General features: G+C 53.1%; 167 protein-coding genes, 2 tRNA genes, 3 pseudogenes and 1 riboswitch (1 of these 173 cut by a window edge). Of the genes and pseudogenes, 99 read left to right on the plus strand and 73 right to left on the minus strand.

Going from position 1 to position 178,989, the window contains the following annotated elements:
- Both copD and HV157_RS24870 read left to right on the plus strand, forming a co-directional pair.
- A protein-coding gene (gene copD / locus HV157_RS24865; RefSeq protein ID WP_121339449.1) for a copper homeostasis membrane protein CopD crosses the window boundary here: on the plus strand, window positions 1–319 show its end. It extends 551 nt beyond the left edge of the window; only the last 319 of its 870 coding nucleotides appear in the window; the start codon falls outside the window, past its left edge; the stop codon is at window positions 317–319.
- A 16-nt stretch (window positions 320–335) separates the two neighbouring features.
- Window positions 336–674, plus strand: a complete 339-nt coding sequence (locus HV157_RS24870; protein WP_121339451.1) for a YebY family protein — start codon at window positions 336–338, stop codon at window positions 672–674.
- 406 nt (window positions 675–1,080) lie between these two features.
- Here HV157_RS24870 and HV157_RS24875 read toward each other — a convergent pair whose 3' ends face one another.
- Window positions 1,081–2,022 (minus strand): VirK/YbjX family protein, encoded by a 942-nt coding sequence (locus HV157_RS24875; RefSeq protein WP_059306269.1) that lies wholly within the window; start codon window positions 2,020–2,022, stop codon window positions 1,081–1,083.
- A gap of 167 nt (window positions 2,023–2,189) precedes the next feature.
- Here HV157_RS24875 and pphA point away from each other — a divergent pair.
- Window positions 2,190–2,833: pseudogene (gene pphA, locus HV157_RS24880) on the plus strand (protein-serine/threonine phosphatase).
- A 34-nt stretch (window positions 2,834–2,867) separates the two neighbouring features.
- Here the strand turns inward: pphA and HV157_RS24885 are convergent.
- The 4 genes from HV157_RS24885 to yebS form a co-directional block, all read right to left on the minus strand.
- Complete coding sequence (locus HV157_RS24885; RefSeq protein ID WP_020883412.1) at window positions 2,868–3,107, minus strand: YebV family protein; 240 nt, start codon at window positions 3,105–3,107, stop codon at window positions 2,868–2,870.
- Between the two features lie 105 nt (window positions 3,108–3,212).
- Window positions 3,213–4,655 (minus strand): 16S rRNA (cytosine(1407)-C(5))-methyltransferase RsmF, encoded by a 1,443-nt coding sequence (rsmF, locus tag HV157_RS24890; RefSeq protein WP_182269098.1) that lies wholly within the window; start codon window positions 4,653–4,655, stop codon window positions 3,213–3,215.
- A 76-nt stretch (window positions 4,656–4,731) separates the two neighbouring features.
- On the minus strand, window positions 4,732–7,365 hold the full coding sequence (locus tag HV157_RS24895) for a PqiB family protein (protein ID WP_020883414.1): 2,634 nt from the start codon (window positions 7,363–7,365) through the stop codon (window positions 4,732–4,734).
- A complete protein-coding gene (gene yebS / locus HV157_RS24900) occupies window positions 7,334–8,617 on the minus strand; it encodes a membrane integrity lipid transport subunit YebS (RefSeq protein ID WP_020883415.1) in 1,284 nt (427 codons plus the stop codon). Before yebS ends, HV157_RS24895 begins: the two co-directional genes overlap by 32 nt.
- Window positions 8,618–8,749: 132 nt before the next feature.
- Here yebS and HV157_RS24905 point away from each other — a divergent pair, with 132 nt between their 5' ends.
- The 4 genes from HV157_RS24905 to htpX all read left to right on the plus strand — a co-directional run bounded on the left by HV157_RS24905 (window position 8,750) and on the right by htpX (window position 13,173).
- A complete protein-coding gene (locus HV157_RS24905) occupies window positions 8,750–9,247 on the plus strand; it encodes a GAF domain-containing protein (RefSeq protein WP_014170613.1) in 498 nt (165 codons plus the stop codon).
- 96 nt (window positions 9,248–9,343) lie between these two features.
- Window positions 9,344–10,030 carry an RNA chaperone ProQ gene (gene proQ / locus HV157_RS24910; protein ID WP_014170612.1) on the plus strand — a complete coding sequence of 229 codons (687 nt, stop codon included), beginning with the start codon at window positions 9,344–9,346 and terminating at the stop codon, window positions 10,028–10,030.
- A 19-nt stretch (window positions 10,031–10,049) separates the two neighbouring features.
- Window positions 10,050–12,098, plus strand: a complete 2,049-nt coding sequence (gene prc, locus HV157_RS24915; RefSeq protein WP_020883416.1) for a carboxy terminal-processing peptidase — start codon at window positions 10,050–10,052, stop codon at window positions 12,096–12,098.
- Window positions 12,099–12,291: 193 nt separating this feature from the next.
- Window positions 12,292–13,173, plus strand: coding sequence for a protease HtpX (gene htpX / locus HV157_RS24920; RefSeq protein WP_014170610.1), 882 nt, complete (start codon window positions 12,292–12,294; stop codon window positions 13,171–13,173).
- Between the two features lie 48 nt (window positions 13,174–13,221).
- Here htpX and HV157_RS24925 read toward each other — a convergent pair whose 3' ends face one another.
- Window positions 13,222–14,595: an MFS transporter gene (locus HV157_RS24925; protein ID WP_063858486.1), complete on the minus strand. Its 1,374-nt coding sequence runs from the start codon at window positions 14,593–14,595 to the stop codon at window positions 13,222–13,224.
- A gap of 178 nt (window positions 14,596–14,773) precedes the next feature.
- Between HV157_RS24925 and kdgR the strand changes: the two genes are divergently transcribed.
- A complete protein-coding gene (gene kdgR, locus HV157_RS24930; RefSeq protein ID WP_014170608.1) occupies window positions 14,774–15,565 on the plus strand; it encodes a DNA-binding transcriptional regulator KdgR in 792 nt (263 codons plus the stop codon).
- Window positions 15,566–15,629: 64 nt separating this feature from the next.
- On the opposite strand, the gene HV157_RS24935 is transcribed toward kdgR, so the two are convergent.
- Window positions 15,630–15,869, minus strand: a complete 240-nt coding sequence (locus HV157_RS24935) for a YobH family protein (RefSeq protein WP_020883418.1) — start codon at window positions 15,867–15,869, stop codon at window positions 15,630–15,632.
- A gap of 159 nt (window positions 15,870–16,028) precedes the next feature.
- On the opposite strand from HV157_RS24935, the gene mgrB reads away from it, so the two are divergent.
- The 7 genes from mgrB (at window position 16,029) to rlmA (ending at window position 21,262) form a co-directional block, all read left to right on the plus strand.
- The gene (gene mgrB / locus HV157_RS24940; RefSeq protein ID WP_014170606.1) at window positions 16,029–16,172 is read left to right on the plus strand and encodes a PhoP/PhoQ regulator MgrB; all 144 of its coding nucleotides are present in this window, start codon (window positions 16,029–16,031) and stop codon (window positions 16,170–16,172) included.
- A gap of 74 nt (window positions 16,173–16,246) precedes the next feature.
- Window positions 16,247–16,537 carry a YebO family protein gene (locus tag HV157_RS24945; RefSeq protein ID WP_182269099.1) on the plus strand — a complete coding sequence of 97 codons (291 nt, stop codon included), beginning with the start codon at window positions 16,247–16,249 and terminating at the stop codon, window positions 16,535–16,537.
- Window positions 16,538–16,560: 23 nt separating this feature from the next.
- Window positions 16,561–17,550 (plus strand): MBL fold metallo-hydrolase, encoded by a 990-nt coding sequence (locus HV157_RS24950; protein ID WP_182269100.1) that lies wholly within the window; start codon window positions 16,561–16,563, stop codon window positions 17,548–17,550.
- Window positions 17,551–18,075: 525 nt separating this feature from the next.
- Window positions 18,076–18,192, plus strand: a complete 117-nt coding sequence (locus tag HV157_RS24955; RefSeq protein ID WP_032611517.1) for a DUF2627 domain-containing protein — start codon at window positions 18,076–18,078, stop codon at window positions 18,190–18,192.
- A gap of 39 nt (window positions 18,193–18,231) precedes the next feature.
- On the plus strand, window positions 18,232–18,441 hold the full coding sequence (gene cspE, locus HV157_RS24960; RefSeq protein WP_001062678.1) for a transcription antiterminator/RNA stability regulator CspE: 210 nt from the start codon (window positions 18,232–18,234) through the stop codon (window positions 18,439–18,441).
- Window positions 18,442–18,672: 231 nt separating this feature from the next.
- Complete coding sequence (ftsI, locus tag HV157_RS24965; protein WP_182269101.1) at window positions 18,673–20,379, plus strand: peptidoglycan glycosyltransferase FtsI; 1,707 nt, start codon at window positions 18,673–18,675, stop codon at window positions 20,377–20,379.
- A 67-nt stretch (window positions 20,380–20,446) separates the two neighbouring features.
- Entirely contained in the window at window positions 20,447–21,262 is an 816-nt protein-coding gene (gene rlmA, locus HV157_RS24970) for a 23S rRNA (guanine(745)-N(1))-methyltransferase (RefSeq protein WP_182269102.1), read from the plus strand.
- Here the strand turns inward: rlmA and mntP are convergent.
- The 5 genes from mntP to manX form a co-directional block, all read right to left on the minus strand.
- Entirely contained in the window at window positions 21,259–21,825 is a 567-nt protein-coding gene (gene mntP / locus HV157_RS24975) for a manganese efflux pump MntP (protein ID WP_014170601.1), read from the minus strand. The two genes, rlmA and mntP, sit on opposite strands and share 4 nt — an antisense overlap.
- Before the next feature lie 10 nt (window positions 21,826–21,835).
- A riboswitch (yybP-ykoY riboswitch) is annotated at window positions 21,836–22,025 on the minus strand.
- 198 nt (window positions 22,026–22,223) lie between these two features.
- Complete coding sequence (locus HV157_RS24980; protein WP_014170600.1) at window positions 22,224–22,682, minus strand: DUF986 family protein; 459 nt, start codon at window positions 22,680–22,682, stop codon at window positions 22,224–22,226.
- A gap of 54 nt (window positions 22,683–22,736) precedes the next feature.
- Window positions 22,737–23,588 carry a PTS mannose transporter subunit IID gene (locus HV157_RS24985; protein ID WP_006810994.1) on the minus strand — a complete coding sequence of 284 codons (852 nt, stop codon included), beginning with the start codon at window positions 23,586–23,588 and terminating at the stop codon, window positions 22,737–22,739.
- 12 nt (window positions 23,589–23,600) lie between these two features.
- Window positions 23,601–24,401 carry a PTS mannose transporter subunit IIC gene (manY, locus tag HV157_RS24990; RefSeq protein WP_014170599.1) on the minus strand — a complete coding sequence of 267 codons (801 nt, stop codon included), beginning with the start codon at window positions 24,399–24,401 and terminating at the stop codon, window positions 23,601–23,603.
- A gap of 47 nt (window positions 24,402–24,448) precedes the next feature.
- Window positions 24,449–25,411 (minus strand): PTS mannose transporter subunit IIAB, encoded by a 963-nt coding sequence (gene manX, locus HV157_RS24995; RefSeq protein ID WP_014170598.1) that lies wholly within the window; start codon window positions 25,409–25,411, stop codon window positions 24,449–24,451.
- Window positions 25,412–25,873: 462 nt separating this feature from the next.
- Between manX and yoaE the strand changes: the two genes are divergently transcribed.
- Window positions 25,874–27,433 (plus strand): CNNM family cation transport protein YoaE, encoded by a 1,560-nt coding sequence (gene yoaE / locus HV157_RS25000; RefSeq protein ID WP_182269103.1) that lies wholly within the window; start codon window positions 25,874–25,876, stop codon window positions 27,431–27,433.
- A 6-nt stretch (window positions 27,434–27,439) separates the two neighbouring features.
- Here yoaE and HV157_RS25005 read toward each other — a convergent pair whose 3' ends face one another.
- The 4 genes from HV157_RS25005 to pabB all read right to left on the minus strand — a co-directional run bounded on the left by HV157_RS25005 (window position 27,440) and on the right by pabB (window position 32,660).
- Window positions 27,440–29,038, minus strand: a complete 1,599-nt coding sequence (locus HV157_RS25005) for an EAL domain-containing protein (protein ID WP_044865663.1) — start codon at window positions 29,036–29,038, stop codon at window positions 27,440–27,442.
- Between the two features lie 141 nt (window positions 29,039–29,179).
- Window positions 29,180–30,544, minus strand: a complete 1,365-nt coding sequence (sdaA, locus tag HV157_RS25010; protein WP_020883424.1) for an L-serine ammonia-lyase — start codon at window positions 30,542–30,544, stop codon at window positions 29,180–29,182.
- A gap of 184 nt (window positions 30,545–30,728) precedes the next feature.
- Window positions 30,729–31,307 (minus strand): CoA pyrophosphatase, encoded by a 579-nt coding sequence (locus HV157_RS25015; RefSeq protein WP_014170594.1) that lies wholly within the window; start codon window positions 31,305–31,307, stop codon window positions 30,729–30,731.
- Window positions 31,308–31,313: 6 nt separating this feature from the next.
- Window positions 31,314–32,660, minus strand: coding sequence for an aminodeoxychorismate synthase component 1 (pabB, locus tag HV157_RS25020; RefSeq protein ID WP_050736978.1), 1,347 nt, complete (start codon window positions 32,658–32,660; stop codon window positions 31,314–31,316).
- A 61-nt stretch (window positions 32,661–32,721) separates the two neighbouring features.
- On the opposite strand from pabB, the gene HV157_RS25025 reads away from it, so the two are divergent.
- Window positions 32,722–32,904: a YoaH family protein gene (locus tag HV157_RS25025; RefSeq protein WP_020883426.1), complete on the plus strand. Its 183-nt coding sequence runs from the start codon at window positions 32,722–32,724 to the stop codon at window positions 32,902–32,904.
- Window positions 32,905–32,910: 6 nt separating this feature from the next.
- On the opposite strand, the gene HV157_RS25030 is transcribed toward HV157_RS25025, so the two are convergent.
- On the minus strand, window positions 32,911–33,255 hold the full coding sequence (locus HV157_RS25030) for a RidA family protein (protein ID WP_014170591.1): 345 nt from the start codon (window positions 33,253–33,255) through the stop codon (window positions 32,911–32,913).
- Window positions 33,256–33,386: 131 nt separating this feature from the next.
- Here HV157_RS25030 and HV157_RS25035 point away from each other — a divergent pair, with 131 nt between their 5' ends.
- The 5 genes from HV157_RS25035 (at window position 33,387) to rnd (ending at window position 39,765) form a co-directional block, all read left to right on the plus strand.
- Window positions 33,387–35,297, plus strand: coding sequence for an ATP-dependent DNA helicase (locus HV157_RS25035; protein ID WP_182269105.1), 1,911 nt, complete (start codon window positions 33,387–33,389; stop codon window positions 35,295–35,297).
- A gap of 66 nt (window positions 35,298–35,363) precedes the next feature.
- The gene (gene tsaB / locus HV157_RS25040; RefSeq protein ID WP_014170589.1) at window positions 35,364–36,059 is read left to right on the plus strand and encodes a tRNA (adenosine(37)-N6)-threonylcarbamoyltransferase complex dimerization subunit type 1 TsaB; all 696 of its coding nucleotides are present in this window, start codon (window positions 35,364–35,366) and stop codon (window positions 36,057–36,059) included.
- Window positions 36,060–36,096: 37 nt separating this feature from the next.
- Entirely contained in the window at window positions 36,097–36,678 is a 582-nt protein-coding gene (locus HV157_RS25045; RefSeq protein WP_014170588.1) for a Slp family lipoprotein, read from the plus strand.
- A gap of 202 nt (window positions 36,679–36,880) precedes the next feature.
- Window positions 36,881–38,566 carry a long-chain-fatty-acid--CoA ligase FadD gene (gene fadD / locus HV157_RS25050; protein WP_025203871.1) on the plus strand — a complete coding sequence of 562 codons (1,686 nt, stop codon included), beginning with the start codon at window positions 36,881–36,883 and terminating at the stop codon, window positions 38,564–38,566.
- An 83-nt stretch (window positions 38,567–38,649) separates the two neighbouring features.
- Window positions 38,650–39,765 (plus strand): ribonuclease D, encoded by a 1,116-nt coding sequence (rnd, locus tag HV157_RS25055; protein ID WP_182269149.1) that lies wholly within the window; start codon window positions 38,650–38,652, stop codon window positions 39,763–39,765.
- A 78-nt stretch (window positions 39,766–39,843) separates the two neighbouring features.
- Here the strand turns inward: rnd and minE are convergent, their stop codons facing one another.
- From minE to minC, 3 genes are read right to left on the minus strand one after another with little or no spacing between them, the layout of a single operon-like run.
- Window positions 39,844–40,113: a cell division topological specificity factor MinE gene (minE, locus tag HV157_RS25060; protein WP_008500504.1), complete on the minus strand. Its 270-nt coding sequence runs from the start codon at window positions 40,111–40,113 to the stop codon at window positions 39,844–39,846.
- A 3-nt stretch (window positions 40,114–40,116) separates the two neighbouring features.
- Window positions 40,117–40,929, minus strand: coding sequence for a septum site-determining protein MinD (gene minD / locus HV157_RS25065; protein WP_014170584.1), 813 nt, complete (start codon window positions 40,927–40,929; stop codon window positions 40,117–40,119).
- A 23-nt stretch (window positions 40,930–40,952) separates the two neighbouring features.
- Window positions 40,953–41,660: a septum site-determining protein MinC gene (minC, locus tag HV157_RS25070; RefSeq protein ID WP_047356846.1), complete on the minus strand. Its 708-nt coding sequence runs from the start codon at window positions 41,658–41,660 to the stop codon at window positions 40,953–40,955.
- A gap of 124 nt (window positions 41,661–41,784) precedes the next feature.
- Between minC and HV157_RS25075 the strand changes: the two genes are divergently transcribed.
- The 3 genes from HV157_RS25075 (at window position 41,785) to HV157_RS25085 (ending at window position 43,304) form a co-directional block, all read left to right on the plus strand.
- Window positions 41,785–42,060, plus strand: a complete 276-nt coding sequence (locus HV157_RS25075; RefSeq protein WP_020883434.1) for a YcgL domain-containing protein — start codon at window positions 41,785–41,787, stop codon at window positions 42,058–42,060.
- 47 nt (window positions 42,061–42,107) lie between these two features.
- Window positions 42,108–42,767: a fumarylacetoacetate hydrolase family protein gene (locus HV157_RS25080; RefSeq protein ID WP_020883435.1), complete on the plus strand. Its 660-nt coding sequence runs from the start codon at window positions 42,108–42,110 to the stop codon at window positions 42,765–42,767.
- A 93-nt stretch (window positions 42,768–42,860) separates the two neighbouring features.
- A complete protein-coding gene (locus HV157_RS25085; protein ID WP_020883436.1) occupies window positions 42,861–43,304 on the plus strand; it encodes a YcgN family cysteine cluster protein in 444 nt (147 codons plus the stop codon).
- A gap of 27 nt (window positions 43,305–43,331) precedes the next feature.
- On the opposite strand, the gene dsbB is transcribed toward HV157_RS25085, so the two are convergent.
- Window positions 43,332–43,862 carry a disulfide bond formation protein DsbB gene (gene dsbB / locus HV157_RS25090; protein WP_182269106.1) on the minus strand — a complete coding sequence of 177 codons (531 nt, stop codon included), beginning with the start codon at window positions 43,860–43,862 and terminating at the stop codon, window positions 43,332–43,334.
- Between the two features lie 143 nt (window positions 43,863–44,005).
- Window positions 44,006–45,544: a Na(+)/H(+) antiporter NhaB gene (nhaB, locus tag HV157_RS25095; protein ID WP_182269107.1), complete on the minus strand. Its 1,539-nt coding sequence runs from the start codon at window positions 45,542–45,544 to the stop codon at window positions 44,006–44,008.
- A gap of 201 nt (window positions 45,545–45,745) precedes the next feature.
- Here nhaB and fadR point away from each other — a divergent pair, with 201 nt between their 5' ends.
- Window positions 45,746–46,465 carry a fatty acid metabolism transcriptional regulator FadR gene (fadR, locus tag HV157_RS25100; protein ID WP_025203875.1) on the plus strand — a complete coding sequence of 240 codons (720 nt, stop codon included), beginning with the start codon at window positions 45,746–45,748 and terminating at the stop codon, window positions 46,463–46,465.
- A gap of 67 nt (window positions 46,466–46,532) precedes the next feature.
- Here fadR and HV157_RS25105 read toward each other — a convergent pair whose 3' ends face one another.
- Entirely contained in the window at window positions 46,533–48,065 is a 1,533-nt protein-coding gene (locus tag HV157_RS25105) for a SpoVR family protein (protein ID WP_182269108.1), read from the minus strand.
- Between the two features lie 321 nt (window positions 48,066–48,386).
- On the opposite strand from HV157_RS25105, the gene HV157_RS25110 reads away from it, so the two are divergent.
- On the plus strand, window positions 48,387–49,685 hold the full coding sequence (locus HV157_RS25110; RefSeq protein WP_020883441.1) for a D-amino acid dehydrogenase: 1,299 nt from the start codon (window positions 48,387–48,389) through the stop codon (window positions 49,683–49,685).
- A 9-nt stretch (window positions 49,686–49,694) separates the two neighbouring features.
- Complete coding sequence (dadX, locus tag HV157_RS25115; RefSeq protein WP_040017760.1) at window positions 49,695–50,765, plus strand: catabolic alanine racemase DadX; 1,071 nt, start codon at window positions 49,695–49,697, stop codon at window positions 50,763–50,765.
- A gap of 60 nt (window positions 50,766–50,825) precedes the next feature.
- Here dadX and HV157_RS25120 read toward each other — a convergent pair whose 3' ends face one another.
- Window positions 50,826–52,559 (minus strand): potassium/proton antiporter, encoded by a 1,734-nt coding sequence (locus HV157_RS25120; RefSeq protein ID WP_014170573.1) that lies wholly within the window; start codon window positions 52,557–52,559, stop codon window positions 50,826–50,828.
- Between the two features lie 96 nt (window positions 52,560–52,655).
- Window positions 52,656–53,570, minus strand: coding sequence for a muramoyltetrapeptide carboxypeptidase (gene ldcA, locus HV157_RS25125; RefSeq protein ID WP_182269109.1), 915 nt, complete (start codon window positions 53,568–53,570; stop codon window positions 52,656–52,658).
- Between the two features lie 107 nt (window positions 53,571–53,677).
- Here ldcA and emtA point away from each other — a divergent pair, with 107 nt between their 5' ends.
- Window positions 53,678–54,289 carry a membrane-bound lytic murein transglycosylase EmtA gene (gene emtA, locus HV157_RS25130; protein ID WP_014170571.1) on the plus strand — a complete coding sequence of 204 codons (612 nt, stop codon included), beginning with the start codon at window positions 53,678–53,680 and terminating at the stop codon, window positions 54,287–54,289.
- Between the two features lie 37 nt (window positions 54,290–54,326).
- On the opposite strand, the gene HV157_RS25135 is transcribed toward emtA, so the two are convergent.
- A complete protein-coding gene (locus HV157_RS25135) occupies window positions 54,327–55,058 on the minus strand; it encodes a flagellar brake protein (RefSeq protein WP_020883443.1) in 732 nt (243 codons plus the stop codon).
- Window positions 55,059–55,265: 207 nt separating this feature from the next.
- Between HV157_RS25135 and HV157_RS25140 the strand changes: the two genes are divergently transcribed.
- A complete protein-coding gene (locus tag HV157_RS25140) occupies window positions 55,266–55,520 on the plus strand; it encodes a GlsB/YeaQ/YmgE family stress response membrane protein (RefSeq protein ID WP_010432765.1) in 255 nt (84 codons plus the stop codon).
- A gap of 111 nt (window positions 55,521–55,631) precedes the next feature.
- On the plus strand, window positions 55,632–57,734 hold the full coding sequence (locus HV157_RS25145) for a TonB-dependent siderophore receptor (RefSeq protein WP_182269110.1): 2,103 nt from the start codon (window positions 55,632–55,634) through the stop codon (window positions 57,732–57,734).
- Window positions 57,735–57,806: 72 nt separating this feature from the next.
- On the opposite strand, the gene HV157_RS25150 is transcribed toward HV157_RS25145, so the two are convergent.
- Both HV157_RS25150 and HV157_RS25155 read right to left on the minus strand, forming a co-directional pair.
- On the minus strand, window positions 57,807–59,492 hold the full coding sequence (locus HV157_RS25150; protein ID WP_182269111.1) for an alpha,alpha-trehalase: 1,686 nt from the start codon (window positions 59,490–59,492) through the stop codon (window positions 57,807–57,809).
- Between the two features lie 362 nt (window positions 59,493–59,854).
- On the minus strand, window positions 59,855–60,811 hold the full coding sequence (locus HV157_RS25155; RefSeq protein WP_182269112.1) for an AraC family transcriptional regulator: 957 nt from the start codon (window positions 60,809–60,811) through the stop codon (window positions 59,855–59,857).
- A gap of 115 nt (window positions 60,812–60,926) precedes the next feature.
- Here HV157_RS25155 and HV157_RS25160 point away from each other — a divergent pair, with 115 nt between their 5' ends.
- Window positions 60,927–62,114 carry an MFS transporter gene (locus tag HV157_RS25160; RefSeq protein WP_182269113.1) on the plus strand — a complete coding sequence of 396 codons (1,188 nt, stop codon included), beginning with the start codon at window positions 60,927–60,929 and terminating at the stop codon, window positions 62,112–62,114.
- A gap of 70 nt (window positions 62,115–62,184) precedes the next feature.
- Here HV157_RS25160 and gap read toward each other — a convergent pair whose 3' ends face one another.
- The gene (gene gap, locus HV157_RS25165; protein WP_040017756.1) at window positions 62,185–63,195 is read right to left on the minus strand and encodes a type I glyceraldehyde-3-phosphate dehydrogenase; all 1,011 of its coding nucleotides are present in this window, start codon (window positions 63,193–63,195) and stop codon (window positions 62,185–62,187) included.
- Between the two features lie 78 nt (window positions 63,196–63,273).
- The gene (locus HV157_RS25170) at window positions 63,274–64,254 is read right to left on the minus strand and encodes a helix-turn-helix domain-containing protein (protein WP_014170563.1); all 981 of its coding nucleotides are present in this window, start codon (window positions 64,252–64,254) and stop codon (window positions 63,274–63,276) included.
- A 165-nt stretch (window positions 64,255–64,419) separates the two neighbouring features.
- Here HV157_RS25170 and HV157_RS25175 point away from each other — a divergent pair, with 165 nt between their 5' ends.
- Entirely contained in the window at window positions 64,420–65,391 is a 972-nt protein-coding gene (locus tag HV157_RS25175; RefSeq protein WP_134178689.1) for a fatty acid desaturase, read from the plus strand.
- The gene (locus HV157_RS25180; protein WP_182269114.1) at window positions 65,384–66,136 is read left to right on the plus strand and encodes a PhnD/SsuA/transferrin family substrate-binding protein; all 753 of its coding nucleotides are present in this window, start codon (window positions 65,384–65,386) and stop codon (window positions 66,134–66,136) included. Before HV157_RS25175 ends, HV157_RS25180 begins: the two co-directional genes overlap by 8 nt.
- A gap of 17 nt (window positions 66,137–66,153) precedes the next feature.
- Here HV157_RS25180 and HV157_RS25185 read toward each other — a convergent pair whose 3' ends face one another.
- From HV157_RS25185 to HV157_RS25195, 3 genes are all read right to left on the minus strand, one after another.
- The gene (locus tag HV157_RS25185; protein ID WP_020883452.1) at window positions 66,154–67,056 is read right to left on the minus strand and encodes a LysR family transcriptional regulator; all 903 of its coding nucleotides are present in this window, start codon (window positions 67,054–67,056) and stop codon (window positions 66,154–66,156) included.
- Window positions 67,057–67,079: 23 nt separating this feature from the next.
- Entirely contained in the window at window positions 67,080–69,368 is a 2,289-nt protein-coding gene (locus tag HV157_RS25190; RefSeq protein ID WP_150344096.1) for an FdhF/YdeP family oxidoreductase, read from the minus strand.
- Between the two features lie 1,150 nt (window positions 69,369–70,518).
- Window positions 70,519–71,499: an IS5-like element IS5 family transposase gene (locus HV157_RS25195; RefSeq protein ID WP_000019402.1), complete on the minus strand. Its 981-nt coding sequence runs from the start codon at window positions 71,497–71,499 to the stop codon at window positions 70,519–70,521.
- A 195-nt stretch (window positions 71,500–71,694) separates the two neighbouring features.
- Here HV157_RS25195 and HV157_RS25200 point away from each other — a divergent pair.
- The 5 genes and pseudogenes from HV157_RS25200 to HV157_RS26365 all read left to right on the plus strand — a co-directional run.
- A pseudogene (locus HV157_RS25200) lies at window positions 71,695–72,443 on the plus strand (RHS repeat-associated core domain-containing protein); the annotation flags it as partial.
- A gap of 504 nt (window positions 72,444–72,947) precedes the next feature.
- Window positions 72,948–73,193, plus strand: a complete 246-nt coding sequence (locus HV157_RS25205) for a hypothetical protein (protein WP_049022524.1) — start codon at window positions 72,948–72,950, stop codon at window positions 73,191–73,193.
- Window positions 73,194–73,413: 220 nt separating this feature from the next.
- Complete coding sequence (locus HV157_RS25210; protein ID WP_041162700.1) at window positions 73,414–73,896, plus strand: hypothetical protein; 483 nt, start codon at window positions 73,414–73,416, stop codon at window positions 73,894–73,896.
- Between the two features lie 101 nt (window positions 73,897–73,997).
- Window positions 73,998–74,378, plus strand: coding sequence for a hypothetical protein (locus tag HV157_RS25215; protein WP_182269115.1), 381 nt, complete (start codon window positions 73,998–74,000; stop codon window positions 74,376–74,378).
- A gap of 487 nt (window positions 74,379–74,865) precedes the next feature.
- A pseudogene (locus tag HV157_RS26365) lies at window positions 74,866–75,158 on the plus strand (YciI family protein).
- Window positions 75,159–75,212: 54 nt separating this feature from the next.
- Here HV157_RS26365 and ychF read toward each other — a convergent pair.
- Both ychF and pth read right to left on the minus strand, forming a co-directional pair.
- On the minus strand, window positions 75,213–76,307 hold the full coding sequence (gene ychF / locus HV157_RS25220; RefSeq protein WP_014170508.1) for a redox-regulated ATPase YchF: 1,095 nt from the start codon (window positions 76,305–76,307) through the stop codon (window positions 75,213–75,215).
- 126 nt (window positions 76,308–76,433) lie between these two features.
- Window positions 76,434–77,018 (minus strand): aminoacyl-tRNA hydrolase, encoded by a 585-nt coding sequence (gene pth, locus HV157_RS25225; protein WP_006175913.1) that lies wholly within the window; start codon window positions 77,016–77,018, stop codon window positions 76,434–76,436.
- Between the two features lie 274 nt (window positions 77,019–77,292).
- On the opposite strand from pth, the gene ychH reads away from it, so the two are divergent.
- Together ychH and HV157_RS25235 are read left to right on the plus strand one after the other, a co-directional pair.
- On the plus strand, window positions 77,293–77,568 hold the full coding sequence (ychH, locus tag HV157_RS25230; protein ID WP_014170506.1) for a stress-induced protein YchH: 276 nt from the start codon (window positions 77,293–77,295) through the stop codon (window positions 77,566–77,568).
- A 125-nt stretch (window positions 77,569–77,693) separates the two neighbouring features.
- A complete protein-coding gene (locus HV157_RS25235; RefSeq protein ID WP_182269116.1) occupies window positions 77,694–78,752 on the plus strand; it encodes a MerR family transcriptional regulator in 1,059 nt (352 codons plus the stop codon).
- On the opposite strand, the gene dauA is transcribed toward HV157_RS25235, so the two are convergent.
- The 4 genes from dauA to lolB all read right to left on the minus strand — a co-directional run bounded on the left by dauA (window position 78,738) and on the right by lolB (window position 83,093).
- Window positions 78,738–80,417 (minus strand): C4-dicarboxylic acid transporter DauA, encoded by a 1,680-nt coding sequence (gene dauA, locus HV157_RS25240; protein WP_078774459.1) that lies wholly within the window; start codon window positions 80,415–80,417, stop codon window positions 78,738–78,740. The genes HV157_RS25235 and dauA overlap by 15 nt on opposite strands.
- 124 nt (window positions 80,418–80,541) lie before the next feature.
- The gene (prs, locus tag HV157_RS25245; protein WP_003856663.1) at window positions 80,542–81,489 is read right to left on the minus strand and encodes a ribose-phosphate diphosphokinase; all 948 of its coding nucleotides are present in this window, start codon (window positions 81,487–81,489) and stop codon (window positions 80,542–80,544) included.
- 126 nt (window positions 81,490–81,615) lie between these two features.
- Window positions 81,616–82,485, minus strand: coding sequence for a 4-(cytidine 5'-diphospho)-2-C-methyl-D-erythritol kinase (ispE, locus tag HV157_RS25250; protein ID WP_040017712.1), 870 nt, complete (start codon window positions 82,483–82,485; stop codon window positions 81,616–81,618).
- Window positions 82,482–83,093, minus strand: a complete 612-nt coding sequence (gene lolB / locus HV157_RS25255; protein ID WP_040017711.1) for a lipoprotein insertase outer membrane protein LolB — start codon at window positions 83,091–83,093, stop codon at window positions 82,482–82,484. Before lolB ends, ispE begins: the two co-directional genes overlap by 4 nt.
- A 201-nt stretch (window positions 83,094–83,294) precedes the next feature.
- On the opposite strand from lolB, the gene hemA reads away from it, so the two are divergent.
- The 6 genes from hemA to kdsA are packed head-to-tail and all read left to right on the plus strand — an operon-like array spanning window position 83,295 to window position 88,598.
- Window positions 83,295–84,551, plus strand: a complete 1,257-nt coding sequence (gene hemA / locus HV157_RS25260; RefSeq protein ID WP_014170500.1) for a glutamyl-tRNA reductase — start codon at window positions 83,295–83,297, stop codon at window positions 84,549–84,551.
- Between the two features lie 41 nt (window positions 84,552–84,592).
- Window positions 84,593–85,675 carry a peptide chain release factor 1 gene (gene prfA, locus HV157_RS25265; protein ID WP_020882346.1) on the plus strand — a complete coding sequence of 361 codons (1,083 nt, stop codon included), beginning with the start codon at window positions 84,593–84,595 and terminating at the stop codon, window positions 85,673–85,675.
- Window positions 85,675–86,505, plus strand: coding sequence for a peptide chain release factor N(5)-glutamine methyltransferase (gene prmC, locus HV157_RS25270; protein ID WP_040017710.1), 831 nt, complete (start codon window positions 85,675–85,677; stop codon window positions 86,503–86,505). Before prfA ends, prmC begins: the two co-directional genes overlap by 1 nt.
- On the plus strand, window positions 86,502–86,894 hold the full coding sequence (gene sirB2 / locus HV157_RS25275; RefSeq protein WP_025203913.1) for an invasion regulator SirB2: 393 nt from the start codon (window positions 86,502–86,504) through the stop codon (window positions 86,892–86,894). Before prmC ends, sirB2 begins: the two co-directional genes overlap by 4 nt.
- A 3-nt stretch (window positions 86,895–86,897) precedes the next feature.
- A complete protein-coding gene (gene sirB1, locus HV157_RS25280) occupies window positions 86,898–87,707 on the plus strand; it encodes an invasion regulator SirB1 (RefSeq protein ID WP_014170496.1) in 810 nt (269 codons plus the stop codon).
- A gap of 36 nt (window positions 87,708–87,743) precedes the next feature.
- A complete protein-coding gene (gene kdsA / locus HV157_RS25285; RefSeq protein ID WP_014170494.1) occupies window positions 87,744–88,598 on the plus strand; it encodes a 3-deoxy-8-phosphooctulonate synthase in 855 nt (284 codons plus the stop codon).
- Between the two features lie 92 nt (window positions 88,599–88,690).
- Here kdsA and chaA read toward each other — a convergent pair whose 3' ends face one another.
- A complete protein-coding gene (chaA, locus tag HV157_RS25290; RefSeq protein ID WP_020882349.1) occupies window positions 88,691–89,785 on the minus strand; it encodes a sodium-potassium/proton antiporter ChaA in 1,095 nt (364 codons plus the stop codon).
- Between the two features lie 269 nt (window positions 89,786–90,054).
- On the opposite strand from chaA, the gene chaB reads away from it, so the two are divergent.
- Both chaB and HV157_RS25300 read left to right on the plus strand, forming a co-directional pair.
- A complete protein-coding gene (gene chaB, locus HV157_RS25295; protein ID WP_032680829.1) occupies window positions 90,055–90,285 on the plus strand; it encodes a putative cation transport regulator ChaB in 231 nt (76 codons plus the stop codon).
- A gap of 177 nt (window positions 90,286–90,462) precedes the next feature.
- A complete protein-coding gene (locus HV157_RS25300; RefSeq protein ID WP_020882351.1) occupies window positions 90,463–91,158 on the plus strand; it encodes a gamma-glutamylcyclotransferase in 696 nt (231 codons plus the stop codon).
- Between the two features lie 40 nt (window positions 91,159–91,198).
- Here the strand turns inward: HV157_RS25300 and HV157_RS25305 are convergent, their stop codons facing one another.
- The 3 genes from HV157_RS25305 to HV157_RS25315 form a co-directional block, all read right to left on the minus strand.
- Entirely contained in the window at window positions 91,199–91,438 is a 240-nt protein-coding gene (locus tag HV157_RS25305) for a DUF1883 domain-containing protein (RefSeq protein ID WP_014170489.1), read from the minus strand.
- Between the two features lie 211 nt (window positions 91,439–91,649).
- Complete coding sequence (locus HV157_RS25310) at window positions 91,650–93,434, minus strand: methyl-accepting chemotaxis protein (protein WP_040017709.1); 1,785 nt, start codon at window positions 93,432–93,434, stop codon at window positions 91,650–91,652.
- A 106-nt stretch (window positions 93,435–93,540) separates the two neighbouring features.
- Window positions 93,541–93,894 carry a DsrE/DsrF/TusD sulfur relay family protein gene (locus HV157_RS25315; RefSeq protein ID WP_020882353.1) on the minus strand — a complete coding sequence of 118 codons (354 nt, stop codon included), beginning with the start codon at window positions 93,892–93,894 and terminating at the stop codon, window positions 93,541–93,543.
- Window positions 93,895–93,966: 72 nt separating this feature from the next.
- On the opposite strand from HV157_RS25315, the gene nasR reads away from it, so the two are divergent.
- From nasR to HV157_RS25350, 7 genes are all read left to right on the plus strand, one after another.
- Window positions 93,967–95,151 carry a nitrate regulatory protein NasR gene (nasR, locus tag HV157_RS25320; protein WP_040017704.1) on the plus strand — a complete coding sequence of 395 codons (1,185 nt, stop codon included), beginning with the start codon at window positions 93,967–93,969 and terminating at the stop codon, window positions 95,149–95,151.
- A 228-nt stretch (window positions 95,152–95,379) separates the two neighbouring features.
- Window positions 95,380–96,627: a CmpA/NrtA family ABC transporter substrate-binding protein gene (locus tag HV157_RS25325; protein ID WP_025203917.1), complete on the plus strand. Its 1,248-nt coding sequence runs from the start codon at window positions 95,380–95,382 to the stop codon at window positions 96,625–96,627.
- Window positions 96,628–96,629: 2 nt separating this feature from the next.
- Complete coding sequence (gene ntrB / locus HV157_RS25330; RefSeq protein ID WP_014170482.1) at window positions 96,630–97,511, plus strand: nitrate ABC transporter permease; 882 nt, start codon at window positions 96,630–96,632, stop codon at window positions 97,509–97,511.
- A 9-nt stretch (window positions 97,512–97,520) separates the two neighbouring features.
- Entirely contained in the window at window positions 97,521–98,309 is a 789-nt protein-coding gene (locus tag HV157_RS25335; RefSeq protein ID WP_014170481.1) for an ABC transporter ATP-binding protein, read from the plus strand.
- A gap of 11 nt (window positions 98,310–98,320) precedes the next feature.
- A complete protein-coding gene (gene nirB, locus HV157_RS25340) occupies window positions 98,321–102,307 on the plus strand; it encodes a nitrite reductase large subunit NirB (protein WP_080765206.1) in 3,987 nt (1,328 codons plus the stop codon).
- On the plus strand, window positions 102,304–104,802 hold the full coding sequence (locus HV157_RS25345) for a nitrate reductase (RefSeq protein WP_040017702.1): 2,499 nt from the start codon (window positions 102,304–102,306) through the stop codon (window positions 104,800–104,802). Before nirB ends, HV157_RS25345 begins: the two co-directional genes overlap by 4 nt.
- A 75-nt stretch (window positions 104,803–104,877) precedes the next feature.
- Window positions 104,878–106,284 (plus strand): YchO/YchP family invasin, encoded by a 1,407-nt coding sequence (locus HV157_RS25350; protein WP_040017701.1) that lies wholly within the window; start codon window positions 104,878–104,880, stop codon window positions 106,282–106,284.
- A gap of 3 nt (window positions 106,285–106,287) precedes the next feature.
- Here the strand turns inward: HV157_RS25350 and narL are convergent, their stop codons facing one another.
- Window positions 106,288–106,938, minus strand: coding sequence for a two-component system response regulator NarL (gene narL / locus HV157_RS25355; RefSeq protein ID WP_003856701.1), 651 nt, complete (start codon window positions 106,936–106,938; stop codon window positions 106,288–106,290).
- On the minus strand, window positions 106,931–108,727 hold the full coding sequence (gene narX, locus HV157_RS25360; RefSeq protein ID WP_040017700.1) for a nitrate/nitrite two-component system sensor histidine kinase NarX: 1,797 nt from the start codon (window positions 108,725–108,727) through the stop codon (window positions 106,931–106,933). The genes narL and narX overlap by 8 nt, the downstream gene beginning before the upstream one ends.
- A gap of 309 nt (window positions 108,728–109,036) precedes the next feature.
- Here narX and HV157_RS25365 point away from each other — a divergent pair, with 309 nt between their 5' ends.
- From HV157_RS25365 to narI, 5 genes are all read left to right on the plus strand, one after another.
- Window positions 109,037–110,434, plus strand: coding sequence for a NarK family nitrate/nitrite MFS transporter (locus HV157_RS25365; protein ID WP_182269117.1), 1,398 nt, complete (start codon window positions 109,037–109,039; stop codon window positions 110,432–110,434).
- Between the two features lie 381 nt (window positions 110,435–110,815).
- On the plus strand, window positions 110,816–114,559 hold the full coding sequence (locus HV157_RS25370) for a nitrate reductase subunit alpha (RefSeq protein WP_020882362.1): 3,744 nt from the start codon (window positions 110,816–110,818) through the stop codon (window positions 114,557–114,559).
- Complete coding sequence (gene narH, locus HV157_RS25375) at window positions 114,556–116,091, plus strand: nitrate reductase subunit beta (protein WP_014170471.1); 1,536 nt, start codon at window positions 114,556–114,558, stop codon at window positions 116,089–116,091. The genes HV157_RS25370 and narH overlap by 4 nt, the downstream gene beginning before the upstream one ends.
- On the plus strand, window positions 116,088–116,798 hold the full coding sequence (gene narJ, locus HV157_RS25380; RefSeq protein ID WP_014170470.1) for a nitrate reductase molybdenum cofactor assembly chaperone: 711 nt from the start codon (window positions 116,088–116,090) through the stop codon (window positions 116,796–116,798). The genes narH and narJ overlap by 4 nt, the downstream gene beginning before the upstream one ends.
- Window positions 116,798–117,475, plus strand: a complete 678-nt coding sequence (narI, locus tag HV157_RS25385) for a respiratory nitrate reductase subunit gamma (protein WP_182269118.1) — start codon at window positions 116,798–116,800, stop codon at window positions 117,473–117,475. Before narJ ends, narI begins: the two co-directional genes overlap by 1 nt.
- On the opposite strand, the gene HV157_RS25390 is transcribed toward narI, so the two are convergent.
- Complete coding sequence (locus HV157_RS25390) at window positions 117,472–118,368, minus strand: DMT family transporter (protein ID WP_151712375.1); 897 nt, start codon at window positions 118,366–118,368, stop codon at window positions 117,472–117,474. The genes narI and HV157_RS25390 overlap by 4 nt on opposite strands.
- Before the next feature lie 107 nt (window positions 118,369–118,475).
- On the opposite strand from HV157_RS25390, the gene HV157_RS25395 reads away from it, so the two are divergent.
- Window positions 118,476–118,919, plus strand: coding sequence for an Lrp/AsnC family transcriptional regulator (locus HV157_RS25395; protein WP_014170457.1), 444 nt, complete (start codon window positions 118,476–118,478; stop codon window positions 118,917–118,919).
- Window positions 118,920–118,980: 61 nt separating this feature from the next.
- On the opposite strand, the gene HV157_RS25400 is transcribed toward HV157_RS25395, so the two are convergent.
- The 4 genes from HV157_RS25400 to HV157_RS25415 all read right to left on the minus strand — a co-directional run bounded on the left by HV157_RS25400 (window position 118,981) and on the right by HV157_RS25415 (window position 120,692).
- A tRNA-Tyr gene (locus HV157_RS25400) sits at window positions 118,981–119,065 on the minus strand.
- Window positions 119,066–119,100: 35 nt separating this feature from the next.
- Window positions 119,101–119,185, minus strand: a tRNA-Tyr gene (locus tag HV157_RS25405).
- 157 nt (window positions 119,186–119,342) lie between these two features.
- Entirely contained in the window at window positions 119,343–120,185 is an 843-nt protein-coding gene (purU, locus tag HV157_RS25410) for a formyltetrahydrofolate deformylase (RefSeq protein ID WP_014170456.1), read from the minus strand.
- A 48-nt stretch (window positions 120,186–120,233) separates the two neighbouring features.
- The gene (locus HV157_RS25415; protein ID WP_025203926.1) at window positions 120,234–120,692 is read right to left on the minus strand and encodes a YchJ family protein; all 459 of its coding nucleotides are present in this window, start codon (window positions 120,690–120,692) and stop codon (window positions 120,234–120,236) included.
- 114 nt (window positions 120,693–120,806) lie between these two features.
- On the opposite strand from HV157_RS25415, the gene rssA reads away from it, so the two are divergent.
- The 3 genes from rssA to galU all read left to right on the plus strand — a co-directional run bounded on the left by rssA (window position 120,807) and on the right by galU (window position 123,923).
- Entirely contained in the window at window positions 120,807–121,709 is a 903-nt protein-coding gene (gene rssA / locus HV157_RS25420; protein WP_032669742.1) for a patatin-like phospholipase RssA, read from the plus strand.
- Window positions 121,710–121,800: 91 nt separating this feature from the next.
- Window positions 121,801–122,814, plus strand: a complete 1,014-nt coding sequence (gene rssB, locus HV157_RS25425; protein ID WP_014170453.1) for a two-component system response regulator RssB — start codon at window positions 121,801–121,803, stop codon at window positions 122,812–122,814.
- Between the two features lie 200 nt (window positions 122,815–123,014).
- Window positions 123,015–123,923 carry a UTP--glucose-1-phosphate uridylyltransferase GalU gene (gene galU, locus HV157_RS25430; RefSeq protein WP_014170452.1) on the plus strand — a complete coding sequence of 303 codons (909 nt, stop codon included), beginning with the start codon at window positions 123,015–123,017 and terminating at the stop codon, window positions 123,921–123,923.
- 200 nt (window positions 123,924–124,123) lie between these two features.
- Here the strand turns inward: galU and hns are convergent, their stop codons facing one another.
- Complete coding sequence (hns, locus tag HV157_RS25435; protein ID WP_008502781.1) at window positions 124,124–124,537, minus strand: histone-like nucleoid-structuring protein H-NS; 414 nt, start codon at window positions 124,535–124,537, stop codon at window positions 124,124–124,126.
- Between the two features lie 337 nt (window positions 124,538–124,874).
- Here hns and HV157_RS25440 point away from each other — a divergent pair, with 337 nt between their 5' ends.
- The 3 genes from HV157_RS25440 to tdk all read left to right on the plus strand — a co-directional run bounded on the left by HV157_RS25440 (window position 124,875) and on the right by tdk (window position 126,901).
- Window positions 124,875–125,855 (plus strand): IS5-like element ISKpn26 family transposase, encoded by a 981-nt coding sequence (locus tag HV157_RS25440; protein WP_000019445.1) that lies wholly within the window; start codon window positions 124,875–124,877, stop codon window positions 125,853–125,855.
- Entirely contained in the window at window positions 125,837–126,025 is a 189-nt protein-coding gene (locus tag HV157_RS26465) for a hypothetical protein (protein ID WP_332872199.1), read from the plus strand. The genes HV157_RS25440 and HV157_RS26465 overlap by 19 nt, the downstream gene beginning before the upstream one ends.
- Before the next feature lie 261 nt (window positions 126,026–126,286).
- Window positions 126,287–126,901: a thymidine kinase gene (gene tdk, locus HV157_RS25445; RefSeq protein ID WP_025203928.1), complete on the plus strand. Its 615-nt coding sequence runs from the start codon at window positions 126,287–126,289 to the stop codon at window positions 126,899–126,901.
- 65 nt (window positions 126,902–126,966) lie between these two features.
- On the opposite strand, the gene adhE is transcribed toward tdk, so the two are convergent.
- Window positions 126,967–129,645 (minus strand): bifunctional acetaldehyde-CoA/alcohol dehydrogenase, encoded by a 2,679-nt coding sequence (gene adhE / locus HV157_RS25450; protein WP_032678337.1) that lies wholly within the window; start codon window positions 129,643–129,645, stop codon window positions 126,967–126,969.
- A 479-nt stretch (window positions 129,646–130,124) separates the two neighbouring features.
- Between adhE and HV157_RS25455 the strand changes: the two genes are divergently transcribed.
- From HV157_RS25455 to HV157_RS25485, 7 genes are all read left to right on the plus strand, one after another.
- The gene (locus tag HV157_RS25455) at window positions 130,125–130,772 is read left to right on the plus strand and encodes a YchE family NAAT transporter (protein WP_014170449.1); all 648 of its coding nucleotides are present in this window, start codon (window positions 130,125–130,127) and stop codon (window positions 130,770–130,772) included.
- A 772-nt stretch (window positions 130,773–131,544) separates the two neighbouring features.
- Window positions 131,545–133,176 carry an oligopeptide ABC transporter substrate-binding protein OppA gene (gene oppA, locus HV157_RS25460; protein ID WP_020882381.1) on the plus strand — a complete coding sequence of 544 codons (1,632 nt, stop codon included), beginning with the start codon at window positions 131,545–131,547 and terminating at the stop codon, window positions 133,174–133,176.
- Window positions 133,177–133,259: 83 nt separating this feature from the next.
- Window positions 133,260–134,180 (plus strand): oligopeptide ABC transporter permease OppB, encoded by a 921-nt coding sequence (oppB, locus tag HV157_RS25465; protein ID WP_014170447.1) that lies wholly within the window; start codon window positions 133,260–133,262, stop codon window positions 134,178–134,180.
- Window positions 134,181–134,194: 14 nt separating this feature from the next.
- On the plus strand, window positions 134,195–135,103 hold the full coding sequence (gene oppC / locus HV157_RS25470) for an oligopeptide ABC transporter permease OppC (protein WP_014170446.1): 909 nt from the start codon (window positions 134,195–134,197) through the stop codon (window positions 135,101–135,103).
- Window positions 135,104–135,114: 11 nt separating this feature from the next.
- Complete coding sequence (locus HV157_RS25475) at window positions 135,115–136,128, plus strand: ABC transporter ATP-binding protein (protein WP_014170445.1); 1,014 nt, start codon at window positions 135,115–135,117, stop codon at window positions 136,126–136,128.
- Complete coding sequence (gene oppF, locus HV157_RS25480) at window positions 136,125–137,129, plus strand: murein tripeptide/oligopeptide ABC transporter ATP-binding protein OppF (RefSeq protein WP_014170444.1); 1,005 nt, start codon at window positions 136,125–136,127, stop codon at window positions 137,127–137,129. Before HV157_RS25475 ends, oppF begins: the two co-directional genes overlap by 4 nt.
- 14 nt (window positions 137,130–137,143) lie before the next feature.
- Window positions 137,144–138,013, plus strand: a complete 870-nt coding sequence (locus HV157_RS25485; protein WP_041162688.1) for an ion transporter — start codon at window positions 137,144–137,146, stop codon at window positions 138,011–138,013.
- Window positions 138,014–138,044: 31 nt separating this feature from the next.
- Here HV157_RS25485 and HV157_RS25490 read toward each other — a convergent pair whose 3' ends face one another.
- Window positions 138,045–138,374 (minus strand): HI1450 family dsDNA-mimic protein, encoded by a 330-nt coding sequence (locus HV157_RS25490; protein ID WP_006810881.1) that lies wholly within the window; start codon window positions 138,372–138,374, stop codon window positions 138,045–138,047.
- 33 nt (window positions 138,375–138,407) lie between these two features.
- Window positions 138,408–139,868 carry a cardiolipin synthase gene (gene cls / locus HV157_RS25495; RefSeq protein WP_014170441.1) on the minus strand — a complete coding sequence of 487 codons (1,461 nt, stop codon included), beginning with the start codon at window positions 139,866–139,868 and terminating at the stop codon, window positions 138,408–138,410.
- A gap of 144 nt (window positions 139,869–140,012) precedes the next feature.
- Here cls and HV157_RS25500 point away from each other — a divergent pair, with 144 nt between their 5' ends.
- The 3 genes from HV157_RS25500 (at window position 140,013) to leuE (ending at window position 141,559) form a co-directional block, all read left to right on the plus strand.
- Window positions 140,013–140,186 carry a YciY family protein gene (locus HV157_RS25500; protein WP_086463573.1) on the plus strand — a complete coding sequence of 58 codons (174 nt, stop codon included), beginning with the start codon at window positions 140,013–140,015 and terminating at the stop codon, window positions 140,184–140,186.
- Window positions 140,187–140,443: 257 nt separating this feature from the next.
- Window positions 140,444–140,854 (plus strand): Exc2 family lipoprotein, encoded by a 411-nt coding sequence (locus tag HV157_RS25505; protein ID WP_025203932.1) that lies wholly within the window; start codon window positions 140,444–140,446, stop codon window positions 140,852–140,854.
- A gap of 69 nt (window positions 140,855–140,923) precedes the next feature.
- Window positions 140,924–141,559: a leucine efflux protein LeuE gene (gene leuE / locus HV157_RS25510; RefSeq protein ID WP_020882385.1), complete on the plus strand. Its 636-nt coding sequence runs from the start codon at window positions 140,924–140,926 to the stop codon at window positions 141,557–141,559.
- A 35-nt stretch (window positions 141,560–141,594) separates the two neighbouring features.
- Here the strand turns inward: leuE and HV157_RS25515 are convergent, their stop codons facing one another.
- Window positions 141,595–141,891 (minus strand): YciI family protein, encoded by a 297-nt coding sequence (locus HV157_RS25515; RefSeq protein ID WP_014170437.1) that lies wholly within the window; start codon window positions 141,889–141,891, stop codon window positions 141,595–141,597.
- Between the two features lie 221 nt (window positions 141,892–142,112).
- On the opposite strand from HV157_RS25515, the gene tonB reads away from it, so the two are divergent.
- Window positions 142,113–142,835 (plus strand): TonB system transport protein TonB, encoded by a 723-nt coding sequence (tonB, locus tag HV157_RS25520; RefSeq protein WP_032679698.1) that lies wholly within the window; start codon window positions 142,113–142,115, stop codon window positions 142,833–142,835.
- 38 nt (window positions 142,836–142,873) lie between these two features.
- On the opposite strand, the gene yciA is transcribed toward tonB, so the two are convergent.
- From yciA to HV157_RS25540, 4 genes are all read right to left on the minus strand, one after another.
- Window positions 142,874–143,269, minus strand: a complete 396-nt coding sequence (gene yciA, locus HV157_RS25525) for an acyl-CoA thioester hydrolase YciA (protein WP_014170435.1) — start codon at window positions 143,267–143,269, stop codon at window positions 142,874–142,876.
- 104 nt (window positions 143,270–143,373) lie between these two features.
- Complete coding sequence (locus HV157_RS25530; RefSeq protein WP_020882387.1) at window positions 143,374–143,913, minus strand: septation protein A; 540 nt, start codon at window positions 143,911–143,913, stop codon at window positions 143,374–143,376.
- A 52-nt stretch (window positions 143,914–143,965) separates the two neighbouring features.
- A complete protein-coding gene (locus HV157_RS25535) occupies window positions 143,966–144,709 on the minus strand; it encodes a YciC family protein (RefSeq protein WP_020882388.1) in 744 nt (247 codons plus the stop codon).
- Between the two features lie 25 nt (window positions 144,710–144,734).
- On the minus strand, window positions 144,735–145,139 hold the full coding sequence (locus tag HV157_RS25540) for a YkgJ family cysteine cluster protein (RefSeq protein ID WP_032680849.1): 405 nt from the start codon (window positions 145,137–145,139) through the stop codon (window positions 144,735–144,737).
- Window positions 145,140–145,421: 282 nt separating this feature from the next.
- Here HV157_RS25540 and ompW point away from each other — a divergent pair, with 282 nt between their 5' ends.
- Window positions 145,422–146,054 (plus strand): outer membrane protein OmpW, encoded by a 633-nt coding sequence (ompW, locus tag HV157_RS25545; RefSeq protein ID WP_014170432.1) that lies wholly within the window; start codon window positions 145,422–145,424, stop codon window positions 146,052–146,054.
- A gap of 331 nt (window positions 146,055–146,385) precedes the next feature.
- Here ompW and uspF read toward each other — a convergent pair whose 3' ends face one another.
- From uspF to HV157_RS25565, 4 genes are all read right to left on the minus strand, one after another.
- The gene (gene uspF, locus HV157_RS25550; RefSeq protein ID WP_182269119.1) at window positions 146,386–146,820 is read right to left on the minus strand and encodes a universal stress protein UspF; all 435 of its coding nucleotides are present in this window, start codon (window positions 146,818–146,820) and stop codon (window positions 146,386–146,388) included.
- Between the two features lie 140 nt (window positions 146,821–146,960).
- A complete protein-coding gene (yedF, locus tag HV157_RS25555; protein ID WP_014170428.1) occupies window positions 146,961–147,194 on the minus strand; it encodes a sulfurtransferase-like selenium metabolism protein YedF in 234 nt (77 codons plus the stop codon).
- Window positions 147,191–148,402 (minus strand): selenium metabolism membrane protein YedE/FdhT, encoded by a 1,212-nt coding sequence (gene yedE / locus HV157_RS25560; protein WP_032680851.1) that lies wholly within the window; start codon window positions 148,400–148,402, stop codon window positions 147,191–147,193. The genes yedF and yedE overlap by 4 nt, the downstream gene beginning before the upstream one ends.
- 177 nt (window positions 148,403–148,579) lie before the next feature.
- A complete protein-coding gene (locus HV157_RS25565) occupies window positions 148,580–149,128 on the minus strand; it encodes a TetR/AcrR family transcriptional regulator (protein WP_059306668.1) in 549 nt (182 codons plus the stop codon).
- A gap of 240 nt (window positions 149,129–149,368) precedes the next feature.
- Here HV157_RS25565 and HV157_RS25570 point away from each other — a divergent pair, with 240 nt between their 5' ends.
- The 4 genes from HV157_RS25570 to HV157_RS25585 all read left to right on the plus strand — a co-directional run bounded on the left by HV157_RS25570 (window position 149,369) and on the right by HV157_RS25585 (window position 152,496).
- Window positions 149,369–150,148, plus strand: coding sequence for an SDR family oxidoreductase (locus HV157_RS25570; protein WP_182269120.1), 780 nt, complete (start codon window positions 149,369–149,371; stop codon window positions 150,146–150,148).
- Window positions 150,149–150,246: 98 nt separating this feature from the next.
- Complete coding sequence (locus HV157_RS25575) at window positions 150,247–151,065, plus strand: oxidoreductase (RefSeq protein WP_182269121.1); 819 nt, start codon at window positions 150,247–150,249, stop codon at window positions 151,063–151,065.
- 4 nt (window positions 151,066–151,069) lie between these two features.
- The gene (locus tag HV157_RS25580) at window positions 151,070–151,480 is read left to right on the plus strand and encodes a hypothetical protein (protein WP_121339584.1); all 411 of its coding nucleotides are present in this window, start codon (window positions 151,070–151,072) and stop codon (window positions 151,478–151,480) included.
- Window positions 151,477–152,496, plus strand: coding sequence for an NADP-dependent oxidoreductase (locus HV157_RS25585; RefSeq protein ID WP_182269122.1), 1,020 nt, complete (start codon window positions 151,477–151,479; stop codon window positions 152,494–152,496). Before HV157_RS25580 ends, HV157_RS25585 begins: the two co-directional genes overlap by 4 nt.
- Before the next feature lie 87 nt (window positions 152,497–152,583).
- Here HV157_RS25585 and attM read toward each other — a convergent pair whose 3' ends face one another.
- Entirely contained in the window at window positions 152,584–153,375 is a 792-nt protein-coding gene (gene attM, locus HV157_RS25590; protein ID WP_182269123.1) for an N-acyl homoserine lactonase AttM, read from the minus strand.
- A 161-nt stretch (window positions 153,376–153,536) separates the two neighbouring features.
- On the opposite strand from attM, the gene HV157_RS25595 reads away from it, so the two are divergent.
- Window positions 153,537–154,436: a LysR family transcriptional regulator gene (locus HV157_RS25595; RefSeq protein ID WP_063156505.1), complete on the plus strand. Its 900-nt coding sequence runs from the start codon at window positions 153,537–153,539 to the stop codon at window positions 154,434–154,436.
- A 161-nt stretch (window positions 154,437–154,597) separates the two neighbouring features.
- On the opposite strand, the gene HV157_RS25600 is transcribed toward HV157_RS25595, so the two are convergent.
- Window positions 154,598–155,500 (minus strand): LysR family transcriptional regulator, encoded by a 903-nt coding sequence (locus tag HV157_RS25600; protein WP_182269124.1) that lies wholly within the window; start codon window positions 155,498–155,500, stop codon window positions 154,598–154,600.
- Window positions 155,501–155,598: 98 nt separating this feature from the next.
- On the opposite strand from HV157_RS25600, the gene HV157_RS25605 reads away from it, so the two are divergent.
- Window positions 155,599–156,321 (plus strand): SDR family oxidoreductase, encoded by a 723-nt coding sequence (locus HV157_RS25605; RefSeq protein WP_182269125.1) that lies wholly within the window; start codon window positions 155,599–155,601, stop codon window positions 156,319–156,321.
- Window positions 156,322–156,463: 142 nt separating this feature from the next.
- Here HV157_RS25605 and HV157_RS25610 read toward each other — a convergent pair whose 3' ends face one another.
- From HV157_RS25610 to HV157_RS25620, 3 genes are all read right to left on the minus strand, one after another.
- A complete protein-coding gene (locus HV157_RS25610) occupies window positions 156,464–157,210 on the minus strand; it encodes an SDR family oxidoreductase (RefSeq protein WP_198922398.1) in 747 nt (248 codons plus the stop codon).
- Window positions 157,211–157,312: 102 nt separating this feature from the next.
- Entirely contained in the window at window positions 157,313–158,194 is an 882-nt protein-coding gene (locus tag HV157_RS25615) for an AraC family transcriptional regulator (protein ID WP_182269126.1), read from the minus strand.
- A gap of 18 nt (window positions 158,195–158,212) precedes the next feature.
- Complete coding sequence (locus HV157_RS25620) at window positions 158,213–158,878, minus strand: NAD(P)-binding domain-containing protein (protein WP_182269127.1); 666 nt, start codon at window positions 158,876–158,878, stop codon at window positions 158,213–158,215.
- A 75-nt stretch (window positions 158,879–158,953) separates the two neighbouring features.
- On the opposite strand from HV157_RS25620, the gene HV157_RS25625 reads away from it, so the two are divergent.
- Window positions 158,954–159,844, plus strand: coding sequence for a LysR family transcriptional regulator (locus tag HV157_RS25625; RefSeq protein ID WP_182269128.1), 891 nt, complete (start codon window positions 158,954–158,956; stop codon window positions 159,842–159,844).
- A gap of 46 nt (window positions 159,845–159,890) precedes the next feature.
- Here HV157_RS25625 and HV157_RS25630 read toward each other — a convergent pair whose 3' ends face one another.
- A complete protein-coding gene (locus tag HV157_RS25630; RefSeq protein WP_182269129.1) occupies window positions 159,891–160,667 on the minus strand; it encodes a MipA/OmpV family protein in 777 nt (258 codons plus the stop codon).
- A gap of 105 nt (window positions 160,668–160,772) precedes the next feature.
- Here HV157_RS25630 and HV157_RS25635 point away from each other — a divergent pair, with 105 nt between their 5' ends.
- Window positions 160,773–161,459, plus strand: coding sequence for a response regulator (locus tag HV157_RS25635; protein ID WP_020882404.1), 687 nt, complete (start codon window positions 160,773–160,775; stop codon window positions 161,457–161,459).
- Window positions 161,456–162,658, plus strand: coding sequence for an ATP-binding protein (locus HV157_RS25640; protein WP_086532427.1), 1,203 nt, complete (start codon window positions 161,456–161,458; stop codon window positions 162,656–162,658). Before HV157_RS25635 ends, HV157_RS25640 begins: the two co-directional genes overlap by 4 nt.
- Before the next feature lie 247 nt (window positions 162,659–162,905).
- On the opposite strand, the gene HV157_RS25645 is transcribed toward HV157_RS25640, so the two are convergent.
- Window positions 162,906–163,796, minus strand: a complete 891-nt coding sequence (locus tag HV157_RS25645) for a GNAT family N-acetyltransferase (RefSeq protein WP_182378588.1) — start codon at window positions 163,794–163,796, stop codon at window positions 162,906–162,908.
- A gap of 248 nt (window positions 163,797–164,044) precedes the next feature.
- On the opposite strand from HV157_RS25645, the gene HV157_RS25650 reads away from it, so the two are divergent.
- From HV157_RS25650 to HV157_RS25695, 10 genes are all read left to right on the plus strand, one after another.
- The gene (locus HV157_RS25650; protein ID WP_025203954.1) at window positions 164,045–164,392 is read left to right on the plus strand and encodes a MerR family transcriptional regulator; all 348 of its coding nucleotides are present in this window, start codon (window positions 164,045–164,047) and stop codon (window positions 164,390–164,392) included.
- Window positions 164,393–164,426: 34 nt separating this feature from the next.
- Window positions 164,427–165,182: a glucose 1-dehydrogenase gene (locus HV157_RS25655; RefSeq protein WP_220471080.1), complete on the plus strand. Its 756-nt coding sequence runs from the start codon at window positions 164,427–164,429 to the stop codon at window positions 165,180–165,182.
- 136 nt (window positions 165,183–165,318) lie between these two features.
- Window positions 165,319–166,059, plus strand: a complete 741-nt coding sequence (locus tag HV157_RS25660) for an FAD-dependent oxidoreductase (protein WP_249420803.1) — start codon at window positions 165,319–165,321, stop codon at window positions 166,057–166,059.
- A gap of 114 nt (window positions 166,060–166,173) precedes the next feature.
- On the plus strand, window positions 166,174–167,016 hold the full coding sequence (locus HV157_RS25665) for a TnsA endonuclease N-terminal domain-containing protein (RefSeq protein WP_182268699.1): 843 nt from the start codon (window positions 166,174–166,176) through the stop codon (window positions 167,014–167,016).
- Entirely contained in the window at window positions 167,003–169,126 is a 2,124-nt protein-coding gene (locus HV157_RS25670) for a transposase (RefSeq protein WP_182268700.1), read from the plus strand. The genes HV157_RS25665 and HV157_RS25670 overlap by 14 nt, the downstream gene beginning before the upstream one ends.
- Window positions 169,126–170,574, plus strand: a complete 1,449-nt coding sequence (locus HV157_RS25675; RefSeq protein ID WP_001049180.1) for an ATP-binding protein — start codon at window positions 169,126–169,128, stop codon at window positions 170,572–170,574. The genes HV157_RS25670 and HV157_RS25675 overlap by 1 nt, the downstream gene beginning before the upstream one ends.
- A gap of 40 nt (window positions 170,575–170,614) precedes the next feature.
- Window positions 170,615–172,171: a TnsD family Tn7-like transposition protein gene (locus tag HV157_RS25680; protein ID WP_164954902.1), complete on the plus strand. Its 1,557-nt coding sequence runs from the start codon at window positions 170,615–170,617 to the stop codon at window positions 172,169–172,171.
- 11 nt (window positions 172,172–172,182) lie between these two features.
- On the plus strand, window positions 172,183–173,109 hold the full coding sequence (locus HV157_RS25685; RefSeq protein ID WP_032231523.1) for a hypothetical protein: 927 nt from the start codon (window positions 172,183–172,185) through the stop codon (window positions 173,107–173,109).
- Between the two features lie 352 nt (window positions 173,110–173,461).
- Window positions 173,462–173,761: a helix-turn-helix transcriptional regulator gene (locus tag HV157_RS25690; RefSeq protein WP_001097216.1), complete on the plus strand. Its 300-nt coding sequence runs from the start codon at window positions 173,462–173,464 to the stop codon at window positions 173,759–173,761.
- A 563-nt stretch (window positions 173,762–174,324) separates the two neighbouring features.
- Complete coding sequence (locus HV157_RS25695; protein ID WP_001549800.1) at window positions 174,325–176,151, plus strand: AAA family ATPase; 1,827 nt, start codon at window positions 174,325–174,327, stop codon at window positions 176,149–176,151.
- A gap of 168 nt (window positions 176,152–176,319) precedes the next feature.
- Here the strand turns inward: HV157_RS25695 and HV157_RS25700 are convergent, their stop codons facing one another.
- The 3 genes from HV157_RS25700 to silS all read right to left on the minus strand — a co-directional run bounded on the left by HV157_RS25700 (window position 176,320) and on the right by silS (window position 178,975).
- Window positions 176,320–176,670 (minus strand): DUF305 domain-containing protein, encoded by a 351-nt coding sequence (locus HV157_RS25700; protein ID WP_001549799.1) that lies wholly within the window; start codon window positions 176,668–176,670, stop codon window positions 176,320–176,322.
- A 147-nt stretch (window positions 176,671–176,817) separates the two neighbouring features.
- Complete coding sequence (gene silE / locus HV157_RS25705) at window positions 176,818–177,249, minus strand: silver-binding protein SilE (RefSeq protein ID WP_000790485.1); 432 nt, start codon at window positions 177,247–177,249, stop codon at window positions 176,818–176,820.
- A 244-nt stretch (window positions 177,250–177,493) separates the two neighbouring features.
- Window positions 177,494–178,975, minus strand: a complete 1,482-nt coding sequence (silS, locus tag HV157_RS25710; protein ID WP_000555733.1) for a copper/silver sensor histidine kinase SilS — start codon at window positions 178,973–178,975, stop codon at window positions 177,494–177,496.
- Window positions 178,976–178,989: the final 14 nt, after the last annotated feature.

Below are 178,989 nucleotides of genomic sequence, written 5' to 3' on the forward strand. Positions count from 1 at the left end.
CACCATGATGCGCTTCTCACGCGTGGGGCATTACGCCGTAGCAGGCGTGGTGCTTACCGGCGTTTTTAATGCGCTGTTTATTCTGGGTATCGATATTCCCTGGCAGGCCCGTTACGTGCAATTTTTGTTGTTCAAATGTGCGCTGGTGGCTTTGATGGTGGTAATTGCGCTGGCAAATCGGTATTTTCTGGTGCCACGGTTTCGTGCGCAAAGCGGGCGAGAACAACAAATATTTATCAGAATGACACATGCAGAAGTGGTGCTGGGTGCGCTGGTGCTGGCTACAGTCAGTCTGTTCGCGACCTGGGAACCCTTCTGACAAGGTTAACTATCCTATGAAAAAGACACTACTTTCTCTCATCTTGCTGGCCTGCACGGGGAGTGCCCTGGCCGCACCACAGGTCATTACCGTCAGCCGTTTTGAAGTGGGTAAGGACAAATGGGCGTTTAATCGTGAAGAGGTGATGCTGACCTGCCGTCCGGGGCACGCCTTGTATGCGATTAACCCAAGCACGCTGGTGCAATACCCTTTAAATGATGTCGCAGAGCAGCAGGTCGCCAGCGGCAAAAGCAGTGGACAGCCAATCAGCGTTATTCAGATTGATGATCCCACGCATCCAGGGCAGAAGATGAGCCTGGCACCGTTTATCGAGCGTGCAGACACGCTTTGTTAATCTTCGGGTTTCCAATAAAAAACCGCAGATGCTTGCGAAAGCACTGCGGTTTTTTACTTTTAATGATGCTCATACGCTTTTTTTCCGGCCGCTTTAACTGAGGACTGGAAAACCTGGCGTCGTCATCTATTCTTAAAAGGCAAGGCGACTTAGCCTGCATTAATGCCAACTTTTAGCGCACGGCTCTCTCCCAAGAGCCATTTCCCTGGACCGAATACAGGAATCGTATTCGGTCTCTTTTTATCTGATTGAAAGCAAACGATTTATTCCTTTCACCGGCTCTCTCAGAAGGGACACGTTCAGTGATCCGCCTTCAACCATATCACAAAACGGCAGGCGTAAGTCCAGCCCTTTTTGTCGGTTTTGTTAAATTTTTGTGCAGAGTTGAAGAAAGCTCTCAGCGCGCTTAAAAGCGTGATTTCACCTCAGCCTCAATGCAGTCAAGCAGTTCAAAGCGACGGCGATATTCCGCCCGTTTTTTACTGGCGATATCTTCCAGGGATTTACGCTCCATCTGTAACGGCAGCTGCCAGCAGAAGGGGGAGATTTTCTTACCGTCCAGACTCGCCCAGAATTCGTCATAGCTGGCGTGGAAATGACGGCCTTTGCTCAGGCGGTAACGCAGTGCGCGGAAAACGTGCCCCTCATCACCGACAGCAAAAATCGCCCGGACGGATGAATGTGCGGCCAGCTGGAAAACAACTTCCATCAGCACGCGTTTTGGAAACAGGCCATGGCAGGCGCGGGTCGCCAGTTTAATGGCGTCATGCGAGACGTTGCGACGTGGCCCCTGAAGCCCACCAATCACCAGCACTCGCTGCCCGTTGCTGCGGGCGACGCTAAACGTCAGGCTTGCGAGCACGGTATTCTCGCTGTCGCGCAGCCACAGCGTGCTTTCACCTTCCCGCTCGGCTTTGCCGGCAGAGGAGGCACTCACGGTATACGTCGCGTCGTTTTTTGCCTGAAATTGCACTATCGTCTGCTCTTGCGGGCTGGTCAGCGCGTTGGCGAGGGTGATATTTTTCAGGCTATCGACCCAGTGATAATGGCTAATGATAGCGTCAGCCCGATCGCCGGCCGTCAGGCCACGCATCAGATACTGCCGATGGGTTTTACTCGGTAAGGTAATTTGAGAGGCCAGCAGACGGTCAAAATCATCACGTCCTGAGAGCGTTTCCAGCACGCGATGGGTGGAAGACCAGAACAGGAGCGAGCGCAGCAGGAACTTCAGACGATACTCGCGCTTCTGCCAGATTGGACCCGGAACGCGTTTTCCTTTCACCAGCTCGGAAATGATATTTGTGCGATGCGGATAGAACACATCGTCGTGCAGGTGCATATTAGACACGTTAAGACCTCTCGTTTAATTCATGCCTTATTCTAAAGAGTCAGCAAAAAGGGATTAATAGCGCGCGGATCTTTATTTCCATTTGGTTTACCGTTCGTTTGGCTTTGTGAATGCTGCGCGTGTCAGCTGCAATTTCTGCTGCGTCTATACTTAAGCAAGGAGGTTTTATGTATCAGCGAATCGATGGTGGGAAGTGGCGGCACGTCTGGGTTGTCAGCGACATACATGGTTGTTATCAATGGCTCATGGATGAACTGAAACGCCGGCATTTTAATCCTTATGAGGATTTGCTTATTTCCGTAGGGATGTAATTGACCGTGGCCCTGACAGTATTAAATGTTTACAGCTCATGAATGAAAAATGGTTTCGTGCAGTACGGGGCAACCATGAACAAATGGCTATCGACAGCCTTGATAATAATGATTTTGCACTCTGGACAATGAATGGCGGAATTTGGTTTACCCGCCTTGAGCACACACAGCAGCAGCTGGCGCTGACGTTACTTAATGCGTGTCGGGAACTGCCGCACATTATCGAGATAACCTGTGCAAACGGTTTGAATGTGATTGCTCACGCTGACTATCCCGCTGCGGAATACCGCTGGCAAAAACCCGTAAGCGCCCAGCACGTACTATGGGATCGCGATCGGCTGATGGGGTTTATGGTCGGGAAAGGGCAGGGGATCGGCGGTGCGGACCATTTCTGGTTCGGACATACGCCACTTGACCGGCGGTATGATTTTAATAACCTGCACTACATTGATACCGGCGCCGTTTTCGATGGTTACTTTACGCTGGCGCAGCTTCAGTAATAAATAACCCGCCTTCGGGCGGGTTCTCTTTAGGTCAGGCAAGACGCATGACCCAGGCATCGGATTGACTATCGTAATGCTCACGGTAAAGGACTGAGTGTTCGCCATCAAGTATTGCCGGTACGCTGGTATCGGCGTCCCAGGCATCCAGTTGCATGCACAAATCCGGGTCGGATTTGCAGGGAATACTTAACGTTCGTTCGCCCTGTGCTTCGCCGCGCAATTCTGCGTCGTCGATTTCGAAAGCGCCAATACGCACGCTGGTTTTCGTCATATTGCTCTCCGGGTGTGTTATCAAAATCTGGTATGACCAGTATGGGCATCCATTTTTGATCGTAGACAAGGAGAGCAAAATCGCCAGTAAAAAAATGCGCTTTTTTCAGCCGGTGCGATCGTTACCGGTAAACAATCGTCCATCACGAACCAGCTCTCGCGGATAGCTGTTTTTCAGTCGCGAGCCCACCTTTTTCGCCAGCCCTAACGGATAACCCTGATAGGTCACCACCACTTCATCATGCGATGGCGTGTTGTCCGGATATACATCACGGCCCCGGTACCACTCTTCGGCTTCCTGGTGCGTCAGGGCGAACGTATTCTCGCTGCCGGCGAGGGCGATAACAGCCTCATGCTGCCAGCGATAGCCTTTATTGTGCACTTCCGCCAGGCGGATCCCGATGCGGGAAAAACGTACCTTGCCGATAAGCGGCTCAATATTTGCCGGGAAAAGCCAAATCTCTTTATCGCGAATCCAAAGATGGCATGTGTCATCCCAGGCCAGCCCGACCTTAGCGGCGGCGGTAGTGACTTGCTCCGCCTCACGCCTTTTCATGGGGGCGAAGGGGAAATTGCCGACCTTAAACGTCGGGGCTGGCAGTGGCTCAACCGCCTGCGTTTTACGCAACCGTGCGACAAAAAAACCTTCGCAGTCATAAATCTGGGGGAAAACGTGCAGAAATCCTTCAGGCGTGACGGCTTCATTGGCTGAAGCGAACAAACCGTGTAACGGCAGGAACTCGACGGCATCAGGGTATTGCGACTTGAGCCACAGACAGACGTCCTCGTTCTCGTCACGGTTTAAGGTGCAGGTCGAATAAACCAATGTGCCACCGGGACGCAGGGCATGGAAGGCGCTGTCGATCAGTTCGCGCTGGGTGGCGGCAATCTCAAGGTTACTCTCTACAGACCAGTTTTTTAACGCATCAGGATCTTTACGCACCACCCCTTCGCCGGAGCAGGGCGCGTCCAGCAGGATGGCATCAAACGTTTCTGGCAGGGCTGCGCCAAATACGCGGCCATCGAAGTGCGTCAGGGCAACGTTATGGATCCCGCAGCGGCTGATGTTAGCGTGCAGAACTTTAACGCGACTGGCTGAAAACTCGTTGGCGAGAATGGCTCCGCGATTCCCCATCCTGGCGGCAATCTGCGTGGTTTTGGAGCCCGGCGCGGCAGCGACATCCATGACGCGTTCTGGCGCATTTTCATCCGTAAACAGGGCGGCAACCGGCAGCATCGAGCTGGCTTCCTGGATATAAAACAGACCACTCAGATGTTCTGCGGTACTGCCCAATGGCAACGACGCTTCGTCATCCCGTTCAATCCAAAAACCTTCTGCACACCATGGTACTGGCGTCAGTTGCCAGTTATACGGCGAGACCAGCGCCAGAAAATCGGCGACGCTTATTTTCAGCGTGTTGACGCGAATACTCCGGCGCAACGGCCGCTGACAGGCGGCTATAAAATCGTCTAACGAGAGGTGAGAAGGAAGCGCCTCGCGCATCTGCGCCAGGAATTGTTCAGGAAGAAATACGGAGTTTTGAGCCACGTGCACACCACAGGGAAAAGTTCAGGGGCGCAGTGTAACATAAAGGCTCCGGTGCGTTGACACCGGAGCCCTGAGATTAACGCGGCAGGGCAGTGCCCCATTCACGCCACTCTTTCGGCTCGCTTTCGAGCAGCAGGAAGTGTTTGCCCGGTTGCGCTTTCGGCGCCAGCGGCGTCCCCGGTGGTGTAGCGAAAGCAATACCGCCACGAATGAACTGGTTGAAGGTGCCGGTTTTCACCACCCCGCCCGTCAGACCGAAGTCCAGTGAATAGCCGGAGGCCAGCCAGAACACCGAGTTATTACGCACCAGGTGCTGGTAACGATCGCTGATGCGTAATGCCACCATCACGCGGTCAGAGAGCGTACCGAGCGTCAGGCCCGTCACTGTACCCACCTCAATCCCACGGAACAGCACCGGTGTGCCGATGTTCAGCGAGCCTGCTTCCGGCACTTCCACCACAATGCTCAGGCCATCCAGATAGCGAGAGTCAGTGATCGTGGCTTCCTGCAGTTCAAAGTCACGGCGAGCATTCCCTTTACCGGGTTCGACGTTGATATAAGGCTGCAGGATAGTGTCGAGGTGCTCAACGCCAGCGGCCGAAATCTGTGGCGTCACCACCGAGAAGCGGGAGCCTGAGCGGGCGAAGGTTTGAACATATTCCGGGTAGAGCACGGCGGTGGCCTGCACCTCGTTACGCGCGGTGATAAGCGTCAGCTTCTGGATCTGCCCGATATCAATACCCAGATAACGGATAGGCATCCCTTCCGCCAGCTTCCCTGCATCAAAAGCATGCAGGGTAATCTGTCCGCCAACGGCACGGGCAGCGGTTTCTGACGGGAAGAGAATACGCTTATCGCCTTTACGCAGGTTTGCACCCGCACCGCTGAGGTTATCGAAGCTGATCGCTCCGCGCAGCGCACGTGAAAGCGGGGAGGCCTGCACGGTCAGCCCGTTACCGTTAAGCTGCACTTTCGCACCACCTTCGGCCCAGAACACGCTATTCGGGGTCAGCAACTTGCGATACTCCGGTTTGATATGCAGTTCGATATCAAACGCGTCCGCATGAGGGCGTACGGCAATCACTTCCCCAACCTCAAACTTCCGGTACAGCACGACGGAGCCAGCCTGGACATCAGGAAGCGTCTCGGCGCTTAACGTCAGTGTCGTGGTTGGGAGATCGCTCATGCTGTTTTCAATCGCTTTGTCCAGGTTGGCATACAGCGGATAACTGTCGCGCACCGGGCCTTTATTACCCGGTAAAATGCGGATCCCACCGTTAACCCATTCGCTGGCGCTGGCACCGAGGAACTCAACGCCGTCGAGGCCAACCTTGACGTCGACGCGGCTGTTCACCACAAATTTACTGTCGCCATGCACGAGGTCGCTGTATTGCGGATCGATAGCCACCGAGAAGCTCACGCCGTTTTCAGAGAGCGTACGCTCCAGCACCTGGCCCACCTGGACGCCATGCAGAATCAGCGGCTGGCCGGCTTCGATACCGTAACTTTCAGGCGCGGTCAGTTTTACCGTTACGACGCCCGGTTTTTGAAGTAGCGCTTTATCTGCCGGCGCAACAACGAAACTGTTGCTGGGTTGACCTTCACCGGGGATCAGTTCAAACGTATTGCCGGTCAGAAGATTGCTCAGGCTGGTATCGTTCAGAGACAGTTTTGGGCTGCGCATCTCGATGCGCGTTTTTTCGCGCAGGAGATCAACCACACTCGGGTCGACGGTCATCTCACCGGTCACGGAACCGCCTGGATTGAGCGTCATTTTGGTGAGCTGCCCAACCTGCAATCCCTGATACATAAGCGGTGTGGAACCCGCTTTCAGCCCTTTAGCATCGGGCAGGGCGAGTTTGACGATCACGCCGCGCTGGCTGTGCGCCAGGTCAGCATACAATCCGAAGGTGTCATCTGCCGTGGCCGGGCTGGAGTTTTCCGGAGAGTCGAAGGCAACGGCACCGTTGACCAGTGCGGCCAGGCTCTCGAGCTTCACTTTGGCACCGCTCAGGCTGAGGTCAGCATCCACGCCGGAGACGTTCCAGAAACGACTGCCTTTTTTTACCAGGTTAGTGAAGCGGCGATCGATTAACACATCAATCGTCACGCCCTGTTTATTCGGGTTGATGGCGTAATCATAAACGCGACCTACCGGAATTTTACGGTAATAAACCAGTGAGCCACTGTTGAGGGAACCCAAATCCGGTGCCTGCAGATGGATCATCAGATCGCCGTTATTCAGTCGGTATTTTGGTTGGGTATCCAGCGCAACAAAGTGATCCTGCGGTTCACCTTTACCCGGCATCATGCCGATGTAGTTACCGCCAACCAGTGCATCCAGCCCTGAAACACCCGCCAGAGAGGCCTTAGGCGTTACCAGCCAGAACTGCGTTTCGCTGCGCAGCGCATCCTGCATATCGGACTTAATGCTGGCGCGGACCTGAATTTTATTCAGCCCTTTTCCCAGGCTGATGTCCTGAACGGTACCCACTTCAACCCCCTGGAAGCGGACAGGGGTTCGCCCGGCCACAATGCCGTCGGCAGACTGGAAGTCAATGGTGATGGTGCTTCCGCGATCTTCATAGCTCGTCCAGATAAGCCAGCCTGCAATCATCAGGGCGATGACAGGCAGCAACCAGAATGGAGAAATGCGGCGTTTTGTTTTAATTCTCGCTTCAGTCGGCGAAGCGGGCGTTTCCTGACTCATGTGCATCCCAAAGTAAGCGGCTATCCAGCCATTCCACAGCAAGAATAGTCAATATCACCGCGGAGCCGAAATAAAAAGCTGCGGGTCCCATTGTAAAAGCTAATAACTGGTCGCGATTGATCAGCGACATCATCAACGAAATCACGAACAGATCCAACATCGACCAGCGGCCAATCCAGGTGACGAATCGCAAAAGCAGAATTCGGGTACGTAAACCTTGCTCACATTTGAAGTGAATACTCAGGAGCAGGGTAAACATCACCACCACTTTGGTAAACGGCACCAGAATACTGGCGATAAACACAATTGCTGCCACCCCCACGTTGCTGTGGGCGAGGGAGATGATCCCGGAGAGGATGGTATCCTCCTGGCGCCCACCATTCACGTAAATGATGGAAATCGGCAGCATATTGGCCGGGATCAAAAAGACCAGCGAGGCAATCAGCGCGGCCCAGCATTTTTGCAGACTGTTGTTGCGCCGCAGTCTCAGGGGAATATGACACCGCGGGCAACGGCCACGTGGGTCGGGCAAGCCAGTATAGTGACACCCCAGACAGACCCGGAGACTTTCATCCGGTCGCGTGGCCGGACGCTGAGGGTAAAAGCGCTCCCAGAGCTGTTCGACGTTCAGATGAATGAGTGTGAGGATGCTGAGCAAGACCAGGCAAATAAATGCAAAGAGTCCGACCCCGGGCTGCAAGAATGCATAGTCCTGCACTTTTATGGACGCCACGCCGACGCCCACCAGGTAGATATCCAGCATGACCCACTCTTTCAGTTTGTCCAGCATCAGCAACACGGGGCGGAGATTCATCCCCAGAATGTTACCAAACCAAAGATAGGCAATGGCGGCGACCAGCACCAGCGGCGCGCCGACCGTACAGAACAGCACCATGGCGGCAGTGAGCGGGTCGCCCTGGCGCGTCATCTGCCAGATCCCCTGCAGTACGTTGGCATCAATACGCACACCAAGCAGGTACAGCTTCAGCAGCGGTTCGCCCCAGGCAAACGGCATAAGAAGCAGCATGGTGATGGCCATCGCGGCGAGACGGGTAAGCGACCAGTCGCGGCCGTCGCGAATTTTAGCGTCGCAGCGGGGGCAAAAAGCACTTTCATGCGATTTCATCTTCGGCAACATAAAAAGCGTATCGCACTGCGGGCAACGCTGATAATGTGCACGAGGCAAAGCTTCGCTTACCGTATGGACAGTTATCTTTTTTGTCGGCGTAATTTTGGTTGTTTTTAAGGCCATCAGCTGCGCACAAATAAGTATTGTTGAACGTTATATTAACTCATGAACGGATTCATCTTGAGCATGAGCGCATTTAATGCTTATTTTAATAGGCTATGCGGTAATTTTGTAAGACAACTAAGTGATTGAATAATGAACAAAACAGAATTCTACGCGGATCTTAACCGCGATTTTAAGGCATTGATGGCGGGTGAGACCAGCTTCTTAGCCACTCTGGCAAATACTAGCGCATTGCTGTTTGAACGGCTATCAGACGTTAACTGGGCCGGTTTTTACCTTCTGGAAGGTGAAACGCTGGTGCTTGGCCCGTTCCAGGGGAAAATTGCCTGCGTGCGTATTCCCGTAGGACGCGGCGTTTGTGGTACAGCGGTCGCGACTAATCAGGTACAGCGCGTCGAAGACGTCCATGCGTTTGACGGACACATTGCCTGTGACGCAGCCAGCAATTCTGAAATCGTTCTGCCTCTGGTGGTAAAAAATCAGATTATTGGCGTTCTGGATATCGACAGCACGGTCTTCAGTCGCTTCACAACCGAGGACGAACAAGGGCTGCGCGAGCTGGTGGCGAACCTCGAAAACGTTCTCGCCGCAACCGATTATCAAAAATTCTTTGCGAGCGTAGCAGGATAATCAACGGATAACGTAGCATTTACTGATAGCGTCATTATAATGACGCCTGTTCATGCCTGCGCTTGTTGGCAACGTCCGTTGTAATCAGGAAATTTCATGGAAAATCAACCTAAGTTGAATAGCAGTAAAGAAGTTATCGCATTTCTGGCCGAGCGTTTCCCACAGTGCTTCAGTGCTGAAGGTGAAGCTCGTCCCCTGAAAGTCGGTATTTTTCAGGATCTGGTGGCACGCGTTGAGGGGGAAATGAACCTCAGCAAAACTCAGCTTCGTTCCGCCTTACGTCTTTATACTTCGAGCTGGCGTTACCTGTACGGTATCAAAGCGGGCGCGACGCGTGTTGATCTTGACGGCAACCCTTGTGGTGAGCTGGACGAGCAGCACGTTGAGCACGCACGTAAACAGCTGGAAGAAGCCAAAGCACGCGTTCAGGCACAACGTGCAGAACAGCAAGCGAAAAAACGCGAAGCCGCAGCGGCAAACGGCCAGGAAGAAGCACCTCGTCGTGAGCGTAAACCACGCCCAGCGCCGCGTCGTAACGATAATAACGATCGCAAACCGCGTGCTGACAAACCAGCAGCTAAAGCCCCGCGCGCCCCTCGTGAAGAGCCGCGCCATACGCCGGTTTCTGACATTAACGCCCTGAGCGTGGGTCAGGCACTGAAGGTGAAAGCGGGTAACAACGCAATGGACGCCACCGTACTGGAAATCACCAAAGATGGCGTTCGTGTACAGCTGACTTCTGGTATGTCAATGATTGTACGCGCAGAACACTTGTTGTTCTGAAACGGAGGCCAAGCCTGGCATGAACACTTTTTTTAAGCTCACCGCGTTGGCGGGCCTGTTTGCTATAACGGGCCATGCTTTCGCAGTGGACGATATCACGCGTGTTGATCAAATTCCGGTCCTCAAGGAAGAGACGCAGCACGCGACGGTGAGCGAGCGTGTGACCTCACGCTTCACTCGTTCGCACTATCGTCAGTTCGATCTCGATCAGGCCTTTTCGGCCAAAATCTTTGACCGCTATCTGAACTTGCTGGATTACAGCCATAACGTACTGCTCGCCAGCGATGTCGAGCAGTTCGCTAAGCGTAAATCCGGGGTGGGTGACGAGTTGCGTTCAGGCAAGCTGGATCTGTTCTACGATCTCTATAACCTGTCGCAAAAGCGCCGCTTTGAACGCTATCAGTATGCGCTGAAAGTGCTGGAACGTCCGATGGACTTCACCGGCAACGACACCTTTAATCTGGACCGCAGCAAAGCGCCCTGGCCGAAAGACGAAGCCGAGCTGAATGCGCTGTGGGATGGAAAAGTAAAATACGACGAGCTGAGCCTGAAGCTGACCGGCAAAGATGAAAAAGAGATCCGTGACACGCTGACGCGTCGTTACAAATTCGCTATTCGTCGTCTGGCTCAGACCAACAGTGAAGATGTTTTCTCACTGGCGATGACCGCTTTCGCTCACGAAATCGATCCACATACCAATTATCTCTCGCCTCGCAATACCGAACAGTTTAATACCGAAATGAGCCTGTCTCTGGAAGGTATCGGTGCGGTGCTGCAGATGGACGATGATTACACCGTGATCAACTCAATGGTCGCCGGTGGCCCGGCGTCGAAAAGCAAAGCGATAAGCGTAGGCGATCGCATTGTTGGTGTGGGTCAAACCGGACAGAACATGGTCGATGTGATCGGCTGGCGTCTGGATGATGTGGTTGCGCTGATCAAAGGCCCGAAAGGCAGCAAAGTTCGCCTTGAAATTCTGCCAGCCGGTAAAGGCACCAAAACCCGTATCGTTACCCTGACGCGTGAGCGTATCCGCCTGGAAGACCGCGCGGTGAAAATGTCGGTGAAGACCGTGGGTAAAGAGAAGGTGGGTGTTCTGGATATCCCGGGCTTCTACGTTGGGCTGACTGATGATGTAAAAGTCCAGCTGCAGAAGCTTGAAAAGCAGAACGTGAGCAGCGTCATCATCGACTTGCGCAGCAACGGTGGTGGGGCGCTGACCGAAGCGGTTTCACTGTCCGGGCTGTTTATCCCGTCTGGTCCGGTGGTTCAGGTGCGCGATAACAACGGTAAAGTACGTGAAGATGCCGACAATGATGGTGTGGTCTACTACAAAGGCCCGCTGGTGGTCTTGGTCGATCGCTTCAGTGCTTCCGCGTCTGAAATCTTTGCCGCCGCTATGCAGGACTATGGCCGTGCGCTGATTGTCGGTGAGCCGACATTTGGTAAAGGTACCGTACAGCAGTATCGTTCTCTGAATCGTATCTACGATCAGATGCTGCGTCCGGAATGGCCTGCACTGGGTTCGGTTCAGTACACCATTCAGAAATTCTATCGTGTGAACGGCGGCAGTACGCAGCGTAAAGGCGTGACGCCGGATATCATGATGCCGACAGGCACGGAAGAGACTGAAACCGGCGAGAAGTTTGAAGATAACGCATTGCCGTGGGATAGCATTAACGCCGCGACCTACGTGAAAGCGGGTGATATGACGCAGTTTGGTCCTGAACTGCTGAAAGCGCACAACGATCGCATCGCCAAAGATCCGGAATTCCAGTACATCATGAAGGACATTGCTCGTTTCAATGCCCTGAAAGATAAACGGAATATTGTTTCTCTCAACTACGCTCAGCGTGAGAAAGAGAACAACGAAGATGATGCAACGCGTCTGGCGCGTATCAACGATCGCTTCAAGCGTGAAGGTAAGCCTCTGCTTAAGAAACTGGACGATCTGCCAAAAGATTACCAGGAGCCGGATCCTTACCTCGACGAGACGGTGCATATCGCTCTTGACCTGGCGAATCAGGAAAAGGCGAAGCCCGCCGTGCAACCCGCACCGGCAAAATAATCCCCCAACAGGCACAAGAAATTGTGCCTGTTTCTTTTTGTTCCGCATTCTCCCGTCAGGCAAATTTCCAATTGTGTAAAGTTGTGTCTTTCTGGTGACTTACGCCCGATGGATGCTTGAAAATAGCCGTAATACCCATACGATGTGGGTAATCGCATAGTGCGCTTTGTTAAACTGAGGTTAAAAGAAAATTATGATGCGAATCGCGCTCTTCCTGCTCACCAACCTTGCGGTGATGGTGGTTTTCGGGCTCGTGCTAAGCCTGACAGGAATTCAGTCGAGCAGCGTTCAGGGTCTGTTGATTATGGCGCTGCTGTTTGGTTTTGGTGGCTCATTCGTTTCACTCCTGATGTCGAAATGGATGGCACTGAAATCGGTAGGTGGTGAAGTCATTGAGCAACCGCGTAACGATATGGAACAGTGGCTGATGAATACCGTGGCTCAGCAATCGCAGCAGGCGGGTATCGCCATGCCGCAGGTGGCCATTTACCACGCGCCAGATATTAACGCCTTTGCCACAGGTGCCCGTCGTGATGCGTCGCTGGTTGCCGTCAGCACCGGGTTGTTGCAGAACATGAGCCGTGACGAAGCCGAAGCGGTTATCGCTCACGAAATCAGCCATATTGCGAACGGCGACATGGTCACCATGACCCTGATCCAGGGCGTAGTGAACACCTTTGTTATCTTCATCTCCCGTATTCTGGCGCAGATCGCGGCAGGCTTTATGGGCGGGAACCGCGATGAAGGGGAAGAGAGTAACGGCAACCCGCTGATCTACTTCGCGGTTGCGACGGTACTGGAGCTGGTATTCGGTATTCTGGCCAGCATCATCACCATGTGGTTCTCCCGTCATCGTGAGTTCCACGCGGATGCCGGCTCGGCGAAACTGGTTGGCCGTGAGAAGATGATTGCCGCGCTGCAGCGTCTGAAAACCAGCTATGAACCGCAGGAAGCGACCAGCATTATGGCATTCTGCATTAACGGTAAATCAAAATCGCTGAGCGAGCTGTTTATGAGTCACCCGCCGCTGGATAAACGTATCGAAGCGCTGCGCAGTGGTGAATACCTGAAGTAACGCTAAGAAGAGCAATGAGCCGGGCTGGAGATATCCGCCCGGCTTTTTTTATGCCTGTACTCTGGGCTGGGTAATGCGCAGCCCGCTGATGATGGCGGCCAGGGTGGCAAGGGCGCCTGCGGTGAAAAGTGCAACGTGGTTGCCATTTTGCCCGGCAAGATTAAACATCAGCGCGACCAGGGCCGCGCCGGTGCTTTGTCCCAGCAGACGTGCGGTGCCCAACATACCGCTGGCACCACCGCTGCGATGGCGCGGCGCTGAGGTGATGATGGTGTGGTTGTTAGGCGACTGGAACAGACCGAACCCTGCACCGCACAGGATCATGCGCCAGATGATATCCAGATCGGTGGGTGATGAGGGGAGTAGTGCGAGTGCGAACAGCCCCGTGGCCATGACGGCAAGCCCCAGCGCGCCAAGCAATCCGGCGTGGACGCGCTCAATCAAATACCCTGCCAGCGGCGCCATTACCATCGTCGCCAGTGGCCACGGCGTTAACAGCAGTCCGGTCTCGACTTCAGTACGTCCCACCACACTTTGCAGGAAGAAGGGCAGAGAGACCAGGGCCAGCATCTGAGCGCAGAATGAGCAAACAGAAGTACAAATCGAGAGAGAAAAAAGAGGAATACGCAGCAGGTCGACAGGCAGTAAAGGGACAGGGAGCGCGAGCTGACGGCGTACAAAGAAGAAGCCAATCACCAGCAGCGCAATGAGCTCCGCGGCGGTAAGTATAAGGGACTGACCTTGTGCAAAGCCGCTCAGGGCAGTAATCAGCAGGCCAAAGGTCAGGGCATTCATCACTGCGCTGATAAGGTCAAAGCGTGGCATCGTGCTTTTGGGACCGTTCGCGGGAAGATAGCGCAGAGCAAAGAAGAGGGCCACAATACCCAGCGGTACGTTAATGGCGAATAACCACTGCCAGGACGCGACAGAGAGTATGGCCGCCGCAAGGGTTGGCCCGGCCGCAGACGAGACGGCGACAATAAACGAGTTTATCCCCATACCGCGTCCCAGATGACGCTGCGGATAGATTAAGCGGATCAACGCCGTGTTGACGCTCATCAGTGCCGCACCCCCAAAACCCTGCGCTATGCGCGCAAGCGTCAGAGTATGCAGCGAATCAGAAAGGGCACAGAAAAGGGAAGTAAAGGTGAATACCAGCAGGCCGCATTGATACACCCGTCGGTAACCGAACATATCGCCCAGGAAAGAGAACGAGAGCAGTGAAACCACGATCGCTATCTGGTAGGCATTGACTATCCATATAGAACTGGCAGGGGAGGCATGCAGGTCGCTGGCAATGGTTGGCAGGGCAACGTTAGCGATTGCACCGTCAAGGACGGCCATTGAAATACCGATAACAATCGTGGCGATAGCGCCATACCGCTGGGGCAAAGGCAGGCCATCGGACAAGTTTTTTTCCATTAGGGATGAAAAGCTCAGTGTGAAATTATTCTCAGGGTAACTATTTTAGCATCGTTATTTCAGTTTTATGTCGCAGATTTGTAACGAAGTAAACGAGGATCGATTGCAGGTAACATGACGGGAATTTATAATAAAAACCGGTTCTGATTTTTATAAAACACTCTCTATGAGGTGGTAAATGGCAATTGCAGATTTGGATAAACAGCCAGATTCTGTTTCTTCCGTGCTGAAGGTGTTTGGCATCTTACAGGCGCTCGGAGAAGAGCGTGAAATTGGTATTACAGAGTTGTCGCAGCGTGTGATGATGTCGAAAAGCACCGTTTATCGCTTTTTGCAAACCATGAAGTCACTGGGTTACGTCGCACAGGAAGGCGAGTCTGAAAAGTATTCTCTGACGCTGAAACTGTTCGAGCTCGGGGCCCGTGCGCTGCAAAACGTGGATTTGATCCGCAGCGCAGATATCCAGATGCGTGAGATCTCTCGCCTGACCAAAGAGACTATCCACCTGGGGGCACTGGATGAAGACAGCATTGTCTACATCCATAAAATCGACTCCATGTACAACCTGCGCATGTATTCACGCATCGGTCGTCGTAATCCGCTTTACAGTACCGCGATTGGCAAAGTGCTGCTGGCGTGGCGCGATCGCGAAGAAGTGAAGCAGATCCTCGAAGGCGTGGAATATAAGCGCAGTACTGAACGCACTATTACCAGCACTGACGAGTTATTGGCCGTGCTCGATAAAGTACGTGAGCAGGGGTATGGCGAAGATAACGAAGAGCAGGAAGAAGGGCTGCGCTGTATCGGTGTGCCGGTATTTGACCGCTTTGGCGTTGTCATTGCCGGGCTGAGTATCTCTTTCCCGACCCTGCGCTTTTCTGAAGAACGTCTGCATGAGTATGTGGCGATTCTCCATACAGCCGCACGCAAGATTTCTGAACAAATGGGCTATAACGACTACCCGTTCTGATCCTTACGGGCACAAAAAACGCCGCACACAGTGCGGCGTTTTTTGTCAGTATCAATCGGGGTGATTAGCCGTTATCAATGACGACGGATGTTTTACGCAGAACCGGGCAGTTGGTTAAACCAATGATCCCGCTGTCTGAATGAATATATTGTGCCGTGCTCATGCCCTGCGCGGTCATGTATTTGCATTGAATACCTAATCCAGCGGCGTTTTCGGTGCTTCCCACAAGCACGCCATAGCCGGTTAACAGAAGGCCAACCCATACTACGGCCAGTGCAATAATTGTACGAATGATTAAATGCATCATTGCCTCTTTATCTTTGTTGTCATGCAGTAAGCCTAAACGGTTTACTCTATGAAACAAGTGCATGATTCTGAAAACGACCAGATGGCGGTACAGTTAGTCCTTGTTTAAGATAGCCGTGATAACCTGGTTATATCGGGCCTTTAGACGGAGTGTGGAGTGAAAAAAATACGCTGGGTGATTCTGATTATTGTGCTGGTAGCCTGTGTGGTGTTGTGGACGCAGACTATCAATGTGATGTGCGATCAGGATGTACAGTTTTTTAGCGGCGTTTGCGCAATCAATAAGTTTATTCCGTGGTAACACGCATTTTTTCTCAAGGTGATTTCCTTCCTTCGCACCAGTGGTAAGATAGACGTTTTTATTGAGGTGGTGAAATGGATGAGTTACTGAATTCAGGGCTGCTAAATATGGCATCCCTGATGATCTCGTTGGTTGTTCTGCTGGTGGGGCTTGTCATTTGGTTTTTCGTAAACCGTGCCAGTTCCCGTACAAACGAGCAGATCGAACTGCTGGAAGCGCTGCTTGACCAACAAAAACGTCAGAATGCGCTGTTACGTCGTCTGTGTGAGGCAAACGAACCAGAAGAGAAAGCGTCGGTGAAAGACGCGGTTGCTGAAGACAACACTGACCAGGATGACTTTATCCGTCTGGTGGCTGAGCGTTAATTTGTCTTATCCGGGAGGTGGCTGTGGTCTGGAAAAATCCCTGGTATGACCCCTCCCTGAAACATCACACGCCGAACGGTTTTCGTAATACTGACCCCGTCGGGCATCAGCCCGGTGACGTTGATCGCTGGCGAAAAGCGCGCAAAGAAGCTGGCTTACCCCGCCCCCCGACAAACGGATATGAGGACTTTATCCGCCAGTGGTGGCAGCCGGCAACGCTTAAGCAGCCGCAGGAAAATGGGGTATGGTGGCTCGGACACGCAAGCCTGTTGTTGCACATTGATGGCAACACCCTGCTGACCGACCCCGTTTTTTCTCGCCGCGCCTCTCCCTTACCTTTCCTCGGACCACAACGTAAAACGCCTCCCGCTCTGTCTGTCGAACAGCTCCAGCAACTCGATGCAGTGGTTATTTCCCATAATCATTACGATCATCTGGATGACGCGACCATTCGCCGGATCCTTAAACGCTTCCCCGACGTCACTCTGTTTGTTCCCTTAGGTCTGGGAGACTGGTTTCGCCGCCGGGGGGCAAGACGCATTGTTGAGCTCGACTGGTGGCAGAGTTTCACCTGGCAGGGGGTAACGCTGTCCGCCGTACCGGCGCAGCACTGGAGTATGCGCACGCTCTGGAACCGCAATCGCTCCCTGTGGTGTGGCTGGGTGTTTGAAGGGCGGCATCATCGTTTCTGGTTTAGCGGCGACACGGGCTATTCACCTGAACTGCTGCGAATACCGGAAAGGCTGGGTAAAATTAACGCCGCGGCGTTGCCCGTTGGCGCTTATGCACCACGGTGGTTCATGGCCATACATCATATGGATCCGCAATCTGCCGTTGCGTTGTGGCAACAGTTGGGATGCCCACTGGCGTTTCCCATTCACTGGGGCGTGTTTGAACTGGCTGATGAATCGCTTGATGACCCCGTGCGAGAGTTAACTGCAGTCCTCGATAATTTAGCACCGGTTAATAATTCCTTCAGGATACTGAAAATTGGTGAATATTTATCCTTATAAACGAAGCGCTGGATTGTTGCATATATTCTGTATGTCTAAGGTCTAAAGAATGTTTTATTTTTATCGAAACGTTTTGCTTGCCTTGTTTTGATGCAGAGTCATAAAAATTTCATTATTTTGGTGCATAACATTCTTTATTAGCTGGTGCTTTTTAATACAGTTTAGCGTGAAGGATTAACATTGTATTTCCACTGTAACAATACAGGGGCGTTACAATGATTTAAGCATAAGTTTTCACAAATTGTTCTAACTCAATCAATGTAGGGGTTTTTCTTAGCGGGTTGCTGGACGCACTGGAATGATTGAGCTATGTTAAAAAAGTCTTAGATAACAGCGGTTGTGAAAGCAACGGCGAGTCTGTGTAAGTGAGCAGGGCTGTCCATATGTCATGCGCATAATTGTGCAAAAGCATACCGGCACAGTTCGAATTTGTGCGGCGGATCGAGACATGTTTAAAAATGGCTTGCCATATTAAACATAGTGTGTGATAACACGTTTTGGGTCAAACGAGGTACAGTTCTGTTTATGTGTGGCATTTTCAGTAAAGAAGTCCTGAGTAAACACGTTGTCGTTGAATACCGCTTCTCTGCCGAACCTTATATTAGTGCCTCATGCAGTAATGTCTCAGTTTTATCTCAGTAATGCCTGCGGGCTAAGAAAACACTCTAAGGAATTTTGCAAATGGCAAAGATTAAAGGTCAAGTTAAGTGGTTCAACGAGTCTAAAGGTTTTGGTTTCATTACTCCTGCTGACGGCAGCAAAGACGTGTTCGTACACTTCTCTGCAATCCAGGGTAACGGCTTCAAAACTCTGGCTGAAGGCCAGAACGTTGAGTTCGAAATTCAGGACGGCCAGAAAGGCCCAGCTGCAGTTAACGTAACTGCTATCTGATCGAACCACTGCTGACTGAAGCACGTTGTACTTCACTCTCAGACATAAAGCCTCGCATATAGCGGGGCTTTTTTATGTGCCTTATCTTTCAAAATATTACCATCCCCGCTCTTGTTAGTAACTTGTTGCAAAGCTACGAGGTTAGTAGCACTGTTTTCCCTCTCTCTGGCCGTCTTTTCCCGTTAAATCAGGGCGTTGTTTAACAGTCCTGGGGTTCAGGTGAAGAAGAAAATGATAACAACCGCCGGCAATTTCACGCCGGCGCGTTTTGCGCTGCTCTGTTTAGCCATTTTTTGCAGTCTGGCGTTTTTGCTTGGCCGCGTTGCCTGGCTGCAAATTATTAAACCTGACAACCTGGTCAAGCAGGAGGATATGCGATCGCTGCGCGAACTGCCGATTGATGCTCCCCGCGGAATGATCATGGATCGTGAGGGCCGGCCGCTGGCGGTCAGTGTCCCGGTCAGGGCCGTGTGGGCCGACCCAAAAACGGTGCTGGCAAAAGGGGGCGTGGGCTTTGACGATCGCTGGCAGGCGCTGGCGAATGCGTTACATCTCTCCCTGAACACCCTGTCATCACGGATTAACGCGAATCCACAAGGGAGGTTCATCTACCTTGCCCGGCAGGTAGATCCTGCTCAGGCAAAATGGATCGATAAGCTGAATTTGCCGGGTATCAATTTACGCGAAGAATCACGCCGTTTTTATCCTGCCGGGCATGTGGCGGCAAACCTGATTGGTTTCACCAATATTGACGGTCAGGGTATTGAGGGTGTGGAGAAAAGTTTCAACACCCAGCTAACAGGCAAGCCGGGCGTCCGGCAGGTCAGGGAAGACCGTTACGGTCGCGTGGTGGAGAATCTGACGGAAGTCGCGCCGGTGCCTGCGCACAATATTCAGCTCAGTATTGATGAGCGCCTGCAAACCATCACCGAAGATACGCTAGATAACGCAGTGGCCTGGAACAAGGCGGAGTCGGGGGCATCAGTGCTCATTAATATCCCCACCGGTGAAATCCTCGCGATGGCGAGCTATCCCGATTTCAACCCCAATAACCGCCAGGGCGCGACAATAGACGATTTTCGTAACCGTGCCATCAGCGATACGTTCGAGCCAGGTTCAACCGTGAAGCCGCTTGTGCTGATGACGGCATTGCAACAGGGGCTGGTGCAGCCTGACAGCGTCATTGACACCCATCCGTATATGCTTGACGGGCACCGCATTCGGGATGTGGGTTACTACCCTGAACTCTCGATGACCGGGATCCTGCAAAAATCGAGCGACACTGGCGTATCTCGCCTCTCGCTGGCGATGCCTGTTCAGCACCTGATTGATACCTACCGGAACTTTGGTTTTGGTACAAACACCGGGCTTGGCTTAACCGGCGAGAGCGCCGGTCTGTTACCTCAGCGTAAATACTGGAGCCAGCTCGACAGGGCGACCTTCGCCTTTGGCTATGGCCTGATGGTTACCCCTCTCCAGCTGGCGCACGTCTATGCCACCATCGGCGGCTTCGGGCTGGAACGGCCCCTCTCAATTACCCGTATCGATCCGCCCGTTATCGGGCACAGAGTCATGCCGGAAGAGATTGCTCATCAGGTCGAACATATGATGGAGAGCGTTGCGCTGCCGGGCGGGGGCGGCGTTAAGGCTGCGGTACGTGATTACCGTGTGGCGGTGAAAACCGGTACGGCGAAGAAAATCGATGACAGCGGCAAATATGTCGATAAATATGTCGCCTATACCGCGGGCGTCGCGCCTGCCAGCGATCCGCGTTTTGCGCTGGTGGTCGTGATTAACGATCCTCAAAACGGGGCGTACTATGGCGGCGCCGTCTCCGCACCGGTATTCAGCGAGATTATGGGTAACGTATTACGTCTTGAGAACGTCAAACCCGATGGTCTGGCGCCTGATTCCTCGCACCTTATCGTCATGCGTTAACCCAGGCGTTTTATACCGGGGCGAATAGCGGTACACTTCGCCCTTTGATTTACGCCCCGGAGCTGCCATGTCCTTCAGTTGTCCCCTTTGCCACGCGCGTCTGACGCGATCAGAAAAAAGTTATGCCTGTCCGCAGGGACATCAGTTTGATATGGCAAAAGAAGGCTACGTGAATCTTCTGCCGGTGCAGCATAAGCGCTCGCGCGATCCGGGTGACAGTGCTGAGATGATGCAGGCACGCCGGGCATTTCTCGACGCCGGGCACTATCAGCCACTCAGAGAGGCCGTCGCGCAATTGCTGGAAGATAATCTGACTGACAGTGCAGCAGGCGTGCTGGATATTGGCTGCGGGGAAGGGTATTACACCGCGCGGTTTGCTGAGGTTGCACAAGAGAAGGGCTCGCAGACATTTGGTCTGGATGTTTCCAAAGTGGCTATCCGCGCGGCGGCAAAACGCTACTCCGGCGTGACGTTCTGCGTGGCATCGAGCCACCGACTGCCGTTTGACGATGCCAGCATGGATGCGGTTATCCGCATCTATGCGCCCTGTAAGGCGCAGGAGCTGGCACGCGTTATCAAACCGGGCGGATGGGTCATTACCGTCACGCCAGGTCCCCGACATCTGATGGAGCTTAAAGGGCTTATCTATGATGAGGTTCGGCTGCATGCGCCACATTCTGAGCAACTGGCGGGCTTTACGCTGAAGCAGGAGCAGACGCTGGCCTACGAGATGAACCTGGCAGGGGAAGAAGCTATAGCGTTGTTGCAGATGACGCCATTTGCATGGCGGGCGAAACCGAGCGTGTGGAAAACCTTAGCGGAGCAAACAACGTTTCGCTGCCAGACGGATTTCAGTATCCACTGCTGGCAGCGCGAAGATTAACCGGCGAAGTGTGCCCAGAGGATCTGGGCACCAATGCCAATCAGCACGATACCGCCCAGGATCTCGGCGCGTTTGCCCAGCAGGGGGCCAATAAACCGGCCAACCATCATTCCCAGCGTCGACATAATCAGCGTGGCACAACCAATGGCCAGCGCGGTCGCAATAATATTGACCTGCAGGAATGCCAGGCCCACACCGACGGCCATGGCGTCGAGACTGGTGGCGATGGCAGTGGTCACCAGCAGCCAGAAACCGTGGCGGTGCTGCGGCTCGTCTTCCTCATCGCCATTGCCACGAAAACCTTCAATCACCATTCGCCCCCCCAGAAATACGAGCAGCACGAAAGCGATCCAGTGGTTCCACTCCAGTATGAACTGGCTTGCCAGCATACCAAGACCCCAGCCGATGAGCGGTGTCAGCGTTTCGATAGCACCAAAGATAAGGCCTGTGCGTAGCGCTTCAGAGAATTTGGGTTTGTGCAGCGAGGCACCTTTACCGATGGAAGCGGCAAAAGCGTCCATGGACATACCGAAAGCAAGAAGAAGGGTTGCGGAGATATTCATTAAAGCGTCCAGACCGGGAGATATCCATATGACACATCACTGCCCCCAGTAAACAGCAGTTGATGTATCTATGGTCTCGCCTGACCGCCTTGCACAAATCTGTGCGGCAAACGGTCCGTACGTGCCACGTTTTTCAACGAGTATGTTGACACGTACATTTCCTGCGAACAGGAAATCAGCTACTCCCCAACGACGGGCGCAACCTTAACATATTTTGAGAATATAAAACAACAATGAAACGGCATTATTTCGTTAAGGTGTTGATAACGATTTTCATTTAGATTTATGCGTGAAAATAACGTTAATAAATATAAGAGAAATGACAGAATGGAATATAGCTTTGGCTATATCAGGTGCGCAAAATAAACGCAGAATATAGCCAAAGCTATGTGGTTAACCTACTGAGTTTTAAGCATAAGTTTGTATATTCTTTCCAGGTCGTCAATATTCTTGACCCGAATAAGCAGCCGGCGTTGCTCTAATTGCATCACCAGTACACCGTCTTCCGATAAATTCATCTCTTTAATACGGTTATATTCTATCCATACATTGGCAAAGAAAAATCCGCGGCTTTTAAAAATGATTTTCGGCACACGGATCCAGAACAGATAAATCGCCATTAATGCCAGCGCACATAATAACCATGTGGTTAATATTGCACCATGACCGGTCACGTTGTTGTAAATTAGAATGACGATGAGACCGGCGAAGATAAACGCATCCACGCGGCCGCGTCGCAGAAGGGGCAGGGAGAGCAGCGTTTCGCCGTGGCGGCGGGGCATGATGAACTCGTCATAGATCGCATATGCCAGAAGGGCCACAATAAACAAAACCAGTACGATGTCCGTGACAGTCATTCATCCTCCAGATAAAAAAACCGGGGGCAAGCCCCCGGCGTATTACGTGATGTCTTACAGGCCCAGCAGCCCGACAGCGTAGCCCGCGATACCGATGACGAAGAAGCCAACAATGATCCACAGCGGGTTAACTTTCTTACGCAGCAGCCACATACAGGCGAAGGTCAGCAGCAGCGGTACCAGACCCGGCATCAGCTGGTCCAGAATCGTCTGCACGGTGGTAACACGGGTCTGACCATCCTGACCGGTGATGGTGGACACCACCAGCGGGATGTTCACGTGCGTCCACTTGTTAACCAGTGCCCCCATGACAAACAGGCCGAGGATTGACGCCCCCTCAGTCAGTTTCTGCAGGAAGCCGCCGCCCATATCCTTAACGATGTCCACCCCTTTACGGTAACCGTAAGCCACACCGTAGTAACGGGTCAGCAGACGCACCGCGTTGAACAGGATGAAGAACAGCAGTGGCCCAAGCAGGCTTCCGCTCATGGCGATACCGGCACCCAGCGCCGCGAAGACCGGACGCACGGTACCCCAGAAGATTGGGTCACCGACGCCTGCCAGCGGGCCCATCAGACCGACTTTGATACCGTTGATGGCACCATCGTCAATCTCTGCGCCGTTTGCACGCTGCTCTTCCATCGCCAACGTCACGCCCAGAACCGGAGCCGCCACATAAGGATGGGTGTTAAAGAATTCCAGGTGACGCTTAATCGCCTGACGGCGCGCTTCGTTGTTTTCCGGATACAGGCGTTTGATAGCCGGTACCATGGAGAAACAGAAGCCCAGCGCCTGCATACGTTCGAAGTTCCATGAACCCTGAAACAGGTTAGAACGGATGAACACGCCACGAATATCACCCGGAGTGAGTTTTTTCTCAGTGGTAGTTTTTGTCATATCAACCATTTCGCTCACCTGCTAGTCCAGTTCGTTATCGAGATCGTTATTACCAGCAGCCTGCGCTGGGGCACCCGCAACGCGGTTATATTTCGGGCTGAGCTGGATGTAGAGAATCGCCATCACTGCACCAATCACACCCAGCGCAACCAGGTTGAAGTTGGTGAACGCAGCAGTAACGAAGCCGAGGTAGAAGAACGGCATCAGGTAGCCTGCGCGCATCATATTGATAACCATCGCATAACCAACCACCACAATCATACCGCCTGCGATGTTCAGACCGCCGGTGACCACTTCTGGAATGGCGTTCAGCATGCTCTGTACCTCGCTGGTACCGACGGAGATCGCAACGATAACGGCCGGGATCGCGATACGCATCGCCTGCAGGAACAGGGACGAGACGTGGATCCAGGAGAGCGCCGTCAGGTTGCCATTTTCGGCCGCCTTATCCGCCGCGTGCTGGAAGGCCACGGTGATAGTACGCACGATGATGGTCAGTACCTGACCTGCTGCTGCCAGCGGGATGGCCAGGGCAATACCTGCACCGATACTCTGGTGACCGGCAATAACCAGAACCGTAGAAATGATGGACGCCAGCGCGGCATCAGGCGCAACTGCCGCACCGATGTTCATCCAGCCCAGGGCAATCATTTCCAGGGTACCACCGATGATGATCCCGGTTTTCATATCACCCAGAACGGCACCAATCAACGTACAGGCCACCAGAGGGCGGTGGAACTGAAATTCATCAAGTACGGATTCCATACCCGCAATACACGCGACGATGAACACCAGCACAATCTGAAGAGTGGTAATCTCCATTGTACTTCTCCTATTACATAAGCTTTATGTGAAAAACCGGCGCGGGCTTATTTCCCAACTTTACCGATCAGATCCATCATTTTCAGTTTCTGATCCGTGGAAACCTTACGGGCTTCCAGTTCGATACCGCGTGCATTCAGCTTGTTGAATGCCTCGATATCTTTCGCATCGACTGAAATGGCGTTGTTGACCTGCGTTTTGCCCTGACGGAATGCCATACCACCAATGTTTACGGAGGTAATTTTCACGCCGCCTTCAACCAGGCGTTCAACGTCTGTCGGGTTTGTGAACAGCAGCATCACGCGCTCGCCCGCATATTTCGGGTTGTTATAAACGCGGATCATTTTGGCGACATCCACCACGTGCGCGGTAACGCCAGGAGGAGCAACCTGTGTCAGAAGGGTTTTACGTACGGTATCAGCAGCAACTTCGTCGCTGACGACAATAATGCGTCGAACGTTAGTCTCTTTGGTCCAGCGCGTTGCCACCTGGCCGTGGATTAAACGGTCATCGATACGGGCGAGGCCGATCACCATGTAATCATTCGGGCCCATGGGCTTCGCCGGGGCTGCAGCTTTTGGCGCCGCGGCCACTGGAGCAGGCTTCTCAACCGGTTGTGCTTTCAGCGCTTTCACGCCTTCGCGACCGGTTTCAACTGCCAGAGCGACCAGTTCATCGAAACTCGGATTGTCGTCGCGTGCCATGAAGGTTTCCACCAACATGGGGATATTCACCCCGGCGACAACTTCATAATGCTCTTTATCGACGACAATGCGGCTGGCAGCATTGAACGGACTGCCTCCCCATGTATCAACGAGAAACAGCACGCCTTTGCTGGTATCCAGTTTCTGCAGTTGAGCAGTGTACTTCTCAATCAGCGTTTCAGCGTTTTCACCGGGAACGAAATCGATCCAGCCGACGTTTTCCTGCTCACCCAACAGCATCTCTGCTGTTTTGAGTAACTGCTCTGCAGCCCAACCATGTGTGCCTATGACAATAGCAATGGTCACTTGCTACCTCCTTTTATTATCATTAATACGCCTGCCAGGCAGTCGCACTGTGAATCGTATCTGGCCAACCGAATCGATTCAGAAAAGGGTTAGAGTTAAAAAACTAAGACTTCCGCGAATTATTTTAGATAGTGAAAAAATAATTTATGTGATGAAGATCCGTAATTTAGCTATGGGTTACAGAATTATCTGTAAGGTAAAGCAGCTGTGTTACAGATCTTTGCAAAGGAACGTAAATCTTTGCTAAAAACGCATTGTCTCTGATATGTTTAGCCTCCGTTTAATTGTTCAGGAGTATAGGGCTACAGCCCACTATATGGACCGTCACCGACGTCAGTCATCCTCCAGGCCATTCCGCGCCTGTTTCACCGGCGATCCTCGCCACGTATCGACTCTGTCTGCCTCTGTTTTGCCCACGTTGAGTGGGGCACCGTTTGGTCATTCCGTTAGCAGGAGCGTTTCATGGAATTCTTAATGGACCCGTCAATCTGGGTGGGATTGCTCACGCTGGTCGTGCTTGAGATTGTTCTCGGCATTGATAACCTGGTGTTTATTGCCATCCTTGCGGACAAACTGCCGCCAAAACAACGTGATAAAGCGCGTCTGATCGGCCTCTCTCTGGCACTGGTCATGCGTCTGGCACTGCTGTCCGTGATCTCGTGGATGGTTACGCTGACGAAGCCGCTTTTTTCCGTCATGGATTTCACTTTCTCCGGCCGTGATTTGATCATGCTGCTCGGGGGGATATTCCTGCTTTTCAAAGCGACGACAGAGCTTCACGAGCGGCTGGAAAATCGCCAGCACGATGATGGACACGGTAAAGGCTATGCCAGCTTTTGGGTCGTGGTACTGCAGATCGTGGTGCTTGATGCGGTCTTCTCGCTGGATGCGGTGATCACGGCTGTCGGCATGGTGAACCACCTCCTGGTGATGATGGCTGCGGTGGTTATCGCGATGGCGGTGATGCTGCTGGCGTCTAAGCCACTGACGCGCTTTGTGAATCAGCATCCGACGGTCGTGGTGCTCTGCCTTAGCTTCCTGCTGATGATTGGTCTGAGCCTGGTGGCGGAAGGTTTTGGCTTCCATATACCAAAAGGCTACCTGTACGCAGCCATTGGCTTCTCGATCCTCATCGAGCTGTTTAACCAGATTGCACGACATAACTTTATCAAGCAGCAGTCTACCCAGCCGCTGCGTGCGCGTACGGCTGATGCGATTCTGCGTCTGATGGGCGGTCGCCGTCAGGTCAACGTGCAGAACGACAATGAAAGCCGTAACCCGGTTCCCGTCCCGGAAGGGGCATTTGTGGAAGAAGAGCGCTATATGATTAACGGCGTGCTCTCCCTGGCCTCCCGCTCGCTGCGCGGCATTATGACCCCGCGCGGTGAAATCAGCTGGGTCGATTCCCGCCTGAGCGTTAATGAGATTCGCCAGCAGTTGCTCTCTTCACCGCATAGCCTGTTCCCGGTATGCCGGGGTGAACTGGACGAGATCATCGGCGTGGTGCGTGCGAAAGAGATGCTGGTGGCGCTGGAAGAAGGGATTAACGTCGAAGCCGTCGCCGCCGCATCACCGGCGATTGTGGTGCCGGAAACGCTGGATCCTATCAACCTGCTTGGCGTCCTGCGCCGCGCACGCGGTAGCTTTGTTATCGTCACCAATGAATTTGGTGTGGTGCAGGGTCTGGTGACGCCGCTCGACGTGCTTGAAGCCATTGCCGGTGAATTCCCGGATGCGGATGAAACCCCGGAAATTGTCTCCGACGGTGACGGCTGGCTGGTGAAAGGCACCACCGATTTGCATGCGCTGCAGCACACGCTGGGTCTGGAAAACATCATCAACGATGAAGAGGACATTGCGACCGTGGCTGGGCTGGTTATTGCCGTCAACGGACAAATCCCGCGGACCGGCGATATCATCGAACTGCCTCCGCTGCAGATCACGATAATCGAAGCGAATGACTATCGCGTCGATATGGTGCGCATTGTTAAAGAGCAGTCGGCCCACGACGAAGAAGAGTAACTGAGCCTAGCGTAACGGCATCAGCGGAACGATATGCCCGTTACGCGGTGCTGGCGGAGACGAACTCTCCGCCAGCCATTGCGGAAATTCCCTCAGCGGCATAGGCTGCGCAAACAAAAATCCCTGCAGTACCTCTACCCCGTGATGACGCAAATACCGCGCCTGCTCGGGCGTTTCTACCCCTTCAGCCACCAGCTCAATGCTAAGCCGTTGTCCGAGCGCAATGATGATGTCCGTCACCGTGGAGTTCACGGCATCAGTGCCGATAGCGCTGGTAAAGGACTTATCAATTTTCAGCACGTCCGGATGCAGCTTTTCCAGCCACGAGAGTGAGCTATTGCCGGTGCCAAAATCATCAATGGCCAGCTTCACGCCCTGACGGTGTAACTCTCTTACAATGCGATAATCCACGTCCTGCAGCGCGTCACGCTCCGTCAGCTCCACAATCAGCTGCTGGGTGGGATGCGCACTGAACCAGTAGCGGTTCAGGTCCTGAATGAGCGTTCCATGTCGGAAATGGCTGGCGGCGGCGTTGATGCCAATGTGGAAGCCGGGCGTTGCCGGAAAATAGCCAATCTGACTCACCGTCTCGTTAATGACGTAACGTGTGAGGGGGATAATCAGGTTGTGCTCTTCGGCGAGCGGAATAAAAACGTCCGGGGAGATCCATCCCTGACGGGGGTTGTTCCAGCGCAGCAGGATCTCCACCCCCACGCATTTCTGCGTGCGGGCATTCAGCAGCGGCTGGCAAAACAGCTCGAATTCACGCGCGGCCAGGCCAAGGTTAATTTCCCAGGTAAAGCTCATGCGGTTCGCGGTCGCAAGCCAGGCGACGTAACCCATCAGGAGACTGAGCATCAGCGCCAGCGGCAGCTGAGAGGGCAAATATATCAACGCCAGCTCGCTGGCTCCCGGGCCACTGACGGTAATGGTGAACGGGAAATGGCTGGATTGCTGGCGCAGAACCCTCTCATCATCGTTTATCGTCAGCGAGTCGGAGACATTTTCACCGTAGCGCAGGTATTTATCCCCCACGGTCAGCGCCACATCGGTGATAAGCGGGCGCTGTGGCTCCAGCATCAGGCGAGTGATGAGATCGATATTCACAATCTGCATCACACCATCTTCTCCGCTATCAGAAACCGGATACCACTGGATCAGGATCGGGCTTCCCTTAAGCAAGGATTTGTCGGTGGAGAGCACCAGCTTTGTTTCGGCGGACGGCAGGGCAGGCTGAATCTCTCGCAACGGGACGTCGCGATTGCCGAAAATACTTGAACAGTAAAGGATACCATCTTTGACCAGTGCAATTGAGCGCACCGTTTGCAGTGAGGCCGCCTGTTTTCGTAACACTAAATGCGCCTGAGAGCAGGGCGCTCCGACCAGCGCCAGCAGCGGACTGCGCCCTTTTTCCAGCGGCAATAAGACGTTATCAAGCACGTTGACGGAGTGCGCCGCAAAGTTCAGGGTGTTTTGCTGATTTACGTTACGCTGTGAAATAAAGCGTATACCCAGCGTAATGATGAGCGTAAGAAGCGCAACCATCACGCAGACGATGACGCGTTTTCGGCGATACTTTTTTATGATCCTCTGTGCTGTTTGCATGGGAGGCCGCCCAATACGCCTTCAGCACCAAAAGCCGAGGCAACACAGCAAGTGTAGTGGGGAAATATTAAGTCGACGAGAAAGGGATAAAAATTCGCCCATCCGTGGAAGATGGGCGAGAGAGGCGTTGAGGCGAAACGGTTAGTCGCACTGCACCTTTATCGCCAGACCGCCGCGGGAGGTCTCACGATATTTGGCGTTCATGTCTTTACCGGTTTCGTACATGGTCTCGATAACCTTGTCCAGCGAAACGCGTGGCTCGCTGGTACGGCGCATGGCCATACGCGTGGCGTTGATCGCTTTTACCGACGCGATAGCGTTACGTTCAATGCACGGTACCTGCACCTGACCCGCAACCGGGTCACAGGTGAGACCGAGGTTATGTTCCATACCGATTTCAGCCGCCACACAGACCTGCTCCGGGCTGGCGCCCAGCAGCTCTGCAAGACCGGCCGCGGCCATAGAACAGGCCACGCCCACTTCACCCTGACAGCCCACTTCAGCGCCAGAGATAGACGCATTCATCTTGTACAGCGCACCAATCGCCCCTGCTGCCAGGAAGTAGCGAATGTAGATATCAGGCGTTACGGGTTCAATAAAGTGATCGTAGTAGGCCAGTACCGCCGGAACGATACCGCACGCGCCGTTCGTTGGTGCAGTCACCACCCGGCCACCCGCGGCGTTTTCTTCGTTCACCGCAAGCGCAAACATGTTCACCCAGTCGACCACGTTCATCGGGTCGTTAGAGAATTTGTCTGTGGTGACCAGCATACGGCGCAGCGCAGAGGCGCGACGCGGTACGCGCAGTGGCCCAGGCAGTACGCCTTCGGTGTTCATGCCGCGATCGATACAGGCCTGCATGGTTTGCCACACGTTCGCAAAATAGTCTTCAATCTCTTTTTTGCTGTGCAGAGCCAGTTCGTTCTGCATCACCATGCCGGAAAGTGACAGACCGGTTTCATGGCAGTAGTCCAGCATCTCTTTGGCGGACTTGAACGGGTAAGGTACGTTCACATCGCCCGTTGTATCTTTGCCAAAGTGTTCCTCATCAACGATAAAACCACCGCCAATGGAGTAATAGGTTTTGCTGTAGATCACTTTGTCGCCGTTAAAGGCGTGGATCTGCATACCGTTTTCATGCAGGGAGAGGTTATCGCTACGAAAACGCATGCCGTCATCATGCGGGAAATCCACTTCATGTTGACCGTTTGCCAGCAGCAGGCGGCCGCGCGTTTCTACGTCGCGGATAAATGCCGGAATGGCATCAATATCTACGGTATCCGGCATATTGCCCGCCAGACCCATAATAATGGCGATATCGGTGTGGTGGCCTTTACCCGTTAATGACAGTGAGCCGTAAACATCCACGGCGACACGGGTAACGCTTTCCAGTAATCCTTTTTCGACCAGATCATCGACGAACTGTTTACCGGCCTTCATCGGGCCAACAGTATGGGAAGACGAAGGGCCAATTCCCACTTTGAACATGTCGAATATACTAATCACTTTCACACTCCTGACAGGGTTACCGGGGTTCCAGTAACGATGTTATAACTGCGCATAGTGTAAGAGGGAAGACCGACCTCGGCTTAACTATTCACATGAATTAAACTAATGGTTAACGATGGTTTTGCTAATAGCGCGACGCCGATCGCAAACCTGGCAGAAGAGGGTGGAATGTAAAGTATAGTCAAGGCTTCAGGCCGATTTGCAGCGCCAGTTCACGAATGATGCCCGCCGTCATGCCCCAGACAAAATAATGCTGATACCAGGACAACCACACCCGGTGCGCATGACCCCGACGCTGGATATCCAGCGGATGATAACGCCCGAGCCGAAGAGCCTCTTCCAGTGGCATCTCAAACACCGCAGACACTTCATCGACGCTGGCGTGATATTGCAGATCCGGCGGGATAATGCCGACCACCGGTGTGACCTGAAAACCGGTCACGCTGTCGACCGGCGGCAGCACGCCAATGATCTCAACCGCTTCAGGCGGAATGGCGACCTCTTCCTGGGCTTCGCGCAGCGCGGCGGCAATCAGCGAGGCGTCAGAACTGTCCACGGCACCACCCGGAAAGGCGACCTGACCGGCATGCTTACGTAAATGTGGCGAACGCTGGGTGAGCAGCAGGCCCGGCTGCTCACGACGGACCACCGGGATCAACACCGCTGCCTGACGTTGATTGAGGGCTTCGCGGCTCACGTTGGGCCGCAAAAGCTGAAAGCGCGACAGAAAATCATCCAGCGTCAGGTTCTCTTTTTCCACCCGTCATTACTCCAGTTGTTTCAGGATACGGTTAACTTTATCAAAGGTTTCCTGATATTCCGCATCGACCTGGCTATCAGCAACAATTCCGCCCCCTGCGGAACAGTAAAGATGCCCGTTACAGGCGGTCAGCGTTCGAATGGTGATGCTGGTATCCAGCGTACCGCAGAGACTGATATAGCCAATGCTGCCGCACCAGGCGTTTCGACGATGCGGTTCCAGCTCATCGATTATTTCCATTGCCCGCACTTTAGGCGCGCCGGTTATCGAGCCCCCCGGGAACGCGGCGCGAAGCAGATCGCAGGCCGTGCGCGAGGCGGGCAGTTGCGCGGTAATGGTGCTGACCAGGTGATGCACCGCGGGGAACGGCTCGACGACAAACAGTTCAGGGACACGCACGCTTCCCGGCACGGCGACCCGGCCAATGTCGTTACGCATGAGGTCGACAATCATCAGGTTTTCAGCGCGATCTTTTAACGAGGCCGCCAGTTTTTCCGCCTGCTGGCGGTCGGCAACAGGATCGGCCAGCCGGGGAAGCGTGCCTTTAATCGGTCGCGTCTGAATAGTGCCATCGGCAAGATGAATAAAACGCTCGGGCGAGAGGCTCAGAATAGCGCCCTGTTCCAGGCGCAGAAATGCACTGAACGGTGCCCGGTTACTGGCGTTGAGGCGGGTAAATGCCTGCCACTCATCGCCTTCACAGGTTGCCTGAAAACGCTGGGCAAGGTTGACCTGATAGCAATCACCGCTCTGCAGATAGCCCTGAACCCGCTCAAACTTCGCGGCGTACTCCTGCACGGTCATGTTGGCGCGCCACGCAGAGGTCAGGTGGAAATCCGCTGTTGCGACGGGGACCTGTGCCTCAAGCCAGGCAAGCCGGGCGGACACATCCTGATGGCTGAGCAGAGAGACCGCCTGCTTGTGGTGATCGACGATTATTGCCCAGTCATAAAGCCCCACCGCCATATCCGGCAGCGGAATGTCGTCCTGTGCAGTCTCCGGCAAGGTTTCGAAGCGGCGACCTAAATCATAGCCGAACAAGCCCAGCGCACCTCCCTGGAAGGGAAGGTCGGGATTTTGCGGGACGGTTAAGTCCAGCGCGTCCAGCGCCTGCTGAAGTAATGACAGCGGATCGTCCGTTGACTGCGTTTCGCCTGTCGTAGTCACATTCCCTTGTGTTATCAGGGTCTGCAGAGGGTCGGCAACCAGAATATCAAAGCGGCTATAGGGATGATCCGCATATCCGGAGTGCAGCAACATCGCAAAAGGAAGATGGCTGAGGCGGGCAAACCAGAATTCCGCGGCGTCTGAACGCCAGGGTAATGAAATGACTGTAGGGGGTAACGGGTTCATGTGTGGCATACTACCGGGCAGCGTGAAATAATTAGCGCGGATAATTTAGCAGGAGTTGACAATGTTTGCAGGTTTACCTTCTCTGAGCCATGACCAGCAGCAGAAAGCGGTTGAGCGTATTCAGGAACTGATGTCCCAGGGGATGAGCAGCGGACAGGCGATCACGCAAGTTGCTAATGAACTTCGCGCCACCCACACCGGCGAGCGGATCGTGGCGCGTTTTGAGGATGATGAAGAGGAGTAATCCGGCTTAAACCGCCGCGATAATCTTAATTTCGACTTTGTATTCCGGCTTCATCAGCGTCGCCTGTACGGTACACCGTACGGGCGCATGTCCCGCCACAACCCAGGCATCCCAGGCTTTATTCATCGCCGCAAAATCGTCTTTACTGGCAAGAAAAATGGTCGCATCCAGAATGCGTGATTTATCGCTGCCTTGCTTTTCCAGCACGGCGTCAATCTGCGCCAGCGTATTCGCCGTCTGTTCGAAGGCATCTGCGTCGAGATTTTCCGGTACACCGGTGTAGTAGAGCGTCTGGTTATGGATGACCACATCAGACCAGCGTGCTTCGGCATCAATGCGCACAATTGTCATAAACGTTTCCTCGTTATTTTCATGTCAGTCGGCAAGACTGCCATATTGTGTTCCCCTCGTCACTATTTGGGGTGGCACTGGAGAGGATGGGCTGACATAATCCCTGTGCAAAAATACAGTGAGAGAGCAACGTGGCAGACGATTTTTCCCCAGAAGGTCAGTTAGCACAGGCGATTCCCGGTTTTAAACCGCGTGAACCCCAGCGGCAGATGGCGCATGCCGTGGCCCGCGCAATCAACATCGCGCAGCCGCTGGTGGTGGAAGCCGGTACCGGCACGGGCAAAACCTATGCCTACCTGGCGCCAGCGCTGCGGGCCAAAAAGAAAGTGATCATCTCCACCGGGTCTAAAGCGCTGCAGGACCAGCTTTACAGCCGCGATCTGCCCACGGTCGCCAACGCCCTGAAGTATAAAGGCCGCCTGGCGTTGCTGAAAGGCCGCTCCAACTACCTCTGCCTTGAACGGCTTGAGCAGCAGGCGCTGGCGGGCGGTGATCTGCCGGTGCAGACGCTCAGCGATGTCATTATTCTTCGCGCCTGGGCCAATCAGACGGAGGAGGGGGATATCAGCACCTGCGCGAGCGTGCCGGAAGACTCTCCCGCCTGGCCGCTGGTCACCAGTACCAACGACAACTGCCTGGGGAGCGACTGCCCGCTGTATAAAGATTGTTTTGTGGTAAAAGCGCGTAAAACCGCCATGGACGCGGATGTCGTGGTGGTCAACCACCATCTCTTCCTTGCCGATATGGTGGTTAAAGATAGCGGCTTTGGCGAACTGATCCCGGAAGCGGACGTAATGATCTTCGATGAAGCCCACCAGCTTCCTGACATCGCCAGCCAGTATTTTGGCCAGTCGCTCTCCAGCCGCCAGCTGCAGGACTTAGCGAAAGATTTCACCATTGCCTACCGCACCGAGTTAAAAGATACCCAACAGCTGCAGAAGTGTGCTGACCGCCTGGCGCAAAGTGCGCAGGATTTTCGCCTGCAACTGGGTGAGCCAGGCTATCGCGGTAATCTGCGTGAGCTGCTGGCAGACAAAAATATCCAGCGCGCGCTGTTGCTGCTCGATGATGCCCTTGAGCTTTGTTACGACGTGGCGAAACTATCGCTCGGCCGTTCCGCACTGCTGGATGCCGCCTTTGAGCGCGCCACGCTCTATCGGGCACGCCTCAAACGGCTGAAAGAGATAAACCAGCCGGGGTTCAGCTACTGGTATGAATGCACCTCCCGCCATTTCACACTGGCTCTGACGCCGCTGACGGTGGCGGATAAATTCAAAGAGGTGATGGCGCAAAAACCGGGAAGCTGGATCTTCACGTCGGCAACCCTTTCGGTGAATGACGATCTACACCACTTTACCGGGCGTCTGGGGATTGAAGAGGCGGAGTCGCTGCTGCTGCCCAGCCCGTTTGATTATGAAAAACAGGCGTTGCTCTGCGTTCCGCGTAATCTGCCTCTGCCTAACCAGCCCGGTGCGGCGCGCCTGCTGGCGGCAATGCTCAGGCCGATGATCGAGGCCAACAACGGCCGCTGTTTTATGCTCTGCACCTCCCACGCGATGATGCGCGATCTGGCGGAGCAGTTCCGCGCCACCATGACTTTGCCGGTTCTGCTTCAGGGCGAGACCAGCAAAGGGCAACTGTTACAGCAGTTTGTCAGTGCCGGTAACGCCCTGCTGGTAGCCACCAGCAGCTTCTGGGAAGGGGTGGACGTGCGGGGAGATACCCTGTCACTGGTGATCATCGATAAACTGCCGTTTACTTCGCCTGACGATCCGCTGCTGAAAGCACGTATGGAAGATTGCCGTTTGCGCGGCGGCGATCCTTTTGATGAGGTCCAGCTACCGGACGCGGTGATCACCCTTAAACAAGGGGTAGGGCGCCTGATTCGCGACACAGACGACCGCGGCGTGCTGGTCATATGCGATAACCGGCTGGTGATGCGCCCTTACGGTGCGACCTTCCTTGCCAGCTTGCCGCCCGCGCCGCGCACGCGGGACATTAAACGCGCGGTTCGCTTCCTGGCAAACCCAACGGCGGAGTAATTTGCCCGTGAGTATGCTAAGATGCGCGCCATTTTGTGACTGACCATTGCGAGAGCGCGACGACTGATGCGAATTCTGGCTATTGATACCGCGACAGAGGCCTGTTCTGTGGCTCTGTTGAACGACGGTGCTATCTCTGCTCATTTCGAAGAGTGCCCACGAGAACACACCCAACGCATTCTGCCTCTGGTTAAAGAGATTTTAACCCGGGGCAACACCACCTTAACCGACCTCGACGCACTGGCCTTTGGCCGTGGCCCCGGCAGCTTTACGGGCGTACGCATTGGAATTGGCATTGCGCAGGGGCTGGCGCTGGGCGCAGAACTGCCGATGATCGGTGTTTCCACGCTGGCAACCATGGCGCAGGGCGCATGGCGCATGACCGGTGCAACGCGCGTTCTGGCGGCCATTGACGCCCGAATGGGAGAAGTTTACTGGGCAGAATACACCCGCGATGAAAACGGCATCTGGCACGGTGAAGAGACCGAGGCTGTCCTCAAGCCGGAAGCGGTGACCGAGCGGCTGAAACAGCTATCCGGCGAGTGGGCGACAGTAGGCACCGGCTGGCCGGCATGGCCAGAGATGGCTAACGGCACCGGGATCACGCTGACAGACGGCAACATGCTTCTGCCCGCCGCAGAGGATATGCTTCCCATCGCCTGTCAACTGCTTGAGGCGGGCAAAACCGTGGCCGTTGAACATGCGGAGCCGGTTTATTTGCGAAACACCGTCGCGTGGAAGAAACTTCCGGGCCGGGAATGAATCTCAGTAACAGGAACTGAGAAAAAGGAGTCGCATCATGGCGGTTCAGACTAACGTTGTACGCCTTTTTATGGCAGGCGCAGTGGCCATAGCACTGAGCGGATGCGTTTCCGTTCCTGATGCGATTAAGGGCAGCAGCCCCACGCCACAGCAGGATCTGGTTCGTGTGATGAATGCGCCTGAGCTTTACGTCGGTCAGGAAGCGCGCTTTGGCGGCAAGGTTATCGAGGTGCAAAACCAGCAGGGGAAAACCCGTCTGGAGATTGCCACCGTTCCGCTGGATAGCGGTGCGCGGCCCATCCTTGGCGAACCTTCCCGTGGGCGTATTTATGCCGACGTTGGCGGTTTTCTCGACCCGGTCGATTTTCGCGGACAGCTGGTCACCGTCGTCGGCCCGATTACCGGTTCGGTAGAGGGCAAAGTCGGCAACACGCCGTATAAATTTATGACCATGCAGGTCAACGGGTATAAGCGCTGGCGGCTGACACAGCAGGTCATCATGCCACCTCAGCCGATGGATCCGTGGATGTGGGGTCCACATCCTTATCGGTATGGCTACCCGGGCTGGGGCTGGTATAACCCGGGGCCTGCACAGGTTCAGACAATCGTTACTGAGTAACTCCCTGTAATTGTTAGAAAAGAGACAGCGGCTCAGCCGCTGTCTCTGTTTTTTACGAATAAAACGAAAAAAAAGAGTGACGCGCTTCGCAACCTTAAATCTGAACAATTAATAAACTGGTACGCTGAGTTAATATAATGTTAACAAACTGTTTATTATCGGGGTTGTGATGACGACGAACACTCATTTCAGAGGTGATGCATTGAAGAAGGTTTGGCTTAACCGTTATCCCGCAGATGTTCCTGCCGAGATCAATCCTGACCGTTATCAATCCCTGGTTGAATTGTTTGAACACTCGGTGAGGCGTTACGCAGACCAGCCTGCTTTTGTGAATATGGGCGAGGTCATGACGTTCCGTAAACTTGAGGAGCGTAGTCGGGCGTTCGCCGCCTATCTGCAGGAAGGGCTGGGGCTGCAAAAAGGGGACCGCGTCGCGCTGATGATGCCGAACCTGCTGCAATACCCGGTGGCGCTGTTCGGTGTCCTGCGTGCTGGGATGATTGTTGTCAACGTTAACCCGCTGTATACGCCGCGGGAGCTGGAGCATCAGCTCAACGACAGCGGTGCCGCCGCCATTGTGATTGTCTCTAACTTTGCCCACACGCTGGAAAAAGTGGTCGACAAAACCCAGGTCAAACACGTCATCCTGACGCGTATGGGGGATCAACTCTCAACCGCCAAAGGGACACTGGTTAACTTTGTCGTCAAATACATCAAACGTCTGGTGCCGAAATACCACCTGCCGGACGCGATCTCCTTCCGCAGTGCGCTGCAGGCGGGCTACCGCATGCAATACGTTAAACCGGAAGTGGTATCAGAAGACCTCGCGTTTCTGCAGTACACCGGCGGCACAACGGGTGTGGCTAAAGGCGCCATGCTGACCCACCGTAACATGCTGGCAAACCTTGAGCAGGTGAATGCCACCTACGGACCGTTGCTGCACCACGGAAAAGAGCTGGTGATCACCGCGCTTCCGCTTTATCACATCTTCGCGCTGACCATGAACTGTCTGCTGTTTATTGAGCTGGGCGGTCAAAACGTATTGATCACAAACCCGCGCGATATTCCGGGGCTGGTGAAAGAGCTGGCGAAATATCCGTTCACCGCCATGACCGGGGTGAATACGCTGTTTAACGCGCTGCTCAACAACAAAGAGTTCCAGAAGCTCGATTTCTCCACGCTGCACCTCTCTGCGGGTGGCGGTATGCCGGTTCAACAGGCCGTTGCCGAACGCTGGATGAAACTGACGGGTCAGTATTTACTGGAAGGCTATGGCCTGACGGAGTGCGCCCCGCTGGTCAGTGTGAACCCGCACGATATCGACTATCACAGCGGAAGCATTGGCCTGCCGGTTCCGTCGACCGAAGCCAAACTGGTTGATGATGACGATAACGACGTGGCGCCAGGTGAACCGGGCGAACTCTGTGTCAAAGGGCCGCAGGTGATGCTGGGCTACTGGCAACGTCCCGATGCGACCGATGAAATTATCAAAGACGGCTGGCTGCACACCGGTGATATCGCCGTGATGGATGAAGAGGGCTTCCTGCGTATCGTCGATCGTAAGAAAGACATGATCCTGGTTTCCGGTTTCAACGTCTACCCGAATGAAATCGAAGATGTGGTGATGCAGCACAGCGGCGTGCTCGAAGTGGCTGCCGTAGGTGTCCCTTCCGGGAGCAGCGGTGAGGCGGTGAAGATTTTTGTGGTCAAAAAAGATCCTTCTCTTACGGAGGAGGCGCTGATCACCTTCTGTCGTCGTCAGCTGACCGGCTACAAGGTGCCGAAGCTGGTTGAGTTTCGCGAGGAACTGCCGAAATCGAATGTCGGAAAGATATTACGACGAGAATTACGTGACGAAGCCCGTGGCAAAGTAGACAATAAGGCCTGAGCTTCACGCTAATCGCCCAGACGCCGGTTAAGCCGGCGTTTTTTATGGGCGCAAACAAAAGAGAATCCGTTTTGAATTACCAGATGATCACGACCAACGACGAGCTGGCTTCGCTGTGCGAAGTGACGCGCGACTTTCCTGCCATTGCCCTGGATACCGAGTTTGTCCGTACCCGGACCTACTATCCGCAGCTGGGGTTGATTCAGATGTACGACGGTAAACACGTGTCGCTGATCGACCCGCTCGGCATTACCGACTGGACGCCGATGCGTGACCTGCTGCTCGATACTGCGGTAACGAAATACCTGCACGCAGGCAGTGAAGATCTGGAAGTCTTTCTGAATACTTTTGGCGTCATGCCACAACCGTTGATTGATACGCAGATCCTCGCGGCCTTCAGTAATCGACCGCTCTCATGGGGCTTTGCCGCCATGGTTGAGGAGTATACGGGCCTGACGCTGGATAAAAGCGAATCCCGCACCGACTGGCTGGCACGCCCATTAACCGAGCGTCAACTGGAATACGCGGCGGCAGACGTGTTTTACCTCCTGCCGATTGCCGACCAGCTGATGAAAGAGGCGGAAGCGTCAGGCTGGTTGCCCGCCGCGCTGGATGAGTGCCGAATGACGCAGCAACGTCGTCAGGAAGTGGTTGATCCGAAAGAGGCCTGGCGCGATATCAGTAACGCCTGGCAGCTGCGTACGCGTCAGCTGGCGTGTCTGCAGCTGTTAGCGGACTGGCGTTTGCGTAAAGCACGCGAGCGCGATCTGGCCGTTAACTTTGTGGTACGCGAAGAACACCTCTGGGCGGTCGCGCGGTATATGCCGGGCAGCATGGGCGAACTGGACAGCATCGGGCTTTCCGGCAGCGAGATCCGTTTCCACGGTAAAACCCTGCTTGCGCTGGTGGCAAAAGCGCAGGAAATGCCGGACGAAGCACTGCCGGAGCCACTGCTGAATCTGATGGATATGCCGGGCTATCGCAAGGCGTTCAAGGATATCAAAGCGCTGGTGCAGGACGTCGCGACGCAAAGCAAACTGGGCGCGGAACTGCTGGCGTCACGCCGTCAGATTAACCAGCTGCTGAACTGGCACTGGAAGCTGAAACCTCAGAATGGTTTGCCGGAAATGATGGCGGGCTGGCGCGGGGAATTGATGGCCGATCGCCTGAATACTGTGCTGGAAGGTTATCCGCGATAATGAAAATGCCGGGTCATGCTGACATGCCCGGCACATTTCCCCGGCGGCATACGCTTACCGGGGATACACAATCCCGAACTACGGACGTGACTCTTCGGCTTCCGGGAGCGTAACGTTCAGCTCCAGAATCGAAATATCCCCGTCTTTTTGCTCCAGCTGCACCGTGACCATCTCCGGGTCAATCTGCACATACTTACAGATCACTTCCAGGATGTCCTTACGCAGCTGCGGCAGGTAGTGTGGCTCGGCGTCACTACGACGACGCTCCGCAACGATGATTTGCAGTCGTTCTTTTGCGATGTTGGCGGTGTTCTTTTTCCGCGAGAGAAAAAAGTCCAGTAATGCCATAACTTATCCTCCGAACAGGCGTTTGAGGAAACCTTTCTTCTCTTCTTCAATGAAGCGGAAAGGACGTTCTTCTCCCAGCAGACGGTCAACGGTATCCGCGTACGCTTTACCTGCATCTGCCATTGTATCCAGGATCACTGGCTCGCCCTGGTTAGAGGCGCGCAATACGGATTGATCTTCCGGGATCACGCCGACCAGTTTGATGCGCAGGATCTCCAGCACGTCTTCCATGCTAAGCATGTCACCTTTGTTCACGCGACCCGGGTTATAGCGGGTCAGCAGCAGGTGCTCTTTAATGGGTTCTTCGCCATTTTCCGCACGACGCGATTTGGAGGCGAGGATCCCCAGAATACGGTCTGAGTCACGCACGGATGAGACTTCAGGGTTGGTGGTGATGATGGCTTCATCAGCGAAGTAGAGTGCCATCAGGGCGCCCGTTTCGATGCCGGCAGGGGAGTCACAGACAACGAAGTCAAACTCCATTTTTTTCAGCTCGTCGAGCACCTTTTCCACGCCTTCACGGGTCAGGGCGTCTTTATCACGCGTCTGAGAAGCCGGAAGGATGTAGAGGTTTTCGGTGCGCTTGTCTTTAATCAGCGCCTGGTTCAGTGTGGCGTCGCCCTGAATGACGTTCACGAAGTCATAGACCACGCGACGTTCACATCCCATGATCAGGTCGAGGTTACGCAGACCGATATCGAAATCGATAACGACGGTTTTCTTTCCCTTCTGGGCCAAACCAGTAGCGATGGCCGCGCTGGAGGTGGTCTTGCCAACGCCTCCTTTACCCGAAGTAACAACAATAATGCGTGCCATAGAAATTCCTTGTTAAAAAGGGATCAATTCAACGGTTGAACGGTCAACGCGTCGTCTGCCAGTCGCAGACGAGCCGCTTTGCCATAAAATTCGGCTGGGATCTTGTCGCTCAGCCAATATTCACCTGCGATGGACACCAGTTCCGCCGTCAGATGAGTACAAAATATTTGCGCATCCCTGTCACCACTTGCACCCGCGAGCGCACGCCCACGCATCATACCGTATACGTGAATATTGCCATCTGCAATCAGCTCTGCGCCAGCGCTGACGTGGCTTGTAACAATCAGATCACAGTTTGGTGCATAAATGCGCTGACCGGAACGAACCGGCACATCAATCAATCGCGTTTTTGTGACAGGTGTAACGTTTTGCACCGGAGGAGGGGGCGTTTGGACTGCCGCAGGGGCAGAACGCGCGGCTTTTTCTTTGCCTTCGGTCAGAATGGGCAGACCCGCACGGTCAATTTCTGCTTTTAGCTCAGCATCTTTGCAGCCGCTGATACCGACGATACGCAGCCCGGTCGCGGCCACGGCTTGCTGGAGAAGTTTCCAGTTAACCGGTGCATCCAGACCACTGACATTCACGACGACGGGGGCATGTTTCAGAAAAGCGGGAGCCTGCGCAATTTTGTCTTCTAACGCCTGACGAATAACCTCGGGTTTTGCATCATGCAAATGTACCACTGATAAGGTGAAGCTACTGCCTTTAAGCTCGATTGGCGTGTTTGACATCCTGGCCTTACTCAATTTGCTATTAACCGCAACACCGCCGTTGCGATATTCCGAAGAGTATCAGGCATGTTATAGTCAGGAGTATATTGAGGCAAGCAACCACCCATTAATTCAGAGTAAAAACATGTTTTGTGTGATCTACAGAAGTACAAGTCGTGACCAGACCTATCTTTATGTCGAAAAGAAAGACGATTTTTCGCGCGTACCTGAAGAATTAATGAAGAATTTTGGCCGACCTCAGCTGGCGATGCTGCTGCCGCTGGATGGCCGTAAGAAACTGGTCAACGCCGATCTGGAAAAAGTGAAAACCGCATTAGCGGAGCAAGGCTATTATTTACAACTCCCGCCACCACCCGAGAATTTATTAAAACAGCATCTTGAGGTGAACGGGAAAAAATAGTCCCGGCTGTTTTCGGGGTTAACACATCAACCGTTTAGGGGTCGTACATGTATCAACATCATAACTGGCAAGGTGCATTACTGGATTATCCCGTCAGCAAAGTGGTCTGCGTAGGCAGTAACTATGCCAAACATATTCAGGAGATGGGCAGCGCGACGCCAGACGAGCCGGTCCTGTTCATCAAGCCAGAAACCGCGCTGTGCGACATTCGCCAGCCGCTGGCGCTGCCGCAGGGGTTGGGGTCGGTGCATCATGAAGTGGAGCTGGCCGTGCTGATTGGCGCGACGCTGCGTCAGGCCTCCGAAGAGCATGTGCAAAAGGCGATTGCCGGATACGGTGTCGCGCTCGACCTGACCCTGCGTGATGTTCAGGGCAAAATGAAGAAAGCGGGGCAGCCGTGGGAAAAGGCCAAAGGGTTTGATAACGCTTGCCCGATCTCCGGTTTTATTCCGGTAAGTGAATTTACCGACGATCCGCAGAACACCCCGCTCAGCCTGAAGGTTAACGGCGAGATCCGCCAGCAGGGCACCACGGCAGATATGATCCATAAAATTGTGCCGCTGATTGCCTACATGAGCCGCTTCTTTACCCTGAAACCGGGCGATGTGATCCTCACCGGTACGCCAGAAGGTGTCGGCCCGCTGCAGGCCGGTGACGAACTGGACGTCAGTTTTAACGGCCTGTCACTGAAAACTCGCGTGCTGTAAAAGCATCTTGCCGCCTGATGAGGGCGGCAAAACTTGCAACAACGTGCCAGACTCGTTATAAGGTGCGCTCTCTTTTGACGTGTGGACATCCTGATGAACAACATTCCTTTCTGGCAAAGCAAAACTCTCGACCAAATGACAGACGTGGAGTGGGAATCGTTGTGTGACGGTTGCGGGCAGTGCTGCCTGCATAAACTGATGGATGAAGATTCGGACGAAATCTATTTCACCAACGTTGCCTGCAAGCAGCTGAACATCAAAACCTGCCAGTGTCGCAACTATGAGCGTCGCTTCGAGTACGAGCCGGATTGCATCAAGCTAACCCGTGAGAACCTGCCCACCTTCGAATGGCTGCCTCATACCTGCGCCTATCGTCTGCTGGCGGAAGGCAAAGACCTGCCAAAATGGCACCCACTGCTGACGGGCTCCAAAGCGGCGATGCACGGTGAACGCATCTCTGTGCGTCATATTGCGGTGAAAGAGTCAGAGGTGCAGGACTGGGAAGATCACATCATGAATCATCCCAACCGTGGATAAGAAAAAACCCGCCGAGGCGGGTTTTTTTTACCTGCCAAACAGGTCGCGTTTCTTGGGTTTGAACGGCTGTGCGATGAGCACCAGCAGCGCCACAATGAAGTAGGCCACAAAAATCCCCACCAGCCACTGCGGCATCTCAAGGCTCAGGAATTCCCACTGGCGCACAGAGCAGTCACCGGAAGCAACAAACACCTGCGGCAGCCACTTATCAAGCGGCAGCCAGCTCGGGAAGCGGGCGGCGAAATCGCAGGTCATAAAGGGGGACGGATGCAGTTGCATCATGGTGTGCTGCCAGGAGAGCTCAATACCTTTCCAGGCGCTGTACAGCCAGATGGCAATTGCGGCATAGCGTAACGGCGATTTAGGGGCAATCGCACCCACCAGACCCGCACCCATAATGCCGAACAATGCACAGCGTTCGTAAATACAGAGTACGCAAGGCTGAAGTCCCATCACATGCTGGAACCACAGCGCGACCATTTCCAGCGCAAAGGCGGTCAGGGCCATTAACAACCACGTTCCGCGACCGCGAGAGCACTGGTTTAAAAATCTCAACATAATCATTTCCCTGGAACATGCTTAGAAAGCGCAGTGTAAACGAATTCGTTTTTCGCGCCACCTGTACCTGACGAAATAAAACGTAATTGGATGTTTATCGTGCGAAAAGGTAAACGGGCAGCAAGCTGCCCGATATATCAGGTTTACTGCGCGGCAAGTATACCCGCTTGTATCAACCATTGCGTACAGGGAATAAGGGTAATTTTGACGCAAAGCAATCCTACAAGCGTGAGCACCAGCGTATAGGGAAGCGCCATCCAGACCATTCGCCCATAAGAAAGACGTATGAGTGGAGCCAGCGCAGAGGTCAGCAGGAACAGGAACGCCGCCTGACCGTTGGGCGTCGCCACCGACGGCAGGTTGGTCCCGGTGTTAATTGCCACCGCCAGCAGTTCGAACTGTCCGGCGCTGATGACGCCTTGCTCCATGGCCGTTTTGGCCTCGTTGATGTAGACCGTGCCAACAAACACGTTATCCGAGATAGACGACAGCAGCCCGTTAAACAGATAAAACAGCGAAAGCTGAGCATCCGGTGCCGCCTGCAAGACAAAGGTAATGATCGGCGCGAAAAGTTTCTGGTCGATGATCACCGCGACGACCGCAAAAAAGACGGCCAGCAGGGCGGTAAAGGGCAGGGCTTCCGTAAACGCTTTGCCAATCGCATGCTCATCCGTCACGCCGGTAAAACTGGTGGCGAGAATAATCACCGACAGGCCAATTAAACCGACTTCGGCAAGATGAAACGCCAGCGCGGCGATAAGCCAGACGCCAATGACGCCCTGTGCAATAAGACGCAGCGTCTCCTGCCGTGTCCGCTGGCTACGGCTTTGTTGGTCGAATTTCTGCAGCTCCTGACGCACGGGCGCCGGAATATGCGCACCATAGCCAAAGAGGCTGAATTTCTCCACCACCACACAGGTCGCCAGACCGCACACCAGAACCGGTATGCTCACCGGTGCCATTCGCAGGAAGAAATCATCGAAATGCCAGCCCGCAGCTTTAGCAATAATCAGGTTTTGCGGTTCACCCACCATCGTCATCACGCCGCCCAGGGCGGTCCCGACGCCGGCATGCATCATCAGGCTGCGCAGGAAGGCGCGGAACTGTTCCAGCACCTCGCGGTGGTCATTATCGACCTGGCTGTCATCAAGCAGGTCATCGCCGGGACGTGAAGAGGCCACCCGGTGATAAATACCATAAAACCCGACCGCGACGCTTATCACCACGGCGACCACCGTCAGCGCATCCAGGAAGGCTGAAAGAAATGCCGCAGCCACGCAGAAAGCCAGCGACAAAAGCGTTTTTGAAGGAATGCTCAGCAGCAGGCGGGTAAAAATAAACAGCAGCAGCTGTTTCATAAAGTAGATGCCGGCCACCATAAACATCAGCAGCAGAAGCACTTCAAGGTTTGAGGCCAGTTCAGCTTTTACATGCTCGGCGCTGGTCATCCCAATGACAACCGCTTCAATGGCCAGCAAACCGCCAGGCAGCAGGGGATAGCACTTCAGCGCCATGGCCAGGGTGAAGATAAACTCCGCGACCAGCAGCCACCCGGCAATAAACGGGTGCACAATAAAGATGAGAGGATTAACAACCAGGAACACCAGAAGTATCAGCTTGTACCAGTCGGGAGACTGGCCTAAAAAATTGCGCCATAACGCGCGCCCAAAAGAAATTTCCACGACAGACGTTCTTCCCCGTGAAGTAAAACAAAACATCAGTATACGCAAAAATCACGGCCTGGAGGGGGATTCGGCTGCAATGTAAATTTCATAAAAATGAAACGGCGATCCCTCTTTTCTCTCACTGCTGCGCTATCTGCCTCTGCGAGCCTCTGGTATGATGAGTGCAATTTGCTAAAGCTGTGTAATGGAAATCTCACTATGGTCATTAAGGCGCAGAGCCCGGCGGGTTTCGCGGAAGAGTACATCATTGAAAGCATCTGGAATAATCGTTTCCCTGCAGGGTCCATTCTTCCGGCTGAACGCGAACTCTCTGAACTGATTGGCGTCACTCGCACCACGCTTCGGGAAGTGCTCCAGCGACTGGCGCGTGATGGGTGGTTGACGATTCAGCATGGCAAGCCAACAAAAGTAAACAATTTCTGGGAAACCTCCGGGCTGAATATTCTTGAAACGCTGGCGCGCCTCGATCATGAAAGCGTGCCGCAGCTGATTGATAATCTGCTCTCCGTGCGTACCAATATCGCCACCATCTTTATTCGTACGGCTTTCCGTCAGCACCCGGAAGATGCGCTCCAGGTTCTGGCCAGTGCCAACCAGGTGGAAGATCATGCGGATGCGTTTGCTACCCTCGATTACAACATCTTCCGCGGCCTGGCGTTTGCCTCCGGTAACCCGATTTACGGCCTCATCCTTAACGGCATGAAAGGGCTTTATACCCGTATCGGCCGTCACTACTTTGCCAATCCGGAAGCCCGCAGTCTGGCGCTGGGTTTTTACCACAAGCTGAGCGAGCTCTGTTCCACCGGTCAGCACGATCAGGTGTATGAAACCGTGCGCCGCTACGGTCGCGACTCCGGTGAAATCTGGCACCGGATGCAAAAAACACTGCCGGGTGACCTGGCCATCCAGACCCGCTAAAAGAAAAAACCTCTCAGCTGAGAGGTTTTTTTTCGCCCTGACGCGGGCGTTTCGGTTCAGGCCGGCACTACAGCGTATTCATCCGCGTCGGGCAGCGCTCCAGCAGCTCCACGCTACCGTCTTCATTCTGCTGCTCCAGCAGCACGTCAAAGCCCCACAGACGATGCACATGCTTCAGCACCTCTTTACGCCCTTTATCTAGCGGGGCACGGTTGTGCGGGATGTAGCGCAGCGTCAGAGAGCGGTCACCGCGGAGATCCACATTCCATACCTGAATATTGGGTTCAAGATTGCTCAGGTTATACTGGGAAGAGAGGCGAGAGCGGATCTCCCGGTATCCTTCTTCGTTATGAATCGCTGAAATTTCCAGGAAATTGTTACGGTCATCATCCAGCACGGTGAAGAAGCGGAAATCGCGCATGATCTTCGGCGACATAAACTGGCTAATAAAGCTCTCATCCTTGAAATCGCGCATCGCAAAATGCAGCGTTTCCAGCCACTCCGAACCGGCAATATCCGGGAACCAGTATTTGTCCTCTTCCGTTGGCGACTGGCAGATACGTTTGATGTCCTGGAACATCGCAAAGCCGAGGGCATACGGGTTGATGCCGCTGTACCACGGGCTGTTGTAAGGCGGCTGGAACACCACGTTGGTATGGCTGTGGAGGAATTCCATCATAAACCGCTCGGTGACTTTCCCCTCGTCATACAGATGGTTGAGGATGGTGTAATGCCAGAATGTCGCCCAGCCTTCGTTCATCACCTGCGTCTGTTTTTGCGGATAGAAGTACTGGCTGACCTTACGCACAATGCGCAGGATCTCACGCTGCCATGACTCCAGCAGCGGTGCGTTCTTCTCCATAAAGTAGAGCAGGTTTTCCTGTGGCTCAGACGGGTAGCGGCGCGCCTCAGCGACAGCTTTCTCTTCTTCACGCTTAGGCAAGGTGCGCCACAGCATATTCACCTGGCTTTGCAGATACTCCTCGCGGCTTTTCTGCCGGGCTTTCTCCTCCTGCAGGGAAATTTTCTGCGGTCGTTTGTAGCGGTCTACGCCGTAGTTCATCAGCGCATGGCAGGAGTCGAGCAGTTTCTCCACTTCATCGACGCCGTAGCGCTCTTCGCAGTCGGTAATGTATTTACGGGCGAAGATCAGGTAATCGACGATCGAGCTGGCGTCCGTCCAGCTGCGGAAAAGATAGTTATTCTTGAAGAAAGAGTTGTGCCCGTAGCAGGCATGCGCCATCACCAGCGCCTGCATGGTAATGGTGTTCTCTTCCATCAGGTAAGCGATACACGGGTTGGAGTTGATGACGATTTCATACGCCAGCCCCTGCTGGCCGTGTTTATACAGCCGTTCCGTTTCAATAAATTTCTTACCAAACGACCAGTGCGGATAATTGATCGGCATCCCGACGCTGGAATAGGCATCCATCATCTGTTCAGAGGTTATGACTTCAATCTGGTGAGGATAGGTATCCAGGCGATAGAGTTTTGCTACCCGGTCGATTTCAGCGAGGTAGACATCCAGCAACTCAAAGGTCCAGTCGGGTCCATCGCTGAGACGTGTGTTGTCCTTGTTCAGGGAATCAATAGTAGCCATTAGCGCGCCCTCGTTGTGGGTGCTCTCTCTGTCTGGAGAGCCTCCTTTCAAGCATAGATCAACGTGTTAAAAAGCGTGCTGGAGCAGAAATTTTTTCTTTACGATTTCCCGTTTTCAATACGGTAAAAAAAGCGGTTCATGCAGAGTTTTATGCTGGTTAAAAATAACGCGCAGCAGGAGATCCCAAATAAGTCCTTTCCCCGCCAGTAGGGGAAGATGTGAGATAAGTCACCATAAAAAAGTCGTATGTTGAATAATATTTTCAACTAGGTTATCAATCTGTAATTAGAAGATTGTTCTTTTGCACATTATGGAGTGGCTATGCGTGTTGTCATACTGGGAAGTGGTGTGGTTGGCGTAACCAGCGCCTGGTATTTAAGTCAGGCGGGGCATGACGTAACCGTTATCGATCGTGAGCCAGGCCCTGCGCTGGAAACCAGCGCGGCGAATGCCGGGCAAATCTCTCCGGGCTATGCGGCTCCGTGGGCGGCTCCCGGCGTGCCACTGAAGGCGATTAAATGGATGTTCCAGCGCCATGCGCCGCTGGCCATTAGCCTCGACGGCACGCAGTTCCAGCTTAAGTGGATGTGGCAGATGCTGCGCAACTGCGACACCCGCCATTACATGGAAAACAAAGGGCGTATGGTGCGTCTGGCGGAATACAGCCGTGACTGCCTGAAAACCTTGCGCGCCACCACCGGCATCGAGTACGAAGGCCGTCAGGGCGGTACGCTGCAGCTGTTCCGCACGGCGCAACAGTACGAAAACGCCACCCGCGATATCGCCGTGCTGGAAGATGCCGGTGTTCCGTACCAACTCCTCGAGGCCAGTCAGCTGGGACAGGTTGAACCGGCGCTGGCGGAGGTGTCCCACAAACTGACGGGCGGCCTGCGTTTACCCAACGATGAAACCGGCGACTGTCAGCTCTTTACCCAGCGTCTGGCGCAGATGTGCGAGCAGGCAGGGGTAACATTCCGCTTTAACACGCCCGTCGATAAATTGCTGTCGGAAGGCGGTAATATTTACGGCGTGAAGTGCGGCGAAGAGGTGATCAAAGCGGATGCCTACGTCATGGCCTTTGGCTCTTACTCCACCGCCATGCTGAAGGGCATTCTGGACATTCCGGTCTATCCGCTGAAGGGTTACTCCCTGACCATCCCGGTGAAAGAGGACAGCGGTGCACCCGTCTCCACCATTCTGGATGAAACCTACAAAATCGCCATTACCCGTTTCGACAACCGTATCCGCGTAGGCGGCATGGCGGAGATTGTCGGCTTCAACACCGAGCTGCTGCAGCCGCGTCGTGAAACGCTGGAGATGGTCGTGGGCGATCTCTTCCCGCGCGGCGGTTTTGTCGAGCAGGCCACGTTCTGGACCGGTCTGCGTCCAATGACGCCAGACGGCACGCCGATTGTGGGCCGCACCCCGTTCAAAAACCTGTGGACGAATACCGGACACGGCACCCTCGGCTGGACAATGGCCTGTGGCTCAGGTCAGCTGTTGAGCGACTTGATTTCCGGTCGCACCCCGGCAATTCCGTTTGACGATTTAAGTGCCGCGCGCTATCAATCTGGGTTCACCCCCTCGCGTCCACAGCACCTGCACGGCGCGCATAACTAAGGAGTTGTCATGTCCCGTCCTGTTCTGGCTCAGCTGGACTTGCAGGCCCTGAAGGATAACCTGCAGATTGTTCGCCGTGCTGCGCCAGGTTCACGCGTCTGGTCGGTGGTGAAAGCGAACGCCTACGGCCACGGTATTGACCGCATCTGGAGCGCGCTCAGCGCGACCGACGGTTTTGCGTTACTGAATCTGGAAGAGGCCATTTTGCTGCGCGAGCGCGGCTGGAAAGGCCCTATCTTATTGCTGGAAGGGTTCTTCCATGCCGACGATCTGCCGTTGCTGGATAAGTACCGGCTGACCACCAGCATTCACAGCAACTGGCAGGTTAAAGCCCTGCAGGACGCCAGACTGCATGCTCCGCTCGACATTTATCTCAAGGTGAACAGCGGCATGAACCGCCTGGGCTTCCAGCCCGAGCGGGTACATACGGTATGGCAACAGCTGCGCGGCATCAGGAATGTGGGCGAAATGACGCTGATGGCGCACTTTGCCGACGCGGAAAAACCCGATGGCATCGCCGAGGCGATGGTGCGGATTGAGCAGGCGGCTGAAGGTCTGGCGTGTTCGCGCTCGCTCTCTAACTCGGCGGCCACGCTGTGGCACCCGGAGGCGCACTACAGCTGGGTACGCCCGGGGATCATTCTGTACGGCGCGTCACCGTCAGGGCAGTGGCAGGATATTGCTAACAGCGGCCTGAAACCGGTGATGACCCTGCGCAGCGAAATCATCGGCGTACAAACGCTGAAGGCCGGTTCCACGGTGGGCTACGGCAGCCGTTACCGGGCGACAGGCGAACAGCGAATTGGCATTGTGGCGGGAGGCTATGCCGACGGCTACCCGCGTATCGCTCCGACCGGCACGCCGGTGTGGGTGGATGGCGTTCGCACGGGTACCGTGGGGACGGTTTCAATGGATATGCTGGCGGTAGACCTCACGCCGTGCCCGCAGGCGGGGATTGGTTCACCGGTTGAGCTGTGGGGAAATGAAATTAAAATTGACGATGTGGCCGCTGCTGCAGGGACCGTTGGCTATGAGCTGATGTGCGCTCTGGCGCCGCGCGTACCGGTTGTGACGGTGTAACTATGCGATGTGCCGGGGGGCGATAACGCCTTCCCCGGCCAGTAAGACACGAAACCTAAACTACTCTGACTCTTCTTCCATCGGCCTTACGCCGACTTTGCGTACCGCGTTATCTTCTTTCTCGGCCACCGTCCAGATCATCCCGGCAAACTCGACCTGGTCACCGACAACGGGTGCTGCGCCAAGCAGTTGCTGGATAATTTCCCCCAGCGTTTGCTGCTTATCGCGATACTCCAGCCCTTCATCCAGACCGTAAATCAAGGCAACATCTGCAAATTTGGCGCTCGCTTCCAGAATAAAATCGCCGAAGAAACGCTGATCCAGCGCCACCGGTGGCGACTGGCTGAACAATTTACCCAGCGCGGGCAGGTCGCGCTCGCGGCCAATCACGCACAAAATATCCCCTTCACGCAGACGGGTGCTGCCGGTAGGGTGAAGCAGAACATTGTCGCGGAACAACGCGGCAATCCGCGTTTCGGCGGGCATATGCAGATCGCGCAGCGACGCGCCCACGCACCATTTGTCTTCGCTAAGCTGATACACAAACTGTTCCCACGGGTTTTCCGGATGAATATCCAATCCGACGCGGGAGACGGGCCAGCCAACGGGGGGGATCACCACTTTTGCCTTTTTCGCCGCCCAGCCGAGTGACGTGCCCTGGAACAGGAGTGAAATCAAAACAACGAAGAATGCGACGTTGAAGAACAGCCGGGCGTTATCCAGGCCCGCCATCATCGGGAACACGGCAAGGATAATCGGCACCGCGCCGCGCAGACCCACCCAACTGATAAAGATACGCTCGCGCAGGTTAAAGCCGCGAAACGGCAGCAGGCCTGCAAACACCGACAGTGGACGGGCGAAGAAGATCATCCACGCCGACAGCATCAGCGCCGGCACGGCGATAGGCAGCAGGTCTGAAGGGGTAACCAGCAGGCCAAGCACCAGGAACATGCCAATCTGCGCCAGCCAGGCCAGTCCGTCGAAGTTCTGCAAAATGGCGTGACGGTTGCGAATAGGGCGGTTACCCATCAGGAAGCCGCAGAGGTAGACGGCAAGAATGCCGCTGCCATCCAGCGCGGTGGTGACGGCAAAAATCAGAATGCCGCCGCTCAGCGCCAGCAGAGGGTAAAGCCCGGCGGGAAGTGAAATCCGGTTGATCATCTGCTGCAGCAGATAGCCGCCGCCGAGGCCAAGAATAATCCCCAGACCAAACTGCTGCAGGATATGCCAGGCAAACATCCAGCTCAGCCCGCTTTCGTGCTGCTGGATCATCTCAATCAGCGTGATGGTGAGAAACACTGCCATGGGATCGTTACTGCCGGATTCAATCTCAAGCGTGGAGCCAACACGTTCGTTAAGCCCTTTACCGCCAAGCAGGGAAAAGACCGCCGCCGCATCGGTTGAACCGACAATAGCGCCAATCAGCAAGCCTTCCATGATATTGAGATGGAACAGCCAGGCGGCCATCATCCCGGTCAGGCCGGATGTGATTAATACGCCTACGGTCGCGAGCGACAGCGCCGGCCCTAAGGCGACGCGGAACGAGCTCGCCTGAGTGCGCATCCCGCCGTCCAGCAGGATCACTGCCAGCGCGAGGTTACTCACCATGTAGGCGAAAGGGTAGTTATCGAAAGGAATACCGCCGATGCCATCGATGCCAGCCAGCATGCCGATAGCAAGGAAAATAACGAGAATAGGTATGCCGAGACGCGATGAAAATGAACTTAATAATATACTACAGGTTACAAGCACAGAACCCAGAATGAAAAGGCTGATTATCGCTGCGGCATCCAATGTTGTCTTACTCCCACCTCAATGTTAACGCTGTTACTAAAACCCTAACATATTAACCACGGCAACAGCGTTTTATTAAGGGGTTTAACGGCTTTTTTATGCCTTTATGACCGGATGACCGCTTATTGTTAACCGACTGCCTGAATCATCATGTATCAGGGACGCATGTGCCCCCAGCGCAAGGGTTACGGTTTGTTGCTCATGGCCAAAATCCAGACCGGTGATAACCGGGATATCGAGACGGGAACGGATGAAATCAACCATCGTTTCAAGGGAGTAACCGGCGTCGTAATCATTGGGTGCCGCACCGCTAAAACTGCCCAGCACGATTGCTGACTGACGTTCAAGGATCCCGGCATGATAAAGCTGCAATAACATGCGCTCGACGCGGAACGGATGTTCGTTAATATCTTCCAGCACCAGAATACCGTCTTCGATGTCCGGCAGCCACGGCGTACCGATGAGCGAGACCAGCATTGCCAGGTTACCACCCCAGAGTTGGCCTTCACAGGCCCAGTGCGGCCCCTGGCCTTGCCACGTTATGCTGTAGGTTGGGTTTCGCAGGGCACGCCAGAAATGCTCAAGGGTAAACGCATCGAGCGCCGGCGCACCAAAATTTCCGGCCAGCATCGGGCCGCTGAAGGTAATGACGTTATGCAGCGCCAGCAGCCCAAGCTGGATCACCGTGAAGTCGCTGTGGCCGCATATCAGCAGCGGGTCCTTCTGTTGACGCTGTGCCAGACCTTGCCAGTCAATGCTCTCCAGTAACCGGCTCGCGCCATAGCCCCCCCGCACCGCAAGCACGATCCGATCCTCACCCTTCAGGTTCACCAGGCTGTTGATATCATTCAGTCTCTGGGCCTCGGTTCCGGCAAAACGCTGCTGGCGGCGAGGGATAATCGTCTGATTTTCTACCTGGTGGCCGAAGCCCAGTAAGCGCTGAACGCCCCGTTGTGCCGCGTCCTGATTGATGCAGTAGCCCGACGGTGCGATAAGATGAAACTGAGACATGGCAATTCCTTGCTGAATGAGAAACTAATTGTCTATATCATGCCGCTTATACGCTGCCCGCTTCAAGGGGCGGCGCACTGCGATGACCGGCTATAAGGATAGATGACGTGAAATTGAGATGGTTTGCTTTTTTGATTGTGTTGCTTGCGGGCTGTAGTTCCAGACATGACTATCAAAATCCGCCCTGGAACCCGGAAGTGCCGGTGAAACGGGCCATGCAGTGGATGCCGATCAGCGAGCAAGCCGGGAAGGCATGGGGCGTCAGTCCGCGTCTTATCACCGCGATCATTGCCGTTGAATCCGGCGGTAATCCCACGCTTGTCAGCAAATCAAACGCAGTGGGGCTGATGCAGCTTAAAGCGTCTACCGCAGGTAAAGAGGTCTACCGCTACATGGGCTGGAGCGGTCAGCCGTCGACCAGCGAGCTGAAGAACCCGGAGCGTAATATCTCCATGGGGACAGCCTATCTCAGCATTCTGGAGCATGGCGTACTGAAGGGCATCGACGACCCGGAAGTGATGCAATACGCGCTGGTGGTCTCTTACGTCAACGGGGCCGGGGCGCTGTTGCGAACCTTCTCCTCTGACCGTAAAGAGGCGATAGAAGAGATTAACGGCATGGACAAAGATGAATTCGTTGAACATGTGGCGAAAAATCATCCGGCACCACAGGCTCCGCGTTACATCTGGAAAGTACAGAAAGCGATGGATGCCATGTAATGCCGCAGGCGGGCGGCGGTCACGCTGCCCGTTTTCCTCACAGAACTTTATTCGCACGTTCCCGTGCTTCGCGCTCCAGTGCAAAGATAATGCGCTGCAGTTCGCGCTCTGAACCGGGTCCGACGTTCAGAAAGCGGAAACTCAGACGTGGCGTGGTAATCGTTTCGTTTTTGCTGTCCACCACCTTACGCTCGCTGATGGCAATCAACTGGGCATCAAAATAAAACCGTCCCCAGCCGGCCATATCCAGTTCAATTTGCGAGAATCGCATGCCTTCGACCAGTCCGTCAGGTTTCGGCGTATCCATCAGCGCGCCCATACCGCCCAGCGACAGGTCGAAGAGGCGGAAGCGGAGCTCTTTTTTGTCCGGCATTTTAGCCTTACAAAAATAGGCAGGGTGAAGGGGGGCGCTGATGCGGAAATATTCCCGGCGCTGCACAAACCACAGGTTGGCAGGCAGTGGTGTGACAAACGCGGGAAGACCCTGGTATTCGCTCATTTCGAGGCGCGGGAGCACAAATTCCACTTTTGCACCGTGGGTCTCTGCCATCACCGCGAGTTTCTCTGCTTTCAGTGCGGCGCGGTTTTCATACTCCTGACTGCCCAGATCGATAACCAGTCGCTCCTGCGAGACGTCGAGGATCTTGCTGATGAACTGATTGTTTGACCAGCTGATGCGCAGCGGCACTTCACCTTTTTGCAGGTCACGCAATACTCCTAATACAGCCAGCGGATTTTGCTTGAGGAACTGCTCACTGTAATTACTCACGCCGGATGGCTCCTTGATAGATGACAGACTGTCTTTGCGTTATCGGCACTGCACAATGAAACTTAATACAAACCGATGAGTTTTTTTTCAGATTGCAGAGAAGATAAGTCGGTGAGATGAAATTAGTTTTCCAGGGATGACCTATACTTAAGTTACCTGCGCAGAAGGTTTTCTGCGCATGCATTAAACCTGCAAGAGGGCATCGCTATGGGTATTATCGCCTGGATTATCTTTGGTCTAATTGCTGGCGCTATCGCTAAACTTATCATGCCGGGAAATGATGGCGGCGGCTTCATACTGACGTGTGTGCTCGGTGTCGTGGGGGCGGTTGTAGGCGGCTGGCTGGCGACGATGTTTGGCTTTGGTGGCAGCATCAGCGGTTTTGACCTGCACAGTTTCCTGGTGGCTGTCGTGGGTGCCATTGTGGTGCTGGGCATTTTCAGGTTACTGCGACGGGCATAACTTCACTAAAACGGCTCTCAAGGAGGGCCGTTTTTTTACGTGCATATTGATTTGCTAATCGAAATGATAATAATTGTCGTTCCTGATTACATTTAATCACAAGACGACTTTATGAACCCCTCTCGTTTCACGTTATGCGCGTTGGCAGGAGCCGTGACGCTGGCATTGCAGGTACAGGCGTTTGCCGAAGAATCAACCATCGTAGTCACGGGCTCAGAGCAGGGCAGCGTACTGCCCGACTGGACGAACAGCGCAACCAAATCAGCCGTTGCCGAGAGTAAAACCCCGCAGGTGATCAATACCCTGTCGGCACAGGAAATCGATAAGCGTCACGCGAACTCCGTGAATGAGATCCTGCGCTATGCACCGGGTGTGTCGACCGAGGTGCGCGGAAACACCTCCTACATGAGCGAATATAAAATTCGCGGATTTACCGTCGATCAGGAGTTCTACAACGGGCTGCAGTTACCCTATAACGTCACCGGCAATACCAAAGCCCGCATCGATCCGCTGTTGGTTGAAAGCGTTGATATCCTCAAAGGTCCCTCATCGGTACTGTACGGCGGAGCCTCGCCGGGTGGGCTGGTGAATATTCAGAGTAAAAAACCGCAACAAGCCGCCCGGACCGAACTGGGCTTTAACACCGGCAACCGTAATCTGAAAGAGGGGTATCTGGATTCGACCGGGCAAATTGCCGATAGCGACTGGAACTACCGTCTGCTGGGGAAAGCGACGGAAAGTGACGATCAGCCGCACACCTCCCGGTATGAAAACTACCTGGTTGCGCCGTCTGTCACCTGGCAACCGGACAACAAAACGCGTCTCACCCTTGATGCGCTGGCGCAAAACTCCCCAAGCCTGACGCCGTCTAACCCGCTGCCGCTCGCCTGGCTGCGTTCGAAATATGCGGGCAAGCGGGATTATGCCGGCGACGAATGGAGCGGGTTTAAACAGCGCCAGTGGATGCTGGGTTACAGCTTTGAACATGAGTTTGACAGCGGCTGGGGCTTTAACCAGAAGGCGCGCTATTTTGACATCGATACCCACCAGCGCAGTATTTATGCAACCGGGCCGGGCAGTGAAGTCAATCAGCTTAACCGCTTTGCCTACACCACGGATGAAGATCTCCGGAGCGTCAACATTGATAATCAGGTGACCAAAACCGTTGCGCTGGGTGAGTGGAAACACCATCTGCTGGCCGGGTTTGACTACCAGAAGCTGAATTCCCACTTCCACTACCGCTATGCCTCGGCAACACCGGGGATTGATATGCGCAATCCGGACTATTCACAGGTCCATGAGGATGCGCTGGGGCTGTATACCGCGCAGAAAAACCGTCTGAGCTATCAGCAGAATGGGTATTACCTGCAGGATCAGGTGGAGTTTGGCGGCTTAAATCTGTTGGGCAGCCTGCGCTATGATGATTATCGCTCCGTCACCACCGATTATCTGCATAACGGCGACAAGGCGTGGGTATCGCAGGATCGTGTTACCAAACGACTGGGCGCGCTCTACGCCTTCGACAACGGTCTCTCTCCGTTTATCAGCTATTCAGAAGGGTTTGCCCCGGTCTCGCCGCAGGGAACCCTGACGGCGAAAGAGGTCAAGCCGACCACCAGCAAGCAGGTGGAGGGCGGGGTGAAATATCTGCTGGCAGAGTACGCCACCACCTTTACCGCCTCAGTGTTTAGTATTCGCCAGAAGAATGTCGTCACCTCCGATCCCGGCTTCCTGAACTATCGTCAGACCGGCGAAGTGGAGTCTAAAGGGGCGGAGTTGTCTGTGATTGGCCGTCCGACAGACAATCTGAACCTGATGGCCAACTACGCGTACACCCACGCCATCAATACGCAGGACGATAAGTATCAGGGCAAACGCCCTACGCAGGTGCCGGAAAATGCATTCAACGTGTGGGGGGATTACACCTTTGAGAATACGCCACTGAAAGGATTGATGCTGGGGGCCGGGGCGCGCTACACCGGGCCGATGGAGATTTCACCGGCGAACGACGCGGGTAAACTCGGTGGCACCACGCAGTACGATCTGGCGGCATCCTATCGGATGGGCGAAATTCTGCCTTCGCTTGAAGGGCTGACCCTGAAAGCGAGCGCGCAGAACATCACCAATAAAGAGACGTTGACCTGTTACGATGCGACCAACTGCTGGATTGGACGTGACCGAACCTATCAGTTAGGCGCGAGCTACAGCTTCTGACGCCCTGTTAAACCCCGTAAGACGGCCCATTCACCCTCTCCAGGTGGGAGAGGGTGAGGGAATGAGGCCGCTTTATTGCGCCGTACTTTTCGCCGGCGCGGCAGCATCGTTTGCCGCCGGCTGATTCTCCGGCACGCTGTCACACGGTTTCTCTTTCGGACAGACCAGATCCAGCATTTTCAGCGTCACGCCGTTACTCCAGCCGAAGCCATCCTGCAGCGGATATTCACCGCCGCCGCCCCCTGTACCGGTACTCGAAACGTCGTACTTCTCTACCAGCTTCTGTTCGCGGTCATAGGTATGCTGAACATTTTTCAGGAAGCGCCAGGTCACATCCATTGCCACCTTATCCTGCCCGTAATTCTGCAACCCTTCCGTCGCCACCCATTGCAGCGGTGCCCAGCCGTTAGGTGCATCCCACTGCTGGCCGCTGTTGATGGTGGTGGTGGAAATGCCGCCCGGTTTGAGCAGGCGTGACGATGCCGCTGCAGCGACCTTATCAGCGCGATCCTGCGAAGCCGCCTTCACATAGAGCGGATAAAGTGCGGCTGCCGTAAGCTGATTACGCACCTTTTTGCTCTTAAGATCGTAATCCGCGTACCAGCCCTCTTTATCATTCCACAGATGGCTCTCGATCGCTTTCTGACGCGCGGTCGCCAGCGCGTCATACTTGCTGGCAGCGGAGGTATCGCCGGATGCCTGGCTTGCCCTGGCCAGCAATTTTTCCATCTTAAACATCAGGGCGTTAAGATCGACAGGCACAATGCTGGTGGTGCGGATCGTGCCGAGTTTTTGCGGATCGTCCATCCAGCGGGAGCTAAAGTCCCACCCCGAGGCGGCCGCTGAGCGTAAATCGCGGTAGATCTCCGTGGCCGGTCGGTTAGGATTGCTTTTAGCGGTGGTCATATCGTCGAGCCAGGATTCAGGACGCGGCGTATCGCGGTCATCCCAGTAGCGGTTGAGCACTGAGCCATCGTCCAGCTTCACCACACGTTTGTTGGCTTGTCCGGCCTGCAGCGTGTCGGCACCCTCCATCCAGTAGGCGTACTCTTTCTCCATTTGCGGACGGTATTTCTTCAGCGCATCGCTGTCATGGGTCGCCAGCAACTCGACCATCAGCGCGAAGAACGGAGGCTGGGAGCGGCTCAGGTAGTAGCTGCGGTTGCCGTTCGGGATATGTCCCCAGCTGTCCAGCTCGTAAGCGAAGTTGTCCACCATATCGCTGATTTTGTCCCAGTGGCCACTCTCAGCCAGCCCTAACATGGTGAAATAACTGTCCCAGTAGTAGACCTCGCGAAAACGTCCACCAGGCACGACATAGGGTTTAGGCAGCGGCAGAAGGGAATCCCACTTATTACTCGCTTTATCGGTGGTGCGGGTCAGTACGGGCCAGAGGTCATCAATGTGTGCACGTAAAGTTTGCCCGGCAGGCGGGACGTATTTTTCACCCTCCGCTGGCAGCGTAAAGTTCATTTCCACAAAGTGCTTCAGATCGAAGCCAGACTGGGTGCGCTGCATCCGATAATCCGCCAGAATCATCAGCGGATCGCTTTTCGGCACGGCGTCAGCAAAGGTCTTTTGATCGGGAAACAGTTTGGCACTTTGCACATCATTAAAGAGAGGACCAAGTAAAATATCGGGGGAGCTTGTCTGGGTGGTGAGGTGTTCTTCCGCATAACCCCATGTTGTCACACCGAGTAACGCGCCGCCCAAAGCCAGGTGCAAAAGAGCAGGGCGTAGTGTACGAGGTCTTATCATCGGTTCATCTCCTGTATTCGCTGAGCAGCGTTGCCGCTGTTATCAATCACCTGAAAACCTTAGACGAATATTGGCCGCTTCGCGTGTCGAATATCCCATTTTGCGCATAACCAGACAATTTACCGTCTGGTTATGCGCCGGAAGGGATTGGGAGAATTTGCTATCTCGATGAAAGATAATTCTTTTTTATGATAAATAATTATATTGCTTTTAATTTAATCAATGGGCGCAAATCATGGCGCGATAATAATATGCGCGGAATGCTCTTTTATTCCGTAATAGCGCAAGGTGCTCCCTTAGCACGCCCCATAATTAAATCGCGAAAGGCGACTGGCAAAAAATACGCAGCGCTAACGCCTGGCTCAGACCTCTTCCGGGGTCTGGTTGGTCTCGCGCAACGTGCCCGGCGCATGCCCAATAATGCGCTTAAATGCCCGACTGAACGCGGCCAGTGAACCGTACCCCAGACGCAACGCGACGGTTTCAATGGGCTGATTTTCGTGGCGGATGTACTGAATGGCCAGCCGCATCCTCAGTTCGCTGAGATATTTTGCCGGTGTGGTTCCCGTGGCCGCCAGAAAACGTTCAGCAAACACGGAGCGGGAAGTGCCCGCTTCTTTCGCCAGATCCGCCACGCTCCAGTTCAGGCCTGGCTGCTGATGCATGGCGTAAATGGCCCGGCTCAAACGCGGGTCGCGCAATACCTGCACCCAGCCGGTAGCTTTGCCGCAGCCTCCTTCAACCCAGCCACGCACGATCAACGCGGCCACCACGTCGGCAAGTCGCGCGAGGATCCCGGCGAAACCGGCCTGGCGGGTCATTGATTCCCGCTCCATCGCTGCCAGCAGCGGATGAATTTCCGGCCATGTGGACATCAGCCGGCTCACCATCATCACTTCCGGCATCGCCTTGATCAGCGGCTGCATCCCGCCCAGTTCAAAATCCATGCATCCACTGAAGATGATGGTGTTCTCGCTTTCCGGACACGGCTCACAGGTGATCGCACAGACCGAACCGCAGATAGGCTCGCTGGGGAATGCACTGACCGGGGTAATGCTGGCGTGCTCGTCAGAGAGCAGGGCATGGGCGTTGCCGTTCGGGATAAAAAGGGCGTCGCCGCCATTCAGCGTGAAGGTGGCGCCACTCTCCATACGCAAAAGGGCGCTGCCGTGGCTGACAAAATGGAACTGGGCTTTGCCGGGCGCCTGATGAAACGCCACGCCAAACGGCGCGCTGGCCTCAATTCGACGGTATTTCACGCCCGACAGGCGCATGCCGCGCAAAAGTTCGCTGATCAAATCGGGTGACTGAGCGGTCATGACGCAACTCCGGACGAATAATCAATAAGTGGAGATTATATGTCATAGATCGTCCAGGGTGAACCCACTATGCTTTTGCGACAGTTGTCACATTTTTATAACGGGAGAACAACAGATGAATTCATGTGTCGTGGCGAGAGAGGCGGTCACGCCTGCAAAACCCGCCTGGCGAGCCGTCTACTCACTGGGGCTTGGCGTATTCGGCCTGATCACAGCAGAATTCCTGCCCGCCAGTTTGCTGACGCCGATGGCCGCGAGCCTGGGGGTGTCCGAGGGGATGGCCGGACAGGCGGTGACGGCCACTGCGCTGATGGCGCTGGTCACCGGGTTGCTCATCACGCCGGCCACCAAAAATATCGACCGTCGCTGGGTATTGATGTTCTTCTCGGTGCTGCAGATCATCTCCAGCCTGCTGGTGGCCTTTGCGCCCACGCTGCACGTCCTGCTGATGGGCCGGCTGTTGCTGGGTGTGGCGATCGGGGGATTCTGGGCGATGTCGACCGCCACGGCGATGCGCCTGGTGCCCGCCGATAAAGTGCCGAAAGCGCTGGCGGTGATATTCTCCAGCGTCTCGATTGCGACGGTGGTGGCGGCGCCGCTGGGAAGCTATCTGGGTAGCCTGATTGGCTGGCGTAACGTCTTTATTCTCTGCATTCTGCCGAGCATGCTGGCGCTGCTGTGGCAGCTCTGGGTACTGCCGTCCATGAAGCCGGAAAGCAGCGGTAGCCTGAGTACGCTGTTCCGCGTGCTGCGTCGTCCGGGGATGATTGGCGGCATGCTAGCGACCATTCTTATCTTCAGCGGCCACTTTGCCTTCTTTACCTACCTGCGTCCGTTCCTTGAAACGGTGGGGCAGGCGAGTGTGGAGAGCATCTCGCTGATCCTGCTGGGCTTTGGGATTGCCAACTTCATCGGCACCTCCGTCGCCGGGCATCTGCTGGCGCGTAACCTGCGCCTGACGCTGGCACTGGTACCGTTCGCGATGGGCGTGCTTGCTCTCACCATGGTGGCGTTTGGTCATCTGGCGATGCTGGACGGGTTACTGGTTGCGCTGTGGGGCTTTGCGTTTGGTCTGGTACCGGTGGGCTGGTCAACGTGGCTTGCCACCACCGTGCCGGATGAAGCCGAAAGTGCGGGTGGTCTGCTGGTGGCCTCTATCCAGCTGGCGATAAGCGCCGGTGCGGCAGTGGGCGGGGCGGTATTCGACCTCAACGGTGCCAGCGGCGTCTTCGCGGGCAGCGGTTTCCTGCTGGTGACGGCCATGGTAATTGTGTTTATGGGCGTGAAAGTCAAAGCAGAGTGACGAACGCGTGCCCGGTCAGCGAAAGGCTACCGGGCAGCGACACCCACTCAGAGTGGGTGCAGGGGGAAGATTACAACCCTTTCTTATCCATCAGCACCGCCAGATCCACCAGACGGTTTGAGAATCCCCATTCGTTGTCATACCACGCCAGGATCTTCACCATTTTGCCGCCAATCACGAGGGTGGAGAGCCCGTCGATAATTGACGAGCGCGGGTCGCCCTGATAATCACTGGAAACCAGCGGTTCATCGCTGTAACCCAGAATGCCTTTCAGGGGGCCACTGGCAGCGGCTTTCCGGAAGGCGTCATTCACCTCCTCGGCGGTAACATCACGGCTCAGGGTTACCGTCAAATCCACAATCGACACCACCGGAACCGGCACGCGCAGGGAATACCCGGTCAGTTTACCGTCAAGTGAGGGGATCACTTTCCCCAGCGCTTTCGCCGCACCGCTGGAGTAAGGCACAATCGACAGCGCTGCCGCACGTGCACCGCGCAGATCCTTCTCTGGCTGATCGTGCAGTGCCTGACTGTTAGTATAAGCGTGCGTGGTGTTCATCAGGCCATGCTCAATACCGAACTGCTGATGCAGAACCTGAGCGGCGGGGGCCAGACCATTGGTCGTACAACTGCCGTTACTCACCACGTAATGCTGAGCCGGATCGTACTGTTCATGGTTGACGCCCATGACCACCGTCAGGTCATCGTTTTTGCCGGGGGCGGAGATGATGACGCGCTTAGCCCCACCGTGCGTGATATGCACGGCCGCTTTTTCCCGCTCCGTAAAGAAGCCAGTGGCTTCTATAACCACGTCAACGCCGGCGTCACGCCACGCGATATTCGCCGGATCGCGTTCGCTAAAGACGACGATCCGCTGGCCATCGACCTGCAGCGCACCATCCGCGGCTTCAACGGGAGCCGGCAGCGTGCCGAGAAGGGAATCATGTTTGAGCAGATGGGCGAGGGTTTTGCTGTCCGTCAGATCGTTAATTGCCACAATCTGCACATCCGGGTTACCCAGTGCCGCGCGCAGGAAATTACGTCCGATACGGCCGAAACCGTTAATGCCGACCTTAACCATAGTGCACTCCTTATCTCTGTTGTCTGGAGTCACTGTAGGCGTCAGGCCGGATGGCGTAAACGACAAAAAAGGATCACATTATGCCATTTTGCGACAGTGGAAGCGCTGACGATACTCGCCAGGCGTGAGGTGGAGTTGTTTCTCAAAGACGCGACGCAAATTGATGCTGCTGCCAAACCCGCTCTGCTCAGCAATGCGCTCGAGAGGGTCGCTGGTCTGTTCAAGCAGTTGCCGGGCGGCGGCAAGGCGTGCTTCGGTGACATAACGCGCCGGAGAGGCGCCCGTTTCACGGGTGAACACGCGGGTGAAATTGCGTGGGCTCATCGCCGCTTTTTGCGCCAGATTTTCCACGCACAGGTCAGCGGTCAGGTTCTCCAGGATCCAGGTTTGCAGGTCGCTTATCGGGCCGGAGGTGCCGGGCTGCTGAAGATTATAGCGACTGAACTGCAGCTGCCCGCCGGGGCGGCGCAGATACATCACCATATCCTGCGCCACCTCGCGAGCGAGAGTAAAACCGTAATCGTCTTCCACCAGCGCCAGGGTCAAATCAAACCCGGAGCTAACCCCACCGGAGGTCCAGATGGGACCGTCCTGAATATACAGCGGGCCACCTTCCACATGGATGGCCGGGTACTGGGTTTGCAGGGTCTCCAGCAGCCGCCAGTGGGTGGTTGCCCGGCGTCCATCAAGCAGGCCGGTCTGGGCCAGCAGCATCGCGCCGCCGCAAATGGAGGCTATCCGCCGCGCGTGTGGCGCAGCCAGGTGCAGCCAGTCCACCACCGCCGTGCTCTCCTGCTCGTTCATTCCGCGGCCGGTGATAATAATCGTATCAAGCGGTTCACGCGGATCCAGCTCCGGCAGGCGATAATCCGCCAGCAGATTCAGGCCGGACTGGCCGTGGATCACCTGGTGAGGCTGGGTGGTGGCGATGATAATGCGGTAACAGGGATGGGCTAGGCCTTCCGGATGCAGCCGGTTCGCCTGCATCAGAATGTCTGCGATACCGGCGGCTTCAAACAGCATGCCGCCGTCAGGGACGATAATCAGGATCTTCTTCATGTCCTGAAAAGTACCTTTATTGCAAAATAAGTCAAGCTGCGAACGAGAGGGAGATCTCGCGCTGCCCGCGTTTCTGGCAAAGCAAAGCGATATAAGTTCTTTGTTATTTCAGGCGTTTTCCCCGATCGTCAGGGCATTCTCTCTGGCGAAACGGCGTCTGAAGGCATGGGTAAACGAAGCTCCCTCTATTTACATCCGCAACAACGCGATCAAATTCACCACCTCGCCTCGGGGTTTTTGTGGCGAAGCGAACTGCCCACGTGGATCGTCATCATCACCCTTTACAGTGGCTGGTTTGCCACGCTGGCGTACTGGAAAACGCTGGGATTGCTGCCCGCTACGCTGCTGCTCATCGGATTTACCACCTGGTATATGTCACTCCAGCATGAACTGATCCACGGCCATCCCACGCGGTTTGCCTGGCTTAACGCGCTGTTTGGCACGCTTCCGCTGGCGGTGTGGTATCCGTATGGTCTGTACCGGGACTCTCATCTTGCCCATCATCGCCACGATAGCCTGACGATCCCGGTGGATGACCCGGAGTCGTACTATTTTACCGAGGAGAGCTGGGCACGCTTTTCGCCCTGGCACAAGCGCGTGATCCATGCACGGAATACCTTCTGCGGCCGGCTGTTGCTGGCACCGCTGCTGGATATCCTGCAGACGCTGGCCAGCGCCGTGACGGCGTTTCGCCATCTTCACCTGCGCGCAATGGCAATGTGGCTCGTCCACGCGTCGTTGCTGGCAGCGCTGTTTGCCTGGATGATGCACAACGGTTTCTCGCCCGTCTGGTTTGTGCTGGCGGTAAGTTATCCGGCGCTGGCGCTGACTAAAGTGCGCTCCTTTTATGAACATCGCGCGGCGGATGATCCGCTGGCGCGTTCTGTCATCAACGAAGCAGGGCTGTTCTGGCGGGTGCTGTTTTTAAATCTTAACTACCATTCAGTCCATCACGATTTACCGGGTGTTCCGTGGTATGGGCTAAAAAGCGTCTATCTGCAAAACCGGGCGGCGTACCAGAAGCGTAACCATGGTTTTGTGGTCAGGGGTTATAGTGAATGGATGCGACAGTTTTGGGGGCGGGCGGTCAACGTCACCGCTCACCCAGGGCGTCAACACGAGGGAAGTCATGAGTAACCCGCTGGCGTTTCCGATGTATGCCATCAATCGCGCCGACACGGATGCCCTCTGGCGAGCGGTACAGCACCTGCTTGCCGAACGCGGCGTGCCGGTGAGCGAAGGCGTACCCGATGATTCTCTGCTGGCCCACTGGCAGCAGCCCGGGCTTGTCCTCAGCCAGACCTGCGGCTACCCGCTGATGACGCAATTGCCGGACGTACAGGTCGTGGGATGTTTTCACTATCAGGCGCCAGGCTGCGAAGCGTTTTATTACCGTAGCTTTCTGGTGACGCGCGCCCAGAAGCGCCCCCTGACACTGGCTGATTTTCGCGGCCGATGGGCGGTATGCAATTCTGCGGATTCGCAGTCCGGTTATCATGCGCTGCGAAAAAAAGTGGCACCTCTTGCACCCGATGGCCATTATTTTGCCCGGACGACCTTTAGCGGCAGCCATCGCCAGTCGCTGATTGATCTAAAAGAGGGTAAGGGCGATATCGCCGCTATCGACTGCGTGACGTACGCGCTATTGCAGCGTCATGAACCGGCGTTGCTCGACGGGCTGGCGGCGATCGACAGTACTCCCCTGACACCCGGGTTACCGCTGATTACCGCGCACAACACATCCCCTGAAACGCTTAGCGCTATCCGTGATGCGCTGAACACGCTGGTGAATGCCCCGCAATACCGGGACGTTTGCAAGGCGGTGCTGATCGGCGGGTTCAGTGTGGTGACGCGTCAGTCTTATTCGGTGTTGCTCGACTGACGCGTTATCACATGACCTCACTCAATGCCGTTGTTCTCCGCAAGATAAAGCGCCTGCGCGTCGGTGAAACAGCGCAGTGCCAGTGAGGAGACGGGAGCCTGTCGACGCATGATCAGGCCGATCGGGGCTTCGATGTTCGAGTCGGTTATGGGGGTTATCCGGAAGTGGCTGTTCAGGTTCTCCAGCCCGTTGTTCAGCGGCATCACGGCACAGCACACGCCGCTTTGTACCGCCTGAATGATCTGGAAAGTAGAATCGCTTTCAAAGACAGACTCGGGATTAATGCCGGCAGATTTAAAGCTCACCTCCATATGCTCGCGATAATGCATCCCCTTGGTCAGAAACCCCAGCGGAAATGCCATCAGTTCCTGCCAGGTCAGCGTCTCCTGATCCAGCTGGAAATGGCGGATATCGTGCAGCAATCCCATTTCGGTTTTTGGCAGCTGGATAATGTCAAACGGACGGGTGTCAATGCTGTTCAGGTAGCAAATCCCCAGTTCAAGCTGATTCCGGCTGACGCCGTCGGCAATTTGTTGCGAGGACATTGAGTAGAGGCTGTAGGTCAGCTCCGGGTATTTTTGCGTCAGCTGGCGGATAAAGATCATCGGATCCACGCTGGCCAGCGGCACCATTCCCAGACGCAATTCACCCACCACTTGCCCTTTGCACAGCGAGGCTTCGGCCTGGAGGCCGTCGTGAGCGGCCAGTACCGCGCGCGCCCATGCCAGAATGCGTTCGCCTTCGGGCGTAAAGCCTTCAAAACGTTGCCCGCGAGTAATCAGCACCAGCCCCAGCTCCTCTTCCAGGCTGCGAATACGCATGGAGAGGGTCGGCTGGGTGATGTTGCACTGCGAGGCTGCTTTACCAAAATGCCGGGTCTGATCGAGTGCGATTAAGTACTTTAACTGTTTTATATCCATCGTATTTCTCTGCGCGGAAAGCCTTACAGCATGCGGATCTCTTTCGAACGCAGGATGAGGCGGACCGGAACCGATTTATAAGACGGCGTACCGCTGTCCTTATCCAGATAATCAAGCGGAACCAGTACGTTGGCCTCCGGGTAATAAGCTCCGACGGAACCCGGCGCAATGCTGTAGGCCACAACGGTAATGTCTTCCAGACGCTGAACGCTCCCCGGCAGGGCGGTTTCGATATCCACGCGATCGCCATGCTCCAGGCCTGACTGCGCCATATCGTCTTCATTCATAAACAGCACATCGCGACGGCCAAAGACGCCGCGGTAGCGGTCATCAAGGGCGTAAATGGTGGTGTTGTACTGGTCGTGGCTGCGCAGCGTGATCAGGCGCAGCACATTATCGCCTTCACCACTGGCGTTCTCATTGACGCCGTCGAATACCGAAAACATCGCTTTGCCCGTCGCCGTTGGCCAGATACGTTCTGTGGGCGGCAGCGGCATGCGAAAACCACCAGGAATGCGGATCCGTTCATTGTAATTCTCGAAGCCCGGAATGGTCTGCTCAATCAGGTTGCGGATACGGTCATAATCCTCAACCAGCGTCATCCAGTCTACACGAGTCTCCCGCAGGGTGGCTTGTGCCATTCCGGCGACAATGGCCGGCTCAGCGCGCAGGCGCGGAGAGGCGGGTTTCAGCTTGCCGGAAGAGGCATGCACCATCGACATGGAGTCCTCCACGGTAATGGACTGGCGTCCGGTGGCCTGGACATCCAGCTCGGTACGACCGAGGCACGGCAAAATAAAGGTCTCTTTCCCCACCAGCAAATGGGTGCGGTTGAGCTTGGTACCGATGTGAACGCTCAAATCCAGCGTATTCATTGCCGGAAAACCGTTCTCGTGATCGGGCATCGCCACCGCAAAATTTCCCCCCAGACAGATCAGCGCTTTTGCACGTCCGTCGATCATAGCCTGCGTTGCCTGCACCGCATCATGGCCGTGGTGGGCAGGGGGCTCAAAACCGAATACCTCCTTCAGGCGGTTGAGAAATGCCGGTGTCGGTTTCTCGCTTATACCCACGGTGCGGTTACCCTGAACGTTCGAGTGGCCGCGCAGAGGGCATATCCCCGCGCCGGGTTTGCCAATGTTACCGCGGAGCAGCAACAGATCAGCGATCAGGCGGACATTCGCGGTGCCTTTATTATGCTGGGTGATGCCCATCCCGTAGGTGATGATGGTGGCATTCGATTTTGCGTAGGCCTCGGCCACGGATTTGAGCGCTGCCCGGCTCAACCCGGACTCACGCTCAATGGCCTCCCAGTCGGTTTGCGCAATGTCTGCAGCAAACGCCTCAATGCCCTGGGTGTGTTCAGCAATAAAGGCGCGATCGAGCACGTTTCCGCGTTCGTTCTCCATCTCCAGCAGGTGTTTTGCGATCCCTTTTAACGCAGCGGCATCGCCCCCGGCTTTCACCTGGAAATAGGTGGAGGCGATATCGGTAGAGCTGTAGGTTGCCATCTCAATAACGCTTTGCGGATCCGCGAAACGTTCCAGCGCGCGCTCGCGCAGGGGATTAAAAACGATAATCGGTACGTTGCGGCGAGCCAGCTCATGCAGCGTGCCCATCATCCGCGGATGGTTGGTCCCAGGGTTATGACCAATGGAGATAACCAGCTCCGTTTTATCGAAGTCATCAAGTGAGACGGTCCCTTTCCCGATACCAATGGAACGGGGTAAACCGACGCTGGTGGCTTCATGGCACATATTCGAGCAGTCGGGGAAGTTATTGGTACCGTACTCGCGGGCGAACAGCTGGAACAGATACGCTGCTTCGTTCGAGGCTCTGCCGGAGGTATAAAATTCGACCTGGTCAGGCTCAAGACCGCGCAGCACCTCACCGATACGCTGGAAAGCGTCGTCCCATTCCACTGGCTGGAAGGTATCACTTGCCCGGTCATAGCGCAGGGGATGGGTGAGACGACCGTAACCTTCCAGCTCAAAATCAGATTTAGCCAGCAGCGAGGACACGCTGTTTTTGGCGAGAAAATCCGTGGTGACGCGTTTATTGGTGGCTTCCCAGGTGACGGCTTTCGCCCCGTTCTCACAGAACTGGAACGTGGATTTGTGTTCTTTATCGGGCCACGCACAGCCAGGGCAGTCAAAACCGTCAGGCTGGTTTGTGCGCAGCAGAGTTGCGGGGGCATCCAGCGTATCCATTTGGGTACGTACCGCAATGGCCGTCGCCTTTAACGCCCCCCAGCCACCGGCTGGGCCGTCATAGTGCCTGATACCGGGAACTGAGCGTCTTTTCTTATTCATACCAACTCCTGACTTGTGCGGTCATGACATCACCTGCGCCTATAAACCACCGGGTTTGCCAATAAGCGAAAACAATGATGGCGTCTGTTACCAGAGGCCAGAGCAAAGTTAAATGCATTGAATTGAATGGCTATATTTTACAGTGGCTTACAAGCTAATCGGCGTAAACATTTAAAGAAATTATAACGAAATTTTATCATTTTTATAATAAATCTTATCTATCACCTGTTCACTCTGCGCTATGGCGAAAGCGAAGCGATGATGAAGTCAGCGTTAAATTTCAGATGAAGGTGGCTGAAGGGCAGGGCGACGAAGACCCCTGCAGACAGGAGGAATCGGTGCAAATTAATCGTCGCTTTAACCAGGAATATGTAGCTGTGCTTAATTGTTAATATCGGAAAATTACCCGATTAAATCCGAAAGGGAGATTAAAAGACAAACTTATTTTGAGGTGTAAAATTAACTTTTCTCAGTTTCCCTGAAACAATTTCATATATTGAGACAGGTCTGGCTGAAATTGAAAGTTACCTCGATAATGCAACAAATAATTCATATTGGATATATTTTCTTCGCCCCCCATAAAGCCAGATTCTACTAATTATGGTAGTAGCAGTAATAGGGTTATTGCGTTAATGAAAGTGATTCTCTTTTGTGGAATTTCATTTTAAATCATATGGATATGCGATTTTAGCTTGAGGGGAATAGACGATTTTAGCTAAATCGTATTTTTTTCTCAGATTAATCCTATAATGTCTCGAGTGCTTCATTAACCATCAGTTATGAAGCGGTAAATATTGAATTGGTGGCAAGCTCATGTAAACTTGCTTACCGTTTGTCAAAATATGTCAGGAAGACGCTGGGCCTTATTCTGAAGGGCTCGTGCGGTAGCTATGCCCTTAAATAGTAACGCCCCGAAAATATACTGACTATTTTAACAATAGCACCTAAGTCAAACTTCATCCCCTTTATCTCCATCATCGAAATATCGCTACGGAAAAGCATATGGAAGGTGCGAATAAGTGGGGAAATTCTTCTCGGCTGACTCAGTCATTTCATTTCTTCATGTTTGAGCCGATTTTTTCTCCCGTAAATGCCTTGAATCAGCCTATTTAGACCGTTTCTTCGCCATTTAAGGCGTTATCCCCAGTTTTTAGTGAGATCTCTCCCACTGACGTATCATTTGGTCCGCCCGAAACAGGTTGGCCAGCGTGAATAACATCGCCAGTTGGTTATCGTTTTTCAGCAACCCCTTGTATCTGGCTTTCACGAAGCCGAACTGTCGCTTGATGATGCGAAATGGGTGCTCCACCTTGGCCCGGATGCTGGCTTTCATGTATTCGATGTTGATGGCCGTTTTGTTCTTGCGTGGATGCTGTTTCAAGGTTCTTACCTTGCCGGGGCGCTCGGCGATCAGCCAGTCCACATCCACCTCGGCCAGCTCCTCGCGCTGTGGCGCCCCTTGGTAGCCGGCATCGGCTGAGACAAATTGCTCCTCTCCATGCAGCAGATTACCCAGCTGATTGAGGTCATGCTCGTTGGCCGCGGTGGTGACTAGGCTGTGGGTCAGGCCACTCTTGGCATCGACACCAATGTGGGCCTTCATGCCAAAGTGCCACTGATTGCCTTTCTTGGTCTGATGCATCTCCGGATCGCGTTGCTGCTCTTTGTTCTTGGTCGAGCTGGGTGCCTCAATGATGGTGGCATCGACCAAGGTGCCTTGAGTCATCATGACGCCTGCTTCGGCCAGCCAGCGATTGATGGTCTTGAACAATTGGCGGGCCAGTTGATGCTGCTCCAGCAGGTGGCGGAAATTCATGATGGTGGTGCGGTCCGGCAAGGCGCTATCCAGGGATAACCGGGCAAACAGACGCATGGAGGCGATTTCGTACAGAGCATCTTCCATCGCGCCATCGCTCAGGTTGTACCAATGCTGCATGCAGTGAATGCGTAGCATGGTTTCCAGCGGATAAGGTCGCCGGCCATTACCAGCCTTGGGGTAAAACGGCTCGATGACTTCCACCATGTTTTGCCATGGCAGAATCTGCTCCATGCGGGACAAGAAAATCTCTTTTCTGGTCTGACGGCGCTTACTGCTGAATTCACTGTCGGCGAAGGTAAGTTGATGACTCATGATGAACCCTGTTCCATGGCTCCAGATGACAAACATGATCTCATATCAGGGACTTGTTCGCACCTTCCCTAAACAAGAAGTTCATCACATCGTCATGTATAACGATAATATTTCCCTTCCGCACGCGTTTTGGCTGCCTCTTACGCTCCTTGCTTATCCTTATTCACAACAAGTGTCAGCATACCCGTGAGGTCCCACCGGGAGGCCAGCCGCACCCAGGGGTTGCTGACCACCCTCAGCGAGTACGAACTTCTTGGTCGACTGCATCGTCGGGATGTATTCACTGACGATCCCCAGCGCCGCTGGGATTACGACTAGCGCAATAACTGGTGCGGGAAGAGCGTGACGATAACCCGTTCAGCTGGCAGTACGACAGCGCCGGGCGTTTGCTGGTTCAGAACGGTACGCTGCCGGTAACCCGCAGGAAGACTCTGCTGAGAAGGTCACGCACAACCGCCTGACGCAGCTGAACGACATTCGCTGGAGTTGTAACATACACGCCCGCACCATGGAGAAGGATAACAGCCAGACCCGCTGGCATTACCGCTACGACGGCGAGCACCGTCTGACGGAAGTCATTAGCCAGCCACGGGACCGCAACAAAACGCAGACGCAGGTCAGCTTCCGCTACGATCCGCTCGGCCGCCGCATCAATAAAACGCGACGCCAGATGATGGGCGGACAGCCAACAGGCAAGCCGGGTCAGCATCCGGTTTTTCTGGGAAGGGTTCCGTCTGCTGCAGGAAAGTGAAACGTAGGTATCAGGATATTCTCAGAACCTGCGGATGCAGGGGCAATACCTGGACCGTGAGACAGGGCTGCACTAGAATCTGTTCCGGTATTACGACCCGGACTGCGGGCGGTTTACGCAGCAGGACCCGATAGGGCTGGCGGGGGGGATAAACCTTTACCAGTATGCGCCGAATGCGCTGGGATGGGTGGATCTGTGGGGGGGGGAGTCGTGAGTGTAGCGGTAAAACAAAACCTGATTTCTATGTTGGGCCTGCTGGTCCAGGCGCTACAATGCCTTCAACTGCTTATCGTTATGTCCGATATTTGAATGACGATGGCAGTTTAGATAAATGGGTTCCTGGTCTTCTCGAAACTAAAAAAGCGCCTGTAACGTATTTTGGATTCGAAAATTTTATATGGGTAAAGCGACTCGTGATGCGTTTCAGATATAAGGTCCTGATAAAGTTGATCCGACTTTACCAGCGGATGTTTCTTGGAGTGATGCAAGAATTAGAGGGATATTTGATACATTGCAACCTTATGAAAATGGTACTTCTCAAGTGAGGCATCCAAGAATGTTTGGGGATGAAGTTGGTGCACCATTAGAACAATTTACAAATGCTTATCCGCAGTATGGGAAAGGGGGGCGTAGAACAAATGCACGCAGAAAAACGGGGAATTACTTTCGACAAAATTGATATTTTTCCGGAGGAATAATGAATTACGATTCATACAATGAGGTGCTCGACTATCTCAAGGAGTTTTTTAAGTCAAGAGTAGAGTCAGCACGTTATTTAGAAAAGCTAATAACTTTGATTGAAGCTTCTCGCTCTGACAAAACTGTGACAATAAGAGCTATTTATGAAACGTACATGCAGTATGTAAAAGAAAATAGAGAAAATATAAAAGTCATCGCTGGAGAAAAAGAAATGTGGATTAATTTATTGAACCATTGGCAATAAGGTTTTATTGTCACAAAGATTCCATTGGAAATGGTTCTTACATACCAGCGTGAATAAATTGATGTAAGTGAATTTTGGTGCCATGGTGAAAATTCCAGCATGCGCCTTGCGTATAAAGTATGTGATTTGCACGCATGGAAAATGCTTTTCATATAAGTGCTATGAGAAGGTAATTATATTGCCATTATCTGTGGGTTACTCAAAATTGGAGCAAGGCAATATGCTTGAATTAAATTTAAACCCGATTACCGGTGAGCTAAACCTGGATGGTCTAAGTTTAGAGATAGATAGTGAAGAAGGATTTTGTAATTGTGACTTTTACCACAAATCAATAAAGCACAAAGCTATAAAAAACATTATGCCTCATCACTATCATATTGACTCAACAGTATTTTTCGAAAAAGAATTTCAAGCTATTATACGTCCAATATGTTTTGGTTTTCCTTTTATGGTTCATCTTGTCGATAAAGATAGTGAATATTATAAATCCCTAAAGGACTGGGATGCGAGAACTAATATTAACATGCTAAATAACTCAGTGAAAAGCTTGTCTGATTGGCTAAGCCTTTCTCTGAATTTAGGGGTTCCTGATGTTACGAAAACAGAAATGATTAGATGGGATTATGAATGGGGTCGAATTTCTGTCTCGTATGAGACAAAGTCATTCAACCATGGTATATATATAGTTTGGAATTCAATATAATCAATAACCAAGGCTTGCCTAAATTAAGTTATTGACTAATAACATCATTCATTTACTTTTAATCTTACTTGTTATTATTGGAGTTAAAGGTTATAGAGGAAATGAAAATAACTAATCGACTTAAAAAGAAGTTATTAGTCCTCGATGGCATTGACAATGATTTCATAGAGTATGGAAAGGAAATATCATGCCCTGAATGTGACGGGGTAATAGGCTACTCTATCGTAAACTCATATGAGTTTGACACGCTTACTGAAGAGGTAAAAAGCTTTTTGGTTAAGAAAATGAGAGGTGTGAAGCTTGTTAGTGAACATAAGAAATATAGCTACGACGATAGCCAATTAGATGTTTCGAAAAATACATGTTCAAAGTGTTTGAAAGATTTTTCTAGTGTATTAACGTATAAAGAAGTGCAACCAGCACGATACCGGGTATATCTTGTGGGGCTTTTTGAAGGTTATTTGAAAAAGATCAAACTTTAAAAGTTGAGGTTTACGAAGGATTGAAAATCTCATTTATTTTAAAGAAAATAACCTGCTTCATTGGGCTAGTGGTGAAAGTAACAGAGTGGTTAGTATGCCATTTTTTAGACCATGCAATGGTCGACTCAACACGCCAGTTAGTCTTTGCGTTAAGCGAGTCTAAGCCATTACCAACCGTTTTGACCATCTTCGATGCTCAGGGCGAAAAACTATTTTGATCTGCACCTCCTGAAGGTGCGACTTTCTATTACTTAACATTCAATCTGTCAAAGGAAGTAGTCGTTTTCTGTAGCTATCCAGCAAAACAAAATGGTTGGCATGATTGGTTTTATTCCTGGGATATGAAGCGTAACGCGTTGTCTCAATCGGGCCCTGCATATTAAGATCAAAAGCGCTAAAAAAAATGATAACTATAACCGGTGGCAAAACAGGGACTGTATCAGCAGTTCCAACAAGCGGTTTAAAAAACAGAGTTAAGAGGCAAAGGATGAGCACGGTTTACATTGTCATTTTGACCTATATAAAACCACTCGATGAAATCGACGCAGCGATACCTGCTCATGTTGAGTGGCTAAAAAAGGGGTATGCAGAGGGATTTTTCTGGCGTCCGGTAGACGGATCCTAAGAAACAGCGGTGTCATTCTCGCTAAGTGCGAGAGTCTTGCCTCTCTTGAAGAGCGCTTACGCGAGGATCCTTTTCAGAAGTTAAAGCTTGCGACTGTTGAAATCATTCCCTTTGAACCCAGCATGAAAACAGAACTCCTGGAAAATGTGTTTTAACCCCGGAATAAAAAAATCCACGCCAAAGCGTGGATTTTTTTCATTCAAAACAAATCAAACGTTAAACAGGAAGTTCATCACATCGCCATCTTTAACGATGTAATCTTTCCCTTCCGCACGCATCTTGCCTGCTTCTTTCGCGCCTTGCTCACCCTTGTAGGTGATGAAGTCTTCAAATGCGATAGTCTGCGCACGAATGAAGCCTTTCTCGAAGTCGGTGTGGATCTTACCGGCCGCCTGAGGCGCGGTCGCACCCACAGGAATCGTCCACGCGCGCACTTCTTTCACGCCAGCGGTGAAGTAGGTCTGCAGGTTCAGCAGCTCATAGCCTGCGCGGATCACGCGGTTCAGGCCCGGCTCTTCCAGACCCAGCTCGGCCATGAATTCGTCACGGTCAGCGTCGTCCAGCTCTGCAATGTCGGATTCAACGGCAGCGCAAACCGCTACAACCACTGAACCTTCAGCCGCCGCGATTTCACGCACTTTGTCCAGGTATGGGTTGTTCTCGAAACCGTCTTCGTTAACGTTGGCAATGTACATAGTTGGCTTCAGAGTCAGGAAGCTCAGGTATTTGATTGCCGCCTTGTCTTCTTCCGTCAGGTTTTTCAGCGCGCGCAGCATGCCCGCGTTTTCCAGCTGTGGCAGACATTTTTCCAGCGCAGCCAGTTCTGCTTTCGCGTCTTTGTCGCCACCTTTGGCTTTCTTCTGCACGCGGTGAATAGCGCGTTCACAGGTGTCGAGGTCAGACAGTGCCAGCTCGGTGTTGATCACCTCGATGTCGTCAGCCGGGTCCACTTTGTTGTTAACGTGGATGATGTTGTCGTTCTCGAAGCAACGCACAACGTGACCAATTGCTTCCGTTTCACGGATGTTGGTCAGGAACTGGTTACCGAGGCCTTCGCCTTTGGATGCACCTTTCACCAGGCCCGCGATGTCCACGAACTCCATGGTGGTCGGCAGAATGCGCTGCGGCTTCACGATTTCCGCGAGCTGGTCCAGACGCGGATCGGGCATTGGCACAACGCCGGTGTTCGGTTCGATGGTACAGAACGGGAAGTTCGCCGCTTCAATACCTGCTTTGGTGAGCGCGTTGAACAGGGTGGATTTGCCCACGTTTGGCAGACCGACGATACCGCATTTGAATCCCATTTCTAAATCACCTTAATATCTTGATAATCAATCCGTTAACGATAACCGATTGATGAAAAGTAAATAACTACGCCTATTATACACGTAACCCGCACCACGCGCGGTAAAAAAGCCGTATCGGGCGGATTATTGCGCTTTGAAAGCGTGTAAGCGGTTTGTCGCTTTGGTTAGGCCATCCTGCAGCCAGATTTCGGTGCAGCGCACCGCTTCGTCAACCGCTTCGTCAATCAGTTTCTGCTCAGAAACCGGTGGCTTACCCAGTACGAAACCGACAACTTTGTTTTTATCGCCCGGATGGCCGATTCCCACGCGCAAACGGTGGAAATTGGGATTATTGCCCAGCTTGCTGATAATGTCTTTCAGACCATTGTGACCGCCATGACCACCGCCCAGTTTGAATTTTGCCACACCGGGGGGCAGGTCCAGCTCATCGTGGGCCACCAGAATTTCATCCGGGTTAATGCGATAAAACGTCGCCATGGCTGCAACAGCTTTGCCGCTCAGGTTCATAAAGGTGGTGGGCACCAGCAGACGGACATCTGCGCCAGCAAGATTGATACGTGAGGTATACCCGTAGAATTTTGGTTCTTCACGCAGGGGAGCACGCAACCGTTCGGCCAGCAGATCAACATACCAGGCGCCGGCATTGTGGCGGGTCGCCGCGTACTCTGCGCCAGGGTTCGCGAGGCCGACAATCAGTTTAATCGTCACGATTCAATTCCTAATGGGTTCCAGATCTGGCGCGTAGTTTACTGTCTGACGCGCCGCTTGACAAAATTCTGCTGCCCGAACCGCGAGATATGAATAATTACTTATCTGAACAATTAGAATTTCAAGCTGTTCAATGTCTTATTTGTAAACTTTTGTCTGGGAGTTATCTGTAAATGTGATCATTCACGCAACTCATAAAAGAGCCGTTGTCTATACTTTACACACAAGGATCAGGGGCTTTTCCCCTTACAACCCAAAGTTCCGGAGGTGACATATGAAACGCAAAAACGCTTCGATACTCGGTAATGTGCTGATGGGGTTGGGACTGTTTGTGATGGTCGCTGGCGTGGGTTATTCAATTTTAAACCAATTGCCGCAACTTGACCTTCCGCAATACTTCGCGCATGGCGCGGTATTGAGTATTTTCCTTGGTGCAGTGCTATGGCTTGCCGGTGCACGCGTGAGTGGTCATGAAGAAGTCTGCGATAAATACTGGTGGGTGCGCCATTACGATAAGCGCTGCCGCAGGGACCAGCACAAACACAGCTAATGTGCTACGACGAAAGAACACCGAAACGGCTCCTCATGGAGTCGTTTTTTTTTTGCATGAAAGGTTGACCCTCACGTAACGTAAGGCTTCAGAGTGGTGCCACTGGCAAAGTAAAAGGAGCAGTTATGTTGATTCAGGTGGGTGAACTCGCGAAACGTGCCGGGATCACCGTGCGAACATTGCATCACTATGAGCAAACAGGGTTGTTACTGCCTTCTGCCAGAAGTGCGGCAGGTTACCGGCTGTATAATCTGGCGGATGTGCAACGTCTGCATATGATTCAGGTGCTGGCAAAAGCCGGGCTGGAACTTGCTGAAATCAGGGATTTTCTGAAACAGGAGTCGCTGTCGTTAACCGAATTACTCGATGCGCAAATCAGTTTGCTGGATAAGCAACTGCGTAGCATGCTGACGCTGCGCGAGAGGCTGGTGGAATTGCGTACCGGGCTTACCGACGATGCGGCACCCAATCTGGAATCCTGGCTACAGACTCTGGAGTTAATGAATATGTACGAACGCTGGTTTAGCAAAGAGGAGTTACAGCAGTTGCCGTTTGCCGTTCAGAAGGAGGCACTTGCGGATATCTGGTCAGGTTTGGTTGCTGAGGCAAATAACCTGCTGAAGCATAATATCGACGTTTCGGATCCTCGTGCCAGGGATCTGGCGACGCGCTGGATGTCACGCCTGGAGCAGGATACGGCAGGTAAGCCGGAATTTCTCACCCGGCTGAACGAGATGCACAGCGTCGAGCCGCAGATGCGTGAGCAGACGGGTATTACGGCGGAAATGACTGACTATATTACGCGGGCGTTTGCCGAATCGAAGCTTGCCATCTGGGAAAAGTATCTCTCTGCAGAAGAGATGGCCTTTACCCGCGCACACTATTTTGATCGCATGATGGAGTGGCCGCCACTGGTAGCGAAATTGCATCAGGCGCAGCGGGAAAACCTCGACCCGTCTTCCGGTGAGGCGCAAATGCTCGCTGAACACTGGCGGGTATTGTTCCAGTCATACGCGGGAACGAATCCTGAAACCCAGCAAAAGTTTCGCGTTGCCATGCAGCAGGAGCCGCATTTGATGAAAGGAACATGGATGACGCCTGCCGTGCTTGCATGGCTCCAGCAGGCGATAGCCGTGATGATGCAGAGACGTTTCTCTGCATCAGGGCATTCACAGATCCGCTAACGCGGCTTCACGGTTGGGATAAAAGGCCAGGCGGCCAGGGATCGGCTGCACGCCAGCGCGCGCCATGGTGCGCAGCGGCTGGAATTCGAGATTACTCACCCGCAGTTCACAGCCTTCCGGCAGACGCGAAACGAAGCGCTGGAAGGCATCCAGACCACCCGCATCCAGCACCGGCACGGCATCCCATTTCAGCACCACAATGCGTTTGCCCACGATACGGGTTTCCAGTTCGCTGAACAGACCTTCCGCGGCAGCAAAGAACAACGGGCCAATCACACGCAGCACCAGCACATCGTCAGGTACCTCAACGTTAACCGGGGAAAGGCGCGTCATCTGCGCAATACGGCGCATAAACAGCAGGGAGGCCAGCACGATCCCGACGCTGATGGCGATAACCATATCGAACAGCACGGTCAGCGACATACACATCAGCATCACGATGATGTCGTCTTTCGGTGCGCGACGCAGTAGATTGACCACCTTATGTGCTTCGCTCATGTTCCACGCCACCATCAGCAGCAGGGCAGCCATGGCTGAAAGCGGCAGCCAGGAGAGCAGCGGAGCGAGGACCAGCAGGGCGAGGATCACCAGCACCGAGTGGATAACTGCCGATACCGGCGACGTCGCCCCGGCACGTACGTTTGCCGCAGAGCGGGCGATGGCCGCTGTTGCCGTAATACCGCCAAAGAACGGGGCGATGATGTTGCCCAGACCCTGCCCAACCAGTTCGCTGTTGGCTTTATGCTTGGTGCCGGTCATGCCGTCCAGCACGACGGCACAGAGCAGGGATTCAATGGCCCCCAGCATAGCCATTGAGAAGGCCGCGGGCAGAAGGGCGCGCAGGGAGTCCCAGCTTAAGGTGAAGCTGGAACCCGGCATATCCCATGGCAGTACCAGTTGTGGTAACAGTTGAGGAATACCGCTTCCCTGTGAACCGTCAGCCAGAACATAGTGGAACTGAGACCCAATGGTCGCGACATGACCACCAAAGAGATTAACGATGGCCATCACCGCACAGCCCAGCAGCAGGGCGGGCAGGTGGCCAGGCAGACGAATGCCTAAACGAGGCCAGATAATTAGCGTGCCCAAGGTAACAATCCCGATGGCGGCATCGCCCGGGTTGGCGGTGGGGAGTGCCATAAACAGCGCCCCGACTTTTTGCAGGTAATGTTCAGGGACGTGGGCCATCTGCAGGCCGAGGAAGTCCTTGATCTGCATTGTCCCGATGGTAATGCCAATCCCGGAGGTGAACCCCAGCGTCACGGAAAGGGGAATGTATTCAATCAGTCGGCCAAAACGGGCCAGACCAAACAGGATCAAAAAGACGCCGGACATCAGGGTGGCGACCAGCAGGCCTGCCAGGCCAAACTGCTGAGAAACGGGATAGAGGATCACCACAAATGCGGCTGTCGGGCCGGAAACGCTGAAGCGAGACCCGCCCGTTAGCGCAATCACAATCCCGGCGACGGCCGCCGTGTAAAGCCCATACTGCGGTGCTACGCCGCTGCCAATTGCCAGTGCCATGGCGAGCGGAATGGCGATAATCCCGACGGTGATACCGGCAATAAGGTCACGCATAAAACGTGAAGCGGTGTATTTCTCTTTCCAGCAAGCGTCGATGAGGGCGCGAAAGGGAAGAACATGTGAGGAGGTTACGTGTTTCACAATTATCTCTCATCCGTGTGCGCATCATCTGTCATGTGAATGGCAGGTGAAGGAGGCATTGATCATACAAATAAATATCAGAGACAAAAAAACCCGCCGCAGCGGGTTTTTCGGCCGTGTTCGATTAGTGTTCGAACATTGCTGAGATAGATTCTTCGTTGCTGATACGACGAATCGCTTCGGCCAGCATCCCGGACAGGGTCAAGGTGCGCACGTTTGGCAGCGCTTTGATCTCGTCACTCAGTGGGATGGTATCGCACACCACTACTTCGTCGATAACGGAGTTGCGGAGGTTGTTTACTGCATTGCCGGAGAAGATCGGGTGAGTCGCGTAGGCGAATACGCGCTTGGCACCACGCTCTTTCAGCGCTTCTGCTGCTTTACACAGCGTACCGCCGGTATCGATCATGTCGTCAACCAGCACGCAGTCACGGCCAGCAACGTCACCGATGATGTGCATCACCTGAGAAACGTTAGCGCGTGGACGACGTTTGTCGATGATTGCCATGTCGGTATCGTTCAGCAGCTTAGCGATAGCACGAGCACGTACCACGCCGCCGATGTCCGGAGAAACCACGATTGGGTTATCCAGATTCAGCTGCAGCATGTCTTCCAGCAGGATTGGGCTACCGAATACGTTATCAACCGGAACGTCGAAGAAGCCCTGGATCTGTTCTGCATGCAGGTCAACGGTCAGAACACGGTCAACGCCAACGCTGGAGAGGAAATCAGCGACAACTTTGGCAGTGATTGGCACACGCGCGGAACGGACACGACGGTCCTGACGAGCATAGCCGAAGTAAGGAATAACAGCAGTGATACGGCCTGCTGAAGCGCGACGCAGGGCGTCGACCATAACAACCAGTTCCATCAGGTTGTCATTTGTTGGAGCACAGGTGGACTGGATGATGAAAATATCACCACCGCGTACATTTTCATTGATTTGTACGCTGACTTCGCCGTCGCTAAAGCGACCTACAGCGGCGTCGCCGAGGGAAGTGTACAGGCGGTTGGCAATACGTTGTGCTAGTTCCGGGGTGGCGTTACCAGCAAAAAGCTTCATATCAGGCACGAGAAGAACCTCAGGCATGCGTCCAGTGGTGGATAGCGTTCGCCGCAAACTGTGCGGGCCAGGCGAAATGCTATCCAGGCGGTGTATTAAAGAGCGCGATGCAACGTCTGGAACAGGGTGACGTTGTCACCGAAACTCAGTCTGCGCCAGAATGGCTTGCTGTAGGGGGGAGGTGTTCATCCCACGTGCTACAAAACCATGCAGCCAAACCGGCGCTTGCTCAAGCACCTGACGAGCGGCGGATTCGGTGTCAAATTCAGCAAAGACACAGGCCCCTGTGCCAGTCAGGCGCGACGGCGCGTATTCTAACAGCCAGGAAAGCACCGCATCAACCTCGCGAAAACGTTTTCTTGCGATAACCTCGCAATCGTTGCTGAATTCACAATTTAATAACGTTTCTATTGACCGCACCGGGGTATTCCGTGGCAGGTCAGGATCGTTGAAGATGACCGGGGTCGGAATGCTGACGCCCGGGTGGGCCACCAGGTACCATTTTTCCGGCGGCTCGACCGGGGAAAGTATTTCGCCCACCCCTTCAGCAAACGCCGCATGACCGCGCACAAAGACCGGGACGTCCGCCCCCAGCGTTAAGCCTAACGCTGCCAGCTCATCCTGAGATAATCCGCAGCCCCAGAGGTGATTCAGGGCAACCAACACGGTGGCGGCATTTGATGAGCCACCGCCCAGTCCACCGCCCATCGGCAGACGCTTCTCAATACGGATATCCGCGCCGCTTCCTGCCGGCAGACGACCGGTGTCCGACGCCACTTTCATCAGCAGACGTGCAGCGCGCACAATCAGGTTATCTTCATGCGCCACGCCGTCAACCGGCGTCAGCAGGCAAACCTCGCCGTCCTGACGCGGGCCAATCGCGATCGTGTCGCCGTAATCAAGGAACTGAAACAGCGTCTGCAGGGTATGGTATCCGTCAGCACGCTGTCCGGTGATGTATAAAAACAGATTCAGTTTTGCCGGAGAAGGCCAGTGGGTCATCATTTAACGATCCAGTTGTCCATTTTTAGCTTGATCCGCTGGCTGCCCTGGGTCAGTTCCATGTTGGATGGCAGGGAAGGCCTGGTGTTGCTGTCATAGGCGCTGTACACCACTTTCCAGGTTTTGCCGTTCTGGGTGTAGCTCACCTGGCTCAGACGGTACTGGTCGTCAAGCTGGTAGTCGGTCGCGTCACCCGGCAGGCCCAGAATCCACTGGCGCAGGCTGTTCAGCGGAATAGGCATTCCGGTCAGCTTGCCGATCATCTCTTCGGCGTCGGTGGCGGTATAGTGCTTGCCTTTGTTATCGGTGATCTGCGCTTCACCCGGTTTGGCAATAAGCTCCAGTTCGGTGCTGCCCAGCGGGTTTAACAGCAGCAGGCGATAGTTGTCCTGCCCGGTTTGCTGCCAGAAGAAACGCGCATACACTTTTTGTTCATCAGAGAGATAAGCGAAGGCACCACGGGTCTGGTACTGGCTCAAATTGCGGACGTCCTGCTGGTGCTGACGCCACTGCGGTGAATCAGGGCTTTTGCCCGGGCCTTTAGGTTGGGTGACGGTACATGCGGTCAGAACCAGTGCCGCCAGGGGCAGCAGGCGAATCAGTCGGGTCATAATGAGGACAAATCCTTGAGATACGTTGCAGTTATAACTGTTAATGCTAGCGTCGAAGGGTGCCACCGTCTACGTTCAAATTATCTCAAAGCATTGTATAAGCTATTACTCCGAAAGGGGGCAGTCTCTTTTATTGATCTCGCGCATCCTGTATGATGCGTTCTGCTAACCTTATTAACGCTGGTACTACTCCCGCTCAACATGACCCTATTAGCACTCGGTATTAACCACAAAACAGCCCCGGTTTCGCTGCGAGAACGCGTCACGTTTTCGCCGGATACGCTTGACCTGGCGCTGGACAGCCTGCTTGCACAGCCGATGGTGCAGGGTGGCGTGGTGCTCTCGACGTGCAACCGTACTGAACTCTACCTAAGCGTTGAAGAGCAGGACAACCTGCATGAAGCGCTGATCCGCTGGTTATGTGATTACCACAACCTCAACGAAGAAGAGCTGCGTAATAGCCTCTACTGGCATCAGGATAACGATGCAGTCAGCCATCTGATGCGTGTGGCCAGCGGCCTGGACTCGCTGGTGCTCGGCGAGCCGCAAATTCTCGGTCAGGTGAAAAAGGCGTTTGCCGATTCGCAAAAAGGGCATCTGAAAGCCAGTGAACTGGAGCGTATGTTCCAGAAGTCATTCTCCGTGGCGAAGCGTGTGCGAACCGAAACCGACATTGGTGCCAGTGCGGTTTCTGTTGCTTTCGCGGCCTGTACCCTGGCCCGTCAAATCTTTGAATCCCTGTCGACCGTCACTGTGATGCTGGTCGGGGCGGGCGAAACCATCGAACTTGTGGCGCGCCATCTGCGCGAACACAAAGTTAAAAAGATGATTATCGCTAACCGTACCCGCGAACGTGCACAGGTGCTGGCGGACGAGGTGGGTGCCGAGGTGGTTGCGCTGAGCGACATCGATGAGCGCCTGAAAGAGGCAGATATTATCATCAGCTCTACCGCCAGCCCGCTGCCGATTATCGGTAAAGGGATGGTCGAGCGAGCGCTGAAATCCCGCCGTAATCAACCGATGCTGCTGGTGGATATTGCCGTCCCGCGCGATGTCGAACCGGAAGTCGGTAAACTGGCGAACGCCTACCTTTACAGCGTGGACGACCTGCAAAGCATCATTTCGCATAACCTTGCCCAGCGTAAAGCGGCGGCGGTTCAGGCGGAAACCATTGTAGAGCAGGAAACGAGTGAGTTTATGGCCTGGCTGCGCGCGCAAAGCGTCAGCGAGACTATCCGTGAGTACCGCGGTCAGGCGGAGCAGGTGCGTGATGACCTGACCGCCAAAGCGCTGGCCGCCCTTCAGCAGGGCGGCGACGCAGAAGCCATTATGCAGGATCTGGCCTGGAAACTGACCAACCGCCTGATCCATGCACCAACCAAATCCCTTCAGCAGGCCGCCCGTGACGGGGATGATGAACGCCTGACTATTCTGCGCAACAGCCTCGGGCTGGAATAGCGCCCTATACCCATTTTCTATTACAAGGTGCATTTACGCCTATGAAGCCTTCTATCGTCGCTAAACTGGAAGCTCTGCACGAGCGCCATGAAGAAGTACAGGCGCTGCTCGGCGATGCCGGGACCATTGCTGACCAGGAACGTTTTCGCGCGCTCTCGCGTGAATACGCGCAGTTGAGTGATGTATCAAAATGCTTTACCGACTGGCGACAGGTCCAGGAAGATATTGAAACCGCGCAGATGATGCTCGACGACCCTGAAATGCGCGAGATGGCGCAGGAAGAGTTGCTGGACGCAAAAGCGCGTGCTGAAGAGATGGAGCAACAGTTGCAGGTGCTTCTGCTGCCAAAAGATCCGGACGATGAGCGTAACGCCTTTGTCGAAGTCCGCGCCGGGACCGGCGGTGACGAAGCGGCACTGTTTGCCGGCGATCTGTTCCGTATGTACAGCCGCTACGCCGAAGCGCGTCGCTGGCGCGTTGAGATCATGAGCGCCAACGACGGTGAACATGGCGGCTACAAAGAGGTTATCGCTAAAATCAGCGGTGACGGCGTGTACGGTCGTCTGAAGTTTGAATCCGGCGGTCATCGCGTGCAGCGCGTACCTGCCACCGAATCTCAGGGGCGAATTCACACTTCTGCCTGTACGGTTGCGGTGATGCCAGAGTTGCCTGAAGCAGAATTGCCGGACATCAACCCGGCGGACCTGCGTATCGATACCTTCCGCTCCTCTGGGGCAGGGGGTCAGCACGTTAACACCACCGATTCCGCTATCCGTATTACCCACCTGCCAACCGGCATCGTGGTGGAGTGCCAGGACGAACGTTCTCAGCACAAGAACAAAGCCAAAGCCTTATCCGTGCTGGGCGCGCGTATCCACGCGGCTGAAATGGCAAAACGTCAACAGGCGGAAGCCTCCACGCGTCGTAACCTGCTGGGCAGCGGCGATCGCAGCGACCGTAACCGTACCTATAACTTCCCGCAGGGCCGTGTTACCGACCACCGCATCAACCTGACCCTGTACCGTCTGGACGAAGTGATGGAAGGAAAGCTGGATATGCTGATTGAGCCTATCGTGCAGGAATACCAGGCCGACCAGCTGGCAGCACTGTCCGAGCAGGAATAATGGAGTTTCAGCACTGGTTACGGCAGGCCGCCAGTGAGCTTTCCGCGAGCGAAAGCCCTAAACGTGACGCCGAAATTTTGCTTGAGTTTGTGACGGGGAAAGCCCGCACTTACCTGCTGGCTTTCGGCGAGACCCAGCTGAGCGCTGAGCAGGAAGCGCAGCTCGCTACGCTGCTTGCCCGCCGCAAAACCGGTGAGCCGGTGGCGCATCTGGTCGGGGAGCGTGAGTTCTGGTCACTGCCGTTGTACGTCTCCCCAGCGACCCTGATCCCACGTCCGGACACCGAGTGTCTGGTGGAGCAGGCACTGTCGCGTTTACCCGCACAAGCCTGCCGAATTCTCGATCTTGGAACCGGCACTGGCGCAATTGCCCTGGCGCTGGCCAGCGAGCGTCCGGACTGCGAGGTGACGGCGGTTGACGTGATGCCCGATGCGGTAGCGCTGGCGCAGCGTAACGTGGCGCGTCTGGGCTTCCCGAACGTCACCGTTCTGCAAAGCAGCTGGTTTAGCGCGCTGGATAACCGCACGTTCGGGATGATTGTCAGCAACCCTCCCTATATCGACGAGCATGACCCGCACCTGACGCAAGGGGACGTGCGTTTTGAACCGCTGACGGCGCTGGTCGCTGCCAACGAAGGGCTGGCGGATATTGTGCATATTGTGACAACGTCACGACAGCATTTGCACCCCGGCGGCTGGCTGCTGGTCGAGCACGGCTGGACGCAAGGGGACGCGGTGCGTGACGTGTTCATCGCTGCAGGTTATCGTGCGGTGGAAACCTGTCGCGACTATGGCGGCAACGACCGTCTGACGCTGGGACAATGGGCATGAGTCTGTTTACCGTGCTGATCACGGCCCACCTGATAGCCGTTGCCCTGACCATCAGCTTTTTCATCGTCCGTTACTGGTGGCGTTACAGCAATAATCCGCTGATTGATGCCCGCTGGGTGCGTATTGCGCCGCACTGTATTGACACGGTGCTGTTTCTCTCAGGGGCCGGATTAATGTGGAAGACCGGCTATCTGCCATTTACTGATAAAGGCGCATGGCTGACTGAAAAGCTGTTTGGCGTTATCATCTACATCGTTTTGGGTTTTATCGCGCTTGGGCGTCGTCGTCCGCGCAGCCAGCAGACCGGTTTTATCGCCTTTTTGCTGGGGCTGGTGGTGCTGTACATCATCATTAAACTCGCCACCACAAGAATACCGTTACTGGGGTAAGTCATGAGGTCCTTAGCCGATTTCGAATTTAATAAAGTGCCGCTTTGCGATGGCATGATCCTGATTTCGGAGATGATCCGCGACGATTTTACGTCGCAGTACGTCTACGAAGAGCTGGAGAATCTGGTCAGCCTGGCGCGTGAAGAGATCAATCAGGCGCGCCCGCAGGACTGGCAATTAGAGAAGCTGCTTGAGCTTTTCTACGGCGAATGGGGTTTCTGCGACACGCGTGGCGTGTATCGTCTGTCTGACGCACTATGGCTGGATCAGGTCTTAAAAAATCGTCAGGGCAGCGCGGTTGCGCTGGGTTCCATTTTGCTGTGGGTCGCGCATCGTCTGGATATTCCACTGGTGCCGGTCATTTTCCCGACGCAGATGATCCTGCGAGCGGAGTGGCTGGACGGTGAGATGTGGCTCATCAATCCGTTTAACGGCGATACGCTGGATGAGCATACGCTGGACGTCTGGTTAAAAGGCAATATCAGCCCGGTTGCCGAGCTCTTTAATGAAGATCTCGACGAGGCGGATAACGCCGAGGTGATCCGTAAACTGCTGGATACGCTGAAATCTGCGCTGATGGAAGAGCGTCAGATGGAGCTGGCATTACGTGCCAGTGAAGTGCTGCTGCAGTTTAATCCGGAAGATCCGTACGAAATCCGCGATCGCGGGCTGATTTATGCCCAGCTTGATTGCGAGCATGTGGCGCTGAACGATCTGAATTATTTTGTTGAGCAATGCCCGGAAGACCCGATCAGCGAAATGATTCGTGCGCAGATCAACGCGATCTCGCACAAACAAATTACACTGCATTAATCTTAATTCCGATTCACACCTGAATAAGGCGATCCTATGAAACAAAAAGTGGTTAGCATTGGTGATATCAACGTGGCAAACGACCTGCCGTTCGTGCTGTTTGGCGGTATGAACGTGCTGGAATCCCGTGATCTCGCGATGCGTATCTGCGAGCACTACGTGACCGTGACCCAGAAACTGGGTATCCCGTACGTGTTTAAGGCCTCTTTTGACAAAGCCAACCGTTCCTCCATTCACTCTTACCGTGGCCCGGGCCTGGAAGAGGGGATGAAAATTTTCCAGGAACTGAAACAGACCTTTGGCGTGAAAGTGATCACCGACGTGCACGAAGCTTCTCAGGCGCAGCCTGTTGCGGACGTTGTCGACGTTATCCAGCTGCCGGCGTTCCTGGCGCGTCAGACGGACCTGGTGGAAGCGATGGCGAAAACCGGCGCGGTCATCAACGTGAAGAAACCTCAGTTCGTGAGCCCTGGCCAGATGGGTAACATCGTCGATAAATTTATCGAAGGCGGCAACGATAAAGTGATCCTGTGTGACCGTGGCGCAAACTTCGGTTATGACAACCTGGTCGTTGATATGCTCGGCTTCAGCGTGATGAAGAACGTGTCCAACCAGTCTCCGGTCATCTTCGATGTGACCCATGCGCTGCAGTGCCGCGACCCGTTTGGTGCAGCTTCTGGCGGCCGCCGTGCGCAGGTCACCGAGCTGGCGCGCGCCGGTATGGCGACTGGCCTGGCCGGTCTGTTCATTGAAGCACACCCGGACCCGGACAACGCGAAGTGCGACGGCCCGTCCGCATTGCCGCTGGCTAAACTGGAGCCGTTCCTGAAACAGATCAAGGCGATTGACGATCTGGTGAAGAGTTTCGACGAGCTGGATACCAGCCACTAATAAAAAAACCCGCTTCGGCGGGTTTTTTTGGGCTATTCCTCTCCCGATGGAAGAGGTGTCGGGTGTGGCCTCAGAGCCTCACCGAACAACGCTTAGGCAAATATCGTCATCAGATAGGCCACAAACAGCGCCATGTGCGCCGCGCCGTTCAGCACGTTGGTGCGCCCGGTCGAGAAGGATATCTGACACAGCAGCAGTGAAGCCACCATCACAATCATCTCTGGCGCACCCAGCGCGAACTGCAACTCGTTGCCGGTCATAAAGGCAATCAGCGTCACTACCGGCACGGTGAGTGAGATTGTCGCCAGGACCGAGCCAAAGAACAGATTCATTGCGCGTTGCACCTGATTGTTCAGCACCGCCCTCAACGCCCCCAGCCCCTCAGGCGACAGGATAAGTAGCGCCACCAGGAAACCGGTAAACGCGACCGGGGCATTCAGCTCGGTTAACAGCGTCTCCAGCGGGTTGGCGTTCATTTTGGTCACGGCGATAACCGCAATCAGATGTACGATCAGCCAAACCGTATGCCACGCGCTGCTGTGAGCCGACGGCTTACCGTGATGCGGGTCGTCGCCATCATCTTCATGTTCATAGACGAACAGGCTCTGGTGCGTTTTGGTCTGAATCAGCAGGAACACGCCGTACATGGCTGCGGAAATCAGCGCAACCAGCAGCGCCTGACCGGTTGAGAAGTTGGCCCCCGGCAATGCCATCGGGAAGACCAGCACAATAATCGCCAGCGGGAAAAGGGCAATCAGATACTGTTTTATGCCGAACAGATTCATGTACTGGGTCGCAAATTTGCGGCCGCCCAGTAACAGTGAAAAGCCCACCAGACCACCTGTCACAATCATAATGATGGAGTAGAGGGTGTCACGCATCAGGGTCGGTGCGGCGTCACCGGTCGCCATCAGCGCGGAAATCAGGCTGACTTCGAGGATAACCACCGAAAGGCTGAGAATTAACGAGCCGTAAGGCTCACCCAGGCGGTGGGCTAATACGTCCGCATGGCGAACGACGCTAAAGGCGCTGGTTAAGATACCCACCAGAGCAAGAATATTGATACCAACTACCACTGGCAGTGACTGACTGCTTCCCCAGAAGAGCAGCACAGCCAGTGCCAGGACCGGGAAAATGAGTGATGTCTCCTTGTGGCGGGTCTTCACCGCCTCGTGTGCTGCTGTCATGTGCTTCTCCATCAATGCAGGTGCTTGTAATTATAGATAGAATTTTCGGTCATTAAATTAACAGATCTCTGTTAAATACCCTTGATTTTTTACTCAATTTTACTGTTTGTAATGTTTTGGCTTTGGGGTGTCGATAATGGAACGTGTTCTGTAGTTAATCCTTTAATAACATAATATTAAAATTATCATTTACGCATAATTCTCAATTGACTGGCACCATGCCGTATCGTCGTCCACACTTATCTCTTTAACCAAAAGAGGGGTTAGCGATGCCATATAAAACGAAACGCGAATTACCAGACAGCGTGCAACACGTATTGCCCGCGCACGCGCAGGATATCTACAAAGAGGCCTTTAACAGCGCCTGGGATCAGTACAAAGATAAAGAAGATCGACGTGATGATGCCAGCCGTGAAGAGACCGCGCACAAAGTCGCCTGGGCCGCAGTAAAACATGAATATGAGAAAGGAGACGACGATAAATGGCATAAAAAGAAATAGCCGTGAAATCATTCGCTGCCTTCGTTTTGACTTTTCAGGCGGTTGAACTTCCGTTGTATTGCAACTGGCCCGTGAATTGCTTATCGTTACTCAACTGCTGGCAAAATGACCAGCACACAATGCCAGGAAGGCGGATTACAGATGTCGCAAGGAAGCATGCAGTGGCGGAGGTGGAAAGTGTTAACGCGTGATTTCTTAATGAAGGCAGATTGTAAGACGGCATTTGGTGCTATTGAGGAATCGCTTCTCTGGTCAGCTGAACAACGTGCGGCGTCGCTCGCTGCCACGCTGGCGTGCCGCCCGGATGATGGCCCGGTATGGATTTTTGGCTACGGTTCGCTGATGTGGAACCCGGCTCTCGAATTTGTCGAATCGGCAACAGGTACACTTCCTGGCTGGCATCGTGCATTTTGTTTGCGCCTCACGGCCGGTCGAGGTAGCGCGTGTCAGCCGGGACGCATGCTTGCACTAAAAGAGGGCGGACGCACCACGGGGGTGGCCTACCGCCTGCCGGATGCAACGCTGGAAGACGAACTGACGCTGCTGTGGAAGCGCGAGATGATCACCGGCTGCTATATGCCGAGCTGGTGCAAGCTGGAACTTGATGACGGACGTACCGTTAACGCGCTGGTGTTTATTATGGATCCGCGCCATCCGCTGTATGAAGCGGATACCCGCACGCAGGTTATTGCCCCGTTGATCGCTGCCGCCAGTGGACCGCTGGGCACCAACGCGCAGTATCTCTTTTCGCTCGACCAGGAGCTGACGCGCCTCGGCATGAAGGACGATTGTCTGAATGAGCTGGTGGTGAAGGTGAAAGCGCTGCTGGAAGGAAACCCGCTGAATAATACGCTGCGTCCCGGTTTTGCCTGAGAATGCGCCCGGCTGCGTGAGCGGACCGGGCGTTTGTCTCTTATGCAGCAACGTAGCTTACGGAATGCTCCAGTGACTGGCTATGGCTGTCAATCAGGACATCCCACGTGCCGGTGTACGGCACGGTAAGCCATGCCTTGTCATCCTGCACGGTCAGGATATCCGCCTGCGAGTGTTGTTGTGCTTTCGAACTCATCAAATGAATGCGGCATCGCTCAGAACACCGTACAACGACCGTATCCCCGCCAAACAATTTCAAACTTGTTTTTACCAGTGCCATTTTTTACCCCGTAGTCTTAAACAACGCTCTCCCTGCTGCCATATCCGAGCGTGATATTGTTCACAATTCACTCATGGCATAACACCAAAGGGGGAGGGTGAGGATGCTGACTTTGATCAAAAAATGGCGTAACGATTAAACAAAAATGACAAAATTCCTGAAAATTTACTCTGGCGCGCGTTTTGCCCGGTGAACGCGCGCCACCCTAAAATTAAATGCGGAAATGCCCGGCAGTTTCAGCAAGGTCGCCCGCCTGGCTCTGCAGCGCGCCGGCTGCAGCCGCAGATTGCACCACCAGTTCGGCGTTCTGCTGAACCATTCTGTCCAGATGGGTCACCGCATGGTTAATCTCCTGGATGCCTTTCATCTGCTCGCTGGTGGCGATGGAGATTTCACGCATGATGCCCGACACGCTACCGATGCTGGAGCGGATTTCGTTCATGCTTTCCCCGGCCAGATGAACGTAGCGGGAGCCGGTGGCCACGCTGTTGGTGGTGGAATCGATAAGCGTTTTAATCTCTTTCGCCGCCTGCGCGCTGCGGCTGGCCAGATTACGCACCTCGCCGGCCACCACGGCAAACCCACGGCCTTGCTCTCCGGCGCGTGCGGCTTCCACCGAGGCATTCAGCGCCAGGATATTGGTCTGGAAGGCAATCCCGTCAATCACGCTGGTGATGTCGCCAATCTTCGCGGAAGCCACTTCAATGGACTGCATGGTGCTGATGGCCTGAGATACCACCTCGCCGCCGCGAGCCGCCGCCGCAGAGGCCTTACTCGCCTGGTCATTGGCTTCAGCCGCAGACTCGTTCGACTGGGTTACCGACGCGGTGATCTCTTCCACGGCGCTGGCCGTTTCGCGAAGGCTGGAGGCGGCCTGCTCGGTACGCCCTGAGAGGTCCTGGTTACCTGCCGCAATTTCCCGCGCGGCGTTTTTCACCGATGCGCTGGCATCCCGCAGTTGTACCATCACCACCGAGAGCTTGTCACTGAAGGCGTTAAACGCCTGCGCTATTTGCGCCACTTCGTCATCGCCGCTCTCCGGCAGGCGTTGCGACAGATCGTTAGTGCCGTTCGCAATGTTATGCATCGCATCGCGAATGTCAGACAGGCGCTTCAGCAGACGCGCAATCAGGAAGTGAACAATGGCGCCGCTGAGTAAGGCCAGGATCACCAGCGAGATGGCCGAGGCTTTCAGCAGCGAGCGCATTCCAGAGGTGGCATCGCCTGTGTCCAGGGCAACAACCAGCATCCAGTTCGTACCCGGCACGGCGGTTGCCACGAAGGTTTTTTCGGCGCCATTGAAGGTCCCGTTTACCGGGTTTCCGCTTTTCAGCGCCGCAAAGTCGATGCCTTTGAGGGTTTCGGCGAACGGTTTAAGCGTCAGGGCAGGGTCGCTGGCGGCAATGACGGTGCCATCGCTATTCAGCAGCAGCCCGCTGCTTGCCGGGGTTGGGTGGATCCCGCGCACATTAGCAACCACGCTGTCCATCGCCACATCGCCAGCCACCACGGCTTTCAGGGTACCGTTTTCTTTCACCGGCACGGCAAACGTCACCACCAGTTTTCCGCTACCGGCGTCAACGTAAGGCGCGGTCACGACCGGGCTATCCTGGCTTACGACCTGCTGATACCAGGGACGGATCGTGGGGTCATAATCCGCCGGTACGCCCGCTGGTTCAGAGAATTTCGCCGTTTTGCTGGCATAGCCAACGTATACGTTAGTGAACCCACCCGCCTGGGCAAGCTGTTTAAAGACCGGAACCGGATCGTCACTGAGCGCAACGGTTTGTGCGGAGGCGATAACCGTCATTTTGCTCTTCACCCAGTCCGCAATCGCCATGTTATGGCTGGCGCTGGTGCTGGTCAGGATGTCGCGCTGTGACTGCTGGTTATCCTGGCGTGTGACCTGAAAATTGATGACAGTATTAAGAAGAAGGGCGACGACCAGACAACCTGTCGTCGCGGCAATGATGCGTGCACGAATGGATCTGAACATAAGTGAAATACCTACTGTGTTGTTTCCATGCCTATCGGCAACCCTGCAGGTAAACTTGATGCTGAAACCGCGTCCATAAGAAAATAATATTTTTACGGGTTTATTATTAAAAAGTTAATACTTTATCGGCGCGCAGAGTCCACTCGGCCAGCTCAACGAGCGTGCCGATTTCCACACCTTCAATCAGCGGCAATCCGGTGATGCCGCGCCCGTCGGTGCAGGTTTTGCACAGTTTGACCGGAACGTTTTGCGCGGTCAGGATCTCCAGCATCTGCTGAATGTTGTAGCCTTCTGCCGGTTTTTGCCCCTTCAGCCCGGCGGTGACCGCATCCGACATTAAAAAGAGCCGTAACTCCAGTTCACTCTCTTTATCGCGTAGCGCGATCGCCAGGCGCAGGCTGTTAAAAAGGGATTCGCTGCCGTAAGCCGCACCGTTGGCGACGATAACAATCTTCTGCATGTTGACTCCTGTTCTTTTAAAGGCACGAATATTGCTTAGCTATCCAGGGTTTCGCTGTCCGGGAGAGTAAGCATGACATTAATGGCTGGCATTTCGCCAGGTGCGACCGAATGGCTCCAGCGTGCAAGGTCGATGCGCCGGGAGCAACTGAGCAGGCTGGCACAGCTTGGCGTGCTGGTTAACGCCATCAGCCTGCTGGTGCATATGCTGCAGTGCGAGCGTGGAGCCTCTAACGTCTGGCTCTGCTCACAGGGTAAGCTGTACGCTGCCGAATGCAAAGCGAGCCGGGCGCTGGTGAATGAAAACCTCACTGCGCTTTATGACGTTCTGGATAACCACTCCCCGTTCCAGGGCAGCGGCGTGTGCGAACGTATAGCCGCCGCGCTGCTCAGTCTGGATAACCTGTCAGCCCTTCGTGATGGCGTTATTCAGCAAACCATCACGGCCCCGCAGGCGATGGATCACTATTGTCGCATCCTGCGTCATCTGCTCAGTATCGTACCGCAGCTTAACGACAGCATTGACGATCCGCAAATCGCAGGCCGTTTTGTCGCGCTTTATAGCCTGATGCAGGGTAAAGAGCTGGCGGGACAAGAGCGGGCGCTGGGCGCCATTGGCTTCACGCAGGGCTATTTTGACGATGGCATCCGTCAGCGGCTGGTGGACCGGATTGACGGACAGCAGGCCTGCTTCGAGATTTTCATGACCCACAGCACGGCGGATGTGCAAACCACCTTTTCCCAGAATTGCCAGCCTGACCGTGAGACGGAGCAACTGAGGCGCGTGGCCTGTACCCGCCAGCCAGCCGCTGACAATGGCCATACCGCACTGGCCTGGTTTGCTCTGCAAACGGCACGCCTTGAGCATCTGCGCACCCTGGAGGAGATGGTTATCGCCGATCTGATGATCGCGGTGGACGAGCGTATCCATCGCCAGGAGGAGTACACGCTACCGGCTGAGGAGCAGGACGATCCGCTGGCCTCTTATCCGGATAAGCCCTTGTTAACCCTGGTTCGCCAGCAGGCGCGCGAGATAGAACAGCTTTCCCGTCAGCTCGCGTCACTGCGCGATACGCTCGAAGAGCGCAAAACCATCGATAAAGCGAAAAGCGTACTGATGACCCATCAAAAGATGAGTGAGGAACAGGCATGGACGGCGCTGCGTAAAATGGCGATGGACAAAAATCAGCGCATGGTAGATATCGCCCGCGCGCTGCTCACCGTGAAGAGCTTGTGGCAGGTAACCCCTAAGGAGTAGCTGCACAATGAGTGGGCATTTAGTGCCTGATTGAGGTGCGCGGTCGTGGAGATTTCCCGGTAAACGCCCGAAAAACAGGGCAGTAAAACCTGGCATTCCCTTTGCATTATCTGATTAACCATTTTTGACGGTGCGCCAACGGCGGTGCATCTGTCTTCGGGATAAAGGCGTCCAGCGGTGCTTCGGCACGGGTGGGCGCTTTTTTTTGTCTTTTTTTCAGGAGTGGTCATGGCGGATTTGTCGAGACGGCGGTTTTTACAGGCCAGCATGCTGGCGAGCGGCGCCATGTTATTACCGGGTGTCATGCAGGCCGCGTGGGCGGCAGGCTCGGATAAACCGGAGCAGGAGACGGTGCGCATCGGGTTTATACCGTTAACCGACTGCGCGCCGGTGGTTATCGCGGCGCTGAAGGGGTTTGATAAAAAATATGGCATCACCATCGTGCCAACCAAAGAGGCAAGCTGGGCAGCCGTGCGCGATAAGCTGGTGGCAGGCGAACTGGACGCCGCCCACATTCTTTACGGCCTGCTGTACGGGCTGGAGCTGGGGCTTGCCGGTAAGCCACAGCAGATGGCAAACCTGATGACCCTGAACCAGAACGGTCAAGCCATCACGCTCTCCAGCGATCTGGCAGAGAAGGGCGTTCGCGATCTCGACGGGCTGAAAACGCTGATTGGGCAGCAGGCACCCGGCACTTACACCTTCGCACACACTTTCCCGACCGGTACGCATGCGATGTGGCTGTACTACTGGCTGGCCAGCGCGGGCATTAATCCGTTCGATGACGTCCGAACCGTGGTTGTGCCGCCGCCGCAAATGGTGATGAACATGCGGATTGGCAACATGGTCGGCTTTTGCGTTGGTGAGCCGTGGAATGCGCGCGCCATTAACGACCGCATCGGGTTTACCGCCGCAACGTCCCAGTCGATCTGGGCCGATCATCCGGAAAAAATTCTTGGCACACGCCGCGACTGGGTGGAGAAAAACCCGAACACCGCGCGGGCGCTGGTGAGTGCGGTACTGGAAGCCGCACGCTGGATCGATGCATCACCAGACAACAAACGTGAGACCGCCCAAATCCTCTCTCGCCGGGCGTGGCTGAACACCAAAGAGCAGTATCTCACCGGACGGATGCTGGGAGAGTACGACAACGGGCTTGGCCAGCGCTGGCAGGATGCGCATCCGATCCGTTTCTTCAACGAGGGTGCCGTCAGCTATCCGTACCTCTCCGACGGGATGTGGTTTTTAACCCAGTTCCGCCGCTGGGGCTTGCTCAAATCGGCGCCGGATTATGCCGCCATCGCGCAGCGCATTAACCAGACCTCGGTCTGGCAGGATGCCGCCACGGCGGTGGGAGGCATATCCACCCCGTCATCACCGTATCGCAGCAGCACCCTGATGGACGGTACCGTCTGGAACGGTACCGATCCGGACGGTTACGCCAACCGCTTCGCTATTCACCGTAAAGGGGCCTGATTATGCAGCATCTGCACAGCACGAAATCGAAAGACGAGACGCCGGCGAGCGGGGAAGTGATTACCCTCCCTCCGGTACAGGTTCGCCGCCGCGCACCGACGTTCACGCGACGGATGAATGACCTTCTGCAGCGCGTGATCCCGGCGCTGCTGGGGCTCGGGTTACTGGTGTTGCTCTGGCAACTGGCCGCGATCAACAGCAAAGGGTTCCCGACGCCGCTCAGCACGCTGGATTCCGCATTAACGCTCTTCGCTGACCCGTTTTACCGCGACGGGCCAAACGATATGGGGATCGGCTGGAACGTGCTCGCTTCGCTGCAGCGCGTGGCGGTGGGTTTTGGTCTGGCGGCGCTCGCGGGGATCCCGCTCGGTTTCCTGATCGGTCGCTTCACCTTTTGCTCGCGCATGTTCAGCCCGTTGATTGCACTGTTACGCCCGGTCAGTCCTTTAGCCTGGCTGCCTATCGGCCTGCTGCTGTTCCAGAAAGCGGAGCCCGCCTCCAGCTGGACCATTTTTATCTGTTCAATATGGCCAATGGTGATTAACACCGCCGAAGGGGTACGTCGTATTCCGCAGGATTACCTCAACGTTGCCCGCGTGCTGCAGCTCTCCGAGTGGACCATCATGCGGCGGATCCTCTTCCCGGCCGTGCTGCCCGCGGTGCTGACCGGGGTTCGCCTCTCTATTGGCATCGCCTGGCTGGTCATTGTCGCCGCCGAGATGCTCACCGGTGGGCTGGGGATCGGCTTCTGGATCTGGAATGAGTGGAACAACCTCAACGTCGAAAACATTCTCATCGCCATCGTCATCATTGGCGTGGTCGGGTTGCTGCTGGAGCAGGGGCTGATGCTGATCGCCCGTCGCTTTAGCTGGCAGGAAAAATAAGGAGCGAAGATGAAACCATTAATTCAGGTCCAGGCCGTGAGCCAGCGTTTTTCTACCGCCAGCGGCGAGTTTCTGGCGCTGCAGAACGTCTCTTTTGATATTCACGAAGGCGAAACCGTGAGCCTGATTGGCCACTCCGGGTGCGGCAAATCGACGTTGCTCAACCTGATTGCCGGGATCACCCTGCCGACCGAAGGTGGGCTGATTTGCGATAACCGCGAAATCGCCGGGCCAGGACCGGAGCGTGCGGTGGTGTTTCAGAACCATTCTCTGCTGCCGTGGCTCACCTGCTTCGACAACGTTGCGCTGGCGGTGGATCAGGTCTTTCGCCGCACCATGAGCAAGGCGGAGCGCAAGGAGTGGATTGAACACAACCTCGATCGCGTCCAGATGGGGCATGCCCTGCATAAACGGCCTTCGGAAATCTCCGGCGGCATGAAACAGCGCGTTGGCATTGCCCGTGCGCTGGCGATGAAGCCGAAGGTCCTGCTGATGGATGAACCGTTTGGCGCGCTGGATGCGCTCACGCGCGCGCATTTGCAGGACTCGGTGATGCAAATCCAGCAGGCGCTGAACACCACCATCGTGCTTATCACCCACGATGTGGATGAGGCCGTGTTGCTTTCTGACCGGGTACTGATGATGACTAACGGCCCGGCGGCCACCGTCGGCGAGGTGCTGCATGTTGACCTGCCTCGCCCGCGCAATCGGGTTCAGCTGGCGGACGATAGCCGCTATCACCATATGCGTCAGCAGATCCTCCATTTCCTCTATGAAAAACAGCCTAAAGCGGCGTAACGGAGGCGGTGATGCGACTGATCGTTATCGGTAATGGGATGGCCGCAACACGGCTGATTGCCTCGCTGACCGAGCGTGCGCCCGGTCGCTTCACGATCACCGTGTTTGGCGAGGAGTCGGAACACGCTTACAACCGCATCATGCTCTCGCCGGTACTGGGCGGGGAAAAACAGGCGCAGCAGATCCGCCTGCAGGATGACGCCTGGTATCACGCACGGGGTGTGACGGTACGACGGGGCGAAAAGGTGCTCTCCGTGGATGTTGAGAAACGCGAGGTCCGTACCACAGCAGCCACGCTGGCCTGGGACGAACTGGTCTTTGCCACCGGGTCGACGCCTTTTGTACCTCCCATTCCGGGCGGTGACGCTCCACATGTCTTCACCTTTCGTACGCTGGCCGATATCCGCGCGATTCAGGAGAACCCGGGGCCAGCTGTAGTGCTGGGCGGTGGGGTGCTCGGCGTTGAGGTCGCTGCGGCACTGGTCCGGTCTTGTGACAACGTCACGCTGGTGCATCGTGGTGCGTGGCTGATGGAACAGCAGCTCGATCGCCAGGCAGGCGTTTTGCTTGAAGAGGCGCTGGCGGAGCGCGGCGTTCGCTGCGAACTGTCATCGGGAGTGACCGCCATTGCGGCGGATGCCGTGACGTTACACAACGGACGCAAGATTAACGCCTCTCGCGTGGTGCTGGCGACCGGCGTGCAGCCCAATGTCGCACTGGCAAAAGCCAGCGGCATTCACTGTGCCCGCGGCATTGTGGTTAACCACCAGATGCAGACCTCAGTCCCGGCGATCAGCGCCATCGGTGAGTGCTGCGAAATCGACGGCCAGACGTTCGGCCTGGTCGCACCTTGCCTGGCGCAGGCGGATATCCTCGCCGCCCGGCTGGCTGGGGAGGCTAGCACGCCATTTGCCCTGACCGACAGCGGCATGCGCCTCAAAGTACCCGGTGTGGAGCTGTTCAGCGCCGGGCGAGTAGAGGTTCTGCCAGACGATGTGGTCTGGAGCGCCTGGGATCCGCTGACCCGTCACTATCGCCGTTTGTTACTGCATCGCGGTGCGCTTGCTGGCGTGCTGCTGATGGGGGATTGCCGCAACGCGGCAACATTCACCGATTTACTGGCAACGGCTGCGCCCGCCCACGCGGACTGGCTGTTCAATCGATTCACTACGCAACCGCAGGTTGCAGGACAAAACGCTATGACAAAACCTACGCTGGTGGTGGTTGGACACGGTATGGTCGGCCATCATTTTCTCGAAGACTGTGTGAAGCGCAATTTGCACCGGCAGTACCAGATTATCGTTTTTGGCGAAGAGCGCTATGCCGCCTACGATCGTGTGCATTTGTCAGAGTATTTTGGCGGACGAAGCGCAGAATCGCTCTCGCTGGTGGACGGTGATTTCTTTGCTGAACACGGCATTGAGCTTCGCCTCTCGCAGCAAATTGTGAGTATCGATCGCGACGCACACGTCGTGCGTACCGCCAGTGGGCATGAAACCCACTGGGACAAACTGGTGCTGGCGACCGGCTCGTACCCGTTTGTGCCTCCGGTACCGGGCAGCACGCTGCCGGGCTGCTTTGTTTACCGTACGCTGGACGACCTGGATAACATCGCCGCGCAGGCAAAGCAATCCCGTCGCGGGGTGGTCATTGGCGGTGGCCTGCTGGGACTGGAAGCCGCGAATGCCCTGAAACAGCTGGGCCTGGAAACGCACGTCGTGGAGTTTGCGCCACACCTGATGGCGGTACAACTCGACAACGACGGCGCGGCCATGCTGCGCAAAAAGATCGAAGCGCTTGGCGTGGGCGTTCACACCAGCAAAGCCACCACCGACATCGTCTCTGCGAACGGCGGGCTGGTGATGCGCTTTGCGGACGGCGAACAGCTGGAAACTGACATCGTGGTCTTCTCTGCAGGTATTCGCCCGCAGGATGCACTGGGGCGCAGCAGTGGCCTGGTGACCGGAGAGCGCGGCGGGATTTGCATTGATAACCAGTGCCAGACTTCCGATAAAGACGTGTTCGCTATCGGCGAATGTGCACTGTGGGAGGGTAAAATTTTTGGCCTGGTCGCCCCGGGTTATCAGATGGCGCGGGTGGCATCGGCCACGCTGGCGGGAGAGGCGAGCGCCTTTACCGGGGCTGACATGAGCACCAAACTGAAGCTGCTGGGGGTAGATGTGGCCTCGTTTGGTGATGCCCATGGAAGAACACCCGGCGCGCTAAGCTATCAATGGACGCATGGTCCGCAGCAAATCTATAAAAAGATCGTGGTCAGTGAGGACAATAAAACCCTGTTGGGCGGCGTACTGGTGGGGGATGCCAGCGAATATGCGACCCTGGTGCAGATGATGCTCAACGGCATAGCGTTGCCCAAAGAGCCTGAAACGCTGATTTTACCTTCCTTCGCCGGGAGCGCGCCAAAAGCCCTCGGCGTGGCGGCACTGCCTGACAGTGCGCAGATCTGCTCCTGCCATAACGTCAGCAAAGGTGATATCTGTCAGGCGGTAAGTGCCGGTGCCGCGGATATTGGAGCCATAAAACAGTGCACCAAAGCCGCGACCGGTTGCGGAGGATGCAGCGCGCTGGTGAAACAGGTGATGGAGTACCAGCTTGCAGAGCAGGGCGTGGAGGTGAAAAAGGACATCTGCGAACACTTCCCGTGGTCGCGTCAGGAAATCTATCACCTGGTGCGCGTCAATCATATTCGTACCTTCGACCAGCTTATCAGCCGTTACGGGCAGGGGCACGGTTGCGAAATCTGTAAACCGCTGGTGGGATCAGTGCTCGCCTCCTGCTGGAATGAGTACCTGCTGAAACCGGCACATCTGCCGCTGCAGGACACCAACGACCGTTATTTTGCCAATATTCAGAAAGACGGGACGTACTCCATCGTGCCCCGGATGCCTGCAGGGGAAGTGTCGGCCGACGGCTTGATAGCTATCGGCCAGATTGCCAAACGCTACCAGCTGTACAGCAAAATCACGGGCGGACAGCGTATCGACCTCTTTGGCGCCACGCTCGACCAGCTGCCGGCGATCTGGCAGGCGCTGGTGGAGGCCGGATTTGAGACCGGTCACGCGTACGGTAAATCCCTGCGCACGGTGAAATCCTGCGTCGGGTCGACCTGGTGCCGCTATGGCGTGCAAGATTCCACGCGTCTCGCGGTCACGCTTGAGCACCGCTATAAAGGCTTACGCGCGCCGCACAAAATTAAAATGGCCGTGTCCGGTTGTACCCGTGAATGTGCGGAGGCTCAGAGCAAGGACGTGGGCGTCATTGCGACCGACAAAGGCTGGAACCTTTATCTCTGCGGTAACGGCGGCATGAAACCGCGCCATGCGGATCTCTTTGCCAGCGATCTGGATGACGAGACGCTGATCCGTACCGTCGACCGCTTCCTGATGTTCTACATCCGCACGGCGGATCGCCTGCAGCGTACCAGTACGTGGATGGACAATCTGGAAGGGGGGATCGACTACCTGCGCGAGGTGATTCTTAACGACAGCCTGGGCATTGCGCACGAGCTGGAACAGGAGATGGCCCGCGTGGTGGAAACCTACCAGTGTGAATGGCAGACCACGCTTAACGATCCGAGCCGTCTGGCGTTGTTCCGTACCGAAGTGAACCGTCAGCCGGTGGAGGAGAATAAACGCTGGCAAGCGGTCTGCGCTATCGATGAGATCCCTGAGCAGGCGGGGATCGGCGCCCGGCTGGGGCGAAAACCGATTGCGCTTTTCCGCTTTGGTCAATCTGTCTATGCCCTCGACGACCTCGAGCCGGGCAGCACAGCAAACGTGCTTTCACGCGGCATTCTCGGCGATGCTGCCGGCGAGCCGGTGGTCATCTCTCCGCTCTATAAGCAGCGTATCCGTCTGCGCGACGGCTGTCAGGCCGATAACGGGGAACCTGCGGTGCGCGCCTGGCCGGTGAAAATAGAAAACGGTCAGGTGTGGGTCGGGAACGACGCGCAGATCTTGCGTGCGGAGGCGTCATGAATGAAACCCGAACGACGTGCCCTTACTGCGGGGTGGGTTGCGGCGTGATCGCAACGGTAGAGGGTGAGAAGGTTACCGTGCGCGGAGATGAACGACATCCCGCCAGTTTTGGACGCCTGTGCGTTAAAGGCTCGGCATTAGGCGAAACGACCGGTCTGCAGGAGCGATTGCTGCACCCGGTGGTCGACGGGCAGGAGGTGGAATGGTCCCGGGCGCTGGCGGCGGCTGGTGAACGGCTGCAGACCATCATCGACACCTGGGGACCACAGGCGGTGGCGTTTTACGCCTCCGGCCAGCTGCTGACCGAGGACTATTACGCCGCCAATAAGCTGATGAAAGGGTTTATTGGTGCGGCAAACATTGATACCAACTCGCGGCTCTGTATGTCGTCCGCGGTGACGGGCTACAAGCGCGCGTTTGGTGAAGATGTGGTGCCGTGTAGCTATGAGGATGTGGAAAACAGCGATGTGGTGGTGCTGGTCGGGTCGAATGCGGCATGGACCCATCCGGTGCTGTATCAGCGGCTGGTACAGGCGCGCCAGAACAACCCTGCGATGAAAGTTGTGGTTATCGATCCGCGCAAAACGGCCACCTGCGATATTGCTGACCTGCATCTGGCGCTTACGCCCGGCAGTGACGCCGGGCTGTTTGTCGGTTTACTCAATCTGATTCAGGGAACCGACGCGTGGCCCATCGCCCGGGTGGCTGAGTTTTGTGGCCTCTCAACCGAGGACGTGGGGACCTTCTACGACTGGTTTGTGACTGCGCCGCGGGCCATCACGCTCTACACCATGGGCATTAATCAGTCCTCAAGCGGCAGCGACAAGTGTAATGCCATCATCAACGTTCATCTGGCCAGCGGAAAATTCGCCCGTCAGGGCTGCGGACCGTTTTCGCTGACCGGACAGCCTAACGCGATGGGGGGGCGGGAGGTGGGTGGGCTGGCGAACCAGCTTGCCGCTCACATGAATTTCGAGCCGGAGTCTCTTTCGCGGGTGGCGCGTTTTTGGGGTACGGAAAGACTGGCCCAGACGCCGGGCCTGATGGCGGTGGAGTTGTTTGATGCGATCGCCCGCGGCGAAGTGAAAGCGGTGTGGATCATGGGCACCAATCCTGCCGTCTCGCTGCCGGACAGCCACGCGGTGTGTCAGGCGCTGGAACATTGCCCTCTGGTGATTGTCTCCGAGGTGATGCAGGAGACCGACACCAGCCGCTATGCCCATATCCGCTTCCCGGTACAGGCGTGGGGGGAAAAAGACGGTACGGTAACCAATTCCGAGCGGCGTATTTCGCGCCAGCGCGCCTTTCTGCCGGCGCCAGGCGAGACCAAACCGGACTGGTGGGTCATCGCCCGGGTGGCACAGGCGCTGGGCTATGGTGAAGCCTTCGCCTGGGAACATCCGCAGCAAATTTTTTGTGAGCATGCAGCGCTCTCGGCCTTTGAAAATGACGGCGCGCGGGCGTTTAACCTCCATGAACTGGCGTCACTTACCCGTGAGGAATGGGACCGGCTTGAGCCTTATCAGTGGCCAGCGGGGGCCTTTGCGCGCCGGGAAATTGTGCCGGTAGAGCCTCAGCCACACGGTGCGGCAATAAACGCGCTATACCCGCTGATTCTCAATACCGGGCGTATCCGCGATCAGTGGCACACCATGACCCGGACGGGGTACGTCCCGAAACTGATGCAGCATAGTGCTGAGCCGTGTGTTGAGATCGGCGCCGCCGATGCCATGCGCTTCTCACTGTACGACGGACAGCTGGCGCGCATCAGCTCTCCGCGTGGAGTGATGCTGGCAAGAGTGCGCATCACTGACGGGCAGCGAGAAGGTGAGCTGTTTGTGCCAATGCACTGGAATGCCCAGTTTGCCCGCCAGGGGAAGGTGAATGCGCTGGTGGAGGGGCGCTGTGACCCGCTGTCCGGTCAGCCCGAGAGTAAACAGACGGCCGTCAGGATTATGCCCTGGCAGCCGGGCTGGCAGGGTGAGCTTTATGCCCGTGAACTGCCGGAGCTTCCCCCCTCTGTCTGCTGGTGGCGTAAAGTCTCACGTCTGACGGTGGCGGGGGATAAGCCGTTGCTGGCGTGGGTTATGCAGTACGCCAGTGAACGGGGCTGGCAGCTGCAGGTCGCGCAGACCAGCGAGCGCAGCAGCGTGCTGGCCTGGCATGACGGACAACTGATGCTCGGGTTCTGGGAAGGCACTGCGTTACCGACACTGGCGCACGCGGTAATTGAAGCCGCGTTTCGTTCATCTCCCGTGACGCTTGCTGAGCGCCACGCGTTGTTGAATGGACAGGGAACCGGGGACAGTGTCGATCCGGGTCGGATCATCTGCAGCTGTTTCAGCGTGGGGGAAACCGTCATACGCGAGGCGATTGGGGGAGGGTGTAATTCCGTCGCGGCGCTGGGTGCCAGGCTGCGCTGCGGAACGAACTGCGGCTCCTGTGTGCCTGAACTAAAAACAATGTTTCAGGATATTCCGGAAAATTCCTCTTAAGGCTGCAAAACGTGAGGAATAACGGTAAGGTACCCGGTGTTCTCACGTAAGCATCGGGTATTTCTTACGACGTTAATGGCTGTTTCATCTCATCTTCGTTTGCTTGCTTTACTCCCCCTCATTCCGGTCGGAGCCGTTCACGGTGCGCCGAATTCCTTTGTGCAGCAGGCACAGAACCCCTTTGATAACAACGGGGATAATCTGCCCGATCTCGGCATGGCGGCGCCCACGACCGAGGGCGAAAAACATCTGGCAGAAATGGCGAAAGCGTTTGGCGAAGCCAGTATGACCGATAACGGCCTGACGACAGGCGAGCAGGCGCGTCAGTTTGCCTTTGGCAAGGTGCGTGACGCGGTGAGCGGCGAAGTGAACCAGCATATTGAATCCTGGCTTTCGCCGTGGGGGAATGCCAGCGTGAACTTGCTGGTGGATGACGACGGCAAATTTAACGGCAGCAGCGGCAGCTGGTTTATTCCGTGGAACGATAACAACCATTATCTGAGCTGGAGCCAGCTTGGCCTGACGCAGCAGACTGACGGTCTGGTGAGCAATGCCGGCATTGGGCAGCGCTGGGTTGCCGGAAAATGGTTGCTCGGCTACAACACCTTTTACGACAACCTGCTGGATGAAAACCTGCAGCGTGCCGGGTTAGGTGCGGAAGTATGGGGCGAGAACCTGCGTCTGTCTGCGAACTATTATCAGCCCTTTGCCGGCTGGCGCGATCGCTCTGACATTCAGGAGCAGCGCATGGCCCGGGGGTACGACGTGACCGCTAAAGCGTGGCTGCCGTGGTTCCATCACCTGAATACCAGCGTCAGCTTTGAGCAATATTTTGGTGATAACGTTGACCTGTTCAACAGCGGTACCGGTTATCACAACCCGGTGGCGGTCAATCTGGGGCTGAATTATACCCCCGTTCCGCTGGTAACCCTCACCGCCGGGCATAAGCAAGGGGAGAGTGGGGTGAGCCAGAATAATCTTGGCCTCAAGCTCAACTACCGCTTTGGCGTGCCGCTGGTGAAGCAACTTTCTGCCAGTGAAGTCGCCGCCACCCGTTCTCTGCGCGGCAGTCGCTATGATTCGCCAGAGCGGGATAACCTGCCGGTGATGGAGTTCCGCCAGAGCAAAACGTTGTCCGTCTACCTGGCGACACCGCCGTGGGATCTTAAAGGGGGCGAAACCGTGATGCTTAAGCTGCAGATCCGCAGTAAGCACGGGATTCGCCAGCTTCACTGGCAGGGAGATACGCAGGCGCTGAGTCTGACATCGCCGGCCAACAATACCAGCGAAGACGGCTGGAGCGTGATTATGCCTGCCTGGGATGATAGTGAGGGCGCGAGCAACCGCTGGCGGCTTTCGGTGGTGGTCGAAGATAATGATGGCAAGCGCGTCTCGTCCAATGAGATCACGCTGGCTGTGGCGCAACCGCTTGTGGCATTACCCACCGACGATCCGCGCTGGAAGCTGCTGCCGGATGAGTAATGCTTAAAAAATACGTTCCTGGTGTACCCATACCGCGGCTTCAACCCGCGATTTTAACTTCATTTTCTTCAGCATATGTTTCACATGCACTTTGACCGTGCTTTCGGTGATATCCAGGCGACGCGCAATCATTTTATTCGGCAGGCCCTGGGCAATCAGCTTCAGAATATCGCGCTCACGCGGCGTCAACTGACTGACATCGCGATCCGAGGTGGCGCGGTTTGCCCGCAGGCTGGCGGCCAGCACCGGGGTTAAGGCTTCGCTCAGTACCATCTCACCCGCGGCGGCCTGTTGCAGGGCCTTAAGCAGGTCTTCCGGCTCCATATCTTTCAGCAGGTAGCCGTCCGCGCCACGCTTGAGCGCCGTCACAACATCCTCTTCATGGTTCGAGACGCTAAAGACCACTACGCGTCCGGAGAGCGATTTTTCCCGCAGCTTGTCGAGCGTTTCCAGACCGTTCATGCCCGGCATGTTGAGATCGAGCAGGATCAGATCGGGATCAAGCGATTCGGCAAGCTCAATGCCCTGTTCGCCATTGCTGGCTTCGCCAACGACGGTGATATCGGGTGCCATGCTGACCAGCTGTTTAACGCCAGTACGCAGCATCGGATGGTCGTCGATCAACAGGATGGATGCCGGTTCCTGATTAGTCATGGGTTTCTCCTTGAGCAGTTGTGAGCGGTTTGTCGGGAATAAAGGTGACCACGACTTCCGTGCCACCTGTCTCTCGCCGGCGAACCTGGCAATCACCGCGCAGGCTTTGGGCGCGGTCTCGCATGATAATTAAACCATAATGGTTAGTTCTTTCGGCATTTTCCGGCACGCCGCAGCCGTTGTCATGAACCGTGAGCCTGACCTGATTATCGTGCTGGCTGACGGTAACGGTGACCGCCGTCGCGTCAGCGTGTTTGAGCACGTTGCTCAGGGCTTCACGGGCGATCTGCAGTAGATGAATCGCCTGATGGGAGGGGACAAACCGCGGCGGCAGCTGATAATCAAGCTTCACCGGGAACCCCAGTCGGGCGCTAAATTCATGGCAACTGGACTCCAGCGCGGGGCGCAGGCCAGGCTCGGTCAGCTGCAGGCGGAAGGTGGTTAATAGCTCGCGAAGCTGAATCCATGAGGTATTGAGTTCGTTGCGGATCTGGCTCAGCAGCTGTTTGTTGCTTTCCGGCATCTCCGCATCCTGCATCTGCAGACAGCTGACCTGCATTTTCATACAGGAGAGCGACTGGGCGATGGAGTCATGCAATTCGCGCGCGATAGTCGCACGCTCTTCCATGACGATCAGCTGCTGTTGCTTTTCCTGATGGCGGTCGAGCGCCAGCGTAGCGGTCAGCTGCTCGACCAGCGTATCGACCAGCTGCTGCTGATCGTGGCTCAGATGCCGCCCGGCGGGCAGCGTGGCCAGCAGGATACCGTACTGGGTATGGCTGTCCGTCAGTCGCCACTTCAGCGTCGTACCGCCGGAGGTCAGGGGCGGCAAGCCTCGCGGGCAAAGATGACAGCCTTTGTCATCGCAGGACATGTCGGACTGACAGGTAAATTCCTGATGATTATCTTCATCTTCAACATCGTAGACCCGCAGCTCCAGGTCATGCAGCAAGGTCAGATTTTGCAGGCCATTCAGCACCGGCGAGAGGCGTTCACATAACGGCACCTGCATATGCAGACGACGGTTGGCCTGCCACAGGAAGGAGAGGATTTCGTTTTTCTGCTCCAGCCCTGCCGTTTTCTCCTGCACGCGTTTTTCCAGCACGGCGTAGCTTTCGGAGAGTTCTTCCGACATGGTATTGAGCGCCTGGCCCAGCATCGCCATTTCATTACGCCCGCTGATATGCGTGCGCTGAGTAAAATCACGTGCGGTCACCGCGCGGGCCATCGCCAGCAACTGTTTCCAGGGGTTCAACAGCCGGGCGCGCAGCCAGAGGATGGTGAAAATCAGCAGCAGCCCCATAAACAACGCCATGGCACGGTGAACCATCAGCACCCGGTCGATACGCAATTCGGTGGTCTGATCGAAAGAGGAGACCAGCGCGTCAATACGCGACACAAAGCCCGCGACGTCCCGTGCTACGGTCTCAGTATTGCGCGCCTGTTTCAGACCAGGCTGAAGCTGGGTGTGCCAGTAGTTTTGCAGGGATTTAAGCTGTGATTCCTGCCCGTCACGGATGGCGGCACGTTCCAGCTCCGGGCTGAACGCGGTACGCTCCATTTCGTCGATCAGAGGCTGATCGTCTTCCGTCAGCGGTACCGACGCCAGCAGGCGGTAACTCTGCATGCGCAGAGAGCCTGCCTCGTTGATGGCATGCGCATTACCCTGTACGCCCTGTACCAGCCAGCCAGAAATCGCCATACCGGTCACACCGAGGGCGGTGGACAGCATAACGATCAGTGCCAACTGGTTAACCAGTGTTAGCGGAGATAAACATCTTTTTAACATAGAGTTGCCGGGCTCCTGACGTGGCCTGCTTGCAGGAATGGCGCTATTCTGGTGCATACCCAGGAGTATACCCATACCAATAAAGGATTACCCCTAAATTGCCAACGGAGTAAGCGGCAGGAGGAGGCGGTATCGGGGACGCTTCAGTGCCGTGAAAAACCACGTCTTTTTTACTGAAATAGCCTACTCACTAAGGATAAGGGCTTTTTTCGCGCTGTAAAACCTCCCACTTTTCCTTTGATTTATATCAACTTACCGCCGCCCTAAAACCCTAATGTTTGCAGCATCATTCGAGAATCAGAGGTGTCTATGAGTCACTCATCCGCTCCCGAAAGGGAAAATGGTGCCGTTATTACTGAATGGCGTCCAGAGGATCCGGCGTTCTGGCAACAGCGCGGCCATCGTATAGCGAGCCGGAATCTGTGGATTTCCGTTCCGTGTTTGCTGTTAGCGTTTTGCGTATGGATGTTGTTTAGTGCAGTGGCAGTCAATCTGCCAAAAGTGGGTTTTACCTTTACGACCGATCAGCTGTTTATGCTGACCGCGTTGCCGTCGCTGTCCGGTGCGCTGCTGCGCGTCCCTTACGCGTTTATGGTGCCGGTGTTTGGTGGTCGTCGCTGGACGGCGTTCAGTACGGGCATCATGATCGTACCTTGCGTGTGGCTGGGTTTTGCGGTGCAGGATACCTCCACGCCTTTCAGCGTGTTCGTGATTATCTCCCTGCTGTGCGGTTTTGCTGGCGCTAACTTCGCCTCCAGTATGGCGAACATCAGCTTCTTCTTCCCGAAAGCGAAGCAGGGCGGTGCGCTGGGTATTAACGGCGGTCTGGGAAACATGGGCGTAAGCGTGATGCAGTTAATTGCACCGCTGGCAATCTCTGTCTCCATTTTTGCAGCCTTGGGTGGCGGTGGCGTCGAGCAGGCGGATGGTTCTTCCCTGTACCTGCAGAATGCGGCGTGGATTTGGGTTCCGTTCCTGGTGGTCTTCACCCTGGCGGCATGGTTCTTTATGAACGATCTGTCGGCATCTAAGGCTTCGCTGAGCGAGCAGTTGCCGGTGCTGAAACGCGGGCACCTGTGGGTCATGGCGCTGCTTTATCTGGCAACCTTCGGGTCGTTTATCGGTTTCTCCGCAGGCTTTGCCATGCTGTCCAAAACACAGTTCCCGGAAGTGCAGATCCTGCAGTTTGCCTTCTTTGGTCCGTTCATCGGTGCCCTGGCGCGTTCACTGGGCGGGATGGTGTCTGACCGTCTGGGCGGAACACGCGTGACGCTGGTGAACTTTGTGATCATGGCTGTTTTCTGTGCGCTGCTGTTCCTGACGCTGCCCGCCAATGGCCAGGGTGGCAACTTTACCGCCTTCTTCGGCGTGTTTATGGTGCTGTTCCTGACGGCCGGTCTGGGTAGCGCATCGACCTTCCAGATGATTTCCGTTATCTTCCGTAAACTGACGATGGATCGCGTTAAAGCGCAGGGCGGAAGCGAAGAGCAGGCCATGCGTGAAGCCGCGACGGATACGGCTGCTGCACTGGGCTTTATCTCTGCCATCGGCGCAATTGGCGGTTTCTTTATTCCGAAAGCGTTCGGTATCTCTCTGGACCTGACCGGCTCTCCGGCAGGAGCAATGAAAGTCTTCCTCGTTTTCTATATCGCCTGCGTAGTGATTACGTGGCTGGTATATGGCCGTAATACCAAAAAAAATAAGTAAGTGTGATTATCCGTTTGCGCGGCCTTCGGGCCGCGTTTTTTTATTACTACAGTAGTTACAACATACTGATGGCGTTTGAGGAACAATGCCTGCGGGTAACACTGTGATCGCCATCGCTTTACAGGGCGTTCTACCCCTTAATACCTGAGATGTTAAATTTAGCCCTGCTTTTTGTACGATAAATTATAAATATCATTATAAATCAATAGATTATAAAAATTAAAAATCTACCGCTTTGGTGGTATCCGATCTAATACCCCACCTGAAACTCCCTCTCCGCCTTGATCGTTATCAATTCTCGCCATCTATCAGAGCGTTACCTTCGCTGCAAATCAGCAATGTCGATTTAGAGAGCCACAGGCTCCACACAGGAGATACCCGATGAGCAAATTTTTGGACCGGTTTCGCTACTTCAAACAGAAGGGTGAAACTTTTGCCGATGGGCACGGCCAGGTTCTGGAGACCAACCGGGACTGGGAAGACGGTTACCGTCAGCGCTGGCAGCATGACAAAGTCGTCCGTTCGACCCACGGCGTGAACTGCACTGGCTCATGTAGCTGGAAGATTTTCGTTAAAAACGGCCTGGTGACATGGGAAATGCAGCAGACCGACTATCCGCGTACCCGTCCGGATATGCCAAACCACGAACCTCGTGGCTGCCCGCGTGGTGCAAGCTACTCCTGGTATCTGTACAGCGCCAACCGTCTGAAATACCCTCTGATGCGCAAACGCCTGATGAAAATGTGGCGTGAGGCGAAAGTGCTGCACAGCGATCCGGTTGATGCCTGGGCATCCATTATCGAAGATGCCGACAAAGCAAAAAGCTTTAAGCAGGCGCGCGGTCGCGGTGGTTTTGTTCGTTCTTCCTGGAAAGAGGTCAACGAACTGATTGCCGCTTCAAACGTTTATACCGTCAAAACCTACGGACCGGACCGCGTCGCGGGCTTCTCGCCTATCCCGGCGATGTCGATGGTCTCTTACGCCTCAGGTGCTCGTTATCTGTCGCTTATCGGCGGAACCTGTCTGAGCTTCTACGACTGGTACTGCGACCTGCCGCCAGCCTCTCCGCAGACCTGGGGCGAGCAGACCGACGTGCCGGAATCCGCTGACTGGTACAACTCCAGCTACATTATTGCCTGGGGCTCTAACGTTCCACAGACCCGTACGCCGGATGCCCACTTCTTCACGGAAGTGCGTTACAAAGGCACCAAAACCGTTGCGGTGACCCCGGACTATGCGGAAATTGCCAAGCTGTGCGACCTGTGGCTGGCCCCTAAACAGGGTACCGACTCCGCGATGGCGCTGGCGATGGGCCACGTGATGCTGCGTGAGTTCCACCTCGATAAACCCAGCCAGTACTTTACTGACTATGTCCGTCGCTATACCGACATGCCGATGCTGGTCATGCTGGAAGAGCGTGATGGCTACTATGCAGCGGGCCGCACACTGCGTGCCGCCGATCTGGTGGATGCGCTGGGTCAGGAAAACAATCCTGAGTGGAAAACGGTCGCCTATAACAATAACGGCGAGCTGGTGGCACCCAACGGCTCTATCGGTTTCCGCTGGGGCGAGAAGGGCAAGTGGAACCTCGAGCAGCGTAACGGTACCACCGGTGAAGAGACTGAACTGCGTCTGAGCATGCTGGGTAGCCAGGACGAAATTGCTGATGTGGGCTTCCCGTACTTCGGCGGCGAAGGGTCCGAGCATTTCAACAAAGTTGAGCTGCAGAACATCCTGATGCATAAGCTGCCGGTCAAACGTCTGCAGCTGGCGGATGGGTCGACGGCGCTGGTGACCACCGTGTATGACCTGACGCTGGCCAACTACGGCCTGGAGCGCGGCCTGAATGATGAAAACTGCGCAACCAGCTACGACGACATCAAAGCGTATACCCCGGCCTGGGCAGAGCAGATCACCGGCGTGCCGCGTGGACACATCACCCGTATCGCCCGTGAATTCGCTGAAAATGCTGACAAGACGCATGGCCGTTCAATGATCATTGTTGGTGCCGGTCTGAACCACTGGTATCACCTTGATATGAACTATCGTGGCCTGATCAACATGCTGATCTTCTGCGGTTGTGTGGGTCAAAGCGGCGGCGGCTGGGCGCACTATGTCGGCCAGGAAAAACTGCGTCCGCAGACGGGCTGGCAGCCACTGGCGTTTGCCCTCGACTGGCAGCGTCCGGCGCGTCATATGAACAGTACGTCTTACTTCTACAACCACTCCAGCCAGTGGCGCTATGAGACGGTAACGGCCCAGGAACTGCTGTCGCCAATGGCGGATAAATCCCGCTACAGCGGCCACCTGATCGACTTCAACGTCCGCGCTGAACGCATGGGCTGGCTGCCGTCTGCACCTCAGTTAGGGACTAACCCGCTGCGCATTGCCGACGAGGCGAAGAAAGCGGGCATGACCCCGGCGGATTACACCGTCAAGGCACTGAAAGAAGGCACCATTCGCTTTGCGGCCGAGCAGCCTGAAAACGGCAAAAACCATCCGCGTAACCTGTTTATCTGGCGCTCTAACCTGCTGGGCTCCTCCGGTAAAGGCCACGAGTACATGCTGAAATATCTGCTGGGTACTGAAAACGGTATTCAGGGGAAAGATCTGGGCAAGCAGGGCGGCGTGAAACCAGAAGAAGTGGAGTGGAAAGACAACGGTCTGGACGGCAAGCTGGATCTGGTGGTGACGCTGGACTTCCGTTTGTCCAGTACCTGCCTGTATTCCGATATCGTGCTGCCAACCGCTACCTGGTATGAAAAAGACGACATGAATACCTCGGATATGCATCCGTTTATTCATCCGCTGTCTGCAGCCGTTGACCCGGCGTGGGAATCCAAAAGCGACTGGGATATCTACAAAGATATCGCGAAGAAATTCTCCGAAGTGTGCGTAGGACATCTGGGCAAAGAGACCGATGTGGTGACCCTGCCGATTCAGCACGACTCTGCAGCCGAACTGGCGCAGCCGCTGGACGTGAAGGACTGGAAAAAAGGCGAGTGCGACCTGATCCCGGGTGTGACTGCGCCGCACATTATTCCCGTTGAACGTGACTACCCGGCAACGTACGAACGCTTTACCTCTATCGGCCCGCTGATGGAAAAAATCGGTAACGGGGGTAAAGGGATTGCGTGGAATACCCAGAGCGAAATGGACCTGCTGCGTAAGCTCAATTACACCAAAGCAGACGGCCCGGCCAAAGGCCAGCCAATGCTGAACACGGCCATTGATGCTGCAGAAATGATCCTGACTCTGGCACCGGAAACCAACGGTCACGTGGCGGTGAAAGCATGGGCGGCACTGAGTGAGTTTACCGGTCGCGATCATACCCATCTGGCGACGAATAAAGAGGAAGAGAAGATCCGCTTCCGCGATATTCAGGCTCAGCCGCGCAAAATTATCTCCAGCCCGACCTGGTCTGGCCTAGAAGATGAACACGTCTCCTACAACGCTGGCTACACCAACGTTCACGAACTGATCCCATGGCGTACCCTGTCCGGTCGTCAGTCCCTGTATCAGGATCACCAGTGGATGCGCGACTTCGGTGAGAGCCTGCTGGTTTATCGTCCGCCAATCGATACCCGCTCCGTGAAAGCGGTAATGGGTACGAAATCGAACGGTAACCCGGAGAAGGCGCTGAACTTCCTGACGCCGCACCAGAAGTGGGGCATTCACTCCACCTACAGCGACAACCTGCTGATGCTGACGTTGTCCCGCGGTGGCCCGATTGTGTGGATGAGCGAGACGGACGCCAAAGATCTGGGCATTGAAGATAACGACTGGATCGAAGTGTTCAACAGCAACGGTGCGCTGACGGCGCGTGCGGTTGTCAGTCAGCGTGTCCCGGCCGGGATGACCATGATGTACCACGCGCAGGAACGTATCGTTAACCTGCCGGGTTCTGAAATCACCGAGCAGCGCGGCGGCATTCACAACTCCGTGACCCGTATTACGCCAAAACCGACGCACATGATCGGCGGCTATGCGCAGCTAGCCTACGGCTTTAACTACTACGGCACGGTAGGATCTAACCGCGATGAGTTCGTGGTGGTACGTAAGATGAAGAATATTAACTGGTTAGACGGCGAAGGTAATGACCAGGTACAGGAGAGCGTAAAATGAAAATTCGTTCACAAGTCGGCATGGTGCTGAATCTGGATAAATGCATCGGCTGTCATACCTGCTCAGTCACCTGTAAAAACGTCTGGACCAGCCGCGAAGGGATGGAGTACGCGTGGTTCAATAACGTGGAAAGTAAACCCGGCACCGGCTTCCCGACCGACTGGGAAAACCAGGAGAAATGGAAGGGCGGCTGGATCCGTAAAATCAACGGTAAACTGCAGCCGCGCATGGGTAACCGTGCGATGCTGCTCGGTAAAATCTTCGCCAACCCGCATCTGCCTGGCATCGATGATTACTACGAGCCGTTTGATTACGACTACCAGAACCTGCACAACGCGCCGGAAAGCAAACATCAGCCGATCGCACGTCCACGCTCGCTCATTACCGGACAGCGTATGGATAAGATCACCAGCGGTCCAAACTGGGAAGAGATTCTGGGCGGCGAGTTCGAAAAACGCGCCAAAGACCAGAACTTCGAGAACATGCAGAAGGCGATGTACGGCCAGTTCGAAAACACCTTCATGATGTATTTGCCGCGTCTGTGCGAGCACTGCCTTAACCCGGCGTGCGTGGCGACCTGTCCGAGCGGAGCCATCTATAAGCGTGAAGAAGATGGCATTGTGCTGATCGACCAGGACAAGTGCCGCGGCTGGCGTATGTGTATTACCGGTTGCCCGTACAAAAAAATCTACTTCAACTGGAAGAGCGGCAAGTCTGAGAAGTGCATCTTCTGCTATCCGCGTATTGAAGCCGGTATGCCAACCGTCTGCTCTGAGAGCTGCGTGGGCCGTATTCGTTACCTCGGCGTGCTGCTGTACGACGCGGACGCGATTGAAAATGCAGCCAGCACCGAGAACGAGAAAGATCTCTATCAGCGTCAGCTGGACGTCTTCCTCGATCCTAACGATCCGAAAGTGATTGAGCAGGCGCTGAAAGACGGCGTTCCGCAGAGCGTGATTGACGCTGCGCAGCAGTCTCCGGTGTACAAAATGGCGATGGACTGGAAGCTGGCGCTGCCGCTGCATCCGGAATACCGCACGCTGCCGATGGTCTGGTACGTGCCGCCGCTGTCTCCGATCCAGTCTGCTGCGGATGCGGGTGAGCTGGGCAGCAACGGCATTCTGCCAGACGTGGAAAGCCTGCGTATCCCGGTTCAGTATCTGGCAAACCTGTTAACCGCAGGGGATACTCAGCCGGTCCTGCTGGCGCTGAAACGTATGCTGGCGATGCGCCACTTCAAACGCGCTGAAACCGTTGACGGTGTTAACGATACCCGTGCACTGGAAGCGGTAGGTCTGACCGAAGCCCAGGCGCAGGAGATGTACCGTTACCTGGCGATTGCCAATTACGAAGACCGTTTCGTGGTGCCGAGCAGCCACCGTGAACTGGCTCGCGAAGCCTTCCCGGAGAAAAATGGCTGTGGCTTTACCTTTGGCGACGGTTGCCACGGTTCAGACACGAAATTCAATCTCTTCAACAGCCGCCGCATTGATGCCCTGGATGTGACGAGCAAAACGGAGCCGCACCAATGATTGAACTTGTCATTGTTTCGCGTCTGCTCGAGTACCCGGATGCTGCGCTTGCGCAGCATCAGCAGGAGCTCTTTGATGCACTCGCGTCATCTGAAAATCTTGAGAAAGAGGATGCCCAGACACTGGCCGTTTTCCTCCGGGACCTGTTAGCGCGCGATTTACTGGATGCGCAGGCGGATTACAGCCAGCTGTTTGACCGCGGACGCGCGACGTCGCTGCTGCTGTTCGAACATGTTCACGGTGAGTCACGTGACCGCGGTCAGGCGATGGTTGACCTGATGGGACAGTACGAGCAACACGGCCTGCAGCTCGACAGCCGCGAGCTGCCGGACCACCTGCCGCTCTACCTTGAGTATCTGGCGCAGTTGCCTAAAGAGGAGGCGCAGGGGGGGCTGCAGGACATCGCGCCGATCCTGGCGCTGCTCGGCGCACGACTTCAGCAACGCGAGAGCCGTTACGCGGTGCTGTTCGACCTGCTGGTGAAACTCGCCAACGCATCGGTCGACAGTGAAAAAGTTGCGGAGAAGATCGCCGATGAAGCCCGCGATGATACACCACAGGCGCTGGATGCGGTCTGGGAGGAGGAGCAGGTGAAATTCATGGCTGACCAGAACTGCGGTGAGTCTGAAATCTCCGCTCACCAACGTCGTTTTGCCGGAGCCGTTGCCCCGCAATATTTGAATATCTCTAACGGAGGACAGCAATAATGCACTTCCTGAACATGTTCTTCTTTGACATTTACCCGTATATCGCGGGCACCGTGTTCCTGGTGGGAAGCTGGCTGCGTTATGACTACGGCCAGTACACCTGGCGTGCTGCCTCCAGCCAGATGCTCGATCGCAAAGGGATGAACCTGGCTTCTAACCTGTTCCACATCGGGATCCTGGGGATTTTTGCGGGTCACTTCCTCGGAATGCTGACGCCGCACTGGATGTATGAGTCATTCCTGCCGATTGAGGTGAAGCAGAAAATGGCGATGATTGCCGGCGGTGCCTGCGGCGTGATGACGCTGGTGGGCGGTTTACTGCTGCTCAAACGCCGTCTGTTCAGCCCGCGTGTTCGCGCGACTACCACCGGCGCGGACATTCTGATTTTGTCCCTGCTGATGGTGCAGTGTGCGCTGGGTCTGCTGACCATTCCGTTCTCGGCTCAGCATATGGATGGCAGTGAAATGATGAAGCTGGTCGGCTGGGCGCAGTCTGTGGTGACTTTCCACGGCGGTGCGTCTGAGCACCTTGACGGTGTGGCGTTTATCTTCCGTGTGCACCTGGTGCTCGGGATGACGCTGTTTGTGCTGTTCCCGTTCTCTCGTCTGGTGCATCTCTGGAGCGCACCGGTGGAGTATCTGACGCGCAAATATCAGATTGTTCGCGCCCGTCGCTAATGTGCTGATTTGATCCCAACCCCGCACTCGCGGGGTTTTTTCTCGCCCCAGCCCAGGTTATTACCTGCCGCCGCAAACAGTATCAATGCACCACCTGCCAGTTGCGTGATATTCAGCGAGTGTCCGAACACCACGTTATCGACAATTATGGCCACCACGGGATAGATAAAAGACAGAGAACCGGTAACGGGCGTCGGGAGCTTCTGGATCGCGCTATACAGCAACTGATACATGATCCCGGTGTGGACGACACCTAACGTCAGTAAAATCGGCCATGGGAAATCAGCTGAAAATGACGGCTGGTGGGCGAAGGGCAACAGCATGACCACGCCGGTCAGTACCTGAATAAAGGCGATATGCTGGGGCGCAACTGATTTCAGTCTGCGGGCGATTATGGCTGTCAGTGCGTAGAAGAAAGCGGCCCCCATCGCCAGAGCGATTCCTGCGAGCCAGCCTTCGCCCTGTGCGCCATTCAGCTCACTGGAGAGCAGGATGACCACGCCGCCAAAGGCGAGAGCGAGCCAACCCCATTTCATCAGGCTCACGCGTTCACCTAAAAACATCCCCATCAACACCAGCATAAACGGCTGAGTGTTATAAACCACGGTAGAAAGGCCGATTGAAATACGTTCATAAGCCGCGAACAGCAGCAACCAGTTCACCACTAACGCAACACCGCCCAGAATTGCCAGCAGTAGCGTGACACGGGTGAGCGGACTAAATGGTTTTCGACTTATTCGGATGAAAATAAAAAGGGCCATCGCCCCGATCAGGCATCGCCAGAAAACCACTTCCGTCACCGGCAGGCCGGAAAGCAGAACAAACGCGCCAATCGAGCCGGAAATTAACATCGCCAGGCTCATCTGCCAGACGCCTTTTTGTACATCACCCATTGTTCACCTCCTGATTAATGACGATATTGTCGAATACCGCTGTCGGGAATAACATGGCTGATATAAGGTGAAATACAGTGATGGCTTTTTTAAATTAGGTAAAAACGATGGAAAACCTTCTCGATGACATCGATCGCCAAATCCTGGCCTGTCTGGTTGAGGATGCGCGCATGTCGCTAAAGGTACTCAGCGGACGTATTGGACTGACATCTCCCAGTACAGCAGAGCGTCTGAAAAGACTGGAAGAGCGCGGGGTGATTGAAGGGTATGGCGCGCGCGTCAATCTGACGGCGTTGGGGTATACGCTGCAGGCGCTGGTGCGGGTTCGTCCTTTACCGGGGTTGCTGCAAAAAGTAGATAAGTACATTCAGGCCATGCCGGAATGTATTGAGAGCGATAAAGTCACCGGTGAAGACTGCTTTGTTATCAGGCTGGTCGTGCGGTCGATTGAGCAACTGGATGCGTTGCTTGATGGTCTGGCGGAACATGCTCAGTGTAATACGTCGATCGTGAAAAGTTCACCGGTGAAGCGCCGGTTGCCACCAATGTGATCGTCTGTTGCTATGCATGACACATCGTTTGAAATACATCACTGGATTGGCTGTGAGATGATGGTGGTGGGGGAAGGATTCGAACCTTCGAAGTCGATGACGGCAGATTTACAGTCTGCTCCCTTTGGCCGCTCGGGAACCCCACCAGGGGTAATTCAAATTTTGAGGTAATGCTGAGAGATGGTGGTGGGGGAAGGATTCGAACCTTCGAAGTCGATGACGGCAGATTTACAGTCTGCTCCCTTTGGCCGCTCGGGAACCCCACCACGGGGCAATGCTATTTACTGGCCTGCTTCCTGCTGGAAGCGGGGCGCATCATATCAAATGAGACGCCCCTGTAAAGCGTTACCACAATAAAAATAAACTGGTTGCCTGAATTTTACGCGTTAAGCTGTAAAGCTAACCAGTTCATTTTCTTGTCGATTAAAGAATAATCGTTCTGTTACCGTAAACGAACACACGTTGCGCAAGCACCTGATAGAGCGCACGACTGAGTACGTTCTTCTCTACGTCACGCCCGGCGCGCATCATATCTTCTGCGGTATAGGTGTGATCCACGTGAATCACGTCCTGCATAATGATTGGGCCTTCGTCCAGGTTGTCATTCACGTAGTGCGCGGTGGCACCGATGATTTTCACACCGCGTTCGTACGCCTGGTGATAAGGACGTGCACCGATAAAGGCTGGCAGGAATGAGTGATGGATGTTGATGATCTTGTTCGGGAAACGCGCCACGAAGGATGGGGTCAGCACACGCATGTATTTCGCCAGTACCACGTAATCCGGGTTATGCGCTTCGATAGCATTGGCCATCAGGTTGTCATGTTCTTCACGGGTATGGCCTTCATGGCTGACCAGCTCAAACGGAATATCAAAACGTTCAACCAGCGTGCGCAGCGTCTCGTGGTTACCGATAACGGCAGCGATTTCAACATCAAGGCCACCGTAGTTTGCTTTCATCAACAGATCGCCAAGACAGTGGGCTTCTTTCGTCACAAGAATAACAACGCGACGACGGCCAGCGGGTGTCAGTTCACGCACGGAGCCTTCAGGCAGCGCGCTGTCGAGATCGGCAAGCAGGGTGGTGTCGTTGAAAATCCCTTCGAGTTCGGTACGCATAAAGAAGCGTCCGGTACGGTGGTCAACGAACTCGTTGTTCTGCACGATATTCAGTTCATGCTTATAACAAATGTTGGTAATTCGTGCGATCAGCCCTTTTTGATCGGGACAGATGGTGCGCAGAACTTTACGTTGTAGTGATTGCATCGCCGGGAAATCCTGTTTGAGTATTTGCGAAGTCTGGGTTGTCAGGCATTACTGCCCGCAACACTTTTTAAATTTTTTACCTGAACCACAAGGGCAGGGATCGTTACGACCAAACTGTGGGCGCGTTCCGTCAATATAATACCATTGCCCGCTTTCCTTTAAGAACCGGGAACGTTCGATAATGGCACCGGGCTTATTGCGTTCGATAAAGCGGGCAACGAAGCTGACATAACCTTCATCAGCATCACTTCCCGTTGACGATTCATAGACGGTAAGGCCGAGCCATTGGGTATTAGCAAACCCGGCTTCAATATCCTGTCTGAAATCGGCAGCGTGGCAGGATGGGTGCCAGGTTTTAATCAGGTAGTCTGCGTCTTTGATCACAAAAGCAGTATACCGTGAACGCATGAGGTGTGACGGGTCTGGTGCAACCTGATCGCCAGACAGATATCGCTGACAACATAGGCTATACTCCAGAGCGCTACCACAAGGGCAGAGTTGAGACACGATTCTCTTCCTGGAACAAAAAATAAGGGCGTTAAACGCTTCGGGTAGCACCATGTTAACTGAGCAGTTGCGTTGATGCTATGTCAGGAATCCAGGGGACGTAAAACAGGGCTAATGAGAAAGGTTAAAATTGGACTGGCGCTGGGCTCAGGTGCAGCCCGGGGATGGTCGCACATCGGCGTGATAAATGCCTTAAAGCAGATGGGCATTGACGTTGATATTGTTGCAGGGTGTTCAATCGGATCGCTTGTGGGGTCCGCATACGCGTGCGGAAAGCTTCCGGAACTTGAAACCTGGGTACGCTCCTTCAGTTACTGGGACGTATTGCGCCTGATGGATCTCTCGTGGCAGCGCGGTGGGTTGCTGCGCGGTGAACGGGTCTTTAACCAGTTCCGTCAGATTATGCCTCTCGATGACTTCAGTCATTGTCAGTTACCCTTCGGTGCCGTTGCGACGAACCTCAGTACCGGCCGCGAACTCTGGCTTACCGAAGGGGATATCCATCTTGCCGTTCGCGCGTCCTGCAGCATGCCGGGCTTAATGGCCCCTGTTCCGCACAACGGTTACTGGCTTGTCGACGGAGGCGTTGTTAACCCGGTCCCCATTTCCCTGACCCGCGCTATGGGTGCCGATATCGTTATTGCCGTGGATTTACAGCACGACGCTCATCTGATGCAACAAGACCTGATGCCAGTCAATCTTCAGAGTGAAGATGCCGAGGGCGAAAAACTGGCCTGGCATGAGCGTCTGCGCGGACGTCTCGGGCGCATGGCCGCCCGGCGTGCGGTAACTGCACCCACGGCGATTGAAATTATGACGACCTCAATCCAGGTCCTGGAGAACCGCCTCAAGCGCAACCGCATGGCTGGCGACCCGCCGGATATTCTGCTTCAGCCGTATTGTCCGCAAATTTCTACCCTTGATTTCCATCGGGCTGAGGCCGCCATCGCAGCGGGCTCGTTAGCCGTCGAAAAGAAAATAGATGAGTTGCTGCCTTTTGTGCGAACAGCACGTTAAGCACCTTTTTTTGACTACTTCAGCAAAATCTGACAGGCGACAGTGCCGATAGCATGCCACTATGTAGTTACTGTCAGCCAGGGGAGGAACCATGACGAAGCCATTGGCCGGAAAACACATTTTGATTGTTGAAGACGAGCCCGTTTTCCGATCGCTACTGGATTCGTGGTTATCATCACTGGGGGCAAACACTTCACTGGCTGACGATGGCATCGACGCGCTGGAAAAAATGGTCAACATCACGCCTGATCTGATGATTTGTGACCTTGAAATGCCACGGATGAATGGACTGAAGCTGGTCGAACATCTGCGCAATGAAGCCAACCAGATGCCGATACTGGTGATTTCCGCCACAGAGAACATGGCGGATATAGCCAAAGCCTTGCGTCTGGGGGTTCAGGATATTCTGCTTAAACCGGTTAAAGATCTTAACCGGCTTCGTGAAACCGTCTTAGCCTGTCTTTATCCCAATATGTTTAATTCCCGGGTTGAGGAAGAGGAACGCCTTTTCCAGGACTGGGACGCCTTAGTGAGTAATCCCCCTGCGGCGGCGAAACTGTTGCAAGAACTTCAACCGCCGGTGCAACAAAATATTTCTCACTGTCGTGTGAATTATCGCCAGCTGGTGGCCGCTGACCAGCCAGGGCTGGTGCTCGATATTGCGCCATTATCGGATTCGGACCTTGCATTTTATTGTCTTGATGTCACCCGGGCAGGGGATAATGGTGTATTAGCCGCGTTATTACTTCGTGCGCTATTTAACGGGTTGCTGCAGGAACAACTCTCCCATCAGGGACAGCGGCTTCCCGAGTTAGGCAGTTTACTCAAACAGGTAAACCAGCTTTTCCGTCAGGCCAATTTACCCGGACAGTTTCCGCTGTTGGTAGGTTATTACCACAGCGGTTTGAAAAATCTTATCCTCGTTTCCGCGGGGCTTAATGCCTCGCTGAATACCGGGGAACATCATATTCAGGTCAGTAACGGTGTCCCGCTTGGAACATTGGGTACGGCTTATCTTAATCAAATTAGCCATCGCTGTTCCTCCTGGCAGTGCCAAATTTGGGGTGCCGGGGGACGGCTACGCTTAATGTTGTCCACGGAATAAGCAGTTGGATCTTAATTTTAAGATTGCTTTACCTGTGATTTATGGGGAGTGCTACTATCGCTGCCCGGAATCATGCGTATTTGTCCTAATTGATCGGCAACGCGTTCTTTTCAGACCCGGACTGCGGGATGAGGCTGATATACTTAACGCGTTATTTATTGCATAAAAGTTCAAAACTTGAACAGCTCAGGAGAATTTGAATGGCTGCCCTAAATTCGAAAGTCAGAAAGGCCGTCATCCCGGTAGCGGGATTGGGGACCAGGATGTTACCAGCAACTAAGGCGATTCCTAAAGAGATGCTGCCTCTGGTTGATAAGCCATTAATTCAGTATGTCGTTAACGAATGTATCGCGGCCGGCATTACTGAAATTGTGCTGGTTACACATTCATCAAAAAACTCTATCGAAAACCATTTCGATACAAGTTTTGAACTCGAAGCCATGCTGGAAAAACGTGTTAAGCGCCAGCTGCTGGAAGAAGTTCAGTCTATTTGCCCGCCACACGTCACCATTATGCAGGTGCGTCAGGGTCTGGCTAAAGGTCTGGGCCACGCAGTCATGTGTGCGCATCCCGTTGTAGGCGATGAGCCTGTTGCGGTGATCCTGCCTGACGTTATTCTGGACGAATATGAATCAGATCTTTCTCAGGACAATCTGGCTGAGATGATCAAACGCTTCGATGAAACAGGCAGCAGCCAGATCATGGTTGAACCTGTGGATGACGTTACCGCTTACGGTGTTGTTGACTGCAAAGGCGTTAACCTTGAACCGGGTGAGAGCGTGCCGATGATTGGCGTGGTTGAGAAGCCTAAGGCCGACGTAGCGCCTTCTAATCTGGCGGTTGTAGGTCGTTATGTCCTGAGTGCTGAAATCTGGCCTCTGCTGGCGAAAACGCCTCCAGGAGCGGGTGATGAAATCCAGCTTACCGATGCCATTGATATGCTGATCGAGAAAGAGACCGTTGAAGCTTACCATATGAAAGGTAAGAGCCATGACTGCGGTAATAAGCTCGGTTATATGCAGGCGTTTGTAGAATATGGCATTCGCCACAATACGCTCGGTGAAGAATTTAAAGCCTGGCTCAAAGAGAGCGCGGGTATTAAGAAATAACTCAGGCTTCATTTGATCTGTACCGGTGAGGCTCTGCCCACCGGTTTTTTTATGCCCATAACACGCCGTCATCACGTCCGATTGTAAGGCAAGCTAAATAGCCAAATAACGCTTTATGACAGAGTGTAAGGGGATGTTTTAGGTAAATTGCGGGTAAAAAAAATCCCGCATTACGCGGGATTTTTCTGGAAGCGAGATGATTAATCCTTGATCAGGAAGTCATCCAGCTGTTTACCTTGCTCGTCCATTGCTTTCTTGATAACAGCAGGAGTACGACCCTGGCCGGTCCAGGTTTTAGTTTCGCCGTTCTCGTCAACATAGCTATATTTAGCAGGACGAGCAGCGCGTTTTGCTTTGGTACCGGTTTTAGCTGCAGCCATGCTGTTCAGCAATTCATTTGGATCGATACCATCAGCAATCAGCATTTCACGATATTGCTGCAGTTTACGAGTACGCTCTTCGATTTCAGCAGCAGCAGCGCTTTCTTCTTCGCGACGTTCATTAACTACAACTTCTAATTTTTCCAGCATTTCTTCAAGCGTTTCGAGGGTACATTCTCTTGCCTGCGCACGAAGAGTACGGATGTTGTTCAGAATTTTAAGTGCTTCGCTCATTGTAGTAATCTCAAACTTATAATGGGGGGTGGTTTGTTGTCCTAATAATAGAGCGATAAATTCAGTTGTGCAATAGCTGGGAATGTAAGGAATTCAAAAAATAGTGAATATTGCCGCTATTATTAATTACGCTAACTTAAATTTCATAACCCGCCAGTCTCGCTTGTTATCACGTAAAGTGGCTTAACGCAGTCGATTGCATCTTTTTTTTGTGACATTTGCCTCAGGAATTATAGTTGCGGCGGATAAATATCAGCCTTTTGTATTAGGGAAGGTGCGAACAAGTTCCTGATATGAGATCATCATATTCATCCGGAGCGCATCCCAGAGGGACATCATGAGCCATCAACTCACCTTCGCCGATAGTGAATTCAGCACTAAGCGCCGTCAGACCCGAAAAGAGATTTTCCTCTCCCGCATGGAGCAGATTCTGCCATGGCAGAATATGACCGCTGTCATCGAGCCGTTTTATCCCAAGGCGGGCAATGGCCGACGGCCCTATCCGCTGGAGACCATGCTGCGTATTCACTGCATGCAGCATTGGTACAACCTGAGCGACGGTGCCATGGAAGATGCCCTGTACGAAATCGCCTCCATGCGCCTGTTTGCCCGATTATCCCTGGATAGCGCCCTGCCGGATCGCACCACCATCATGAATTTCCGCCACCTGCTCGAGCAGCATCAACTGGCCCGTCAATTGTTCAAGACCATCAATCGCTGGCTGGCCGAAGCAGGCGTCATGATGACCCAAGGCACTTTGGTGGATGCCACCATCATTGAGGCACCCAGCTCTACCAAGAACAAAGAGCAGCAACGCGATCCGGAGATGCATCAGACCAAGAAAGGCAATCAGTGGCACTTTGGCATGAAGGCCCACATTGGTGTCGATGCCAAGAGTGGCCTGACCCACAGCCTGGTCACCACCGCGGCCAACGAGCATGACCTCAATCAGCTGGGTAATCTGCTTCATGGAGAGGAGCAATTTGTCTCAGCCGATGCCGGCTACCAAGGAGCGCCACAGCGCGAGGAGCTGGCCGAGGTGGATGTGGACTGGCTGATCGCCGAGCGTCCCGGCAAGGTAAAAACCTTGAAGCAGCATCCGCGCAAGAACAAAACGGCCATCAACATCGAATACATGAAAGCCAGCATCCGTGCCAGGGTGGAGCACCCGTTTCGCATCATCAAGCGGCAGTTCGGCTTCGTGAAAGCCAGATACAAGGGGCTGCTGAAAAACGATAACCAACTGGCGATGTTATTCACCCTGGCCAACCTGTTTCGGGTGGACCAAATGATACGTCAGTGGGAGAGATCTCAGTAAAAACCGGAAATAACGCCAGAAATGGTGGAAAAAATAGCCTAAATAGGCTGATTCGATGTGTTTGCGGGAAAAAAATCGGCCCAGATCCGCGAAATTTTAATCAGCGAGTCAGCTTGGGAAGAAATGACCTGCTTATTCGCACCTTCCTTAGTTTACACCGGGTATGTTAAGGCAGAAATAGTTAATAAATAGTGAATTTTAATGAACGATGATTCCACTATAAAATGAAGTGTTATGTTTGGCTGACCCTGTAACATATTGGCTGGGCTGGATGCGTTTACTTCATGTTTTAACGCAGTATTTTTGCAAAATGCCGGCGGTAAACCTCGCGCTGAACCGCATAGTCTGTGCGTCGTATCGCTGATAACCAGACAAAATATGGTACAATGAATCATCGGTAATATTACACATTGATTAGGGTTTTACTGCCAATGGCACAACTTTATTTCTACTATTCGGCAATGAATGCCGGGAAATCGACAGCGCTACTGCAATCCTCATACAATTACCAGGAACGTGGGATGCGTACCGTTGTTTATACGGCTGAAATTGACGACCGCTTCGGTGCAGGGAAGGTGAGTTCCAGAATAGGCCTCTCATCGCCTGCGAGGCTGTTTAACCCGCAAACTGACCTGCTGGAGGATATCCGCACAGCGCATGCTTCACAGCCTATCCATTGTGTTCTGGTTGATGAAAGCCAGTTTCTGACGCGTGAGCAAGTTCATGCGCTTTCAGAGGTTGTCGATGAGCTTGATATTCCCGTTCTGTGCTATGGACTGCGCACTGACTTTCGCGGCGAGCTTTTTGCCGGCAGCCAGTATTTACTTGCGTGGTCGGATAAACTCGTTGAACTTAAAACCATCTGTTTTTGCGGCCGTAAAGCCAGCATGGTGCTTCGCCTCGACCAGGCCGGAAAACCCTATGCTGATGGCGAGCAGGTGGTGATAGGTGGCAATGAGCGCTACGTATCAGTGTGCCGTAAGCATTATAAGGAAGCGTTGATTGTCGGCTCACTGACGGCGCTTCAGCCTGACAACCGCAAATAATCCTTCACAGCAATATGCAGACATAAAAAAACCCGCCAGAGGCGGGTTTTTTATCAGGCTGTCAGTTACGCGTTTTTCTTCGCTTTCTTGTCAGCTTTAATGACAGGTGAGTCGACTTTCACAGCAACAGTGTCATTTTCTTTGAACTCGCGGCCGTAGAAGGTATCCAGCAGGATCTGTTTCAGCTCAGAGATCAGCGGGTAGCGCGGGTTAGCACCGGTACACTGGTCATCGAATGCATCTTCAGACAGCTTATCAACATGCGCGAGGAAGTCAGCTTCCTGAACGCCCGCTTCACGGATAGATTTAGGAATACCCAGCTCAGCTTTAAGACTTTCCAGCCATGCCAGCAGTTTCTCAATCTTCGCCGCAGTACGGTCGCCCGGTGCGCTCAGACCCAGGTGGTCTGCGATTTCAGCGTAACGACGACGTGCCTGTGGACGGTCATACTGGCTGAAAGCAGTCTGCTTGGTTGGGTTGTCGTTCGCGTTATAACGGATAACGTTGCTGATCAACAGGGCGTTCGCCAGACCGTGAGGAATGTGGAACTGTGAACCCAGTTTGTGTGCCATTGAGTGGCAAACACCCAGGAAGGCGTTAGCAAACGCGATACCGGCGATGGTTGCTGCACTGTGAACACGTTCACGGGCAACCGGGTTTTTAGACCCTTCATTATAAGACGCTGGCAGGTTTTCTTTCAGCAGTTTCAGAGCCTGCAGAGCCTGACCGTCAGAGAACTCAGAAGCCAGGACGGAAACGTAAGCTTCCAGGGCGTGAGTCACTGCATCCAGACCACCGAACGCACAGAGTGATTTCGGCATTTCCATGACCAGGTTGGCATCAACGATAGCCATGTCTGGCGTCAGCGCGTAGTCAGCCAGTGGGTATTTCTGACCGGTTGCATCGTCGGTTACAACGGCAAACGGCGTGACTTCTGAACCTGTACCGGAAGTGGTAGTAACGGCGATCATTTTCGCTTTTACGCCCATTTTCGGGAACTTGTAGATACGTTTACGGATGTCCATAAAGCGCAGCGCCAGTTCTTCGAAGTGTGTTTCTGGGTGCTCGTACATAACCCACATGATTTTCGCGGCGTCCATTGGGGAACCACCACCCAGTGCGATGATCACATCGGGTTTGAAGGAGTTCGCCAGTTCAGCACCTTTACGCACTACGGTCAGGGTTGGGTCAGCTTCAACTTCAAAGAACACTTCAGTTTCAACGCCAGCCGCTTTCAGAACAGAAGTGATCTGATCTGCGTAGCCGTTGTTGAACAGGAAACGGTCAGTCACGATGAGCGCACGTTTGTGGCCATCAGTAATCACTTCATCCAGCGCGATTGGCAGAGAGCCACGGCGGAAGTAGATAGATTTCGGAAGTTTGTGCCACAACATGTTTTCAGCTCGCTTAGCAACGGTTTTCTTGTTGATCAGGTGTTTTGGACCAACGTTTTCAGAGATGGAGTTACCACCCCAGGAACCACAACCCAGAGTCAGGGAAGGTGCGAGTTTGAAGTTGTACAGGTCACCGATACCACCCTGAGAAGCCGGGGTGTTAATCAGGATGCGCGCAGTTTTCATCATCTGACCGAAGTGAGCAACGCGCTCTGGCTGGTTATCCTGGTCGGTGTACAGGCAAGAGGTATGACCGATACCCCCCATTGCAACCAGTTTCTCCGCTTTTACTACCGCGTCTTCGAAATCTTTCGCACGGTACATAGCAAGCGTAGGCGAGAGTTTTTCGTGAGCGAACGGTTCGCTTTCGTCGACAACTTTAACTTCGCCGATCAGAATCTTGGTGGTTGCCGGAACGGTAAAGCCGGCGAGTTCAGCGATTTTATAGGCTGGCTGACCAACGATGGCGGCGTTCAGCGCGCCGTTTTTCAGAATGATATCCTGAACGGCTTTCAGCTCTTTGCCCTGCAGCATGTAGCCGCCGTGGCTGGCGAAACGTTCGCGAACCGCATCATAGACGGAATCTACAACAACAACGGACTGTTCAGACGCACAGATAACACCGTTGTCGAAGGTTTTAGACATCAGTACAGATGCAACAGCACGTTTAATATCGGCCGTTTCGTCGATAACAACAGGCGTGTTACCCGCACCTACACCGATAGCCGGTTTACCGGAGCTGTATGCTGCTTTAACCATGCCAGGACCACCGGTTGCCAGGATCAGGTTAATGTCCGGGTGGTGCATCAGGGCGTTAGACAGTTCAACAGACGGTTGGTCGATCCAGCCGATCAGATCTTTTGGCGCACCCGCAGCGATAGCAGCCTGCAGCACGATATCCGCTGCTTTGTTGGTGGCATCTTTAGCACGTGGGTGAGGGGAGAAGATGATTGCGTTACGGGTCTTCAGACTGATCAGCGATTTGAAGATGGCAGTAGACGTTGGGTTAGTCGTTGGAACGATACCGCAAATAATACCGATAGGTTCAGCAATGGTGATGGTACCGAAGGTATGATCTTCAGCCAGGACGCCGCAAGTCTTCTCATCTTTATAGGCGTTATAGATATACTCTGAAGCAAAGTGGTTTTTGATCACTTTATCTTCAACGATACCCATGCCGGATTCAGCAACGGCCATTTTAGCGAGAGGGATTCGAGCATCTGCAGCAGCCAGAGCGGCCGCGCGGAAGATTTTATCAACCTGTTCTTGGGTGAAATTGGCGTATTCACGCTGGGCTTTTTTCACGCGCTCGACGAGTGCGTTCAGTTCAGCGATATTAGTAACAGCCATAATGCTCTCCTGATAATGTTTAAACTCTTTTAGTAAACCAGCGCTCGATACGTCTGACAGTATAGACAGAGCCACTACGACTTGCGTTAGATAAAGTAAAACAAAGAGTTACTTTATGCTCTGGCGCGCTAACTTACTAAAAGAGCCTTACCTTAACATCATCCCTTTGTGACAGGTGACCTTCCTGGGGGGCGTAATCAAGATTACTCACTTCTGAGTACGAAAATCATGATCTGCGTCAATTTTTCCCCAAGCTGATACCTTTCAGCAGGGTTATTTATTGTAGATATTTCCAGTGTTAAATAATTAAGTAACTATTGGGAGTGATGCTATCACTGATTCTACATCTGTTTAACATCCTGAAAGGATAACGTTTAGGCACAGATTTCTGGTGAAGTATGCTCATAAAAAGCGTATCTTCAGCGCGATTTTTCATGACAAAGTGTCAGTCCCGGGCATGTGCATAAGCGGAGCAAAACGTGATCCAAACGCTCTTTGATTTTCCAACGTATTTTAAATTTTTTATTGGTCTATTTGCCCTGGTCAACCCGGTAGGGATCATCCCTGTCTTCATTAGTATGACCAGTTACCAGACGGCGGCGGCCAGGAACAAAACCAACCTCACCGCTAACCTGTCAGTGGCCATTATCTTGCTCACCTCGCTTTTCCTGGGTGATGCCATTCTCCAGCTGTTCGGCATTTCAATTGATTCTTTCCGCATCGCGGGTGGCATCCTGGTGGTGACCATTGCCATGTCGATGATCAGCGGTAAGCTGGGTGAGGATAAGCAGAACAAACAGGAGAAATCAGAAACCGCCATTCGCGAAAGTATCGGCGTGGTCCCGCTTGCGTTGCCTTTAATGGCAGGGCCTGGGGCGATCAGTTCCACCATTGTCTGGGGGACACGTTACCATAGCCTGATGCACCTGATTGGCTTTTCTGTCGCCATCGCTATCTTCGCACTGTGTTGTTGGGGTGTTTTCCGCATGGCGCCCTGGCTGGTGCGCTGGCTGGGGCAAACGGGCATCAACGTCATTACGCGTATTATGGGCCTGTTGTTGATGGCGTTAGGCATCGAATTTATTGTCACCGGTATTAAAAGCATTTTCCCCGGCTTACTGCACTAATATTTCAAATGAAAGAACGGGGCCTGCGGCTCCGTTTTTTTACGTGATTATCAGCAAATCATATAATTAAAGTTGAAATGCTCACATATCATAATAAATTCTACTAATAATCCGCTTTTCTTATATTTCAATAAGTTATCAATTTGTTTCGTGTCTCTCTGCACATAAAACCTTCAATCGATCTGTTATTTTACTCACATGATACTCTGGGGCTTGCTGAGTCATAACCGAAATGATATTAGTAATTTCAACGTTCCCCTAGAGGAATGTGCTAAATAATAATCAGTTGTTAAATTTTTGTACAAAACCACTCGATGATAGCGCAGCGACGCGCTTGTAGAGAATTTTTTCTCTATCATATTGAATACCAATGTTTTTATGCGGTATTTGATGTCAGGCAGGGCTGCCCCCCGAGATACGGCACTCACCGTAAAAGAGAATTGCTTAACAAATTTGCAAAATGTATTGGCGCGCGTTTACGCCATTTGATACTTTCCGGCCTAATATTTTGCAGCATAAAACAAGCAGATGAGAATTATTTTCATATAGTCCTCTTCTCAGATATCCAGCGCAGGCCTCAGACAGGGGAGACCTGTGAAGAATCGACGCAAGACGGCCATACGAGCGGTCAGTAATAAAAAAGTCGGTGATAGCAAGAAGTAAAAAGAAGAACCTGACAGCAGCAAAAAAAACTCCTGCGCTGTACAGGCCCCAACAGGGGATTACACAGCTGGCGAAGGCCAGTAATTATAATGAGTGGAGTACCAACACAATGTCCATCATCACAAAAAAAAATCTGGTAGCGGCGGGGATTTTAACTGCGCTAATCGCGGGCAACGCTGCAATGGCTGCGGACGTTCCTGCAGGCGTTCAACTGGCTGAGAAACAGACGCTGGTTCGTAACAACGGTGCGGAAGTGCAGTCTCTTGACCCGCACAAAATTGAAGGTGTTCCAGAGTCTAACGTCAACCGCGACCTGTTCGAAGGCTTGCTGGTGACCGACGTAGACGGCCACCCGGCACCGGGTGTGGCGGAAAAATGGGAAAATAAAGATTTCAAAGTCTGGACCTTCCATCTGCGTAAAGATGCGAAATGGTCCGACGGTACGCCGGTTACCGCCGAAGATTTCGTGTATAGCTGGCAGCGTCTGGCGAATCCAACCACCGCCTCTCCGTATGCGAGCTACCTGCAATATGGCCACATCGCCAATATTGATGACATCATCGCCGGTAAAAAACCGGTCACCGACCTGGGTGTGAAAGCGATTGATGCCAATACCTTTGAAGTGACGTTGAGCGAGCCTGTTCCGTACTTCTACAAATTACTGGTTCACCCGTCCGTTTCCCCGGTACCAAAATCTGCGGTGGAAAAATTTGGTGAAAAATGGACCCAGCCTGCCAATATCGTGACCAACGGTGCATATAAACTGAAAGACTGGGTGGTCAACGAACGTATGGTTCTGGAACGTAACCCGCAGTACTGGGATAACGCGAAAACCGTCATTAATCAGGTAACCTACCTGCCAATTTCTTCTGAAGTCACTGACGTTAACCGTTACCGCAGCGGCGAAATCGACATGACCTATAACAACATGCCGATTGAACTGTTCCAGAAGCTGAAAAAAGAGATCCCGAAAGAAGTGCATGTTGATCCGTATCTCTGTACTTACTACTACGAAATCAACAACCAGAAAGCACCTTTCACCGATGTGCGCGTGCGTACAGCGCTGAAGCTGGCACTGGATCGCGATATCATCGTGAACAAAGTGAAAAACCAGGGCGACCTGCCGGCATACAGTTATACCCCTCCTTATACCGACGGTATGAAACTGGTTGAGCCTGAGTGGTTCAAGTGGTCACAGGAAAAACGTAACGAAGAAGCGAAAAAACTGCTGGCTGAAGCCGGTTATACCGCTGACAAGCCGCTGACGTTTAACCTGCTGTACAACACGTCTGACCTGCATAAAAAACTGGCTATCGCCGTCGCGTCTATCTGGAAGAAAAACCTGGGCGTGAACGTGAAGCTGGAAAACCAGGAGTGGAAAACCTTCCTGGATACCCGCCATCAGGGGACGTTCGACGTGGCTCGTGCCGGCTGGTGTGCGGACTATAACGAACCAACATCCTTCTTGAACACCATGCTGAGTGACAGTTCGAATAACACCGCGCACTATAAGAGCCCGGCATTCGATAAGATCATTACTGATACGCTGAAAGTCACAGACGATGCGCAGCGCGCTGATCTGTACGCGAAATCAGAAGAGCAGCTCGATAAAGACTCTGCAATTGTACCGGTCTATTACTACGTTAACGCCCGCCTGGTGAAACCGTGGGTAGGGGGTTATACCGGTAAAGACCCGTTGGATAATATTTCCGTTAAGAATCTTTATATTATCAAGCATTAATGGCAATACGTGGGGCAGGCCTGGCTTGCCCCACTGTGTCTACTTTGTAACATTCATCAGGCACACGCCAGAAGGTACGGGCAATGTTGAAATTTATCCTGCGTCGCTGCTTAGAAGCGATACCAACGTTATTTATTCTAATTACGATTTCCTTCTTTATGATGCGTCTCGCGCCGGGAAGTCCATTTACCGGTGAACGTACGCTGCCACCGGAAGTGATGGCCAATATCGAAGCGAAGTATCACTTAAACGACCCTATCTCCACGCAGTACTTCAACTATCTGAAGCAACTGGCGCACGGTGATTTTGGGCCGTCATTCAAATACAAAGACTATTCCGTTAACGACCTGGTGGCGTCCAGCTTCCCTGTCTCGGCGAAACTGGGTGCTGCAGCATTCATCCTTGCCGTCGTTCTCGGCGTCACCGCGGGCGTTATTGCCGCGCTCAAACAAAATACCAAATGGGATTATACCGTAATGGGGGTGGCGATGACCGGGGTGGTTATACCCAGCTTCGTTGTCGCGCCATTACTGGTGATGATATTTGCCATTACGCTCAAATGGCTGCCCGGAGGCGGCTGGAACGGTGGGGCGCTGAAGTTCATGATTTTGCCAATGGTGGCACTTTCCCTAGCCTATATCGCCAGTATCGCGCGTATCACCCGCGGTTCCATGATTGAAGTCCTGCACTCGAACTTCATCCGTACCGCGCGTGCGAAAGGGCTGCCGATGCGCCGGATTATATTCCGCCATGCACTCAAGCCTGCGCTCCTGCCCGTGCTCTCCTACCTGGGGCCGGCATTCGTTGGGATCATCACCGGCTCAATGGTTATCGAAACCATTTACGGTCTGCCGGGCATTGGTCAGCTGTTCGTTAATGGCGCGCTGAACCGCGACTATTCACTGGTACTGAGCCTGACAATCCTTGTCGGCGCACTGACCATTTTGTTTAACGCTATTGTCGATGTGCTGTATGCCGTTATCGACCCGAAAATCCGTTACTGATACTGGAGCACGCCATGATGTTGAGTAAGAAAAACAGCGAGGCGCTGGAAAACTTCAGTGAAAAACTGGAAGTAGAAGGTCGTAGCCTCTGGCAAGACGCCCGTCGTCGCTTTATGCATAACCGCGCCGCGGTCGCCAGCCTGGTTGTTCTGGTGCTCATCGCGCTGTTTGTCACCCTGGCGCCGATTCTGTCGCAATTTACCTATTTCGACACCGACTGGGGCATGATGTCCAGCGCACCCGATATGACGTCCGGGCACTATTTTGGTACGGATTCCTCAGGGCGCGACCTGCTGGTGCGTGTCGCTATCGGTGGCCGTATTTCGCTGATGGTTGGTATTGCTGCCGCCCTGGTGGCGGTGATCGTGGGTACGCTTTACGGCTCACTCTCAGGCTACCTTGGCGGTAAAGTGGACTCCGTCATGATGCGTATGCTGGAAATCTTAAACTCCTTCCCGTTCATGTTCTTCGTTATCCTGCTGGTGACCTTCTTTGGCCAGAATATCCTGTTGATCTTCGTGGCAATCGGGATGGTGTCCTGGCTGGATATGGCGCGAATCGTTCGTGGTCAGACGCTGAGTCTTAAGCGTAAAGAGTTTATCGAAGCGGCGCAGGTGGGCGGTGTCTCCACCGGTAATATTGTGGTTCGCCATATCGTTCCTAACGTGCTCGGCGTGGTGGTGGTATATGCCTCGCTGCTGGTACCAAGCATGATCCTGTTTGAATCTTTCCTGAGCTTCCTGGGTCTGGGTACACAAGAGCCACTGAGCAGCTGGGGCGCGCTTCTGAGTGATGGTGCAAACTCAATGGAAGTCTCACCGTGGTTGCTTCTGTACCCGGCGGGCTTCCTGGTCGTCACCCTGTTTTGTTTCAACTTTATCGGCGATGGCCTGCGTGATGCCCTCGACCCGAAAGACCGTTAAGGAGCGCCGTCATGACGATTATTGAAACGGCCACTGCGCCACAGGCGCAACAGCAGGGTAACCTTCTGCTGGACGTAAAAGACCTCCGCGTGACCTTTAAAACGCCGGATGGCGATGTGACCGCCGTGAACGATCTCAACTTCAACCTGCGTGCGGGTGAAACGCTGGGGATCGTGGGCGAGTCGGGTTCCGGTAAATCCCAAACCGCCTTTGCGTTGATGGGGCTGCTGGCGTCTAACGGTGTCATTGGCGGTTCCGCCAAATTCAACGGGCGTGAGATCCTCAACCTGCCGGAATACGAGCTGAACAAGCTGCGCGCTGAGCAGATTTCGATGATATTCCAGGACCCGATGACCTCGCTGAACCCGTATATGCGTGTCGGAGAGCAGCTGATGGAAGTGCTGATGCTGCACAAAGGCCTGGGCAAAGCGGAAGCCTTTGAGGAGTCCGTCAAAATGCTCGACGCGGTAAAAATGCCGGAAGCGCGCAAGCGCATGCGCATGTTCCCGCATGAGTTCTCCGGCGGTATGCGTCAGCGTGTCATGATTGCGATGGCGCTGATGTGCCGGCCAAAACTGCTGATTGCCGATGAACCAACCACCGCGCTTGATGTGACCGTCCAGGCACAGATCATGACGCTGCTGAACGAGCTTAAGCGTGAGTTCAACACCGCGATTATCATGATCACTCACGATCTGGGCGTCGTGGCCGGTATCTGTGACAAGGTACTGGTGATGTATGCCGGTCGCACTATGGAATATGGTAAGGCGCGCGACGTGTTCTACCAGCCTGCACACCCTTACTCCATTGGTCTGCTGAATGCGGTGCCGCGCCTCGATGCAGAAGGGGAATCCCTGCTGACCATCCCTGGCAACCCGCCAAACCTGCTGCGTCTGCCGAAAGGCTGTCCGTTCCAGCCACGCTGCCCGCACGCGATGGAAATCTGCAATACCGCGCCGCCGCTGGAAGAGTTTGCACCAGGCCGTCTGCGCGCCTGCTTTAAGCCGCAGGAGGATCTGGTATGAACGCATTAGATGAAAAAAGAAATGTCCTGCTCGAAATTGCTGACCTTAAGGTGCATTTCGACATTAAAGACGGAAAACAGTGGTTCTGGCAGCCGCCGAAAACCCTGAAAGCGGTCGATGGCGTAACGCTTCGTCTGTATGAAGGGGAAACCCTGGGGGTGGTGGGTGAGTCCGGTTGCGGTAAATCCACATTTGCGCGTGCCATCATAGGCCTCGTGAAAGCCACCGACGGCAAAGTTGCCTGGCTGGGTAAAGATCTGCTGGGCATGAAGCCAGACGAGTGGCGCGATGTGCGTAGCGACATCCAGATGATTTTCCAGGATCCGCTGGCCTCATTGAACCCGCGTATGACCATCGGGGAGATCATTGCTGAGCCACTGCGAACCTATCATCCGAAGATGCCGCGTCAGGAAGTACGCGACCGTGTGAAGGCAATGATGATGAAAGTGGGCTTGTTGCCTAACCTCGTCAACCGTTACCCGCACGAATTCTCCGGTGGTCAGTGCCAGCGTATCGGTATCGCCCGCGCCTTGATCCTTGAGCCGAAGCTGATTATCTGTGACGAGCCCGTCTCGGCGCTGGACGTCTCTATTCAGGCGCAGGTGGTTAACCTGCTGCAGAAACTGCAGCGTGAAATGGGGCTGTCGCTGATCTTCATTGCGCATGACCTCGCGGTGGTGAAACACATTTCTGACCGCGTACTGGTGATGTATCTGGGTCATGCGGTGGAATTAGGGACTTACGATGAGGTGTACCATAACCCACTGCACCCCTATACCCGGGCACTGATGTCTGCGGTACCGATTCCCGATCCGGATCTGGAAAAAAATAAAACCATCCAGCTTCTGGAAGGTGAATTACCGTCCCCGATTAACCCGCCGTCCGGTTGTGTATTCCGTACGCGATGCCCGATGGCCGGGCCGGAATGTGCAAAAACACGTCCGGTTCTGGAGGGCAGTTTCCGACATGCGGTTTCCTGCCTGAAAGTAGACCCGTTATAATCGCAAGGGCTGACATGATGTCAGCCCTTATTATTTGCGAGGTTAATGTGTCGCGATTATTCACCTCCGTCCGTCGGCGGCTCTATCATCTTTTATTCGATCCTGAAACGGTAACCGGGCGGCGTTTTGAAGCCCTCTGCGCCCTGTTTGCGCTGCTCAGCGTGGTGATCATTTTTATCGAATCGGGCGTCGGAACGCAGTATCACCTGACGCTGGAAGAATGGCATCTTTTTGTCTGGCTGGAGCTGGTCATTACGCTGGTCTTTACCGCTGAATATTTCCTGCGGGTATTCTGTTGGCCTGACCCGGCCAAATATGTCTTCAGCTTCTGGGGATTTATTGATTTAGCCACGATCCTGCCGCTCTATGTCATGTGGCTATGGCCGGAAATCAGTCTGAGCTATGTTTTTGCCTGGCGAGCGATGCGCGTTATTCGGGTGTTACGCATTCTTAAACTGCTGCGGTTTATGCCGTCATTGCGGATATTCTGGAGTGCCATCGTCAGCGCGCGGCATCAACTGATCCTGTTCTACTCATTTATTGCCATCGTCATGGTGATATTCGGCGCGTTGATGTATTTGATAGAAGGGCCGAAGAATGGCTTCTCAACGCTGAATGCTTCTGTCTATTGGGCGATTGTGACCGTCACGACCGTTGGCTATGGTGATATAGCTCCTCACACTCCGCTGGGACGGATTGTCGCCTCGGTACTGATTCTGATTGGTTATTCGGTGATTGCGGTCCCGACAGGGCTCATTACTACGCACATGAGCAGTGCTTTTCAGAACCGTAAGGCGCAACGAAAATGCCCGAAATGTCACCGGGGTGAACATGAACACAGCGCGCGGTTTTGTAATCAGTGTGGAAGTGAGTTACCGGATTAAATAAAAAAGGCTGCAATCGCAGCCTTTTTTATTATTCGCGCCAGAGAATATGACACAGCTTGTGGTCTTTCTCGCGACACAGCAGGACGCGGGCGAAGATGTCGTTAATTTCACCGCCATCTTCATCGGCCAGGCCAATCACCACTTCGGCAAAGAAGTCAGGATTGAGGTCGAAATCCACATGTTCAGCCCAGTCTTCAGAAGGGTCGAACAACTCGGCGCCCCCGCGCTCTTCAAACTGGAGATTAAAGAGGATCACGTCTGCGGGATCGAGGTTATCAACCGCCAGTTCGAGAAAAATGTCATAGGCCTGTTCGAGCGTTTCGTCTTCGGTCAGGCGATTGTTCAGATCCATTTCCATGATGACTACCTGTTTAACATCGTTGGGCACGTTTTACAGCAACGGACTAAAGAAGTAAAACAGTCGTTCGGTAATTCTCTGCCACAGCGGGCGTTTAACCCACAGTCTGGCATCCAGCAGTCGCGAGCGGGAGATATAATCATCCTGGACCGCGGCCAGATCGCCGCCAAAGCCGGCATCATCGATCACCAGTGTGATTTCAAAGTTCAGCCACAGACTGCGCATATCCAGGTTAACCGTACCCACCAGACTTAACTCGCCGTCGACAAGCACGCTCTTGGTGTGGAGTAATCCGCCTTCAAACTGGTAGATTTTCACCCCCGCAGCCAGCAGTTCACTGAAGAATGCCCGGCTGGCCCAGCCCACCAGAAGCGAGTCATTTTTGCGTGGCAAGATGATACTCACATCGACACCGCGCTGTGCCGCGGTACAGATGGCGTGCAGCAGGTCATCGCTGGGAACAAAGTAGGGGGTGGTCATGATCAAATATTCACGCGCTGCGTAAGTGGCCGTCAGCAACGCCTGATGGATCAAGTCCTCCGGGAAGCCCGGTCCGGAAGCGATAGTATGGATGGTGTGCCCGCTGGCTTCTTCAAACGGCATGATATTGCCATCCGGTGGCGGCGGCAGGATACGTTTCCCGGTTTCTATCTCCCAGTCGCAGGAATAAACGATACCCATCGAGGTGGCAATGGGCCCCTCCATTCTCGCCATCAGGTCTACCCATTGCCCGACACCCGAGTCCTGCTTGAAGAACCGCGGGTCAACCATGTTCATGCTGCCGGTATAGGCAATATAGTTGTCGATCATGATCATTTTACGGTGCTGGCGAAGGTCCATCCGGCGCAGAAACACACGCAAGAGATTGACCTTCAGCGCCTCAACCACTTCAATACCGGCATTACGCATCATGCCCGCCCAGGGACTACGAAAGAAGGCGACGCTGCCAGCGGAGTCCAGCAACAGGCGGCAATGAATGCCCCGACGCGCAGCGGCCATCAGCGATTCTGCAACCTGATCGGCCATGCCGCCAGGCTGCCAGATATAGAACACCATCTCGATATTATGGCGAGCCAGTTGAATATCGCGGATGAGGGCCTGCATGACGTCATCCGAGGAGGTCAGCAACTGGAGCTGGTTGCCCTTAACGCCGCCAATACCCTGACGGAGTTCGCACAGCTTAAACAGCGAGGAGGCAACACTGCTGTTCTCCTCGGCAAAGATATGTTTGCAGGCTTTGAGATCGTTGAGCCATTTGGCGGTTGAAGGCCACATGGCACGGGCACGCTCGGCACGGCGTTTACCCAGATGTAGCTCACCGAAAGAGAGATAGGCAATAATCCCCACCAGCGGCAGGATGTAGATTATCAGCAGCCAGGCCATGGCAGAGGGTACGGCTCTGCGCTTCATCAGGATGCGCAAAGTCACACCCGCGATTAACAGCCAGTATCCCAGAATGACCAGCCAACTCACCACGGTGTAGAAGGTTGTCATAGGTAAAAAAATCCTTTTGAAAGCGTATTGTTATGAGTGTACGCATCAGGAATCATCTGGCAAATAAAAACGCCAGTTAAAAGCGCTGGTTTGCTGCGGGGTTGGGTTTATAATGGGGTTTCTGTTAGAGAAAGAGTTGTAAACATGAAGCGCAGTAGAACAGAAGTAGGGCGCTGGCGCATGTTGCGACAGGTGAGTCGTCGCAAGGCTCGTTGGCTGGAAGCACAATCCCGCCGCAATATGCGTATACACGCCATCAGAAAATGTGGAATGACCAGACACCGTAACGCGTTGCTGTTCGCTACACAGGTTATCTGAGAACCATCAGGGCACCGTTAAGGTGCCCACTGATTTTCAGGCTATCATTTTTCGCAGTCTCTCCCCCGATTCATTCCGCGATATACTCCGCCCTCTTAATCTTATGCATTTCAAAGATGAATCCTTATCTCTGGGTATTTATTGTGCTGCTTGCGTTGGATGCGATCAGGGAAAACGCAGGATTATCGTCATTATCCGCGTTGATTAATTTACTGCTCAGCGGGATATCGCACTGGATAAACTAAAAAGGAAAAGAGATGAACGGAAAAGTGGTTGCTGCCCTTCTTGGGATTGCCGTGTTGAGCGGTTGTGCCAGCAGTAAAACGTCACCGGAAAGGCATGCTTATTATTTCGTGTCGCATAAAACCAATTTTACTGGCGGCAATTTTACGTCAAGTGTATCGCAAAATTATCGTCTGAATGTCCCTCAGTTCCGTGAGCTGTATGAGCAGGGGAAAACCGATCGCGCTGCAGGACGCACACTGTCTGAGGCAAACCAGTACGCCCAAAGCATTCGCGATCAACTGAAGAATCAGGCGAAAACGGAGCATGCTTTCGACGGTAATACCGCGGATAAATGGACGTCTCAAATGGAAGAGAAGGACGCCGTTTTATTTGGCAACGAACTGGCTGCGACTTATCTTGATGGCTATAACGGCGTACAATAGCGTCTGATTTTGGGGATATCGTATTTGCAGCGATATTCCCGTCGTTTTTTTTAGCAAAAGGAGGGAGAGGTGTTTGCGGAGTTTGGTGTACTTAATTTCTGGACCTATGTTGTAGGGGCATTTTTTATCGTGCTGGTGCCTGGACCGAACACATTGTTTGTACTGAAAACCGGTATTGGGCACGGTGTTAAAAAAGGGTATCTCGCCGCCACTGGCGTATTTATCGGCGATGCAGTGCTGATGTTTCTGGCCTGGGCGGGCGTCGCAGCATTAATCCAGACGACCCCGGTTCTGTTTAATATTGTGCGCTACCTCGGCGCTTTCTATCTCCTGTGGCTCGGCGGCAAAATGCTCTGGTCAGTCATCACCCGTCAGAAGAATACCCATGAGAGCGGAACCGAGCCTGCGAGCATGATCATGAAACGCTCGCTGGTGCTGAGCCTGACGAATCCAAAGGCTATTTTGTTCTATGTCTCGTTCTTTGTGCAGTTCATCGATGTGAATGCGAAAAACACGGGCACGTCTTTCCTGATCCTCGCGACCACGCTGGAGCTGATTAGCTTTATGTATATGAGCTTCCTGATCTTCTCTGGTGCGTTTGTCACGCGTTATCTGAAAACCAAAAAGAAACTGGCAAAGCTGGGGAACGGGCTGATTGGGCTGCTGTTTGTCGGATTTGCGGCGCGCTTAGCGTCACTACACTGAAGAGATGAGTGGCTCCTTTCGGAGCCACTTTTGCATCAAAACACTTTCTTGTACGGGCGAACCGTCACCTTCGCATAGACACCTGCGGCAACGTACGGGTCTGCATCAGCCCAGGCCTGAGCCGCTTCCAGGGATTCAAACTCGGCGATCACCGTGGAGCCCGCGAAACCGGCAGCGCCAGGGTCATTGCTGTCTACCGCAGGCATTGGACCCGCGGTCAGTAATCGACCTTCATCCTGGAGCAGTTGTAAACGCGCCAGATGGGCAGGGCGAACGGACTGGCGTTTTTCGAGGGAATCAGCGACATCTTCAGAGTAAATCACGTAAAGCACGGTGAAGCTCCTTAACCATTAAAAGTGTCAGTAACGTTATGTGAAAGGGCAACTGACTGCAATGTAAAGATAAAAACAATGTTAAAACCCTGATCTAAATGCGCCTTTTTTGGCCTCTCTTGCGCTTAAATTGCGCCAGGACAAAGTGTCTTATTGAATATGATTGCTATTTGCATTTAAAATCAGTGTTCGGTTTTTTAACGTTGATGATTATGACTTCGATGACCCTTGATTTACCTCGCCGCTTTCCCTGGCCGACGCTGCTTTCTGTCGTTATTCACGGTGCTGTCGTGGCGGGTTTGCTTTATACCTCGGTTCATCAGGTTGTTGAAATGCCAGCGCCCGCACAGCCTATTTCTGTGACGATGGTATCGCCATCGGATCTCGAACCGCCGCAGGTTGCGCCTCCGCCGCCACAGCCCGTCGCCGAACCGGAACCCGAACCTGAACCGGTGCCGGAACCGCCAAAAGAAGCTCCGGTGGTGATCCACAAACCCGAGCCGAAGCCGAAACCTAAGCCGAAGCCAAAACCGGTGAAGAAGGTAGAAGAACGTCCAAAACGCGAAACGCGTCCGGTTGAACCCCGCGCTACGCAGACGGTAGAAAACGCAGCACCTTCGCGTCCGGTGATGAATAACACCACGACGACAGCCAAACCGACAGTCACCGCACCCGCGGGACCGCGTGCGGTCAGCCGTAATCAGCCGCAGTATCCGGCTCGTGCTCAGGCATTACGTATTGAGGGCCGTGTACGGGTGAAATTCGATGTTACGCCGGAAGGGCGTGTTGAGAACGTGGAAATACTGTCCGCGCAGCCGTCTAATATGTTCGAGAGAGAAGTGAAAACGGCGATGCGCAGATGGCGTTATGAAGCCGGTAAACCGGGCAACGGACTGATCGTGAATATTGTATTCCGCCTGAATGGCGGGGCACAGATGGAATAAAAAAAAGCCTCCGCAAGGAGGCTTTTTTTACCGGGCAATCAGGCCTGAGGAAGCGGTCGGGGTTTACCTTCGTTGTCCACGGCCACATAAATAAACAGCGCTTCTGTCGCTTTATAACGCTGTCCAATGGGTTCGGACGAGACCTTTTTCACCCACACTTCGATGTTAATGGAGATGGAGGTATTGCCACGTTTTACGCAACGCGCGTAACAGCAAACCACATCACCCACTGCAACCGGGCGCAGGAAGGTCATGCCATCCACTCTCACCGTCACTACCCGGCCATGTGCAATCTCTTTTGCCAGAATAGCGCCGCCCATATCCATTTGCGACATCAGCCAGCCGCCAAAAATATCGCCATTGGCATTGGTGTCAGCGGGCATTGCCAGTGTGCGTAAAACCAGTTCGCCCTGAGGGGCGTTATTTGTTGTCATTGTTTTAACTCGTAACTGAAGACTTCAGGCGGGATGCTACTATGATTTCAGGCTGGAGAGAATAGACCAGAACGCCTGCTGCACACGTTCTGGTCGGTGAACGATCAGTGCTGGTCGTCCTGTGGCATGTGGCGATAGATATAAACGCCACTTAACAGCGTGAAGATGAGCGTCAGAGCCGTCAGGCCAAAGACCTTGAAGTTGACCCAGATATTCTGCGGCAGCCAGAAAGCAATATAGATATTGGCAAGACCACAGAGAATAAAGAAGATCGCCCAGGCGATATTCAGTCGAGACCACACTTCCTGAGGCAGCGTCAGCTCTTTGCCCAGCATGCGCTGGATCAGCGGCTTCTTCATCACCCACTGGCTAATCAGTAACGCACCCGCAAACAGAGCGTAAATCACCGTGACTTTCCATTTGATGAATTCATCGTTGTGGAAGAACAGGGTGAGTCCCCCAAACACCGCGACCAAGACGAAGGTCACCAGCGCCATTTTTTCAACTTTACGGTAGCGAACCCAGCTGTAGATCAGCACAACCGCTGTGGCCACGATCAGTGCAGTCGTGGCGGCATAAATGTCATACAGCTTGTAGAAAGCGAAAAAGACCACGAGCGGTAAAAAATCAAGAAACTGCTTCATTCTGTGATTCCATCTTCTGTGTAGGGCCGGGCTGACGTTCCCGGCCACAGGATTACTGACGAATTAACATATACAGGCGGAACAGATAGACCAGCAGTACCGCTGAAATGAGGTTGCTCAGCGTATTTGCCACCACCGCGCCCACATTTGGCGTGAGTACCGCAAAATTCGGGGCAAACAGCAGCAGGAGCGTTTTCGCCAACAGCCAGCCGATAACAGCCGGCGCCACCAGGCGTATATTTGCCCAGGCGAGCCGGATGCTGCTGCGCATCGCGGTAAAGATCCCCAGTTTATCCTGCACGACCATTACCGGCGCGAAAGAAAGCACGATAGCCAGTAATACACCCGGCACGACGACCAGCATAATCCCCATCTGCACCAGCATGGTGGTTAAAAAGATGAGGATAAACAGCTTCGGTAATACCGGTGCGCTGGCACCAATCGCCCGCAGGGCGCTGACGCGCTGACCGGCGGAAACCAGCTGAATCATCAGCAGAACGCCACCTGCCAGAATCGCATTGCCGATCAGACCAGAGAATGTCGAAGCAGCGGAAGCCCGCAGCAGGATTTGTTGCTGCTCCGGCGTCATGTTTTGTACCAGTTCAAACAACCCCACGCTATCTGCAAGGTTGTCGCCCTGGCTCAGGCTGGCAATCTGTTCGTCACTTGGCGAGAACGCATGACCAAGCACCACTGTAATGAAGGCGCATAGCAACGCGATCAGTAAAAAGGTTAAGAACTGATTGCGGAAAAAGTTTCCCGTGTCACGGTAGACAGACTTCGCCGTGATAGACATGCACTCTCCTTGAGTATTGCAGGTGTTAATTAGCCGGCAATTGTACACCGGATAACACTGTCGTGGCAGCATCAAGGCTTGTATGGAAAAGCATATCTTTGTAAAGCGGCGGTAATCCAAAGCGCGCACGGGCACGATTACAGGCTTCATTGACCTGCCCATCCTCACCTGACATGGAAAATTCCCGGCACGGGCTGGGGCGGTGCTCGTAGATAGAGCACCGGGTGGACACCCCAGGTTCACCTTGCAGCGCAGCGCATCGGCACGGTTTTTGGTTGGTGCCGCTCATGCAGCGCAGAAAAGGCGTTAACGGTTCAGTGAGATGAACCGGAACGGTACCGCCGCCATCGCTGGCTTCGGCCCAGTAGAAAGAGACTCGAAAATACGCACAACAGGCTCCGCACGTCATGCACGGGTTAACATCACTCATGGCACACCTGCAAAAGAAGAACGCATCAAATCAACTTGTGAGAGCGCTAAATTATCCAGCTGCGAGAGGAAGAGCAAGAGGGTGAAAAGAGAAAATTTTGTAACGCCGAAATGCCAGAAATTGACCTGACGACAACTTATCGCTTTACGGTGTGTCACCAAAAATTAACCCAGATCAATGAATGTTAACTTACTGGTTTTAATGTGATCTGTAGCAGATCACTTATTACTCATTTGTGAGTATATTCTCCTCCGCGACTAAAACCACAACGATGGAGCGGATATGAAAAAATTAGCGGTGGCAGCCCTTGTATTAAGCAGTCTCTCTGGCGGCGCGTATGCGCATGAAGCAGGTGAATTCTTTATTCGTGCCGGTTCGGCAACGGTGCGTCCAACAGAAGGCTCTGATAGCGTACTGGGTATGGGCGGTTTTAACGTCAGCAACAATACCCAGCTCGGTTTGACCTTTACGTATATGGCGACGGAGAACATTGGTGTTGAGCTTCTGGCAGCAACGCCATTCCGTCATCGCGTCGGTTTAGGGCCAACCGGGGATATCGCGACGGTGCACCATTTACCGCCAACACTGATGGCGCAGTGGTACTTTGGTGATGCTAACAGTAAGGTGCGTCCGTATATTGGCGCAGGGGTGAACTACACCACCTTCTTCGACGAGAAATTTAACGATACCGGTAAAGAAGCCGGGCTTACCGATCTCAGCCTGAAAGACTCGTGGGGTGTTGCGGGGCAGGTGGGGCTGGACTATCTGATTAACCGTGACTGGTTAATTAACGCCTCGGTCTGGTACATGGACATTGATACCGACGTTCGCTTTAAAGCGGGCGGTGAACAGCAAAGTATCAGCACTCGCCTCGATCCGTGGGTGTTTATGTTCTCCGCGGGTTATCGTTTCTGATTTATCCCTTGAGACTGGCCTGGTTATGGCCAGTCTTGCTTCGGGGGGCGATTAAGGTTGCCCCTCCATATTCCAGCGTGCTGAACTCATCTCATCAAATACATGCTGAACCGTAAACGGCGGAAATACTACCCGTTTAGCCGCGTCAGTCAACGCCTGACCATAACCTAATCACATCATCCCTAGAGTCGAGGTGCAGGTTGCACCGCTTACCGCTTCATGCGTGAGAATCGGTCAGTGCGGCGTCCAGTGATTGCTCAATGGCGTAGGCCTGTGGTCCCTACGATAATAAGCCCCGATAGCACGGGGCTTATCTTTCCTCGCAGGCACGCTAACGCACCACCAGCACCGGGCATTTTGCGTGGCGCACGACGACCGCAGCGTTAGAGCCTAACAGATAGGTCGAAATATCAGGTCGATGAGACGCAATAATTATCAGGTCTGCATTGATACTCTCAGCCAGTTTCAGGATCTGATCTTTAGGCGTGCCAGAAATGGCGTGGGTCTGAATGCGGTCGGCCGGTAAATTGAACTGCGTAACGATCTCATTCAATTTCGCCAGCGCCTCCTGCTGCATTTCTTCCAGTTTTGGCATCTCAACGGAATAGGCCAGACCAAGAGAGGAATAGTAGGGGAAAGAAGGAACGACAGTCAGAAAATGCACTTTGCCGTTACTGATTGCTGCGTTCGCCTGAACATAGGGAATCACCTGTTCGGTCAGGTGACGCTCTGAAATATCGACAGGAACGAGAATTGACGCAAACATGCCACACCTCCTGTTTGTTTTTTATCCACTTTAAGTGTAGTTCCGGGGGAGAACAGGGGACTGTATTTACCGCCAAAGTGGGACGTAAGGCGGATTTTTGGGGCAGGAGACGCCCCGGTTAAGGAGCGTCTGTGGCGGGATTATTTCTGTATCAAATAACGAATGGTTGGCCCATCCTGTTGAATGTCCAGCACGGTGTAACCGTGGTTTTTAGCATCCAGAGGAATGTTGTTGATGGACTGCGGGCAGTCGCTCACCACCTCCAGAATTTCCCCTTTCCTGAGCTGAGGCAGGGCTTCCAGCGTGGCGACAGCGGGATAAGGGCAGGGTTCGCCCACCATATCCAGACGATAGTCAGGCACGATCTCTTTCATGCGGCATTCTCCTGCGTTTCATTTTTGACAGCGGCACGGCGGAAGAACCGTTTCTCCTGCGCAATCACCAGTAAAAAAGCGGCCAGCAGCAGGGCGTACGTCACCAACAGGCCACCGAGTGGGCCGAACGTGCTGAGCAGGTTGACCTTATCCCAGTTCGTCGCGAGGACAGGAGAAAGGGAATCCCAGTAGTACGCAAGGAGAGTTGACCCGAGCACGTTCCCCAGGCCAACCCACCAGTAATGCACCTGACCTTCAACGGCGCGGTACATCCAGCCGGTTTCACAACCGCCAGCCAGCACAATCCCGAAGCCAAACAACAGGCCGCCAATCACCGCATTCGGGCCGGCCCACATGATTTTCGGTTCAACGCCTAACTGAACATAGCTGAAGATGCCGATAGCACTCACCGCCATCCCGGCAATAATCGCTTTTGCCATCATTGTCCGCCCGGTGATCCACATATCGCGAAACGCTGAAGTAAAGCAGATCTGCGCGCGTTCAATAAGCAAACCAAAGCCCACGCCAAACAGCATTGCCAGACCCAGTTTAGGTTGATTGAGCGCTGTACACAGTGCCCATGCCACCATGGCGAAAAAGACCAGCATCCCCAGGCGGAAACGACGGTGTGCCTGAGCCGGTTTTTGCGTCAGCGGCGATGCGGCGCTGACCTTAACCATCCTGACGGGAATACGGAACAGCGGCAAAAGGGTAAATTTTGCGCCAAAGTAAGAACCGATGGCGGTAGCGACGGCAAAGAACCAGGCATGTAGCGAAAACTGTGGGATACCGGTAAAGAAGGCGGCAAGGTTACAGCCCATCGCCAGGCGCGCACCGAAACCGGCAATCATGCCGCCGATGACCGCCTGTACGATGCGGATCCGACTTTTTGGCATTCTCAGCTTAACGTTGTTTGCCCACAGCGCGGCGGCAAAACAGCCGCCGAACATGCCGATGATCATCATCCCGTCGATGCGGGTCAGCGGAGTGCCTTCCAGATGAATGAGCTTAAAGTAACCCCACTCTTCAGCATGCACACCGGCAAGCTGCAGCAGCTGTCCACCCCAGCGGGTAAACTCGCCGGTTACAGCCCAGAACGTACCGGTAATGCCGAAATAGTAAGTAGACAGGATCCCCGCTGCGATAACGGCGGGTACAGGTGACCAGAACTTAACCAGGTAAGTCTGTTTGAAGTATTGCCATGACATGAGTAAGCCTCTGAACTCAGAAGGTATATTTGGATTTAACGGGCTGGAATATATAACTTTTTTTCTTTCTCCAAAACCTCTCCAAAACTTTTCTCAAAAATACCTACCTTTTTTATGACCTCCGTCATCAAATCTTCCTGATATCTCCTGGCAATCACTCACCCGGCTGCAAAATATTCACTCTTTTCGCGGCCCCTCACGCAGAATACGCGAGCGGCAGACATCCAGAATTTCGTCAGCGAGTGCAGAATTATCCGGGCAGGCACGGGACAACACCAGAGCACCGACAAGATGTGCAAAGGTGTCTATCAGGTCAGCACGTGAGACATTTTCGTCGCTTAACATTGCCAGCTGGCGTTCAACCCCGGCTGCAAATGTCTCTTTGATGGACTCGGACTGACGGGCGGTGTCGGTGCCCAGGGCAGACATCACACAACCCCTGGCCATATCATCGCGATGCTGTCGGGAGAGGTAATATTCAATGAATTTTTCTCGGTCCACACCCGCCAGGTTTTCCGCGGCGTGTACAAAACCACAGTTCATGGCTTCTGACATCAGGTCAGCCTTTGAACCAAAGTGCTTATAAAACCCGCCGTGGGTTAAACCCGCCGCAGACATCAGCTCCGCCACGCCCACGCCGTCATAGCCGCGCTCACGAAAAAGTTCTGATGCCGTTTCAACAATGCGCATCCGGTTTTCCCGAACCTGCTCTTTTGACACTTTCATGCTTTCCCGCCCCCTTACAAAACAAGGCTCAATTATACATTGATGATGATCATAATCAAACCAGTTGACTTTATAGATTATGATCATCATCATTAAATCCATGTCCCCGACGGCGCTTCGCAGAGATATGCGCGCTCTGTCAGTTTGACTGAGATCAGCAAAGAGAGCCGGACATATCCCCGGATTTACCTGCATCGAACAGTGCAGATTCTGTTCAACATTTAATAAAGAAGATCACATATGACGAAAACTTCAGTTCTCATTACAGGCGCATCGACGGGTATTGGTGCTGTTTATGCGCAAAGGTTTGCGAGCCGTGGACATGACCTGGTTCTGGTTGCCCGCGATAAAACAAAATTAGACGCACTCGCCGAGCGTCTGCGACAGGAGAAGGGCGTTTCTGTTGATGTTCTGCCAGCCGACCTCACTCAGGCAGCGGATTTAGCGACGGTGGAAGCTCGTCTTCGTGAAGACGAAAAAATAGGGGTGCTGATTAACAACGCGGGCATGGCACAGTCGGGCAATTTTACCGGCCAGACGCCTGAGGCAATTGAGCGTCTTATCGCCCTGAACGTCACTGCGCTGACGAGGCTTGCTCGTGCCGCGGCGCCACGGTTTGTCAAAACCGGAGAAGGCGCAATCGTCAATATCAGTTCCGTCGTTGGGCTCGCCCCGGAATTTGCCATGACGGTTTACGGGGCAACCAAAGCCTTCGTGCTTTTCCTGTCGCAGGGATTGCATCTTGAGCTGTCCTCCGCGGGCGTTTACGTCCAGGCGGTACTTCCGGCCGGCACTTACACCGAAATCTGGGAACGTGCAGGTATTGATATCAGTAAGGCGCCCGAGATGATGGAAGTGGGTCAGTTAGTTGACGCAGCCCTGGCCGGCTTTGATCGTCGCGAACTCGTCACCATCCCTCCTTTACAAAATGCTGCCCACTGGGATGACCTGGAGAAGGCGCGTCAGGCTCTGCTGGCGGATATCAATCAGGCTAAAGCGGCAGAACGGTACACAGTGTAGCCACGGGGATTCGGCATAACCCTATGCCGCGTTGTTTCCCTGCAGCGTGTTGTTGCGCTGCAGGGTGAGCAGGACTCCATCAAGAGAGCGTAGTGAGAATGACAAAAAAACGTGTAGCACTGGTGACCGGAGCTTCTTCGGGGATCGGTGAGGCATCGGCTAAAAAACTGCTGGCCGCGGGGTATACGGTCTATGGCACCAGCCGGCGCGGTGTGCAGGCAGGCACACATCCCTTTGCGTTATTAACGCTTGATGTGACGGACGATGCGTCCGTGAGCGCCGCCATTGAGGCGTTACTGCACCTGGAAGGGCGGATAGATTTGCTGGTGAATAATGCGGGCTTTGGGGTTGCTCCTGCGGCCGCGGAAGAAAGTTCGATTGATCAGGCCAGGCGTATTTTCGACACCAACTTTCTTGGCCTGGTCAGAATGACGCGGGCAGTGATCCCGCACATGCGCCGTCAGGGCAGTGGCCGCATCATCAACATTGGTTCGATATTAGGGATTGTCCCGCTACCTTACGTGGCACTGTATGCAGCCAGTAAGCATGCGGTTGAAGGGTATACGGGCGCGCTGGACCATGAACTGCGCACACAGGGTATCAGGGTTTCCGTGATCGAGCCGGCCTATATAAAGACACAGTTCGACGTAAACAATTTAGAACCTGACGCGAAGCTAGAAGAATATGAACCGCTCCGGGCTAAGCTGAACAACGTCGTCAGCAAGGCAATGGACGAGGCGGAACGTCCGGAAGTGGTGGCTGATGTGGTGGTAAAGGCTGCCCAGTCTTTACGGCCTAAGGTGCGTTATACGGCGGGCACGCTGGCGGGGAAACTGAATTTCATTCACCGCTTTGCGCCGGCTTCACTTCTGGACAAGGTAGTACGCAACAGTCTTCAGCTCGACGCGAAAGAATAAGAATATGAAATTTTCTCAACTGGCTATTCTGACTGCCGGGTTGTTTTTCATCCTGGCGGCGATATGGATGTTCTGCCCGCAACTGCTGTTAACGCAGTGGGGAATCACGCCAACACCGGGAACTGATGTGCTCGGCCATCGCTCTGCCGCCCTGTACGCGGGCCTGGGGGTGATGTGTTTATTCGCCAGGCATGCAGAGCCCACGCTGGCCCGCTATGCCCTGGCAGCAGGGATCGGTACGTTATGTTTGATTTTAGCCGTGTCCGGCGTTGTTGAGTGGTATGCAGGACACGTTAATGGGCAGATCGTTATTGCAGTATTTATCGAGCTATTCCTGGGTATCGCTTTTTTACTCAGCAACAGCGTTGGTAAGAAACACGCCACCGGCAAACCCGGCAGAGTAAAAGACAAATGAATAAGAAGACGATGAAAGCATTTACGTTCAAACGCTATGGTAAATCCCCTGAACTGGGATTCGACGACGTCGATTTTCCGTCCCCTGGTGATGATGAAATTCTGGTCAAAGTGTATGCAGTAGGTCTGAACCCGATCGATAACATGATCCCGACCGGCATGTTCAAACGTGTTCTGCATTTCAGTCTCCCCGCGACGTTGGGCAGTGACGTGTCCGGCGTTGTCGTTGCCACAGGACGCCGCGTGAGGCGTTTCAAAGCAGGCGACGAGGTTTTCGCCAGTATTTTTGACAGGGGAACGGGTTCGCTTGCTGAATTTGTGCGGGTGCCTGAAAACCTTGCAGCGTTAAAACCCGCCACCCTGGATTTCGTACAGGCAGCGTCGCTTCCGATGGTCAGTCTCACCTCCTGGCAAGCGCTGACGGAACGCGCGAAGCTGCGAGCGGGGCAGAAAGTATTTATCCCGGCCGGCTCCGGTGGAATTGGCAGTTTTGCTATCCAACTGGCAAAACACCTTGGCGCAACGGTAGGGACGACAACCAGCACCGCCAACATTGACTGGGTGAGCCGCCTTGGTGCAGATGAGGTGGTTGACTATAAAAAGCAGGAATTCGAAAAAGTGCTGAGCGGCTACGATATTGTCCTCGGTACTATCAGAGGTGACGCGATTGAGAAATCCACCCAAATCCTTAAACCGGGAGGGAAGATAGTTTCCCTGATCGGGCCGTTAGATACGGCTTTCGCACGGGAAAGACACCTCAATGTTTTCCTGCGTTTCGTATTAGGACTGATGAGCCGCAAAATCATGCGACTGTCAAAAAAACGAGGATTAACCTATTCGTTTCTCTTTGTCCGCCCTGATGGCAGCCAGCTTAGCCAAATCGCTGAACTCATGGACGCTCAACGCATCAAGCCTGTTATCGACAACGTTTTCCCCTTTGCCGAAACTGGCGACGCCTTCGCCTATCTGGCTCGCGGGCATGCAAAGGGGAAAGTGGTGGTTAAAATTCATGAGTGATAGCAACGAAGGCTTGCCTCTGCGCTAAGCATAAATGACCAGGGTTATCGCCTCAGGGAAGAGGTATAGTCACTATCACCGTTCGTATCAGTTATAGCCTTCCGTCTTCATCGCATAATGCGGCCAGATATCAGGATCGTGCCCGGGAATAATTTCCGCATTATGCATCTGGGTAACCACTCTTAGTTTTGCCACCGACCGTGCCACCTCACTGGCCGATGTCATCAAGCCAGGCAGGGCTTTATCCTGAAAATGGTCAAGCGTATAGGCAGCATCTATCGCCAGGGTGAACGATTTTCCACTCGGCAGGGAGATGACAAAAGATTGATGACCCGGGGAGTGGCCTGGCGTGTAAATGATTTTCAGAACGCCATCGCCATACAGATCAAAACCGTCATCGGCATCTCCTGCCAGAAACTGCCATTTGAGACCTTCGCGATGAAAATCTTTCCGACAGTAGGCCCCGGCGGTAAACCAGTCCGGTGAAAAGGCATAGTCATACTCAGCACGCTGCACAAGATGAGTGGCTTCAGGAAAGCGGCCAATCGCGCCGGTATGGTCAGAGTGGAGGTGGGAGAGTAAAACATAACGCACCGATTCTGGCCTTATTCCGAGCTTCGCCAGTTGTCTTCTACAGCCCTGGTTTGTATCCATGATGGGTTGATACTGGTCAACAGTCGGTCCCCAGTAGGCGCGGGGATCCTTCAGCCCTTCCACCGCAAGACCACCGTCAATAACAACATTCCCCTGCGGATGCGTCAGTAAAAACCAGGGGACAGGTATAATGTAGTCGGCGCCTTCACCCTGATTCATCCTGATATCGTGATATTTACAACGCTGATAGCCCGACTGGAACATATAAAGCCTGATATCTGACATGCTTCTTTTCCCGTAAAAAATGAAATCTTCTGTACGCCATAGCTAGAACAGCCGTGGACGCACAGATTTTCATTAACAGAAGGGCCTGCCAGTAGAGGGGCGGGACCACTTTCATTTATCGGTTTTACCAATATAATCGGTGAATGGATTTACTTACGGCAATGCGTATTTTCATTCGGGTGGTTGAGCGCGGAAGCATGTCTGCCGCCGCGCGCGATCTCGGCATCGGACAGCCGGCGGTCAGTGAAAGGATAGAGCGTCTGGAAGCTCATCTTAATACCCGCCTGCTGCGACGTCACACGCGCCGAATGTCTCTCACCAATAGCGGGACGCTGTTCTATGAACGGAGCAAAAGCGCCGTTGCAGCGGCTGACCATGCGCTGGCAATCGTGGATAATGGTGAGGCAATTAGTGGAACCCTGCGCATTGCCGCACCCTATGGTGCCGGGGAAGAGTTACTTATGCCCGCCCTGCTTAAACTGCAATTGGCCTATCCGGGCATCAACATTGATCTGGTGCTCAGTGACAGAGTGACGGACCCGGTAACCGAAGGTGTGGATATCTCGCTACGTCTTGGTGAGGCGGGGGAAGGATATTATGTTGCCCGCCCGTTGGGGAAAATTGAGCGGTTGCTGGTGGCCTCTCCCGAATATTTGCAGCGTTATGATATGCCCCGTACACCGGATGAACTCGCCCGACATGCGTTTGCTCGTGTTTCGGGCCTGTTTATGAATAACCATGTGACGCTGATCGCGCCTGACAACGCGTTACTCACCGTCCCTGTGAGAATAACATTCACTTCCAGCCACTGGCGGCCGTTACGTACTGTGCTTCTGGCAGGAAAGGCAATCGGGGTATTGCAGTCTCCGGTTTGCCGACAGGAGATTGCCGACGGGCATCTCGTACCTGTGTTACCCGACTACCTTGTTCCTTCATTCCCTGCATATCTACTTTATCCTCCGGCTAATATCATCTCCGCTGAAACACGAGCATGTGTCGCTTTCCTTGAAAACGAACTTCGCACAAGCCTTACGCGCTCGGTAACAAAAGGGCAGCTATAGTTCTCAAACTCGAATATGAGGCTGTTTAATAAACGGTTGAACAAAATTTCGTGCCTGCCTGAGGTACACCCCGGTTAATGGCTTGCCCAGTCGAGCATGCGTCATTCGCTGCTACGGCGCGGCAACTCTCCGGAAGCTAAATATTCTGCGCGGGTTTGAAACTACTGCAGTGACGTCTTCCCCCACTGCCTGACGTGTTCAATCAGAGCCCGCAGCTTGGGGGCCATATTTCGACGTTGCGGGAAGTACAGATAAAACCCAGGAAAAGGCGGAAGAAAATCATCCAGTAATGAAACAAGCTGTCCTTTTTCAATAAATGGCCTGAATGTTTCATAGGTTGCAAAGGTAATTCCTCCCCCCGCAAGCGCGAGCCTGAGCATGAGACGGAGATCGTTGGTGGTGATATGCGGTTCAACCGCCACGTCGAAAGGTATTCCCGCTTCCTCAAATTCCCAGCGATAGGGCGCGACGTCTGGCGATGGGCGCCAGCCGATACAGCGATGGCGGATAAGCTCTCGCGGATGGCGCGGTGCGCTGTGGGCCGCCAGATACGTTGGTGATGCCACCACCACTTCCCGTCGCTGTCCCGTCAGAGGGACAGCAATCATGTCTTTTTCGATCACGTCACCGAGCCTTACGCCGGCATCATAGCCCGCTGCCACAATATCAAATTCGTCATCCGACACGACGATATCGATGGTGACTGCAGGGTTAGCGGCTGCAAAGGACGCGAGCAGAGGGCCTGAAAGAAATTCTTCTGCAATTGAGGTGACAGCAATTTTCAGATGCCCTCGCGGCCCGTTGTCAGAGAGAACGTCTTCGCACGCCGCGTCAATCGTTGATAGCGGTACGGACAACGATTTTCGCAGCCGTTCTCCCGCTTCAGTCAGGTTTACCGAACGCGTGGTGCGCATGACAAGCAGGGTCCCGAACGTATCCTCCAGGCGTCTGATCCCCTGGCTGACCGCCGATCGCGTCACGCCAAGACGTTCGGCGGCAGCGCTGAAGCTATGTTCCTCAGCGACAGCCAGAAACAGAGGTAAAAGATTAAGGTCAATTTTCATTGTTTAGGTTTGCTAACCAGTGCGTACACCAGTGGCAGGATACACGAAACAATACCCTCGTTCTATTATCCCTCTGAACTCAACTGAAGGAGTAAATCATGGATAAAGTCATCTTGATCACCGGTGCATCCAGCGGTATCGGAGAGGGTATTGCACGAGAGCTTGGCAATGCAGGCGCGAAGTTATTACTTGGGGCACGCAGGAAAGATCGTATAGAAGCTATCGCTGCAGAAATCCGCAGTACAGGCGGGCATGCTGAAGCCTGCGAGCTGGATGTCACAAATCGCCAGTCGATGTCTGATTTCGTGCAGGCGGCACTGACTACGTGGGGGCGTATTGACGTTCTGATCAACAACGCGGGAATAATGCCCCTTTCTCCGCTGGCAGCGGGTAGATATGATGAATGGGAACGTACCATTGATGTGAATATCAAGGGCGTACTATGGGGGATTGGCGCCGTGCTTCCCACCATGGAAGCGCAGGGCTCCGGTCAGATAATCAATATTGGCTCTATCGGTGCTCTTTCTGTGGTGCCGACAGCCGCCGTCTATTGCGCCACAAAGTTCGCCGTTCGGGCGATTTCAGATGGCTTGCGACAGGAAAGCGCCAGCATCCGTGTCACCTGCGTCAACCCCGGTGTGGTGGAAAGCGAACTTGCCTCGACCATTACTCATCCGGAAACGCAGGCGGCAATGGAGGTATACCGTTCCATTGCACTCCAGCCGGCTGATATTGCCCGCGCTGTTCGGCAAGTGATTGAAGCACCAAAAAATGTTGATACAACAGAAATCACGATTCGACCTACCGCGTCTGCGAACTGAACTGGCTAACGCATATTCACCACGAAAGCTGCCTGTAAGGCAGCTTTTTTTTGTCGCGTCACAGGGTGCAGGGTGAAAATTGTATGTGTATTGAAAAGGTCATAACGCGGGCCAGACAACCGGTTTGGCCCGCATGACAAACTTACCACTGCTGCTCTGTGGGCATGATGAACAATTCTGCCACGTCGACATGGTCCGGCGCGCGCAGCACATAAAGGATGGAATCAGCAATATCCTCTGACTTCAGGAACGTCATGTGTTCCTTCAGGTTTTCCATCTGTGCACGGTAGTTTTCGTCAGTAATGTGCTCGAATAATTCACTTTCAACCGCGCCTGGCTGAAGTGAGGTTACGCGAATATTGTATTGAGACGAAAGCTCCATGCGTAATACATCTGAAAATGCGGCTACCGCATGTTTCGTCGCGCAATATACCCCGAGTCCAGCGAACGTTTTTCTGCCCGCAATCGAGGACGTATTGATGATATGCCCTGACTTTTGCGCTTGCATCACAGGGAGTACCGCGGCAACCGTGTTCATTAAGCCCTTAATATTGACATCAACCATACGATGCCACTCCTCCAGTTTGAGACTGGCGATGTCTGAAATGGGCATGAGTCCGGCATTGTTGAAGGCGATATCAATGTGGCCATAGGCGTCGTGCAGTTTCTTCACGCCGTCGAAGACTGACGCCTGGTCAGTCACATCCATTTCCAGCGCAATGGCTTCTCCGCCGAAGGTCTTGATTTCTGACACCAGCGCCTTGAGACGATCCCGGCGGCGGGCCGCGAGTCCCACTTTGACCCCCTCTCTGGCCAATTTAATGGCGGTGGCTGCGCCGATACCGCTTGATGCACCGGTCACGATGGCTGATTTACCGTTGAGTTCCATGATTGATCCTCTTATGCGTTTGTTTCAGCGCTTCAGCAAAGAACATCTGAAGTTCGGGTCAATCATGTCTGCAAAAGGCACACTCTTCGCGCGGTGGTTTGCTCACACTGTCGGTGTTTTGCTACGCATATTTTCGTGGCGATATTGGGAGGGCGAAATACCGGTGTGCTTGCGGAATATGGCAGCAAAATGGCTGGGGCTGTTGTAGCCCACGGTCAGGGCAATGCTGATCATCGAATCCTCTGTCTCGGACAACAGGCGGCGCGCCGCTTCCATTCGCAAGCGGATAAAATAATGGGAAGGCGAAAGCCCGGTAGACTGTTTAAAGACCCGGCTGAAATGGAATTCGCTAAGCTCGGCAAGGCCAGCCAGACGTGCTAAGTCAAAGGGGTGAGCCAGCTCTTCATGCATCGCCTTAAATACCCGGTGTAATTTATATGCCTGCAACCCGCCGTGGTGTCGCTTTGCCGATGTCCGGTAAGCACGGGAGAGATGTACGGCAAGGGCTTGAGCGATACCCTGGATGTAAGGTCCACTGGGTGGGTGCTGAAAATAAAGCTCTGCGCGCATAAGTTCCAGCAGGGCTGACAGTGTTTCATCGCGTTCGCCCGACACTTCCCGCAGCTCAATACCCTGCATCATGGACACACCAATATAGACGTGCATAACGATGAAAGGGCTGTCTGGCTCGGCTTGCCATCTCATCTCTGTCGGAGAGGTGTCGGTCGTGAGAAAAAAATCACCTGCGGTAACGTGGTTTTCTGACCACTCTCCGCCCAGAGGCCGTTCTGCAACGACGGCCCGTCCAGAGAGTATCCAGACAATAAAAGGCTCTGGCACGGCCGGGATAATAACGTTGTCCTGCCTCTGTCGACGCGCCAGAATTTGAATGAAGACATCCCGGGAAGATTGTGCCCGATGTTCCTTGAGCAATTCGCCCGGAATGTACGCTTCGAATGATTCAGCGGAAGTACGTTGAGCCATATTCGTCAATAACGTCTCTTAAGCCAGTTTCACAAGGTTTAGCGCGGGAAGGGGACCACCCGGGAATTGTTGCAGATATCCCCCAATCTCAAGACTCCCTAAGTCTATACTGGCGAAGCCCATTCGGGTGGCTAATTCCTCAACGTCCGCTTTTGCATCAGCGTGGTCGCCGGACATAAAGACCACGCGGCGCCCGCCAGATTGGGACGGATCTTGCGCAAGAACGTTTGCCAGAAGCGTGTTGAAGGCTTTGACGACTCGGGCTCCCGCTGCCCACTCTGAAACGCGCTGGGATGAATTTTTACCCCCCAGATCTGCAAGGGTGTAGCCCGGCAAAAGTACCGGGTTAGTCGCGTCAATCAGAATACGACCCTCCCAGTTCAACCCACTTAATGCGGCCTCGGTTCTGTTCCAGTTGGTACTTATAAAAACGATTTCGGCTTCGGCAGCCTGTTGTACCGTTCCGGCGCGAGCTTTGTCGCCCAATGCCTCAATCACTTCAGCCAGGCTGTCCGGGCCACGACTGTTACTGAGGATGACATTCATGCCTGCGTTGACCAGCTGGTGGGCAAAAGCTTGTCCGATGGCGCCTGCACCAATAATGCCGACAGTATTTGTTTTCATAATTTGTTTCCTTAAATGAACAGATGCGTTGATGTGTTTGGCTACGTTGCTTGAGAACATGAAAGGAGAATAGTGCTCACCGATCTATCTGTGTAGCCTATATAATTAGATGGTATACATCTAAAGGGGCGATACATGCTGGATGGTATGTCGATTGATCAACTGCGTACTTTCATTGCTGCAGTTGATGAAGGCAGTTTCTCGGCCGCAGGTCGCAAACTTCGCCGGGCGCAGTCCGTCGTTAGCGGTACGCTGGCAAATCTGGAATCTCAGGTAGGCTTTCCTTTATTTGAGCGAACGGGACGTTACCCGAAACTGACGGAGGCGGGGGCAGCCTTACTGGAGGCCGCACGCCATACGCTTGCCGGAATGGACGCGTTTAAGGCTAAGGCGCGTATCCTGGCAGAAGGCCTGGAACCCGAACTCGCCGTGTCTGTGGATGTGATGTTTCCGATAGAGATCCTGACCGCAGTCGTGAAGGAATTTCATCTGGCCTTTCCCGGCACACCGTTGCGTCTTTATGTTGAGGCGCTGGGCGCGGTACTTCAGCCATTGCTGGCCGGCAGCTGTCGGGTCGCGATTATCGGCTCGCTACCGGATGTTCCGACCGGGTGTGCCTCTGAGTTCCTGCTCAGTGTTCCTGCCGTGGCTGTGGTCTCACCCGATCATCCTTTGGCTAAAATGGCTGGCCCAATTCTTCGGCCGGTTATGGAGAACGCTGTGCAGCTTGTATTGGCTGACCGCTCATCACTCACGGCGGGTCGCAACTTTGGCGTGATGTCGGCTAAGACGTGGCGTTTGGGTGACATGGGGGCAAAACATGCATTCTTGCGTGCGGGCCTCGGTTGGGGTTATATGCCTTTGCCTATGGTTGAGGATGATATTGCTAATGGCAGACTGGTTATCCTGAACCTGGAGATGCAGCCCGATGTTGGCCCTGGTTTTTCCATGCATGCGGTACATATGACGCAATATCCTCCAGGGCCAGCCGGACGCTGGTTTATTAATAAGCTTAAAACGCAGTAAACCAGGTTATCTGGCAGTCAGAGCACCAGATAATCGATATCCTGCATCAGAATGTATAAAATGCCCCGACGGTAAAGAGAAGATATTCATCCTTTTGCACAATGGGGCTGCTGCTTACACGGTCTGCAAGCGTGATATACCCTAAATCCGCATAGCCGGACCAGTTATCATTAAATGTGTGTTGCCAGTTAATATCGTAATTCACACTGTTTAATCCGCTACCCGCGTTGAAAGGCCTATATCCGGAATGGGTACTTTGATTTTCATTCACCCCAAACCAGGTATTATTATACCGTGCGTCGCCGTATTTTCTTTCGGTACTGATTAGCAGAGTATCTGTATCGTTAGCAAAAAAAACGACATTAAGTTTAATTTTATATTGCATTCCCTGGCTTTCAGTCAGCGGTGCCGTAATATTTCCCTCAAAGCCTATCCAGGGTGCCATCCACCATCCTGCCGTGGTGGTGGTATTCATTACGGTATTAATCTTACCCATACCTTTAAGTTTATCAGAGCCTTCCTGAAGCCAGGCGTTTCCGCTATCCGTGCGGCCAAGGGAATACCCCAGAGCTTGCCCCAGGTAAACGCCATTACTGAACTGATGGGAATAGACGATACCTTTGTCAGTATTGACGGACCAGTCATCGTAAGTCCATCCGAAATACGGCAGCGTATTGACATCATATTTATTCGAGCCGGTATATTCAGGCGCATATTGTGAACCTACGCCAATCGTGACATAAGATGCTTTTTTATCTGATGATGCCTGTGAAGCGAACGATGCTGCGATGAGTGTTACTAAGGCAATTTTTATTTCCTTCATAAAACTTCCTGAATGAATTATGCTTATATCTATGAATTGCGGAGTATGCGGGCGGTCAATCAATATTCCTGCAAGATTTAATCAAGATTCCATCAAGGTGCGAATGTGAAACGTGTTTTAATTATTGAAGACGATTTGGATGCCGCGAATGTGCTTGAGGCTTACCTTAAGCGCGATCAGTTTCAGACCTCTTCGGCCAGCAGTGGTAACCGGGGGCTCGAACTGGCATTCAGCTGGAAGCCCGACATTATTTTACTGGATGTGATGTTACCCGGCATGAGCGGGAACGATGTTCTGCTGGCCCTGCGCCGGCGCAGTGACATTCCCGTGATTATGATCACCGCCATCCGCGACGGCAGCGACAAAATCAGTGCCCTGCGATTTGGCGCGGATGACTATGTGGTGAAGCCCTATAACCCGGGTGAGGTGGTCGCCAGAGTCCATGCTGTACTCCGTCGTTATTCCGGCGAGCGCAGCAGCACGCTTATTGAGTACCGGGGACTGCAGGCAGATACAGAGTCCATGACGGTAAGCGTTGAGAGCGAGAACGGGCAACGGACAGCGCTGGATTTAACGCCGACGGAACTGCTGCTGCTGATGACATTTCTTAAGTCACCGAATAAGGCTTTCACCCGTCAGGCGCTTCTTGAAGCGTGTCTCCCAGAAAGTGAAGCCCTGGAGCGCGTTGTGGACACGCATATCTATAACTTGCGAAAAAAACTCGAGTCAGCGGGGCAGACTGATTTGCTGATAAACGTAAGAGGGATCGGTTACCGATTTGCAAATGCATGAAAAAGTTTACGTTATCTCCACGAGGCGAACCGAGTACGCTGTGGAACTGGATATGCAAGCGGCTGATATCTCTGGCAGTCGGAAGTATTATTCTTATCGCCTTTTTTATGTGGGTGCGATTTTTTGTTGAAAACAAATGGCACGCCTATCGGATGCCAGAGGCCGTCAGGGCTGAACTCTCAGTTCTGAGCAAGCACCCTGAACAGAACATCAACCGCTATCATGAAATTATCGACACCTGGTATGGGCTGTCCTACTCAGATCCGACGATGGGGATTAAGGACTGGGTGATTCTTGGCATCCTGGTTCTGATATTCATACCGATTATTTTTATGCTTACGCTGAAAACAGCGCGACCCATTTCCCATCATATTAGCCGGCTTGCCGGTGCGGCACGGTCTGTTGCTGAAGGCGGGTTTGGGACCCGCGTGCCCGTGCCGGACAATCTGCCGCTTGAATTGCGTAGCCTCAGCGAGAACTTTAACGGGATGTCGATGCAGCTGGAACGCTACGAGAAAGATTTGAAAAAATCGCATGTGATCATGGCACATGAATTGCGCTCGCCGCTGACGGCTGCCATTGGTCGCCTGCAGGGCATTATGGATGGCGTATTTGAACCCAGTCAGGCCCAGTTGAACATGATTATGCAGCAGATGAATGATTTAAACAGACTGGTTGACGATCTGCATCTGTTAAAACTGGCTGATGCCAACCAGCTGAATTTGAGCCTGGTATCAACCAGCCTGGACCAGATAATCCGTGAGAAAGTGGCATGGACGATGCCTTCAGCCCAAAGGGTGGGAGTGAACATTATCTACCATGAGGGGGAATCTGTGACCTGTCGGGTTGATCCGTACCGGATAGGCCAGGTCTTTTTGATCCTGATGGACAATGCGCTGCGTTACGCTGCGGAAGGGGGCATCCTGGATATTCGTTATCATGTCAGCGATAAAAAGATATCCGTTATTTTCCGCGACAACGGTCCGGCAGTCCCGGACGCACTGCTTGAAACCATATTTTCACCGTTTGTGCGTGAGGAGCAGTCCCGTTCACGACATACCGGTGGATCCGGGCTTGGGCTCTCTATTGCCCGAGCGATATGCGAGGCGCATCGCGGTACTGTCTTTGCAGAACGGAATGCCAGCGGAGGGCTATCGTTCACGATGACGATACCGCTAAGCGAAAAGGAACAGCATTGACGGTTCCTTAACAAAGGGTGAACTGAATCTTGTAAAAATTGAGTTTAAATACATGGTAAACGGGGGTTTACCATGTCACCTGAATTACTTCTCTCTCTGCTTTCTGCCTTTCGTAAAATGGTACGATGTGGATGTTTTTTACTGTACATCGCACCGGTGATTGTCATATTTCAGATTATCATTATTATTTTATTGGATGCGCCGAAAGGAGATAAATAATTGTTGAGGGCAGGGCGGCGAATACAGTTCAAAGAACCAGTGATTTACCTGTAGGCCGGGTTTCGGCCCAAAGCAGTTTATAGTCCCATTTTTTATCGTACAATCCGATTGAAAATTGCATTGCCTTATTTTCATTGCGACACACTTCTCGTGCATCAACAATATTTTTCCACATGAGCAGACTTCCTGGGCTGAATGCGGTGATCGACGGGTCAATCCCTCCGTTAGGAACATCAAAATACAGGCTTTTTTCACTACGGGCACACAGTACGAGATCTATCGCAACGGGGGCACCTTCAAAGAAAAGTACATTGCCGGTGACCATATGTGGCAGGGCGGTTAACAGTTCAGTGATATTTTTCCTGTTATAGCATCTGACGCTGTCAGCAAAACGCAGCCTGAAAAGATGCACGTAAATATCAGCAATATCCGCCGGTGACATCTCTCTGAGCGGGATGCATTCTCCGCCCGTAGCCAGCATTTTTTTTAACTCGCCATTTCTTTTTTTCACCGTTTTACCTGAGAAAGACGTTTTAATCAGGCAAACCTTACGTTTTTCACGAAAAGCATAAGTGGCATTTATTATATTCCCACGCAGCGATGAAGACAGCCGGTTTGTTTTTACTGGCAGAACGATTTTTTGATCGGCAGCCATGGGGATAATAATTTCATCATAAGATACCGGGTAATCGCGCCAGACATTCAGGCCGAAGGTATTTTCATCACTGGTAAAGTACGCTGCGGTGACCTCGCCATCGCGTTGGTAATGCCAGAATGCGAAATCTTTTTCCTTCTTCTGCATAAAGAAATTGATAATGTCGGGGTGAGTATTAACACTGCCGCCGTACTTATAATAAGCCGCCTGGTAATGCGTGAAGTTTGAACGTTCCCATCCAAAAAGCGAATGTCTGAAGCCCATTATTGTTTCTCCTTGCAATCTCATCAGAGGGCGCTGTCAGCGCCGGGCAGTTCTGTCTGAACAGGCTGATTATCCCGACCGTTAATCAATAAACGGTCAAGGCAAAATCAAGATTGCTGCAATCTTCGTTGGTGGAGTTAATTTTGCCTGTCACAGGAAATATCTGCTTACATTTCAGCTAACGCTATGCTCTTTACATTGACACTAGTGTCAATGTTGTAGAGTGCATCTATGACGAGGAGAAAGGTATGCGACCATCTGAACTGGCGGCGCTCACTGGCGTCAGCACCCGAGTGCTAAGACATTATGAAGCTAAAGGACTGATTGTTTCTCAGCGGTTGGACAACGGTTATCGGAATTACGACGCGAAAGACGTTGAGAAAGTGAGATGGATAACCTCGCTTTTAAAATGTGGATTCAGTACCCGACAGATTGCAGAGCTGGAAAAGTTTTCTCAGGTAAGCGACATGGATGATGCGCGGTTTATCCAGTGTCTGGCGCAGCACAGAGAAAAACTTCGGGCTCTGGACACGCTTATCGAATTACTTAATGAACGCAGAAATACACTTGCCACGCGTATTCACGCCTACGAGTGATCGCTCTGTCTGAGCAGTAATAACAGGAAACATCATCATGAAACAGTTAGACAATAAAGTCGCGTTAATTACCGGTGGCAGTAGCGGTATCGGGCTGGCCACGGCCAAACGGTTTATTGAAGAAGGTGCAAAGGTGATTATCACTGGCAGGAATGCAGAAACCCTGCAGCAGGCGATGAATGAGCTCGGTGACGATAATGCACTGTCAATACAACACGATAACGGTGACATACGAAGCCATGAAAACCTCTTTCGCATTATTAACGAAAAGTACGGCAAGCTGGATGTGATGTTTGCAAATGCTGGCGTTATTGTGCTTTCCGATTTCCCGGTCTCCACCGAAGATGATTTTAATACCCAGTTTGATATCAACGTAAAAGGGACATTTTTCGCCGTGCAACAGGCCCTCCCGTTAATGTCCGACGGTGGCTCGATAATATTAACGTCCTCCATTGCGCATTATAAAGGGTTCGATGGACACACTATCTATGCCGCCTCAAAAGCCGCGCTGCGATCTTTTGCCCGCAGCTGGACGACCGACCTTAAAGGCCGTGGGATCCGCGTGAATTGTCTGAGCCCAGGACCCGTCGCCACACCGATTATCAGTAAAATGGGCGTTTCCCAGAGCGATCGCGAGGTTTTTGACGCCAGCATCGCAAGTCGTATTCCGTTAGGTCGATTAGGCAAGCCTGACGAGGTTGCCGCGGCAGCGCTGTTTCTTGCATCGGATGAAAGCAGTTTTATTTCGGGTATCGACCTGTCTGTCGATGGCGGGATGGGGCAAATTTAGCGGCGCGCGCAGCGCTGATAAAAAAACATCAAATTTGATTAAAGCACATCAATTTTGCTAGAGCAGGCAGGTTTGACTTTCACTACTCTTGGTGCGGTAACGACATTTTCATCATCCGCTGTTAACAGGTATCGCTATGAAAAAACGTATTATTATTGCCGGTTCGGGTTTTGCAGGTATGTGGGCCGCCATTTCAGCAGCAAGGCTGGTACATATGGAAAAGGCAAATGATCGGATTGAGATTTTTTTGGTTTCTCCGGAACCCGCATTAACCATTCGTCCAAGATTGTATGAAGCCGTACTTGAAAATATGGCACCCTCTATTCTGCATGTTCTTAAGGCTGCGGGTGTGCACTATATTGCCGGTTATGTCACCGATATTGACGCAGAAAATAAAACTATCTCGGTAAAAAAAGAGAGTGGCGAAACCTCGGTTAATTTTGACAGTTTTGTACTGGCCACCGGAAGCCAGGCATTTCACCCAGAACTGCCGGGGATCACGGAATACAGTTTTGATGTGAACTCATTGAATGCTGCTCATGAACTGGAGCAACACCTCATGTCGTTAGCTTCAGAGCCTTATTCTCCCGCACGAAATACTGTTGTTGTCGCCGGTGGGGGCCTGACCGGGCTTGAGACCGCCACTGAAATGCCGGAACGCCTCAGAGACCTCTTGGGTTCGGAGCACCATTTGCAGGTTATTATTGTGGACAGTTCGAACAAAATTGGTCAGGCGATGGGCGAGGATGCCTGTGAGATCATCAATCAGGCGCTGGCCAGTAATGGCGTGACTGTACGAACGGGCGTCAGAGTGCGCGCAATCAACGCTGAGGTGTCCGAGGACAATAAAGTTGTACACAAAGCACTAAAGTTGTAACCATTCTCAAAAAACGACGCTAATGTTGTATACTTACTGAATGTGTGGTTATAGGGTTGGAGACTATAAAATGCACATATAGGTACGTATCAATGTCGTTTTTAGGGTACGATCATGGCTAGGGGTAGGCGTCTCAAATCCTATTTGGATTATGAAAATGCGCTAGGTGACGGCATAGGAGTGGGCTATGGCCAAAGTTATCAGCCCTGGCTTAGAGCTCAGGACGTTAAATCCCGTGGAAACCGTTCGATAGTCTTTGGCCTTAAGACGTTTCGAAACCATCATCTCCTTTCTTCTGTCGAAAGTAACTTTTTCTATCTGGCTGAGTTTAATGACTCGGTGATTGATATCCGGGAACAATTCCCACTCTTTCCTCTCCGGCTTACCCAACAAATAGCAAATCATCTACATTTTCAACATCCTATGGTGAGGGGAGTAAGAGGAGTACCTGTCGAAGTTCTGAATGTTATGACAACCGATTTTTTACTGACCTTGAGAACTCCTGAAGGCGGACTTCGATACAAAGCTATAGCAGTAAAACATAACGAGAGCATACCTGAACGCGAAGCCCAAAAACTTGAAATAGAGAGGATGTTTTGGCAGTTGATTGATGTTGAGTTTCAAATTTATGTTGGCTCGGAACTCAATAACGTCGTCGGTAAAAACATTTGCTGGGCTACTTCTGTATTAAGAGATGGTTCTGAATTTTATGATAAATATCCTCTTGATAAAATCCTATGGAAGCTTAAACCAGATGTTTATCCCATAGTAGGACTACGTGCAATGATTTCATCAACCTTTGGGGTAGATGCACAAGAAGCGATGATGTTATTGCAGGCAATGATTGGATTAAAAATGATAAATGTTGATTTATCATATCCAATACTCGAAACCGGTCTGATAAAGATAATTTCCAATGACCACTATATAGGACTGAACGCAAATGGATATTATTAGGAATTCAGTCTGGCTCTCTCAAGGCACTGATTTGCTTGCAGAGGGACTTTACCGTGTTTTGGATTTTGACAGAAAGGTCGATTTGTTAATTTTGTTTAAAATAAAATCAGAAAGAACGGGTAAGCCAATCCCTTTCTCATTTTCAATGTTTAAATATTATATTGAATCAAATAGCATAACTTGTAAAGATTATATATATCCTTCATATATGTTAGTAGATGAGAAAGAAATAACAGATAAAGACAGAGGAAGGCGAGATGAAAATTACAATATCATTAAAGATCTTGTAGATGACAGAATGTTTCTGTTCGACTATGCATTACATAAAAAGTCGCACCTTTTAATGGATTACTCCAGAAATAAAAAAATATCACAATATACTATCAGAACGCTTCTGGCGTTGTATTGGCGACATGGGCAGGATATTTATGCATTGCTACCCGCATTCTCGAACTGTGGCGCCGCTGGGAAAAGTAGAATCAAACATGAAATTAAACTTGGGAATTCCAAAAAAAACAGAGCATTACCTAATGAACGATCACGTGTTTTCATTCTTAATGAAAGAGATATAAATAATATTAGAAAATCTCTCATTACGTATCATTATAAAGTTAACGGAGATACGATAAAGAAAACATTAGAGAGACATATTGATTTGTATTTTAGGGATGAAATTAAAACAGCAAACCTAGAAAATAGAGCTCCATATGTTCCTTCTTTAAAACAATTTTCATACTGGAATAAAAAACTCTTCACTAAAGATTTCTCGATAAATAAGAAGAACACGAAAAAAGAAATAGACCTCAAAATGCGGGCGCTTTTAGGTAGTGTGGCTAATACAACTGTTTTGCCGGGTGATGTTTTCGAAATAGACTCAACTGTCGCTGATGTACATCTTATTTCGAGTTTAAACAGACGAAAAGTCATTGGGCGTCCTACTATTTATACAGTGGTGGATCGTGCAACAAGAATGATTGTTGGCCTTCATGTTTCTTTATACCATGCTTCATGGCGAGCCGCCCGACAAGCGTTAGCAAATTGCTTTATGCCAAAAAAAGAATATTGTAGATTATTTGGAATCTCTATTACTGATGATGATTGGCCTTGTTCTCACATTCCATTAACATTGATGTGTGACAACGGGGAGATGATTGGTCTTAAACCTCAGGAAGAGATGACCCCCCTGACAAAACTTGAGTTTGCGCCAGTCGGTAGAGGCGACAGAAAAAGCATTGTTGAACGCTGTTTCGGCATTCTGAATGATGAGGTTATTCATAGGCTTATTGGAACAACACGAAGGGGAAAGATTGTTAAAGGAGAGCCAACACCGCAATCTAGGGCTTGTTTAACGATTCAGGAGGTCACGTCTTTACTGATTCAGGAGATACTTGCACATAATCAGAGAACGTATGAGGAACTGGCTTATATCAATCCCTTACTGATTGAAAATGATCTCGTAATATCACCAAAAAATAGTTGGATGATAAGCTTAAAGCACGGGAGATTCAGCGCAAGAGCCGTTGGGGCCGACGAAGTGATCGCACGATTGTTAATCCCTGTGAACGCTAACATTACCGCCGGTGGGATTCAGTACAATAATCTTTTTTATGAATGTGATCCTGAAATTGCATCAGGTGTCAGAGTATTTGGAAGAACCACTTGTGAAGCAAGAATAGATGACAATTGCGTAGATTATATATATGTAAGATTTGACAAAAATAGCATTTTCAAAAAACATTACCTACTTAAGAAAAGAGATGTATTTAAAGGGAAAGCTCATCTTGATACAGATGTAATGGCTGATTGGGTAGATACTCAAAAAGAAATTAATTTATTTACTCTGGATTCGCTCAGCAATATCAATAATAAAGATGAATTTAACAGGAAAGGTAACGAAAGATTAAATGAAATATACGAATCTCGCCGGGTACATGGTAAAGATATTAAAAAGAACAGGAAAAATGAACTTGATTCATTAGGGCGAACTCATGTTGCTAATGGAAGATCTGAACCCCTACTTCCTTCATCCAGTAATGTTCTGCTTTTGCCTGGCCGGGAGGAGAAACAAAGATGGTTAAAAGGTAAGAAGAAGACTGAGGACGCAGAATAATGAACCTTATACGGCGCGTTTCAGCGATATATAAAGAACAGGAGTTACCTGAGTATCGTGGCAATCCCTTAATTGAAGCACTTCCTGAAGCGCTTACGGAAGATGAAGTACTTCTGGAAATGAGTTATTTCCCCGAAATTGACGAAAAAATCCGCTGGACTGCCCCGGCGAATGTTAGAGAGCAGTATGTCGAACGTATAAAGAAATTCCGTTGCCCTCAAACCAATCTTATCCAGGCTTATAAGATGATCTTACGGGCACTTAGGGAAAGCTATGCAGCTCGTAATCCTTTAAAAAGCGGAACAATTCAATATCTTCATTACTATGGAAATGAGCGTCCTGATATTGAGCCAGAAAGTGGATATTTTAAATCCCAGGCTGAAACTATTACGATAGTTGGAATGAGTGGTTCTGGAAAAACTACCATGATTGAGCAAGTCATGGATCATTTCCCTCAGATTATAGAACACAGCAGCTATAAAGGAGTTTTTCCCGGCTTCAGTAAGCAAATTGTATGGGTAAAGATTAATTGTCCATACAATTCAAGTGTGAGAGACCTTTGTGAAGAGATTTTACAAAAATTAGATGATGCAATTGGTATTGAACGAACTACACCTGAGATTAGAAATGGTGCTCTGGCTCGCCAGATTGCACAAAGAATTAAATCATCATTTTTGGGTATCCTTGTTATTGATGAAATGCAGAGGCTTAAATTTTCAAGAACCGGGGGTGAGAGTAAGTTGATTGATTTTTTACATGAAATTGTAGATTCCATGGGGGTATCTATGGTTTTTTGTGGAAATCATCCTTTTGACGAGACGCTGACAAAGAAAATGAGAATTGCCAGGCGGGCAGAGTCTGGTGGTTACATGAAAATTAAGAATGTTAGATACGATTCACAAGACTGGCAATCGTTTATTCATTATTTATGGCCATTACAATGGACAAATGTTGAAACTCCATTAAATGATGAGTTAAACGAAAAATTATTCATTTTATCTAAAGGCAATATTGGATTGGCTCAGATGATTTATCGGGGGGCACAATTAAAGGTTATCGGTAGCGGTAATGAAATCATCACTGGCGCAGTCTTGTCGGCCTCTGTACCGGTACTCGTGAGTCATACGGAGGAATATAAGGATACTCCACTCCCGGGGGCCGCGACTGAAGATGAGGAAGCTAAATGGCTCTCTGCATCTAATGAGGGTGATGCTTCGGCTAAAATCATGGCAGAGAAGTCCCTAAAGTCTTTGATCCCTGGGGATATAGACAGGCCACAGCACAAGGAATTCGTAGGAAAAATAGACGAGGTTTTGCGCAATTTCGACGAGAAAATACTGTCTCTTGACCACGATCTTGTTATCAACAGAACAGCTGAAAAGAAAAATACCTACGATGCTCTTCAGCGTTGCGGGCTTATAAATATAGATCCACTTAATAAATTGTAATGAGGTAACAGTTCGTAACGGTCAAAGAGAGGTGTGGGAAATGAGAATGTTGCCTGTTTTGCCTGATGAATCCTTGTTCAGCCGGTTTTGTCGGACAACTACCGTGTACGGTATGTCCCCATCTTCTCTGTTAACGATCATTTCCAACAAACCTGATATGAACGTCCATCCAATTCTCAATTCAGGATTAAAGGCTATTTCTCTTCATACATCCGAAAGTGCAGATCAGCTCTGGCATGAACAGACTTTACTCCCTCTTTTTGCCTGGGCACTACCAATCAGTCGTAATGAAATTATGGATTTCAACACGACCCCTGCCAGGCTTAATCGATTGTGCCGCCTTAGTAATTTTTCACTAGGGCAGCGCACACTATTGAAGTTTTGCCCGGTTTGCGCTCGTGAAGATACTTTTCATTATGGTGTTACTTATTGGCATCTGGCGCATCAGCTTCATGGGGTTACAACCTGCCATCGGCATCCGGTAGCGCTTGAAAGCATCCATGTCCCTTCTTCACCGCACATACGTATTGGACTGATGCCTCCTGTTTCGTATACAGAACAACTTAGCAATGAGATAGACTTCGATTTTGCTAAGTTTTGTTATGAGTCCCTAAATATAATCAGAAGAAAAGATATTACACACCCCAATTACATGGATGTACTTAAAAAGTTGAATTTATTATCATTGGATGGAAATTTAAAGAAAAATGTATTCTACGCACATGTTTATGCTAAGTGCCAGTTATTTGGGGAGGGTTCATCGGGACTTATACCAACATCCCTAACTGATTATCATTACTGGGAGCCTATACTCAAAGACAAATGTTGTCAGCATCCCACAAAGCATCTTTTGCTTTGTTATTGTTTGTTAAATACTTGCTGGCCAACGTATGCAGGAAGTCGTACTAATAAAAAGAAAGAAATCTTTAAAAGTCATAAGAAATACAGTTTTCATATAGTTGAAAATAATACTAGTGTTAGCAACCTTGGGAAGGAATTTAGTCGCAGCAGATGTTACATTAAAACACTTATTTATAAAAAATACCTGAGGGCGTTTAAGCGAAACACAAAAATTAATATATTCACTGAATTGCTTATCAAGTCTATGGCTGTAAGGGGGTTTAGTCTGGCATCCATAGCTGAGAAAAACTCATTATCGGAAGGAGCTGTATCCTCTGTAATTTCATCTTGTTACGGTTTATGCTCATGGCGTAAAAAATGTAAAAAAGATTCTTTAAGACGGCGTCATAAGCAGAAAATATTAAGATTTATACATAATCAATCCGTTTCTATAACACGAAAGTTAGTCAAAGAAAGTTGTTATGCAAGTTTCTATTGGCTAAATAAACATGAATGTGACTGGCTTAATTCCTGTCTTCCTAAAACAATACGATGCTATAAAAATAAAAGAGTAGACTGGAGCGAGAGAGATATTATCTCATCATCATTAATAAATGATGTTTTATCTCAGGGGCAGTACTCGATGTCACTTACAAGTCTAGATGCTTTACTGGGAGGGCATGGCTGGCTTTTGAAATACAGAGATAAACTACCAATGACAATGATACTTCTCAGAAAAATGGAACTAATTAAATAAGAGGGAGTTATATGGTTTACGAAAATGAATTGTGGCACAGTTTTCTTCTGCGTTCACAGATAATGTATAACTTATCCAATTGCAGGAACATAATATCAAAGCATGGCGCACTAAGGTACGATGCCTTTCCTCGTTTCGAACTGATTGATATGTACAAATTGCATAGCTTGCAGGATATATATGACATTCTTGCCACTAGAAATGGTTATATACTAACTTCCAATATAGTGTCGTTATCTTCTGGTGTTTACGGGTATTTTAACGCTGTTGAAGATGCCTGTCGGAAAAATTTTCACATAACTAATTCATATCCATTGGTAAACATCTCAAACATTCGTTACTGTCACAAATGTATTGTTGAAGATATACACTCTAAAGGCATTGGTTATCTGCGTCATAGATGGTTGTTTGAATCTAAATGTGCAGTTCATAGTACCAGTTTATATGAGGTTTGTTTTGATAACTATTTGAATGCAGTGAAAGGACTTAGTGACTTAATTATAAGTGGAATAAATCCTCATGGTTATTGTTCCCTTGTGGTTGACGTTTCAAACCCTTTCAAAAATCCAGTGTATATATTACCATGTGCACGTAATAAAATTTTAAAATGGATTTCGGACAATAAAAATATGCTGATTTACTTTCTCTTTGATCTCTTCAAATGTAAGTCGCATTCAAGTTTATCTAAGGTTATCGAAGTCAAGATAATGCATGATAGATATATTTCTGCGGTGTTCAAGATGTTAAGTGAAGTTAATTTTTGTAATTTCAACTCATTTATTTCTGATATTTTTGAGGACGTAAGTTATGCCTCTATCGGACTTGATAATTATTCTGTTAATGTGCATTTTCTCAGGCTAAGGGCTGCAGATTGTAAATTTTGCCAGTTGAATGGTAAATATTTTTGCTCACTTTACAATGTAAAACTTCTTCGCTAATTTCACTTCATTTATAAAATACTAAGAAAGCTAGTTAGATAAGGTTTTATATTTTGACTGGGGCAGGAATAAATTATCACTCATAGAGTTTCCCTGGGGGTTACCACCTGTGTATGATGCCGGTTAGCAACAACGTCTAAAAGACCTGCGATCACGTGGGTCCCTCTCCAGCAAAGGGGCAAGGGGTGCTATATAACGGTGTACTGCTTACCCAATACGGCCTTGTATTTGAAAGATGCCGCATCTTGGCAAGATTCGTACTACAGCCTATAGTCTGTTAATGAGCATTACAGCCTATATGCTGTAAATCCCTGCGTTATGCTTGTTAACCCGTCGATACGGAAGGTCACTTATGAACACTCAATACGCTTTGAAGACTTTGAATCAGTTACGTCCTGTTTTAATCGGCTTTCGCAAAGCCAATGGACTGACGCAAAAAGATGTTTCTGAACGTTTGGGTATAACACAGCAAACTTATGCCCGACTAGAGGCCAACCCTGCAAGTGCGGGTTTTGAGCGTTTGTTTAGGGTGTTCAGCGTCCTTGGAGTGGAGATCGTACTTTCATCCAGGGAACCATTGTCAGATGCAAAGCCCGAATACGGAGCTATGCACAATTATTCTTCACTTCCAGCCAGGCGGGAGAAATGGTGACGCCTGGCGCTTCCCGGTCTAATTTTTCTTCAACAAGATTAACCCCTTAGCGGCCTGAAGTATCAGGTTGCGATAGAGCCTTTCATTTCTTCTGTTATGTTAAATACACCATTTTGAGCTATTTCGCTCGGCCTTAAATTATCTCTTCATTCTTCAGTGAAAATTTTATGTCGATCACATTATCGATGAATTTAGGAAATAATCCGTAAATGAAAATCTATCTTCTTTTAAATTCATCAGTGTCAGTAGCAAATATTACGCATAAAAGAATGGTTATTATTATCATTTAAATTATAAAGCTCATGAGTCAATTCCAAAAAATATAATAAGCATTGAAATCATTACCCGTGATTCTGGAGTTTTAACTTTGCCATGTAACCAACCACAAGTTCGTTTCCGGTGTTTTGAGGGGCAGTAAAGTTCTGAAAGCGCGACCAGATCATAATCCCGAAATGTCGTTAAGATATTCTGAATAACGGTTATCCCTGCTTGTTGGCAGGCATTTGAAAATATATTTTGTATTCAGGTTGCAGCAAAACGCTTTCTTACACACAGGACTTCATATGCGGCTCAGAAAATTAAAACTGAAAAACTTCAGAGGCTACAGAAACTCTACTGAAATCATTATTGATGAAAGCATGACGGGTATTGTCGGTCGTAATGACTTTGGGAAATCAACGCTTCTGGAAGCGCTGGCTATTTTTTTTGAAACAGAAGGAATGAAGGCTGACAAGAATGACATGAACTGTTTCAGCCTAAGAGAAGGGGACGGCCGTTTTGAAATAGCCTGTGAATTTGATGACCTGCCCGATTTTATCATGATCGACGACAGGGTGCAGACCACGCTCGCCTCAGAACATCTGCTGAATGAGGACGGCAATTTTGAAATCGTCAAAACGTTTAAAGCAACGACCTCAGGAAAACCGGAGCAGACCTGCATCCGCTGCATCCACCCGGATGAGGAGCCCCTGAGAAATTTACTGGGCATGAAAATTTCTGAGCTCAAGGCGGTGGGAAAAGAAGTTGAAAAAAATGTGGCGGATAAACGCACTGCATCGTTATGGCGTCAGGCCATCAGGGAAGCCGCAGCCCCCTATACCTGTTCGGAAATTATGCTGGATGTCGATAAAGAGTTCGGAACCGACACAAAATCATTATGGGGTAAGATCCTCGATTTGCTGCCCACGTATGCGATTTTCAAAGCCGACAGGGAAAGCAGCGACGGGGATTCCGAAGCTAAAAACCCCTTACAGCAGGCCGTAAAAGACGCTCAGGCTGCGCTGCAGGACAAAATTACAGCGCTGGAAAATGAGATTCAGGACAGCGCCCTGGATGTCGCACAGAGAACGCTGGATAAATTACGTGAAATGGCCCCCGAACTCGCCAGTGAACTGACTCCACGATTTAAGGAGAAACCCAAGTGGACCTTCAATTTCACCCTGGACGGGGAAAATGGCATCCCCATCAATAAGCGCGGCAGCGGGATAAGGAGGCTTATCCTGTTGAATTTTTTTCGGGCTGAGGCTGAAAAGAATGTCGCGGGGACGCCCAGAAATGTGATTTATGCCATAGAGGAGCCTGAAACGTCACAGCATCCGAACTATCAGATGATGCTGATGAAAGCGTTACTGGCACTGGCAGGCCAGCCGCACCGTCAGATTATCGTCACCACCCATGTCCCGGCGCTGGCCGGATTAATCCCTGTCGAAGGCGTACGTTATGTTACCCGAAATGAGGCGGGTGAACCCGTAGTAAAAATGCCGGATGACGCAGTGCTGAAGGAAGCCACTGAAAGCCTGGGGGTGCTGCCAGAGACCGGTATGGAAAGGGCGCAGGGGATTGTTCTGGTAGAGGGAAAGTCGGATGTTACTTTCCTGAGGCATGCGGCCAGTTCATTAAAACAGTCAGGTGCGCTGCCAGCCTCTCTGGAGGACGTGAAAATAGTGCCAGTCCTCATAGGAGGGTGTGGTAGCGTCAAACACTGGGTTACATTGAATCTGGCCAAAGATCTGGGGCTTCCCTGGTGCGTATTTCTGGACTCCGATATTGGGGGAGACCCTGCACAGGTTCTGTCCATCCAGAAGCGTAAAAAAGAAGTAGAGGAGGCCGGTAAGGTATTTTTCGCTACGCGCAAACGTGAGATAGAAAACTATCTGTGCCCGGATCTTATCGAGGAAATTACTGGTGTAGCCGTCACGTTTACGGACACCTGTGACGCTAAAAAAATAATCGGCCGGGCTGTGGGAATGAAACCCGATAATGTACTAGATAAATTCTGGCCTCAGATGACATCAGAAAGAATCATCTCAAGATCAACCTATCATGACGGAACGCAGGAGAGAAGCGAGCTGGTTGAGATCCTGAGCGACATTGTATCCATGACGAGATAATGTATTAAAAAAGCATCTCAGGTGCATATATTCCGGTCCTCAACAAAGGACCGGAGTACAGAGTAGTAAAAACCCGCAATTAATCGGGTTTGAATTATATAAAGATTAACCGACTCCCGCGCCCAGGAACGATGTAAAATCACGCTTGTCGTGACATTTCTACAATGTTTACTTTTGACTATCAAGCCATTTATTCATCTGCTCAATTTCACCTTTTTGAGCTTTAATGATGTCCTGCGCGAGCTTTCTCATTTTCGGATCTTTTCCGTATTTGAGCTCGGTCTCAGCCATTGCTATTGCCCCTTCATGGTGCGCTACCATGCCTTTCGCAAAAGCCTTGTCGGGATCGGGCTCATTTACGGCAGCCATCATTTTGTCATGCATGTCTTTCATGCCAGCCATATATTCCTGTGACGAAGCCGAGGTAGACATATCAGTCATTTTCATTTCTGAATGTTCTGCTGAAATCGCTGGCAGGGATAACATTAATACTGCAAATAAAGTGTTTCTGGCTTTCATAAAAAATATCCTTTTAGCGTTGATGCCCGTTAACTGTAGCAGAATCTGATAAAAATGCCCCCTGTAGGGGGCAAAGATGTTGCCATATATCCGGTTACGGAAAAATCTATCAAGGAAATAAGGACAGCACAGATACTTCCCTCGCCGTCAGCCTGCACTGAGCATGCGACGATGCGCTTCGGCCATGGCCTGATGTGGGCCAGACTGACCGTTATTCATAAATTCATGGGCAACTGCAGCTCTTTCATGCTCATTCATTGCCGCTAATGACTTCGACGGCCCGGTAGGGGAAACGGTCTGACTTCCCATCATCCTCTGATGACTTTCCACCATTTTCTGGTGCGCATCCGCCGACCCGTTCGTCATGGTTTCATGAGCAATAATGGCCTGTTCATGCTGGTCCATACCGGCCATACGAGGTGCAGTCCCCTGGATCCCGACAGGAGCCGCAGCAGACTGCATCTGGTGAGCAGGTGCCTGTGCATTGTTGACCCGCTCATGGATATTCACGGTTTCAGTGGCCCAGGCCGAAGAAATTAAGCCAAAGCCCAGCAAGGATGCTAATACGATATTTTTCATGATAACTCTCCATTTCTTAATTAGTGATGTCCGGGGGAGTACAACCGGTGTTTTCAGTTCCATAACTGAAACAGGTTCGGAAGTGTTTATTTCTCCGGGAGGGGACTGGATATTCATTTCCTGGCGTCCACTGACGCCGGATATTGATAAAGCAATCCAGCCTTCCTGATAAGTTGCACTAATTATATCGAATGGCTTCTGTTTGCTGCATGACAGGCTAATGACATCTTTGTCATTTAAATCTTTATTCCCAGCACTGGGTGTCCGGAATCATTTTCTCCAGTCTGGGCACGGATAAGATAAAACGCGTTGAGTGTACGTCCGATTCCACCTGCACTCTTCCGTGATGTGCTTCCACGATTGACTTCACAATCGCAAGGCCGATGCCGCTGCCTTCTCCTTTTCGTTGTCTGGACGGATCCACCCGATAAAAACGGTCAAACAACCTTGATAAATGCTCTTCAGGGATTGGTTTCCCTGGATTTTCAATCACAAGGTCAAAAAAGCTCTCCTGCTCTCTTATTGAGACGGTGATTGCCTGTCCCTCTGGGGTATAACGCAGGGCGTTGGATAACAGATTATTGATCGCTCTTCTGAACATTTGTGGATCTCCCTCAACCAGGCAGGGCATCCCGTTAAATTTGAGCATAATATTGCGTTCTTCGGCCCAGGCTTCGAAAAACTCGAAGACTTTCATGACTTCTGCTCTGAGGTCAAACCGAACCCTGTCAGGTATCAGCTGATTATTGTCCGCCTGTGCCAGGAACAGCATGTCGCTGACCATTTTGGTCATCCGGTTATACTCTTCAAGGCTGGAATAGAGGACATCCTCAAGTTCCTTCTGCGTTCGATCCTGACTCAGAGCGATTTCAGTCTGCGTCACCAGATTGGTGATGGGTGTTCTGATCTCGTGCGCGATATCGGCAGAGAAATTGGCCTGGCGGGTAAAAACATCCTCAATCTTTCCAATCATATGATTGAACGAGATAACCAGCTGCTCCAGCTCAATGGGAACGCGTGTCGGTTCCAGCCGCGCATCAAGATTCTCGGAGGTGATGTTTTTAATGGCATTGCTGACATTACGAAGGGGCAGGTGCCCCTGACGGACAGCAATGCGAATGATCAGAACAATCAGCAGGCTTATCACGACGGCAATCGCAATCAGATTTTTTTTCAGCGCATCGAGGTAATGGAGATGGAAATTAATGGAGAGGCCAGTCAGCATGACATAGTTCTGCTGTTTGCCCTGAAATGTCGCCTGGCCAGAGGAGGCGATAATCCGGTACGTTTCCATCTTCATTCCGGACCCGGTATCCATCGCTCTCGCAGTATCCTCCACCGTCCAGAGAAAGACATCCCGTGCGCGGCTGTGCTCGCTAAAATCGGCTGAATTCACGGCCGGGCGTAGTGCTGCCCCCTGCGCAGAGCTGTACAGCACCTCACCCCGGGGATTGAGGAGCAAAAGGGCAACGTTGCGGTAGCTGGCGATCGATTCCTTTATTTTGCTTACTTTTTTTTCATCCGGATCTGCCGGGGACTGGAGTATACGGCTCAGTGTGGTGCTGATTTGTTGCAGATCGCTGACATCCTGCTCGGCAAAATGCTTTTCAACAGAATGCAGCATAAACCAGGTGAAGGCGATAAACGCCAGTATTGTGGACAGGCTGATAAAAAAGGTCAGCCGCAGAGCGAGTGAGAAAGGTCGTCTGGACGGTTTGCTATGCATCCGGGATCTCCAGC

Origin of the sequence: Enterobacter sp. RHBSTW-00318 (assembly GCF_014101375.1) — a bacterium.
GTDB lineage: Bacteria > Pseudomonadota > Gammaproteobacteria > Enterobacterales > Enterobacteriaceae > Enterobacter > Enterobacter ludwigii.

What these genes read in the sequence shown, in the direction of transcription:
- HV157_RS24870 (WP_121339451.1), top strand. Translation starts at nt 336, where the DNA reads ATGAAAAAGACACTACTTTCTCTCATCTTGCTGGCCTGCACGGGGAGT.
- HV157_RS24885 (WP_020883412.1), bottom strand. Translation starts at nt 3,107, where the DNA reads ATGACGAAAACCAGCGTGCGTATTGGCGCTTTCGAAATCGACGACGCA.
- HV157_RS24895 (WP_020883414.1), bottom strand. Translation starts at nt 7,365, where the DNA reads ATGAGTCAGGAAACGCCCGCTTCGCCGACTGAAGCGAGAATTAAAACA.
- yebS (WP_020883415.1), bottom strand. Translation starts at nt 8,617, where the DNA reads ATGGCCTTAAAAACAACCAAAATTACGCCGACAAAAAAGATAACTGTC.
- HV157_RS24905 (WP_014170613.1), top strand. Translation starts at nt 8,750, where the DNA reads ATGAACAAAACAGAATTCTACGCGGATCTTAACCGCGATTTTAAGGCA.
- proQ (WP_014170612.1), top strand. Translation starts at nt 9,344, where the DNA reads ATGGAAAATCAACCTAAGTTGAATAGCAGTAAAGAAGTTATCGCATTT.
- prc (WP_020883416.1), top strand. Translation starts at nt 10,050, where the DNA reads ATGAACACTTTTTTTAAGCTCACCGCGTTGGCGGGCCTGTTTGCTATA.
- htpX (WP_014170610.1), top strand. Translation starts at nt 12,292, where the DNA reads ATGATGCGAATCGCGCTCTTCCTGCTCACCAACCTTGCGGTGATGGTG.
- HV157_RS24925 (WP_063858486.1), bottom strand. Translation starts at nt 14,595, where the DNA reads ATGGAAAAAAACTTGTCCGATGGCCTGCCTTTGCCCCAGCGGTATGGC.
- kdgR (WP_014170608.1), top strand. Translation starts at nt 14,774, where the DNA reads ATGGCAATTGCAGATTTGGATAAACAGCCAGATTCTGTTTCTTCCGTG.
- HV157_RS24935 (WP_020883418.1), bottom strand. Translation starts at nt 15,869, where the DNA reads ATGCATTTAATCATTCGTACAATTATTGCACTGGCCGTAGTATGGGTT.
- HV157_RS24945 (WP_182269099.1), top strand. Translation starts at nt 16,247, where the DNA reads ATGGATGAGTTACTGAATTCAGGGCTGCTAAATATGGCATCCCTGATG.
- HV157_RS24955 (WP_032611517.1), top strand. Translation starts at nt 18,076, where the DNA reads ATGTGTGGCATTTTCAGTAAAGAAGTCCTGAGTAAACACGTTGTCGTT.
- cspE (WP_001062678.1), top strand. Translation starts at nt 18,232, where the DNA reads ATGGCAAAGATTAAAGGTCAAGTTAAGTGGTTCAACGAGTCTAAAGGT.
- ftsI (WP_182269101.1), top strand. Translation starts at nt 18,673, where the DNA reads ATGATAACAACCGCCGGCAATTTCACGCCGGCGCGTTTTGCGCTGCTC.
- rlmA (WP_182269102.1), top strand. Translation starts at nt 20,447, where the DNA reads ATGTCCTTCAGTTGTCCCCTTTGCCACGCGCGTCTGACGCGATCAGAA.
- mntP (WP_014170601.1), bottom strand. Translation starts at nt 21,825, where the DNA reads ATGAATATCTCCGCAACCCTTCTTCTTGCTTTCGGTATGTCCATGGAC.
- HV157_RS24980 (WP_014170600.1), bottom strand. Translation starts at nt 22,682, where the DNA reads ATGACTGTCACGGACATCGTACTGGTTTTGTTTATTGTGGCCCTTCTG.
- HV157_RS24985 (WP_006810994.1), bottom strand. Translation starts at nt 23,588, where the DNA reads ATGGTTGATATGACAAAAACTACCACTGAGAAAAAACTCACTCCGGGT.
- manY (WP_014170599.1), bottom strand. Translation starts at nt 24,401, where the DNA reads ATGGAGATTACCACTCTTCAGATTGTGCTGGTGTTCATCGTCGCGTGT.
- yoaE (WP_182269103.1), top strand. Translation starts at nt 25,874, where the DNA reads ATGGAATTCTTAATGGACCCGTCAATCTGGGTGGGATTGCTCACGCTG.
- HV157_RS25005 (WP_044865663.1), bottom strand. Translation starts at nt 29,038, where the DNA reads ATGCAAACAGCACAGAGGATCATAAAAAAGTATCGCCGAAAACGCGTC.
- pabB (WP_050736978.1), bottom strand. Translation starts at nt 32,660, where the DNA reads ATGAACCCGTTACCCCCTACAGTCATTTCATTACCCTGGCGTTCAGAC.
- HV157_RS25025 (WP_020883426.1), top strand. Translation starts at nt 32,722, where the DNA reads ATGTTTGCAGGTTTACCTTCTCTGAGCCATGACCAGCAGCAGAAAGCG.
- HV157_RS25030 (WP_014170591.1), bottom strand. Translation starts at nt 33,255, where the DNA reads ATGACAATTGTGCGCATTGATGCCGAAGCACGCTGGTCTGATGTGGTC.
- tsaB (WP_014170589.1), top strand. Translation starts at nt 35,364, where the DNA reads ATGCGAATTCTGGCTATTGATACCGCGACAGAGGCCTGTTCTGTGGCT.
- HV157_RS25045 (WP_014170588.1), top strand. Translation starts at nt 36,097, where the DNA reads ATGGCGGTTCAGACTAACGTTGTACGCCTTTTTATGGCAGGCGCAGTG.
- rnd (WP_182269149.1), top strand. Translation starts at nt 38,650, where the DNA reads ATGATCACGACCAACGACGAGCTGGCTTCGCTGTGCGAAGTGACGCGC.
- minE (WP_008500504.1), bottom strand. Translation starts at nt 40,113, where the DNA reads ATGGCATTACTGGACTTTTTTCTCTCGCGGAAAAAGAACACCGCCAAC.
- minD (WP_014170584.1), bottom strand. Translation starts at nt 40,929, where the DNA reads ATGGCACGCATTATTGTTGTTACTTCGGGTAAAGGAGGCGTTGGCAAG.
- minC (WP_047356846.1), bottom strand. Translation starts at nt 41,660, where the DNA reads ATGTCAAACACGCCAATCGAGCTTAAAGGCAGTAGCTTCACCTTATCA.
- HV157_RS25075 (WP_020883434.1), top strand. Translation starts at nt 41,785, where the DNA reads ATGTTTTGTGTGATCTACAGAAGTACAAGTCGTGACCAGACCTATCTT.
- HV157_RS25080 (WP_020883435.1), top strand. Translation starts at nt 42,108, where the DNA reads ATGTATCAACATCATAACTGGCAAGGTGCATTACTGGATTATCCCGTC.
- HV157_RS25085 (WP_020883436.1), top strand. Translation starts at nt 42,861, where the DNA reads ATGAACAACATTCCTTTCTGGCAAAGCAAAACTCTCGACCAAATGACA.
- dsbB (WP_182269106.1), bottom strand. Translation starts at nt 43,862, where the DNA reads ATGTTGAGATTTTTAAACCAGTGCTCTCGCGGTCGCGGAACGTGGTTG.
- fadR (WP_025203875.1), top strand. Translation starts at nt 45,746, where the DNA reads ATGGTCATTAAGGCGCAGAGCCCGGCGGGTTTCGCGGAAGAGTACATC.
- HV157_RS25105 (WP_182269108.1), bottom strand. Translation starts at nt 48,065, where the DNA reads ATGGCTACTATTGATTCCCTGAACAAGGACAACACACGTCTCAGCGAT.
- HV157_RS25110 (WP_020883441.1), top strand. Translation starts at nt 48,387, where the DNA reads ATGCGTGTTGTCATACTGGGAAGTGGTGTGGTTGGCGTAACCAGCGCC.
- dadX (WP_040017760.1), top strand. Translation starts at nt 49,695, where the DNA reads ATGTCCCGTCCTGTTCTGGCTCAGCTGGACTTGCAGGCCCTGAAGGAT.
- ldcA (WP_182269109.1), bottom strand. Translation starts at nt 53,570, where the DNA reads ATGTCTCAGTTTCATCTTATCGCACCGTCGGGCTACTGCATCAATCAG.
- HV157_RS25140 (WP_010432765.1), top strand. Translation starts at nt 55,266, where the DNA reads ATGGGTATTATCGCCTGGATTATCTTTGGTCTAATTGCTGGCGCTATC.
- HV157_RS25145 (WP_182269110.1), top strand. Translation starts at nt 55,632, where the DNA reads ATGAACCCCTCTCGTTTCACGTTATGCGCGTTGGCAGGAGCCGTGACG.
- HV157_RS25150 (WP_182269111.1), bottom strand. Translation starts at nt 59,492, where the DNA reads ATGATAAGACCTCGTACACTACGCCCTGCTCTTTTGCACCTGGCTTTG.
- HV157_RS25155 (WP_182269112.1), bottom strand. Translation starts at nt 60,811, where the DNA reads ATGACCGCTCAGTCACCCGATTTGATCAGCGAACTTTTGCGCGGCATG.
- HV157_RS25160 (WP_182269113.1), top strand. Translation starts at nt 60,927, where the DNA reads ATGAATTCATGTGTCGTGGCGAGAGAGGCGGTCACGCCTGCAAAACCC.
- gap (WP_040017756.1), bottom strand. Translation starts at nt 63,195, where the DNA reads ATGGTTAAGGTCGGCATTAACGGTTTCGGCCGTATCGGACGTAATTTC.
- HV157_RS25170 (WP_014170563.1), bottom strand. Translation starts at nt 64,254, where the DNA reads ATGAAGAAGATCCTGATTATCGTCCCTGACGGCGGCATGCTGTTTGAA.
- HV157_RS25175 (WP_134178689.1), top strand. Translation starts at nt 64,420, where the DNA reads ATGGGTAAACGAAGCTCCCTCTATTTACATCCGCAACAACGCGATCAA.
- HV157_RS25180 (WP_182269114.1), top strand. Translation starts at nt 65,384, where the DNA reads ATGAGTAACCCGCTGGCGTTTCCGATGTATGCCATCAATCGCGCCGAC.
- HV157_RS25185 (WP_020883452.1), bottom strand. Translation starts at nt 67,056, where the DNA reads ATGGATATAAAACAGTTAAAGTACTTAATCGCACTCGATCAGACCCGG.
- HV157_RS25190 (WP_150344096.1), bottom strand. Translation starts at nt 69,368, where the DNA reads ATGAATAAGAAAAGACGCTCAGTTCCCGGTATCAGGCACTATGACGGC.
- HV157_RS25195 (WP_000019402.1), bottom strand. Translation starts at nt 71,499, where the DNA reads ATGAGTCATCAACTTACCTTCGCCGACAGTGAATTCAGCAGTAAGCGC.
- HV157_RS25205 (WP_049022524.1), top strand. Translation starts at nt 72,948, where the DNA reads ATGAATTACGATTCATACAATGAGGTGCTCGACTATCTCAAGGAGTTT.
- HV157_RS25210 (WP_041162700.1), top strand. Translation starts at nt 73,414, where the DNA reads ATGCTTGAATTAAATTTAAACCCGATTACCGGTGAGCTAAACCTGGAT.
- HV157_RS25215 (WP_182269115.1), top strand. Translation starts at nt 73,998, where the DNA reads ATGAAAATAACTAATCGACTTAAAAAGAAGTTATTAGTCCTCGATGGC.
- ychF (WP_014170508.1), bottom strand. Translation starts at nt 76,307, where the DNA reads ATGGGATTCAAATGCGGTATCGTCGGTCTGCCAAACGTGGGCAAATCC.
- ychH (WP_014170506.1), top strand. Translation starts at nt 77,293, where the DNA reads ATGAAACGCAAAAACGCTTCGATACTCGGTAATGTGCTGATGGGGTTG.
- HV157_RS25235 (WP_182269116.1), top strand. Translation starts at nt 77,694, where the DNA reads ATGTTGATTCAGGTGGGTGAACTCGCGAAACGTGCCGGGATCACCGTG.
- ispE (WP_040017712.1), bottom strand. Translation starts at nt 82,485, where the DNA reads ATGATGACCCACTGGCCTTCTCCGGCAAAACTGAATCTGTTTTTATAC.
- lolB (WP_040017711.1), bottom strand. Translation starts at nt 83,093, where the DNA reads ATGACCCGACTGATTCGCCTGCTGCCCCTGGCGGCACTGGTTCTGACC.
- hemA (WP_014170500.1), top strand. Translation starts at nt 83,295, where the DNA reads ATGACCCTATTAGCACTCGGTATTAACCACAAAACAGCCCCGGTTTCG.
- prfA (WP_020882346.1), top strand. Translation starts at nt 84,593, where the DNA reads ATGAAGCCTTCTATCGTCGCTAAACTGGAAGCTCTGCACGAGCGCCAT.
- prmC (WP_040017710.1), top strand. Translation starts at nt 85,675, where the DNA reads ATGGAGTTTCAGCACTGGTTACGGCAGGCCGCCAGTGAGCTTTCCGCG.
- sirB2 (WP_025203913.1), top strand. Translation starts at nt 86,502, where the DNA reads ATGAGTCTGTTTACCGTGCTGATCACGGCCCACCTGATAGCCGTTGCC.
- sirB1 (WP_014170496.1), top strand. Translation starts at nt 86,898, where the DNA reads ATGAGGTCCTTAGCCGATTTCGAATTTAATAAAGTGCCGCTTTGCGAT.
- kdsA (WP_014170494.1), top strand. Translation starts at nt 87,744, where the DNA reads ATGAAACAAAAAGTGGTTAGCATTGGTGATATCAACGTGGCAAACGAC.
- chaA (WP_020882349.1), bottom strand. Translation starts at nt 89,785, where the DNA reads ATGACAGCAGCACACGAGGCGGTGAAGACCCGCCACAAGGAGACATCA.
- chaB (WP_032680829.1), top strand. Translation starts at nt 90,055, where the DNA reads ATGCCATATAAAACGAAACGCGAATTACCAGACAGCGTGCAACACGTA.
- HV157_RS25305 (WP_014170489.1), bottom strand. Translation starts at nt 91,438, where the DNA reads ATGGCACTGGTAAAAACAAGTTTGAAATTGTTTGGCGGGGATACGGTC.
- HV157_RS25310 (WP_040017709.1), bottom strand. Translation starts at nt 93,434, where the DNA reads ATGTTCAGATCCATTCGTGCACGCATCATTGCCGCGACGACAGGTTGT.
- HV157_RS25315 (WP_020882353.1), bottom strand. Translation starts at nt 93,894, where the DNA reads ATGCAGAAGATTGTTATCGTCGCCAACGGTGCGGCTTACGGCAGCGAA.
- nasR (WP_040017704.1), top strand. Translation starts at nt 93,967, where the DNA reads ATGACATTAATGGCTGGCATTTCGCCAGGTGCGACCGAATGGCTCCAG.
- HV157_RS25325 (WP_025203917.1), top strand. Translation starts at nt 95,380, where the DNA reads ATGGCGGATTTGTCGAGACGGCGGTTTTTACAGGCCAGCATGCTGGCG.
- ntrB (WP_014170482.1), top strand. Translation starts at nt 96,630, where the DNA reads ATGCAGCATCTGCACAGCACGAAATCGAAAGACGAGACGCCGGCGAGC.
- HV157_RS25335 (WP_014170481.1), top strand. Translation starts at nt 97,521, where the DNA reads ATGAAACCATTAATTCAGGTCCAGGCCGTGAGCCAGCGTTTTTCTACC.
- nirB (WP_080765206.1), top strand. Translation starts at nt 98,321, where the DNA reads ATGCGACTGATCGTTATCGGTAATGGGATGGCCGCAACACGGCTGATT.
- HV157_RS25345 (WP_040017702.1), top strand. Translation starts at nt 102,304, where the DNA reads ATGAATGAAACCCGAACGACGTGCCCTTACTGCGGGGTGGGTTGCGGC.
- HV157_RS25350 (WP_040017701.1), top strand. Translation starts at nt 104,878, where the DNA reads ATGGCTGTTTCATCTCATCTTCGTTTGCTTGCTTTACTCCCCCTCATT.
- narL (WP_003856701.1), bottom strand. Translation starts at nt 106,938, where the DNA reads ATGACTAATCAGGAACCGGCATCCATCCTGTTGATCGACGACCATCCG.
- narX (WP_040017700.1), bottom strand. Translation starts at nt 108,727, where the DNA reads ATGTTAAAAAGATGTTTATCTCCGCTAACACTGGTTAACCAGTTGGCA.
- HV157_RS25365 (WP_182269117.1), top strand. Translation starts at nt 109,037, where the DNA reads ATGAGTCACTCATCCGCTCCCGAAAGGGAAAATGGTGCCGTTATTACT.
- HV157_RS25370 (WP_020882362.1), top strand. Translation starts at nt 110,816, where the DNA reads ATGAGCAAATTTTTGGACCGGTTTCGCTACTTCAAACAGAAGGGTGAA.
- narH (WP_014170471.1), top strand. Translation starts at nt 114,556, where the DNA reads ATGAAAATTCGTTCACAAGTCGGCATGGTGCTGAATCTGGATAAATGC.
- narJ (WP_014170470.1), top strand. Translation starts at nt 116,088, where the DNA reads ATGATTGAACTTGTCATTGTTTCGCGTCTGCTCGAGTACCCGGATGCT.
- narI (WP_182269118.1), top strand. Translation starts at nt 116,798, where the DNA reads ATGCACTTCCTGAACATGTTCTTCTTTGACATTTACCCGTATATCGCG.
- HV157_RS25390 (WP_151712375.1), bottom strand. Translation starts at nt 118,368, where the DNA reads ATGGGTGATGTACAAAAAGGCGTCTGGCAGATGAGCCTGGCGATGTTA.
- HV157_RS25395 (WP_014170457.1), top strand. Translation starts at nt 118,476, where the DNA reads ATGGAAAACCTTCTCGATGACATCGATCGCCAAATCCTGGCCTGTCTG.
- purU (WP_014170456.1), bottom strand. Translation starts at nt 120,185, where the DNA reads ATGCAATCACTACAACGTAAAGTTCTGCGCACCATCTGTCCCGATCAA.
- rssA (WP_032669742.1), top strand. Translation starts at nt 120,807, where the DNA reads ATGAGAAAGGTTAAAATTGGACTGGCGCTGGGCTCAGGTGCAGCCCGG.
- rssB (WP_014170453.1), top strand. Translation starts at nt 121,801, where the DNA reads ATGACGAAGCCATTGGCCGGAAAACACATTTTGATTGTTGAAGACGAG.
- galU (WP_014170452.1), top strand. Translation starts at nt 123,015, where the DNA reads ATGGCTGCCCTAAATTCGAAAGTCAGAAAGGCCGTCATCCCGGTAGCG.
- hns (WP_008502781.1), bottom strand. Translation starts at nt 124,537, where the DNA reads ATGAGCGAAGCACTTAAAATTCTGAACAACATCCGTACTCTTCGTGCG.
- HV157_RS25440 (WP_000019445.1), top strand. Translation starts at nt 124,875, where the DNA reads ATGAGCCATCAACTCACCTTCGCCGATAGTGAATTCAGCACTAAGCGC.
- tdk (WP_025203928.1), top strand. Translation starts at nt 126,287, where the DNA reads ATGGCACAACTTTATTTCTACTATTCGGCAATGAATGCCGGGAAATCG.
- adhE (WP_032678337.1), bottom strand. Translation starts at nt 129,645, where the DNA reads ATGGCTGTTACTAATATCGCTGAACTGAACGCACTCGTCGAGCGCGTG.
- oppA (WP_020882381.1), top strand. Translation starts at nt 131,545, where the DNA reads ATGTCCATCATCACAAAAAAAAATCTGGTAGCGGCGGGGATTTTAACT.
- oppB (WP_014170447.1), top strand. Translation starts at nt 133,260, where the DNA reads ATGTTGAAATTTATCCTGCGTCGCTGCTTAGAAGCGATACCAACGTTA.
- oppC (WP_014170446.1), top strand. Translation starts at nt 134,195, where the DNA reads ATGATGTTGAGTAAGAAAAACAGCGAGGCGCTGGAAAACTTCAGTGAA.
- HV157_RS25475 (WP_014170445.1), top strand. Translation starts at nt 135,115, where the DNA reads ATGACGATTATTGAAACGGCCACTGCGCCACAGGCGCAACAGCAGGGT.
- oppF (WP_014170444.1), top strand. Translation starts at nt 136,125, where the DNA reads ATGAACGCATTAGATGAAAAAAGAAATGTCCTGCTCGAAATTGCTGAC.
- HV157_RS25485 (WP_041162688.1), top strand. Translation starts at nt 137,144, where the DNA reads ATGATGTCAGCCCTTATTATTTGCGAGGTTAATGTGTCGCGATTATTC.
- HV157_RS25490 (WP_006810881.1), bottom strand. Translation starts at nt 138,374, where the DNA reads ATGGAAATGGATCTGAACAATCGCCTGACCGAAGACGAAACGCTCGAA.
- cls (WP_014170441.1), bottom strand. Translation starts at nt 139,868, where the DNA reads ATGACAACCTTCTACACCGTGGTGAGTTGGCTGGTCATTCTGGGATAC.
- HV157_RS25500 (WP_086463573.1), top strand. Translation starts at nt 140,013, where the DNA reads ATGAAGCGCAGTAGAACAGAAGTAGGGCGCTGGCGCATGTTGCGACAG.
- HV157_RS25505 (WP_025203932.1), top strand. Translation starts at nt 140,444, where the DNA reads ATGAACGGAAAAGTGGTTGCTGCCCTTCTTGGGATTGCCGTGTTGAGC.
- tonB (WP_032679698.1), top strand. Translation starts at nt 142,113, where the DNA reads ATGACCCTTGATTTACCTCGCCGCTTTCCCTGGCCGACGCTGCTTTCT.
- yciA (WP_014170435.1), bottom strand. Translation starts at nt 143,269, where the DNA reads ATGACAACAAATAACGCCCCTCAGGGCGAACTGGTTTTACGCACACTG.
- HV157_RS25530 (WP_020882387.1), bottom strand. Translation starts at nt 143,913, where the DNA reads ATGAAGCAGTTTCTTGATTTTTTACCGCTCGTGGTCTTTTTCGCTTTC.
- HV157_RS25535 (WP_020882388.1), bottom strand. Translation starts at nt 144,709, where the DNA reads ATGTCTATCACGGCGAAGTCTGTCTACCGTGACACGGGAAACTTTTTC.
- HV157_RS25540 (WP_032680849.1), bottom strand. Translation starts at nt 145,139, where the DNA reads ATGAGTGATGTTAACCCGTGCATGACGTGCGGAGCCTGTTGTGCGTAT.
- ompW (WP_014170432.1), top strand. Translation starts at nt 145,422, where the DNA reads ATGAAAAAATTAGCGGTGGCAGCCCTTGTATTAAGCAGTCTCTCTGGC.
- uspF (WP_182269119.1), bottom strand. Translation starts at nt 146,820, where the DNA reads ATGTTTGCGTCAATTCTCGTTCCTGTCGATATTTCAGAGCGTCACCTG.
- yedF (WP_014170428.1), bottom strand. Translation starts at nt 147,194, where the DNA reads ATGAAAGAGATCGTGCCTGACTATCGTCTGGATATGGTGGGCGAACCC.
- yedE (WP_032680851.1), bottom strand. Translation starts at nt 148,402, where the DNA reads ATGTCATGGCAATACTTCAAACAGACTTACCTGGTTAAGTTCTGGTCA.
- HV157_RS25565 (WP_059306668.1), bottom strand. Translation starts at nt 149,128, where the DNA reads ATGAAAGTGTCAAAAGAGCAGGTTCGGGAAAACCGGATGCGCATTGTT.
- HV157_RS25570 (WP_182269120.1), top strand. Translation starts at nt 149,369, where the DNA reads ATGACGAAAACTTCAGTTCTCATTACAGGCGCATCGACGGGTATTGGT.
- HV157_RS25575 (WP_182269121.1), top strand. Translation starts at nt 150,247, where the DNA reads ATGACAAAAAAACGTGTAGCACTGGTGACCGGAGCTTCTTCGGGGATC.
- HV157_RS25580 (WP_121339584.1), top strand. Translation starts at nt 151,070, where the DNA reads ATGAAATTTTCTCAACTGGCTATTCTGACTGCCGGGTTGTTTTTCATC.
- HV157_RS25585 (WP_182269122.1), top strand. Translation starts at nt 151,477, where the DNA reads ATGAATAAGAAGACGATGAAAGCATTTACGTTCAAACGCTATGGTAAA.
- attM (WP_182269123.1), bottom strand. Translation starts at nt 153,375, where the DNA reads ATGTCAGATATCAGGCTTTATATGTTCCAGTCGGGCTATCAGCGTTGT.
- HV157_RS25595 (WP_063156505.1), top strand. Translation starts at nt 153,537, where the DNA reads ATGCGTATTTTCATTCGGGTGGTTGAGCGCGGAAGCATGTCTGCCGCC.
- HV157_RS25600 (WP_182269124.1), bottom strand. Translation starts at nt 155,500, where the DNA reads ATGAAAATTGACCTTAATCTTTTACCTCTGTTTCTGGCTGTCGCTGAG.
- HV157_RS25605 (WP_182269125.1), top strand. Translation starts at nt 155,599, where the DNA reads ATGGATAAAGTCATCTTGATCACCGGTGCATCCAGCGGTATCGGAGAG.
- HV157_RS25610 (WP_198922398.1), bottom strand. Translation starts at nt 157,210, where the DNA reads ATGGAACTCAACGGTAAATCAGCCATCGTGACCGGTGCATCAAGCGGT.
- HV157_RS25615 (WP_182269126.1), bottom strand. Translation starts at nt 158,194, where the DNA reads ATGGCTCAACGTACTTCCGCTGAATCATTCGAAGCGTACATTCCGGGC.
- HV157_RS25620 (WP_182269127.1), bottom strand. Translation starts at nt 158,878, where the DNA reads ATGTTCTCAAGCAACGTAGCCAAACACATCAACGCATCTGTTCATTTA.
- HV157_RS25625 (WP_182269128.1), top strand. Translation starts at nt 158,954, where the DNA reads ATGCTGGATGGTATGTCGATTGATCAACTGCGTACTTTCATTGCTGCA.
- HV157_RS25630 (WP_182269129.1), bottom strand. Translation starts at nt 160,667, where the DNA reads ATGAAGGAAATAAAAATTGCCTTAGTAACACTCATCGCAGCATCGTTC.
- HV157_RS25640 (WP_086532427.1), top strand. Translation starts at nt 161,456, where the DNA reads ATGAAAAAGTTTACGTTATCTCCACGAGGCGAACCGAGTACGCTGTGG.
- HV157_RS25645 (WP_182378588.1), bottom strand. Translation starts at nt 163,796, where the DNA reads ATGGGCTTCAGACATTCGCTTTTTGGATGGGAACGTTCAAACTTCACG.
- HV157_RS25650 (WP_025203954.1), top strand. Translation starts at nt 164,045, where the DNA reads ATGCGACCATCTGAACTGGCGGCGCTCACTGGCGTCAGCACCCGAGTG.
- HV157_RS25660 (WP_249420803.1), top strand. Translation starts at nt 165,319, where the DNA reads ATGAAAAAACGTATTATTATTGCCGGTTCGGGTTTTGCAGGTATGTGG.
- HV157_RS25665 (WP_182268699.1), top strand. Translation starts at nt 166,174, where the DNA reads ATGGCTAGGGGTAGGCGTCTCAAATCCTATTTGGATTATGAAAATGCG.
- HV157_RS25670 (WP_182268700.1), top strand. Translation starts at nt 167,003, where the DNA reads ATGGATATTATTAGGAATTCAGTCTGGCTCTCTCAAGGCACTGATTTG.
- HV157_RS25675 (WP_001049180.1), top strand. Translation starts at nt 169,126, where the DNA reads ATGAACCTTATACGGCGCGTTTCAGCGATATATAAAGAACAGGAGTTA.
- HV157_RS25680 (WP_164954902.1), top strand. Translation starts at nt 170,615, where the DNA reads ATGAGAATGTTGCCTGTTTTGCCTGATGAATCCTTGTTCAGCCGGTTT.
- HV157_RS25685 (WP_032231523.1), top strand. Translation starts at nt 172,183, where the DNA reads ATGGTTTACGAAAATGAATTGTGGCACAGTTTTCTTCTGCGTTCACAG.
- HV157_RS25690 (WP_001097216.1), top strand. Translation starts at nt 173,462, where the DNA reads ATGAACACTCAATACGCTTTGAAGACTTTGAATCAGTTACGTCCTGTT.
- HV157_RS25695 (WP_001549800.1), top strand. Translation starts at nt 174,325, where the DNA reads ATGCGGCTCAGAAAATTAAAACTGAAAAACTTCAGAGGCTACAGAAAC.
- HV157_RS25700 (WP_001549799.1), bottom strand. Translation starts at nt 176,670, where the DNA reads ATGAAAGCCAGAAACACTTTATTTGCAGTATTAATGTTATCCCTGCCA.
- silE (WP_000790485.1), bottom strand. Translation starts at nt 177,249, where the DNA reads ATGAAAAATATCGTATTAGCATCCTTGCTGGGCTTTGGCTTAATTTCT.
- silS (WP_000555733.1), bottom strand. Translation starts at nt 178,975, where the DNA reads ATGCATAGCAAACCGTCCAGACGACCTTTCTCACTCGCTCTGCGGCTG.